At 72.3% G+C, this 227,595-nt stretch carries 204 protein-coding genes, 2 tRNA genes, 3 pseudogenes and 1 riboswitch (1 of these 210 running past the window's edge); of the genes and pseudogenes, 83 read left to right on the top strand and 126 right to left on the bottom strand.

Annotated features, from left to right (window positions below):
* Window positions 1-986, top strand: partial view of an aminotransferase class V-fold PLP-dependent enzyme gene (locus AB0N27_RS22120; RefSeq protein ID WP_364372847.1) — the 3' portion only. It extends 274 nt beyond the left edge of the window; the window shows 986 of its 1,260 coding nt (coding positions 275-1,260); the start codon falls outside the window, past its left edge; its stop codon occupies window positions 984-986.
* A gap of 14 nt (window positions 987-1,000) precedes the next feature.
* Here AB0N27_RS22120 and AB0N27_RS22115 read toward each other — a convergent pair whose 3' ends face one another.
* On the bottom strand, window positions 1,001-2,236 hold the full coding sequence (locus AB0N27_RS22115) for an FUSC family protein (protein ID WP_364373378.1): 1,236 nt from the start codon (window positions 2,234-2,236) through the stop codon (window positions 1,001-1,003).
* Between the two features lie 106 nt (window positions 2,237-2,342).
* On the opposite strand from AB0N27_RS22115, the gene AB0N27_RS22110 reads away from it, so the two are divergent.
* Complete coding sequence (locus AB0N27_RS22110) at window positions 2,343-2,999, top strand: metal-dependent phosphohydrolase (RefSeq protein WP_364372844.1); 657 nt, start codon at window positions 2,343-2,345, stop codon at window positions 2,997-2,999.
* Here AB0N27_RS22110 and AB0N27_RS22105 read toward each other — a convergent pair.
* Entirely contained in the window at window positions 2,971-3,255 is a 285-nt protein-coding gene (locus AB0N27_RS22105) for a DUF4031 domain-containing protein (protein ID WP_364372841.1), read from the bottom strand. The two genes, AB0N27_RS22110 and AB0N27_RS22105, sit on opposite strands and share 29 nt — an antisense overlap.
* Window positions 3,256-3,323: 68 nt before the next feature.
* On the opposite strand from AB0N27_RS22105, the gene AB0N27_RS22100 reads away from it, so the two are divergent.
* Window positions 3,324-4,724, top strand: coding sequence for an FAD-linked oxidase C-terminal domain-containing protein (locus AB0N27_RS22100; protein WP_364372838.1), 1,401 nt, complete (start codon window positions 3,324-3,326; stop codon window positions 4,722-4,724).
* A gap of 10 nt (window positions 4,725-4,734) precedes the next feature.
* On the opposite strand, the gene AB0N27_RS22095 is transcribed toward AB0N27_RS22100, so the two are convergent.
* Together AB0N27_RS22095 and AB0N27_RS22090 are read right to left on the bottom strand one after the other, a co-directional pair.
* Window positions 4,735-5,271, bottom strand: a complete 537-nt coding sequence (locus tag AB0N27_RS22095) for a hypothetical protein (RefSeq protein ID WP_364372835.1) — start codon at window positions 5,269-5,271, stop codon at window positions 4,735-4,737.
* Window positions 5,272-5,360: 89 nt separating this feature from the next.
* Window positions 5,361-7,178: a glycerol-3-phosphate dehydrogenase/oxidase gene (locus AB0N27_RS22090; protein ID WP_364373375.1), complete on the bottom strand. Its 1,818-nt coding sequence runs from the start codon at window positions 7,176-7,178 to the stop codon at window positions 5,361-5,363.
* Between the two features lie 80 nt (window positions 7,179-7,258).
* Between AB0N27_RS22090 and AB0N27_RS22085 the strand changes: the two genes are divergently transcribed.
* The 3 genes from AB0N27_RS22085 to AB0N27_RS22075 all read left to right on the top strand — a co-directional run bounded on the left by AB0N27_RS22085 (window position 7,259) and on the right by AB0N27_RS22075 (window position 11,095).
* Window positions 7,259-9,820, top strand: a complete 2,562-nt coding sequence (locus AB0N27_RS22085) for a S8 family serine peptidase (protein WP_364372832.1) — start codon at window positions 7,259-7,261, stop codon at window positions 9,818-9,820.
* 15 nt (window positions 9,821-9,835) lie between these two features.
* The gene (locus AB0N27_RS22080; protein WP_364372829.1) at window positions 9,836-10,771 is read left to right on the top strand and encodes a GNAT family N-acetyltransferase; all 936 of its coding nucleotides are present in this window, start codon (window positions 9,836-9,838) and stop codon (window positions 10,769-10,771) included.
* Between the two features lie 78 nt (window positions 10,772-10,849).
* On the top strand, window positions 10,850-11,095 hold the full coding sequence (locus AB0N27_RS22075) for a hypothetical protein (RefSeq protein WP_364372826.1): 246 nt from the start codon (window positions 10,850-10,852) through the stop codon (window positions 11,093-11,095).
* A gap of 58 nt (window positions 11,096-11,153) precedes the next feature.
* On the opposite strand, the gene groL is transcribed toward AB0N27_RS22075, so the two are convergent.
* The 3 genes from groL to AB0N27_RS22060 all read right to left on the bottom strand — a co-directional run bounded on the left by groL (window position 11,154) and on the right by AB0N27_RS22060 (window position 14,426).
* On the bottom strand, window positions 11,154-12,776 hold the full coding sequence (groL, locus tag AB0N27_RS22070; protein WP_364372823.1) for a chaperonin GroEL: 1,623 nt from the start codon (window positions 12,774-12,776) through the stop codon (window positions 11,154-11,156).
* Window positions 12,777-13,046: 270 nt separating this feature from the next.
* Entirely contained in the window at window positions 13,047-14,144 is a 1,098-nt protein-coding gene (locus AB0N27_RS22065) for a hypothetical protein (RefSeq protein WP_364372820.1), read from the bottom strand.
* 81 nt (window positions 14,145-14,225) lie between these two features.
* On the bottom strand, window positions 14,226-14,426 hold the full coding sequence (locus AB0N27_RS22060) for a cold-shock protein (protein WP_091666677.1): 201 nt from the start codon (window positions 14,424-14,426) through the stop codon (window positions 14,226-14,228).
* 270 nt (window positions 14,427-14,696) lie between these two features.
* On the opposite strand from AB0N27_RS22060, the gene AB0N27_RS22055 reads away from it, so the two are divergent.
* Window positions 14,697-15,227: a GNAT family N-acetyltransferase gene (locus AB0N27_RS22055; RefSeq protein ID WP_364372816.1), complete on the top strand. Its 531-nt coding sequence runs from the start codon at window positions 14,697-14,699 to the stop codon at window positions 15,225-15,227.
* 140 nt (window positions 15,228-15,367) lie between these two features.
* Here AB0N27_RS22055 and paaN read toward each other — a convergent pair whose 3' ends face one another.
* The 4 genes from paaN to AB0N27_RS22035 all read right to left on the bottom strand — a co-directional run bounded on the left by paaN (window position 15,368) and on the right by AB0N27_RS22035 (window position 20,833).
* Window positions 15,368-17,041: a phenylacetic acid degradation protein PaaN gene (paaN, locus tag AB0N27_RS22050; protein WP_364372813.1), complete on the bottom strand. Its 1,674-nt coding sequence runs from the start codon at window positions 17,039-17,041 to the stop codon at window positions 15,368-15,370.
* 50 nt (window positions 17,042-17,091) lie between these two features.
* Complete coding sequence (locus AB0N27_RS22045) at window positions 17,092-18,111, bottom strand: GNAT family N-acetyltransferase (protein ID WP_364372810.1); 1,020 nt, start codon at window positions 18,109-18,111, stop codon at window positions 17,092-17,094.
* 253 nt (window positions 18,112-18,364) lie between these two features.
* Entirely contained in the window at window positions 18,365-19,651 is a 1,287-nt protein-coding gene (thrC, locus tag AB0N27_RS22040) for a threonine synthase (protein WP_364372807.1), read from the bottom strand.
* Window positions 19,652-19,661: 10 nt separating this feature from the next.
* Window positions 19,662-19,797: riboswitch (SAM riboswitch) on the bottom strand.
* Window positions 19,798-19,864: 67 nt separating this feature from the next.
* Window positions 19,865-20,833 carry a DMT family transporter gene (locus AB0N27_RS22035; RefSeq protein ID WP_364372804.1) on the bottom strand — a complete coding sequence of 323 codons (969 nt, stop codon included), beginning with the start codon at window positions 20,831-20,833 and terminating at the stop codon, window positions 19,865-19,867.
* A 91-nt stretch (window positions 20,834-20,924) separates the two neighbouring features.
* On the opposite strand from AB0N27_RS22035, the gene AB0N27_RS22030 reads away from it, so the two are divergent.
* Window positions 20,925-21,230: a metalloregulator ArsR/SmtB family transcription factor gene (locus AB0N27_RS22030; RefSeq protein WP_364372801.1), complete on the top strand. Its 306-nt coding sequence runs from the start codon at window positions 20,925-20,927 to the stop codon at window positions 21,228-21,230.
* A gap of 120 nt (window positions 21,231-21,350) precedes the next feature.
* Here AB0N27_RS22030 and AB0N27_RS22025 read toward each other — a convergent pair whose 3' ends face one another.
* Window positions 21,351-21,800 (bottom strand): DoxX family protein, encoded by a 450-nt coding sequence (locus AB0N27_RS22025; protein WP_364372798.1) that lies wholly within the window; start codon window positions 21,798-21,800, stop codon window positions 21,351-21,353.
* Window positions 21,801-22,147: 347 nt separating this feature from the next.
* On the bottom strand, window positions 22,148-23,335 hold the full coding sequence (locus tag AB0N27_RS22020) for an MFS transporter (protein WP_364372795.1): 1,188 nt from the start codon (window positions 23,333-23,335) through the stop codon (window positions 22,148-22,150).
* Between the two features lie 51 nt (window positions 23,336-23,386).
* On the opposite strand from AB0N27_RS22020, the gene AB0N27_RS22015 reads away from it, so the two are divergent.
* Both AB0N27_RS22015 and AB0N27_RS22010 read left to right on the top strand, forming a co-directional pair.
* A complete protein-coding gene (locus AB0N27_RS22015) occupies window positions 23,387-23,815 on the top strand; it encodes a MerR family transcriptional regulator (protein ID WP_364372792.1) in 429 nt (142 codons plus the stop codon).
* Window positions 23,812-24,432 carry a DUF4232 domain-containing protein gene (locus AB0N27_RS22010; protein ID WP_364372789.1) on the top strand — a complete coding sequence of 207 codons (621 nt, stop codon included), beginning with the start codon at window positions 23,812-23,814 and terminating at the stop codon, window positions 24,430-24,432. The genes AB0N27_RS22015 and AB0N27_RS22010 overlap by 4 nt, the downstream gene beginning before the upstream one ends.
* Here AB0N27_RS22010 and AB0N27_RS22005 read toward each other — a convergent pair.
* Together AB0N27_RS22005 and AB0N27_RS22000 are read right to left on the bottom strand one after the other, a co-directional pair.
* Entirely contained in the window at window positions 24,427-25,293 is an 867-nt protein-coding gene (locus tag AB0N27_RS22005; protein ID WP_364372786.1) for an ABC transporter permease subunit, read from the bottom strand. The genes AB0N27_RS22010 and AB0N27_RS22005 overlap by 6 nt on opposite strands.
* The gene (locus AB0N27_RS22000; RefSeq protein WP_364372783.1) at window positions 25,293-28,157 is read right to left on the bottom strand and encodes an alpha/beta fold hydrolase; all 2,865 of its coding nucleotides are present in this window, start codon (window positions 28,155-28,157) and stop codon (window positions 25,293-25,295) included. Before AB0N27_RS22000 ends, AB0N27_RS22005 begins: the two co-directional genes overlap by 1 nt.
* A 372-nt stretch (window positions 28,158-28,529) precedes the next feature.
* Here AB0N27_RS22000 and AB0N27_RS21995 point away from each other — a divergent pair, with 372 nt between their 5' ends.
* The 7 genes from AB0N27_RS21995 to AB0N27_RS21965 are packed head-to-tail and all read left to right on the top strand — an operon-like array spanning window position 28,530 to window position 36,652.
* Complete coding sequence (locus AB0N27_RS21995; RefSeq protein WP_364372780.1) at window positions 28,530-29,717, top strand: hypothetical protein; 1,188 nt, start codon at window positions 28,530-28,532, stop codon at window positions 29,715-29,717.
* On the top strand, window positions 29,704-32,160 hold the full coding sequence (locus AB0N27_RS21990; protein WP_364372776.1) for a nitrate- and nitrite sensing domain-containing protein: 2,457 nt from the start codon (window positions 29,704-29,706) through the stop codon (window positions 32,158-32,160). The genes AB0N27_RS21995 and AB0N27_RS21990 overlap by 14 nt, the downstream gene beginning before the upstream one ends.
* Entirely contained in the window at window positions 32,157-32,630 is a 474-nt protein-coding gene (locus tag AB0N27_RS21985; RefSeq protein ID WP_364372773.1) for a roadblock/LC7 domain-containing protein, read from the top strand. The genes AB0N27_RS21990 and AB0N27_RS21985 overlap by 4 nt, the downstream gene beginning before the upstream one ends.
* A complete protein-coding gene (locus tag AB0N27_RS21980; protein WP_364372770.1) occupies window positions 32,627-33,103 on the top strand; it encodes a DUF742 domain-containing protein in 477 nt (158 codons plus the stop codon). Before AB0N27_RS21985 ends, AB0N27_RS21980 begins: the two co-directional genes overlap by 4 nt.
* Window positions 33,081-33,842 carry an ATP/GTP-binding protein gene (locus tag AB0N27_RS21975; RefSeq protein ID WP_364372767.1) on the top strand — a complete coding sequence of 254 codons (762 nt, stop codon included), beginning with the start codon at window positions 33,081-33,083 and terminating at the stop codon, window positions 33,840-33,842. The genes AB0N27_RS21980 and AB0N27_RS21975 overlap by 23 nt, the downstream gene beginning before the upstream one ends.
* 38 nt (window positions 33,843-33,880) lie before the next feature.
* Window positions 33,881-34,396: a hypothetical protein gene (locus AB0N27_RS21970; protein ID WP_364372764.1), complete on the top strand. Its 516-nt coding sequence runs from the start codon at window positions 33,881-33,883 to the stop codon at window positions 34,394-34,396.
* A gap of 39 nt (window positions 34,397-34,435) precedes the next feature.
* Window positions 34,436-36,652, top strand: a complete 2,217-nt coding sequence (locus AB0N27_RS21965; protein WP_364372761.1) for an AAA family ATPase — start codon at window positions 34,436-34,438, stop codon at window positions 36,650-36,652.
* 16 nt (window positions 36,653-36,668) lie between these two features.
* Here AB0N27_RS21965 and AB0N27_RS21960 read toward each other — a convergent pair whose 3' ends face one another.
* The 19 genes and pseudogenes from AB0N27_RS21960 to AB0N27_RS21870 all read right to left on the bottom strand — a co-directional run bounded on the left by AB0N27_RS21960 (window position 36,669) and on the right by AB0N27_RS21870 (window position 48,860).
* Window positions 36,669-37,022, bottom strand: a complete 354-nt coding sequence (locus tag AB0N27_RS21960) for a gas vesicle protein K (protein WP_364372758.1) — start codon at window positions 37,020-37,022, stop codon at window positions 36,669-36,671.
* The gene (locus AB0N27_RS21955; RefSeq protein WP_364372755.1) at window positions 37,019-37,231 is read right to left on the bottom strand and encodes a gas vesicle protein; all 213 of its coding nucleotides are present in this window, start codon (window positions 37,229-37,231) and stop codon (window positions 37,019-37,021) included. Before AB0N27_RS21955 ends, AB0N27_RS21960 begins: the two co-directional genes overlap by 4 nt.
* Entirely contained in the window at window positions 37,228-38,046 is an 819-nt protein-coding gene (locus tag AB0N27_RS21950; protein WP_364372752.1) for a GvpL/GvpF family gas vesicle protein, read from the bottom strand. Before AB0N27_RS21950 ends, AB0N27_RS21955 begins: the two co-directional genes overlap by 4 nt.
* On the bottom strand, window positions 38,039-38,422 hold the full coding sequence (locus tag AB0N27_RS21945; protein ID WP_364372749.1) for a gas vesicle protein: 384 nt from the start codon (window positions 38,420-38,422) through the stop codon (window positions 38,039-38,041). The genes AB0N27_RS21950 and AB0N27_RS21945 overlap by 8 nt, the downstream gene beginning before the upstream one ends.
* A gap of 1 nt (window position 38,423) precedes the next feature.
* Entirely contained in the window at window positions 38,424-38,753 is a 330-nt protein-coding gene (locus AB0N27_RS21940; protein WP_364372746.1) for a gas vesicle protein, read from the bottom strand.
* On the bottom strand, window positions 38,722-39,042 hold the full coding sequence (locus AB0N27_RS21935) for a gas vesicle protein GvpG (RefSeq protein WP_364372743.1): 321 nt from the start codon (window positions 39,040-39,042) through the stop codon (window positions 38,722-38,724). Before AB0N27_RS21935 ends, AB0N27_RS21940 begins: the two co-directional genes overlap by 32 nt.
* Before the next feature lie 3 nt (window positions 39,043-39,045).
* On the bottom strand, window positions 39,046-39,801 hold the full coding sequence (locus AB0N27_RS21930) for a GvpL/GvpF family gas vesicle protein (RefSeq protein ID WP_364372740.1): 756 nt from the start codon (window positions 39,799-39,801) through the stop codon (window positions 39,046-39,048).
* A gap of 136 nt (window positions 39,802-39,937) precedes the next feature.
* Window positions 39,938-40,141 (bottom strand): annotated as a pseudogene (gene gvpJ / locus AB0N27_RS21925) (gas vesicle protein GvpJ); the annotation flags it as partial.
* A gap of 5 nt (window positions 40,142-40,146) precedes the next feature.
* A complete protein-coding gene (locus AB0N27_RS21920) occupies window positions 40,147-41,298 on the bottom strand; it encodes an SRPBCC family protein (RefSeq protein ID WP_364372737.1) in 1,152 nt (383 codons plus the stop codon).
* A gap of 2 nt (window positions 41,299-41,300) precedes the next feature.
* Window positions 41,301-41,768, bottom strand: coding sequence for a hypothetical protein (locus tag AB0N27_RS21915; protein WP_364372734.1), 468 nt, complete (start codon window positions 41,766-41,768; stop codon window positions 41,301-41,303).
* 277 nt (window positions 41,769-42,045) lie between these two features.
* A complete protein-coding gene (locus AB0N27_RS21910) occupies window positions 42,046-42,555 on the bottom strand; it encodes a GNAT family N-acetyltransferase (RefSeq protein WP_364372732.1) in 510 nt (169 codons plus the stop codon).
* Between the two features lie 141 nt (window positions 42,556-42,696).
* Window positions 42,697-43,581, bottom strand: coding sequence for a hypothetical protein (locus tag AB0N27_RS21905; RefSeq protein WP_364372728.1), 885 nt, complete (start codon window positions 43,579-43,581; stop codon window positions 42,697-42,699).
* On the bottom strand, window positions 43,550-44,203 hold the full coding sequence (locus AB0N27_RS21900) for a DUF3618 domain-containing protein (protein ID WP_364372726.1): 654 nt from the start codon (window positions 44,201-44,203) through the stop codon (window positions 43,550-43,552). The genes AB0N27_RS21905 and AB0N27_RS21900 overlap by 32 nt, the downstream gene beginning before the upstream one ends.
* Window positions 44,204-44,225: 22 nt before the next feature.
* Window positions 44,226-44,621: a phage holin family protein gene (locus AB0N27_RS21895; RefSeq protein WP_364372723.1), complete on the bottom strand. Its 396-nt coding sequence runs from the start codon at window positions 44,619-44,621 to the stop codon at window positions 44,226-44,228.
* Window positions 44,618-45,256 (bottom strand): hypothetical protein, encoded by a 639-nt coding sequence (locus AB0N27_RS21890; RefSeq protein ID WP_364372720.1) that lies wholly within the window; start codon window positions 45,254-45,256, stop codon window positions 44,618-44,620. Before AB0N27_RS21890 ends, AB0N27_RS21895 begins: the two co-directional genes overlap by 4 nt.
* Before the next feature lie 153 nt (window positions 45,257-45,409).
* Entirely contained in the window at window positions 45,410-45,823 is a 414-nt protein-coding gene (locus tag AB0N27_RS21885) for a DUF3263 domain-containing protein (RefSeq protein ID WP_364372717.1), read from the bottom strand.
* A 107-nt stretch (window positions 45,824-45,930) separates the two neighbouring features.
* On the bottom strand, window positions 45,931-46,947 hold the full coding sequence (locus tag AB0N27_RS21880; protein WP_364372714.1) for an ABC transporter permease subunit: 1,017 nt from the start codon (window positions 46,945-46,947) through the stop codon (window positions 45,931-45,933).
* The gene (locus AB0N27_RS21875) at window positions 46,944-47,954 is read right to left on the bottom strand and encodes an ATP-binding cassette domain-containing protein (protein ID WP_364372711.1); all 1,011 of its coding nucleotides are present in this window, start codon (window positions 47,952-47,954) and stop codon (window positions 46,944-46,946) included. The genes AB0N27_RS21880 and AB0N27_RS21875 overlap by 4 nt, the downstream gene beginning before the upstream one ends.
* A 120-nt stretch (window positions 47,955-48,074) precedes the next feature.
* Complete coding sequence (locus AB0N27_RS21870) at window positions 48,075-48,860, bottom strand: DeoR/GlpR family DNA-binding transcription regulator (RefSeq protein WP_364372708.1); 786 nt, start codon at window positions 48,858-48,860, stop codon at window positions 48,075-48,077.
* A gap of 197 nt (window positions 48,861-49,057) precedes the next feature.
* Here AB0N27_RS21870 and AB0N27_RS21865 point away from each other — a divergent pair, with 197 nt between their 5' ends.
* Genes AB0N27_RS21865 through nagA form a run of 3 tightly spaced genes read left to right on the top strand, consistent with a single transcriptional unit; the run spans window position 49,058 to window position 52,120 of the window.
* The gene (locus AB0N27_RS21865; RefSeq protein ID WP_364372705.1) at window positions 49,058-49,987 is read left to right on the top strand and encodes a sugar isomerase; all 930 of its coding nucleotides are present in this window, start codon (window positions 49,058-49,060) and stop codon (window positions 49,985-49,987) included.
* 55 nt (window positions 49,988-50,042) lie between these two features.
* On the top strand, window positions 50,043-51,014 hold the full coding sequence (locus AB0N27_RS21860; RefSeq protein WP_364372702.1) for an ROK family protein: 972 nt from the start codon (window positions 50,043-50,045) through the stop codon (window positions 51,012-51,014).
* Window positions 51,011-52,120: an N-acetylglucosamine-6-phosphate deacetylase gene (gene nagA, locus AB0N27_RS21855; protein WP_364372699.1), complete on the top strand. Its 1,110-nt coding sequence runs from the start codon at window positions 51,011-51,013 to the stop codon at window positions 52,118-52,120. The genes AB0N27_RS21860 and nagA overlap by 4 nt, the downstream gene beginning before the upstream one ends.
* A 25-nt stretch (window positions 52,121-52,145) precedes the next feature.
* Here nagA and AB0N27_RS21850 read toward each other — a convergent pair whose 3' ends face one another.
* The gene (locus AB0N27_RS21850) at window positions 52,146-53,369 is read right to left on the bottom strand and encodes a DUF4032 domain-containing protein (RefSeq protein ID WP_364372696.1); all 1,224 of its coding nucleotides are present in this window, start codon (window positions 53,367-53,369) and stop codon (window positions 52,146-52,148) included.
* Window positions 53,370-53,487: 118 nt separating this feature from the next.
* Between AB0N27_RS21850 and AB0N27_RS21845 the strand changes: the two genes are divergently transcribed.
* Together AB0N27_RS21845 and AB0N27_RS21840 are read left to right on the top strand one after the other, a co-directional pair.
* Window positions 53,488-54,225 carry a phosphatase PAP2 family protein gene (locus tag AB0N27_RS21845; RefSeq protein ID WP_364373372.1) on the top strand — a complete coding sequence of 246 codons (738 nt, stop codon included), beginning with the start codon at window positions 53,488-53,490 and terminating at the stop codon, window positions 54,223-54,225.
* A 9-nt stretch (window positions 54,226-54,234) separates the two neighbouring features.
* Window positions 54,235-55,470, top strand: coding sequence for an APC family permease (locus tag AB0N27_RS21840; RefSeq protein ID WP_364372693.1), 1,236 nt, complete (start codon window positions 54,235-54,237; stop codon window positions 55,468-55,470).
* Between the two features lie 75 nt (window positions 55,471-55,545).
* Here AB0N27_RS21840 and AB0N27_RS21835 read toward each other — a convergent pair whose 3' ends face one another.
* From AB0N27_RS21835 to AB0N27_RS21820, 4 genes are all read right to left on the bottom strand, one after another.
* Entirely contained in the window at window positions 55,546-56,418 is an 873-nt protein-coding gene (locus AB0N27_RS21835) for a hypothetical protein (RefSeq protein WP_364372690.1), read from the bottom strand.
* Between the two features lie 15 nt (window positions 56,419-56,433).
* Window positions 56,434-67,992, bottom strand: coding sequence for a LamG-like jellyroll fold domain-containing protein (locus AB0N27_RS21830; protein ID WP_364372687.1), 11,559 nt, complete (start codon window positions 67,990-67,992; stop codon window positions 56,434-56,436).
* Between the two features lie 151 nt (window positions 67,993-68,143).
* Complete coding sequence (locus tag AB0N27_RS21825; protein WP_364372684.1) at window positions 68,144-68,644, bottom strand: hypothetical protein; 501 nt, start codon at window positions 68,642-68,644, stop codon at window positions 68,144-68,146.
* A 140-nt stretch (window positions 68,645-68,784) separates the two neighbouring features.
* Window positions 68,785-70,755 (bottom strand): NAD-binding protein, encoded by a 1,971-nt coding sequence (locus AB0N27_RS21820; protein ID WP_364372681.1) that lies wholly within the window; start codon window positions 70,753-70,755, stop codon window positions 68,785-68,787.
* Between the two features lie 94 nt (window positions 70,756-70,849).
* Here AB0N27_RS21820 and AB0N27_RS21815 point away from each other — a divergent pair, with 94 nt between their 5' ends.
* The 4 genes and pseudogenes from AB0N27_RS21815 to AB0N27_RS21800 all read left to right on the top strand — a co-directional run.
* Window positions 70,850-71,332 (top strand): MSMEG_6728 family protein, encoded by a 483-nt coding sequence (locus AB0N27_RS21815; RefSeq protein WP_357983017.1) that lies wholly within the window; start codon window positions 70,850-70,852, stop codon window positions 71,330-71,332.
* 32 nt (window positions 71,333-71,364) lie between these two features.
* A complete protein-coding gene (locus tag AB0N27_RS21810) occupies window positions 71,365-72,918 on the top strand; it encodes an FAD-dependent oxidoreductase (RefSeq protein ID WP_364372677.1) in 1,554 nt (517 codons plus the stop codon).
* Between the two features lie 66 nt (window positions 72,919-72,984).
* On the top strand, window positions 72,985-74,199 hold the full coding sequence (locus tag AB0N27_RS21805) for a hypothetical protein (RefSeq protein WP_364372674.1): 1,215 nt from the start codon (window positions 72,985-72,987) through the stop codon (window positions 74,197-74,199).
* 212 nt (window positions 74,200-74,411) lie between these two features.
* A pseudogene (locus tag AB0N27_RS21800) lies at window positions 74,412-74,846 on the top strand (HNH endonuclease); the annotation flags it as partial.
* A 79-nt stretch (window positions 74,847-74,925) separates the two neighbouring features.
* Here the strand turns inward: AB0N27_RS21800 and AB0N27_RS21795 are convergent.
* From AB0N27_RS21795 to AB0N27_RS21785, 3 genes are all read right to left on the bottom strand, one after another.
* Window positions 74,926-76,485: a serine/threonine-protein kinase gene (locus tag AB0N27_RS21795; RefSeq protein ID WP_364372671.1), complete on the bottom strand. Its 1,560-nt coding sequence runs from the start codon at window positions 76,483-76,485 to the stop codon at window positions 74,926-74,928.
* 93 nt (window positions 76,486-76,578) lie between these two features.
* Window positions 76,579-77,346, bottom strand: coding sequence for an enoyl-CoA hydratase/isomerase family protein (locus AB0N27_RS21790; protein WP_364372668.1), 768 nt, complete (start codon window positions 77,344-77,346; stop codon window positions 76,579-76,581).
* A gap of 131 nt (window positions 77,347-77,477) precedes the next feature.
* Window positions 77,478-79,865 carry a M4 family metallopeptidase gene (locus tag AB0N27_RS21785; protein ID WP_364372665.1) on the bottom strand — a complete coding sequence of 796 codons (2,388 nt, stop codon included), beginning with the start codon at window positions 79,863-79,865 and terminating at the stop codon, window positions 77,478-77,480.
* A gap of 165 nt (window positions 79,866-80,030) precedes the next feature.
* Here AB0N27_RS21785 and AB0N27_RS21780 point away from each other — a divergent pair, with 165 nt between their 5' ends.
* Window positions 80,031-80,564 (top strand): hypothetical protein, encoded by a 534-nt coding sequence (locus AB0N27_RS21780; RefSeq protein ID WP_364372662.1) that lies wholly within the window; start codon window positions 80,031-80,033, stop codon window positions 80,562-80,564.
* 10 nt (window positions 80,565-80,574) lie between these two features.
* On the opposite strand, the gene AB0N27_RS21775 is transcribed toward AB0N27_RS21780, so the two are convergent.
* The 4 genes from AB0N27_RS21775 to AB0N27_RS21760 all read right to left on the bottom strand — a co-directional run bounded on the left by AB0N27_RS21775 (window position 80,575) and on the right by AB0N27_RS21760 (window position 83,346).
* Window positions 80,575-81,210: a histidine phosphatase family protein gene (locus AB0N27_RS21775; RefSeq protein WP_364372659.1), complete on the bottom strand. Its 636-nt coding sequence runs from the start codon at window positions 81,208-81,210 to the stop codon at window positions 80,575-80,577.
* A gap of 61 nt (window positions 81,211-81,271) precedes the next feature.
* Complete coding sequence (locus AB0N27_RS21770; RefSeq protein ID WP_364372656.1) at window positions 81,272-81,691, bottom strand: VOC family protein; 420 nt, start codon at window positions 81,689-81,691, stop codon at window positions 81,272-81,274.
* Window positions 81,692-81,726: 35 nt separating this feature from the next.
* Window positions 81,727-82,125 (bottom strand): AraC family transcriptional regulator, encoded by a 399-nt coding sequence (locus AB0N27_RS21765; RefSeq protein WP_139583038.1) that lies wholly within the window; start codon window positions 82,123-82,125, stop codon window positions 81,727-81,729.
* Window positions 82,126-82,203: 78 nt separating this feature from the next.
* Complete coding sequence (locus AB0N27_RS21760; protein ID WP_364372652.1) at window positions 82,204-83,346, bottom strand: MFS transporter; 1,143 nt, start codon at window positions 83,344-83,346, stop codon at window positions 82,204-82,206.
* Window positions 83,347-83,463: 117 nt separating this feature from the next.
* On the opposite strand from AB0N27_RS21760, the gene AB0N27_RS21755 reads away from it, so the two are divergent.
* Window positions 83,464-84,099: an ABATE domain-containing protein gene (locus AB0N27_RS21755; protein WP_364372649.1), complete on the top strand. Its 636-nt coding sequence runs from the start codon at window positions 83,464-83,466 to the stop codon at window positions 84,097-84,099.
* 6 nt (window positions 84,100-84,105) lie between these two features.
* On the opposite strand, the gene AB0N27_RS21750 is transcribed toward AB0N27_RS21755, so the two are convergent.
* A tRNA-Thr gene (locus AB0N27_RS21750) sits at window positions 84,106-84,182 on the bottom strand.
* A 341-nt stretch (window positions 84,183-84,523) separates the two neighbouring features.
* Here AB0N27_RS21750 and ugpC point away from each other — a divergent pair.
* Complete coding sequence (gene ugpC / locus AB0N27_RS21745; protein WP_364372646.1) at window positions 84,524-85,615, top strand: sn-glycerol-3-phosphate ABC transporter ATP-binding protein UgpC; 1,092 nt, start codon at window positions 84,524-84,526, stop codon at window positions 85,613-85,615.
* A 231-nt stretch (window positions 85,616-85,846) separates the two neighbouring features.
* Here the strand turns inward: ugpC and rlmB are convergent, their stop codons facing one another.
* Together rlmB and cysS are read right to left on the bottom strand one after the other, a co-directional pair.
* The gene (gene rlmB / locus AB0N27_RS21740) at window positions 85,847-86,995 is read right to left on the bottom strand and encodes a 23S rRNA (guanosine(2251)-2'-O)-methyltransferase RlmB (protein ID WP_364372643.1); all 1,149 of its coding nucleotides are present in this window, start codon (window positions 86,993-86,995) and stop codon (window positions 85,847-85,849) included.
* On the bottom strand, window positions 86,995-88,410 hold the full coding sequence (gene cysS, locus AB0N27_RS21735; protein WP_364372640.1) for a cysteine--tRNA ligase: 1,416 nt from the start codon (window positions 88,408-88,410) through the stop codon (window positions 86,995-86,997). The genes rlmB and cysS overlap by 1 nt, the downstream gene beginning before the upstream one ends.
* Before the next feature lie 114 nt (window positions 88,411-88,524).
* Between cysS and AB0N27_RS21730 the strand changes: the two genes are divergently transcribed.
* Together AB0N27_RS21730 and AB0N27_RS21725 are read left to right on the top strand one after the other, a co-directional pair.
* Window positions 88,525-89,184, top strand: a complete 660-nt coding sequence (locus AB0N27_RS21730; protein ID WP_364373369.1) for a helix-turn-helix domain-containing protein — start codon at window positions 88,525-88,527, stop codon at window positions 89,182-89,184.
* 236 nt (window positions 89,185-89,420) lie between these two features.
* Window positions 89,421-90,374 carry a hypothetical protein gene (locus AB0N27_RS21725; protein WP_364372637.1) on the top strand — a complete coding sequence of 318 codons (954 nt, stop codon included), beginning with the start codon at window positions 89,421-89,423 and terminating at the stop codon, window positions 90,372-90,374.
* 91 nt (window positions 90,375-90,465) lie between these two features.
* Here AB0N27_RS21725 and AB0N27_RS21720 read toward each other — a convergent pair.
* A pseudogene (locus AB0N27_RS21720) lies at window positions 90,466-90,572 on the bottom strand (HAD family hydrolase); the annotation flags it as partial.
* Window positions 90,573-90,584: 12 nt separating this feature from the next.
* Window positions 90,585-91,541, bottom strand: coding sequence for a DMT family transporter (locus AB0N27_RS21715; protein WP_364372634.1), 957 nt, complete (start codon window positions 91,539-91,541; stop codon window positions 90,585-90,587).
* Window positions 91,542-91,627: 86 nt separating this feature from the next.
* Between AB0N27_RS21715 and AB0N27_RS21710 the strand changes: the two genes are divergently transcribed.
* Complete coding sequence (locus AB0N27_RS21710) at window positions 91,628-92,173, top strand: CGNR zinc finger domain-containing protein (protein ID WP_364372631.1); 546 nt, start codon at window positions 91,628-91,630, stop codon at window positions 92,171-92,173.
* On the opposite strand, the gene AB0N27_RS21705 is transcribed toward AB0N27_RS21710, so the two are convergent.
* From AB0N27_RS21705 to AB0N27_RS21695, 3 genes are all read right to left on the bottom strand, one after another.
* Window positions 92,140-92,715 carry a GNAT family N-acetyltransferase gene (locus AB0N27_RS21705; protein ID WP_364372628.1) on the bottom strand — a complete coding sequence of 192 codons (576 nt, stop codon included), beginning with the start codon at window positions 92,713-92,715 and terminating at the stop codon, window positions 92,140-92,142. The two genes, AB0N27_RS21710 and AB0N27_RS21705, sit on opposite strands and share 34 nt — an antisense overlap.
* 84 nt (window positions 92,716-92,799) lie before the next feature.
* A complete protein-coding gene (locus AB0N27_RS21700; protein WP_364372625.1) occupies window positions 92,800-92,982 on the bottom strand; it encodes a DUF397 domain-containing protein in 183 nt (60 codons plus the stop codon).
* Entirely contained in the window at window positions 92,973-93,785 is an 813-nt protein-coding gene (locus AB0N27_RS21695) for a helix-turn-helix transcriptional regulator (protein WP_364372622.1), read from the bottom strand. Before AB0N27_RS21695 ends, AB0N27_RS21700 begins: the two co-directional genes overlap by 10 nt.
* Window positions 93,786-94,172: 387 nt before the next feature.
* Between AB0N27_RS21695 and AB0N27_RS21690 the strand changes: the two genes are divergently transcribed.
* Window positions 94,173-94,490: a hypothetical protein gene (locus AB0N27_RS21690; protein ID WP_364372620.1), complete on the top strand. Its 318-nt coding sequence runs from the start codon at window positions 94,173-94,175 to the stop codon at window positions 94,488-94,490.
* On the opposite strand, the gene AB0N27_RS21685 is transcribed toward AB0N27_RS21690, so the two are convergent.
* The 5 genes from AB0N27_RS21685 to AB0N27_RS21665 form a co-directional block, all read right to left on the bottom strand.
* Window positions 94,467-95,876, bottom strand: a complete 1,410-nt coding sequence (locus tag AB0N27_RS21685) for a class II fumarate hydratase (protein WP_364372617.1) — start codon at window positions 95,874-95,876, stop codon at window positions 94,467-94,469. The two genes, AB0N27_RS21690 and AB0N27_RS21685, sit on opposite strands and share 24 nt — an antisense overlap.
* A gap of 35 nt (window positions 95,877-95,911) precedes the next feature.
* Complete coding sequence (locus AB0N27_RS21680; protein ID WP_364372614.1) at window positions 95,912-98,893, bottom strand: BTAD domain-containing putative transcriptional regulator; 2,982 nt, start codon at window positions 98,891-98,893, stop codon at window positions 95,912-95,914.
* Window positions 98,894-99,150: 257 nt separating this feature from the next.
* Window positions 99,151-100,818 carry a fumarate hydratase gene (locus tag AB0N27_RS21675; RefSeq protein ID WP_364372611.1) on the bottom strand — a complete coding sequence of 556 codons (1,668 nt, stop codon included), beginning with the start codon at window positions 100,816-100,818 and terminating at the stop codon, window positions 99,151-99,153.
* A gap of 70 nt (window positions 100,819-100,888) precedes the next feature.
* Complete coding sequence (locus AB0N27_RS21670) at window positions 100,889-102,325, bottom strand: PQQ-binding-like beta-propeller repeat protein (RefSeq protein WP_364372608.1); 1,437 nt, start codon at window positions 102,323-102,325, stop codon at window positions 100,889-100,891.
* A 79-nt stretch (window positions 102,326-102,404) separates the two neighbouring features.
* Entirely contained in the window at window positions 102,405-102,896 is a 492-nt protein-coding gene (locus tag AB0N27_RS21665) for an Lrp/AsnC family transcriptional regulator (RefSeq protein ID WP_364372605.1), read from the bottom strand.
* A 130-nt stretch (window positions 102,897-103,026) separates the two neighbouring features.
* Here AB0N27_RS21665 and hppD point away from each other — a divergent pair, with 130 nt between their 5' ends.
* The 6 genes from hppD (at window position 103,027) to AB0N27_RS21635 (ending at window position 108,787) form a co-directional block, all read left to right on the top strand.
* Complete coding sequence (gene hppD, locus AB0N27_RS21660; RefSeq protein WP_364372602.1) at window positions 103,027-104,232, top strand: 4-hydroxyphenylpyruvate dioxygenase; 1,206 nt, start codon at window positions 103,027-103,029, stop codon at window positions 104,230-104,232.
* Window positions 104,233-104,243: 11 nt separating this feature from the next.
* Window positions 104,244-104,954 carry an RDD family protein gene (locus AB0N27_RS21655; RefSeq protein ID WP_364372594.1) on the top strand — a complete coding sequence of 237 codons (711 nt, stop codon included), beginning with the start codon at window positions 104,244-104,246 and terminating at the stop codon, window positions 104,952-104,954.
* Complete coding sequence (locus AB0N27_RS21650; RefSeq protein ID WP_364372591.1) at window positions 104,951-105,958, top strand: RDD family protein; 1,008 nt, start codon at window positions 104,951-104,953, stop codon at window positions 105,956-105,958. Before AB0N27_RS21655 ends, AB0N27_RS21650 begins: the two co-directional genes overlap by 4 nt.
* On the top strand, window positions 105,955-107,058 hold the full coding sequence (gene hisC, locus AB0N27_RS21645) for a histidinol-phosphate transaminase (RefSeq protein ID WP_364372588.1): 1,104 nt from the start codon (window positions 105,955-105,957) through the stop codon (window positions 107,056-107,058). Before AB0N27_RS21650 ends, hisC begins: the two co-directional genes overlap by 4 nt.
* 132 nt (window positions 107,059-107,190) lie before the next feature.
* Window positions 107,191-107,745, top strand: a complete 555-nt coding sequence (locus AB0N27_RS21640) for a hypothetical protein (protein ID WP_364372585.1) — start codon at window positions 107,191-107,193, stop codon at window positions 107,743-107,745.
* 127 nt (window positions 107,746-107,872) lie between these two features.
* Window positions 107,873-108,787 carry a hypothetical protein gene (locus AB0N27_RS21635; protein ID WP_364372582.1) on the top strand — a complete coding sequence of 305 codons (915 nt, stop codon included), beginning with the start codon at window positions 107,873-107,875 and terminating at the stop codon, window positions 108,785-108,787.
* Window positions 108,788-108,806: 19 nt separating this feature from the next.
* Here AB0N27_RS21635 and AB0N27_RS21630 read toward each other — a convergent pair whose 3' ends face one another.
* From AB0N27_RS21630 to AB0N27_RS21605, 6 genes are all read right to left on the bottom strand, one after another.
* The gene (locus AB0N27_RS21630; protein WP_364372579.1) at window positions 108,807-109,154 is read right to left on the bottom strand and encodes an LPXTG cell wall anchor domain-containing protein; all 348 of its coding nucleotides are present in this window, start codon (window positions 109,152-109,154) and stop codon (window positions 108,807-108,809) included.
* Window positions 109,155-109,243: 89 nt separating this feature from the next.
* A complete protein-coding gene (locus tag AB0N27_RS21625; RefSeq protein WP_364372576.1) occupies window positions 109,244-110,503 on the bottom strand; it encodes a pyrrolo-quinoline quinone in 1,260 nt (419 codons plus the stop codon).
* A gap of 75 nt (window positions 110,504-110,578) precedes the next feature.
* Window positions 110,579-111,061 carry an SRPBCC family protein gene (locus AB0N27_RS21620; RefSeq protein ID WP_364372573.1) on the bottom strand — a complete coding sequence of 161 codons (483 nt, stop codon included), beginning with the start codon at window positions 111,059-111,061 and terminating at the stop codon, window positions 110,579-110,581.
* A gap of 137 nt (window positions 111,062-111,198) precedes the next feature.
* Entirely contained in the window at window positions 111,199-111,408 is a 210-nt protein-coding gene (locus AB0N27_RS21615; protein ID WP_364372570.1) for a DUF397 domain-containing protein, read from the bottom strand.
* A gap of 190 nt (window positions 111,409-111,598) precedes the next feature.
* Complete coding sequence (fahA, locus tag AB0N27_RS21610; protein ID WP_364372567.1) at window positions 111,599-112,795, bottom strand: fumarylacetoacetase; 1,197 nt, start codon at window positions 112,793-112,795, stop codon at window positions 111,599-111,601.
* Entirely contained in the window at window positions 112,792-113,661 is an 870-nt protein-coding gene (locus AB0N27_RS21605) for a hypothetical protein (RefSeq protein WP_364372565.1), read from the bottom strand. The genes fahA and AB0N27_RS21605 overlap by 4 nt, the downstream gene beginning before the upstream one ends.
* Before the next feature lie 94 nt (window positions 113,662-113,755).
* Between AB0N27_RS21605 and AB0N27_RS21600 the strand changes: the two genes are divergently transcribed.
* A complete protein-coding gene (locus AB0N27_RS21600) occupies window positions 113,756-114,922 on the top strand; it encodes a homogentisate 1,2-dioxygenase domain-containing protein (RefSeq protein ID WP_364372563.1) in 1,167 nt (388 codons plus the stop codon).
* Here AB0N27_RS21600 and AB0N27_RS21595 read toward each other — a convergent pair.
* From AB0N27_RS21595 to AB0N27_RS21580, 4 genes are read right to left on the bottom strand one after another with little or no spacing between them, the layout of a single operon-like run.
* Complete coding sequence (locus AB0N27_RS21595) at window positions 114,919-115,947, bottom strand: tetratricopeptide repeat protein (RefSeq protein WP_364372561.1); 1,029 nt, start codon at window positions 115,945-115,947, stop codon at window positions 114,919-114,921. The genes AB0N27_RS21600 and AB0N27_RS21595 overlap by 4 nt on opposite strands.
* 10 nt (window positions 115,948-115,957) lie before the next feature.
* Window positions 115,958-116,440 carry a 2-C-methyl-D-erythritol 2,4-cyclodiphosphate synthase gene (ispF, locus tag AB0N27_RS21590; RefSeq protein ID WP_364372557.1) on the bottom strand — a complete coding sequence of 161 codons (483 nt, stop codon included), beginning with the start codon at window positions 116,438-116,440 and terminating at the stop codon, window positions 115,958-115,960.
* Window positions 116,441-116,456: 16 nt separating this feature from the next.
* On the bottom strand, window positions 116,457-117,152 hold the full coding sequence (gene ispD / locus AB0N27_RS21585) for a 2-C-methyl-D-erythritol 4-phosphate cytidylyltransferase (RefSeq protein WP_364372554.1): 696 nt from the start codon (window positions 117,150-117,152) through the stop codon (window positions 116,457-116,459).
* Between the two features lie 56 nt (window positions 117,153-117,208).
* Window positions 117,209-117,694, bottom strand: a complete 486-nt coding sequence (locus tag AB0N27_RS21580; RefSeq protein WP_007073334.1) for a CarD family transcriptional regulator — start codon at window positions 117,692-117,694, stop codon at window positions 117,209-117,211.
* 328 nt (window positions 117,695-118,022) lie between these two features.
* On the opposite strand from AB0N27_RS21580, the gene AB0N27_RS21575 reads away from it, so the two are divergent.
* Window positions 118,023-118,709, top strand: a complete 687-nt coding sequence (locus AB0N27_RS21575; RefSeq protein ID WP_364372551.1) for a hypothetical protein — start codon at window positions 118,023-118,025, stop codon at window positions 118,707-118,709.
* A 7-nt stretch (window positions 118,710-118,716) separates the two neighbouring features.
* On the opposite strand, the gene AB0N27_RS21570 is transcribed toward AB0N27_RS21575, so the two are convergent.
* The 4 genes from AB0N27_RS21570 to AB0N27_RS21555 form a co-directional block, all read right to left on the bottom strand.
* The gene (locus tag AB0N27_RS21570) at window positions 118,717-119,361 is read right to left on the bottom strand and encodes a hypothetical protein (RefSeq protein WP_364372548.1); all 645 of its coding nucleotides are present in this window, start codon (window positions 119,359-119,361) and stop codon (window positions 118,717-118,719) included.
* 32 nt (window positions 119,362-119,393) lie between these two features.
* A complete protein-coding gene (locus tag AB0N27_RS21565) occupies window positions 119,394-120,437 on the bottom strand; it encodes a type III polyketide synthase (RefSeq protein WP_364372545.1) in 1,044 nt (347 codons plus the stop codon).
* Window positions 120,438-120,528: 91 nt separating this feature from the next.
* A complete protein-coding gene (locus tag AB0N27_RS21560; RefSeq protein ID WP_364372542.1) occupies window positions 120,529-121,695 on the bottom strand; it encodes an acyl-CoA dehydrogenase family protein in 1,167 nt (388 codons plus the stop codon).
* Between the two features lie 40 nt (window positions 121,696-121,735).
* The gene (locus tag AB0N27_RS21555) at window positions 121,736-122,509 is read right to left on the bottom strand and encodes a methyltransferase domain-containing protein (protein WP_364372539.1); all 774 of its coding nucleotides are present in this window, start codon (window positions 122,507-122,509) and stop codon (window positions 121,736-121,738) included.
* 45 nt (window positions 122,510-122,554) lie between these two features.
* Here AB0N27_RS21555 and AB0N27_RS21550 point away from each other — a divergent pair, with 45 nt between their 5' ends.
* From AB0N27_RS21550 to disA, 4 genes are all read left to right on the top strand, one after another.
* Window positions 122,555-123,394 (top strand): UbiA family prenyltransferase, encoded by an 840-nt coding sequence (locus AB0N27_RS21550; protein WP_364372536.1) that lies wholly within the window; start codon window positions 122,555-122,557, stop codon window positions 123,392-123,394.
* A 140-nt stretch (window positions 123,395-123,534) separates the two neighbouring features.
* Window positions 123,535-124,314, top strand: a complete 780-nt coding sequence (locus AB0N27_RS21545) for a hypothetical protein (protein WP_364372533.1) — start codon at window positions 123,535-123,537, stop codon at window positions 124,312-124,314.
* An 85-nt stretch (window positions 124,315-124,399) separates the two neighbouring features.
* Window positions 124,400-125,857 carry a DNA repair protein RadA gene (gene radA, locus AB0N27_RS21540; protein ID WP_364372530.1) on the top strand — a complete coding sequence of 486 codons (1,458 nt, stop codon included), beginning with the start codon at window positions 124,400-124,402 and terminating at the stop codon, window positions 125,855-125,857.
* 131 nt (window positions 125,858-125,988) lie between these two features.
* Window positions 125,989-127,173 (top strand): DNA integrity scanning diadenylate cyclase DisA, encoded by a 1,185-nt coding sequence (gene disA / locus AB0N27_RS21535; RefSeq protein WP_139582971.1) that lies wholly within the window; start codon window positions 125,989-125,991, stop codon window positions 127,171-127,173.
* A 6-nt stretch (window positions 127,174-127,179) separates the two neighbouring features.
* On the opposite strand, the gene AB0N27_RS21530 is transcribed toward disA, so the two are convergent.
* The 3 genes from AB0N27_RS21530 to AB0N27_RS21520 all read right to left on the bottom strand — a co-directional run bounded on the left by AB0N27_RS21530 (window position 127,180) and on the right by AB0N27_RS21520 (window position 129,096).
* The gene (locus tag AB0N27_RS21530) at window positions 127,180-127,896 is read right to left on the bottom strand and encodes a hypothetical protein (RefSeq protein WP_364372527.1); all 717 of its coding nucleotides are present in this window, start codon (window positions 127,894-127,896) and stop codon (window positions 127,180-127,182) included.
* Between the two features lie 118 nt (window positions 127,897-128,014).
* Window positions 128,015-128,587 (bottom strand): peptide deformylase, encoded by a 573-nt coding sequence (locus AB0N27_RS21525; protein WP_357994306.1) that lies wholly within the window; start codon window positions 128,585-128,587, stop codon window positions 128,015-128,017.
* Window positions 128,584-129,096, bottom strand: a complete 513-nt coding sequence (locus AB0N27_RS21520; RefSeq protein ID WP_364372523.1) for an ACT domain-containing protein — start codon at window positions 129,094-129,096, stop codon at window positions 128,584-128,586. Before AB0N27_RS21520 ends, AB0N27_RS21525 begins: the two co-directional genes overlap by 4 nt.
* Window positions 129,097-129,192: 96 nt before the next feature.
* Here AB0N27_RS21520 and AB0N27_RS21515 point away from each other — a divergent pair, with 96 nt between their 5' ends.
* Window positions 129,193-130,104: an A/G-specific adenine glycosylase gene (locus AB0N27_RS21515; RefSeq protein ID WP_364372520.1), complete on the top strand. Its 912-nt coding sequence runs from the start codon at window positions 129,193-129,195 to the stop codon at window positions 130,102-130,104.
* Window positions 130,105-130,373: 269 nt separating this feature from the next.
* Here the strand turns inward: AB0N27_RS21515 and AB0N27_RS21510 are convergent, their stop codons facing one another.
* From AB0N27_RS21510 to lysS, 3 genes are all read right to left on the bottom strand, one after another.
* Window positions 130,374-132,908: an ATP-dependent Clp protease ATP-binding subunit gene (locus AB0N27_RS21510; RefSeq protein ID WP_139582959.1), complete on the bottom strand. Its 2,535-nt coding sequence runs from the start codon at window positions 132,906-132,908 to the stop codon at window positions 130,374-130,376.
* 486 nt (window positions 132,909-133,394) lie between these two features.
* On the bottom strand, window positions 133,395-133,739 hold the full coding sequence (locus tag AB0N27_RS21505; RefSeq protein WP_139582958.1) for an Lsr2 family protein: 345 nt from the start codon (window positions 133,737-133,739) through the stop codon (window positions 133,395-133,397).
* Between the two features lie 110 nt (window positions 133,740-133,849).
* A complete protein-coding gene (lysS, locus tag AB0N27_RS21500) occupies window positions 133,850-135,358 on the bottom strand; it encodes a lysine--tRNA ligase (RefSeq protein WP_364372516.1) in 1,509 nt (502 codons plus the stop codon).
* A gap of 89 nt (window positions 135,359-135,447) precedes the next feature.
* Here lysS and AB0N27_RS21495 point away from each other — a divergent pair, with 89 nt between their 5' ends.
* On the top strand, window positions 135,448-136,185 hold the full coding sequence (locus AB0N27_RS21495) for a class I SAM-dependent methyltransferase (protein ID WP_364372513.1): 738 nt from the start codon (window positions 135,448-135,450) through the stop codon (window positions 136,183-136,185).
* Between the two features lie 37 nt (window positions 136,186-136,222).
* On the opposite strand, the gene AB0N27_RS21490 is transcribed toward AB0N27_RS21495, so the two are convergent.
* From AB0N27_RS21490 to AB0N27_RS21455, 8 genes are all read right to left on the bottom strand, one after another.
* A complete protein-coding gene (locus AB0N27_RS21490; RefSeq protein ID WP_364372510.1) occupies window positions 136,223-136,981 on the bottom strand; it encodes a type III pantothenate kinase in 759 nt (252 codons plus the stop codon).
* Window positions 136,982-136,998: 17 nt separating this feature from the next.
* Window positions 136,999-137,895, bottom strand: a complete 897-nt coding sequence (gene nadC / locus AB0N27_RS21485; protein WP_364372507.1) for a carboxylating nicotinate-nucleotide diphosphorylase — start codon at window positions 137,893-137,895, stop codon at window positions 136,999-137,001.
* Window positions 137,892-139,586, bottom strand: coding sequence for an L-aspartate oxidase (locus tag AB0N27_RS21480; protein WP_364372505.1), 1,695 nt, complete (start codon window positions 139,584-139,586; stop codon window positions 137,892-137,894). Before AB0N27_RS21480 ends, nadC begins: the two co-directional genes overlap by 4 nt.
* Before the next feature lie 108 nt (window positions 139,587-139,694).
* Window positions 139,695-140,588, bottom strand: a complete 894-nt coding sequence (locus AB0N27_RS21475; RefSeq protein WP_364372502.1) for a septum formation family protein — start codon at window positions 140,586-140,588, stop codon at window positions 139,695-139,697.
* Between the two features lie 96 nt (window positions 140,589-140,684).
* Window positions 140,685-141,113, bottom strand: a complete 429-nt coding sequence (gene panD / locus AB0N27_RS21470) for an aspartate 1-decarboxylase (protein ID WP_364372499.1) — start codon at window positions 141,111-141,113, stop codon at window positions 140,685-140,687.
* 46 nt (window positions 141,114-141,159) lie between these two features.
* Window positions 141,160-142,008: a pantoate--beta-alanine ligase gene (gene panC / locus AB0N27_RS21465; protein ID WP_364372496.1), complete on the bottom strand. Its 849-nt coding sequence runs from the start codon at window positions 142,006-142,008 to the stop codon at window positions 141,160-141,162.
* Window positions 142,009-142,181: 173 nt separating this feature from the next.
* On the bottom strand, window positions 142,182-143,144 hold the full coding sequence (locus AB0N27_RS21460; RefSeq protein ID WP_364372493.1) for a Rossmann-like and DUF2520 domain-containing protein: 963 nt from the start codon (window positions 143,142-143,144) through the stop codon (window positions 142,182-142,184).
* A gap of 127 nt (window positions 143,145-143,271) precedes the next feature.
* A complete protein-coding gene (locus AB0N27_RS21455) occupies window positions 143,272-143,841 on the bottom strand; it encodes a TetR family transcriptional regulator (RefSeq protein WP_364372490.1) in 570 nt (189 codons plus the stop codon).
* Between the two features lie 118 nt (window positions 143,842-143,959).
* On the opposite strand from AB0N27_RS21455, the gene AB0N27_RS21450 reads away from it, so the two are divergent.
* The 3 genes from AB0N27_RS21450 to AB0N27_RS21440 all read left to right on the top strand — a co-directional run bounded on the left by AB0N27_RS21450 (window position 143,960) and on the right by AB0N27_RS21440 (window position 147,420).
* On the top strand, window positions 143,960-144,871 hold the full coding sequence (locus AB0N27_RS21450; RefSeq protein ID WP_364372487.1) for an SDR family oxidoreductase: 912 nt from the start codon (window positions 143,960-143,962) through the stop codon (window positions 144,869-144,871).
* A gap of 84 nt (window positions 144,872-144,955) precedes the next feature.
* Entirely contained in the window at window positions 144,956-146,236 is a 1,281-nt protein-coding gene (locus tag AB0N27_RS21445; RefSeq protein WP_364373366.1) for an SAM-dependent methyltransferase, read from the top strand.
* A complete protein-coding gene (locus AB0N27_RS21440; RefSeq protein WP_364372484.1) occupies window positions 146,233-147,420 on the top strand; it encodes an NADH-quinone oxidoreductase subunit D in 1,188 nt (395 codons plus the stop codon). Before AB0N27_RS21445 ends, AB0N27_RS21440 begins: the two co-directional genes overlap by 4 nt.
* A gap of 4 nt (window positions 147,421-147,424) precedes the next feature.
* Here the strand turns inward: AB0N27_RS21440 and AB0N27_RS21435 are convergent, their stop codons facing one another.
* The 4 genes from AB0N27_RS21435 to AB0N27_RS21420 form a co-directional block, all read right to left on the bottom strand.
* Window positions 147,425-149,146, bottom strand: a complete 1,722-nt coding sequence (locus AB0N27_RS21435) for a hypothetical protein (RefSeq protein WP_364372481.1) — start codon at window positions 149,144-149,146, stop codon at window positions 147,425-147,427.
* A gap of 110 nt (window positions 149,147-149,256) precedes the next feature.
* A complete protein-coding gene (locus AB0N27_RS21430; RefSeq protein ID WP_364372478.1) occupies window positions 149,257-150,261 on the bottom strand; it encodes a glycine betaine ABC transporter substrate-binding protein in 1,005 nt (334 codons plus the stop codon).
* Between the two features lie 214 nt (window positions 150,262-150,475).
* Complete coding sequence (locus AB0N27_RS21425; protein WP_364372475.1) at window positions 150,476-151,216, bottom strand: ABC transporter permease; 741 nt, start codon at window positions 151,214-151,216, stop codon at window positions 150,476-150,478.
* Complete coding sequence (locus AB0N27_RS21420; protein ID WP_364372472.1) at window positions 151,213-151,899, bottom strand: ABC transporter permease; 687 nt, start codon at window positions 151,897-151,899, stop codon at window positions 151,213-151,215. Before AB0N27_RS21420 ends, AB0N27_RS21425 begins: the two co-directional genes overlap by 4 nt.
* 2 nt (window positions 151,900-151,901) lie before the next feature.
* On the opposite strand from AB0N27_RS21420, the gene AB0N27_RS21415 reads away from it, so the two are divergent.
* Window positions 151,902-152,906: an ABC transporter ATP-binding protein gene (locus tag AB0N27_RS21415; protein WP_364372469.1), complete on the top strand. Its 1,005-nt coding sequence runs from the start codon at window positions 151,902-151,904 to the stop codon at window positions 152,904-152,906.
* 24 nt (window positions 152,907-152,930) lie between these two features.
* Here AB0N27_RS21415 and AB0N27_RS21410 read toward each other — a convergent pair whose 3' ends face one another.
* From AB0N27_RS21410 to folP, 7 genes are all read right to left on the bottom strand, one after another.
* The gene (locus AB0N27_RS21410; RefSeq protein WP_364372466.1) at window positions 152,931-153,434 is read right to left on the bottom strand and encodes a hypothetical protein; all 504 of its coding nucleotides are present in this window, start codon (window positions 153,432-153,434) and stop codon (window positions 152,931-152,933) included.
* 53 nt (window positions 153,435-153,487) lie between these two features.
* On the bottom strand, window positions 153,488-153,796 hold the full coding sequence (locus AB0N27_RS21405) for a hypothetical protein (RefSeq protein ID WP_151488076.1): 309 nt from the start codon (window positions 153,794-153,796) through the stop codon (window positions 153,488-153,490).
* A 51-nt stretch (window positions 153,797-153,847) separates the two neighbouring features.
* The gene (locus tag AB0N27_RS21400; protein WP_364372462.1) at window positions 153,848-155,065 is read right to left on the bottom strand and encodes an ABC transporter permease; all 1,218 of its coding nucleotides are present in this window, start codon (window positions 155,063-155,065) and stop codon (window positions 153,848-153,850) included.
* Between the two features lie 118 nt (window positions 155,066-155,183).
* Complete coding sequence (locus AB0N27_RS21395; RefSeq protein ID WP_364372459.1) at window positions 155,184-155,723, bottom strand: DUF3180 domain-containing protein; 540 nt, start codon at window positions 155,721-155,723, stop codon at window positions 155,184-155,186.
* Between the two features lie 19 nt (window positions 155,724-155,742).
* A complete protein-coding gene (folK, locus tag AB0N27_RS21390) occupies window positions 155,743-156,270 on the bottom strand; it encodes a 2-amino-4-hydroxy-6-hydroxymethyldihydropteridine diphosphokinase (RefSeq protein WP_364372456.1) in 528 nt (175 codons plus the stop codon).
* The gene (gene folB, locus AB0N27_RS21385) at window positions 156,267-156,635 is read right to left on the bottom strand and encodes a dihydroneopterin aldolase (protein ID WP_364372453.1); all 369 of its coding nucleotides are present in this window, start codon (window positions 156,633-156,635) and stop codon (window positions 156,267-156,269) included. Before folB ends, folK begins: the two co-directional genes overlap by 4 nt.
* Window positions 156,632-157,498, bottom strand: coding sequence for a dihydropteroate synthase (gene folP / locus AB0N27_RS21380; RefSeq protein ID WP_364372451.1), 867 nt, complete (start codon window positions 157,496-157,498; stop codon window positions 156,632-156,634). The genes folB and folP overlap by 4 nt, the downstream gene beginning before the upstream one ends.
* Window positions 157,499-157,844: 346 nt before the next feature.
* On the opposite strand from folP, the gene AB0N27_RS21375 reads away from it, so the two are divergent.
* The 7 genes from AB0N27_RS21375 to AB0N27_RS21345 are packed head-to-tail and all read left to right on the top strand — an operon-like array spanning window position 157,845 to window position 166,216.
* Window positions 157,845-158,159, top strand: coding sequence for a hypothetical protein (locus tag AB0N27_RS21375; protein WP_364372448.1), 315 nt, complete (start codon window positions 157,845-157,847; stop codon window positions 158,157-158,159).
* A gap of 13 nt (window positions 158,160-158,172) precedes the next feature.
* Window positions 158,173-158,535, top strand: coding sequence for a hypothetical protein (locus tag AB0N27_RS21370; RefSeq protein WP_139583242.1), 363 nt, complete (start codon window positions 158,173-158,175; stop codon window positions 158,533-158,535).
* Window positions 158,536-158,584: 49 nt separating this feature from the next.
* Complete coding sequence (locus AB0N27_RS21365; RefSeq protein ID WP_364372443.1) at window positions 158,585-161,926, top strand: ATP-binding protein; 3,342 nt, start codon at window positions 158,585-158,587, stop codon at window positions 161,924-161,926.
* Between the two features lies 1 nt (window position 161,927).
* Window positions 161,928-163,877: an MFS transporter gene (locus AB0N27_RS21360; RefSeq protein ID WP_364372440.1), complete on the top strand. Its 1,950-nt coding sequence runs from the start codon at window positions 161,928-161,930 to the stop codon at window positions 163,875-163,877.
* Window positions 163,874-164,431, top strand: coding sequence for a hypothetical protein (locus AB0N27_RS21355; protein ID WP_364372437.1), 558 nt, complete (start codon window positions 163,874-163,876; stop codon window positions 164,429-164,431). Before AB0N27_RS21360 ends, AB0N27_RS21355 begins: the two co-directional genes overlap by 4 nt.
* Window positions 164,428-165,603, top strand: a complete 1,176-nt coding sequence (locus AB0N27_RS21350; RefSeq protein ID WP_364372434.1) for a M23 family metallopeptidase — start codon at window positions 164,428-164,430, stop codon at window positions 165,601-165,603. The genes AB0N27_RS21355 and AB0N27_RS21350 overlap by 4 nt, the downstream gene beginning before the upstream one ends.
* A 13-nt stretch (window positions 165,604-165,616) precedes the next feature.
* Window positions 165,617-166,216, top strand: a complete 600-nt coding sequence (locus tag AB0N27_RS21345; RefSeq protein ID WP_364372431.1) for a hypothetical protein — start codon at window positions 165,617-165,619, stop codon at window positions 166,214-166,216.
* A 2-nt stretch (window positions 166,217-166,218) separates the two neighbouring features.
* Here the strand turns inward: AB0N27_RS21345 and AB0N27_RS21340 are convergent, their stop codons facing one another.
* Window positions 166,219-166,782: a hypothetical protein gene (locus AB0N27_RS21340; RefSeq protein WP_364372428.1), complete on the bottom strand. Its 564-nt coding sequence runs from the start codon at window positions 166,780-166,782 to the stop codon at window positions 166,219-166,221.
* A gap of 185 nt (window positions 166,783-166,967) precedes the next feature.
* Here AB0N27_RS21340 and AB0N27_RS21335 point away from each other — a divergent pair, with 185 nt between their 5' ends.
* Entirely contained in the window at window positions 166,968-169,529 is a 2,562-nt protein-coding gene (locus AB0N27_RS21335) for an FtsK/SpoIIIE domain-containing protein (protein WP_364372425.1), read from the top strand.
* A gap of 46 nt (window positions 169,530-169,575) precedes the next feature.
* Entirely contained in the window at window positions 169,576-170,265 is a 690-nt protein-coding gene (locus tag AB0N27_RS21330) for a hypothetical protein (RefSeq protein ID WP_364373363.1), read from the top strand.
* 69 nt (window positions 170,266-170,334) lie between these two features.
* Here the strand turns inward: AB0N27_RS21330 and folE are convergent, their stop codons facing one another.
* The 4 genes from folE to AB0N27_RS21310 form a co-directional block, all read right to left on the bottom strand.
* Entirely contained in the window at window positions 170,335-171,003 is a 669-nt protein-coding gene (gene folE / locus AB0N27_RS21325) for a GTP cyclohydrolase I FolE (RefSeq protein WP_364373360.1), read from the bottom strand.
* A gap of 35 nt (window positions 171,004-171,038) precedes the next feature.
* Window positions 171,039-173,057, bottom strand: a complete 2,019-nt coding sequence (gene ftsH, locus AB0N27_RS21320) for an ATP-dependent zinc metalloprotease FtsH (protein WP_364372422.1) — start codon at window positions 173,055-173,057, stop codon at window positions 171,039-171,041.
* 462 nt (window positions 173,058-173,519) lie between these two features.
* A complete protein-coding gene (gene hpt, locus AB0N27_RS21315) occupies window positions 173,520-174,095 on the bottom strand; it encodes a hypoxanthine phosphoribosyltransferase (RefSeq protein WP_030328005.1) in 576 nt (191 codons plus the stop codon).
* 101 nt (window positions 174,096-174,196) lie between these two features.
* Window positions 174,197-174,346: a hypothetical protein gene (locus tag AB0N27_RS21310; protein WP_364373413.1), complete on the bottom strand. Its 150-nt coding sequence runs from the start codon at window positions 174,344-174,346 to the stop codon at window positions 174,197-174,199.
* Window positions 174,347-174,484: 138 nt separating this feature from the next.
* On the opposite strand from AB0N27_RS21310, the gene AB0N27_RS21305 reads away from it, so the two are divergent.
* Window positions 174,485-175,447: a helix-turn-helix domain-containing protein gene (locus AB0N27_RS21305; protein WP_364372418.1), complete on the top strand. Its 963-nt coding sequence runs from the start codon at window positions 174,485-174,487 to the stop codon at window positions 175,445-175,447.
* 3 nt (window positions 175,448-175,450) lie between these two features.
* Here AB0N27_RS21305 and tilS read toward each other — a convergent pair whose 3' ends face one another.
* From tilS to dacB, 3 genes are all read right to left on the bottom strand, one after another.
* Window positions 175,451-176,443, bottom strand: a complete 993-nt coding sequence (tilS, locus tag AB0N27_RS21300) for a tRNA lysidine(34) synthetase TilS (RefSeq protein WP_364372415.1) — start codon at window positions 176,441-176,443, stop codon at window positions 175,451-175,453.
* 11 nt (window positions 176,444-176,454) lie between these two features.
* The gene (locus AB0N27_RS21295; RefSeq protein WP_364372412.1) at window positions 176,455-177,525 is read right to left on the bottom strand and encodes a zinc-dependent metalloprotease; all 1,071 of its coding nucleotides are present in this window, start codon (window positions 177,523-177,525) and stop codon (window positions 176,455-176,457) included.
* A gap of 85 nt (window positions 177,526-177,610) precedes the next feature.
* On the bottom strand, window positions 177,611-179,071 hold the full coding sequence (gene dacB / locus AB0N27_RS21290) for a D-alanyl-D-alanine carboxypeptidase/D-alanyl-D-alanine-endopeptidase (protein ID WP_364373357.1): 1,461 nt from the start codon (window positions 179,069-179,071) through the stop codon (window positions 177,611-177,613).
* Between the two features lie 530 nt (window positions 179,072-179,601).
* Between dacB and AB0N27_RS21285 the strand changes: the two genes are divergently transcribed.
* Entirely contained in the window at window positions 179,602-180,108 is a 507-nt protein-coding gene (locus AB0N27_RS21285) for an inorganic diphosphatase (protein WP_364372409.1), read from the top strand.
* A 31-nt stretch (window positions 180,109-180,139) separates the two neighbouring features.
* Here the strand turns inward: AB0N27_RS21285 and eccD are convergent, their stop codons facing one another.
* Complete coding sequence (eccD, locus tag AB0N27_RS21280) at window positions 180,140-181,543, bottom strand: type VII secretion integral membrane protein EccD (protein ID WP_364372406.1); 1,404 nt, start codon at window positions 181,541-181,543, stop codon at window positions 180,140-180,142.
* 101 nt (window positions 181,544-181,644) lie between these two features.
* Between eccD and eccCa the strand changes: the two genes are divergently transcribed.
* The 4 genes from eccCa to AB0N27_RS21260 all read left to right on the top strand — a co-directional run bounded on the left by eccCa (window position 181,645) and on the right by AB0N27_RS21260 (window position 188,599).
* Complete coding sequence (gene eccCa / locus AB0N27_RS21275) at window positions 181,645-185,625, top strand: type VII secretion protein EccCa (RefSeq protein WP_364372403.1); 3,981 nt, start codon at window positions 181,645-181,647, stop codon at window positions 185,623-185,625.
* 74 nt (window positions 185,626-185,699) lie between these two features.
* Window positions 185,700-187,019, top strand: a complete 1,320-nt coding sequence (mycP, locus tag AB0N27_RS21270) for a type VII secretion-associated serine protease mycosin (protein WP_364372400.1) — start codon at window positions 185,700-185,702, stop codon at window positions 187,017-187,019.
* Between the two features lie 58 nt (window positions 187,020-187,077).
* Window positions 187,078-187,866, top strand: a complete 789-nt coding sequence (locus AB0N27_RS21265) for a phosphatase PAP2 family protein (RefSeq protein WP_364372397.1) — start codon at window positions 187,078-187,080, stop codon at window positions 187,864-187,866.
* A gap of 37 nt (window positions 187,867-187,903) precedes the next feature.
* A complete protein-coding gene (locus AB0N27_RS21260) occupies window positions 187,904-188,599 on the top strand; it encodes a phosphatase PAP2 family protein (protein ID WP_364372394.1) in 696 nt (231 codons plus the stop codon).
* A gap of 13 nt (window positions 188,600-188,612) precedes the next feature.
* On the opposite strand, the gene AB0N27_RS21255 is transcribed toward AB0N27_RS21260, so the two are convergent.
* The 6 genes from AB0N27_RS21255 to AB0N27_RS21230 form a co-directional block, all read right to left on the bottom strand.
* Complete coding sequence (locus tag AB0N27_RS21255) at window positions 188,613-189,791, bottom strand: MarP family serine protease (RefSeq protein WP_364372391.1); 1,179 nt, start codon at window positions 189,789-189,791, stop codon at window positions 188,613-188,615.
* A gap of 63 nt (window positions 189,792-189,854) precedes the next feature.
* Complete coding sequence (locus AB0N27_RS21250; protein WP_364372388.1) at window positions 189,855-190,547, bottom strand: CoA pyrophosphatase; 693 nt, start codon at window positions 190,545-190,547, stop codon at window positions 189,855-189,857.
* Window positions 190,544-191,161 carry a TlpA disulfide reductase family protein gene (locus AB0N27_RS21245; protein ID WP_364372386.1) on the bottom strand — a complete coding sequence of 206 codons (618 nt, stop codon included), beginning with the start codon at window positions 191,159-191,161 and terminating at the stop codon, window positions 190,544-190,546. The genes AB0N27_RS21250 and AB0N27_RS21245 overlap by 4 nt, the downstream gene beginning before the upstream one ends.
* Window positions 191,158-191,946 (bottom strand): endonuclease III, encoded by a 789-nt coding sequence (nth, locus tag AB0N27_RS21240; RefSeq protein ID WP_364372383.1) that lies wholly within the window; start codon window positions 191,944-191,946, stop codon window positions 191,158-191,160. The genes AB0N27_RS21245 and nth overlap by 4 nt, the downstream gene beginning before the upstream one ends.
* A 41-nt stretch (window positions 191,947-191,987) precedes the next feature.
* Complete coding sequence (locus tag AB0N27_RS21235; protein ID WP_364372380.1) at window positions 191,988-193,163, bottom strand: CapA family protein; 1,176 nt, start codon at window positions 193,161-193,163, stop codon at window positions 191,988-191,990.
* Between the two features lie 56 nt (window positions 193,164-193,219).
* The gene (locus AB0N27_RS21230; RefSeq protein ID WP_364372377.1) at window positions 193,220-193,882 is read right to left on the bottom strand and encodes an adenosylcobinamide amidohydrolase; all 663 of its coding nucleotides are present in this window, start codon (window positions 193,880-193,882) and stop codon (window positions 193,220-193,222) included.
* A gap of 143 nt (window positions 193,883-194,025) precedes the next feature.
* On the opposite strand from AB0N27_RS21230, the gene AB0N27_RS21225 reads away from it, so the two are divergent.
* The 10 genes from AB0N27_RS21225 to AB0N27_RS21180 all read left to right on the top strand — a co-directional run bounded on the left by AB0N27_RS21225 (window position 194,026) and on the right by AB0N27_RS21180 (window position 205,532).
* Entirely contained in the window at window positions 194,026-194,703 is a 678-nt protein-coding gene (locus AB0N27_RS21225; protein ID WP_007073398.1) for a Crp/Fnr family transcriptional regulator, read from the top strand.
* A 113-nt stretch (window positions 194,704-194,816) separates the two neighbouring features.
* Entirely contained in the window at window positions 194,817-195,560 is a 744-nt protein-coding gene (locus AB0N27_RS21220; protein ID WP_364372373.1) for a metallophosphoesterase family protein, read from the top strand.
* 356 nt (window positions 195,561-195,916) lie between these two features.
* Window positions 195,917-196,537, top strand: coding sequence for a TetR/AcrR family transcriptional regulator (locus AB0N27_RS21215; RefSeq protein WP_364372370.1), 621 nt, complete (start codon window positions 195,917-195,919; stop codon window positions 196,535-196,537).
* Window positions 196,538-196,573: 36 nt separating this feature from the next.
* Window positions 196,574-197,371, top strand: coding sequence for a TIGR03084 family metal-binding protein (locus AB0N27_RS21210; protein ID WP_364372367.1), 798 nt, complete (start codon window positions 196,574-196,576; stop codon window positions 197,369-197,371).
* Window positions 197,368-199,047, top strand: a complete 1,680-nt coding sequence (locus AB0N27_RS21205; RefSeq protein ID WP_364372364.1) for an acyclic terpene utilization AtuA family protein — start codon at window positions 197,368-197,370, stop codon at window positions 199,045-199,047. The genes AB0N27_RS21210 and AB0N27_RS21205 overlap by 4 nt, the downstream gene beginning before the upstream one ends.
* Entirely contained in the window at window positions 199,044-200,252 is a 1,209-nt protein-coding gene (locus AB0N27_RS21200; protein ID WP_364372362.1) for an acyl-CoA dehydrogenase family protein, read from the top strand. The genes AB0N27_RS21205 and AB0N27_RS21200 overlap by 4 nt, the downstream gene beginning before the upstream one ends.
* Window positions 200,249-201,850, top strand: a complete 1,602-nt coding sequence (locus AB0N27_RS21195) for a carboxyl transferase domain-containing protein (protein ID WP_364372359.1) — start codon at window positions 200,249-200,251, stop codon at window positions 201,848-201,850. Before AB0N27_RS21200 ends, AB0N27_RS21195 begins: the two co-directional genes overlap by 4 nt.
* Before the next feature lie 71 nt (window positions 201,851-201,921).
* Window positions 201,922-203,898, top strand: a complete 1,977-nt coding sequence (locus AB0N27_RS21190) for a biotin carboxylase N-terminal domain-containing protein (RefSeq protein ID WP_364372355.1) — start codon at window positions 201,922-201,924, stop codon at window positions 203,896-203,898.
* On the top strand, window positions 203,898-205,061 hold the full coding sequence (locus AB0N27_RS21185) for an acyl-CoA dehydrogenase (RefSeq protein WP_364372352.1): 1,164 nt from the start codon (window positions 203,898-203,900) through the stop codon (window positions 205,059-205,061). Before AB0N27_RS21190 ends, AB0N27_RS21185 begins: the two co-directional genes overlap by 1 nt.
* Before the next feature lie 129 nt (window positions 205,062-205,190).
* A complete protein-coding gene (locus AB0N27_RS21180; RefSeq protein WP_364372349.1) occupies window positions 205,191-205,532 on the top strand; it encodes a hypothetical protein in 342 nt (113 codons plus the stop codon).
* Here the strand turns inward: AB0N27_RS21180 and AB0N27_RS21175 are convergent.
* The 7 genes from AB0N27_RS21175 to AB0N27_RS21145 all read right to left on the bottom strand — a co-directional run bounded on the left by AB0N27_RS21175 (window position 205,519) and on the right by AB0N27_RS21145 (window position 213,333).
* A complete protein-coding gene (locus tag AB0N27_RS21175) occupies window positions 205,519-207,006 on the bottom strand; it encodes a serine/threonine-protein kinase (protein ID WP_364372346.1) in 1,488 nt (495 codons plus the stop codon). The two genes, AB0N27_RS21180 and AB0N27_RS21175, sit on opposite strands and share 14 nt — an antisense overlap.
* 30 nt (window positions 207,007-207,036) lie before the next feature.
* Window positions 207,037-207,516 carry a hypothetical protein gene (locus tag AB0N27_RS21170; protein WP_364372343.1) on the bottom strand — a complete coding sequence of 160 codons (480 nt, stop codon included), beginning with the start codon at window positions 207,514-207,516 and terminating at the stop codon, window positions 207,037-207,039.
* A 132-nt stretch (window positions 207,517-207,648) separates the two neighbouring features.
* Window positions 207,649-211,233: an adenylate/guanylate cyclase domain-containing protein gene (locus AB0N27_RS21165; protein ID WP_364372340.1), complete on the bottom strand. Its 3,585-nt coding sequence runs from the start codon at window positions 211,231-211,233 to the stop codon at window positions 207,649-207,651.
* Window positions 211,230-212,066, bottom strand: coding sequence for an MBL fold metallo-hydrolase (locus AB0N27_RS21160; RefSeq protein WP_364372337.1), 837 nt, complete (start codon window positions 212,064-212,066; stop codon window positions 211,230-211,232). Before AB0N27_RS21160 ends, AB0N27_RS21165 begins: the two co-directional genes overlap by 4 nt.
* A gap of 123 nt (window positions 212,067-212,189) precedes the next feature.
* Window positions 212,190-212,651 carry a RidA family protein gene (locus AB0N27_RS21155; protein ID WP_364372334.1) on the bottom strand — a complete coding sequence of 154 codons (462 nt, stop codon included), beginning with the start codon at window positions 212,649-212,651 and terminating at the stop codon, window positions 212,190-212,192.
* Window positions 212,648-212,803, bottom strand: a complete 156-nt coding sequence (locus tag AB0N27_RS21150) for a DUF4177 domain-containing protein (RefSeq protein WP_007466198.1) — start codon at window positions 212,801-212,803, stop codon at window positions 212,648-212,650. The genes AB0N27_RS21155 and AB0N27_RS21150 overlap by 4 nt, the downstream gene beginning before the upstream one ends.
* A 44-nt stretch (window positions 212,804-212,847) precedes the next feature.
* Window positions 212,848-213,333 carry a hypothetical protein gene (locus tag AB0N27_RS21145; protein WP_364372331.1) on the bottom strand — a complete coding sequence of 162 codons (486 nt, stop codon included), beginning with the start codon at window positions 213,331-213,333 and terminating at the stop codon, window positions 212,848-212,850.
* 540 nt (window positions 213,334-213,873) lie between these two features.
* Between AB0N27_RS21145 and AB0N27_RS21140 the strand changes: the two genes are divergently transcribed.
* Genes AB0N27_RS21140 through AB0N27_RS21130 form a run of 3 tightly spaced genes read left to right on the top strand, consistent with a single transcriptional unit; the run spans window position 213,874 to window position 216,704 of the window.
* Window positions 213,874-214,494, top strand: a complete 621-nt coding sequence (locus AB0N27_RS21140) for a hypothetical protein (protein WP_364373354.1) — start codon at window positions 213,874-213,876, stop codon at window positions 214,492-214,494.
* Window positions 214,495-214,520: 26 nt separating this feature from the next.
* Complete coding sequence (locus AB0N27_RS21135; protein WP_364372328.1) at window positions 214,521-215,498, top strand: ArsA-related P-loop ATPase; 978 nt, start codon at window positions 214,521-214,523, stop codon at window positions 215,496-215,498.
* Window positions 215,499-215,555: 57 nt separating this feature from the next.
* Window positions 215,556-216,704 carry an ArsA-related P-loop ATPase gene (locus AB0N27_RS21130; RefSeq protein ID WP_364372325.1) on the top strand — a complete coding sequence of 383 codons (1,149 nt, stop codon included), beginning with the start codon at window positions 215,556-215,558 and terminating at the stop codon, window positions 216,702-216,704.
* 6 nt (window positions 216,705-216,710) lie between these two features.
* Here the strand turns inward: AB0N27_RS21130 and AB0N27_RS21125 are convergent, their stop codons facing one another.
* Window positions 216,711-217,031, bottom strand: coding sequence for a WhiB family transcriptional regulator (locus AB0N27_RS21125; RefSeq protein ID WP_030328078.1), 321 nt, complete (start codon window positions 217,029-217,031; stop codon window positions 216,711-216,713).
* A gap of 407 nt (window positions 217,032-217,438) precedes the next feature.
* On the opposite strand from AB0N27_RS21125, the gene AB0N27_RS21120 reads away from it, so the two are divergent.
* Window positions 217,439-219,880, top strand: a complete 2,442-nt coding sequence (locus AB0N27_RS21120; protein WP_364372322.1) for a transglycosylase domain-containing protein — start codon at window positions 217,439-217,441, stop codon at window positions 219,878-219,880.
* Window positions 219,881-219,967: 87 nt separating this feature from the next.
* On the opposite strand, the gene AB0N27_RS21115 is transcribed toward AB0N27_RS21120, so the two are convergent.
* A complete protein-coding gene (locus AB0N27_RS21115) occupies window positions 219,968-220,423 on the bottom strand; it encodes a GatB/YqeY domain-containing protein (RefSeq protein ID WP_139588092.1) in 456 nt (151 codons plus the stop codon).
* A gap of 25 nt (window positions 220,424-220,448) precedes the next feature.
* On the opposite strand from AB0N27_RS21115, the gene AB0N27_RS21110 reads away from it, so the two are divergent.
* A complete protein-coding gene (locus tag AB0N27_RS21110) occupies window positions 220,449-221,342 on the top strand; it encodes a metallophosphoesterase (RefSeq protein ID WP_364372318.1) in 894 nt (297 codons plus the stop codon).
* 97 nt (window positions 221,343-221,439) lie between these two features.
* Window positions 221,440-221,516, top strand: a tRNA-Pro gene (locus AB0N27_RS21105).
* Between the two features lie 46 nt (window positions 221,517-221,562).
* On the opposite strand, the gene AB0N27_RS21100 is transcribed toward AB0N27_RS21105, so the two are convergent.
* Complete coding sequence (locus tag AB0N27_RS21100) at window positions 221,563-222,036, bottom strand: hypothetical protein (RefSeq protein ID WP_364372315.1); 474 nt, start codon at window positions 222,034-222,036, stop codon at window positions 221,563-221,565.
* 86 nt (window positions 222,037-222,122) lie between these two features.
* Here AB0N27_RS21100 and AB0N27_RS21095 point away from each other — a divergent pair, with 86 nt between their 5' ends.
* Window positions 222,123-223,406 carry an MFS transporter gene (locus AB0N27_RS21095; protein WP_364372312.1) on the top strand — a complete coding sequence of 428 codons (1,284 nt, stop codon included), beginning with the start codon at window positions 222,123-222,125 and terminating at the stop codon, window positions 223,404-223,406.
* 617 nt (window positions 223,407-224,023) lie between these two features.
* On the opposite strand, the gene AB0N27_RS21090 is transcribed toward AB0N27_RS21095, so the two are convergent.
* From AB0N27_RS21090 to AB0N27_RS21080, 3 genes are all read right to left on the bottom strand, one after another.
* The gene (locus tag AB0N27_RS21090; protein WP_364372309.1) at window positions 224,024-225,751 is read right to left on the bottom strand and encodes a bifunctional metallophosphatase/5'-nucleotidase; all 1,728 of its coding nucleotides are present in this window, start codon (window positions 225,749-225,751) and stop codon (window positions 224,024-224,026) included.
* A 223-nt stretch (window positions 225,752-225,974) separates the two neighbouring features.
* Complete coding sequence (locus AB0N27_RS21085; RefSeq protein ID WP_364372306.1) at window positions 225,975-226,643, bottom strand: histone deacetylase; 669 nt, start codon at window positions 226,641-226,643, stop codon at window positions 225,975-225,977.
* 11 nt (window positions 226,644-226,654) lie between these two features.
* Window positions 226,655-227,434, bottom strand: a complete 780-nt coding sequence (locus tag AB0N27_RS21080; protein WP_364372303.1) for a phosphodiesterase — start codon at window positions 227,432-227,434, stop codon at window positions 226,655-226,657.
* Window positions 227,435-227,595: the final 161 nt, after the last annotated feature.

The following is a 227,595-nucleotide window of genomic DNA, read 5'->3' as shown; positions in this document are numbered from 1 at the left end:
TCTTCACCAGGAACACCACAGACGCGCTCAACCTGCTGGGCCGGGCGTTGCCCGCCGGCACCACTGTCGTCACGTTCGCCGGCGAGCACCACGCGAACCTGCTGCCCTGGCCGCGCGGCTCGGTACGACTGCCGGTGCCCGCCGACCCCGCCGGGGCGGTACGCGCCCTCGCCGCCGCCCTGGCCGAGCTGCGCCGGGACAGCAGTCCGGCACTGCCGGTGCTGGTCTCGGTCACCGGGGCCAGCAACGTGACCGGGGAACGGTGGCCGGTCGCGGAGCTGGCCCGGGTGGCCCACCGGCACGGGGCCCGGATCGCACTCGACGCCGCGCAGCTCGCCCCGCACGAACCGGTCGACAGGCTCGCGCTCGACGTGGACTACCTGGCCGTGTCGGGCCACAAGCTGTACGCCCCGTTCGGCGCGGGTGTGCTGATCGGCCGGGCCGACTGGCTGGACGCCGCCCCGCCGTACCTGGCCGGTGGTGGCGCCACCAGCCGGGTCGGCCCGGCCACCCACGACGTGACCTGGGCGACCGGCCCGGCGCGGCATGAGGGCGGCACCCCGAACCTGCTCGGCGCGGTGGCGCTGGCCGCGGTGTGTACGGCGCTCGCCGGGGCGGACCGGTCCGCGCTCGCGGCCCGTGAGCAGGCGCTGCTGGCTCGGCTGCGCACCGGGGTCGCCGCCCTGCCGCACGTGGTGGAGCTGCGCACCTTCGGCCCGGACGCTTCCCGGGTCGGGATCGTCTCGTTCGTGGTCGCCGGGTGGGACTCCGCCGAGGTGGCGGCCCGGTTGGCCGTCCAGCACCGGATCGGCGTACGCGACGGGTTGTTCTGTGCCCACCCGCTGGCCCGGCGGCTGCTCGCCGAGGCGGCCGGGCGCAGCGGTCGACGGGACCTGCCGGCCACCGCGCTGCGCGCCAGCATCGGCCTGGGCAGCACCGTCGACCAGGTGGACCGGCTCCTCGCGGCGCTCGCCGAGCTGGGGTGAGGCGCGCGGCCCGCTCAGCCGACGGGCGGGGCGGTCGGCGGTTTCGGTGCGCCGCCCGGCTCGGCCGGTTCACCGATGGGCCGTTCCTGCTCGCCGAAGGCGTTGCGGATCCACCGGTTCGCCTCCTCCTGGTCGATTCCGGAGGCCACCAGCAGGTCACTGGCCGTGGTGCGGATCTGGGCGATGACCACACTGCCGGAGAAACCGACCCCCGCGCCGTACGCCCGGCCGGCCTCGCTCACGGCGCGCAGGGACCGCTCCCGGGCCTTCTCCGGCGTCTCGCCCGCGGCGAACTCGTGCTTGAGCAGCCGCACCGACTCGGCGAGGTGACCGATCCCGTCCGCCATCGGGTCGGGCATCGGCTCGTCGTCCTCGATCAGGGTGACCGATCTGCGGATCAGCGTGCCGCTGTTGCGCATCGCCCGGTCGATGGGGTCGGCCGCCTCCGCGTAGTGGGTCAGCTCGTCGCGGCGGTGCCAGCGGGCCGGGGACAGCGTGGCGGTCTCCTTCGCCCCCTCGATGGCCTCGGCCAGGGTGGCCAGTTCCTCCTTGTTGTCGCGCAGCCGGTCCAGTGCCCGCTGGACGGCCGCCCGGTCCCGGTTGCGCAGCCCGTCCGCGGTGGCGTCGAGCTGGACGGCGAGCAGGTCCAGCGCCGGCCGGGCAGCCCGGTTGATCACCCGTAGCGGGTTCAGCGGCAGCAGTACCGCCGTCACCAGCAGGGCGATCCCACCGCCGAGGAACGCGTCGACGAAGCGGGGGATCTCCAGGTTCTGGGTCGACGGGCTCAGCGTCACGATAAGCACCGCCGTGGCGGCCGCCTGGATGACGATGGCGACGCTCGCCCCGGCGAAGATCGTGAGCAGGATCGCCACGGTGACCACCAGGCCGAGCTGCCACGCGCCGGTGCCGAGGAAGTAGATCAGCAGGTCACCGACGAACACCCCGACGCCCACCCCGGCGATCAACTCCACGGTGCGGCGGAACCGCTGGCCGACCGACGCGGCGAGGGTGCCGACCGCCGAGATCGGCGCGAAGACCGGCTGCGGGTTGCCGAGCAGCCGGTGCGAGACGAAGTACGCAAGGCCGGCCGCGAGCCCGGCCTGCACGGCCAGTCCACCTGCCATCCGCACCCGGTGCAGGCGGTCGTGCAGGGTGGCCCGGCTGCGGTGACGCAGCTCCTCGGTGGCCTCGGCGATCCGGGCGCCGTCGATGTCCACCAGCCCATCGCGCAGCGCGGTACGCCGCACCATCGGTGGTCGCTTGTCCCGGGCCACGGCCATGGGCGCGACTACCCGTGGCGGGCCCGCTGAATCCTCAGGTCCTGCGCGTCGCGGGCGGATGCGACAGAATCGGGCGGTGGCTGATCTGCTGGACCGGTGGCGGGTGGCGGCCCAGGGTGCCGGCGCGCGGCCCGGGCCGGCGGTGACGCGGGCCGGTGAGCACCTGCTCGACCGCTGGCGGGAGCCGCAACGGCACCACCACACGCTCACCCACCTGGTCGCCGTCCTGGACGTGGTGGACCGGCACGCCGACCTGGCCGGTCGGGTCGACCTGGTGCGGCTCGCCGCCTGGTACCACGACGCGGTCTACGACCCGCGGGCCTCCGGCGACGCCAACGAACGGGACAGCGCCGCGCTGGCCACAGGCGTGCTCACCGGGCTCGGGGTGCCCGCGTCCGCCGTGGCCGAGGTACACCGCCTGGTGCTGCTCACCGCCGGGCACGCGGTGACACCGCAGGACCGCGACGGCGCGCTGCTCTGCGACGCGGACCTCGCCGTGCTGGCCACGCCGCCTGAGGCGTACGACAGCTACGCGGCGGCCATCCGGCGGGAGTACGCGCACGTACCGGAGCCGGCCTTCCGCGCCGGACGGGCGGCGGTGCTGACCGGTCTGCTGGAACTGCCCGCGCTGTTCCGGCTGCCGCCGCTGGCCGCCCGCTGGGAACGCCCGGCCCGGGACAACCTGCGCCGCGAGCTGGCCGCGCTCACCGACCCACCGGCGCGGGCGGGCTGACCAGGTGCTTCGGGCGGCGCAGACCGGCGTCGCGGAGCAACCGGACCAGCTCCCGGCTCGGCACCACCCGGGCACCGAGCCATACCGCCGCCGCGAACCGATCGGCGGGAATGTCGTAGTGGTCCCTGTCGAAGCCGCGCCGGGGCGCGCCCAACGCCTCGGCGAAGGCGTGCAGCTTGGCGTACGAGACGTCGCTGATCAGGTGTGACCAGAGCCGACCGCGCCACGGCCAGGCAGGCCGGTCCAGGTAGAGCATGGCATCCACGCTATCCCGCGCAGTGGATCACGTTGATGATCGGCGGCCGGGGACCTAGCCTCGGCTGCATGGCCCCCACCGGACTCCTCGACGACCTGCGCGCCGCGCTCGGCGAGAACGCCGTCCTCACCGACCCGGACCTGCTGCTGATGCACAAGCGGGACGAGGCGGACCTCTGCGCCGCCGGCACACCGCTGGTGGTGACCCGCCCCCGCACCACCGAGCAGGTGGTCGCGGTCGTCCGGGCGGCGGCTCGACACGGCGTACCGGTGGTGCCGCAGGGCGCGCGGACCGGCCTCGCCGGAGCGGCGAACGCGGTGGACGGCGCGGTGGTCCTCAGCACCGTCGCGATGGACGAGATCCGCGAGATCGACCCGGTGAGCCGCATCGCCGTGGTCCAGCCCGGGGTGGTCAACGCGACCCTGGCGGGGGCGGTGGCCAAGCAGGGGCTGTGGTATCCGCCGGACCCCGGCTCATGGGAGTCGTCCACGATCGGCGGCAACGTGTCCACGAACGCCGGCGGCATGTGCTGCGTCAAGTACGGAGTGACCACCGAGTACGTGCTCGGCCTGGAGGTCGTGCTCGCCTCCGGTGAGGTGCTGCGCACCGGCCGGCGTACCGCCAAGGGCGTGGCCGGCTACGACCTGACCCGGCTCTTCGTCGGCTCGGAGGGCACCCTCGGGGTGATCACCGAGGTGACAGTGGCGCTGCGGCCCGCCCCGGCCGAGTCGCTGACCATGGTGGCGGTCTTTCCGTCCACGGCCGCCGCCGGCGCGGCGGTGGCCGCGATCGCCGCCCGGGGGCTGACGCCCAGCCTGCTGGAACTGCTGGACCAGACCCACCTGCGGGCGATCGAGGCGTACCAGCCGATGGGGTTGCGGACGGACGCGCAGGCCCTGCTGCTGGCCGCCGCGGACACCGGCACCCGGGCGGCGGACGACCTGGCCGGGCTGGCCGAGGTGTGCGAGGCGGCCGGCGCCGACGAGGTGTACGCGGCCACCGACGCGGTGGAGGCGGCGGCGTTGTTGCAGGCCCGGCGGCTGGCGCACCCGGCGATGGAGAAGTTCGCCGCCGACGCCTACCCGGGGGGCAACGGCGGTCTGGTGATCGACGACGTGGCGGTGCCTCGTGGTTCGCTCGCCGCCCTGCTCGACGGGGTGTCCCGGATCGCGGCGGAGTGCGAGGTGCCGATCGGCGTGGTGGGGCATGCCGGGGACGGCAACATGCACCCGAACATCGTGGTGGACCGGGCCGACCCGGCGAGCGTGGAGCGGGGTCGGCGGGCGTTCGACGAGATCATGCGGCTCGGCCTGGACCTGGGCGGCACCTGCACCGGCGAGCACGGGGTGGGGCTGCTCAAGCGGGACTGGCTGGCCCGGGAGATCGGGCCGGTGGGCGTCCGGGTGCACCAGGCGATCAAGTCGGCGCTCGACCCGACCGGCCTGCTCAACCCCGGCAAGGTGCTCTGACCCCGGCGGCTCAGCCGATGACCTCGGCCGGGGTCGCCTGGGTGAGCAGCAGCAGGATCTCCCCGGCGACGACAGGTCGTTCCTCGCCAGGGCAGTCCTGTGAGGTGATCAGCCCTGCCGACGTGAGCAGGCTGGAGGTCAGCGCGTCGATGCAGGTCGCCCGGTACCGCCGGACCTGGTCGGTCTCCTCGGCCAGCCTCGGGTCGGCGAGCAGCACCTGGAGCCGTTCGGTCTGCTCGGGCGCGAGCGTGCCACGGGAGTTGACCCCGTCGCCCGCGCAGTCCAGGCACTGCCACGCGCCGTTGCGCTCGACGCTCAGGGTGCGCAGCGGGCCGTCGGTGCCGAGCCGCTGGAGCAGGCTGACCTGCCCCGCCGCGACGGTGGTGGGGATCTCGGGCAGCGGTCCGCCGGCCGCAGAGCCCACCGGGGGCGCCGCCTGCGGTGTCGCACCGGCGTCCCGTTCGAACAGCGAGCAGCCGGTCAGGGCCATGGCGAGAGCCGCAGCGAGAAGGGGCCCGAGCAGACGGGGGCGCGCGCGGTACAGCACGCGCGGAAACCTACCCCACCGTAGGTAGCGTGCGAAACCACCATCCGGGCCGCTATCGATGGTTACCCTTCGGTAACGTCACGATTCGGTCATCGCGCCGATGACGGCAAGGTCGCCTGATCGTCGTCGCCGCCACGGTCGGCCGCGTAACCCCTGACATCCGGAGCACCGAGACGGGCCGCGTCCGCCGTCGCGTCGTCAGGCATCAACTGGGACTGCCGCTCGGCCTCCACCCGGGCGCGGTAGTGCTCCACCTCGCGGACCCGGGTGCCCGCGTCCCAGCCGAGCACCGCACCCATCAGCTCGGCGGCGTGCTCGGCCGACTCCAGGCCCCGGTGGGAGGTCTCGAAGGAGATCCGGGTACGCCGGGTCAGCACATCCTCCAGATGCAACGCGCCCTCGGCCCGCGCCGCGTACGCGACCTCCGCCGCCAGGTACTCGGGCGCACCGGCCAACGGGGAGGCGAGCAGCGGATCCGCGTCGATCAGCGCCAGCAGGTCCAGCGTCAGGGTGCCGTACCGCTCCAGCAGGTGCTCCACCACACCCACCGGCACGCCGTGCCGACGGGCCAGATCGGCCCGGTCCCGCCACATGGCCGGGTACCCGTCGGCACCCAGCAACGGCAGGTCGGCGGTACGCGACGGCCGGGCGCCACCCAGCCGGCGGGCGGCCCGGTCGACCACGTCCGAGGCCATCACCCGGTACGTCGTGTACTTGCCGCCGGCGACCAGCAGCAACCCGAGCATCGGCTCGAAGACGGCGTGCTCGCGCGACAGCTTCGAGGTGGAGTCCGCCTCGCCGGCCAGCAGGGGCCGCAGCCCGGCGTAGACGCCCTCGATGTCGGCCGTGGTCAACGGCCGCTCCAGCACCGTGTTGACCTGCTGCAACAGGTAGTCGATGTCGCGGGCCGAGGCGGACGGGTGGGACCGGTCCAGCCGCCAGTCGGTGTCCGTCGTACCGATGATCCAGTGCCCGCCCCAGGGAATGACGAAGAGCACCGAACTGGCCGTACGCAGGATCAGCCCGGTCTCGCCGGTGATCGCCGAGCGGGGAACCACCAGGTGCACGCCCTTGGACGCGCGTACCCGGATGCCGGGCCGCAGGCCCACGTCGTTGAGCATCCGCGACATGTCGTCGCTCCACACACCCGTGGCGGCGATGACGGTACGGGCCTGCACCTCGAACTCGGCGTCCGGTGAGCCGGCCGGCGCCTCCAGGTCGCGGACCCGGACGCCCGTCACCTCCCGCGCCTGGCGGATCAACCCGACGGCGCGGGCACTGCTCACCACAGTGGCGCCGAGGCTGGCCGCCGTACGGGCCAGGGTGACCACCAGCCGGGCGTCGTCGACCTGACCGTCGTAGTAGCGGATCGCGCCGGCAAGCGCGTCGGCCCGCAGGCTCGGGAAGATCCGCCGGGCACCCTCACGGGTCAGGTGCCGGTGCAGTGGCATTCCCCGGCCCCCGCCGAGGACCCCGGCGAAGGCGTCGTAGGCGGCCACACCGGCGCCGTAGTAGGAGCGGCGCAAGAGCCGGGCGGGCAGATCCCGCACGCCCCGACCGGCGGGCAGCGGCACCAGGAACGGCACCGGGCGGACCAGGTGCGGCGCGAGCCGGGTGGCCAGCAGGCCGCGTTCGGTGAGCGCCTCGTGGACCAGGTGGAACTCCAACTGCTCCAGGTAGCGCAGGCCGCCGTGGATGAGCTTGCTGGAACGGCTCGACGTGCCGGCCGCCAGGTCACGCGCCTCCACCAGGGCCACCTTCAGCCCCCGGGACGCCGCGTCCACTGCGGCGCCGGCACCTGTCACCCCGCCGCCGATGACCAGCACGTCGAAGCGCTCGGCGCGCAGTCGACGCAGGTCAGCGGCACGGCGCACCGGCGAGAGCTGCCCGGCGACGGATCGGGAGATGTTGGGATCTCGCACCCGTCCACCGTATCCGCCGTGGGCAGCGCGCCGACATGCGCCGTCCGCCCCGTACTGTGCGAGTCATGCAGGCCGGCTCTCCGTCACCCGCTGGTCAACCGCTGCCGTACCGGCCGCCTCCGCGCCCGGCCAGCCCGTGGCCGGTGGTCGCGGCCGCGCTGGTGGGCGGCTGGACCGTCGTGGTCACCGTTGGCACCCAGACCGGTGGCTGGGTCACCGACCAGGTGCTGCTGGGCTTCGGACGGGACCGGGCCGGCTGGCTCTGGCCGGTGCTGGGCCTCGCCGCAGTCGTCCTGGTGGGCACGCCCGCGCTGCTGCTGGCCGTGCTGCCCCGGTCGGCCCCGGTGCGGGCCACCGGACGGGTGTGGCTGGCCGCCGTTCTCGCGCTCGGGGTGTTCACCCTGCTGCGGATCGTGCCGCTTGTGCACCACGAGGCGTACCTCGCCGCGCTGGCCGCCGTGGCGGCGCTCGGCGCGCTCGCCGCGACCCGGTGGGCGCGCCGCCCGGCCGTCACCGGCGACGCCGCTACGCCCGACAGCCCGGCGCCGGACGGCCCCGCACCCGACGGCCCAGCGCTGGACGGCCCCGCATCGCACGCCGGCGCGGCGGACGCCGACGGCGGACCCGCGCCGGCCGGAGGACGGTTCCGCCGGCCCGGTGCGGTGCCGCTGCTCGCCGTCGCCGCCGGCCTGGCGCTGCTGCTGCCCTGGGCCTGGCTGGGCGCGCTCGGCGGCCTGCTGGAGACCGTGCTGGCGCTGCTGGCCGCCGCCGCGATCGGCAGACTCGCCGCGACACTGCTCGACGCGACCTTCTGGTCCCGCTTCGCGGTAGGCAGGCCACCCCGGCCGGCCCGCCTGGTGCTTGTCGGCGGCCTGGTCGCCGGGGTGGCGCTGCTGCTGCTCGCGGCCGGTACCGGCCAGTCCGGCACCCAGCTACCCGCGCTGCTGACCCTGCCGCCCGCGGGTTTCACGCTGGCCGCCCTCTGGGCCGCTACCTGGCGATCCACCGCCGACCCGGCGGGCGCGGCGCGGGCCGGGCGGACGGCGACCGGCTGGCTGGTGGGGCTCGGCGTACTCGGACCGCTGGCGTTCACCGACCCGGAGGAGATCAGCCTGCTGCTGGTGGGCACCCGCGACGTGCCGTTCTGGGTGGCGGCCGCCGCCGGTGCCGGGCTCGCCGTCGCGGCAGTCGTCGCCATCGGGTACGCGGTGTGGCTGGCACGGCAGTCGGCCCGTACCCCGAGCCGGCGGGTGGCCGCGATCACCGCCCTGGTGCTGCTTGTGACGTTCGCCCTGGTGGACGTCGGGCCGGGGCAGCCCGGCCTGCACGGCGAGCGGCTGCTGGTGGTGCTGCGCGAACAGGCCGACCTGACCGGTCTGCCGGCCGGCGTACCGGGCCGGGCGGGTCGGGACGCCAGGGCCACCGAGGTCTACCGGCGGCTGGTGGACACGGCCGAACGCAGCCAGAGCGACCTGCGCCGCGACCTGCGCCGGCTGGGGCTCGATCCGGTGTCGTACTACCTGGTCAACGCGGTGGAGGTGGACGGCGGTCCATTGGCGCGGGCGTGGCTCGCGCGCCGGCCGGAAGTGGACCGGGTGCTGGTCAGCCAGCGTCTGCGGCCCCTGCCCGCGCCGGCCGGGCAGACCCGGGGCACCGCGCCCGCGCCCACCGGTCCGGAGTGGAACATCCGCCAGCTCGGTGCCGACCGGGTGTGGTCGCAGCTCGGGGTGACCGGCAGGGGCGTCGTCGTGGGTAGCTCGGACTCCGGCGTGGACGGCGCCCACCCGGCGCTGCGGGCCGGGTTCCGCGGCGGCGACGACTCCTGGTACGACCCGTGGAACGGCACCCGGTCCCCGACCGACAAGGGTGGGCACGGCACCCACACGGTGGGCAGCGCGGTCGGGCGGGACGGCATCGGTGTGGCGCCGGACGCGCAGTGGGTGGGCTGCGTCAACCTGGACCGCAACCTGGGCAGCCCCGGGCACTACCTGGACTGTCTGCAGTTCATGCTGGCGCCCTTCCCGGCCGGCGGTGACCCCTTCACCGACGGGCGACCGGACCGCGCCCCGCAGGTGCTGACGAACTCGTGGGGCTGCCCGCCGGTCGAGGGCTGTGACCAGAGGGTCCTGCGACCGGCCACCGCCGCACTGGACGCCGCAGGGATCTTCGTGGTCGCCGCCGCCGGCAACACCGGTCCGTGGTGCGGGTCGATCGAGGACCCGCCGGCGCAGTACCCGGACGTGCTGACCGTCGGCGCTGTGGACGCGCAACGGCGGGTGGCGGAGTTCTCCTCGCGTGGGCCGGTGGCCGGCGGTGTGGTCAAGCCGGACGTGCTGGCACCGGGCGTGGAGGTGGTGTCGGCGATGCCGGGCGGCGGGTACGGCGTCCTGGACGGAACGTCGATGGCGTCTCCCCAGGTGGCCGGCGTGGTGGCGCTGATGTGGTCGGCGAATCCGGCGCTCGTCGGCGACCTGGCGCGTACGCGGCAGATCCTGCGGGACACCGCGACGCCGGCCGTGCCGACGTACCGCTCGCGTAACCAGGCGGACGCCTGCGGCGGCCCGGCGAACGTCACGGGCGCCGGGGAGGTCGACGCTCTCGCCGCCGTCCGCGCCGCCCAGGGGTGATCTAGGGTCGCGACCATGGACGCCGAGATCACCGTCACCGAGCTGACCCCCGACCTGAGCCCCGCCGTGGTGCGGCTCTGCGAGCTGGCTCTCGACCTGCCCGAGGACGCCACCGAGGCGGCCCCCATCGTCGACGTGCTCTGGCCCCGCGCCGGCGCCGACCGACCGGTGGTCGCACTTGGCGTCCAGCGGGGGGCCGATCTGGTCGGTGTGCTGCTCTGCTCGGTGTCGCCGACCGATCCGGGAGTCGGGCACGTGGACCTGGTCGCGGTGCTGCCGGACCAGCGGCGCCGGGGAGTGGGGCGGGCGCTGCTGGCGCGGGCCGAAGCGGTGCTCGCCGAGCGCGGGGTGACCGAGGTGCTGCTCGCCGGGAACCCGCCGTACTACGCGTGGCCGGGTATCGACGTGCGGTACACGCCTGCGGTCTGCGCCGCCCTCGCGTCGGGCTACCGGCAGGACCGGACGGCCTGGAACATGACAGCCGACCTGTCGTACGACGAGTCGCCGGCACTGCGGTCCACGGAGGCGGCGGAGCGGCGGCTGGCCGAGCGGGGCATCACGGTACGGCGGGCGGAACCGGCGGACCTGCCGGCGTTGACCGCGTTCGCCCGGGCCACCTTCGGTGGGGCGTGGGACGGCGAGGTGGCCGGTTCGGTGGGCCGTACGGGGGCCGGGTGTCACCTGGCGGAGAAGGACGGCGAGCTGCTCGGTTTCGCCGCGTACGGGTCGTCGCGGCCGAGCTGGTTCGGGCCGATGGGCACCGCTCCGGCCGCCGAGGGTTCCGGGATCGGCGGGGTGCTGCTGCGTCGCTGTCTGCGCGACCAGCGGGCGCAGGGCCTGGACCGCGCGCAGATCGGCTGGGTGGGGCCGGTGCCGTTCTACTCGGGCAGCGCGGGCGCGCGGATCGAGCGGGTCTTCTTTCTGTACCGGCGGACCCTACCAGTGGCATAAGTGGGCAAATGGGACATAGATTCATTCGCCCGCATCGCCCATCGACCGCCCCCTACCGTTTCGGTAGAGGAGGCAGCCATGACCACGGATGACGACCAGACCGAGGACGGCCCGCCGATCACCTGGAAACCGGTAGGCGAACTGCCAGGCCAACTGCCGTTCGACAGGCTCGACTACGGCGACGCCGAACAACTGGCCGAGATGACCACCGACGCCGAGCCGGCGGTCGAGGAGCCGCAGGAGATGGTGGACGCCCCGATCCAACTGCTTCCGCCGTACGACAGGGCACAGAAGAGGCGTAACCAGCGCCCGCTGCCCACCTGACGACGAACGGGGCGGACCGCGTCAGCGGCCCGCCCCGTTCGGTGTGTCGGAACTGGACTCAGAAGTCCATGTCCCCGCCACCCGGGCCAGCCGGGGCAGCCGGGGTCTTCTCCGGCTTGTCCGCGACGACGGCCTCGGTGGTGAGGAACAGCGCGGCGATCGACGACGCGTTCTGCAGCGCCGAACGCGTCACCTTGGCCGGGTCGATGATGCCCGCGGCCAGCAGGTCGACGTACTCGCCGTTGGCGGCGTTGAGGCCGTGACCCGCTTCGAGGTTACGGACCTTCTCCACCACGACGCCGCCCTCGAGGCCGGCGTTGACGGCGATCTGCCGCAGCGGGGCGTCCAGCGCGACCTTGACGATGTTGGCACCGGTGGCCTCGTCGCCGACCAGGTCCAGCTTGTCGAAGGCGGTCTTGCCGGCCTGCACCAGCGCGACGCCACCACCCGGGACGATGCCCTCCTCGACGGCGGCCTTCGCGTTGCGAACGGCGTCCTCGATGCGGTGCTTGCGCTCCTTGAGCTCGACCTCGGTGGCCGCGCCGACCTTGATGACCGCAACGCCGCCGGCCAGCTTGGCCAGCCGCTCCTGCAGCTTCTCGCGGTCGTAGTCGGAGTCGCTCTTGTCGATCTCGGCCCGGATCTGGTTGACCCGACCCTGGATCTGGTCGGCGTCGCCGGCACCGTCGACGATGGTGGTCTCGTCCTTGGTCACCACGACCTTGCGGGCGCGGCCCAGCATGTCGACGCCGACGGCGTCCAGCTTGAGGCCGACCTCCTCGCTGATGACCTGGCCACCGGTGAGGATGGCGATGTCGGCGAGCATGGCCTTGCGGCGGTCACCGAAGCCCGGCGCCTTGACGGCGACGGACTTGAAGGTGCCCCGGACCTTGTTGACGACCAGGGTGGCCAGGGCCTCGCCCTCGATGTCCTCGGCGATGATCAGCAGCGGCTTGCCCGACTGCATGACCTTCTCCAGGATCGGGAGCAGGTCCTTGACCGACGAGATCTTGCTGTTGACGATCAGGAGGTAGGGGTCGTCGAAGACGGCCTCCATGCGCTCCGGGTCGGTCATGAAGTAGGCCGAGATGTAGCCCTTGTCGAAGCGCATACCCTCGGTGAGCTCCAGCTCCAGCCCGAAGGTGTTGCTCTCCTCGACGGTGATGACGCCTTCCTTGCCGACCTTGTCCATCGCCTCGGCGATGATCTCGCCGACGCTGGTGTCACCAGCGGAGATGGAGGCGGTGGAGGCGATCTGCTCCTTGGTCTCGACGTCCTTGGCGAGCTTGGACAGCTCCTCCGAGACGCTCGCGACCGCGGCCTCGATGCCCCGCTTCAGGGCCATCGGGTTGGCGCCGGCGGCCACGTTGCGCAGGCCCTCGCGAACCAGGGCCTGGGCCAGGACGGTCGCCGTCGTCGTGCCGTCACCGGCAACGTCGTCGGTCTTCTTCGCGACCTCCTTGACCAGCTCGGCGCCGATCTTCTCGTACGGGTCCTCGAGCTCGATCTCCTTGGCGATGCTCACACCATCGTTGGTGATGGTGGGGGCACCCCACTTCTTCTCGAGCACGACGTTGCGGCCCTTGGGGCCGAGGGTCACCTTTACGGCGTCAGCGAGCTGGTTCATGCCCCGCTCGAGGCCGCGGCGCGCCTCTTCGTCGAACGCGATCATCTTGGCCATACGGCGTTGTCCTCCTGGACACTCACGGGCCACCCGAGATGTGTGCCCCGGATGGGCCGCCTGGTGTACGCACCTTGGGACGTCGCCACCTGGCGACGACGACGTCCTTCGGCCGGGCCGGATAGCCCGCGACGACCGGCCATGCCGCCCCGGCGTCTCCACGCCGGTGCAACCTGGCCCCACCGTCCCGACCATTGGCACTCACGGTATGCGAGTGCCAATGACTTGTTTAGCACTCTCCCCTGCCGAGTGCAAGCACGATGGTGCGGCTCAGCCGAGTTCCGCAGCCAGTCCGGTGCTGTTCACCGGCGCCTCATGCGCCCGCTGCTCGGCGTACGTGACCAGCAGACCGATCAACTGGGCGAGGTGCGCCGGCAGGGCCAGCACGGCCGAGACCGCGAGGACCGCGACGATGCCGACAGCGGTGCCGGGCGACGAGAGCGGGTCCGTACCCAGCGGGACGGACAGGATCGACTCCAGCACCGACGGGACCACCGTGGCCACGATCACCACCGCGACGACGAGCGCCACCCGGCCGAGCAGCAGACCGAGCCGGTCGTGGAACATCCGGAACGACCTGCCGATCGGGTTCTGCCGCTCGAACAGGTAGACCGGGCCGGCCATGCTCAACGCGAACGCCAGGTAGATGCCCGGCAGCACGCAGAAGCAGAACCCCACCCCGATCAGCAGACTGATCAACAGCGTCCAGCCCCAGAGCCCGAGCGCGCGCCGTGCGCCGTACCGCAGCGCCGGCCCCAGCTCGGCGGACTCCCCCGCCGCCTGGCGGGTGATCACCCAGGTCCCGGCGGCCCACCCGATGGCCTGCACCAGCCCGATCAGCAGACTGCCGCCGATCAGCACGGCCAGGAGGGTCACCAGGTCCGTGACGAACGTCTCCGGCAGGCTGGACGGTGACTCAGCCTGCGCCTCCCAGCGCGCCGACGGGTCCACACCGAGGGAGAGCACCGAGAGTACGGCGGCAGGCGCCACCTGGGTGAGCAGCATGATGGGCACCAGCAGCCGCCACCCCCGACGCAGCGCCGCCCCACACCTGGCGGACCAGCCGCCGAGACCGGCGCCGGGCGGGGTGACCAGGGCGTCGTTCGGGTCGAACCCGTGACCCGCCGGGTACCACCCGACGGGCGACCCCGGATACCAGGACTGCCCCGGGTAGGGGCCGGCGCCCGGCGGGAAGCCGCCGGTGGGCGGGAACACCCACTGGGCGGGCGCTGCGGGCGTACCCCAGCCGCCCTGCGCGGGGTCCCAGCCCGGCGGCGGGCCGGCCTGGCCGCCGGTTGCGCCCGGGTCGGACGGGCCCGGCTCCCCCGGCCCGGGAGGCGGGGTGGTCGGGGGCGGCTGGTCGGTCATGAACCCTCCTCAGCATCGGCTGGAACGGTTCACGATCTTCCCGGCTACGTGCCCGCACCGCAGCCCGCGACGCGCGGGAAATCAGACGACGCGTACGTGCTCGGCCTGTGGGCCCTTCTGGCCCTGGGCGATCTCGAACTCCACCCGCTGACCGTCGTCCAACGCCTTGTAGCCGTCCATCTCGATCGCGGAGAAGTGGACGAACACGTCCTGACCGCCGTCGACGGCGATGAAGCCGTAGCCCTTCTCGGCGTTGAACCATTTCACGGTGCCCTGTGCCACGGTGCACTTCCTCACTCTGCGCGGCGTTACCTGCCCCGGCGCGCGGCGTGACCGGGCGCCTGTGGACCACCGCTCGGCGATCGATGACGGCCGCTGAAACGGGTGACCGAAATCGCACGCTACACGAGGAGTGACGGCCGCGCACGACCACAAATCGGGCATGGTCCAGGGCGCTCCGACGGCGTCGACGAGCCCTGGTTTTCCGGGCAGAGCATCCATGTCCGTGGTTGTCGCCGAAAACCGATTCCGGCCCTGTGATAGGCATGCGGCATGACCACCGACACGGGCTCGCACGCCCTGCGGCAGGCGCAGATCCGCCGGGTCCGGCCGCAGGACGCCGCCCGGATGCGGGCGCTGCGCCTGGAGATGCTCGCCGACGCGCCGCTGGCCTTCCTGGAGACGATCGCCGACGCGGCCGCCCGCCCGCACGCCGAGTACGCGGCCCGGGTCGCGTACACCTCGCGGGGCGCGGAGACGGCGCAGTTCGTGGCGGATCCGGGTGGCCGGTTCGTCGGGCACGCCGGAGGAACGGCGGCGCCCCGCGAGGCCGGGCTGACAGTCATCTACGCGGTCTACGTCACGCCGGCGTGGCGCGGCAGCGGCCTGCTCGGTGAGCTGGTCGACGAGGTGGCCGCCTGGTCGAGGGCGTGCGGTCGACCGGAGCTGCTGCTGGAGGTGGTGGTCGGCAACAAGCGCGCCTACCGCGCCTACCAGCGGCTGGGCTTCGAGGACACCGGCGTACGCGTCCCCCACCCCACGATCCCCGCCCTGACCGAATTACAGATGCGCCGCCCCGCCTAGGACCCGTCCCACGGCGGAACCCTGGTGATGCAGCCGGCGCCACCGTCTCCAAGAGGGGTTTCCGGGGCAGCCCGAGCCGCGCAGGGATCAAGCCTGACCGCCCGGAGCGGGTCGGGCTGCCCCGGAAACCCCAACCGCACCTACACGTGCCGCCGAGACTGGACGATCCGGAAGCGGTTGGCCACGTAGGCGCCATCGGTCAACGCCGAGTTGGCCGCCGCGTTGGCGCCGCTGCCGTGGAAGTCGGAGAACGCCGCCGACTGGTTCACGAACACCCCGCCGGTCAGGTTGCAGGACAGGTGCACCCCGACCTCGACGGCGATCGCCTCGGTCGCGTCCAGCACCGACTCGTCGGTGGAGTAGACCCCCGCGGTGAGCGCGCCCTTCTCGCCGACGGTCCGGCGCAGCAGCTCCAGGCTGTGGGCTGTGGAGTCGGTGGCGATGGCGAAGGAGATCGGCCCGAACCACTCCCGGCCGTACGTCTCCGCGTCGTCGGCGGTCAACTTCACGATCGTCGGGGTACGCACCACCGCGTCGGCGTACGACGGGTGGGCCACGGCGCGCGACTCCAGCACCGGCTCGCCCACCTTTGTCACGTCGGAGAGCCGTTCCAGCACCCCGTCGTTGACGATGGCGCCGGTCAGCTCGACGCCCCGGGCGGGGTCAGCGGTCAGCTTGCCTACCGCAGCGGCGATCCCGCCGGCCACCTCGTCGAAGCTCTTGTGCCCCTGGTCGGTTTCGATGCCACCGGCGGGGATGAGGATGTTCTGCGAGGTGGTGCACATCTGACCGCTGTAGAGGGTCAGGGTGAAGCCGAGGTTGCGGCACATGCCGGCGAAGTCGTCGGTGGAGTCGATGACGACGGTGTTCAGGCCTGCCTTCTCGGTGTAGACCGACGCCTGCCGGGCGTGCGTCTCCAGCCAGTCGCCGTACTCGGTGGAGCCCGTGAAGTCGACGATCTTGACGGAGCGGTGCAGGGCGAGGTCGCTGGCGAGCTTCTCACCTGGCGCCTCGGCCGCCAGCAGGATCAGGTTCGGGTCGAACCCGGCCTCGGCGAGCACCTCCCGGGCGTACTTCACGGTGATGGCCAGCGGCAGCACCGCGCGCGGGTGCGGCTTGACGATCACCGGGTTGCCGGTGACCAGCGAGGCGAACAGCCCGGGGTACGAGTTCCAGGTCGGGAAGGTGTTGCAGCCGATCACCACCGCCACCCCGCGCGGCACCACGTGGAACGTCTTGGTCATCCGCAGCGGGTCGCCCTTGCCGGCGGCCTTCTCCCAGCCGGCCGTCCCCGGGTGCCTGGTCATCTCGGCGTACGCGTACGCCAGCGACTCCAACGCCCGGTCCAGCGCGTGCGCGCCGCCGGCCTGGAAGGCCATCACGAACGCCTGCCCGCTGGTGAACTGCACCGCGTTGGCCAGCTCGAAGATGTGCTTGTGCAGCCGGTCGAGGATCTCCAGGCAGACACCCACCCTGGCCTGCGGGCCGGCGTCACGCCACGCGGGCAGCGCGGCGGACGCGGCGCGGATCAGCTCGTCGACGCCGGCGTGCGGGTAGCGCACCGCCAGCTCCACCCCGAACGGGCTGGCCTCGGTGGCGACCCGCTCACCCGCGCCCGGCTGGTCGAGGGGGAAGTCACCACCGAGGTACGCCTCGAAGGCGGCCTTGCCGTCGGCGGCGGCGTTCTCGCCGTACACCCGGGGGCTTGGGGATTCGGGATAGGCGGACCAGTAGCCCCGCTCCGTGATCGCGGTCAGCGCACGGTTGAGGGTGTCGGCGTGCCTGTCGTACAGGGGATGCGGGGTCTCCGTCATGCCCGCCATCATGCCTGAGGACGCACCGCGAGCAGTAGCACCGATCTCCGTCAGAGGGTCAGCTGCCAGTCGGTCCAGGCGTCCACCGGGCGGAAGCCGAGCTGCTCGTTGATCGCCACCATGTAACTGTTGCTCGCGGCGTTGAAGGTGTCGATGACGCGTACCGCCCGCTCGTGGGTGAGCAGGTGGTGCAGGTTCTCCGCCTTGGCGATGAGGCCGAGCCGATGCCCGCGGTGGGCGGGGTCGACGATGGTGATCTGCTGGTAGGCGTGCCAGTCGGCGTTGGCACCGACGTCGAGCACGGTCCACGCGACAAGCCGCCCGGACTCCTCGTGCCGCATCCCGAGGTGGTAGCGCCGCCGGCCACGGGCGTCAAGCGACAGTTCGTTTCCCCTGATGCGTTCGGCGTCCACCTGCTCCGGCTCCCACTGCACGTCGCCCATTGGCGCGTCCGTCAGCAACCGGCCGTCGAGGTAGGCGATGTCCGCGACGTACTCCTGCGGGGTGGAGCCCTGCCAGCAGACCGACCGGTAGCCCTCGGCCCGCGGCGTGGCCTCGGCGAGCGCCGCCCGCAACGCGATCCGGTCGATGTCGGCGACCGCGAGACGCCGACGCACCTCGGCGAGCGCGGGCCGGGCACCCGTGGTGGCGGCGAACGCGTCGCCCGCGACGCTTCGGGCCGGCCCGTCGGGCAGCGCGGAGACGGCCATCGCGACGACCCGCTTACGTCCGCGCTCGCGCAGCAGGCGAACCCCGTACTCGTGCAGGGCCCGGCCGACGCCCCGGCGCCGCAGCTCCGGATGCACCGTCAGATCGGCTGTGGCGTTCTCGGTGTTGTCGAGGAAGGGCAGGTCCACCTGGAGGTAGCCGGCCGGTACGCCGTCCAGGCGGGCCAGCGCCCAGAGCGACTCGGTGCCGGGCATCGGGGTGTGGAACAGCGCGTCGAAGCGACGCCGGCAGAACGGCGGGAGGTCCGGCACGTCGACGTCGCCCGCCGCCGCGCCGATCCGGTACGCCTCGTCGACCGCGGCCGGGTCGGTGCCGTCGAAGGACGCGATCGTGATGCTCATGCGGGCGAGACTGGCACCGGAAAAGCGATCGGGCCAGCGATTTACTCGCTGGCCCGATCGGACGTGGTCGGGAGGGACACTCGCACAACGCCTCCGGCGTTGGGTCGCAAGAACTTCAAAAGTCTCCGGCGAAATGCCCTCCCGCACGGAGCATCTTGCGCCGTCCGGTTCCTGCCGTCAAGTCCAGAGCGGCGGGTTTTCCACACTCACAGCGAAAAGCCAGTTACCCGGCGGATCGCCCAGGCAGGGCCGGTCAGCCGAGCAGGCCGGCGTCCCGGGCGGCGCGCAGGGAGGGCTTGATGTGGTGGGTCGGCCCGACCTGCCCGGCCACCGCGTCGATGGTCTTGAGGCCCTCGCCTGTGTTGAAGACGACGGTCTCCGCCGCCGGGTCGAGCCGGCCGGACTCGACGAGCTTGCGCAGCACCGCCACGGTGACCCCACCGGCGGTCTCGGCGAAGACACCCGTGGTGCGGGCCAGGTCACGGATGCCGGCACGGATCTCGTCGTCGTCCACGTACTCCATCCATCCGCCGGTACGGCGGACCGCCTCCAGGGCGTAGAGGCCGGCGGCCGGGTCGCCGATGTTCAGCGACTTGGCGATGCCTGTGGGCTTGACCGGGGTGATCGTGTCGGTGCCGGCGTGCAGGGCGGTGGCGATGGGGTTGCAGCCGGCCGACTGGGCACCGAAGACCTTCCAGCCGCCGGCCGGCGCCTCGACCAGGCCGATCTCGACAAGCTCGGAGAACGCCTTGTCAATCTTGGTGAGCAGTTCGCCGCTGGCCATCGGGATGACCACCTGCGCCGGGATCCGCCAGCCGAGCTGCTCGGCCACCTCGTAGCCGAGGGTCTTGGAGCCCTCCGCGTAGTACGGACGGACGTTGACGTTGACGAACGCCGTGTCCTCGAACTCGTCGGTCTCCACCAGCTCACCGCAGAGCCTGTTGACGTCGTCGTACGAGCCGTCGATGGCGACCAGCTCGCCGCCGTAGACGGCGGTGGTGATGACCTTGCCCTGCTCCAGGTCACTGGGGATGAAGACCACCGACGGCACCCCGGCACGGGCGCCGTGGGCGGCCACCGAGTTGGCCAGGTTGCCCGTCGACGCGCAGGCGAACCGGGTGAAGCCGAGCGCCTTCGCGGCGGTGAGCGCCACCGAGACGACCCGGTCCTTGAACGAGTGGGTCGGGTTGGCGCTGTCGTCCTTGACCCAGAGCGGCGCGGTGATGCCCAGCTCGGCGGCGAGGTTCGGGGCCGCCACCAGCGGGGTCAGGCCCGGGTTGAGGGTGACCCGGGTGGCCGGGTCCTGACCGGCGGGCAGCAGCGCGGCGTACCGCCAGATGTTGTTCGGGCCGGCTTCGATCTGCTCGCGGGTGACAGTGGCCAGGGCGGCGGTGTCGTAGTCGACCTCCAGCGGGCCGAAACACTCGTAGCAGGCGTGCTGGGCGGCGAGCGGGTAGCGGGCCGAACAGGCGCGGCAGACCAGGGCGCGGGCGGGGCTGGCGGAGGTGTCGATACCGGGGGCGGCGAGCGTCGACGTCATGTCGAGAGTCCTCTCATCTTTCCCCGCATCGCACGGTGCGGCGGGGACGGAATTGGCACCTGCCCCGCCTGTCGCTCAGCGGTGAGCGCGCGGGGTGGTTGCCGGGGCGTCGTCGGGCCGTATCCCTCAGCCCCTCTGGATGAGGTATGCAGTTGTGCCGTCGAGTCTAGGCAACGTTGCCCGTGGCCTCCACCGGGCATCCCAGGGAGTGGGTCAGCGGGCGGCCACCGCGACGGGGTCGACCACAGCTGTCGGGTCCGTGACGGCGGTCGGCTGCGGCAGGGACGACGTCCTGGTCGGTGCCCTGTTGGCCAGGTTCGCGGCGACCAGTGCGGCGATGGTGATCGCGGCGCCGACCAGCTCGACCGGGTCGGGCCGGTAGCCACGGGCGATCTGCACCGCGAACGTGGTGACCGGGACCAGATTCATGAACAGCGCGGCGTTCGCGGCACCGAGCCGCTGCACACCTGTGTTCCAGGCCAGGACGGCGATCACGGCGCCCACTACCACTGCGTACGCCAACTGCGGGGCGACCGCCACGAGGTCGGCGGCGGCCGGCGCGTGCTGCCAGCCGACGGCGTCGGCGCCGATGCTCGCGACGAGCATGGCGGCGGTGCCGGAGAGCGCGGTAAGCGTCGTGAAGCGCAGCGGGGACCAGTCACCGAACCGGCTGGCGCCGTGGGTGTAGATGCCCCAGCCGAGCACCGCGCTGATCATCATCAGGCCGCCGAGGCCGAACTGGCCGAGCCCGGCGAGGCTGCCGCGGGTGATCACCAGGCCGACGCCGAGAAGCGCCACCAGGGAGAGGGCGAGCAGGAGGGGCTTGGGGCGTACGCCGTCGCGGACCCACCGGACCAGCTGGGTGATCACCGGGGTGGTGGCCACGAAGAGGGAGATCTGCTGCGGGGCGGCGTGCTCGAGGGCCAGGTTGGTGAGCAGGTTGAACCCGGCGAACCCGACGACTCCGAGCACCACCACCTCGACCGTCCGGCCGCCGTGGCGCAGCGCGCCGGCACCCTCGCGGAGCAGCAGGAGGCCGACCAGGACGGCGGCGGCCAGCAGGTATCGGGCGGTGGTGAGGTTGAGCGGGTCGACCCGGGTCAGCGCGCTGGCCAGGACGGGGAACATCACTCCCCAGCCGACCACGGCGAGCAGCGGGTAGGCGGCGGCGCGGGATCGCATCGTCAGCTCCAATGTTCGAGTATCGTCGAACCAACGGAACTGACAGTAGGAGCTTGTTCGACAATTGTCGAACAACGGTTACACTTGTCACATGGAGCCGTACGAACCCGACCTGACCGACGTACCGGTCACCGCCGTCCTTGCCGCACTCGCGGACGACGTGCGGCTGCAGATGGTGCGGGCACTCGCCGAGGGCGGCGAGGCAGCCTGCGGCACCCTCGACTTCGGCGTCTCCAAGGCGACCCGCAGCCACCACCTGAAGGTGCTGCGCGAGGCGGGCCTGACCCGCACGCGCGCTGCCGGCACCAGCCGCTACGTGCGGCTGCGCCGCGACGAGATGGACCAGCTCTACCCAGGCCTGCTGGACGCTGTCCTCACCCCACGCCCGCCGGCCTGACGTCGCATCCTCGGCTCCGGGGCTGGATCGTCGACGGCCGCACGTCGACGGTGCCCCCGCCCGGGCGCGGCGTCGGAGCCGCCTCGTCGAGGCTTCGACGCCGCGCGGACACGGGTGCGGTCAGACGGACACGGGGCTGGGTTCGGCCACCGACGGCGACGGCGCTTCGCCGCGACGACGGAAGAGCAGCGCGTCGAGCGCCCACGGGCCCGAGCCGAGTGCGGCGACCAGCAGGAACGACCAGCAGAAGAGCGCTGCCTGCTCACCGCCGTTGCGCAGCGGCAGCAGGCCGTCGGGCTGGTGCACGACGAAGTAGGCGTACGCCATCGAGCCGGAGGCGAGAAGCGCGGCGGGTCGGGTGAAGAGCCCGACCAGCACCAACGCGCCGCAGACGAGCTGGATGAGGGCGGCCCACCAGCCCGGCCAGGTGCCGAGCGGTACCGCCTTGCCGGTCATCGGGTTGCCGCCGAACAACCCGAAGACCGAGGACAGGCCGTGCAATGTGAACAGCAGTCCGATCACGATGCGGAACAGGGACAGGGTCGGCCCGCCGAGCCGAGAGACGTTCATGGAGACCTCCATCGAAGGGGACAGATCTCTTCAATGGTGGGCCAAGAATGTATCGAAGTTAATAAATTCCTTGCTGGTGGGATAATCCCAGGTCGAAACATATCGCTCTGTGGGAGCGCTCCCGCACCGAACGTACCGCGAGTCGAGACGGCCGTACACCCTGTCGAGTTGCGCCCAGCGCAGGTCGAGGTATCAGGACGCTGTCGAGTTGCCCCACCTGTTGGGCGTAGGAACCCGGCGGAACGGGAACGGCTCGACCCCTTTCGCCGGCGGTACGCCTCATGACCCTGCCGGCTCCGGCGCCGTGAACGACACGAGCGCGGCCCTCGGAACGGTCGAGGACTCCTTCAGGTCGTCGCGGCGGACGGCTGCGGTTGCGCGGACTCAGGCCGGCGGGAGCCGCGCGGCAGGATCAGGTAGGTCAGGGCGAGACCGGTCAGACTCAGGGCTGCCCCGACGAGGCCGGACCAGCGCACGGCGCCGGCGGCCAGGATCAGGCCTCCGCCGGCGGACCCGGCGGCGGCGCCGAGGTTGATCGCGCCCACGTTGACGGCGACGGCGAAGGTCGGCGCATTACCGGCGTGATGCAGGATCATCGCCTGCAGCGGCGCGATGATGGCGGTGCCGAGCAGGCCGAGGAGCAGTACGGCGAGCACGGCGGACGGCTGCCAGACGACCGCGAACGGGATCATGAGAAGCACACCGGTGAGGCAACCGAGCACACCGCGTACCGTCGCGCCCACCGACCGGTCGGTCAGTCGCCCGGCGGCGACATTGCCGATCAGGCTGCCTGCGCCGTAGGCCAGCAGCAGCCCGGAGACGGTCGCCGCGGAGAAGTGGGCGATCCTGGTCAGCAGCGGTGCGATGTAGGTGAAGACGACAGTCACGCCGGCGAAGGCGACCGCTGCGGTGGCGATCGACAGCAGCACCGGCCTGCGGGTCACGACGTACAACTCGTCACGGAGGTCGGTGGTGGGCGCGTCGAGTCGCGGCAGGACGGCCGCCAGCAGGACGTTGGCGAGCAGCGCGAGCACGGTCAACGCGAGGAACGGCGCGCGCCAGCCGGCCGCCTGGCCGAGGATCGCGCCGAGCGGGACGCCGAGCAGGGTGGCCACCGTGAAGCCGGACGCGACGGCGGCGATCGCCGTACCGACCTTACCGGCCGGCACGAGGGTCGTCGCCACCACGACCGCGACCGCCAGGAAGGCGGCGTGGCTGAGGGAGGAGACCACCCGACCGACCAGCAGCATCTCGTACGATCCGGCGAACGCGCACAGTGCGCTGCCCACGGCGAACAGCAGTACCAGCACCATCGCCAGGCCCTTGCGCGGAACGCGGGACGTGATCATCGCGACGAGCGGGCCACCGATCACCACGCCGAGGGCGTACGCGGTCACGGCCTGTCCGGCGGTGGCCTCGGACACCCGCAGATCCCCCGCGACCTGCGGCAGCATGCCGGCGATCAGATACTCCGCGGTTCCGATGATGAAGACGCTGACACAGAGCGCGGCCAGCGACAGCAGGTTCTTCCTCATGGCGGCGATGCTAAAGTCTCACATCGATGTGAAGGTCCACCGTTTGACGGGGTGAGCCAGCACACATCAATCGACACGCGGACGGGGAACACGATGCGGATCGGCGAGTTGTCCCGACGGACCGGCGTCAGCGAGCGGCTGCTGCGCTACTACGAGGAGCAGCACCTGCTCCAGCCCGAGCGGAGTCCCAGCGGTTATCGGGAGTACAGCGAAGCCGACATCGGCGTGGTGCGGCGCATCCGTAGTCTGCTCGCCGCCGGCCTGAGCACCACGACCATCGCCGCCGTTCTGCCGTGTGTCCGGGAGGAGGGCGAACGGCTCGTGCCGACCTGCTCGGTCATGCTGGCCGACCTGACCCAGGAGCGGCGGCGGATCATCCAGGCCATCAACGATCTGCAGGCGTCGCGGGAGGCGCTGGACACCGTCATCGCCGCCGCACCTCCCGAGTTCCGGCGCGCCGTCGGCGGGACGCCCGCATGAGCGAGGATCGGCGGATGATCTCCCTCCGCACGGCAGCACGGCGACGGACCAGCGCGGCGGTCGCGGCGACTCTTCTGCTCGCCGCATGTACGCCCGCTGACCATCGGGGCCAGGGCGGAGACCCCACCGGCCCTCCGCCGAAATCGCCGAGTCCCACCCCGTCGGCGAGCGTGGATCCGATCGCCGACTGCCCAGCCTCCGGTGTGCGCATCCGGTCGACCGGAGGGGACGCGGCGATGGGGCTGCGCGCCCTCGGCCTGGAGCTGGCCAACTGCGGTGACCGCCCCTACCGGCTCAATGGCTACCCGGTGCTGTGGGTCCTGAACGAGGAGCGCGAACCGATCATCCTGCGGGTGGTGAACGGGGCCGGGGACATCACGTCGGGGTTCGACCAGCCGCCCCAGCAGCTCACGCTCCAGAAGGGCGAGCGGGCCGTCGCCACCGTCCTGTGGCGCAACCTCGTCACCGACGCGACCGTGCGGGCCACCGCAGGGGCGTACCTGCGGGTCGCGCCCTCCGCCGGGCAGCCGTCCGAGGACGTCGACCCGGACGGGCCGATCGACGTGGGCAACACGGGCCGGATCGGCGTCAGCGCCTGGCGCACGGCCCCGCTATGAGGTGATGTCCTTGCGGGTGAAACGCCAGAACGCCAACCCCCAGAACAGCGTCGCGTAGCTGATCGCGGAGATGCAGCCGCGTACCACGTCGTCGGTCTGCACGGGCGTCGAGAGCAGCCCCAGCCAGGCGGTGCTGAAGTGGGTGGGCAGGAAGTCCCGCAGCGCGCCCAGGGCGGTGATCTGGTCGAGGATGCTCGACAGGATCCACAGCAGCACGGCACCACCGACGGCGCCGAGCGCGGCGTCCGTCGTCACCGACAGCAGGAAGGCCAGCCCGGCCACCACCAGGAGTACGACCGCCAGGTAGCCCAGCACGGCCAGCAACCGGAGCAGCCCCTCGGTCGGCTCCAGCTCGGCCGCGACAGTGCTGCGCAGCGGCGACCAGCCGTAGCGCAGGGTGCCGGCGACAAGTGCCGTGCCGGCCAGCAGCAGCAGGGCCAGACCCGAGTACGCGAGCGCGACCACCAGCTTCACCGTCAACAGCCGCGCCCGGGGCACCGGGATCGCCAACAGGTACCGCAGGCTGCCCCAGCTCGCCTCGCTGGCCACCGTGTCGCCGCAGAACAGCGCGACAACCACCACCAGCAGGAACGACGCCGACACGAAGATCGAGAACAGGGTGAAGTTGAGCCCGCCGGAGGTGGCCAGGTCGACCAGGCTGGCGAACTCGTTGTTGCCGTTGTCGTCGTCGCCACCGGAGTTGAACTGGAACGCGATCAGGATGATCAGCGGCAGCAACACCATGAACCCGAGCGCCAACTGGGTCCGCCGCCGGGACGCCTGCCTGCGGAACTCCGCCGCGAACGGCATGGTGGCCGACGGCCGGTAGCCGCGTGCCTCACCCGCGCCAGAGACAACCATCAGCGGTCACCGCTTCCCCGAGAGTTCTCGCCCACCAGGGCGAGGAACGCGTCCTCCAGGCGCCGCCGCGGCACCACCCGGTCCACCCCGATGCCGGCGCGTACCAGCTCGGCCACCACCTCGCTGCGGGCCGTGCCGTTGGTGTCGACAACCAGCTGACCGTCGCTCTCCGGCAGCACCGTCACCCCGTGCAGCCGGTCCAGCACCGCCCGCGCCGCCACCGGGTCGGTGACGTCGAACAGCACACTCGGCGACTCGCCCACGATCTCCTCCACCGGCCCGGACGCCACGATGCGGCCCTTGTTCACCACCACCGCGTGCGTGCAGGTCTGCTCCACCTCGGCCAGCAGGTGGCTGGAGACCAGCACCGCCCGGCCGTCGGTGGCGTACCGCTGGAGCACCCGGCGCATCTCGGCGATCTGCGGCGGGTCGAGCCCGTCGGTCGGCTCGTCCAACACCAGCAGCTCGGGAAGGCCCAGCATGGCCTGGGCGATGGCCAGTCGCTGGCGCATCCCGTGGCTGTAGTTCTTGATCTTCCGGTGTACGGAGTCGCCCAGCCCGGCGATCTCCAGCGCCTCGTCGAAGTGCGCGTCCTCCCACGGCCGCCCGGTGGCCTTCCAGTACGCCCTCAGGTTGTCCAGCCCCGACAGGTGCGGCAGGAAGCCGGGCCCCTCCACCAGCGCGCCGATCCGGGACAGCACCGGTGAACCGGGCACCAGCCGGCGGCCGAAGACGTAGATCTCTCCGGCGGTCGGCTGGGTCAGCCCCATCAGCACCCGCAGAGTGGTGGTCTTGCCGGCTCCGTTCGGCCCGAGCAGACCCACCACCTGACCGGGGTGCACCTCGAAGTCCACGTTCGACACCGCCACGAAGCCGTCCGCGTACTCCTTGCGCAGTGCGCGCACGGCCAGCGGGGTGTCCGCGTACTCCGGATGCACCGAACGGTCCTGGCGGCGGTGCCGGCGGCGGACCACTGCCACGACCACGACGAGCCCGATCGCGATCGCCGCGAGCAGGCCGGCGAGCACCCAGCGCCAGACCGTCGCCGTGGTGGGGATGGGCTCGCCGTCGACAGTGGGCAGGCTGACGGCGCCGTCCGCCGCCACCGTGTAGACGGTGGGCGCGGCAGGCGTGGTGTACGCCTGGTCGGAGCTGGCCACGACCAGGCGCAGCCGGTGCCCGGCCTCCACCCGGCGGACGATCCCGGGCAGCGTCACGGTGACCGGGCGGGCGTCCTGCACCCGCTGCGGCAGGCCGGTGAGCCGGATCGGGGCGACCAGCCCGTTCGGCAGGGTGGCCGCGCCGTCCTTGTCGACGTCGTAGAGCTTGACGAACAGCACCGCTTCGCCGGTCGGCGACGCGGCCCGCACTGTGACTGTGGGCGAGCCGGCCACGTCCACCGCCTCGGTCAGCGGCGTCGACTCGAAGCGGGCGTGCTGGCCCGGGACGTCACCGGCCACCCCGTCCAGCAGCGAGGCGAGCCCGCCCGCGAACGGGATCGAGGAGATGGCTGCCGGGTTGCCGTTCGGGGGGTTCGCGATCGGCTGCGCCGGACCGGCGACCGCCACCTCCCGGCGGCCGGTGCCGGCGAGGCCCGGATAGTCGGCGCGGCGGAAACCGGTGGCGACAAGCCCCCGGTCGAGCGCGTCGAAGCCGGCGATCCGCGACCAGGTGAAGTCGTCGCCCGGCGCGTCGCCCTCGCCCTTGACGTAGTGGTCGAGCCACTGGACGGTCAGGAACTTCACCCGGTCCGAGTCCGAGCGGGGGCCGGCGCCGCCGTCGTGCCCGCCGGTGAACCAGGCGACCCGCACCGGAGTGCCGGCGGCGGCGATGCCCTTCGCGTTCGCGTCCGCCTCGCCGAGGGGGAAGAGCGTGTCCGCCTCGCCCTGCACCAGCAGGGTCGGTGCCTTGATCTTGTCCAGTACGCCCGCCGGGCTGGAGCGGCGCAGCAGGTCCACGGCGGCCTGGTCGGCCTGACCGGTGGTGGCGATCCGCAGGTACGCGGCGCACACGTCGGCGGCGAACCGTCCGCAGGACGGGTCGGCGGCACCGGCGGGAGCGCCACCGGGGCCGGTGCCCGGGCCGGCACCGGGGCCGGGGCTGGGCGGCCCGGCCGACGCCGGCGCGCCCTCCGGCTGGGCGGCCGTCGCACCTGACAGTCCGGCCGGGCCGCTGCCCACGTTGCCGCCCCCGCCGAAGAAGAGACCGGCCCAGCCCTTCTTGAACACGCCCTCGGTAGGTGCCCCGCCGGTGCTCTCCGGCAGGAACGCCCGGGACAGGTCGTTCCAGGTGATCATGGGGACGATCGCGTCGACCCGACGGTCCTGGGCGGCCAGCAGCAACGCCAACCCGCCGCCGTACGAGCCGCCGACCACGCCGACCTTCGGATCGCCGGCCGCGTCGGTACGCACCTCCGGGCGGGCAGCAAGCCAGTCCAGCAGCCGCTCGGCGTCGCGCACCTCGTAGTCCGGGTTGTCCAGGTGGATCTCGCCGCCGCTGCGGCCGAAGCCCCGCGCGGTCCAGGTCAGTACGGCGTAACCACGCCCGGCGAACTCCTCCGCGTCCGAGCGCACCGACTCCTTGGTGCCGCCGAACCCGTGCGCCAGCAGGACCGCCGGCACCTTCCGCCCCGGCGACGCGTCGGCCGGCAGGTAGAAGGTGGTGTCCAGGTCCACCGGCTCGTCGCCGGCCGGTCCGGAGCGGACGGTGAGCATCGCGCTCTCGGTGCGTACGCCCGACCCCTGCGGCCACACCGCCCAGGTCACGGCGGCGGCCAGCAGAAGGACGACGACTGTTGCGGCGATCGCGCGGCGGCGGGTGGGCAGTGCACGCCGGATCCACGCGGCCGGCGACGGCGATCTCATGCGGCACACGGTACGGCCCGCAGCCTGAGCGTTGGCTGAGATCCGCCGTACGTCTGTCCGGTTGCTCCGATCGGTGATCCGGACCGGTGCGACCGCGCATCGTCGGACGCGGCCCAGCGAGTTGAGTTCGCATCCCGTGAATTCCGATCTTTCTCAGATATCCCCCTCGATGCCTTCATGTCACACCCATCGACAGAACGCAGCGTGCTGCCAACCAGGACGAACCGTGACGTCGCCCGTACTGACGCAAAGCCGACTCGTCGACAACGGTCCGGACCACCGAGGTTCGATTAGTTTTCCGGTCCGGTGCACGGGACCCCATCGGCGAAGCCCACCGTGCCGCCCCCAGCCCGACGCCGGAGGAGACACACCATGGCAGTCCCCGCACCACGGGCCCGTCGACGGCACTCCACACTGGGCCGGCTGCTTCCGCTGCTGCTCGTCGTGGCGCTGCTGGCACCGATGGGTCTGCTCCTCGCGCAGACCTGGCAGCACACAGGCGACGACCGGGACCTGGCCGCTCGGGAACGGCTCGGCGTGCAGTACCTACGCGCCCTCGCCCCGGTCACCGACGCGCTGGTGGAGGCCCAGTCCGCCGCGGTCAGCGGCCGCCCCGCCTCCGGTGAGGCACTGGCCCGGGCGGTCGAGAAGGCCGCCACGGTGGACGCCCGGATCGGCGTCGAACTGCGCAGCCAGGAACGCTGGGCTGGGCTGCGGGCCAAACTGGAGGCACTGCGTGCCCGGGGCCCCGCCGACCCGGCCGCCGCCTTCACCGCGTACGGCGAGGCGACCGACCTGCTGCTGGCCCTGCACCGCAAGGTCCGGGAGAGTTCCGGGCTGGTCCGCGACCCCGCCCCCGACTCGTTCTTCCTCCAGGACAGCGCCGGCCAGGAACTGCCCGAGGCGGTGGTCGGCGCCGGCCGGCTCGCCGACCTCGGCACCCTCCTCGCCCGCCGACCGGCCGCCGAGCAGTCCCGCGGCCTGCTGGAACTGACCGCGCTGCGGGTGTCCGCCCTGGCCCCCGCCAACGACCTGGTCGACAACCTCAGGTCCGCGGTGGACGGGTCGGAGAGCACCGACCTGGGCGCCAACGTGCTGACCCCGCTGGACAACTACCAGCGTTCGGTGGAGGCGCTGGCCGCGTACTCACTGCCGGCCGGCGGAACCACAGAGGTGGACGCGGGCCGGCTCGGCGCCGCCGGGATCAACACGCACACGGCGGCCCGGCAGCTCCAGCCGGTGATCCTCGCCGAGCTGGACGCCCTGCTGGCCGACCGGGTCGACGACCTGGACCGGGACCGCTGGATCATCGCGGGCGCGGTGGTGGTCTTCGTGCTGCTGGCCGGCTGGCTGGCCGCGCTGCTGATCGCCGCCGAGCGCCGGGCCCGCCGCCGCGCCGGCATGCCCGAGGCGGACGCCCCCGACGAACCAGCGGCGGCGGACGCCTGGCAGCCACCGATCGGCGCGGGACGGCCGAGCGACAAGCGGGCGCTGCAACCGGTAGGCGCGGCCCGCGAGGCGGAAGTCACCCCGTGGGGGCCGTTCGATGCTGCTCGCTAGGCTCCGGATCCGCGGCAAGCTCGCGCTGCTCGTGGTGATCCCACTGCTCAGCATGGTCGGCCTCGCCGTGCCCGTGGTGCTCGAACGGGTCGCCGCGGCCCAGCGGGCGGGTGACATCACCGACCGGGTACGCCTCTCCAGCCGGGTCGGCAGCCTCGTCCAGGACCTCCAGCAGGAACGCATCCTCTCCGTCGGCTTCCTGCTCGGCCGCGTCGAACGCGCCGAGGTGATCCGCAAGTCCGCCGACGTGGACGACCGGGTGGCCGACCTGCGGGCCGCGGGCGGTGACGCGTTGACCGATCAGGTCGACACCGCCCTGGGCCGGGTGTCCAGCCTCGTCGACCTGCGTACGGCCGTGCTGGCCCGGGCCGTCAACCCCGGCCAGGTGATGGACGCGTTCGGCCCGGTCAACATGGGGATGATCGCGTCGCTGCGGCTGGTGGTAGGCGTGGACACCGACACGTTGCCCGGCCGCCAGGTGCTCGCCCTCGACGGGCTGCTGCGCGCCGACGAGGGCCTGGCCGCCTGCGCCACCCTGAGCCTGTTGGTCAAGGCGATCGGCACGCCTGACACCACAGCCGCCTACGTGGCGTGCATCGCCGCCCTCCAGGTCGACAACCAGCGCTTCCGCGGCCTGATCACCCCCGAGCAGCTCAAGGTGTCCCAGCTCAACGACGCGGCGGTGGCCGCGCGTACCAGCCCCGACTTCCTGGTCACCAGCGCCCGGGACCCGGCCCGTGCCGTCCGCGACGTGCCGATGGACGCGCTCTTCCCGGCCGTCCGCACGATGATCCGGCTCGGCCAGTTCGTGGAGAAGAAGCTCGTCGCCGACGTACTCGCCGAGGTCACCGCCGAGCAGCGACGGGCGCTCACCGCCGCGTACCTGGTCGGTTCCGCGGCGGCGCTGATCCTGGCGCTCGTGGTCCTGCTCAGCGTGGCGGTCGCGCGTACGGTGGCGCGGCCGTTGACCCAGCTCACCCGCTCCGCCGACCGGGTCGCCCGGGTCGCCGAGGCCGAGCTGGTGCGGGTCATCGACGACGAGACCGAGAGCTCCCAGTCGGTCCGGTTGGAGCCGGTGGACATCAGGGCCAACGACGAGATCGGCGACCTGGCCCGGGCCTTCGACCGGGTGCAGAGCACCGCCGCCCAGCTCGTCGAACGGCAGGTCGTCGGCAGGCGCAACGTGGCGCAGATGTTCGGCCACGTCGGACGGCGTACCCAGAACCTGGTAGGCCGGCAGATCGCGCTGATCGACAGGCTGGAGCAGCAGGAGGCAGACCCGGGCCGGCTGGAACACCTGTACCGGCTCGACCACATCTCCAGCCGGCTGCGGCGAAACGCCGGCAGCCTCGTGGTGCTCTCCGGGTCGGCCGGGGCGGACGCGCACACCGCGCCGGTGCCGCTGGCCGACGTCGTCCGGTTGGCGCTTGGCGAGATCGAGGACTACACCCGGGTGGAGGTGCGGGCCCCGGCGGGCGTGTCGGCCGCGCCGGCGGTGGTCGGCGACCTCGTCCTGGCACTGGCCGAGCTGATGGAGAACGCCACTGTCTTCTCCCCGCCGCACACCCGGGTGCTGGTGACAGGCGAGACGTCCGGGCTCGGCGCCCGGATCACGGTCGTCGACCACGGCATCGGCATGTCCGAGCAGCGGCTGGCCGAGGAGAACGCCCGGCTCACCCGCCGGGAACGGCTCGACCTGGCGCCGACCGAGGTGCTCGGCCTCTTCGTGGTGGGCCGGCTGGCCCGCCGTCACGGCTGGGAGGTGAGCCTCGCCGCCACCCCCGGCGGCGGGGTGACCGCCCAGGTCGACGTCCCGTCGCAGTCGCTTGTGCTACGCCGCGCGGACCCGGTCGGCGCCGTCGTGGCCCGGGTCGCGGTGCCCGATCGGACGGTCGAGCCGGATCGCGGTGCGCCGGCTCTCGCGGCGGCGGCCACCGCCACCGTCCACGTCGACGCGGACCTGCTCAGCCGGGCGACCCGCAGCCTGGAGTCCGGCCCGTCCTGGGACGCCTTCGGCGCCGGCGCCGACCAGTCGGAACCGGAGACGCCCGCGTCGCCGCGCCCGGAGCCCTCGGGTGCGCCGGCCAACCCCCGGATCCGACAGCGGGTCCCCGGGGCCAGCCTGACCGCCGCCACCGCCCCGTCGAAGCCGGTGGACGCCACAACCGCCGACCCGGCGGCGGCCCGCGCGCTCGTCGAGGCCTTCCAGTCCGGCGTACGTCGGGCCGAGCGGAGCGGGCCGGCTGCTCCCGACCGGCCCCTGCTGAGTCGACGGGTCCCCGGGGCGAACCTGACGGTCACCCCGCCCTGCCCGCCGGCCAGCACGCACCTCGGCGACCCCGCCGAGGTGCGCCAGCTCATCACCGAGTTCGAGGCGGGCGTCGCCCGTGCTCTCCGCGAAGTCAGCCCAGACCGCCGGAACGAAGAAGGATCATCACGGTGACCAGCCCCTTTGTGCACGAGAACGTCGACCAGAACCCGACCGGCGCCGCCGGTGACCTCAGTCCGGAGGCGCGCACCTTCAACTGGCTGCTGGACTCCTTCACCTCCAGCACGGCCGGGGTGCTGGAGGCGATCGCGGTCTCCTCGGACGGGCTGCTGATGGCCATGTCGGCGATCAAGGACCGGTCCAACGCGGAGCGACTGGCCGCCGTGGTCTCCGGCATGACCAGCCTCGCCGGCGGCGCGGCCAGCTGGTACGCCCTCGGCGGCCTGAACCGGGTCATCGTCGACATGGCCGACGGCTACCTGCTGATCAGCGCGATCAGCAGCGGCTCCGTGCTCGGTGTGGTCGCCGACCGGTCGGCCAACCTGGGCACCGTCGCGTACGAGATGACCCTCTTCGCCGGGCGGGCCGGCAACGCCCTCACCCCACGGCTGATCGTCGAACTGAAGAACGCCGTCCAGCAATGACCCCCGACGTCGCTGCCGAGGAACCGGACCCGGAACCCGGGGTACGGATCCGCCCCTACCTGCGTACGCCCCCGGGCGGGGACGCCGCGCCGGCGGCGACGCAGTCCGAGCCGGGCGGTGCTCGGCCGGCGGCTCCCCGGCCGTTCGTGCTCACCTCGGGGCGGGTCACCGGCGCCGATCCGGCGATCGGCCTGGAGACGCAGGTGACAGTGCGCTCCGAGAGCGGCTGGTGGACCGGCGCGCAGGACACGCTGTTGGCACCGGAACACCACGCGATCATCGCGCTCTGCGCCGAACCGATCTCGGTGGCGGAGTTGTCGGCCCGGACCCGGTTGCACTTCGGTGTGACCCGGGTCCTGGTCGGCGACCTGCGCGCCGCCGGGCACCTGGACGTGCACGTCAGCGACTCCGACGAAGCGTACGACCCCGATCTCATCCTGCGAGTGATTGATGGACTCCGTGCGATCTCCTGAATGGCCGGTCGCCCCGCTGGGGGGTCCCGCCGGCAACAGCGCCACCGCCCGCTACGGCATGCAGCCGGGCACCGGCCCCCTGCTCGGACGCACCGGCCCGCCGGATGCCGCACCGCCGCCGTACCGGCCGCCGGCCGTCAGCGGGGCGACCCCGCAGCCCGCTGACCGGCCCGCCGCACCACCGGTCCCGGTCAAGATCCTGGTCGCCGGTGGGTTCGGGGTCGGCAAGACCACCACGGTCGGGGCGATCTCCGAGATCGCGCCGCTCACCACCGAGGCCGAGATGACCACCGCCGGGATCGGCGTGGACGACCCGGGCACCCGGTCGACCAAGACCACCACCACCGTGGCGATGGACTTCGGTTGCGTGACCATCGACCGCAGCCTGAAGCTGTACCTGTTCGGCACGCCCGGGCAGACCAGGTTCGGCTTCATGTGGGACGACCTGGCCCGTGGGGCGCTCGGCGCGCTGGTGGTCGTGGACAGCGCCCGGTTGGACGACTGCTTCCCGGCTGTCGACTTCTTCGAACAGGCCGGGCTGCCGTTCGTGGTCGGGGTCAACGCCTTCGACGGGCGGCTGGCCCTGCAACTCGACGAGATCCGGTGGGCGCTCGCCATCGGTGATCATGTACCTCTGGTGCAGTTCGACGCCCGGGACCGGCTCTCGGTGCGGGACGCCCTGCTGGTCGTCCTGGACCGTGCGCTGGACCGGGCCACCCGGGACAGCAGGAGGGCCTGAGCCGACCGGCTCCGGCCGTGGCGGGAAGGGGTGATCTGGTGAGGGGCGACCTGGACGAGACGCTGGCCCGACTGGCTCGGCGCGAGGAGGCGCTGCGCCGGCGGGCCAACGACCGCGACAACACACCACCACCGGGGCCGGTCGGCGGCCCGGTCAACCACCCGAGCGGCCCCGCCAACCCCCGCGACTCCGGGCCGGGCCGGCACGGACGGGACGTCCCCGACGAGCCGGCCGGCTGGGGTCCGGTCGAGGAGGTTGCCGAGGCGGTCCGCCAGATCGTCGGCGCCAACCCCGGTCTGGCGGTGACCGTCCGGGTGGAGCACGCCGGGCGGACGTACCCGCTGCGGGTGTCCTGGGACGGCCCGGACGTCACGGTCGGCCCGGAGCTGCCGGCGGCGCCCGTGGAACCCCCGCCGGCCTGGCCGTTGTCGGGGCGGACGGTGCCGGCGTGGGCCCCCGGCCCGGACGGGTTGTCCCCGGACCCGGCGGCCCGCCTGGCCGAGTTGATCCGGCGGGACCCGTCGCTGCTGGACGAGTTGGACCCGCGGCGCTGACCCGACGCGGGATTCGCCGCGGGCGGCTACGGTCGGGCGGTGGCACAACCCGACCTGACCCTGTTGGCGAGCCTACGGCCGGCGGCCCTCGACGCTCGACGTGGCGTCGTGCGACTGCACCCGGAGGCGCTCACCGCGCTGGGCCTGCGTCCCGGTGATCCGGTGCGGCTGAGCGGCCGCCGGGAGACGGCCGGGATCGTCGCGGCCGCCGACCCGGGCGCGAGCGCCGCGATGCTGTACGCCGACGACCTGACGCTTGGCAACCTCGGCCTGCGCGACGGTGGTCAGGTACGGGTGAGCCCGATGCCGCTGACGGCGGCGGGTCGGGTCGTCCTGCGTGGCCCGGTGGGCGTGGTGGCGGCGGTCAGCCCGGAGATGCTGCGGCTCGCCCTGCTCGGCAAGGTGGTCACCGTCGGCGACGACGTGTCGCTGTTGCCGCAGGACGTGCTGCCGGACGCCTCGGTACGCAGCCTGGTCGAGGCGGCCCGTCGCAGTCTCGCCAACACGGTCGGCCTGGCCTGGACGAGCACGCTTCTCACAGTGGTCGCTGTGGAACCGGCCGCCGGCGCGCTCGTCACCATGGACACGCTTGTCGGGTGGGAGCACGGGCCGGCCACGCACGACACGCCCGGCCCGGCCGCCGCCGCGCCGCTCCGGGCGACCGGCACGGCCCCGCCGGCCGCCCCGGTCGACGACGCCCCGGACGTCGACGAGCTGCCCGGCCTGCGACCCCAGGCCGAGGAGCTGACCGAACTGCTCGACCTCGGCTTCCACCATCGGGAGGTGCTGGGACGGCTGGGCACCACCATCTCGCTCGGCGTGCTGCTCGGCGGGCCCGCCGGCTCCGGCAAGTCGGCGCTGGTCCGGGCGGTGGCGGCCCGCGTCGGCGCCCGCGTGCACCCGCTGTGGGCGCCCGAGGTGGCCGCGCTGACCAACCAGGCCGCGGCAGAGCGGCTGCGGGCCGCGGCGACGGCGGTACGCGCCGGCGGACCGGCGGTGCTGCTGATCACCGACGTGGAGGCGCTCGCCCCGGCCGACGAGCCCGGCCCGGTGGCGACCGTGTTCCGGCAGGTGCTCGCGGAGACCATAGGGGCCGGCGCCGCGGTGGTGTGCACCACCAGCCGACCGGAGGCTGTCGACCCGGCCCTGCGTGCACCGGACCTGCTGTCGCTGCGGATCAGCATCCCGCTACCCGACCCGGCGCTGCGCCGCGAACAACTCACCGTGCTGACCCGCCAGGTGCCGCTCGCCGACGACGTACGGCTGGACGAGGTGGCCGCGCGTACTCCCGGGTTCGTCGCGGCGGACCTGGCCGCGCTGGTCCGCGAGGCCGGGGTACGGGCCGCGCTGCGGCAGAAGGCGGCCGAGACGCCGACTGTGTCGATGGGTGACTTCACCGCCGCCCTGGAGGTGGTCAGGCCGACCACGATGGCCGCGTCCACCCTGGAGGTGGCCTCGGTGACCCTTGACGACGTCGGCGGTCTGGGCGAGGTCAAGCAGACGCTCACCGAATCCGTGCTGTGGCCGCTCACCTACCCGGACACGTTCGCCCGGCTCGGTGTGCAACCGCCGCGCGGCGTGCTGCTGTACGGGCCGCCGGGCTGCGGAAAGACGTACCTGGTGACCGCGCTCGCCGGGTCGGGCCGGGCGAACGTCCTCTCGGTGAAGGGGGCCGAACTGCTCTCCAAGTGGGTGGGCGAGAGCGAACGCGCCGTCCGCGAGCTGTTCCGTCGGGCCAGGGAGGCGGCCCCGACGCTGATCTTCCTGGACGAGGTGGACGCGCTCGCGCCGGTACGCGGCCAGGCCACCGATGGCGGCACCACGGACCGGGTCGTCGCCGCGCTGCTCACCGAGCTGGACGGGGTGGAGACCCTGCGCAACGTCGTGGTGGTCGGGGCGACGAACCGGCCGGACCTGGTCGACCCGGCGCTGCTGCGGCCGGGGCGCATGGAAAGGCTGGTCTACGTGCCGCCACCGGATCCGGGCGCGCGGGCGGACATCCTGCGGGCCGCCTCCCGGCACGTGCCGCTGGCACCGGACGTCGACCTGGCGGCCCTCGGCGACGAGCTGGTCGGCTTCTCGGCGGCGGACTGCGCGGCGCTGGTCCGGGAGGCGGCGCTGGCCGCGATGCGGGAGTCGTTGACCGCCGCGACTGTCACCGCCGCGCACGTGGCGACGGCCCGGCAACGGGTACGCCCGTCGCTGGACCCGGCCCAGGTCGCCTGGCTGGCCGCGTACGCCGACAGCCGGTCGTGACCGGACGCCGGCCCGGTCAGTCGGTCGGTAGGAGCGGGCCGAGCGGCCCCAGGTCCAGGTTCAGGTCCTCCGGGGCCAGGCCGAAATGGTCGCGCAGTCCGACCATCTGCTCCTCCAGCGCCATCAGCGTCACACCGATCCGCTCGACCTGCTCCTCGGTGAGGTCACCGAGGTCCACCCGGCGCAGGGCCTGCCGCTCCATGAGCTGACGCAGCAGCTCGACGACGGTGAGCACCAGGCTCGCCAGCCCACGCTCGACCGAGTCCCGATCCACGGCGATCCGGCGGTCCAGCGGCGTCACCCGGGGCGGCTGCCACGACGCGGCGCCGAGCGCGGCGGCAAGCTCAGTCGCCTCGTCCCGCCCGGTCACGCGGCGTCCTCCTGCTGCGGCAGCGCGCCGACCGACGCGACGAGCGCCCGCAGCGAGATCCGTACCAGGTCCACGTCGGCGATGGCCAGGGTGATGTCACCGCTGATCACCACGCCGGTGGCGAGGACCCGGTCGAGCAGGTCGACCAGGGCGACCGGCCGGTACGCCAGCGGGTCGTCCGCGCTGCTGGGCGCGAGTGAGGTGGTCACCCCGGCTCCCGTACGGTGAGCGCCGGCTCCGGCCGTTCCGCCACGAAGGAGTACGCCGGCCACGGCCCGGTCAGCTCCAGCCGTACCCCCGGATGCCGGTGACCCAGCGAGCTGACCAGGTCGGTGAAGCGGGGCAGCGCCGCGACGTCGACCAGGTACGCCCCGTTGAGCACCATCGGCGCGGACGTCCCGGAGAGCCGCCGGTCCTGCGGGGCGTGCCGCCGACCCGCCACGGCCAACTCGCACAGGGCGCCGTGCAGCGCGTCGGCGGCCGCGCTCGCCACCTGCTGGCGTTCCTCCCGGCTGGTCAACTGGGCGCGTCGGCGCCGCAGATACGCCGTCCCCACCCCGCCGTGCCCGGTCGTCTCGGCGTCCGCGGTGGCCGCTCCCGGCGCCAGGTAGCCCTTGACCCCCCACTCCCCGCGCCCGGTCAACCGGTCAAGGGTGGCGACAAGTTCCGCACGGCGGTCGGTGAGCGAGCGGGCCACCCGCTCGTCGTCCGTGTGCACGGTGGCGAGCCGGGCCGGCACCACAGGGCCTCGCCGGGCCAGAGCCTCGACCACCGCGTGATGCGACCGGGCGGCCCGCTCCAGCCACGCCAGATCCTCCAGGTTGCGCCGTAGCGGCTGCTCGCCGTACTCGTCGAGCGGGGCGGTGCTGACCACGGCCACCAGTCCGGCGGCGGGCACGGCGCGGACCGGTCCGCCGTCCATCCCGGGGATCGCCGCGAGCGTCGCCGGTTCGGCGTCCCGGACCACGCCGTGCAGCCAGGCACCGGCCGCCGGGACGGTCAGCTCCACGGCCACCTCAACCATCCAGGTCACCCCACTCCTGCGCTTCGGCATCCCGGCGTAGCGCCCGGGCCGCCACCCGGGGCCGCCGCTCCGCTTCGACCTGCTCCGGGTCGCGCGGACCCGGCTCGACCGGGGGCCGGGCGCGGGAGCTGAGCCACGGGTCGTGCTCCCACCAGTCGATGCCGATCTGGCGTGCCGTGTCGACCGACGCGATGACCAGCCGCAGCTTCAGCGTCAGGAGCTCGATGTCGAGCAGGCTGACCCGGATGTCGCCGGCGATGACGATGCCCCGGTCGAGCACCCGCTCCAGGATGTCGCCCAGGTTCGCCGGCTCGTGGCCGGCGGGCAGGACCTGGCCGGAGTTCTGCACCACAGGCGGTGGCTGCGCAGCGGTCATCTCAGCCCACCTCACCCTTCCCGCGCTGGTAGCGCCGCACCCGCCGATAGCCGAGCAGGCTCCCCTCGATGTCCAACTCCACCTCGTACAGGCCGAGCAGGTCGATCGAGGTGGGGATCCGGCGCGCCTCCACGACCTCCACCCCGACCAGCCAGCCGTCCTCGGTGGCCTCCAGGGACGTGGTGACGGACGGCTCGCGGCCGGTCAGCTCGACCAATTGCCGCAGCCCCGCCCGGGCCGCCTCGGCCGCCGACACCGGATCCACGTACTCGTCGTCGGGGTAGCCCTCGGTGGCCGGGTCACGTCGCCGGGCCCGGGCGTCGTCGGTCATGGCGCACTCCCTTCTCGCGTGCGGGGCCGCGCCGAGCCGGACCCGACCTGGCACCCGGCCGGGCCGTAACCCCGGTCAGCCGGTCCAGCACCCGCTGCTCGGCCCTGTCGCGTTCCTCCGCGCTGAGCTCACCGGCCGCGACGGCGGCGTCCAGTTCCTCCAGCTCGCGGCGGACGTTCACCGGGTTCCGCTGCCGCGCCTCGGCCTCCCGGGCCACCACCCCGACCACCGCGGTCAGCCCGCGCACCGGCGCGTACGGCAGGGTCAGCAGCGCCCACAGCAGGTCCACCGGTCAGCCCGCCAACTGGTGGGCGCCGACGAAGTCGTACGGGGCGAGCGGCCCGAGCAGACGCAGCCGCAGCAGACCCCTGCGGTCCTGCGCGTACTCCTCCAGCGCGTCCACCAGCGCAGCCTCGCGGTCGGTGTCCACCAGCAGGGCCGCGTGGGCCGCGTCCATCTCGTGGCTGGGCGGACGCAGTTGCGTGGAGACGACGAACTCGGCGGTGACGTCGAGCAGCCGGCGGTTCTCCGCCTCGCGGCGCAACTCCACCGCCTGGCTGATCAACTCGCCGAGCCGGATCCGTGGCTCGCGGGTGGCCGCCTCGGCGCGACCACGCACCTGCTCGGCGAGGCGGGCGGCCGCCGGGTTCTCGTCGAGGATGCCGCGCAGCAACTCCCGCTCGTCGAACCGACCCTGCACGACGTACTGCACCCGACCCTCGAACTCGGCCAGCGCGGCGGCGAACCGGTCGTGGTGCGGTCGCAGCAGGTCGAGCACCGCGTCCGGGCCGGTGACCACCGTGCCGAACCGCACAGGCAGCACCGGCGCCACCGCCGCCGTTCCGTCCAGCAGGTCCTGGTACGCCCGCAGGTCCGTCGACCGGCCGAGCGGCGCGTCCAGCGGCACCGGGCTGACTAGGGCGGCGACGTCTCCGTGCCGGATCACCGTCACCTCGCCGGGCGGGTCGCCGACCCCGGCGGCGTCGGGCGTCGCCTCCACGTCGGCAGGCACCAGCCCGTAGACGAACAGTCCCGTCTCGTCGGCCATCTCACTTCCTTCCCAGGTCCCGCACGTCGCCGGTGGCGCCTCCGACCGGATCGGTGACGTCCCGCACCGCGCCGGTGACACCGCCGAGCAGGCCGGCCAGCCCTTCGCCCTCCTCCGGGGCGATGTCCAACCGGTCGACGGCCTCGGCGAACCGCAGGTACGTCTCGATGCTCGCCACCACGACCCGGGCGTCGATCTCCACCAGGGGGATACCGACGACCCCTACGGTCGCCTGCGCGTCGATCACCACGCCCTTGTCGAGCACGGTCTCCACCACGTCGGCGAGGCGGCCTGCGGAACCCACCCGTTCGAGGGCTCCGCCGACGGCGTCCTCGGGCACCAGGGTCACTCGTCCTCCTCCCGGCGGCGGCGTACCACGGGTCGGCGGGGCGGCTCCGGGCCACGTCGGACGGGCGGCCGGGGCCGCTGCGGCTCTTCGCGCGGCTGGGCGCGCCGGGCCCGGTCGGGCACCCGGCGGCGGGGTGGCGGCGGAGGCTCCTCGTCCGGCTCGTCCGCGTACCCCTCGTCGTAGCCGTCCTCGTACGCGTCGTACTCCTCGTCGTACTCCGGCTCGGCCGGCCGCCGGGGCGGCCGCTGGCGCGGTCGCCCGCCCGGCCGGCGGCGCGACTCCGCCTCCTCCTCCGGACCCTGCTCCCGCTCCTCGCGCAGGCCGGTCTCGTGGTCCTTGACCACCTGCGAGTCGCGAATCTCGCCGCGCCAGCCCTCGACCTGGTCCGGGTCGAGGGCCACCTCGGTCATCACGTGCCTGACGAAGTGCTTCAATTCCAGCCGCACCCGCCGGCCCTGGGCACGCCACAGGTTGCCGGTGTGCTCGAAGAGACCTTGCGGGTGGTACTCCAGCACCACGAGGATGCGGGTCAGGTCCGGGGTGATCTCGTGGAAGCTGACGGTGCCGTCGACAGAGCCCTTCTCGCCCTTGGACCGCCAGTGGATGAGCTTGTCCGGCACCTGGCGGACGATCGTCGACTCCCACGTCCGGTGCGACCAGAAGACCTGCGCCTTCCACGTCATCTTCTCGTCCGAGTCGTTCTCGGCCTGCTCGACCTTCTTCATGAAGCTCGGGAAGTCACCGAACTGCGTCCACTGGTTGTACGCGGCCCGCACCGGTACGCCGACCTCGATCGTCTCGACGATGTTGGTGACCTTCTTCTTGCCGCCGCCCTTGCCGCCCTTACCGCCCGCGCGGCCGAGAGCCGCCATCACCTTCTCCTTACCGCCGGCCACGCCGGCATGCACCATCGCCTTCATGGGCGAGCCGCCCTCGGCCAACTTCTGCGCCCCTGTGGCGGCGGCGATCAGGCCGGGACCGCCGCCCTGACGCGCGTACTCGCTGAGACGGCCTGTCGCGCCGGTGATCCGCTCGGTCACCACGCTCATCACGCGGTCACCTATCGCCCCGGCCAGGTTGCGCACCTCGTCGGCCAGTTGGCCGCGCAGTTTGTCACCGAGCCCGCCCGGGCTGCTCTGGGCCGCCATGGTCACCGCCCCCGCCGCTGCGCGGCTGCGGCGTCGCCACGATCGTTGGTCGCGCCGCTGTCGCCGTCCGCACCCGCACCACCAGCGTCGGCACCGCTCCGGCCGCCCGTGCCGTTCTTGGTGTTACCGCCGCCCTGGTCGTCCCCGTCGTTCTGGCCACCGGAGCGGCGGCGCAGGGCGTCAGCGGAGCCGCGCAACTTCCCGGTGAGCGCGTCGACACCACTGCCGGCGGCGGCGGTAGCGGCTGCCCGACCGGCGTTGACCAGCGGACCTCCGAGCCGGCTCAGGTTGCCCAGTTGGGGCGACGACTGGAGTGCGTCGGTGCCCCGCTTCAGCAGGCCGCCGGGGTGCTTGCTCGCCCGGCCGGCGGCGACCGCCGCGGCAAGGGTGAGCGCCGTACGCAGTTTGCGGCGTCGGCCCAGCAGGTAGCCGAAGCCCACCGCCAGCCCGATTCGTGTTCCGGCCTTCATCAGGCCTCCCTCGCTCCCCGCTGAGTCCGGACGTCTGCCCGGTGAGGGCCGGAGAAGGGCTACGGGGAACAGCGCGAACCGCGCCCCCGATCCGACGTCCCGTATCTGCGGACCCGGCGGGCAGTACCCGTCGGGATTACTCCGAAACCGCTACGACAATTTCCGTCGACGATGGGAGAAGCGCATTCGGAAAGGCGGCACCGGATAGTTCAAACCGGACGTCAGCACGGTCACGAGCAGGGATAACGTAAGGGATGGCGAAACGCAGAGGAGCCACTCAGAAAGCGGGAGGGGTCGAATCCAGGCATATTTCGGCGCGTACCTTGCCGCCGCTCTCACGCAATTTCGCACCGCATTTTTCGAGTACGGAGACCGCGCCGACGTTGTCCGGGGTCGTCTCGGCCACCACGGCCCGCATTCCGGCCCCGGCGGCGGCGTTCAGCAACTCGCGCAGGGCGGCGGGACCGATCCCCTGACCCCGGGCCGAGCGCCCGAGCCACATCCCGGCCTCCACAGTGCCCGGCTCGTCACAGCGCGTCATCCGGATCATGCCGACGACCTCGCCACCGACGAGGATCGCGTACATCTGGGACCCGGTCGGGCCGTCCAGTCCACCGAAACTCGCCCTGTGGAACTCGCGGAACGCCTCCCGACGGGCCAGCGACCAACCGGCCGGAGCCTCCACCGGGGGCATCACGTCATCCGGCTCGGCCTCGGCAGCCGCTACGGAGAGCAACGGCTCCAAGTTCCGCTCGTCCACCGGCTCCAGCCGGACCGCACCCGCCACGTGCCGCAGTCTGCCGGCCTCATCGGCCGAAGTCCACCCCATTGGACATCCACTGGCGGTCCGGTCAGCGGTACCGGCCGGTCGGGCGGCGTGGGTGTTTCTCCTCACGCTCCGCTGTCACCCGTCGGGGTGACGGCTTGCTCAGAACTCGCAGAACACCACCGAGGCGTCGTCAGTGGCCTTGTGCCGCCGCAGCCGGTCGGGGTGGTCGCGTTCCGCGGCGCGGACCCGGTCGAGCAGCGCGCCCGGACCGTCGGCGCTCAGCAGGTCGAGCAGACCGGTCCAGTCGGTCAGGCCGAACTGCTCGACGGCGCTCGACGCGCCGTCGCTGAGCAGCGCCGCCCGGCGCACCGCCCCGTGACCGTGCCGGGGCACCGAGCCGGTCACCGCGTGGAACGCCGCATCGGGGTCGGCCGCCGCCACCCAGTAGCCGTGCGTACGGTTCATCCGTTCCCGCTGGACCCCCACCGCGTGCCGGAACCGGGTGACCGGGTCGACGGGGCCGGCCGGCACCGTCGCGACCGTACGGCGCAGCTCCGCCATCGCCGTCTCCAGCCGGTCGTCGGTCACCACGCTCACCCGCCCGCCGGCGTCCAGCACCAGCGGACTGTCGCAGAGCACCAGGTAGTCGACCTGGTCGCCGCAGTCCCGAAGCAGGCACACGGTGCTCGACGGGGTGCCGGGATGATCAAGGTCGCACTGGCCGCCGTGGTCGGCCCGCACGGCGAGGATGGCCGCGGCCAGGTTGCTGGTCAGCCGGGCGGCCGGCCGGGCCGCCTCGGCCACACCGATCCGGGCGGCCAGCTGCCGGACGTACCACTCGGGCCCGTGTACGCATCCGGTGTCGAACCCGTCCGGCACCGTCGCGCCGTCCAGCACACCCACGAGCGGCCCGAACCGGAAGACCAGGTCCTCGTTGACCGCCCGGCCCGGGGCCGGCGCGGACGCGGAGCGTACCCGCATCACCGGCGCCGGCCCCGTCGCGCCGATCGGGTCAGCGCTGCCGGAGGTCGTCGGCGGCCGCATGCGCCTCCCCCTGCACCTGGCCGGCGGCCGAGCGGCCCTGGTCGCGTACCGCGGACACCCCCTGCTGGGCGGTGGACCGCACCGACTGGGCCGCCTGCTGCGCCGGCTCCCGCAGGTTGTCCTGGACCTGGTGGCCGACCTGGCTCGCCTGCTGGCGAAGCTCGTCGGAGTGCTCACTGACCATGGTGCGGGCCCGGCCGGCGAGCTGCCGCTCCCGCCCGCTCGGCGGAATCAGCGAAGCGGCCAGCAGGCCGACGCCGAAGGCGACCAGCCCCGCCGCGAGCGGATTGCCCTGGGCCTGCTCGAGGGACTGATGTCCGAGCGAGCGCGCCTCATCCCGCATCGAGCCCACGGCCTCCCGAGACTGGTGCCCGAGCGATCGGGTCTCGTCGCGAACCGAGCCGGCCATGTGCGACATCCGCTGGCTGGTCTCGTGCCCCATGTGACTCGAGCTGCCCATCACCTTCTCCTTCGCTCGGGTGAACGCACCGCGGGCCTGCCCGACGCGGTCACCGGCGATGCGACGCGGATTGACCTTGTCGGTCAGTGCGTCTACGTCACTGCTCAACTCGTTGCGGGTGGTCTCGATCTCCCGCCGGATCCGATCCGGATCACTGGACATGATCTGTTCCCTCCCGACTCGTTCACCGGCCCCGCAGGGCGTCCGGCACTTCCCGGGCCGTCTGTTTCGTCCGGGGCAGAACCGCACGTGCCCGCTTGAGCTGGGTACGGGCGTTGACGAAGAGCCCCCCGGCGACGACGGCCCAGATGATTGCGACGATCAGTGCCGCCCACCCCTGGTCCATCGTGTTGGACAGCCCCCACCACACGGCGTACGACACGAAGAGCACCGCCAGGAACCCGGCGACTCCGGCACCGCCGAACATGCCGCCAGCCTTGCCGGCCTGACTGACCTCCTCACGGAGCTCGGCCTTGGCCAGCTCGACCTCCTTGCGCATCAGAGTGGAGACGTCCCTGGTCACTTCGCCCAGCAGCTCGCCTACCGAGGCCTGGGCCCGCTCCTTCTCCGGCGCGCTCACGGTGCCACCCCGCCGGGCAGATCCGACTGGGGCCGGCCGGCGGGCGAGACGTTCTGCGCCCGCGCCGTCCCGACGTACGGCTGCGCACCGGTGTCCGCCGAAGCGCCAGGCGGTGCCGGTCGAGCACCGGCGCCCGCGCTCCCGATCCCACCGTTGCCGGAGGCCGACCCGGTCAGACCCTTGGTGAGCCGCCCGACCAGCAGTCCGGCGACGGCCGCTCCCACCAGGAACGTCCCCGGATGGCGGCGCGCGTACGTGCGTACCTCGTCGAGAACCTCGCCGGGTTCGCGTTCGTCGAGCCAGCCGGCGGCCTGCTGGGCGGCGTCGCCCACCCGGCGTACCGCCTGGCCGGCCAGCCCGGAATCGCCGTCCCGTTCCGCCATCGACCCCAGCTCACGGCCGAGATCCCGCAGACCTTCGGCGGCCCGTTTCTGCTGGGTCTGCGCCTGTTCGCGCAGTTGTCCAGTGGCCTGACCGGTCAGCTGCTGGGCCTGTCGCCGCGCCTCGGCGGCCACTTCTCCGCCCTGCGCGGCGGCGGTCTGTGCCATCTGACCACCGGCCTGCGCGGCCTGGTGGCCGACTCGGGAGGCCTCCTGCCGGGCCTGCTGCCCGCGTCCGCTCTGATTTGTCGTCATGCTCCGCTCCCCTCCTGGGTGCTCGGTCGCCTGGCGACCCCGGAACGCCTCCCGCCTACCCGCCTGGCCGGACGCCATGCGGTGGGACCGGCAGGCCTCGGGAGTGAAGACCGGCACCGGATGCGCAACGGGACGAACGGGCGGCGTCCGCCGTCAGCGGCGGCGGTTGCGGGCGCGCGACGAGCGGAGCCGGCGGAGCCGACCGATCAGCACCGGGTCGGCGGCGAGCGCGGCGGGGTTGTCCAGCAGCCCGTTGAGCAGCTGGTAGTACCGGGTCGAGGAGACCCCGAAGGTGTCCCGCACGGCCTGCTCCTTCGCGCCGGCGTGCCGCCACCACTGCTGCTCGAAGGCGAGGATGGCCCGTTCGCGCTCGGTCAGCCCCGGTGCCGGGTCGACGGCGTCGACCTGCGCCGGTTCGTCGACCGACTCGTCCGGCCGTGCCGGTTCGTCGGCGGTTTCGATGGGCGGTACCGGTCGAGGAGTCGGGACGGTCGGCCCGACGCCACCCGCGACGTCACCCGGACGAGCGTCGGTGGACGGCTCGGGGGCGGTGGCGTCGGCGGACATTCGCTCAGCCTAGCCAGGGAGGACCCGGGTCGCAGCAGCCGGCGCGGCGTCCACTGACGCACGACGAAGGCCCCCGGGGGGAGCCGGGGGCCCTCGTAGCCGATCGGTCAGGAGATGTCGCGCCGACGCATCGCCCAGAGGGCGGCGCCGAGGATCACCACCACACCTATCGAGAACAGCACTGACGACTGCTGCCAGGTGATGTCCATCGTCTCCGGTTTGCACTCGCCGTAGTAGGTCGCGTTGCAGGAGTCCCAGTTCTGCAGGGTGACCGTCTTCGTCATCCAGGCCAGCGCGTACGTGGGCAGCAGCCACGCCTCGGCGAACTTCACGCTCGCCATCGACAGCAGGATGCCCAGACCGAACTGGCCGACCACCATCAGGGCCACGACACCACCCAGGGCCATCGCGGTGTGCCGGCCCAGTGAGGCGAGCGCGAACCCGATGGTGGTGAGCACGAGCACGAGTGCCACGCCGCGCAGCCCGGTCAGGACGAACGACTGCCAGGCCCCCGAGGTCATCTTCTCGGTGCTGCCCCGGAAGGTGGCGACCCCCCAGAACCCCGCGAACCAGAGCACCGCGGCGGGCAGCGTCACCGCCAGGATGCCGGTGAGCAGCGCGGCCAGCTTGGTGAGCAGCACGGTGAGCCGCTTGGGCCGCCAGAGCAGCAGGTTCATCATGCCGCCGGTGCTCCACTCGGCGCCCACGAAGGACGCGCCGACCACGAAGCCGACAAGCGCGAGGATCGCGGCGAACGGGACAAGCGTCTCGTCGAACGTCTTCCGGAAATCGAACGTCGACGGCAGGAACCACTCCGCCTCGATCTGCTCCCGCGGCGGTGCCGTGATCATCGAGCAGTCGTCGGGGTAGCGGCCGTCGCTCGCCGTGCCGGCCTTCTTGGCCTGCTCGCACGCCGAGCGTTCCTGCTCGCTCCAGCGCACCTGCTCCTGGTACTGCTGCTCGGCCTGACGTTCGGCCCTGGCGAGCTGGTCGGCGCCGATCTTCTGGTTGGTGAAGAAGACGCCGACCACCACGGCGGCCAGCACCAGCAGGCCGAGCAGCGTCATGTAGCGGGTGAAGCGCCGCTTGGTGAGCCGGCGCAGCTCGGTACGAAAGAGGCTCACGCGCCCCACCCTCCCGCGGTGGCACCGGGCTGACCCGTCCCACCGACCTTCGTGGACTCGTCGACCTGCCGGTGCTGGCCGGGTACCGGTGCGGTGGCGGTCAGTTCGAGGAAGACGCTCTCCAGGTCGACGGCGATCGGAGCGAGCTCGCTGACGTAGAGGTTCTGCTCGGCGAGCAGTCGCGTCACCGAGGCCGGCTTGTCGACGCCCGCCAGCATCAGGTGGTCGGGGTGACCGGTGACCCGGATCCCCGCCCGGGTGAGCGCCTCGGTGGCCGCCGGCAGGTCGCTGACGGCCTCCAGGCGTACGCGTACCGCGTCGGAGGAGTGCTGGGCGAGCACCTGGTCGACCGGGCCGAAGGCGACCCGTCGGCCCAGCGAGATGATGGTGACCGAGTCGCAGATCAGCTGGATCTCGCCGAGGATGTGGCTGGACAGCACCACTGTCATCCCCGATTCGGCGAGGGTCCGCATCAGCGTGCGCATCTCCCGGATGCCGCCCGGGTCGAGGCCGTTGGCCGGCTCGTCGAGGATGAGCAGCTTCGGGTTCTTCAGCAGGGCGGAGGCGACGGCGAGCCGCTGCTTCATGCCCAGCGAGTACGTCTTGACCCGCTCGCCGGCCCGGTCGCGTAGCCCGACGAGTTCCAGCACCTCGTCGACCCGGTTGGCGGGCACCTCGCCCGCCCCGGCCAGCAGGTACAGCGTGTCCCGTGCCGAGAAGTGCGGGAAGAATTGCGGGCTCTCCACGATCGCGCCGACCTGTCCGGCGACAGTGGGTAGCGCGTCGGGCACGTCGTGCCCGAGCAGGGTCATCCGGCCGCCGTCGGGCCGGATGAGGCCGAGCAGCGTACGCAGCGTGGTGGTCTTCCCGGACCCGTTGGGGCCCAGGAAGCCGTGCACCTGCCCTGCGTCGACCCGCATGTCGAAGCCGTCGAGCGCGTTGCGGGTGCCGCGTCGACGACTCTTGTACGTCTTACGTAGACCTTCGATCTCCAGGACAGCTGGCAAGCTGCACCTCCCCCGATGGTGGGCGTGACAGCCGACACCATACGCGGTATGCAGCCACGCGCAATACCGGGTATGCATCGACGCGCCGTACGCGCCGCGAGATAGACGGAGAGTGATCGTTCAGGCGCAGATGACCTGCACGCCGGCGACCCGGAACGCCTCCACCACCTCGGGCGCGGCACCGTTGTCGGTCACCAGCGTCTCCACCCGCTCGACGGGGCAGATCCGGGCGAAGGCGTGACCGCCCAGCTTGGACGAGTCCGCGATGATCACGACCCGTTTGGCGCGGGCCACCATCAGGTTGTTCATCGCCGCCTCCCCCTCGTGGTGGGCTGCGGCGCCGAGCTGCGGGTCGATCGCGTCCACGCCGAGCAGCGCGATGTCCAGGGTGACCTCGCGCAGCAGTGCCCCGCCCAGCGGGCCGACGAGTTCGAACGACTTGGGACGCACCACCCCGCCGGCCACCACCACCTTCATCCGGGACCGGACCAGCAGCTCGTTGGCGATGTTCAGCGCGTTGGTCACCACGGTGAGCTGGGCACCTTCGGCGCTGGTGTTCAGATCCGGGCGGACGGCCAGCGCGCGGGCAACCTCCGTGCTCGTGGTGCCGCCGTTCAGGCCGACCACCGTGCCCGGCGTGACGAGCGAGGCGGCGGCGGCACCGATCCGCTGCTTCTCGGCCGAGTGCTTGGCTGTCTTGTAGCGCAGCGGCAGGTCGTAGGAGACACCGTTCGCGACCGCGCCGCCCCGGGTCCGCGTGATCATCTGCTGCTGGGCGAGCTGGTCGAAGTCGCGCCGGATGGTGGCCTGGGAGACGTCCAGCCGCTCGGCTGCCGCCTCGACGCTTACCCGGCCGTTGTCGGTGAGCATCTCCAGCAGGGCGTTCCATCTGGCGTACCGGTCCACCGCGGGGCCTCCAGAGACTGCACGGACGGTGATTGATTGCGTGCACACTAGTGCGCGAAACTGGGCTGGCGCAAAAGACCGGTCTGCGCGATCGGCTGGTCGGTTGCCACGGCCACCCGCTTTCGCGCAGAATAACGCGCGAAATGCGGGTGTTACGAGCCGTATTGCGCATCGATCGGCCCTGCGAGGAGTTTCCCATGGCGTATGTGGACGCGGAGATCGCGAGCCAACCCGACTGCTGGCGGGAGGCCGCCGAACTGGCCGGCGTGGTGCGCGGTGACCTGCCGCGCCCCGGCGAGCGGGTCGCCGTCGTCGGTTGCGGCACGTCGTGGTTCATGGCGATGGCGTACGCGGCCCGCCGCGAACAGGCCGGCCAGGGTGAGACCGACGCGTTCCAGGCGTCCGAGTTCCCGGCCGGCCGCCACTACGACCGACTGATCGCCATCACCCGCTCGGGCACCACCACCGAGGTGCTGGAGCTGCTGGCAGCGCTGCGCGGGCGTACGCCCACCACCGTCATCGTCGGCGACCCGGCGTCCCCGGCCGTCGACCTGGCCGCCGCCGCGGTGACCATGCCCTTCGCCGACGAGCGGTCGGTGGTGCAGACCCGCTTCGCCACCACCGCGCTGGCGCTGCTGCGGGCACACCTCGGCGACCCGGTGAAGGCGCTCGCCGCCGACGCCGAGGTGGCGGTGCGCTCGCCGCTGCCGATCGACCCGGCCACCATCGGGCAGGCGACCTTCCTCGGTCGGGGGTGGACGATCGGCCTGGCGCAGGAGGCCGCTCTGAAGTGCCGCGAGGCGGCCACGTTCTGGGCCGAGGCGTACCCGGCGATGGACTACCGGCACGGCCCCATCTCGATCGGCGCGCCCGGCCGGCTCGTCTGGGCGTTCGGCGAACTGCCCGACGGGCTGCCCGAGGACGTCGCCGCCACCGGCGCGGCCTTCGTGCACAGCCGTACGCACGGCTGGCGCACGGTGCTGGGCAGCTGGTCTGCCGGTCGGACTCCTGTCGACCCGATGGCCGACCTGATCCTCGCCCAGCGCTTCGCGGTCGCGCTCGCGACCAGCCGGGGCCTCGACCCGGACGCGCCCCGGCATCTGTCCCGCTCGGTGGTGCTGGCGTGAGCGTGAGGACCGAGCCGGGTTGGCGAGCCCCGCAGTCGCGCACCGGGATCGCGCCGTGAGCGACGGCGACGCCACGGGCGTCGACCGGGTGGTCGTCGCGCTGGACGTCGGCGGCACGGGCATGAAGTGCGCCCTGGTCCGCCCGGACGGCGTGGCGATACACACCGAACGCCATCCCACCGACGCGGCGCGCGGCCCGGCCGCCGTGATCGGGACCATCCTGGATGTCGCCGAAGGGCTGGCCGACAAGGCCCGCGCCGACGGGCTGGCCCCGGTCGCGGTGGGCATCGCCGTACCCGGGGTGGTGGACGAGGCGCGCGGGGTCGCGGTCTGGTCGGCGAACGTGGGCTTCCGGGACGTACCGCTGCGGGACCTGGCGGGGGCGCGGCTCGGCCTGCCCACGGCGCTCGGCCACGACGTGCGCGTCGGTGGCCTCGCCGAGGCGCGGCTCGGCGCCGGGTGCGGCGCCGGACATGTGCTGTTCGTGGCCATCGGCACCGGCATCGCCGCCGCGCACGTTGTCGACGGTGTCGCCGCGCTGGGTGCGCACGGCGCGGCCGGGGAGATCGGCCACATCATGGTCCGGCCGGACGGCCCACGGTGCGGCTGCGGCCGGCCGGGCTGCCTGGAGGCGGTGGCCTCGGCCTCCGCCGTGGGCCGCCGCTACGCCGAACTGGCCGGTGGGTCCACCGACGGGGCGGTGACCGCGGCCCAGGTGGCCGAGCGTGCCGCGGCCGGCGAACCGCTCGCCGGTCGGGTCTGGCAGGAGGCCGTCGAGGCGCTCGCCGACGGCCTGGCCACCGGGCAGGCGTTGTTCGACGTGGCGACGATCGTGCTCGGCGGTGGCCTGGCCCAGGCCGGGGACGGTCTGCTCGACCCCCTGCGGACGGCGCTGCACGAACGGATGACCTTCCACCGGGAGCCGCGCCTGGTCGCGGCGGCCCTCGGCGACGAGGCCGGTTGCCTCGGTGCCGCCCTGCTCGCCCTGGACGCCATGGGTGTCCGTGACCATCAGGAGAGACGATGACCGTACGGGTGAACGGCCGAGTGGTGACCCCGACGGGTGTCATCAGGCAGGGCTGCGTCGAGTGGGACGGTGACCGGATCACCGCTGTGGCCGAGTACCCGTCGGTGCGGGACGGGCACTGGATCGTGCCCGGCTTCGTCGACATGCACACGCACGGCGGCGGCGGGCACACCTTCACCACGGGGGACGTCGACGAGGCCCGGGCGGCTGCCGACTTCCACCTGGCGCACGGCACCACCACGCTGCTGGCAAGCCTGGTGAGCGCACCCTTCTCGCTGATGCGCGCGGCCACCGAGGCGTTCGCCCCGCTTGTCGACGAGGGTGTGCTGGCGGGCGTCCACTTCGAGGGGCCGTACCTGTCGGCCGCCCGCTGCGGGGCACAGAACCCGGAGTTTCTGCGCGACCCGTCCACCGACGAGCTGACCGAGCTGATCGAGCTGGGCCGGGGCGCCGTCCGGATGGTCACCCTCGCCCCCGAGCGCGACGGTGCGCTGGAGGCCATCAAGCTGCTCACCGCCCAGCGGGTGGTGGCCGCCGTGGGGCACACCGACGCGACGTACGAGCAGACCCGGGCCGCCGTCGCCGCGGGCGCCAGCGTCGCCACCCACCTGTTCAACGGCATGCGGCCGGTGCACCACCGCGAACCGGGACCGGTGGTGGCGCTGCTCGACGCGCCCACCGTGATCTGCGAACTCGTCGCCGACGGGGTGCACCTGCACGACGGGATGTTGACGTTCGTGACCGCCACCGCCGGCCCGGACCGGGCCGCGCTGATCACCGACGCGATGGCCGCCGCCGGAATGGCCGACGGCGAGTACGAACTGGGTGGCCAGGCCGTCACCGTGACCGACGGGGTGGCGCGGCTGGCCCGCGACGGCGCGATCGCCGGCAGCACCCTCACCATGGACGCCGCGCTGCGCCACGCCGTGGACGCCGGGATCCCGATCGCCGACGCCGCCCGGATGGTGGCCACCACCCCGGCCCGGGCCATCGGCCTGGGTGACCGGGTCGGGGCCCTCCAGGTTGGCCTGCGCGCCGATTTGGTGGTGCTGGACGACGACCTGAACGTGGTGCGCGTGCTGCGCGCGGGCTCCTGGGTGGAGTGACGCCAGACCGGCGCGACGGCTGCGGTCAGCTCAGGCTGGGGACCTCGACGCCGAGGATGGCCTGCTCGTCGGGACGGTGCACGAGAACGTCGGTCAGGTAGGACTGGACGGCGTGGCGCATGCCCACGTCCCGGCCGGCGCGCTCGGAGAGCAGCCACTTGTGCTCGATGATCTGCGCGAACAGCTCCTGCGGCTCCAGCTTGCGGCGCAGGTGAGCGGGCACCGCCCGGACCACCGGCTCGAAGACCTCGGTGAGCCAGCGGTGCGCTGCCTGCTGCTCGTCGGTCAGGTCGCTCTCCGCCCGGTAGGCGTCCAGGTCGTTGAGCAGCTTTCGGGCCTGGTTCTCCTCGGCGTCCAGGCCGGTCAGCCGCAGGAGCCGCCTGGTGTGGTAGCCGGCGTCGACGACCTTCGGCCGGACCAGGTAGCGCCCGCCCTCGATCGTCGACATGGCCACCTCGGCCACGTCGAAGCCCAGCTCGTTGAGGCGACGGATCCGGCCCTCGATGTCGTGCCGGGCCTCGCGCTCGACCGCCTGCTCGTAGGTGATCTCGTGCCACAGCCGCTCGTAGCGCTGCACGACCTCCTCGCAGACCACCTCCGGATCGATGGACTCGTGCAGCAGGCCGGCGGCCTGGAGGTCCAACGCCTCACCGAAGATGTTCACCCGGGCGATCTCCAGGTCCTCACCGCGCTGCCCGTTGGAGAGCGAGTTGTGCAGGGCACCCGTCTCCGCGTCCACCAGGTAGGCGGCGAAGGCGCCCGCGTCCCGGCGGAACAGCGTGTTCGACAGCGAACAGTCGCCCCAGAAGAAACCGGTGAGGTGCATCCGCACGATCAGGGCGGCGAGCGCGTCGAGCAGCCGGCTCATCGTCTCCGGACGCAGGGTGTGCGAGAAGAGCGCCCGGTACGGCAGCGAGAACTGGAGGTGCCTGGTGATCAGCACCGATTCGAGGGGTTCCCCCTCGTCGGTCTGCCGGTCGGCGACGACCGCCACCGCCTCCACCGACGGGAAGTCGATCCGCTCCAGCGCCCGCAGCAGGTCGTACTCCCGCTCGGCGATCCGCTCGCGGGTCTCCTTGAAGGCGTACACGTAGTCGCCCAACCGGACGAACCGGACGATGTGCCGGGAGATGCCCTGCGGCAGCGCGACCAGATGCTGGGCAGGCCACTCCTCCAGCGGTGTCGACCAGGGCAGGTCGAGCAGCGCCGGGTCCACGAGAGCAGACGTGATCCGCACGGGCACAAGCATGACGCCTCGCCCCCGCCTCCGCCTCACATCGTGGCTCGGCCCACAGCGCCGAACACCCCGGCCTCGCAGGGGCCGGTAGCGTGGTCGCGTGCTCAAAACCACTGGGGTACGTCGTGAGCTGCGGTTGCGTCCCGTCCGACCGGCCGGCTGGTGGTTCGACGGGCTGCTGCTGGCCGGATTGGTCGGGCTGACCGTCGCGCTCGCCGCCGACCAGCTCTTCGGGTTGGACCGGGCGGTCGCCGACTGGGCCGACGAGCACCGGCCGACCGCCGCGTACTGGGTGGCCCGGGTGCTGAACTTCCTCGGCCAGGGCACCCCGCTGACCCTGATCGGCGTCGGACTGGGCGTTCTGCTGGCCGTTCGGCTCCGGTCGCTGCGGCCCATCCTGCTGCCGGTGGTCGGATTCGTGCTGACCACCTTCACGATCGGCCCGCTCAAGGTGTGGACCGCGCGGGCGGCGCCGAGCGCCAGCGTCAAGGAGCCGTTCCTGACCCCCGAGCAGACGCTGCCGCTGTTCCACGACGACCTGCCGGTCCGATTCGCCCAGTCCTACCCGTCAGGGCACGTCGCCAACGCCATCGTCTGGTACGGCGTCATCGCGCTGCTGCTCGCCCCGCTCGCACGCAGCTTCGGCCGGCAACTCCCGGCCCGGCTGGTCACAGTGATCCGGGTGGTGCCGCCGCTCGTCGTCCTCACCACCACCACCTACCTGGGCTGGCACTGGCTCACCGACTCGGTGGCCGGGCTGCTGCTGGGCCTGCTCCTGGACCGACTGCTGCACCGGGTGCCCTGGGACGACCTGCCTCTCCCCGGCCGGCTACGCGAATGGGACCGGCCGTTCACCTCGTACCCCTAGGTTTGGCCTGTGGATCAACTGGCGCGGCGGCTGGGCGTACCCGATGCGGTTGTCATCGGGTTGGGTTCGATGCTCGGTGCGGGCGTCTTCGTGGTCTTCGGGCCGGCCGCGGCGGCGGCCGGCGGTGCCGGGCTGCTGCCCGCGCTGGTGCTCGCCGGCTTCATCGCCTTCTGCAACGCGACAAGCTCGGCGCGGCTGGCGGCCCGTTACCCGGAGTCCGGGGGCACCTACGTCTACGGTCGGGAACGCCTCGGGCCGTTCGCCGGTTTCCTGGCCGGCTGGGGGTTCGTGGTCGGCAAGACGGCGAGCTGCGCGGCGATGGCGTTGACCATCGGGGCGTACCTGTGGCCGGGGCAGGCCCGGCTGGTCGCCGTCGGCGCGGTGCTCGCGGTGACAGCCGTGAACCTGCGCGGCATCGGTAAGACGGCCACCGCCACGAAGGTGCTTGTCGCGCTCGTGTTCGCGGTGCTGGCCCTGGTCGCGGTCGTCGGCGTGGCGGGCGGGCCGGTGCACCTGGATCGGCTGACCGACCCCGGCGGCTCCGCGCGGGGCGTGCTCACCGCCGCCGGGCTGCTGTTCTTCGCGTTCGCCGGGTACGCGCGGATCGCCACCCTGGGCGAGGAGGTGCGCGACCCGCAGCGGACCATCCCCCGGGCCGTGCCACTGGCGCTCGGGGCGGTGCTCGCCATCTACCTGGTGCTGGCCGTGGTCACGCTCGGCGTGCTCGGCGCCGACCGGCTGGCCGGGTCCGCCGCGCCCCTGGTCGACGTGGTGACCGCCGCCGGGCTGCCCGGCCTGGCCTGGGTGGTCCGCGCCGGGGCCACCATCGCCGTCGTCGGGGTGCTGCTGTCCCTGGTCGCCGGGGTCGGCCGGACCACCCTCGCGATGGCCCGCCGCCGCGACCTGCCCGGCGCGCTGGCCGCCGTGCACAAGGTGCACCAGGTGCCGCACCGCGCCGAGCTGGCAGTGGCCGCCGTGGTGATCGTGGTGGTGCTGCTCGGCGACGTACGCGACGCGATCGGCTTCTCCAGCTGCACGGTGCTCGTCTACTACGCGATCACCAACGCGGCTGCGCTCACCCTGGGCCGCGACCCGGACCGGCGGTTGCCGGTCCGGGTGCTCGCCGTTCTCGGGCTGACCGGGTGCCTGCTGCTCGCGGTCAACCTGCCGCTGAGCAGCGTGCTCGCTGGCTTCGGCATGCTCGCGCTCGGCGCCGCCTTCCATACCCTGCGGGCTCGCCGCTGACCCTGGCGGACGGCCGGAGTCAGCGGCTCAACCGTGGGGCGGGGCGCTGACGGATGCATGCCGCCCTCAGCCGGGTCACGCAGGTTCCACTGACATGATGAAGGACAGATCTCTGAACGTAGGAGGATCCGAGAGCGCATGGTTGCAGTCATAGGAACGCTCGTAGTCAGAATGCACCTCGCGAGTCATGCCCGCGTTCTCCGACCAGCGATCGATGCGAGACCAGTTATGCCCGGCTGATACATAGACATTGCAGACCCCAAGCACGCCCCTCGGGGAATCAAATTCCACTACGAATTCACGAGATTCCGGACTCGGCCATACGATCACCTCGGAGCCAGCCGTCTCGCCGACCGCCCGTAGCGATCCACCGGGCGCGTTGACCGCTACACCACCCTCTCTCACGCCGTTGTAGGAAGTAATGCGAATCGTCACGCGTCCAGTAACCGGAAGGCCGGTCCACAGGTCACCAGTCATGACCGTGTGCGGCCCCCACGAAATTGTGGGTGGAACGGCCTGGCGCATGCCAAGCCTTCGTCGACGATTGGTGGAGTCGATCAGCGCGGTAGCGATCGATAGACCAGTGGTGCGATAGTCGACTTCGGACGTGACACCTACTGACCCGAAGCTGCCTTCGAGGTTCCTGAACGTCGCAGCCCAGCCACCGTCGCTCCGCGCGTACGACATCAGGGCCTGATGGGCAGCAAGGATGTCCACGCCCATGACTTCCTCGGCCGGCCCAGCGTCCCGGTCTTTGAAGCGGACGAGAAATGACCCATCCTCGCTTACCACTGCTTCGGCGAAAGAGCCGTCATCCCCGACAGGCCGGATCGCGACGCCGGTTCCATCCGAAGCAGAAAGGCTGTCCAAGGTGTGATAGAGAGCGTCCGGGTCGCCATCAAAAAGATCGTCGTCCCACTCCGTGCGAACCCGGTACTCACCAGTCATTGGCCAGCTCCCGCCCTAGTCGTCATCGCCCGGATATTTGTTGGTGAACGGAATGCGGTTGCCCTTGAGCTTGCGGTACGGGTCGATACTCGCGTGGTCGTCAGGCCAGCGGGGCACCGTCACATCACCGCCCTCCCGGAATGGAATTGGCTCATGAGACAGTTCCATGGTCTCCTGCTCACCGGTCCACGGATTATTTCGCTGCGGGCCAGCATAGCCCCTCGCCTTGATCTGCGCCTTCTCTGCCGGGGTGAGCGGGGCATTGGGATCGTTGTAGTGCTTCTTCCATTCGGCACGCCGCTCCGTCGTCCCCCACTCCGGCTCGTCCGCATCCGGGTCGCGCACACGGTTTGATCCCCGCTGACCGTTGGCCATCCGAGGCTGCTCGTTGTCGGCACAGCGACACGACTCGTGGTGACCGTCGACCGATCCTCCACAGTTGTGTACGAGCAGCGGCTCATCGTCAGCGAGCACGTAGTACGTGTGGATGTCTGCGACGGTGAGATCGCGCATCTCCTCGACGCCGAGCTTGTTGAGCACCGCGACGACGGTGACGGCGCCCTTGCCCTTGACCAGCAGCTTGGTGCCCGGCTTCAGGTCCTTGGCGTCGTCCCACTTGCGCTTGGAGGCGTTCCAGAACGGGTGGTGCCAGGTCGTCTCGACCTTCGTCACCTTGCCGTCCTGGTCGCGGACGGTGAGGTCGGTCAGGTCCTTGTCGGTGTTCCGGTGCAGTTGGGTGACCTGCTTCGGCTCCGACTTTCCGGCCACCGGGTCGGTGGCCATGACCTTGTCGCCGACGTTGACGTCCTCGATCGGCCGGCTCGTGCCGTCCGCCATCAGGACCCGGGTCTTCGGATCGAAGCTGTGCCGGCGACCGGCCGATGTCGGGCACCCTCCGCCCCCGCCGCCGACCGAGATGCCGCCGCCGGAACGCGCACCTCCGCCGCCCTTGCGGCTCAGCGCCCCGAGCCCCGGCACCATGTTCTCCGCGGCAGCCCGCGGGTTGTAGGTGCCGGACGTGGCGAGCTGGCTGACCGCGTCCTCGACGCCGTTCTCGGCGGCCTCGGTCGCCAACCGGCCGACGAGACCGGTGCCGACCTTCTTTGCCACTGCTGCACCGACGCGCGCGGCGATGGCACCGCCGGCACCGCCGATCAGGCCGGTGACCGCGCCCGTGCCCAGGGAGCCCAGCGCGTCGCCGATGCTGTGGATGTCGCCCTGCGCCGCGTCCTTCGCCAGGTTGATAAGTGCTCCGGCGCCGACCATGCAGGCGATCGCGCCGGCACCGGCGGTCACCGCCGTGCAGGCGATGCCGGCGAGGATCGCGCCGCCGATCGCGGCGACCTCCAGCAGGACGTCCTTGTGCTCCTTGACCCACTTGGTCGTGGCGCTCGCGGCGTCGCGTACGGCCGTGGTGGCCTTCTTGACGACTCGCTGCGCCTTGGCGGCGACCTTCTTACCTGCCTGCTTGAGTTTCGCCGCCGCCTGCTTGGCGCGTTTCTTGACCGCCGCGACCTTCTTGGCGACGCGCTTCTTGACCTGGTTGTACTTCTTCTTGACCGCGCGTTTGACCTGGTTGTACTTCTTCTTGACCTTCTGTTTGACCTGGTGGTACTTCCTCTTGGCCTGGTGGTACTTCTTCTTCACCGCCGCCTTGGCCCGTGAAGCGGTCTTCTTCACTGTGGACTTGGCGGCGCTGTAGGCCGACGAGGCGTACGAGTAGGCCGAGGACGCGTACGACGAGGCGTACGAGTAGGCGGACGACGCGTACGAGCGGAAGCTCGAACTGACCGAGCTGACCGCCCGGGAGAAGGACTTCTTCAGGCTGCCCAGACCCCAGTGCCCGGTTGGGTCGGTCACGGTGAGCGGGTTCGCGTCGCCGTACTGGTAGCGGTTGGCGTTGATCGAGTCCGGCAGCGGGCTGTTGCTCGCCGTGTCCCGGGTGTCGAACTGCCCGGTGTCCGTGTTGTACCAGCGGGCGTGCATGTTGACCCGGCTGGTCAACGCGTCAGTCCACTCCGACTGGTAGCCGAGCTGGCCGAGCAGGCCGCTCGTGGTGAGCGCCTTGCCGAGCGGGTCGTAGGTCACCGAGCCGGCCAGCGCCGTCCCGGTCGGGGTGAACTGCCCGACTACGTCGGTGTGCAGGTCGGTCCAGACCATCCGCTGGTTGCCGCCGCCGGTGGTCCCGACCACCTCGCCGGACGGCCCCCGCACATATGTCGCGCCGGAGTCCGCCGCCAGGTCGTTACCCAGACCGGTGTACGCGTGGCCGGGCCGGATCGCCCGGCCCAACCCGTCGTACGTGTAGGTCTGCGTGCCGCCTGCCGACTGCTGCGACACCACCTGCCCGAACGCGTCGGTGCGGGTGATGTTGCCGCCGGCGTCGGCGAGAGTGCCGCGGGCGGTGTACGTGTAGCTCGCCCCGTCGGCGGTGAGCAGGCGGTTCCGCTGGTCGTAGGTGAACAGCTTGGAACCGTTCTGCACCCTGTTACCGGACTTGTCGTACGCGTACACCGTGGTGGCGGCGCCGTTGTTCCACGACGTCAGCCGATCGGCCAGGTCGTAGGTGTAGGTGTTCGAGGCCGAACCGGCGAACCCGGTCGTCGACTTCGAGGTGATGTTGCTGTTCTCGTCCCACCCGTACGTGATCTTCGCGAGGGACGCCCCGGCGGACGACTTCAACTCGTCGCCGGTGAGCCGCCGCAGCGGGTCGAAGGTGAAGTTGCGGGTGTTGCCGTTCGACCCGTACGTGATCTTCGAGACCTGGGACAGCGTGTTGTAGGTGTAGGCCATCTGCACGCCGGCCGACGGGTTCGCCAGCGACGACAGGCGACCCGCGCCGTCGTACCCGTAGGAGGTCGTGCCTGCCGCGTCCTGCCGGGAGGCGATCCGGCCGTCCGGGTCGTAGCCGAACGTCGAGTTGCCCGACGGGCCGGTCACCGACCGGGGCAGACCCCTGTCGTCGTACGCGATGGTGTTCGTGCCGCCCGAGCCGGACAGCGAGGTCATCCGGCCGGCCACGTCGTAGCCGAAGGTCCGGTCCTCGGTGGCGACCTCGGCGCCCGCGCCCGACTGCCGCACCAGCTGACCCAGGTCGTCGTACTCGTTGGTGACAGTCACCCCACCGGGCATGGACTGCTTCAACGGCCGGCCTGACCTGTCGTACTCCACGGTGAAGGTGCGGTCCGCCGCGTCCGGGTGGGCCGCGGTAGCCGGCTCGATCATCGCGTCCGGCAACCCCCACGAGTTGTACCTGGTGAGGAAGGCGTTGCCGCGACCGTCGGTGAACCGGGTCCGGTTGCCCTCCAGGTCGTAGCCGAACGTGGTGACGATGGAGTCCGACGCCGAGATCGGCTGGGTCTCCTTGGTGACCACACCCGTCGCGTCGTACTCGTAGGTGACAGTCGTCTTGCGCGCGTCGGTGCTGGCCACCATGTTGCCGGCCCGGTCGTAGCGGGCCGACTGCTCGGACAGCAGCGTCCCGGTCGGGCTGTACTCGGCGGTGCGGGTGGGCCGGTCCGCCATGTCGTAGGTGACCGAGGCGTACGAGCCGTCCGGGCGGATGGTCTTCGTGGTCCGGCCCTCGGAGTCGTACTCGAACCGGCTCACGTTGTTGGCGCCGTCGGTGGACGTCAACGGATCGCCGACGGCGTTGTACGTCATCGAATTGTTCACGCCCGCCGCCGAGGTGACCTGCGACGGCCACCCCTGCGCGTTGTACGTGTAGTTGGTGGTGTGGTTCTTACCCTCCTGCCGCACCACCTCGGTCGAGGTGACGGTCCGACCCAGGTAGTCGTAGGTCGCGGTGCTCACCGCGCCGGTCGGGTCGGTCGTCGACAGCACGTTGCCCGCGTCGTCGTACGTGTAGGTGGTGGCGCCGTCGTTCGGCGCGATCTCCTTCGACGTGCGGCCCAGTTGGTCGTACTCGTAGCGGGTGATCTTGCCGAGCGGGTCGGTGACGGTCTTCAGCTGACCGGCCGTGTCGAAGCTGTAGCGCGTCTCCGGCACGATCGGCGTCGACGACCCCGGCGGTGTGTACGCGGGCGCCTTCTCCGACACGACGCGGCCGACCGCGTCGTACTCCACCACCGACCAGTTGCCGTTCGCGTCCCGGGTGTCGGTGGGCTCGTCGAAGGTGTTGAACCCGACCCAGCTCACCGCGTTGGCCTGGGCGGGGATCTGACCGGGCTGCTCGACGGTGGCCGCCGGGGCGGTGGTCTTCACCGCCCGGCCTTCCTCGTCGTACCCGTAGTAGGTGGTGTTGCCGTTCGGGTCGGTGACCGAGGTGGGCAGGTCGTCGGAGTCGAGGACCTGCGAGGTACGGATGACGTACCCGTCGGCTGCCGGCACGGTACCGGCCCTGACCTGCGACACCTCCGCGTCGGTAAGCGCCTTCTGGTAGACCTGCACGTCGTCGATGCCGCCGGCGAACCAGCCGAACCCGTCGGCGCCGCCGATGGTGAAGCCGGTCGCGGTGTTGTTGAAGGGGTCGGTGACGGACAGCGTGGTCTGCAGGTTGCCGTCGGCGTAGAGCTTGACCGTCCGGGCGGTCGGGTCGACGACCAGCGAGAGGTGCGTCCAGGCGCCGACGACCGCGGAGCCGTTCGGGCCGCCGCCGCCGATCCAGGTGACGGTGCCGTCCGCCTTGCTCACCGCCATCGCGAAGTACCAGCGGTTCTGGGCCGGCGCGTAGTACAGCTTCAGGGCCGAGTTGCCGTTCGCGCCGGGTGCCGCGACGACGAGCTGGTCAGTGGTCGGGCCGCCGGACCTGAGCTTCGCCCAGGCCGAGACCGTGAAGGCACGCTTGGTGTCCACCACCGGGCCGGTCCTCAGGTATCCGCTGGTGCCGTCGAGGACCGCCGAACCACCCCGGTCGGTGGACCAGGCGACGTTTCCGACGGCGGTGGCCGGGCTGTTGCCGGTGGAGTCGGCGGCCTTCGTGCCGGTTGTCTCGTCGAGCTTCCAGCGTCCGACCGGGATCAGCGCCGTCGACGGGTACTCGGTCTCGGCGATGGCCCGGCCGGCGCTGTCGTAGAGCGCGTCGGAGACGCTGGTGACGGCACCGTCCGGCCCGGAGGACACAGTGGAGATGACATTGTCGTCGGCGTCATAGGTGAGCGCGGTCCGGCGCTTCAACCCGTTCGGGTCGACGACCGAGGCGGTCGTCCGGCCCGCCGCGTCGTATTCGGTGGCGGTGACGGTGTGGCCGTTGTTGCTGATCTCGCTGACCACGTTTCCGGCGGCGTCGTAGACGTTCTCCTCCACCACGAACGTCCGGGTGCCGTCGGTACGGCTGACCTTCGCTTCCAGACCGTTGTCGGTGTACGTCCAGTTGGTGGTCCAGCCCATCGCGTCGGTCTCGCTGGCGAGCCGGCCCGCCGGGTCGTACGCCCGGGTGGTCGTCACCAGGTCGCGGGGTGCCGACGGGTTGTTCGGGTCGCCCGTGAAGTTCTTCACCGTCGAGGTGAGCAGGTTGCCCTCGACGTCGTAGGTGCTGGTGGTCACCCCACCGTCGGCCTCGGTCTCCTTGACCACGCGACCGTACCTGTCGTACTCGAAGCTCGTGGTCTGGTTGACGCCGTTGGTGGTGGACGACTCCTGCCCGTAGGAGTTGTAGGCGTGCCGCTCGGTGCGGGGCGCGTCGCCGCCGGTCAGGTCGCTGACCGTCACCTCGGTGATGTTGCCGTCGTCGTCGTACGTGGTGGCGGTGCGGGCGGTGTGGACCGCGCCGGTGACCCGGTTCGTGACGCCCGGCTCGGTCTCGGTGACCTCACGACTCAACCGGTCGTACGTACGGCTGGTGGTGAGTCCGGCCGGGAAGCTGTCGGTCGACTCGGTCTCGGTGAGCAGCCGGCCCAGCCCGTCGTACGTGTAGCGGGTGATCTTGCCACTCGGCTCGACCATCTCGGCGACGTCACCACTGGCGTAGTAGGTGATCGTCTGGGTCTGCCCGCCGGTCGTGGTGACGGCCGCCGGCAGGCCGGCCGGGGCGAACCCGCCGTCCTTCGCCGCCACTGTCGTGCCGTCGGTGAAGGTGGTACGGGTGACGCGGCCCAGCGGGTCGGTGATGGTGGTCTGGTTGCCCTTGCCGTCGTAGCCGTAGCTGGTCAGATACCTGTTGTCGGTGGCCGACGACGACCGGCCGTCGCGCATGGTGAGGATGACGTCGTTACGCGGGTCCGGCGTACCGCCGATCTTGACGGAACTGCCGGTCGCCCACCCACCGGTGCCGTTGCCCGACACCAGGTACATCTCGTTGTCGGTCGACTTGAGGTAGACGATGTCGGGCTTCTTGTCACCGTCGAAGTCACCTGCGGACAGCAGCGCCTTGGCGCTGCCCCAACCGGTGCCGACCTTGGTGGCGGTGGTGCTCAACCAACCGCCCGACCCGTTGCCCTTGAGCAGGTAGAGGTTGTTGTCCGCACCACTGCGGTAGATCACGTCGGCCTTGCCGTCGCCGTCGAAGTCACCAGGAGACACGAGCAGGTTCGCGGCGCTGACGTTCGGGCCGATCAGGGTGGCGGTGGTGCTCAACCAGCCGCCCGAGCCGTTGCCCTTGAGCAGGTAGAGGTTCTTGTCCACCGAACTGCGGAAGATGACGTCCGGCTTGCCGTCGCCGCTGAAGTCCTTCGAGAAGGTCATCAGGTCCGCGGAGCCGACGCTCGGGCCGACCTTCGTCGAGGTGCCGCTCAACCAACCGCCCCTGCCGTTGCCGGCCAGGACGTAGAGGTTGCTGTCGGAGGCGCTGCGCCAGATCAGGTCCGGATTGCCGTCGCCTGTGAAGTCCTTTGCGGCGACCGCCAGGTTGGCCGAGGCCATGCTGGTGCCGATCTGTGCCGGCAGGCTGGTGAGCCAGCCACCGGTGCCGTTGCCCTGCACCATCTGGATCGTGTTGTCGGCCTCGCGGTAGACCACGTCAGGCGCGCCGTCGCCGTTGAAGTCCTCGAACATCATCGGCAGCGAGGCCGTCCCCCAGTTCAGGGGGTCGGCCGAGTTGGCGTAGTAGGTGTAGTAGACCGACGAGCACTTGTTGGCCGACTGGTCCTGACAGGTGATGACCTGCTTCGTGTTGCCCCGGGCGTCCTGGAGTTCCTGAGTCCACACGCCCCTCGGGTCGTACGTCAGGTTGCCGTAGCCGCCCACGTCGTACCCGAACTTGGTGGTGTTGCCCAGGCCGTCGGTCTGGGCGACCATCCGGCTGCCGTTGACCAGGTCGTAGCTGTAGCTGATCTTCTCACCGGTCGGCCCGGTGACAGCGACAGTGGAGACCGGCATCGCGATCGCGCTGGCGGCGCCGTTGACCATGGTCACGGCTACCGGCGCGGTCTGCTTCGACGCCTGGAAGTGCCCGGCGACCTGGTCGGCGGAGAGCTGCGACCGGTAGAAGGCGACCTCGGCGATCGACCCGTTGAAGTAGCCCAGGTCGCGGGTGCCGTGCATCGGCCAGGCGCCGGCCCACTTGCCCGCGCCGACGTAGACGTTGTCCCTGGCGGCGGCGACGAGCGCGGCGTCGATCTTGCCGACCGCGACGCCGTCCAGGTAGAGCGACTGCGTGTTGCTGGCGGCGGAGAGCACGACATGGTGCCACTTGTTGTCGTTTACCAGGGCCGTGCTGGTGATCATCCGGGTGGCGTCGGCGGTCCAGAAACCGCCCCGCAGCTTGCCGTCCGTCCCGACGTACAGCGCCGGAGTCCAGTTACCGACCACCGTCGGGTCCGACAACGGGCTGGCCTGGTAGCCGTAGAGAACACCACCTGCGGTGTTGCCCGCCGGCATCTTGAACCACATCTCGACCGAGTTGGGCCCGGTGACCGGGGCATCCTCCGACGGAAGTTGCAGGTAGGAGGTCGTTCCGTTGAACGACGCGGCCTTGCTGTCGCTGAACGGCCCGGCGACACCGAGGGTGGCGGAACTGTAGGTGGCGACACCGCCCTGCACCTCGTTGGCGGCGTCCGTCGCCTCGACGTCACCGAGTCGCCAGTAGTCGGCCGGCTTGGCGCCCAGCACCGAGGCGGCGTAGACGTCACTGCTGCCCGAGACGGTGGGGGTGCCCATCGTCCAGACGCCGCCGTTCTCGTCGGTGACTGTCGACACCCGACCGGTGTTCTTGTCGTACCCGACCTGGGCGGTGATCCCGCCCGAGGGGCGGACCACAGTGCTGAGCACCGGGTGGGCCGTGCGGCCCGCGCCGTGCAACGCGGACACCGTGGTGCCGGTCAGCGCCTGGTTGAAGAACGACACCTCGCCGATCGAGCCGGTGAAGTAGGTGGCCCGCGCCGGGGTGACACCACTGTTCACGTGGCTCGGCCAGCCGCCGCCCACGAAACCGGCACCGACGAGCACGTTCGCCGAACCGCCGGCGATCTGGGCGACGGTACCGGCGAGGGTGCCCCTGTCGACGCCGTCGAGGTAGAGCTTCTGGGTGTCGCCCGCACCGGCCAGCACCACGTGGTGCCATGCGCCGTCGGTGACAGTCACGTTCGTGTTGATCGGGGACGGGCTGCCGTTCCAGAACGAGCCGCGCAGCTTGCCGTCCGTGCCGATGTAGAGCGACGGGGTGTAGTTGCCCGGCGTGGTGCCCTTCGTGATCGCGTCGGCCTGGTAGCTGAACAGCACACCGTTCGGCGTGGTCGTCTTGAACCACATGCTCACCGACTGGTACTGGCCGTCGCTGACCAGGTTGCCCGGCAGCTGCACGAACGAGCTGGTGCCGTTGAACCCGGCGGTCGTCGCCGTTGAACCGGGCAGTGCCGCCGGCTGACCCAGCGCGACGTTGTTGAAACTCGCGTTGTCCACGCCCGCGTTGCCGAGCACCGAACTCGCCGCCGTGGTGGCGCCGGCCGCCTCGGTCAGCCGCCAGTACGAGTACGGCCCGGCGTTCAGGGTCGCGTTGGCGTACTGCGAGGTGCTGTCGTGCTGGTAGGTGGTGCACGCCGTGGAGCTGGTCGGCGGGCAGACCTTGGCGAGCTGGTCGCTGGTGCCGTAGCTGTACTGCCAGGTCGTCGCGGTGGTCGCGTCACCGGGGACCGCCGGGTCGGTCGACACCGTCGCCGGGTGGGCGTACGCCGAGCCGGCCGGGGTCGACCAGGTGACGTACAGGGACCGGCCGGAGGCGGAGGTGATCTTTGTGGCGTTCGAGCTGCCGTCGTACGTGAACGTCATCGCCCGACCGTTGGCGTCGGTGATGCTCGTGATCTTGAAGACGTCGCTGCCCGCGGCCTGCGCGAAGACGTAGAGGGAGGCGTCCTTGTCGGTGAGCGTGTAGCCGGTGACCGCGCCACCGACGTCCTTGTTCTCCTTCAGGACGGAGAACCGGCCGGACGCCGGGGTGAACGTTCCGTCGGCGTTGCGCCCCAGCGCCACGTCCTGACCGGTCGGATAGGTGATGAGAACCGACTGGACCTGCCCCGCGATGTCGCGGACCTGGGTGGCCCGGGTGTCGAGCATGCTCGCCCAGCCGGCCCCGAAGGCGTTGCCACGGCGGGTGTCCAGGCTGTTGTAGCTGCGGGTGATCGACAGGGACGGGCCGACAGTGGCGACGCTCGCGTCGGTGGCCGAGGTGGTGTAGTTGCCGATGCCCGGGTCGTACCCCTTGCCGGAGTTCTGCGTCAGGCTCCCGGTCAGCAGTGGCTGCGGCACCGACGTGCTGAACGCGTACGCCGGGTAGACCGCGCTGGAGCCGGCCTTGTCGTTGACCTGGACCGTGTAGAGGTAGCGCTTGTTCCAGGTGAGCTTGCCGGCCGGGACGGTCCAGCTCGCCGTGGCCACCCAACCCGAGTTGGCCACCACCGCGCCGGTCCCGGCGTCGGCGACCACGTAGTTGTAGGTGAAACCCTTCGCCGGCCAGTTGTCCGGGTCGACGGCCCGCGAGTGCAGCTCGGGCGTGAGGGTCTGCACCACCGCGTTGTTCGTCGGGTAGCGGACGTTCACCTGCGGGGCGACGTTGTTGGTGTACGTCAGCTCCAGGTACGGCTTGTAGCTGCCGTCGGAGTAGTTGGCGGCGGTGAACCGCTTCCACGCCGTCGAGTCCGTCTCCGAGGCGGTAAGCGCCAGACCCTCGTTCATGCCACCTGTCGACCAGTCGTTGAACGTGTCGACGGCCAGCGGCACGGTCACCCACTTGCCGGTGCTCCGGTTCGGCGGGTCGTTGGTGCAGGCCGGGTAGTTGTCGGCGATGGTCAGCGAGCCGATCGAGGAGGAGGAGATGGTCGGCCCCGGGTACGTGGCGGTCGACAGGTTGTCGACAGTCCACGCCTGGGTCACCCGGTGCACGTTGAACGCCTTGTGCGAGGTGCAGTCGTACGACCAGGTGTGGAAGAGGCGCAGCTTCGCGGCGCTGAACCGCTTGCCGGCGAGCCCGTCGCTCGCGAACTCGTCGAAGTGGATGAACGAGCGCGCCTTGGTCACGCCGCTGTTGTACGTGCCGACGGGCAGGTTGTCCCCGTTGTGGTTGGTCGTCTCGGTGTCGTTGTCGACGTACACGTCGCCTGTGGTGCCCGTGGTGGCGGTCGGGTCCACCCGCACCGGGTACTGGCGGGCCGGGTCGCGCAGCCAGGCCGGGTCGGCCACGACCCGCAGCGCGGGAGCGCCGTCGACGGTGACGATCTCGAACGTGACGGCGTCGGACTCGGCCGGGGCGCCCGAGCGCCTGTCGACCTTCGAGTCCTGCATCGAGCCGTGCGGGAACCAGGCCACTGCCTTGCCGTCCGCGTTGAGCAGCTCCACCGAACCCGCGGCGGTGAGCCGGGGGGTCAGGCCGGTGAGGCGGAGCGGGAACACCCAGGTCGACGCCGCCTCCGGCGAGCGCAGCACAAGGGTCTCCTTGACGCCGGCGTCGAAGGTGGTCAGCTCCAGGTCGGTGTGCGGGAGCACGTCCCGGTAGCGGGCGGTCGGCCCGGTCACCTCGGGGGCGGTGATGGTGCCGCCCTCGAGCCGGTAACCGACGCTCTCACCGCCGGGCAGGGTGAGTTTGGCGAGTTCGGTGTCCACAGTGCTCGCATCGGCCGCCGCGTTCGCGTTCGCGGCGCGGGCGGCCGGGGCACCGCCGGCGACCGACACACCGAGGCGGTTCGCGGTGACGTGCAACCGACCGTCGGAGCGGCGGGCGAGGTTCGAGTTGATCTTCTGCCAGCTGCCGTCCGCCGCGCGGTAGTTGACCGGGCGGTTGTACGTGCGCTTGGTGAAGGATCCGTCGGCGTTCGCGAAGATGTCCGAGCGGGCACTGGACTTGCGGGCGTCCCGCGTGCTGGTGCGGGCGTCGAAGCCCTGCTCGGCCACTCCCGTCACCTCGGGCGTGGTGGGGATCTGATGCGGCTGGTACGCCTCGAGGGTGCCCGGAGCGGGCTCCGGCGCCCGGCCGGCTCCTCGCCCGGCGTCGGTCGCCGACGCCGGCACGTGCGGGTCGACAGTGACCGGCTTTCCCCTCTGCTGCACGGGGAGCCCCACGAACGCCGCCGTCGCCGACCAGGCGGGACGCTGCGCGAACCAGGTGAGCCACGTCAGCGGGAACTCCCCGCCCGGCCGGACCACGTCGGCCGGAACGGCGACGGTCAGACCGAAGACAACAGCCACCATGAATGCGGCACGACGTGTGCCACTGGTAACGGATCGGCGCATGGCCGGTCCCCTCCCCCGTGAAGTGAAATTACCAACGCGGAGTGTGAGGGCTCGCCGATCATGGGCACAAGATGGCCGAACGGCCAATCCTGAGAGAAACCTTGGAGCGTCAGTCCCTGCCGGACGCCAGCGCCGAGACCACCTCAACGGCCTTGCGCTGCACGGATTCCGGGTCGGTGGCCTGCTCGACGACCACATTGGGGCCGGGCGTCGCGGCGCCGAAGGCGACGAATCTCGCCGAGGGGAACCGCGCGGCGGTCGGACGGACCGCCCGCACGGGCGCGTCGCCGACGGCCAGGATCACGCCACAGCGGCTCTGCACCAGACTCGCGAGGAACGTCTCGGCGTTCTCGCCCGTCTGCGGACCGTCCACTTCGAGGAACTGCACCTTCACGAGCGTCGCGAGGGACGCCTCCTGCATCCCGGTCCACACGGGACGGGCCTCGGGAGCGGCGACTCCTCCCGAGCCGGTGAGCAGACAGGCGGTCTCCGCCCGGTAGTCACGTTGACGCGGCTCCGGCTCGCCTTCGGGCCACAGAGCCCAACCCACGACCACCGCCACCACCAGGCCGAACGCGGCTACCGGCCACCACAGCGGCCGGGTCCGCATCCACCTGACGACCGCTGCTGCGCGCCGTCGCCGTTGCGCGTCCCGGGCTCCTCGGCCCACCCCACCACCAAGCACTGGCGCACCCTACTCGGCCGCCGTCGACGATGAGGACCCCACCGGTCGGCATCGCGCCGGGCCGCTCACCCCACCTCGCCGGGCCCGTCTGGTTGGCGGATCACCTCGACCTCGTTCGGCGAGCCGCCGTTCGTCACAGGTGCCGCGCCGGCCGCGGGTGGCACCGGCGCCTGATGCGCCGGACCGGTCGGGGAGGCGGCGACGTGCCACTCCGCCGACCCCGGCACCGACCGGGGTGTCGGGTGCGGCTCCCCGCCGGGCCGGGGAACCGGCCCGGAACCGGCGGGCGGCGCGCAGTGCCTGGTCAGCCAGTCCAGGCCGCGGCGGCGGGCGACCACGGTGAGCCGGTCACCCGCGAAGATCACCTGTCGGGGGTCGAGGTCCTTCCACCAGATCGTCCTCGCCCCGCCGGCCGGAGTACGGGCGATCAACCGGACCTGCCCGTCCCGGTTGACCGTGCCCAGTGGCCGGCCGTCGAGATCGGAGCCCGCGGCGACCGGCACCTCGGCGACCGGCAGCGCGTGCCTGTCGACCGGGATCGTAGTGATCACCGCGCGTTCCGTGAGCGCGCCTGTGAACGCCGGAGCGGCCAGGTAGGAGACGGATCGGGACACGCCGAGGGCGAAGGTCTCCTCGACCCGCTCGGCGAAGTCGCCGTCGAAGAGCCGCAGCACCACCCGCAGGTCGTCGCGGAGATCCCGGGCGGCGAGCGCCGCTTCCAGGTTGGCGACGTCGTCGGTGGACGCCACCACCAGCGCCTGGCAGTCGGCCACCGAGGCGGCCGCCAGGGTCTCCGGCAGCGCCGCGTCACCGACGATGAGCGGCACCTCCAACTGCCGGGCCAGCGCGCCGCCACGTGGCTCCGGATTCTTGTCGATCGCCACCACCTCGACGTCGTACCCGCGCAGTTGCGCCATCACCCGGGTGCCGACGTTGCCCAGGCCGATCACCACGACGTGGCCCACCCGCGCGGGCTGCAACCGCCCGGTGTGCAGGGCCAGCCGCGCGTTGACGATGCCGTCCACCACGACGGCGGTGATCAGCGGGATCAGCGCCAGCCCGGCCAGGTTGAGGACCACCTGCATGACCTGCGCGCTTGCGGTCTTCCCGGTGTCCGGGTCGGCGCCGCTGAGGGTCGTGACAAGCGTCAGGTAGAGGGCCTCGGCCGGGGAGACGCCCTCGGCCCGGGAGATCAGCGCGCCGAGCACCGCGATCACCGCGAGCACCAGCATCACCGCGATGCCGATCTTGCGGGTGGCGAAGCCGCGTACCGCCCCCAGCACCATCGTGACCGGGCGGCGTCGCCGCCGGGCCCGGACCAGCCGGCGGGCCGCCACCTCCGTCCCCGGCGGCTGCCCGGTCGCCTCGGCCAGCACCAGGTCGGCGCCCGCCTGCTCGGCGGGCAGCAGGTCGACCCCCTGCTCGTCGCCGCCGTGGGCCAACGCGCAGACCACGTCCTGTGGACGCACGTCGGCCCGGCGGGCAACCCGGAACGTCTTGTCCCGATGTTGGAACGAACTCGGGTCGACCTCACCGAGCGCGGCGGCCACGAACGCCGGTGCCGCCATCTCCGCGTCGGACAGCACCTCGACAGGCGCCTTGAGCAGCTTGCGTACGCCGTCGGCCAAGGTGCCGTTGAACATCCGCAGCACCTGGCGGACCCGCTGGTCCACGGCCTGGGCGCAGAGCGCGGCGTGCAGGTTGCCCACGTCGTCCTGGTGCAGCAGGGCCAGCCCGGTCGCCCCGGCCAGCCCGGCGGCCTCGAACGTGGCCACGTCCAGCCGCTCGGAACGGACCACCCGCACGCCGCGCAGCCCCGCCACGTCCGGCCCGTTGCGCGGGTAGCGCTCCGGCACCACGACCGTCACCCGGGCGCCGCCGGCCGGCAGCTCGGATTCGAGCAACGCCCGGGCCACGTAGTAGGCGAGCGCGTCCCTGCCGCAGATCACGTAGTGCGGTCGCGGATCACCGACGGGCCGCAGCCGCCAGTTCCACTCGACCGCCCGTCGCGCCCGGTCCCGCCACGGCTCCGCCATGCCCGGATCGTAGTCAGCACGATCACGGTGGGCGACCCCGTCCGGATCATCCCCGCGAACGCATGTCGGCCCCGACGACGGGTAGAGCAGCGCCATGCAGACGTTCCTGCCGTACCCGGACTTCCTGGCCAGCGCCCGTGCGCTGGACCAGCGGCGGCTGGGCAAGCAGCGGGTGGAGGCCATCCAGGTGCTGCGCGGGCTCACCCGACCCGGGTACGGCTGGCGCAACCACCCGGCCGTGAAGATGTGGGCCGGGTACGAGGAGGCGCTCACCCGGTACGGCCTGGACATGTGTGCCGTCTGGACCGAACCGGGGCGTGCCGACACCTGTGCCACCACGATGACCGTCGACCTGGCCGCCGCGTGTGGGCCCGGCGTGGTGCGTACCCAGCAGGAGCTGGCCTCGGCCGGCGAGCTGCCGCCCTGGCTCGGCCGCGAGGACCTGCACCTGAGCCACCGCTCGTCGCTGGTCCGCAAGGACCCCACGCACTACCGGCCGATCTTCGGCGACGACGTGCCGGAGGACCTGGAGTACGTCTGGCCCGGCTCCGACCGCGCGCGCCGCTGCCTCCCGTAGGGGAGACTGGGGGCCCGACGACGGAGGTGCTCGTGGCAGTGTCGCAGGTGGTGGGTCGGGTCATCGGCGTACGCCAGCATGAGGTGGACCCCGGCGGTGGTGGCGCGGACCGCGTGCCGCGACCGGTCACGGCGGTGGTGGTGGGCGGCGGCATCGCCGGCATGTCGGCGGCCGTGGTTCTCGCCGAACGGGGTGTGGCGGTGACGGTGCTGGAGGCCGCGCCCACCCTCGGTGGCCGGCTGGGCGCCTGGCCGGAGGCCCTGGCCGACGGCAGCCAGCAGAACGAGCACGGCTTCCACGCGTTCTTCCGGCAGTACTACAACTGGCGGTCAATCCTTCGCCGGATCGACCCCGACCTGGGGTTCCTCAAGCCGATCCCCGGTTATCCGATCCTCAGTGAGCAGTGGCCGACCGAGGAGTTCGGCAAGTTGCCGCCCGCGCCGCCGGCGAACCTGCTCGCCCTGCTGCTGCGCAGTCCCAGCCTGCGCCTGGCCGACCTGCGACAGATGGACCGGGACGCCGCGCTGCCGCTGCTCACCTACGACCCGGTGCGCACGTACGCCGACCTGGACGACCGGACGGCTGACGAACTGCTGTCGTCGCTGCGGCTGCCGGACCGGGCACGGGCCATGCTGTTCGAGGTCTTCTCGCACTCGTTCTTCAACCACGAGGCGGAGATGTCGGCCGCCGAGATGGTCGCGCAGTTCCACTTCTACCTGCTCGGCAACCCGGAGGGGCTGGCGTTCGACTGCCCCGACGAGGATTATGCGACCGCGATCTGGGAGCCGCTGACCCGGCACGTGGAGAAGCACGGTGGTCGGGTCGTCACCGGCGCCGCCGCGACCGGGGTGCACCGCGACGACGGCGGCTGGCGGGTGACGACCACCGACGGCGGCGACCATCCGGCCGGCCACGTCGTGCTGGCCGTCGACCCGCCCGCCCTCGCCGCGCTCGTCGCGGCCTCCCCCGATCTGGCCACGCACGCGCCGGAGCTGGTGGCGAGGATGCCCGCGTTCGGCACGCCCGGCCCGCCGTACGCGGTGGCGCGGTACTGGTGCGACGGGGACGTCGCCGCCGGTCGCGCGGTCTTCAACGGGGTGTCCCGGCAGCCCACCCTGGACTCGGTGACGCTCTACCACCGGTTGGAGAACGAGTCGCGGCGCTGGGCGCGGCAGACCGGTGGGTCGGTCATCGAGCTGCACGCGTACGCCTGCGAGCCGGACGTGCCGGCCGAGGAGCTGGCCGAGCGGATGCGCCGCGAGCTGATCGCTCTCTGGCCGGAGGTCGCCGACCTGCGGGTCCGTGAGCTGCGGGCCCGGGTGGAGGCGCAGGCGCCGGCGTTCACGCCTGGCAGCCACGCCTGGCGACCGGGGGTACGCACCGACGCACCAGGCCTCTACCTCGCCGGGGACGGCATCGGCACGGACTTCCCGAGCGCGTTGATGGAGCGTTCCGCGGCGACGGGAATCCTGGCCGCGAACCACATCCTGCGCGCCGAGGGCGGCGCGGCCGAGCCGGTGCGCTCGATCCGGCCGCGGGGGCTGCTCGCCGGGCGGGACAAGCGAAACCGACAAAACCCTCTATAAGCGACGGTACGCTGCCGTACGCTCGGTTGATCATCTGTCTATCGACCGGGCGGGAGGGCAGCGGAGATGTCACCACTGCACCGTGCCGGTGCGGACAGCGGGCCGCTCACCGAGGAGGCCGGCCGGGACGACGCGTACCCGCTGATCCGTGACGAGCGCGCCTGCGTCGTCACCGCCCTGCGGCTGGGCTGGTGGATGGCGGACGCGTACCACCACGCTCGCAACACCCAGCCCGCTGCGACCGTCGCACCCCGCCCACCGGCGAAGCTCTCCAACCTGACCGAGATGTCCCCGCCCCGGCGGATGCGGATGTACCTCGACGGGGTCGATGTCGCGCTGGCGCAGATCGCCGCGCTCACCCGGCACACCGGACCCCGCCCCGACACGGCAGGCGCCCGCGCCCGGCTGCCCGACCTGGACCGGCTGCCCGACCTGCGACCGCCCGACACCACCGACACCGAACCACTGCTGCTGGCCCTCGACGACCTCAACGTGGAGGTGCTCCGGTGGACGATGGCCACCAACCTGCGCGTCGGGCTCGCCTACCGGCTGGGGCGGTCACTTGCCGACACGGTCCGGCCCGGCGACGCCACCGAACTGCTCCGGCGTTTCAACGGCCGGCAGGTCCAGATCAGCCGCTGGCTGGACGAACTGGCCACGGTGCTGCCGCCGTACTCGGCGGCGGTCGTCCGCCGCTCGCTTGCCGAGTGGGCAGTCGCCGTGGAACGCGCCGGCCGGGGCGACCCGACCGAACCCGAGCCCGCCGAACTGAGCCGCGAGCTCCGCAACCAGGGTGACCTGTGGCGTGGCGTGCTCACCGGCGGTCTGCACCCGCGCGACCTTCTCGACGAGGAGGACTACGCGGTGGTCGCCAGGAACCTGATCATCCGGGACCGGCGGCTGGTGGCGCAGGCCGCCCGGGGGATCTTCTGGCCGGTGCTGGTGCCGCTGCTTGTGGTGCTCTTCGCAGTGGTCGCGGCGAGCGCCGCCGCCGCGGCCGGCTCACCGACAGCCAGGGCCACAGTCGCCCTGCTCGGCCTCGGCGCCGGCCTGGCCGCCATCTGGCGATCCGTCTCCGGACCGGCGATGTCGGTCGCCGGTGAGGTCAACCGGCCGCTGCTGGACAGCGAACTCACCGCACGGATGGCGCTGCGACTGGATCGCCCCCTGACCACCATCCGGCGTACGGCGGGGACCACCGCTCGCCGGCAGCGCCGCCCCGAGGAACCCGAGAGCCGATCGAAATACGTTGCCCCCCTGTCCCGCCCGGACCTACCGTGATCGCGCAAGGTCAACCACCGCAGCGGGAGCAGCTCATGACGATGTCGCACGTCAACGCCGTGCCGTCGACTCTCCCTGCCGACGGTTGCCGAGCGGAAGGTCCCCGGGCGGGCCGGCCCGACTGACGCGTACCCGTACGCGCGAGCCGCCCCGTCCACAAGCCGGACCGGGCGGCTCTTCGCTGTCCGTCGCATCTGTCGAAAGGAGTCCCGGTGGACGCCGTCCTCGTCATCAACGCCGACCTCGGCCCGCTGCACCGGGTCACCGTCCAACACGCCGTCCGGATGCTCTGCCGACGGGTGGCCGAGATCCACGAGGCGGAGCCGGACCGGGTGATCGGAGTCTTCCCGATGCCCCGGGTGGTGCGGCTGGTCCGCTACGTCGTCACCAGGTGGCGGTTCAGCGCCGGGCCGGCCTGGTCCCGTGCCGGGGTGCTGCGCCGCGACGAGCGGTGTTGCGCGTACTGCGGCGGCCCGGCGTCGACGATCGACCACATCCTGCCCCGCTCGCGCGGCGGCCGGAACACCTGGCGTAACACCACCGCCGCCTGCTACGGCTGCAACCAGCGCAAGGGCGACCGGACACCGGCGGAGGCGGGCATGCCGCTGCGCCGGGAGCCGGTGAACCCGGGCTGGGCGGCGCTGGCCGGCGGTGACGGAACGGGCCGGCGGGAACGGGGGGCCGTGTCCGGGGTACGCCCCGGACACGGCACCCGCCGGCCCCCGGTCAGTCGGAGTTCTCCCTGACCATCGGCTTCGGGCGGCCGTTGGCGCAGTGCACCCGGATCTCACTGTCGTGCTCGGCCGAGGTCAGCTCGATCTGGACCCGCTTCGCCGGACCCGGGTCGTACGCCTCGGCCTGAAAGCCGGGTGCGGGCGTCACCCGGAGCACCTCGACCGACCCGTGGAGGCAGCGGACGGTGACTGTCCCGCCCCGCGCGCCCACCGGAACGCCCGGGGGCACGGTGGGCGTGGGAGCGGCCCCGGACGGGGTTGGTTTCGGGGTGCCTGCGGTTGGGCGTACAGGGGGTGCGCCGCCCGGACCGGTCGGGGGACCGGTCCGGGTGGCGGCCGAGGAGTGCCCGGACGGCGGCGTGGCGGGTGGTCGGGTGTCGGCCGGGTCGGGCGGCACCACTGTCCGCGGTAGCCCCACGGTGGTGGTGCCGCCCGATCCGATTGCGGTTCGCGGGGTGCCCGCGTCGTGCGTGCTGGAATCACCGAGCGCGCCGGCCAGCGCCACCGCGGCGACCACCGCGCCGCCGACCGCCAGCACCGCCCGCCGCCGACGCCACGACCGCCGCCGAGGCCTACCCGGCGGCCGCACAGCCGGGCCGCTCGACGGCCCCACCGCGCCCGGCGCAGATTCCGGCATCGCCCCTGACCCGGCCTCCGCCGCTGACTCCACGCCCGCCACGACCTGGGCCGGCGTCATGTCGGTGTCCGCCGCGAGTGCGACAGGCCCGCCCAGGACGGCGGATTCGCCCGCGGCGACGCGCAGGATGCGGGCCGCCTCGGCGGCCGGCGGCCGGTCGTCCGGATCCCGGGCCAGGCACCAGCGGTAGAGCCGGTGAACCTCGGCCGGCACCCCGTCCATCTCGGGCAGCGGGTCCGGCTCGACGTGAACCTGGGCGTGCGCCGTCCCGCTCCGCCCCTCGGCGACCCGCGGCAGCCGGCCGGTGAGCGCCCGGTAAAGGAGCAGGCCGAGGGCGTACACGTCGCAGGCGGGTAGCACCTCGCCGGCCGCCAGCCGCTCCGGCGCGAGGTAGGCCGGCGTGCCGAGCAGCCGCCCCTCGAAATCGATCTCCGGATCGCCTGCGACGGCCGCGATGCCGAAGTCGAGCACCTTGGCGCCGGTGGGCGTCAGCATCACGTTGCCCGGTTTGATGTCGCGGTGCACCAACCCCTGGGCATGGGCGACCGCGAGCGCCGACGCGACCTCCGCACACATCCGAAGCCCGGCGCGGGGCGGCAGCGGTCCGGCGGCCAGCCGCTGTTCGAGGGTGGTGCCGCTGAGAAGTTCCAACACGACGAACGGGACCCGTACACCGTCGAGAAGCGACTCACCGTAGTCGTAGACGCTTGTGACGTGCGGATGCGACAGCCGGGCCGCCGCCAGGGCCTCGGCGCGGATGCGCTGCCGGGCGTTGGCGTCGGAGCCGACGAGCACCTTCACCGCCACGTCCCGTTCGAGCACCTCGTCGTACGCCCGGTGCACCGCGGACATGCCGCCGCTGCCGAGACGCTCCAGGAGACGGTAGCGGCCTGCAAGCAACTCATCACGCTGCACGACGGACAGCCTGCCGTACCGACCCGCCCCGACACCACCCGGGATCGAGGTTTCACAATGGCGCAGACGTCGGAGGTCCCGGCGGTCGGGTGATCAGCCGTCGGTCGGCGCGCGCCAGGCGAAGCGAGGCTGTCGACGCTCGACGATCGCCGCCACCCCTTCCCGGGCCTCGCCTGTGGTTGTCACCTTCCGGTGCCACCAGGCGATCCGCGCCGGTCCGGCCCGGTCGTCGATGATCTCCTTGGCGGCGGCGACGCTCAGCGGTGAGCGTTGGGCGATCGTGGCGGTCAGCTCGTCCACGCGCGCGGCGAGCCGGTCGCCGGGCAGCACCTCGTCGACCAGGCCGATCCGCAGGGCCCGTTCGGCGTCGATCAGTTCGGCGGTGAACAGCAGGTGCTTGGCCGCGGACGGTCCGACCAGCCGGGACAGCCGGCGGGTGGTGGGCGCCGGATAGACCAGCCCGAGCCGGGCCGGGGGTACGCCGAAGCGGGAGTCGTCGGCGGCCACGCGCAGGTCGCAGGCGACCGCGAGTTGGGCGCCACCCCCGACGCAGGCGCCCCGGATCGCGGCCACCGTGGGCTTGGCGAAGCTGGCGAGCCGCTCCTCGGCGGCCACCGCGATGCTGGCGTCACCGGCGTCCAGCAGCTCGGCCAGATCGCCCAGGTCGGCGCCCGCGCAGAAGGCGTCCCCCGCACCGGTCAGCACCACCGCCCGTACGCCGGGGTCGGGCTCCAGCCGGTCCAGCAGTTCGGGGAGCTGCCGCCACATGGCAGCCGTCATCGCGTTGCGGCGGGCCGGGTTGTGGATCACCACGGTCGCCACCGGTCCGGTCACCTCGACGGTCAACTCCGCGTCCGACACGTCCGCCCCTCTCCGCGCCAGCCGTCCGACGCCCCTGCGAGCCGCCGACGTGCGGCGGTGCGGCGACCATAACGGCGCGGACCCGACGACCACCGATGAGGGGTGGTCGCCGGGCCCGCACGACGGTCAGGTCAGGAGACGTTGAGCGCCGTGTCGTCGATCACGAAGGACGTCTGGAGCGAGGCGTCCTCGGTGCCGGTGAACTTCAGGCTGACGGTCTGGCCGGCGTACGCCGCCAGGGAGAAGGACTTCTGGCTGTAGCCGGTGGCCTTGTTCAGGTTCGAGTAGGTCGCCAGGGTGGCCAGAACGGTTCCGCTCGAGTTCAGCACCTGCACGTTGAGCTTGTCGTACGCGACGCTCGTGGTGGTCTCGGCCGAGTCGATGTGCAGCCAGAAGCTGAGCGCGTACGACGAGCAGCCCGACGGCAGGGTCACCGACTGGGCGAGCGTCTCGGTGCGGCTGCTGCCGTACCCGTTGAGCCAGGCCTTGTACGACCCGGTGCGGGCGGCCTGGCCGCTGGAGTTGGTGATGACGCCGGAGCTGGCCGTCCAGCCGGTCGCACCGGACTCGAAGCCCGGGTTGGCCAGCTTCTGCCCGGCCGCGGTGCAGCCGCCCCCGGTGCCGTTCACGGTGAGCCGGTAGGTCGCGCTGCGGGTGACCGAGCCGGCGCCGTTGACGGTCACCGAGTACGTGCCGGGCGGGGTGGCCGCCGAGGTGCTGATGGTGAGGGTGGACGAGCCGCCCGAGGTCACCGAGGCGGGGCTGAACGAGGCGCTCGCCCCGCTGGGCAGGCCGGACGCGGAGAGCGTCACGGTCTGCGCCGAGCCACTCGTGGTGGCGGTGGCCACCGTGGTGGAGGCCGAGCCGCCCGGGTTGACCGAGCCGGCGGTCGGCGACAGCGACACCGAGAAGTCGTTGCCGGTCGAGCAGGGCGTGTCATTGCCGGCCACGTTCACCGCGGTCCAGGCGGCCTGCACGGCCTTGTACTCGGTGGAGCAGCTGCCGTACAGGTCGGTGGCCGCCCGCAGGCTGTACGCCCGCGCGGTGTTCGCCGGGTTGCTGGTGTTGACGTACGACGTGTTGGAGGTGAAGTAGACGTCGAGCGCCCGGTACCAGATCTTCTCGGCCTTGGCCCGGCCGATTCCTGTCACCGCCGGGGCGGAACCGCAGACCGGTGAGGTGCCGTACGAGGTGGCGCCGGTGCCCTCGGCGAGGTTGAAGAAGAAGTGGTTGGCCACGCCCGAGGAGTAGTGCACGTCCTTGCTCTTGGTGCTGGTGGACCAGCAGCTGTCGGACGAGCCGTCCAGTGACGGGTTGTACATGTAGCGCAGCGGCGTACCGTTGCCATTGATGTTGATCTTCTCGCCGACCTGGTAGTCGCCCGGGTCGCTCGGCGCGGCGGAGTAGAACTCCACCATGTTGCCGAAGATGTCACTGGTGGCCTCGTTGAGGCCGCCGGATTCGCCGGAGTAGACCAGGCCGGCAAGCGCCTCGGTGACACCGTGGCTCATCTCGTGCCCGGCCACGTCCAGCGAGACGAGGGGGCGGGAGTTGCTGGAGCCGTCACCGTAGGTCATCTGGGCGCCGTCCCAGAAGGCGTTGACGTAGTTGTTGCCGTAGTGCACCCGGCTCGGCACGCCGGTGCCGTTGCCGAAGATGCCGTTACGGCCGTGCGTGTTCTTGAAGTAGTCGAACGTCTTCGCCGCGCCGAAGTGGGCGTCCACGCCGGCGGACTGCCGGTTGGAGTTGGCCCCGGTGCCCCACGCGTTGTCCGCGTCGGTGAAGGTGGTGCAGGTCGACGTGCCGTTGTTCATGTCGCAGGTACGGCCGTTGCCGTGCGACGGATCGATCATCTGGTACGTGCTGCCGGAGAGCGTCGTGTCGATGCTTACCGAGCCCGTGTAGATGCCCTGGCCGCTGCCGACCACCGACTCGATCTCGTCGTACGACCCGACGGCCGCGCCGGTGACGGCATCGCTGATCACGTGCAGCCGGGACGGGGTCTGCCCGTCGGGCTGCCAGCCACTCACCACCGTCTCCCAGGCCAGTCGACCCGTGCCGGAAGTAGCGTCGACGAACAGCTCAGGGGTGCCGACGGCCTCCGCCTTGCCGACGAATCCGGCGCGGGCGGCCTTCTGCGCCGCGGCCGCCGGGATCCTGGCCGAGGTGGCGAGGGTCAGCGGCGCGGCCAACCCGACCGAACTGCCGGCGTACGTGCCGTTCGGGGCGGTGTGGATGACGAAGTCACCGCCGTACACCCGCAGGCCCTGGTAGGTCCGGCTGTAGCGGGTGTGCGCGGCACCCGTGGCGTCCACCTTGGTGCTGTGCACCTGGTAGGACTCGGCGCTCGAACCCTGGATAGCGCCGGGGTTCGTCCGTAGGACTGTTGCCGCTCGGGCCGCGGCGGAGGCGTCCGGCGCGGGAGCGGTGGGCGAAGCCGCGTGTGCCGCGGTGGCGACACAGGTCAGCATGCCGCCGGTTAGCAGCACTGCACTGACGGCGGCAAGGGGTCGTTTCACGTGCCCTCCTGGAAGGAGAAGAGTGTGACGGGGTAGTCACGCGTGTAGATATAGCTATGTGTTGAGGAAAAGAGAAGGCCTGGACCGCTCCCAGACATCGACAATGGCCGAACGGACGAGGGTTGTGACAGGGAACCGGGGATCGGCGCCACGCGTCCGACGGACATGAGATCCGCCTCGACAACCGGCGCCACCGTCGCGCTCCTGGTCGCCCTCCTGGCCGGCTGCACCAGCGCCGATCAGGGCGGCAATCCCCCGGACCAGCCGCCCGCCACCACCGGCCCGTCCCCGACCGTCGCGGCCACCGACTCCCCACCGACCGTCGTCCCCACCGGCGCCCCCACGGCCAGCGGCGTGGCCCCCCAGGTGACGCTGCGGCGCTCCGGCGGCTTCGCCGGGCGCGGCGACGCCGTCACCGTCGAACCGGACGGCCGGTGGACGGCCGTCGACCGGGCCGGCAGCCGGCGTGCCGGCCAACTCGACACCGCAGACCTCGGTCGGCTGGGTGGGCTCGTCGCCGACCCCCGCCTCGCCGCCGAGGCACGCCTGACGGCCGCCCCGAGCGGATGCGCGGACGCGTTCAGCTACCGGTTGACCGTCGGCGCCATCGAGACCGGGTACGTCGACTGCCCCGGCGAGACCACCCCACCACCTGCCACCCGCGCCCTGGTCGATCTGATCCTGCGCGCCACCGACTGACCGTCGGCACTCACACCAAATAGTCCGCAGGCAGGCCGGTGCCCCGCAGCTCCGACGGCAGGTGCGCCACGTCGTTGAAGGCGACCAGGTTCGGTGGGCCGGCCGGCCCGTACCGGATCACGGTCAGCCCTGCGTTGTGCGAGTTCACGCCCAGCCACCGCCGCTCCGGCGCGTCGAGCGCGTGCCGGACCAGCCAGCCGATCAGGAAGTTGTGCGTCACGACCAGCTCACGCACCGGCTCGCTGCCTCCGTCGCCGTCGACCGGCCCGGTGAAACGGCGGACCGCCGCCGCCGTCACCCGCGGCCCGTCGACCCGCGCGGCCGGCGGGAACTGGGCCAGGAAATTGGCGTACGCGGGCGGCAGGTCAGCCGGATCCGTGTCGTGCGGGAGGTGGTCGCCGGCCAACTCGGTCGCGCACACCGGAACCCCCGGCAGCGACGCGGCGACCAGATCGGCGGTCTGCGCGGCCCGGAGCAGTGGCCCGTGGTGCACGGCGGCGAACTGGCGGCCCCGCAGGCGCTCGCCGAGCAACGCAGCCTGCCTCCGGCCGCGCTCGGACAGGCCGGAGTCCGGCTCCTCCGAATCATCCGCCCCGGTCAAGTCCTGCTCACCATGTCGGGCCAGATACAACAGACGGGTGATCATGGCCCACCCAACCACATCGGGAGGCGCGGGATCGACCCCGCGCCTCCCGGCCAACGGCTGACTAGCCCCGCGGGAACATCTGTCCGATGCGGATCTTGTTGCCGAAGGGGTCGCGGATGCCGAAGTCGATCCCGTACGGGCGCTCGGTCGGCTCGTCGGTGATCTCGACGCCCTTCGCCACGAGATCCTCGTGCGTCTTACGGGCGTCGTCGGTGGTCATGAACAGGTACCCGCCCAGGGCGCCCTTGGTGAGCAGCTCGCGGACCTGCTCGGCGGTGGCCGGGTCGAGCGCCGGCGGGCCTGGCTTCTCCAACAGGATCTCGCGCTCCGGGTCGCCGGGCAGGTTGACCGTCAACCACCGCATGAAACCGAGGTCCTGGTCGGTGTTGACCTCCATGCCGAGCTTGTGCACGTAGAAGTCGAGCGCCTCGTCCTGGTCGAGGACGTAGATCTGGGAGCGGCTGATCGCGTTCATCGTCATGCCCATGACGCTAGAGGTCGCCCCTGACCTGCTGCTTATCCAAAACTGATCGGTCTGGTCCAGGCCTTGGTGAAGCAGGACGGCACGTTCGTCGGCGTGGCGCGTCGACGGAAGCCGGTCGGCGACTCACCGACGATCTGCCGGAACGTCCGGCTGAACGTGCCCAGGCTGCTGAAGCCGACCGCGAAACAGATGTCGGTCACGTCCCGCTCGGTCTCCACCAGCAGCCACATCGCCCGCTCCACCCGGCGGCGTTGCAGGTAGCGGTGCGGGGTCTCACCGAACGTGGCCCGGAATGTCCTGATGAAATGGGCCTCCGAGACGTGCGCGATCCTGGCCAACGCCGGAATGTCCAGCGGCTCGGCGTACGCCCGGTCCATCGCGTCCCGGGCACGCAGCATCGCCCGGTTCGACTCCTCCACCGCGCGACTCATCGGCCCCCGTCCCGCTCGGCTCGTTGCCCGGCCAAGGCTACCGCCGGGCGGGGACAGTGCAGGGGACCAGTTGGGCGCTCAGCGTTGCGGTGCGACGGCGCCGGTGACCCGGCCGGTGAAGCCACCGGCGGCCAGCATCAGGGCGACGACGCCGAGCAGGGCGCCGAGCAGCACCGTGCTGTGCACGCCGTGGCTCGGTAGCGCGAGGCCGGCGACCAGGGCACCGCCTGTGATGCCGACGTTGACGGCGGCAGAGACCGTGGCGGCGGCGAGGTCGGAGCGTCCGGGCGCCACCTGAAGAACGACGCCGCCGAGCACCGCGGTGAACGCCGCGAACGCCAGTCCTGCCAGAGCGAGCAGGCCCACGGCGACCGCCGGCTGGTGGCCGACCGCGTACAGCCCGAGCAGTGCCACCGACTGGAGCACGATGGTCGCGACCAGGGCGAGCCACGGACTGCGGTCCACCACCGCTCCGACAGCGATGATCCCGAGCACGCTCGCGACGCCGCGCACCAGCAGGATGACCCCGACCGACGAGGCGGCGAAACCGCTGACCTCGGTGACGAAGAGGGCGACATAGGTGTATGCGGCGATGGCACCTGCGGTCGTCAGGATGGCCACCGCGACGAGCAGCCAGAAGCGGTAGACGTCGGGTGTCTCACCCCGGGCGGCGTGCCCCTGCTCGGGCGGCGTCGACGGCAGGAGCGAGGCCACCGCGACGAGCACGATCGCGCCGAGTCCGGCCACCGCCAGGAACGACACCCGCCAGCCAGCGCGTTCGCCCAGCCAGGTGCCCGCGGGCACGCCCAGGACCAGAGCCACGCTGCCACCTGCGAACACGATCGCGACCACTCGGCCGCGTAGCCCGGGTCGGAACAGCTCGGCCGCGGCCGGCACCACCACCGCCCAGAACAACGCGTGGGTCGCCGCGGTCGCCATCCTGGCCGCCAGCAGCAGCGCGAACGTGCTCGCGAACACCGTGATCGCGGTGCTGACGACGAAACCGGCCAGGAGCGCCGACAGGAGTCGCCGGCGAGGAACTCTCCTGGCCAGCGCCGTCAACGGGATCGAGGCGACAACGACCACCGCGCCGTACGCGGTGACGAGCAAGCCCACCCGCGACGGCGCGACGGCGAGGTCGGCTGCCATCGGGAGCAGCAGGCCGATGGGCAGTGCCTCGGCGGTGGTGTAGAGGAACGTGCCGCCGGACAAGCCGATCAACGCTCCCACTGCTCGCCACTGACCCATCCATCCCCCAACTGTTTCCGGCTAAACCCGGTACGCCAGAAACAGGTTAGTGAGGGCCCTCACAGTGGTCAACTGGTAAAGTGCGTTTTGATGGAAACAGTCGAGGACGTCACGCGGATGCACCTGGTGGGCGGCAACCTCGCCCTGGACTTCGTCAACAGCCGCACCGGTCCACCCGTCGGGCCGTCCGACGACGACGTGCTCACGGGCTATCCGGAGCTGGTCGCCTGGGGCGCGTACGCGGGCGCCCTCACCGGGTCGGAGGCGACAGCGCTACGCCGACTGGCCCGCGCCGATCCGGACGGCGCTCGCGCCGCCTTCACGCGAGCGCTGGGCACCCGCGACTACCTCGACGACATATTCCGGTCGCTCGCCGCCGGCGGGGCTCCCGGCGCGGCTGCGCTGGGCCGGCTGCGGGACGACGAGGCGGACGCGCTCGGCCACGCGCAGCTCGAGGGCGGGAGCACGTACGCGTGGGTCTGGCGAGATGACCACACACTCGCCCGGCCCCTACGGCAGGTGGTGCACGCGGCGGTCCAGCTGCTCACCACGGGAGCGCTGGACCGGATCAAGGGATGCGGCGGCTGCCGCTTCCTCTTCAACGACGAGAGCAAGAACCGCAGTCGCCGCTGGTGCAGCATGGACGACTGCGGAACCGCCGAGAAGATGCGCCGCTACGTCGCCGCGAGGCGCACCCGCGGCGGTGCCGCTCCGAGAAAAGCCTGATGAAATTGGAGCCCCCGGCCGGGATCGAACCGGCGACATCTCGCTTACAAGGCGAGTGCTCTGGCCAGCTGAGCTACAGGGGCGCGTGCGTCGTGGTCAGCATAGCGAGTGACGTCCGGATATCCCGCTCGCGAGGGCTCCCGAGCACGGGAAACGTCAAGAACCCGACGCCCATTGGTATGACGACAAGTCGATTGATGGTCTACCGTGCCCGACTGACCGGAATGCGTAGCTGATGGCCCACGTTCGACCCTCCCCCGCCTTGGCAGCGCGGGGAAAGCCGTTTACGGTGCAGTGACACGGACGACAACCCGGCCGCCCCCGCGACCTGGCCGCCGTCCGCTGACCGGCACGGACACGTGCCTGTCGCTCCTTCACTCGGATCGTCCGGCACGTTCCTGCCGGTGAAAGGAAGCGCTTCACCATGGCTACGGTCACCTATTCCAAGGCGTCCCGGATCTACCCGGGCACCGAGCGTCCCGCCGTCAACGAGCTGGACCTCGAGATCGGCGACGGCGAGTTCCTCGTCCTCGTCGGCCCCTCCGGTTGCGGCAAGTCCACGAGCCTGCGGATGCTCGCCGGCCTGGAGGACGTGGACGCCGGCTCGATCTACATCGACCAGCGCGACGTCACCCACCTCCCCCCGAAGGCCCGCGACATCGCGATGGTCTTCCAGAACTACGCCCTCTACCCGCACATGACTGTGTACGAGAACATGGCGTTCGCCCTGAAGCTGCGCAAGACCTCCAAGTCGGAGATCGACCGTCGCGTCAAGGAGGCGGCCGGGCTGCTCCAGCTGGAGGAGTTCCTCAGCCGCAAGCCGAAGGCGCTCTCCGGCGGTCAGCGTCAGCGTGTCGCCATGGGCCGCGCGATCGTCCGCGAGCCGCAGGTCTTCCTCATGGACGAGCCGCTGTCGAACCTCGACGCCAAGCTGCGTGTGCAGACCCGTACGCAGATCGCGTCGCTCCAGGCCAAGCTGGGCGTCACCACCGTGTACGTCACGCACGACCAGGTCGAGGCCATGACCATGGGTCACCGGGTGGCCGTGCTGCTCGACGGCGTCCTCCAGCAGGTGGACACCCCGCGGGCGCTCTACGACACCCCGGCCAACGTCTTCGTCGCCGGCTTCATGGGCTCCCCCGCCATGAACATCAAGACCGTTCCGCTGAACGAGCAGGGCGCCGAGTTCGCCGAGCTGCACATCCCGCTGACCCGCGAGCAGGTCGCCGCGGCCCGCGCCGAGGGCGGCGACGGCAAGGTGACCGTGGGCTTCCGCCCGGAGGACTGCGACCTGGTCAGCCCGACCGAGGGCGGCATGCCCGTCGTCGTCGAGCTGGTCGAGGACCTCGGCTCGGACGCAAACGTCTACGGTCACGCCGCGCTGGGTGGCAACTCGGAGCGCTTCGTCGTCCGCACCGACCGGCGCAGCATGCCGAACATGGGTGACACCGTGTTCGTCAAGCCGCGTACCGGCCGCAGCCACGTCTTCCACGCCGCCACGGGCAGCCGGATCTGACGTAACGCAGTACCGAAAGGGGCGGTCCGCTTCGGCGGGCCGCCCCTTTCGTCGTACCGGCCGGGTCGACTCCCCGCCGGCCTCGACGGGGAGCCGCGCCCGCGCTGGCTGATCCCGACCACACTGCTGACGGCGTTGGCCGGGGCGCTGCTCTTCGTCGCCTGGACCCGCCAGATCTAGGCACACGACGAGGCCCCTCCCCGGCGTCGGGGAGGGGCCTCGTCGACGTGACTACAGCTCGATCGAGCGCCGGCGGGCGACCTCGGCCAGGGTGACGGCGGCCGCCACGCTGGCGTTGAGCGACTCCACCTCGGAGATCATCGGGATGCTGACGGTCAGGTCGCAGGTCTCACCGACCAGCCGGGACAGCCCGCGCCCCTCGGAGCCGACCACCACCACGAGCGGACCGACGGCTGCCTCCAGGTCGTACAGGTCGGTGTCGCCGTCGGCGTCCAGGCCGACCACCATGAAGCCGGCGTCGCGGCACGCCTTCAACGAGCGGGTCAGGTTGGTCACCTGCGCCACCGGCACCCGCGCGGCCGCGCCGGCGCTGGTCCGCCAAGCGGTCGCGGTGATACCGGCGGCCCGCCGCTCGGGTACGAAGACACCCTGCGCGCCGAACGCGGCGGCCGAACGGATCACCGCGCCCAGGTTGCGCGGGTCGGTGACCCCGTCCAGGGCGACGAGCAGCGGCGCCTGCTGCTCCAGGGAGGCGGCGACCATGTCGTCGAACGGCTGGTACGCGAAGGGCGGCACCTGCAACCCGACGCCCTGGTGCAGCACCCCGCCGGTCATCCGGTCCAGTTCGGCGCGGCTGATCTCCAGGTTGGCGATGCCCCGGTCCGCGGCGGTCCGGATGATCTCGTTGATCCGGTCGTCCATGTCGATGCCCTGGGCCGTGTAGAGCGCCGTCGCCGGCACCTGGGCGCGCAGCGCCTCCAGCACCGGGTTGCGCCCGACCAGCAGTTCCGGGGTGTCCTTCGACGGGTTGGACTTGCGCCCGGGCGCGACCCGGGGGCCACCGCGGCCGACGGGCTTGCCGCCCCGTCCGGCGGCGCCACCGCGGCCGGCCACGCCACCCCGACTGCCCGGTACGCCCCGGCCGCCGCCCTTGCCCCAGGTGGTGTCCTTGCTGCCCGGCTGACCGATCTTCGGGGCACGCCCCTCCTCGGCCGCCGCCCGGCGCTCCTTGTCCTGCTTCCAGGCGGTGCGCTGGGGCAGCTTCTCGGTGCCCGAGTAACCCTTGTGCCACGGTCGTTCGTCGGCGGGCAGCGTACGCCCCCGACCGGTCAGGGAGTCCTTGTTCTTGCCGCCGGAGCCCTTGGGGGCACCCGCCTTCGGCGTCAGTCGCCGGCCACGGCGCTGCGAGTTGCCGGCCATCAGTCCTGCTCTCCAATAGTCCAACGGGGGCCCTGGGGGGTGTCCTCGACCACCACGCCGGCCAGCTTGAGCTGGTCGCGTACGGCGTCCGCGGCGGTCCAGTCCTTGCGGCCCCGGGCCTGCGCGCGCTGCTCCAGGGCCAGCGCGATCAGGGAGTCCACCACGGCGCGCAGGTCATCCGAGCGGCCGCCACCGGTCCACGCCGGGTCGAGGGGGTCGATGCCGAGGATATCCAGCATTGCCCGCACCACGGCCAGGGTGGTGCGGACGGTCACATCGTCACCGACGCTGAGCGCGGTGTTGCCGTCCCGGATGTGCTGTTGCAGCACGGCCAGGGCAGCGGACGTGTTGAGGTCGTCGTCCATGGCGGCGACGAAACCGGCCGGAAGCTCGCCGAGCTGCCCGACGCCTACCCGCTCGGCGGCCCGCTGGACGAAACCCTCGATCCGGCGGTACGCGGTGGCCGCGTCGCGCAGCGAATCCTCCGAGTAGTCGATCACCGAGCGGTAGTGGGCGGCGGCGTAGTAGTAGCGCAGCTCCACCGGCCGTACGCCAAGCGAGTCCACGTACGCCAGGCCCAGCGCGTTGCCCGCCGACTTGCCCATCTTGGCCCCGCCGATGCTGAGCAGCCCGTGGTGCACCCAGTAGCGGGCGAACGGCAGCCCCGCCGCCTGGGACTGGGCGATCTCGTTCTCGTGGTGCGGGAACGTCAGGTCCAGACCGCCGCCGTGGATGTCGAACTCCGGGCCCAGGTAACGCCAGCACATGGCCGAGCACTCGATGTGCCAGCCCGGGCGGCCCAACCCCCACGGCGACGGCCAGTAAGCGTCCGCCGGCTCGTCCGGCTTGGCGCCCTTCCACAGGGCGAAGTCGCGCGGGTCACGCTTGCCCCGGTCGGGGGCGTCACCGGCCGACTGCATCGCGTCCGGGGACTGACCCGACAGCGACCCGTACGCCGGCCAGGACGCCACCTCGAAGTAGACGTCACCGGAACCGTCGGTGGCCGGATAGGCGTGCCCATCGTCGATCAACTTGGTGATCAGCTCGTGCATCTCCGGGACGTGCCCGGTGGCGCGCGGCTCGTAGGTGGGCGGCAGCACGTTCAACGCCCGGTACGACTCGGCGAGGATCAACTCGTTGGCGTACGCGATCGACCAGAACGGCCGACCCTGCTCGCCCGCCTTGACCAGGATCTTGTCGTCGATGTCGGTCACGTTGCGGATGAATGTGACCTCGTAACCGGCGGCCAGCAACCAGCGGCGCAACACGTCGTAGTTGACGCCGGAGCGAAGATGGCCGATGTGCGGCGGCGCCTGGAGGGTGAGACCACACAGGTAGACCCCCACCTTGCCGGCTTCCCGCGGGACGAAGTCCCGCACCGATCGGGTGGCGGTGTCATACAGGCGTAGCGTCACCGTACAAGGGTAGCCGTCCACGCCTGTCCGGATCCGCCGGTGCCGGGTCGTACGCTGCCAGACGTGGATGCGACAGCACGCTCCGGTGAGCCACCCGCCAGCGCCGAGGCTGTCGTGGCGTCGGCCGACGTGGTCGCCGGGCGGGGTGGGGAGACCGCGCAGACGCTGGACCGGGGGCTGCGGCTGCTGCACCTGGTCGCCGACGCACCGGGCGGCCTCACCGTCACCGAGGCCGCGACTCGGCTGGGGATCGGCAGGGCCGCCGTCTACCGGCTGGTCGGCCCGCTGACCGGGCACGGAATGCTGCGCCGCGACGCCGACGGGCGGCTCCGCCTCGGCGCAGGGGTGCTGCACCTGGCCCGCAGGGCCCAACCACTGCTCGCCGAGGGCGCGCTGCCAGCCCTGCGTCGGCTGGCCGAGCAGGCCGGCGCGACCGCGCACCTGACCGTCGTCGAGGGCGGCGAGGGCGTCGCACTGGTCGTGGTCGAGCCGAGCTGGACGTCGTTCCACGTGGCGTACCGGACGGGGGCGCGGCATCCGCTGGATCGGGGGGCGGCGGGGCGGGCCATCCTGGCCGGCCGGGCCGGTGTGGCGGAGCCGGTGAGCAGCAGCGGGGAGTTGCAGTCCGGGGCGTACGGGGTGGCCGCGCCGGTGCTCGGCGTACCCGGGTTGGAGGCGAGCGTGGGCGTGGTGGCCCTCGCCCCGCTGGACGTCGGACTGGTCGGCCCGCAGGTACGGGCCGCCGCCATGGCCGTCGCCGCCGCCCTCCGCTGACCCTGACCCTGACCCTGACCCGCCAACCCGGACCCGCAGCCTTGATCGACTCGAGATCGCCGATGTGGCGGTATCTCCGCCAATCGATACCGCCACTACGCCGATATGGTGTTGATCTCGCCGTATAGCACCCCGAACCGGGTGTCCGGTGGTCATCCACAGGCACGCTCGGGCGGCCTCCCCGGCGCTGTCCACAGGGGTATCGGGCGCCGGGGCGGAGGTCCGAGTCTGGGCACATGCCTCCTCGTCCCCACCGGCCTCCGGCCCTCGCCTGGCAGGTCTTCCGCGGCTCGGACGTGATCCGACAGGGCCTGGCCACCCGACACCAGCTACGTGGCTCGTCCTGGATCCGCCTGCGGCACGACGTGTACGCCGACGCGCGCCTCGACCGCGACCACGCGCTGGCCTGCCGGGCAGCGGCGTTGCGGCTGCCACCCGAGGCAGTGATCGCCGGCCCGTCGTCGGCCTACCTGCACGGCGTCGAGCACGCCGCGGGGTTCGACGACGACGTACACGTCCTGGTGCCGAAGGCTTGTCGGGTCGACTCCCAACGCCGGCTTCGCGTGCATCTGCTCGGCGCCGACGCGCCGGCACTCACCGGCGCGAGTCCGGCCGCCGCCCCACCCCTCCTCCCACCGACCGGCGACGTAGGAGGCGCCATCGCACCGCGCCGCACAGACCCCACCTCGGCAGCCTGGGAGACGGCTGTCTGGCTGGATCCGTTGCGCGCCGTCCCGATCATCGACTCGCTCCTGGCGTGCGGCCTGACCACCCAGGCGGCGCTGACGACCGTCGGCACCGCCAACGCGGACCGGCCGGGCGGCCGCCGGGCGACATGGGTCTTCGGCCTGGCCGATCAGGGCGCGCAGTCGCCCCCCGAGTCGCAGCTACGGGTACGTCTGGTGCTGGGCGGGCTTCCCCGGCCGGTGACCCAGCACCCGATCCGCGTGGCCGGCGGGCTCGTGCTGCATCCCGACCTGGCCTGGCCAGAGTTCCGGGTCGCCGTCGAGTACGACGGCCGGTGGCACTCCGATCCGGAGCAACTACACCGTGACCGCCGTCGGCTCAACCTGCTCGTGGGTGCGGGGTGGTTGATCCTGCACGTCACCGGTCGACGGCTGCACAACGACTTCCCGGCCGTCCTGGGGGAGGTCAGATCAGCGTTGTTGTCCCGCGGCTGGCGTCGGTGAGCGCCCGGGCGCTCAATCAACTCCAGCCCACCGACATGGGGGCATCAGACAGGGCCGCAGCCCGCCAGATCGCCGATACGGAGTCGATCAATGACAGGCGGCGAGCATCTCGTCGAGGACGGCGGCCAGCGCACCGGTCACCGCGGGGCGCAGGTCCAGCAGGGTCTCGTCAGCGTCGAACACCACTGTGGTCAGCACTTCGTCACTGTCTCAGCGGTTGGCCGCCAGCGCGGGCTCGGGTGGGGCAGGTGCGGGCGAGGCGCGCAGTTCGTCGAGGCGTACGAGCGCGACCCCGGCGACGATCAGCGCGCCTCCGAACAACTGCCAGGCGGTGGGCAGTTCGTCCAGGAGCAGCCAGGCGATGAGCACCGCGAAGAGCACCTCGGTCAGCCCCACGAACGAGGACAGCCGGGGCCCGAGGATCCGGGTGCCGGCGACCCCGGCCAGGTACGCGACGACGGCGGCGACCAGGGAGAGCCCGACGATGGGCAGGAGCCAGCTGGTGCGCTGCCCGGCGAAGGTGACCTCGCCGAAGGTGGCGTGCAGCGGCAGCACACCGGTGAGCCCGATCAGGAGCAGTACGGCGGCGCCGACGGCCATGCCGCCGCTGGCCATGGCGACGGAGGGCAGCCGGGGGTCGACGCGGCCGGCGAGGACGAAGTAGCCGGCCAGGCCGAGCGCGGCGCCCAGCCCCCAGAGCACGCCCACCGGGTCGAAGTCGGCGTTGCCGGCGAGGTCCAGCACGAACGCCAGTCCGGCCAGGGCGGCCACCGAGCCGACAACTGTGAGCTGGCGGGGACGCTGCCCGTGGCGCAGCCACATCCAGCCGACGACGAGGATGATGCCTAGGTATTCCAGCAGCAGCGCGACGCCGACCGGCAGGTAGCGCACGGCGTTGAAGAAGCAGGCCTGGGCCAGCGCGACCCCGAGCAGCCCGAACATGGCGATCGCCGTGGTGTTCCGCCGCAGCACGTCCCATCTGCCGCGCAGCGACAGCACTGCGGGGATCGCCAGCACCAGGGCGGCGATGCCGACCCGGGCGATGACGGCGGCCTCGGCCGACCAGCCGGCCTCGATGAGGGAGCGCGCGAAGGTGCCCGAGGTGGCGAAGGTGACAGCGGAGAGCAGCGCCAGCGCTGCCCCGGCGGCGGCGGGTCGTCGGTGCATCTCGCGCTCCTCGGTACGACACGGGTGTCATGAGCAAACTATCCTTGTGCCCATGACGCTAGGCGTAGCCTGTGACAGGAGTCAAGTTGCTTTTCGCTCATGACACCGAGTGTTCGCTGATCGCCGCCGCGGCGCTCGTCAACACGGCGGGCCGCGACGGCGAACTCCTCCCCGACGTCGCCGCCCTTGACGCGTTCTTCGTCAGGCACGGCTACAGCGGTCGACACGAGCACACCGACGCCGAGTTGCACGCCGTCCGGGAGCTGCGGCCCCGGCTGCGCCGCATCTGGTACGCCGACCCACCCGAGATCGTCACCCTGGTCAACGGCCTGCTGCTGGAGCACCGGGCGCTGCCGCAGCTCATCGAGCACGACGACGAGCCGTACCACCTGCACGCCGTACCCCGGGACGCCCCGCTGGCGACCCGCATCGCGGTGGAGGCGGCGATGGCAATGGCCGACCTGGTCCGCGCCGGCGAGCTGCGTCGACTGCGGATCTGCGAGTTTCCGGACTGCGACAACGTGGTCGTCGACCTGTCCCGCAACCGGTCGCGGCGCTTCTGCGAGGCCGGCTGCGGCAACCGCGCGGCGGTGACCGCCTACCGGGCGCGCAGGGCCGCGGGCCGTTCCTGAAGGGCGTCGGCCCGCACCTCGTACTCCACCTCGCCGTGCTCGGTGCCCGGAATCGGGTCGTCCCACTGGAGGTGGAAGGTGCGCACGTGGCGCAGACCCGCCTTCTCCAGCACCCGCCGGGACCGGTCGTTGACCGCCATCGTCTCGGCCCAGACCCGACGCACGCCCACCAGGTCGAAGGCGTACCGGACCAGCGCCCGCGCTCCCTCGGTGGCCAGGCCGCGCCCCCATGCCGAGCGGCGCAGCCGGTAACCCAGCTCGGCCTCGGTGCCGTCGACCGACGGGTCGAGCGCGAACCAGCCCAGGAAGTCGCCCGTCCCCCGGTCGAGCGCCGCCCAGCGCCCCAGCCCGGGATGCCTCTCGTACTGGGCGAGCAACTTCGGCAACTGCTCATCCCGGACGGTGGCGAGCGGCGTGGCCACGCCACCGGTGAGGAAGCGCATCACCTCCGGGTCGCTGTCCAGCTCCACAAGCGCGTCCACGTCGGCGATCGTCAACCGCCGCAACAGCAGCCGCTCGGTCGCCGCAGGCACTCCACCCATGGCCGGATCATCCCGCCCGCCCGGAGACCGGTCGAGCCATTTACCCAGGACCCCGCGACCGCCGTCGCGGGCGAGGCGGTCGGGTCAGCGCGGAGGCGCGACCACGAAGAGCCGCCAGGAGTACGCGTCGACAACGAGCACGGGTCCGTCCGGGTCCTTGCTGTCCCGCACCCCAACCACGCCCCCGAGATTCGTAGCCACCTCGACGCAGTTGTTGTCCTGGTTGCTGCGGCTGCTCTTGCGCCAACGAGCGTCGATCAACTCCACGACTCAGCCACCTCGCTGATCAACTCAATGGAAGCCTGCGGGGGCAGGGCCTCGCCCAGGGTAGCCTCCCATACCCGCTGCAACCGCAGCAGATCCTGCGGCTGGTCCAGCTCCTGCCCACGGACCTGACACTCCATATAGGCCAGTTCAGTGCCGTCGGGCAGGGTGGCGAGCGCAAACTGCCCACCGAGCCCCGGATACTCCTCGGCGGATCGCGGCACCACGTGCAGCCGCACCCTCGGGTGCCCGGTCGCGATGCCTGCCAGGTGCAGCGTCTGGTCTCGCATCACCTTTCGTCCGCCCACCCGTCTCCGCAGCACCGCTTCGTCCAGCACAGCCACGATCTGCGGTGACCGTTCACCGTGCAGCACCTCCTGGCGGTTCATCCGGTCGGTCAGTCGCCGGTCGACCTCCTCGGGTGCGAGCAGGCCGCCAGCTTCAAAGACCGAACGGGCGTAGTCCTCCGTCTGGAAGAGCCCTGGCACGTAGCGGGGCTCGTACCACCGGACCGTCCGCGCCTGCTCGAAGATCGCCTGCCAGCCCCGTAGCCATGGCTGCGCCCGGTCCAGGCTGACCAGTTCCGTGGACATGCGGCCGAAGAGGCCGCCAGTGTCCAGGGCGCGGTCGACCAGTTCGAGGTACTTGGCCGTGGGCGGCTGCTGGCCCAGCTCGACGGCGCTCACCATCGACGCCGAGTAGTTGACAGCCCTGGCCAGCTCGTCCTGACTCCAGCCGCGTCGAGCCCGCGCCCGACGCAGCTCCGCGACCAGGAATGCCGCCGCCGTCATCTGCCCATCGGCCATGCCCAACCACTCTCCAACCCGCCGACGATCAACTCCAGCCGATCACCAGAGCCGGCGCGGCCGGGAACAGGGCAGCCATGACAGGTCTGGCGAACCCTTCCGAACGTAGTCGTCCGGTCACCAGACTGTGAAGGCGGCACCGCTCCCCGTCCCCCGGGATCTGTGGCGTCGCTCGGGACCGCCCGCTCCCCCGTGCCGGGCGGTCCCACCCCCGGGACGAAGCCGACGAGCTGCGCACGATCGTGCTCGACCCTGGAAGTAGTGGGGTCCTGGCGCGCGGATACCCCTCGATCCAGGATCGAGCGTGATCGTGGCAAGGCACGGCACGGGCGCCAGAGCGAGCGGGGTGATGCCACAGACGGTTCAGCTCCAGAGGAAGGCCGCAGCATGCCCCGGACCGCGCCGGACGACGACCGCACGACCACACCCCGTCGACCGCACCTGCCGCTGCGCCCGCTCTGGCTCTGCCGGGTCTGCGCGGCGCCCTGGCCGTGCCCGGTCGCCCGGCTCAGCCTTCGCCAGGAGTACGCCCACGACCGGATCGCGTTGAGCATCTACCTGTGCACGGTCCTGCACGACGCGGCGGCCGACCTGTACCGCCTCAACCCGCACGACGGGCCGGACCCGACAGCGCTCTTCGTCCGCTTCCTCGGCTGGGCGGCACCGCGCGGCGGCCCCGCCTCAGGGGTGGGTCATGCGGAGTAGGTCCAGGGTCTCGTCCAGCTGGGTTTCGGTGAGCTTGCCGGAGTCGACGTGCCCCCGGGAGATCACCACCTCGCGGATGGAGGTCTGCTTGGCCAGCGCCTCCTTGGCGATCGAGGCGGCCTCGTCGTACCCGAGGTAGCGGTTCAGCGGGGTGACGATCGACGGCGACCCTTCCGCGTACGCCAGGCAGACCTCGGCGTCCGCGACCAGGCCGGCCACCAGGCGGTCGGCGAACAGCCGACTCACGGCGGCCAGCAGCCGGATCGACTCCAGCAGGTTGCGGCCCATCACGGGGAGCATGACGTTCAGCTCGAAGTCGCCCTGGGAGCCGGCGAAGGCGACCGTCGCGTCGTTGCCGATCACCTGGGCGCACACCTGGCGCATCGCCTCGGCGACGACCGGGTTGACCTTGCCCGGCATGATCGACGAGCCGGGCTGGAGATCGGGGATGCGCAGCTCACGCAGGCCGGCGCGGGGGCCGGACCCCATCCAGCGGATGTCGTTGGCGACCTTGTAGAGGCCGACGGCCACTGTCCGCAACTGCCCCGACGTCTCCACAAGCGCGTCGCGGGCCCCCTGCGCCTCGAAGTGGTTACGCGCCTCGGACAGCGGCAACCCGGTCGACCCGCGCAACTTCTCGATCACTGCGGCGGCGAACCCGAGCGGGGTGTTGATCCCGGTGCCCACGGCTGTGCCACCCAGCGGCAGCTCGGCCAGCCGGGGTAGCGAGCCCTCCAGCCGCTCTACGCCGTAACGCACCTGGGCGGCGTACCCGCCGAACTCCTGGCCGAGGGTGACAGGGGTGGCGTCCATCAGGTGGGTACGCCCGGCCTTCACCACCGTCTCGAACTCCGCCGCCTTCTCCTCCAACGCGGCGGCGAGGTGGTTGAGCGACGGCAGCAGATCTTCCACGATGAACTGCGTGGCGGCCAGGTGGATCGACGACGGGAACACGTCGTTGCTCGACTGGGACGCGTTGACGTGGTCGTTGGGGTGCACCGGCGAGCCCAGCTCACGGCTGGCCAGGGTGGCGATCACCTCGTTGGTGTTCATGTTCGACGAGGTGCCCGAGCCGGTCTGGAAAACGTCCACCGGGAACTGGTCGTCGTAGCCGCCGTCGGCCACGTGCGCCGCCGCGGCGGCGATGGCCGCCGCGACATTCGCGTCGATCACGCCCAACTCGCCGTTGACCTCGGCCGCCGCGCCCTTGATCTGCGCGAGGGCCTTGATCTGGGCCGGCTCGATGCCCCGCCCGGAGATCGGGAAGTTCTGCACCGCGCGCTGGGTCTGCGCCCGCCACAGCGCCTCGGCGGGCACCTCCACCTCGCCCATCGAGTCGCGTTCGATCCGGTATCCGGTCGCCTCTGGAGTCGTCACGCGTACCATCCTGCCGCGCCCGTGGCCGACTCGCAGATGATCCGTCAGCCCAACTCGGCGAGCAGCCGTTCCACCTCGTGTCGATCCGGCGACTCGATCTGCCGAAACAGCGCCAGCGCCTGCTCCAGGTGGACGCGGGAAGCCGCCGGGTCGGTGGCCCACACGCTGCGGGCGATGCCCTCCAACGCCCGGGCCTGCTCATAGCGGGCACCGAGCCGGCTGGCGTCGGCGAGAACCCGGCGGTACAGGTCGAGCGCGCTCGCGGCGTCCCCCTGTTCCAGGATCGACCGGGCCAGCAGATTCCGTGAGGCACACTGCCCGACCCGGTCACCGGCGTCCACCATCGCCACCAGCGCCTCCCGGTGTCGGGCGGCGGCACGCTCGGGCTCTCCGGCGACGCGTTCCATCACACCGATCTCGTTGAGCACCTCCCCCTCGCCGAACCGGTTGCTGTCCTGCCGTTTGAGGTGGAGCGCGACCCGCAGCAGACGGCGGGCGGGCCCCAGATCACCCATCCGGTGCCGGACCATGGCGAGGTGACCCATCGCGTTCTCGGTCTGCCGGCGGTCCTGCGCCTGCCGGGCCAGCATGAGGTGCAGCCGGATCAGGCGCAGCGCCTCGTCGTAGCGGCCCCAGCCGATCAACGTGTACGACAGGTTGTTCAGCAGGTTTGTCGTCGCATTGACGTCGTCCATCCCCCGGAGCAGGCCGAACGCCTCGTCGAACTTCGCCTCGGCCTGATGGAGGTCACCGTTCGCGGCGTACGAGATGCCCAGGTTCCACAGCGTGGTGAGCACGTCGCCGCGCAGGCCGAGCCGTTTGCGCAGGGTCAGTGCCACCTCCATCGCCTTGATCGCCTCACGGAAGCGAGCCAGGCGGAAGTACGCCGAGGAGACGTAGTTGAGCATCGTGGCGACGGCAGCCTCATCGCCCAGCCGCTCGGCGACACGAAGCCCGATCGTGTGGGTCTCGATCACCTCGTCGAGGTGCCCGCTCTCGAAGTTGAGTCGCCAGCAGGCACGGGCCAACTGCCAGCAATGGACGGGGAAGGACTCCTCCTCGGCCATCCGGACCAGCGCGGTGAGCGCGACATGGTTCTCCTCGAACCACGCCCGCCCCTCGGCCACCGGAACGGCGACCAGGTCGGGCCGGCCGGGCGTGTGCGCGGGGATGTTGCGGCGACTGCCCGCCGCCTCGATCGTCCGGGCGATCCCCAACGCGACGGACAGGTGATGGTCCAGCAGTCGCTCGAGGGCAGCCCGGCGCTCCCCCTGCCGATCCGGGCCGACGAGCAGCAACCTGGCGTACTCGCGAAGCAGATCGTGTAACCGGTACCGACCCGGCTGCACCTCCTCCACCAGGTGCGCGTCGACCAGCTCGTCGAGCAGTTCCTGGGTTTCGGCCAGGGGCAGCTCGACCAGGGCTGCGGCGACCCGACTGTCCAGGCGCCCACCCGGATACAGGCCGAGCAACGGAAACAGACGCTGTGCCAGTGGCGAGACCTGCGCGTACGACAGGGCGAACGCCTGCCCCACCGAACGCTGCCCGGCGGTCAGCTCGGCCAGTGGACCCGCCCCGGCGACCAGCCGCTCGGCGAGGTCGGCGACCCGCCAGCGCGGTCGGTGCACGAGGCGTGCGCCGGCCAGCCGGATGGCGAGCGGCAGGTGGCCACAGCGACGCGCCACCTCGGCTGCCGCCTCCGGTTCGGCGGCGATCCGCTCCACGCCGGCGACCCGGCCGAGCAGTTCGATCGCCTCGTCGGCGTCGAGCACTGGCAACGACGACGGGCGGCCCTCGTCGAGCCCGACCAGGCGACGACGACTGGTGATCAGGATCAGGCAGTGCGAGCCGCTGGGCAGCAGCGGGGCCACCTGGTCGGCGGTGCCCGCGTTGTCCAGCACCACCAGCGCCCGCAGGCCGGCCAACTCCGTCCGCCACAGCGCCAGCCGGTCGTCCGTGTCCTCCGGTATCCGCTCGACCGGCACACCGAGCTGGCGCAGCAGGGCGGCCACGGCCGCGGCCGTCGTCAGCGGGCGGCGTTCGCTGTGCCCGTGCAGGTCGATGAAGAGTTGGGCGTCCGGGTAGCGATCGGCGAGGGCGGTGGCGACGTGCACAGCGAGTGTCGTCTTGCCGCTGCCGGCCATTCCGTCGATCAGCTGGATCCGGGTGCCGTCCTCCTCGATCTCCTTGACCAGGCGATTCAGCGTCTCCTGTCGACCGGTGAAGTCACCGATCGCGCGGGGCAGCGAACGGACCGGCAGCGTCGACCGTGCCTCCCGACCGACCAGGGCCAGGTCGCCCGCGAGCACCCGCTGGTGCAGCTCCTGCAACTCGGCGCCCGGTTCGATGCCCAGCTCGTCGGCGTACAGCCGCCGGCCCTCCCGGTAGACCGCCAGCGCGTCGGCCTGCCGGCCGACCGAGGAGAGAGCGAGCATCAACTGGCCGCGCAGACGCTCGCGCAGCGGATGCTGGTCGACGCTCTCGGTCAGGTCCTCGATCAGCTCCGCGGCACGCCCGAGGCGCAGCTCGACGTCGACGCACTCCTCCAGCACCGTGAGGCGCTGCTCGTCGAGGGCCTGGGCGCGACGACGGATGTTGCGGCTCGGGATGCCCCCGAGCGCCGGTCCGCGCCACAGCGCCAGGGCCGCGCGGTACCGCTCACGGGCGTCGCCCAACCGGCCGGCCGCGACGGCGGCACGCGCGGCCTCCACCGTGCGGGCGAAGACGTCGGCGTCCAGGTCGTTCGGGGCGGTACGGATGCCGTACCCGACCGGGTCGGTGATGATGGTTTCCGGGGTGAGGCCCAGCTCGGTGAACCTGCGGCGCAGCCGCGAGACGCAGGTCTGCAACTGGGCCCGGGCGGTGGCCGGAGGGTTCTCCTCCCACACCGCGTCGACCAGTTCCTCGACGGGCACCAGCCGTCCGGGGCGCAGCAGCAGCATGGCGAGGACGATCCGGTCGCGGCCGGCGGTGACGGTGGACTCGCCACCGCCGACCCGCAGAGGCCCCAGGATCCCGAACCGCATCTACTCCCCCGCATCAGTGTTGCAACTTCAGCAGAGTAGTCCGGCGATCACAGATCAGCGCAGTCAGGCGATAGTGATCTGAGAGCGGATCGACAGCGGTGCGCAGCACACTCGCTCCGGGTTGTCGGTGACGGCATCCGACGGGGGCGGTGCGCCCGCCCCACCCAGCGGGGCGGGCGCACCGATGTCGGTTCAGCACGGATGACAGGAAGGGGCATCGGGCGATCGCCCGATGCCCCTTCGCCGTACGTGTCGGGTCAGCGGCGACCGACGGTGAGCACCGGCTTGGTGACCTCGGCGAAGAAGTCGTTGCCCTTGTCGTCGACGACGATGAAGGCGGGGAAGTCCTCCACCTCGATCTTCCAGACGGCCTCCATGCCCAGCTCCGCGTACTCGAGCACCTCGACGTGCTTGATGCAGTCCTGGGCGAGGCGGGCGGCGGGGCCGCCGATGGAGCCGAGGTAGAAGCCGCCGTGCTGCTGGCAGGACCTGGTCACCTGACCCGAGCGGTTGCCCTTGGCCAGCATCACCTGCGAGCCCCCGGCGGCCTGGAACTTCTCCACGTAGGCGTCCATCCGGCCGGCGGTGGTGGGGCCGAAGGAGCCGGAAGCGTACCCCTCGGGGGTCTTCGCGGGGCCGGCGTAGTAGACGGCGTGGTCGCGCATGTACTGCGGCATGGGTTCGCCGGCGTCGAGCCGCTCGGCGATCTTGGCGTGGGCGATGTCCCGGGCGACGACAAGCGGGCCGGACAGGGACAGCCGGGTCTTCACCGGGTACTTCGACAGTTCGGTGCGGATCTCGTCCATCGGCCGGTTGAGGTCGACCCGGACGACCATCTCACCGTCGAGGGAGTCGTCGGTGACGTCGGGCAGGAACCGCGCCGGGTCGGTCTCCAGTCGCTCCAGCCACACGCCCGACGGGGTGATCTTGGCGACGGCCTGCCGGTCGGCGGAGCAGGAGACGGCGATCGCCACCGGGCAGGAGGCGCCGTGCCGGGGCAGCCGGACCACCCGTACGTCGTGGCAGAAGTACCGGCCACCGAACTGGGCGCCGATGCCGAAGTTACGGGTCAGCTCCAACACCTGCGCCTCAAGCTCCAGGTCCCGGAACCCGTGGGCGCTCATCGAGCCGGCGGTGGGCAGCGCGTCGAGGTACTTGGCGCTCGCGTACTTCGCGGTCTTCAGCGCGTACTCGGCGGAGGTGCCGCCGATGACGATGGCCAGGTGGTACGGCGGGCAGGCGGCGGTGCCGATCAGCCGCAGCTTCTCCTCCAGGAACTGCATCATCCGTGTCGGGTTGAGCAGCGCCTTGGTCTCCTGGTAGAGGTACGACTTGTTGGCCGAGCCTCCGCCCTTGGCCATGAACAGGAACTTGTACGCGTCGGGGTGCCCGTCCGGGTCCTCGGCGTACAGGTCCACCTGGGCGGGCAGGTTGCTGCCGGTGTTCCGCTCGTCCCACATGGTCAGCGGGGCGAGCTGCGAGTAGCGCAGGTTCAGTCGGGTGTACGCCTGGTAGACGCCCCGCGAGATGGCCTCGGCGTCGGCCCCGTCGGTGAGCACGTGCCGGCCCCGCTTGCCCATCACGATCGCGGTGCCGGTGTCCTGGCACATCGGCAGCACGCCGCCGGCGGCGATGTTGGCGTTGCGCAGCAGGTCCAGGGCGACGAACCTGTCGTTCGGCGAGGCGGCCGGGTCGTCGATGATCGACCGGAGCTGGGCCAGGTGCGCCGGGCGCAGGAAATGCGCGATGTCGTGCATCGCCTCGGCGGTCAGCGCGGTGAGCGCGGCCGGCTCCACGGTGAGGAACCGGCGGCCCCCGGGGCCGTGTACGACGTCCACGCCCTCGTCGGTGACCAGGCGGTAGTCCGTCTGGTCGGGGCCGGTCGGCAGGAGGGGGGCGTACGAGAATGCGGCGGCACTGCTCATGAGCGGCAAGCCTAGGGCAGACCGGTCGATCATTCCCACCCGCCGGGCTGCGTCTGGGACGCCGCTCTCATCAGCCGTCCTTGCCGCCGTCCGGGTCGGGGCAGAGTTCCCGTTTGGGTCCGCAGTTGTCGCCGCCGTCAGGGCCGGCGGGGCCGGTGCCGCCGGGACGCGGGACGCCGCCGTCGCCGGGCCGGCCGGGGGTGCCCGCGGAGGCGCCGAAGCGGATGTAACCGATCTCCCGCCCCTCCCCGATGATCATGCCTTGTGGCCCGACCGCGAGGGCGTTAGCCGAGGTCCGCACGACTGCCAACTCCCGCCCGGTACGCGGGTCAAGCGCCGTCAACCGGGACGGCTTCTCGTCGGCGATCAGCGCCGCGTACGGCGTGAGGGCGGCGCCGGCCTTGCCGCTGGCGGGGCGGGTCCACAGCACCCGGTCGGTGCCGAGTTCACGGGCCGTCACCGACCGCTTGTCGGCGGCCCGGAACACCGCGTACCTGTCGTCGACCGCGACCAGTCTGGTGCCCGGTTCGCCCACCCACAGCAGCCGTCCGTCGTACCCGTCGAGGACCGCCTCGCGGCCGTCCGCGCCGACGCCGATCAGCACGTTCCGCGCGCCCTGCGGGTCTTCGCGCTGCGCGCAGCCGGCGTTGTCGGCGGTCCGCAGGTTGACGCCGGCCCGCTGCCAGGCCTCCTGCCCGGTCGCCGGGTCCCGGGCGGAGATCGCGAAGTAGCAGGACCCATCCTGCGAGCGGGCGGCGATCCGCAACATCCGGCCGCCCACCACCGACAGCCGCTCGTCCTGGCCGGGCTCCACGTTCTGCAGGACCCGGCCGGTGGCGGTGTCGACGACGTGCACCCGGCCGTCGACGGGGAAGCCGAGCAGCGGGGGCACCGACTCGGGGCCGGCGACCCCGTCGTCGACCCGGGGGGCGGTGAGCCGGCGGGTGCCGCGCAGTCCCGGGTTGTCGGCGAGCAGGCCGCTGTGCACCCCGGGCAGGAACGCCGTCCACAGTGGGGTGGTGCCGCGCGGGTCCCAGGCGCTCAGGGTGCAGTCGGTGGCGTCCGTGCAGCTGGCGTCCAGCAGCAGGTTGCGGTACGTCCACACGGCCACCGCGTCGTCGTCGCGCCGCCGCGTCGCCCCGGTGGTCGGGTCGAGCAGCTCGTACCCCTTGACCAGCAACTTGCCCACGGCGACGACCGGGTCACGGTCACCGCCGGCGACCGCCGCCCAGTCCGCCTTGCGCTCCCAGAGCTGGGTGCCGGTGGCCAGGCTTCGGGCCTCGACCCTGGTGCGCTGCTCCACCACGACCGTGTCGCCGGCGATTGTCACGCTGCGCGGGGTGCCGCCGATCCGCTGCTGCCAGACCACGTCCGGCTCGGAGATCGGGTCGCTGCGGTCGACCCAGTCCCACAGCCCGGGGAACGGATTCCAGACACCTGTGGCGGCGAGGGCGACGACCACGGCGAGGCCGAGCAGCAGCCCACCGCGCACGCTCCCCTTCGCCACACCGCACACCGTAGCCACGATCACGGATCTTCCGTACGCCCGCGCCGCCGTGTCGCCGCGCTTTCTCTACTCGAAGGTGTTAGAGCGTCCGTCCGGCGCTGCGTACCAGCGGAAGCGTGCGGTACGGGATCTGCTCGGCCAGCGCGATGATCGTCGACGCCCGGGTGATGCCGGCGGACGAGACGATCTGGTCGATGACCCGTTGCAGGTCGGTGTTGGAGCGGGCCACGATCCGGCAGAGCAGGTCGCTGGAGCCGGTGATGGTGTGCGCCTCCAGCACCTCGGGGATCGCCGCGAGGTGGGCGGTGACCGGGTCGTGGCCGTGCCGTTGGCTGATCTCCAGGGTGACGAAGCTGGTCACCCCGAATCCGATCGCGGCGGGTGAGATCTCCGGACCGAACCCGCCGATGACACCCCTGTCGACCAGTTTGTCGAGACGCGCCTGGACGGTGCCCCGGGCCACGCCGAGCCGCCGGGAGCACTCCAGCACCCCGATCCGTGGCTCGTCGGCGAGCAGTTCGATCAAGCGAACGTCGAGCGCGTCGAGCTGTACAGCCTGCTCACCCTTCATGGGTTCAGACCATACTGAATGCGCAACCTGACCAGCGTTTACACCGACAGTTGCCCACCTTATGCCGGCACGGCGATCCTTCGGACAACAACCGGCCCACGAGGCCGGCCGGTACGCGAGGGAGGCCACCATGACCCAGGCGATCGACCGACCCCAGTCGACCGAGGACGTCGACGTCGACCAACTCGTCGGCGCTGTCGACCACGACATCAGCCACGACCCGTTCCCGGTCAAGGGCCTCGACTACGTGCACTTCATGGTCGGCAACGCCAAGCAGGCGGCGCACTACTACTCCACCGCCTTCGGCATGACCTGCGTGGCGTACCGGGGACCCGAGCAGGGCTTCCGGGACTACGCCGAGTACGTGCTGACCAGCGGCTCGGCCCGGTTCGTCCTCACCGGCGCCGTCCGCCCGGACGCCAAGGGCGCGGAGCACGTCGTCAAGCACAGCGACGGCGTCATCGACATCGCCCTCGAGGTACCCGACGTGGACGCCGCGTACGCCCACGCCACCGCGCAGGGCGCGACCGGCCTGGTCGAGCCGAACGACATCACCGACGAGCACGGCACCGTCCGGGTCGCGTCCATCGCCGCGTACGGCGACACCAGGCACACCCTGGTCGACCGGTCCCGCTACACCGGCCCGTTCCTGCCGGGCTTCGTGGCCCGTGGCCCGATCGTGGACCGGCAGCCGATGATCGACGCCGGCATCCAGCCGAAGCGCTTCTTCCAGGCCGTCGACCACGTGGTCGGCAACGTGGAGTTGGGCCGGATGGACGAGTGGGTCGAGTTCTACAAGCGGGTGATGGGCTTCTCCAACATGGCGGAGTTCATCGGCGACGACATCGCCACCGACTACTCGGCGCTGATGAGCAAGGTCGTGGCGAACGGCACCCGCAAGGTGAAGTTCCCGCTCAACGAGCCGGCGGTGGCCCGCAAGAAGTCGCAGATCGACGAGTACCTGGAGTTCTACCAGGGCCCGGGCGCCCAGCACATTGCGGTCGCCACCAACGACATCGTGGCAAGCGTCGACGCGATGCGGGCCGCCGGTGTCGAGTTCCTGGACACCCCCGACTCGTACTACGACGACCCGGAGCTGCGCGCCCGGATCGGCAACGTGCGGGTGCCGATCGAGGAGCTGAAGGCCCGCAAGATCCTGGTCGACCGGGACGAGGACGGCTACCTGCTCCAGATCTTCACCAAGCCGGTGCAGGACCGCCCCACCGTCTTCTTCGAGCTGATCGAGCGGCACGGCTCGCTGGGCTTCGGCAAGGGCAACTTCAAGGCGCTGTTCGAGGCGATCGAGCGGGAGCAGGAAGCGCGCGGCAACCTGTAACACTTGCGGGCGTGACGCAGCCTCCGTCGTACCCGATGCCGCCGGCCGGTGGGCCTCCGCCCGCCGCCGGCGGCTTCGCGCCGCCACCCGGACCACACCCGCAGGGGTACGCCGTGCCGCCGCAGTACGCCCCACCCGGGTACGCCGTGCCGCCGGGCTACGCCCCACCCCGGGCCTATCCCCCGCCGCCGGCGTTGAGCCCGGCCGGTCAGCCCCTGGCCAGCTTCGGCGACCGGCTGCTCGCCTGGTTGATCGACACGGCGTTGGCCAGCATCGTGGTGATGGTGCTGTTCCTGCCGGTCTTCCTGGTCCTGTGGTGGAGGATGTTCACCGAGATGACGCGGACCAACCCGGACGGCACCCTCGTGGAGCCCGACCCGGGCACGTTCTTCACCACCTTCTTCCTGCCGCTGCTGCTGTTCCAGGTCGGCCTGTTCGTGGTGCTGCTCGGGTTCTACTGGCTCTACCACGTGGAGTACCTCAAGCGCGGCGGTCAGACCCTCGGCAAGAAGGTCATGAAGCTGCGGGTGGTGCCGCTCGACCCGAACGGCACCCTCGACCGGCGGATGGCGGGCCGGCGGTACCTCGTGCAGCACGTGGCGTGCTCGCTGGTGCCGGGCGCGAGCTACGCCGACGGTTTGTGGCAGCTCTGGGACAAGCCCTGGCAGCAGTGCCTCCACGACAAGTTCGCAGGTACGGTCGTCGTTAAGGTGGCTTCGTGAGTGTGCAACCGGGTTGGTACGTCGACCCCGCCGACCCTGAGACCCGACGGTACTGGGACGGCGAGGGTTGGCTGGGTGCGCCCATCCCGGTCGACGCCACCCCGCCGGACGGGCCGCCGCCGCCCGAGCCGCCGCCGGTGCCGGTCGCCCAGGCGGCCCCCGACGCGGCGGCAACCAACGCGGGCTGGCCGCCGCACGCCGGGTCAGGCCCCGCGGCGGGTCACGGCGTGCCGCAAGGGCACGGCGCCCCGTCACCGCACGGTCCCCAGCCGGGGCCGGGTTGGGAGCCGCAGGCCGGTCCGCCCGGCTGGTCCCCGCAGGCCGGTCCTCCGGGCTGGACACCGCAGGGCGCCCCTCCCGGTTGGTCGCCGCAGGGCGTGCCACCGGGCTGGCCCGGCCGGCCGCCCGAGCCGCGCCCGCACGGGCTGAGACTGGCCGGCTACGGCCGCCGGTTCGCCGCCCGCCTGATCGACTTCACGATCGTCTTCGCCCTGAACGCCGTGGTCAACGGCTGGTTCGTCTGGCGGCTGATCGAGGAGATGCTGCCGTACTGGCGGGAGGTGTTCCGGCGGGCGTTCGCCGGCGACACCTCCACCGACAACCTGCCGCAGATCGGCGAGCAGGCCGGGCTGCTCCAGGTGGTGATCCTGCTGATCGCCACGGCGCTCTGGCTGGCGTACGAGGTGCCCGCCATGGCGTCCCACGGGCAGACCTTCGGCAAGCGGGTGATGCGGATCCGCGCCGTACCGCTCGCCGCCGACCAGCCGCTGGGCTTCGCCAGGGCGTTCGGCAGGTGGACCACCATGGGCCTGCCCACCCTGCTCTGGTACTGCGCCGGCCTGGGCCTGATCCTGCAACTTGTCGACGCCCTGTCCCCCCTGTTCGACCACCCGCTGCGGCAGGCGCTGCACGACAAGCGCGTGCAGACGGTGGTGGTCGAGGTCCCCGCCAGCCCCGCCCCCGCCCCCTCGAACGACGACCAGCCCTCGGGAGACACCCCATGACCGACTCCGGACGTCACCAGCCGGCGCTGCGGCTGACCCGCGCCGACCTGGACGCGCTGCCCAGCTACGTGCCGGGGCGCAGCCCCGCCGACCTCGCCCGCGAGCTGGGTCTGCCCGAGGCGATCAAGCTGGCCAGCAACGAGGTGCCGTACGGCCCGCTGCCCGGTGTCGTCGAGGCGGTCACCGAGGCGGTCACCGCCTCGCACCGCTACCCCGACATGGGCGTGGTGGCGCTGCGCGACGCCCTGGCCCAGCGGTACGGCGTGGACGCCGACCGGATCGCCACCGGCTGCGGGTCGGTGGCGCTCGCCGAGCACCTGGTCCGGGCCACCTGTCTGCCCGGAGACGAGTTGCTCTACTCGTGGCGCTCCTTCGAGGCGTACCCGATCATCGGGGCGACCAGCGGCGCGACGAGCGTGCGGGTGCCCAACGACGCCGGGCACGGGCACGACCTGGCGGCCATGGCCGCGGCGGTGACCGACCGGACCCGGATGATCCTGGTCTGCAATCCGAACAACCCGACAGGCACGGCGGTCCGCAAGGCCGAGCTGGACCGCTTCCTCGACTCGGTGCCGGACGACGTGCTTGTGGTCATCGACGAGGCGTACCGGGAGTTCGTGACCGACCCGGAGGTGCCGGACGGGCTCGACTACCTGGACCGGTCGAACGTCGCGGTGCTGCGCACCCTGTCCAAGGCGTGGGGTCTGGCCGGGCTGCGGATCGGCTGGCTCGTGGCGCAGCCGACGGTGGCGGCGGCGATCCGCAAGGTGGTGACGCCGTTCTCCACGAGTACGGCAGCCCAGGCCGGTGCGCTCGCGGCGCTGACCCAGGCCGCCGAGATGGAGCGCCGGTGCGCGCTCGTCGTCGCCGAGCGGGACCGGGTCACCGAGGCGCTGCGCAAGTTCGTGCCCGACGTGCCTACCAGCCAGGCCAACTTCGTGTGGATGCCGCTCGGCGACCGGGCGGTGGCCTTCGGGAAGGCGTGCGAGGCACGCGGGGTGATCGTCCGGCCGTTCGCCGGGGACGGGGTCCGGGTCACGATCGGCACCCCTACCGAGAACGACGCGTTCCTGGCCGCCGCCGAGGCGGCGCTGACCTGAGAGCACACTGTGACCATCCGGTGACATAAGACCGGTTTGTCCTGTTTAAACCATTATCTGCCCTACCTTCCGAAGTAGCCGACGTGGCGAGGACCCGCGTCGGCTCACTTCGAGAAAACGGGGTAACGAACAGTGCGTACTGCCAGGATCTGTCTCGCCGGGGCGGCTGCCGCCGCAATGGTCGGCTTTCTCGCCGCGCCGGCCGCCGGCGCGCCCACCGACACCACGACCACCACGTTCGAGGTGCTGGCCGGCACCCTCGACATCGACGCGCCGGCCACCGCCGACCTCGGCTCCGGCGCTCCCGGTGGCACCATCACCGGCCAACTCGGCACAGTGACGGTCACCGACTCCCGGGGCGCCTCCGACGCTTCCTGGACCGCGTCGGTGACGGCGACCGTCTTCCAGACCGGCACCAGTTCCCCACCCGAGACGGTCCTCCCCGAGGAGATCAACTACTGGTCCGGCCCGGCAACAGCGACCACCGGCACCGGCACCTTCACCCCGGGACAGCCCTCCGCCGGCGATGCCGCGCCGCTGTCCAGCACCACGCCGCTCACCGCGTTCACCCACAGTGGCGGCACCGGCGGCAACACCGCCGCCTGGAACCCCACCCTGGTGGTCAACGTCCCGCTGGACAGCATCGCGGGCGTCTACACCGGCACGGTGACACATTCGGTGGCGTAGCCGCCGGGGGCGGTCGGCCCTCGCGGTCGCGCTCGCCCTGTTCTGCCTCGCCGGTCCGGGTCTGCCGACCCGGGCCGGCGCGGCCGAGCCGGACGCGGGCTCGGACGAGGGCAGCATCGGCATCCGGTTGCTGGAGGCTCCGACCGACCGCCGCGCCGACCCCCGGGCTCTGCGCTACATCGTCGACCACCTGCCGCCGGGCACCACCATCAGGCGACATCTGCTGATCGTCAACCGCACGGCCGAGCCCCGCCAGGTCGACGTCTACCCGGCAGCGGCGACCCTGGACGGCTCGGCGTTCCGGTTCGGCGAGGGCCGTGCGGCCAACGAGCTGACCTCGTGGACCACCCTCGATCGCAGCTTGGTGGAGTTGGAACCGTGGGGCGAGATCCGGGTCCGGGCGACAATCACGGTGCCGCCGACCGCCTCGCGCGGCGAGCGGTACGGGGTGGTCTGGGCGGCCACCCGATCCGCAGCCCGGGCCGGCGGCGAGATCAACCAGATTCACCGGGTCGGCGTCCGGATGTATCTCGACGTCGGCCCCGGCGGCGAGCCGGCTTCCGACTTCGCGATCGGCGAGCTGCGGCCGGCCCGCAGCCCCGAGGGCGTGCCGTCGGTGACCGTCCAGGTCACCAACACCGGCGGCCGTGCCGTGGACCTGACCGGCGCGATCGCGCTGAGCGAGGGACCGGCCGGAAGCCGGGCCGGACCGTTCCCCGTCGGGCAGGGCGTCACGCTGCCCCCGGGCGGCTCCGGGCAGGTCATCGCCCGGTTCCCCGCCGAGTTGCCGAACGGACCCTGGAAGGCCGAGGTGAACCTGGAGAGCGGGACGGTGAAGCGCGGCGCGACAGTACGGATCGCCTTCCCCGGTCCCGGTCAGGTGGGCAGGAAGAGCAGCGTCGTCTCCCGACTGTTCACCGGCTGGACCGGGGGCGCGGCAGTGGCGGCGCTGCTGCTGCTCACCACTCTCGGGGTGCTCGTGCGCCGGTCCCGTCGCGCCCCTGCCGTCCCACCCCCGGAGCGCGTCCCGGTCGACCACTGAGACCGCCGGCGGCCCTGCGTCAGCTCGGCCGTCGGCGACGCGCGGCGAGCCACCCGAGGGCCAGCAGGGTCATGCCCAGCGCGGCGAGCAGCAGGACCGGTCCGCCCGGACCGGTGACCGGCAACTGACCCCCGTGACTGGGGGTCGGGGTGGGCGGGTGCCGGGTCGGCGTGGGCGGGGTGACGGTAGGCGAGGCGGGCACCACCTCGAAGGTGACACTCGTGTCGCCCGACGGTTCAGCCCGCACTGCGGCGTACGCGGCCGACCGGGCCGGGTCCGACACGAGGGTCGGCGGCACCGTGACCACGAGGCTCGCGGTGGCGGCGAGCATCCCGCCCACCAGCCACCTGGCTGCCGTCGCACCCATGCGCCAACCCCTTCACCAGAAATCTGAACCATGAGAAACGTACCGTTTCTGGTCAGAAGTGGTGAAAGGTTCACGGTTCGACGCCCCGATCAGGTGGCGGCGAGAATCACCGCCTCGGCGGTGAAGTAGTAACGCTGGTCGTCCCCGTCCGGGTCGACAGGCTTCCGCAACCGTTCCACAGCCAGATATCCGTCGGCAGCGGCCACCGCCCCCGGCGCCCAACCCGTACCGTCCGAGCCGACGTTCAGGGTGAAGCGGGAGAGCTGCGCCCCGTTCACCGGGTCGAGCGTCACCAACTCGTTCGCCTCGGTCAGCACATGCACCCGACCGGGCTGCACCGCGAGCACCCGCGCCGCGCCCAGGCCGCCGAAGCGCCACAGCTCGACGCCCGACCGCGCCGCCCGGCCCACCGCCACCCCGTCCACCACCGAGACCACCCGGTCGCCGACGACAGTGGCACCGGCCAGGTCCAGAGCGGGTGCGGCCACCGGCTCACCGCCGGCCACCAGCCAGCCCCGGCCGCCGGCGTCACCCGGCCCGGCCGTCCGCACGGCCGGACAGCCCGACCGACCGGTACGGCAACCGAGTGGGGACACCACAAGCCCGTCCGCCGCCACCCCCGGCGGCTGCCAGCGCTCGCGTACCTGCCCGGTGGCCGCGTCCCGGAACTCGACAGCGGCGGGTCCGGCGCAGGCGTCCAGGCCGATCAGCTGCCCGGCCACGCTGGTGCCGACGTCGCTGCGGCACGAGCCGGGCAGGTCGACCCGCCACAACTCCCTGCCGTCGGCCACCTGCACCGCACGGGCCTCGGCGGTCCCCGTGACCACGAGCACCGTCCGGCCGTCCGCGAGGTCGGTGAGGTAGAGCCCACGCGGATCCCAGACGGTGGCAGCCCCGGTACGCCGCGCCACCGCGTCCACCTCGGCCGGCGCCGGCCCCGCGGCCCGCCACAGCACCCGCCCGGACGACGCGTCGAGCGCGACCAACCGACCGTCGGACCACCGGCTCACGACGGTACGACCGCTGGCCACCACCCCGCTCAGCTCCGCCGGCCAGCGCCGGTACGACCAGAACGGCGTGGTCCGGTACCGCCAGTCGACGGGCCGGTCGGCGTAGACCTGCCGGTGCGCCGCGTACACCCGCAGTCGGGAGTCCACGATCAGCGGGGCGGCGGGCAGCCGGCCGATCACGCCGGGCTCGGGTCGGGGCGCGGCCGGGTAGTCACCCCGTGCCACAGTGCTCACCTCGGCCGGCGCGAGCACCCGGTGGACGACGATCGCGACGGCCGCGACGGCGAGCAGCGCCGCGACCGCCATCACCAGCCGTCGCCGGCCCTTCGGGAACCCCATGCCGCACCTCCGCCCGGCACCCTACCCAGCGGAGACCGCCGGAGCCCGGTCAGGTCGCGCCGCTCACGGGCCGGGTCAGGCCGCTTCCACAGCGCCGGAGGGCCTCGCCGCGACAGTCAGGTCGGCGAGATCACGCCGCAACGCCACCTCGACCGCCCGGGCGGCGAGCCCACCGAGCAGCAGGGCGACCACCCGAGGGTACGGAGCGGTCGGCACCGCCTCCTGAGTGACGGTGACAGCCGTGCAGCCGCGACGACGGCGCCGGACCGGCCGCAGGGTCCAGGTGATCCGGTAGTCCACGTCGGCGCCCGAGGAGCAGAGGACCAGCCGATGCGGGGGGAGCGCCTCCACCACGAGGAACTCCTCGGTCAGCGTGCCGCCGCCCGGCTGGGCGCGCTCCTCACGCCACGCGGTGCCCGGCCCGAACGGACCCGGGGTGAGCAGCTCGGTCGGGCCGGCGGAGGTCATGCGGGCCGCACGGCCGGGCAGGTCGGTCAGCAGACGCCAGACATCGACGGCGTGCGCCTCGATGAACCCGGTAACCGCCACCGTCGACATGACATCCTCCCGTGTCGTCGACGGTACGCGGCGTGAGCGCCGGACGGGGCCCCCGGGACGGAATTTCCACCACCCGGAGGCCCCGCTGTCCGTTCGGGCGGCCGCGTCGTACCTGTCGACAGGTACGACGCCGCCGCTCAGCGTTCGAAGCGACCGGCCCGGATCGCTCCGACGAACGCTGTCCACCCCGGCGGGCTCACGGCCAGTGTGGGGCCGGACTGGTCCTTGGAGTCGCGGACCGCGACGAGGCCGAGGACGTCGACCAGGTTGTCCGCCACCTCCACGCAGAGTCCCTGGTCGTTGGAGCGGCTACTGGTACGCCAGACCGCGCGCGAGAGATCGTGCATCGTCGTCTACCTCCGTGTGCGATGGGTTGCCCCACCGCCGGTGACCGGGCGGGGGGCCCGGCCCGTACCGCGCGGTGGAGCGACGGAATCCGCGACGATCAACGCGGCAACCGGCGGTGGTTATCGCACAGTCGGTGCGATCATCAGTCCCGCCGACGAGACAGAGGACCGCTCCGGCCTGGAAAGACGCTCAGCGAGCCGGACGGACCGTCCCGGTGACCTCGCCGAGGGCGATTGTGGTGCCGTCCGGGCCGGGCGCGGTAGCGGTGATGGTCACCGTGTCGCCGTCGGCGAGGAAGGTACGGGTCTCGTCGCCGAGCTTCACCGGCTCCGCCCCTCCCCAGGTCAGCTCCAGGAACGAGCCGACCTGCGACCGGTCCGGGCCGGAGACGGTGCCCGAGGCGTACAGGTCGCCGGTACGCACTGACGCGCCGTTGACGGTGAGGTGCGCCAACTGCTGGGCCGGCGTCCAGTACATGGTGGCGAACGGTGGCTCGCTCACCCGTTCGCCGTTCCACTCGACCTCGAGGCGCAGGTCGAGGCCCAGGTGCGGCACGTCGCGCAGGTAGTCGACCACCGGGGGGTCCTGGTCCGGGGCGGGCACGAAGGCGTCGGCGAGCGCGTCCAGCGGCGTCACCCAGGCCGACACCGAGGTGGCGAAGGACTTGCCGAGGAAGGGGCCGAGGGGCTGGTACTCCCAGGCCTGGATGTCCCGGGCCGACCAGTCGTTGACCAGCACCACGCCGAAGACGTGGTCGGCGAAGTCGTCGACACCCACCCGGTCACCCAGCTCGCTCGGCACGCCCACCACGAAGCCGACCTCGGCCTCGATGTCGAGGCGTACCGACGGGCCGGTCACCGGGCCCTCGGCCGAGGCGCGCTGCCCGGTCGGCCGGGTCACCGGCGTGCCGGAGACGACCACGGTGCCGGCCCGCCCGTGGTAGCCGATCGGCAGGTGCTTCCAGTTCGGCAGCAGCGGCGGCTGGCCCGGGCGGAAGATCTGCCCGACGTTCGAGGCGTGGTGCTCCGAGGAGTAGAAGTCGACGTAGTCGGCCACCTCGAACGGCAGCAGCATGTCCACCTCGGCAAGCGGCACCAGCAGTGGCTCCACGGCCACCCGGTGCGCCGGGTCGGTGAGCAGCTCGGTGATCCGCTGCCGCACCGACGTCCACTGCGGACGGCCCAGCGCCATGAACTCGTTGAGGGTGGGGTGGCACAGCGCGCCTGCCGCCAGCACGAGGTCCGCCGCCTCCGCACCGGCCAGGTCGAACACCCACGACCCGATGCGTACGCCGATCCGCGGCTGGCCCCCGCCGGAGGAGAACACCCCGTACGGCAGGTTCGTCACCCCGTACGGCGAACCGTCAGCGCCGGTCACCCAGGTCATGCGTCGTAGCCCCCGTTCACCAGCCCCAGCCGGATCAGATCGGTAAGTGGTTCCAGGATGCTGCACGAGCCGAAGCCCACCCACAGGGGGCGTGGCGCGTCCAGCCGCCCGTTCAGGTGTTCCAGCAGTGGGCGCGGGTCGGCCACGGTCAGCAGCTCGGCGACGGCGCGCACACCCGCGCCGCCGGCGGCGGCGAGCGTGGCGGCCAGCACGTTGGCGTACCCGTGGTGGGTGAAGCCGGTCTCCGGGTCGAGGTGCCGGACCGCCTCGTGCAGCCCGGCGGTGAGCTTGAACGGCAGGGCCCGGTCCCGGCAGGCGCAGATGACGGCGGCCAGCTCGGCAGGGGTGGGGAACAGTTCGGCGGCCAGGCCGCCGGTGCGGAACTTGGCGGCGATCGGCACGCCGTCGGCGCGGGCGGCGGCGAGCGCGTCGAGCGCGCCCATCAGCCCGAAGGTCAGCGGCAGCTCGGCGTAGACGGCCTCGACGCCGGGAGTCGTGGCGGTCACCCGCAGCAGCTCGGTGATGCCGGGCAGCGGGTCCTCGCCCCGCTTGGCGACCGCCACCTCGACCTGGCGGACGGTGACGCCGTCCGGTGGCAGGCACGGGAGCGCGACAGGCAGGCCGGCGATACCGGTGTCTCCGATCACCCCGACCACCAGGCCCTCGGCCGGGTCCACCAGACCGTTCAGCCTGCCGGCCGCGACCGTCGAGGCGGGGACGAGCAGCGGGCCGACCAGGTCGGCGTACCAGGCGGCGCGGTGTCGACGGTGTGCGGTCAGCGCGTCGGGGAGCGCGGCGCTGCCCGGCGGGAAGACGGCGGCGTCGTCCACCAGGCCGTCGAGGAGTGCGGGCACCTGCGTTGACACGACACAAGAATCTACGGGACGCTACAAGGAACGGACAACAGCGTCCGATTATCGGACGCCTTCGACCGGTGAACGGGACATATCGGGAGGCGAGATGCCGTACTACCGCAGCGTCGGCGAGGTGCCGCGAAAGCGCCACACCCAGTTCCGCCAACCCGACGGCAGCCTCTACGCCGAGGAGCTGATGGGCCAGGAGGGCTTCTCCTCCGACTCCTCACTGCTCTACCACCGGCACGCGCCCACCGCGATCCTCGCCGCCGACGAGTTCACCCCGTCCGCGTTCACCCGTACGCCGAACCTGCCCCTCAAACCCCGCCACCTGCGCACCCACAAGCTCGACACAGGCGGCGCCGACCCGATCCTCGGCCGGCAGTACCTCCTCGCCAACGACGACGTGCGCATCGGGTACGTGCTCGCCGACCGACCCTCGCCGCTGTTCCGCGACGCCACAGGCGACCACTGCCTCTACGTCGAGGCCGGCACCCTGCGGGTCGAGTCCCCGTTCGGCGTCCTGGACGCGGTAGCCGGCGACTACGTCATCATCCCCACCTCGACCATCCACCGGCTGGTGCCCACCGGTGACCAGCCCGTCCGGCTGCTCACCGTCGAGGCGGCCGGGCACATCGGCCCGCCCAAGCGCTACCTCTCCGTACGCGGCCAGTTCCTGGAGCACTCCCCGTACTGCGAGCGCGACGTCCGCGGACCGGACGCCCCGCTGCTCGTCGACGACGAGGAGGTCGAGGTGCTGGTCCGCCACAGGCGTGGCTGGACCCGCTACGTCTACGCCAACCACCCGTTCGACGTGGTCGGCTGGGACGGGCACCTCTACCCGTGGGCGTTCTCCATCCACGACTTCGAGCCGATCACCGGCCGCATCCACCAGCCCCCGCCCGTGCACCAGACCTTCCAGGGGCCGAACTTCGTCATCTGCTCCTTCGTGCCCCGCAAGGTCGACTACCACCCGCAGTCGATCCCGGTGCCGTACAACCACCACAACGTCGACTCCGACGAGATGCTCTTCTACACGGGCGGCAACTACGAGGCCCGGCGCGGCTCCGGCATCGAGCAGGGTTCCATCTCCCTGCACCCGTCCGGCTTCACGCACGGCCCGCAGCCCGGCGCCGCCGAACGCTCCATCGGCGTCGACTACTTCGACGAGCTGGCCGTCATGGTCGACACGTTCCGCCCGCTGGACCTCTGCGACGCGGCACGCACCTGCGAGGACGACGGGTACGCCTGGACCTGGGCACGTCGGGTCTAGCGGAAGGTGGTTCTGGTGAAGATGGCGAACTCGGCTATCGCTGTCACGGCCACGGCCAGCACCAGCGGCCACGGGGAGCCGACCACCGCGTACACCAGGAGCAGCACCGGCGCGGCGGCCACGGCGTAGACCGCCAGGGCCATCGCCCGGTCCGAGCGCACCAGGGCGGGCAGGACCGTCCGGGTCAGCCCGGGCAGACGCGCCGCGAGCTGCCACACCACGACCCCACCGGTAAGCGCGGCAAGCACCGCGACGATGCGGGAGAGGCCGCCGTTGGCCGAAGCCGCGAACGCCACGAGCACCGCCGCGATCAACGACCAGCCCGCGCCGTAGAGCACCAGCCGGTGCAGGCCGTACGCGATGGTCCGCCCGGAGTCCATCCGACTCGGGCCGATCGTGACCGTCTCGGCGATGTGTGCCAACGCCTGCGACCAGCGGCGCTGCTCCAGGCGGATGACACCCACGTCGTGGGGAGCGTCGGCGAGGCGGGGGTCGAGCCGCAACGCCTCGGAGTAGGCCCGTTCGGCCAGGTCGAACAACTCCAGCCGGGCGGCGACCAGGCCGAGCACCAGATGTGCCTGTGGTTCGTCAGGCGCCAGTTCGACCCCACGCCACGCGGCGTTCAACGCCGGTTGGCCGTTACGTGAGTCGGCCAGGATCGCCGCCGCGCTCCGCTGGGCGTACGCGTCGGCCGGGCCGAGGGCGAGGAGCCGGTCGGCGGTGGCGGCCGACTCCGCGTACCGCTCCAGGTCGGCCAGCGCCATGGCACGCGTGACGAGCGGGGCGAGCGCGTCCGGTGCGGCGGCGACGGCCGTGTCGGCGGCGGCCAGCGCATCCGTTGGCCGGCCGGCGGCCAGGTGCACCCGGGCCAGCATGGTGAGGGCGGCCACGTCATCCGGCTGGAGGGCCAGCCCGTACGTCAGCTCACCGGCCGCCTCGTCATGGCGGCCGAGTTCGGCGAGGAGCTGGGCGCGCTGCAGATAGCCGTCGGCGGCGGACTGGTCGGGGGTGGGGTCGCTGGACATCGCGGCGAGCCTAGGCGGCCGTGGCGTCGTACACCAGCGCCACCGCGATGCCTGCCAACCCCTCTTCGCGGCCTGTGAAACCGAGACCGTCGGTGGTCGCGGCGGAGACGGTCACCGGAGCGCCGACGGCGGCGGAGAGCACCTGCTGGGCCTCCTCCCGACGACGGCTGATCTTGGGCCGGTTGCCGACGACCTGCACGGAGACGTTGCCGATCTCCAGGCCGGCGGCCCGCACCCGGCGGGCGGTCTCGGTCAGCAGAGTCACCCCGGAGGCCCCGGCCCACTCCGGCTGACCGACCCCGAAGACGGACCCCAGATCACCGAGGCCGGCGGCGGAGAGCAGCGCGTTGCAGGCGGCGTGCGCGGCCACGTCGGCGTCCGAGTGCCCGGCCAGGCCGTCCTGCTCGGGCCAGAGCAGGCCCGCCACCCAGCAGGGCCGCCCGGGCTCGAACGCGTGCACGTCGGTGCCGATGGCCACCAGGGGAACGATCATGACCAGAGGGTACGCGTCAACCGGTGGCGGCGAGCAGATGCTCCGCCAGTGCCAGGTCGAACGGGCGGGTGATCTTCAGCGCGTACTCCGAGCCGGGTACGCAGGTCACCGGGACGCCCTGCTTCTCGACGAGCCCGGCGTCGTCGGTGAGCGGATCACCGGCTGCGGCGTGCGCGGCGGTGAGCACCGCCCGGCGGAAACCCTGCGGGGTCTGCACGGCGCGCAGGGCGGACCTGTCGACGGTGCCGAGCACCACCTCGTCCGCGCCCACCTCCTTGATGGTGTCGACGACCGGCAGCACCGGGATCACCGCGGCACACCCGTCGCGGACCGCCGCCGCGACGGACTCCACCAGCTCGGGCGGGGTCAGAGCGCGAGCGGCGTCGTGCACCAGGACGATCGTCGGCCCGTCGGGCACCGCGGCCAGCGCCGCGGCGACCGAGGCCTGCCGTTCCGCGCCACCGGGCACCACTGTCACGGGCGCCACCGGGGCGAGCAGCTCGCGGACCGCGGTCACCTCGGCGGCCGGAGCGGCCACCACGATCGTGTGCACCGAGGGCGCCGCCGCCAACCGCCGTACGGCGTGCACCAGCAGCGGCTCGCCCGCGAGCAGGCGCAGCGCCTTGGGTCGGCCGGGGCCGAGCCGTACGCCAGCGCCCGCCGCAGGCACGAGGACCGCGACGTCACCGCGCGGGTTGAGCTGCGCGGTCACGTCGCGGTCCTCGGTGGTTTGTTCGCTACTAATCGGGTACGACGATGCTGTGCGGACTAGGCCTCGGTGAGCACCTTGTCGAGCAGCGTCTCCGCCTCGTCCTTGGTGCTCTTCTCCGCCAGCGCGACCTCGCCGACGAGAATGTCGCGGGCCTTGGCGAGCATCCGCTTCTCACCCGCCGAAAGACCCCGCTCCCGCTCGCGACGCCACAGGTCGCGCACGACCTCGGCGACCTTCAGCGGGTTGCCGGAAGCCAGCTTTTCCAGGTTGGCCTTGTAACGCCGCGACCAGTTGGTCGGCTCCTCGGTGTGCGGAGCCCGGAGAACGTCGAAGACCTTGCCGAGGCCCTCTTCGCCGACCACCTCGCGTACGCCCACGATCTCGGCGTTCTCGGCGGGCACCCGGACCGTCAGGTCACCCTGCGCGACCCTCAGGACGAGGTATTGCTTAGGCTCGCCCTTGATGACCCGAGTCTCGATTGCCTCGATGAGTGCGGCCCCGTGGTGGGGGTAAACAACGGTCTCGCCGACACTGAAAACCATAGGTTCGAAACCCCTTTCGCTGTGTCTAGGGTAACACGGTCAGGCACCGATGTCTCACCGATGTCCTGACTGTTGGCGCAGCTCAGGGGCCCTGTGAGAGGTCTTTCTTCAGCTTGACAGGCGGTCAAACCGATGGTTCGAACACGCTCCGTAACGTACGGATGACTGCCCGGTACGGGTGAACAGAACGTCGAGATCAAGGGCTATGCGCTCACCTCATGGTATCCCGCCTTGCGCGATCGCGCCCAGGTGTGGCGAGAGGTGCCCCCGGTGCGGGACGCTTGAGGTCGCACAGCAGTCCGCTCTCGAGACGCTTCCAGGGGGTCCGATGGGCAAGCCGGACGCAGAGGGCCACGGGCCGTCCGACGGCCTGCCCGACCTGCCCCCCGAATGGGGTCGGGTGGTGGTCCCCGACGACGCCTCGGCGCTCGCCGACGAGGCCGCCCAGATCCGCCGTGAGCTGCGCCGGGCCGCCGGGCGGACCGGCCCGCACCGCGCGCTGGTCCTGCCGATGCTGGTCCTGCTTGTCGCGCTGCTCACCACGCTGGCCGGCCTGATCGCGGTGACCCTGCCACGGGCCAACCGGGGCACCGACCGGCCCACCCTCACGCCCTCCTCGCCACCCCCGGCCCTCACCGGCCGGGCGCTGCCCGCGCTGGACCTGGTCGACGCCGGACAGGCGCCGGTGCCGCTGCGCGGCCTGCTCCCCGCCATGATCATCCTCGTGGACGGCTGCCCGTGCCCGGCCGTCGTCATCGAAGCCGTGGCGGCGGCGCCCGCTGGAGTAACAGTTGTCACCGTGACCGGCGGGCGAACGGCAGCACCGCCACCTGTGCACGGCGTCCAGGCGCTTGCCGACCCCGCCGGCGGGCTGCGCTCCTTCCTCGGCCAGCCGGCCCGCCCCGGCACCGCGGCGGCGCTGCTCGTCGACCGCGCCGGCACTGTCACCCGGGTGCTGCCCGAGCTGGGGCCGATCGACGCGTACCGGGGAGACCTGACGGCCCTCGCCGCCTGACCGGCCCCTAGCGCGGAGGCAGGCCGACGAGCTGCACCTGCACGTCGATGGGCTGGTCCCCGACCGCCGACAGGGACACCCGGAACGGCCCGCCGCCGGGTAGCACCTCGGCCGAGACGGTCGCCCCGTCACAGTCGATACGCGGCGGACCGGCGATCTCCGCCCCGGTGCTCGTCACCACGAGCGTCCCAGGCCGGGTGCACCGGTACTGGAGCAGATAGCGGGAGCCGTCGTCGGCGGACTGCCGGGTCACCCCCTGGCCGGGCGCGAGCTCCCTGACCTCCTGCCAGATGGTGTCCCGGAAGGTCGGCAGATCACGGCCGGGCGAGAACACCCCCGCATCACCCATGACGTCGGTGATCGCGCCGGTAGCCGGGTCGATGACGACCCCCGGGCTGCTCGGCAGACGGACCGCCGCGCCGGTCTGGTCGTCCACCCGCACCGTCACGCGCGCACCGGGCTCGGCGCCGGCCAGGGCACGCTCCAACACGGTGCTCACGGTCCGCTCGACAGACGGCGTCACCGACGGTTCAGCCGACCCCGCCGCCGGAACGGGCGCGGCCGCATGCCACCACCAGCCGCCCACCGCCAACGCGGCCAGGGCCACCCCGACCAGCACCGCCGACCGCAGCCGGTCGTCCGCCCCGTCCATGGTGGTGAGCGTACCGCCGCGACCGCGGACGATCAGTCCTGTCGATCGAGCAGAGCGGCGTACAGGGTGAGGCCGGGGCCGAACGCCATCATCACGATCCGGCGCGGAGCCGCACGCGCCAGTCGGTCCATGATCAGCAACACGGTCGGGGAGGAACAGTTGCCCTGCTCGTCGAGCGTCGCCCGGGACGCCGCGAGCGCCTGCGGCGGCAACGCCAACTCCCGCTCCACCACGTTGAGGATCCTCGGCCCACCCGGATGCACCGCCCAACCGTCCACCTCGGAACGGGTCGTGCCGTGCCGGGCCAGCAGGTCGTCCACCAGGGCGCGCACATGCCGCGACAGCACCTGCGGCACCTTCGACGACAGCCCCATCCGGAAACCGACGTCGGTCACGTCCCAGGTCATGTGGTCGGCCGTGGACGTGTCCGTCACCGCGGTGACCTCGCTCAACGCGTACCCCCGGCCGTCCGGCACCACCACTGCCGCGACAGCCGCGTCCGAGAAGAGCGCGTGCGAGACGATCTGCTGCGTGTCCACCCGGGCGCTGGCGGGCTGGATGTGCAGGCTTGTCAACTCGGCGCAGAGCAGCAACGCCGGACGGCCCCGGGCCGCCACGAAGTCACTCGCCGCCCCCAACCCCGGCAGCGCCGCGTAGCAGCCCATGTGGCCCACGAACATCCGCTGCGTGTCCGGCGCCATGCCGAGATCCCGGGCGAGCAGGATGTCCAGGCCCGGGGTCGCGTACCCGGTGCAGGAACAGACGATGAACAACCCGATGTCGCAGGCGTCCAACCCCGCCGCCGTCAACGCACGGCCCACCGCCTCCTTGCCCAGCGGCAGGGCCTCCACCTGGTAGCGGCGCATCCGGCGCTCGGTGGGCCAGTCCGAGACGTCCTCCAACAGGGGATTGACGGCGGCCTGCCGCCGGGTCACCCCCGAGTTGGCGAAGATCCGCTGGGCCAATGACCTGGTGGTACCGGAGAAGTGCCGGGAGAAGAAGCCCTCCCACAACTCGTCCTGCGAGGCCGATGGCGGCTGCGCCACCCCGAGCCCCGCGATCACTGGTACGGGCACGATCGCCACCTCTCGTCCGAAGCTGTCCCCCGGTCCGTCCCACCGGCCATCGTGCCCGGCCGTTCCTCCACGTCAGTCGTGCCGCGCCGACTCACCAACGAGGAGTCGATCCATCGCGGTCCGGGTCACCGCCCAGTGCCGCGACGCCGAGCCAGTCGGCGCAGACATCCGAGGTCGCCGGGTGCAGCGAGCCGCAGCGGGCGTCCCGGTAGAGCCGCTCCAACGGGTGGCCGCGCCGCGTCGCCGAGGTGCCCGCCGCCTCCAGCACCGATGCCGCCACGTCGGCCGCCGTGGTGCCGGCCAGCAACTTGGCCCGCCACACCCACCTGTTGGTCTCCGCGTCGCCCGGCTCCTCGTCCACCCGGCGGGCCGCCTCGGCCACCACCAGTCGGGCCGCGGCCGTCGCCGCGTCCGCCCGGCCCAGCCGTGCCCGCACCGCCGGCAGGCCGGCCAGGTTGCGGGCGTTGAGGTGCTCGGCCGCCGCGTCGATCGCCGCCTGGGCCACCCCCACGTAGACCGCCGCGTAACTCGCCACCAACCAGTGCGGCATCAACTGGGCGACCACCAGGGCCAACCCCTCCACGCCGCCGAGCAGCCGGTCGGCCGGCACTGTGACGTCCAGGTGCAGGTCGTGCGAGGAGGTGGCCCGCATGCCGAGCGCGTCCCAGGTCGGCTCGACGGTCAACCCGTCGCCGGCCGGGACCAGGAACTGGGACACCACCGACTGGTCGGCGGCACTGCGCGCGGCCACCAGGTAGCCGTCGGCGTGCCCGGCCCCCGAGCAGAAGGTCTTGCTGCCCTTGAGGTGCCAGCCACCATCGGTCGCCTCGTAGACCGTGCTCAACTGCGAGAGTCGGGCACCGGCACCGCGTTCGCTCATGGCGACCGCGTACCACGAGCCCTGCGCTGCGGCGGTGAGCAGCCGGTCCCGGGCGGCCAACGCCTCGTCCGGCACGCCCAGCGCCTCGGCCAGTTCCTCGGTCACCGCTCCCAGCGCGCCGGTCACCGAGGCGTGCATGTTGAACACCAGGGCCGTCGCGCCGTTGCCCCGGGCCAACTCGGTGGCCACTGCGGCGTACTCGGCGAAGCTGGCCCCGAGACCGCCAAGCGCCCGGGGCACCATCAGCCCGAACAGGCCCGCGTCCCGCAGGTCACGGAAGTCCTCCACCGGGAAGGAGCCGTCCCGGTCGTGCTCCGCCGCCCGCGCGGCGAACCGCGGTGCCAACCGGCGGGCCGCCTCAAGCGCATGCACCGTCATATCGCCCCCTCCTCCGTGTCTGTACCCCCGCCACGGCCCACTATCCGTTTCGGACCCCCCGGCCCTGGTAAAGCACGGCCGTCGACCGGGTCGGCACGATCCGCGGCGCCCGGCCAGCCGGTGCCGCACCGGCGGACCGGGACGCGCCGGCCCGCCGCAGCAGCCAGGCCAGCAGACCGCCGACCTGCGGCCGGATGCCGCGCAGCCGCAGGTCGACGCCGTGCCGGGCGCACTCGGCCACCAACCGGCGAGCGTCCACGAACAACCGTGGATCGTGGATGCCACGCGGCACCGTCGGCAGACGCTCGGCGATCCGTACCGCGACGAGCCGCGCCAGCGCCGTGTCGTTCAGGGTGTCGAGCACCAGCAGCCCGCCGGGACGCAGCAGCCGACACGCCTCGGCCACCGCGCGGGGCCAGTCCGGCACATGCTCCAGCAGCTCACCTGCGGAGACCACATCGGCGCAGCCGTCCGGCAGCGGGACGGCCGTGACGTCGGCCTGGATGACGCGTACCCCGTGCTCGGCGGCCTGGACGAGCGCCGAACGGGTCAGGTCGACACCGACATGCCGGTAACCCTTGCCGGCCAGGTGCGGCGCGAGCAGGCCGGCGCCGCAGCCCAGGTCGACCAGGAGCGCGTCGGGACGGCCCGCCGGGGGCACCATCGCCGCGCGGGCCTCGGCCAACCAGTGCAGCATCGCGAACGCGCCATCCGGGCGCCACCACTCACCGGCCAGGTCGTCGTACTGGCGTGGATCGTTGCGCGGCAGCACCCGGGTGCCGGCGGACGCCGGGGCCGCAGCCACGTCTCGCATGGCACGAGCGTGGCACGACTGCTCGGTAACGACCAGACTTCCCTTATGTCGTCGAGGGTGTTAGGGCTGGTCAGGGCGAGCCATCCGGAACCGGCCGCCGCGGTGACCACGGTGGCCGGTCTGCTGGCGTGGGGGGTGGGGCACCGACCGTCCGGAATCGTCTCGGTGGTGCTCGCGGTGCTGGCCAGCCAGCTCGCCGTCGGCTGGACCAACGACGCGCTGGACGCCGAGCGGGACGCCACGGTGGGGCGTACCGACAAACCTGTCGCCGCCGGCGCGGTCGGCCGGCGCACCACGGCCTGGGCCGCCGCGGCGGCCGCGCTGGCCTGCCCGTTGCTGGCGCTGACCACGAACCCCACGGCGGCGTTCTGGCTCACCGTTGCCCTGGTCTCCGCACTGCTCTACGACTGGCCGCTCAAGGCCACCGCGTTCTCGGTGCTGCCCTACGCGGTCTCGTTCGGGGCACTGCCCGCCTTCATCGTGCTGGGGCTGCCCGGCGAGCCGGTCCCGCCGGCATGGCTGCTCGTCGCGGCGGCGTGTCTGGGCGCCGGCGCGCACTTCGCCAACGTGCTCCCCGACCTCGCCGACGACGCCCGCACCGGCGTACGCGGCCTGCCGCACCGCCTCGGCGCGGCAGGCAGCCGGATCGCCGCCGCCGCGCTCCTGCTCGCGGCGACCGCCGCCCTGGTCGTCGGGCCGCCCGGGCCGCCGTCGGTGGTCGGCGTCGCGGCGGTCGGCGCGGCCGCCGTGGTGCCACCCCTGAGCTGGTACGCCGGACGCTCCGCGCTCCGGGCCGGCCGGCGGCCGGTGGCCGCCTTCCGGGGAGTCATGCTGATCGCCCTCGTCGACGTGGTCCTGCTGGTGGCGAGCGGTCGGGTCGTCTGACCGGCACCCGGGCAGGTGGCATTGCCGGGTCCGTGTGCGGGCCTCGATCAGCTCCAACTACCCTGGAGCGCGGTCTGCGCGGGTATGGCCACCGTGCCCGGCGTGGAGGCCGGGTGGGGATTGTGACGAGGAGGACCGACGTGACGCGCTCGATCAGGGGTTCCCGGCGGGCGGCCCTGCTGCTGTCCGGGATCGCGGCGGCCAGCCTGCTGGCGTCCGGCTGCGGCACCGGTCAGATCGCCGAGACCGCCGAGAAGGAGGCTTCGGTCCAGGGCGTCAGCCTCACGACCAGCAACGGCTCGTTCTCGGTACGCGGCCTGCTGGTCGACTACCCGGGTGCCGAGGGCTACCGGGCCGGTCAGGACGCCCTGCTCAACGCCGTGATCTACAACGACTCGAAGGAGACGGTGACGGTCACCGTCACCACCGACAGCGCCCGCGAGGTGGTGATCAGCGACGGCTCGGCGAGCCCGTCGCCGTCCGCCTCGGAGTCGACCTCCGCCAGCCCGTCCCCGTCCGGCTCGGCCAGCCCGTCGACGTCGACGTCCGGCTCGGCCAGCCCGTCCGCGACCCCCTCCGAGACCGGGTCGTCCTCGGCCACGCCGTCCGCCCCGGAGTCGGCGCGGGCGTCAGGCTCGGCCAGCCCGGCCGCGCCGGGTCAGCCGGCCCGCATCGAGCTGGCCCCGCTGAGCTACCTCCAGCTCAACTCCGAGGCGACCACCCAGCTCCGGCTGATCGGCCTGAAGGAGGCGCTGCGTTCCGGCCAGAACGTCTTCGTGACCTTCGACTTCGGTAACGGCAACACGGTCACGGGCCAGGCACCGATCGCCGTGCCGCTCACCCCTGCTGCGCCTCCGTCGCCGATCATCGAGCGCGAGGGCGGGTACGAGGGCGGCGAGGGCGGCACGACCCACGACTGACCCACACCCGACATCGACGAACGCCCCGGCGTGGTGACCACCACGCCGGGGTGTTTTCGTCGTACGAGCGGGCTAGCGTCCTGATGTGACCACCTCCCGATCGACCTCTGCGCGCGGCGGCACGGCCGGTGCCCCCCGCGCCCGGTCCGCCGCACGCGAGCCGCGTCCGGCGTACGAGTGCGACGCCTGCGGGCACCAGCCGCCCAAGTGGGTGGGGCGCTGCCCGGAGTGCGGCGAGTGGGGCTCGGTGGTCGAGTCGACGGTGACCGGCCCGACCGTCTCCGGTCGGGTGGTCAGTTCGCGGATGCCGTCCGAGCCGGCCCGACCGATCGCCACGATCAGCGCCGCCCCGGCCCGCGCCCGGCCTACCGGCGTCAGCGAGTTGGACCGGGTGCTCGGTGGCGGCCTGGTTCCGGGGGCGGTGGTGCTGCTCGCCGGCGAGCCGGGCGTGGGCAAGTCGACCCTCCTGCTCGACGTGGCGCAGCAGTGGGCCGTGGGCGCCGGCAGCCCGTCGCTGGTGGTCAGCGGTGAGGAGTCGGTGAGCCAGGTGCGCCTGCGTGCCGAGCGGATGGGCACCCTGCACGACCAGCTCTACCTCGCGGCCGAGAGTGACCTCGCCTCGGTGCTGGGCCACCTCGACGCGGTCAAGCCGGGGCTGCTGGTGCTCGACTCGGTGCAGACCATCTCGACCACAGGCACCGAGGGGGTGCCGGGTGGGGTGACCCAGGTGCGAGCGGTCACCGCCGCGCTGGTGTCGGTCGCCAAGGAGCGGGGCATCGCCACCGTGCTTGTCGGGCACGTCACCAAGGACGGTCAGGTCGCCGGCCCTCGGGTCCTGGAGCACCTGGTCGACGTGGTGCTGCACTTCGAGGGCGACAAGCACTCCTCGTTGCGCCTGGTGCGCGGCGTGAAGAACAGGTTCGGCGCGGCCGACGAGGTCGGCTGCTTCGAGATGCACGAGGGCGGCATCAGCAGCCTCGCCGACCCGTCCGGGCTGTTCCTGACCCGCTACTCGGAGCCGGTCCCGGGCACCTGCGTGACAGTGGCGATGGAGGGGCGCCGGGCCCTGGTCACCGAGGTGCAGGCGCTGATCGGCGCGACGGTGGCCGGTTCGCCCCGACGCACCGTCTCCGGTCTCGACTCGGCCCGGCTGGCGATGGTGCTGGCGGTGCTGCAACGTCGTACGGAGCGGTTGACCCTGCACGACCGGGAGGTCTTCGCGGCCACCGTGGGCGGCATCCGGGTGGTGGAGCCGGCCGCTGACCTTGCGGTGGCCCTGGCGGTCGCCTCGGGCGGGCTCAACCTGGCCATCGCTCCGCACCTGGTGGCGATCGGCGAGGTGGGGCTCACCGGCGAGGTGCGTCGGGTCGGCGCGGTGCCACGCCGGCTGGCGGAGGCGGCCCGGCTGGGGTTCAAGGTGGCCCTGGTGCCACCCGGCTGCGGCCCGGCGAGCACCGGCGCCGGCCCCGAACAGATGCGGGTGACCGAGGTCACCGACGTCCGTTCGGCGCTGCAACATGCGGCGCGCGCGTCCGCCGAGTGACCCACCGTGCCGGCGGGGAGGGCGATACCGGACAGCCCGCCCCAAGCGGGAAACCTGGAAAAGGGCGGCATCGTGACACATCACAGTAACCACGACAGCACCCACCGCACGGCAGTCCGTAGACTGTGCCCGTGCCGATCGACCGCGATACCACCAAGCCAGCCGGCGCGCCGCCCCACGCCCGCACCGGCGCCGTGGGCTCGCCCGCCCGCCCGATCAGCGTGAGCGTGACGGCGGGAGCCGCCGGAGGCGCCGGGGATCCGCTGCGGGCCAACCTCGCCCTGATGGCGCCCGGCACCGCGCTGCGCGACGGCCTGGAGCGCATTCTGCGTGGCCGCACCGGCGCGCTCATCGTCCTCGGGTACGACAAGGTCGTCGAGGGCCTCTGCACCGGCGGTTTCCCCCTGGACGTGGAGTTCTCCGCGACCAGGGTGCGTGAGCTGTGCAAAATGGACGGCGCCGTCGTGCTCTCCAGCGACGGCACCCGGATCGTCCGGGCCGCCGTGCACCTGATGCCCGACCCGTCGATCCCGACTGAGGAGTCAGGCACCCGGCACCGCACCGCCGAGCGGGTGGCCCGGCAGACCGGCTATCCCGTCATCTCGGTGAGCCAGTCCATGCGGATCATCAGCCTCTACGTCAACGGCCAGCGCCACGTCCTCGACGACTCGGCGGCCATCCTGTCCCGCGCCAACCAGGCGCTGGCGACCCTGGAGCGCTACAAGCTCCGACTGGACGAGGTCTCCGGGACGCTCTCCGCGCTGGAGATCGAAGACCTGGTCACCGTCCGCGACGCGGTGGCAGTGGTGCAGCGGCTGGAGATGGTCCGCCGGATCGCCGACGAGATCGCTGGTTACGTGGTCGAGTTGGGCACCGACGGCCGTCTGCTCGCCCTCCAGCTCGACGAGCTGATGGCCGGCGTGGACGCGGACCGCACGCTTGTCATCCGGGACTACCTCCCGATCGGCCGCAAGTCCCGCACCCTGGACGAGGCGCTCGTCGAGCTGGACCTGCTCGGCGCCACCGAGCTGATCGACCTGGTGTCGGTGGCCAAGGCGATCGGCTACCCGGCCGCATCGGACGCGCTGGACGCCGCCGTGAGCCCGCGCGGCTTCCGGTTGCTCGCCAAGGTGCCACGACTGCCGGTGGCGGTGGTCGACCGGCTGGTGCTGCACTTCGGCAGCCTCCAGCGGCTGCTCGGCGCGACAGTGGAAGATCTACAAGCCGTCGAGGGGGTGGGCGACGCCCGCGCCCGAGGCGTCCGGGAGGGCCTGTCCCGGCTCGCCGAGGCGTCCATCCTGGAGCGGTACGTCTGATCCGGCTCAGCCGGTGACGGTGATCTTCACGGGCGCACTGAGTTTGCCACCCACCCGGGCCAGCACCTGGTAGCTCCCCGCCGGCGGGAACGGGCCGGCCGCCAGGCCGTTGTCGTCGCAGCGGCTCGTGTCCCGGCCGTTCCAGCCCACCTCGTAGGAGCGCTCGAAGTTCGGCGTGAAGGACTGCACGTCCGAGCCCTTGGCCTTGCCGCAGGTGTCCGACGACCAGACCTTCTCGGCGCCGGACTTGATGAAGATCTCCTGAAGGTCGGCGCCCACGTTGCGGCTGCACGTCCGGTCGGAAATGTTCTTGATCCTGAGCTGGAGGTTGACGACAGTCCCGCGCTGCGCCGTGACCGGCTGCGCCACGGCCGTCACGCTGATCTCGGGATCGGTGCAGGTGCCGTCGTCCACGGAGCCGGCGGCGGCGCCGAGCGGCGGGTTGTTACTGGTGATCTCCGGGCTCGGCGTCGACGTGTCCGGATCAGCGGACGCGGACGGTGTCCCGGACGGCGCCCCCGACTGCGGTGTCAACACCGGGCCGCCAGCCGCCGGAGCAGCAGACGTCGCCGCCGGCGAGCCCCCCGCCTTCGGCTGACCCGCTCGATCCGAGCCGGTGCACGAGTAGAGCAGGACAATCAGGAAGAGAAGCCCCGCTCCGAGTACGACGACGCGACGCCGCCAGTACACGGCGGGTGGCAGGGGGCCGACCGTCAGACGCATGATGCCCCCCACGGTAGCCGCGCGACACCCGCCAGCCCGGCGCGACGCGCCGGAGCACCACCGACCCGCCGCCCCAACCGTCCACTAAGGACTGAGCGACGGCAGGTCACGCCCCCGTTCAGAGGTAGACCTTGCGCTGGTAGACGGCGTGCGCCCCGGCCACACGATCCAGGAAGAGCAGCCCCGCGCAGTGGTCGATCTCATGCTGCAACGCCCGCGCCTCGAAGCCGTCCGTCACCAGCCGCACCGACGCCCCGCTGCCCGGAAGGTCACCCTCCACCACAAGCCGGCTGGCCCGCTTCACGTCCCCGGTCAGGTCCGGCACCGACATGCACCCCTCCCGGCCCGGCTTCCACCTGGTGGCCTCAACCACCCGGGCATTGCACAACACGAACGTGCCGTGCACGGTGACCGCCTTCGGATGCCCTGTCACGTCGACCGCGAAGACCTGCGCGTCCACCCCGATCTGCGGCGCGGCCAACCCCACGCACCCCGGCGAGACACGCATGGTCGCCACCAGGTCGGCAGCCAACCGGACCGTCTCGGAGGACGTCGGATCGACAGCACCGCCCGCCCGGCTCAACACGGGATTCGGGGCAGACACCACCGCCCGGATCTCACCCTCGACCGGCAGCGACTCAGGCGTCCAGCCGCCAAGCCCGACGTACGCCCCGCTCTGCTCCCCTGTCACAGCAGGTCCGGGTCCGCCGGCCGGAGGGTGACCCCCACGCCCAACTCGGCAGCCGTTCGATCCAACCGGTCCACAAGCGTCTCGGCCACACCCGCCGGCAACTCGACCTCCGCCAGCACCACGTAGAGCGAACCAGCCAACCGGGTGCTCAGATCCGTCACGTTCCCACCCGCGTCCACAAGCACCCGGGTCATCGCCGCCACGATTCCCATCCGGTCCGACCCGTGCACCGCCATCACGTACGGCTCACCCACCGGAGGCACCTCACCGTCCGGGGTGACCTCGCGTACCGTCGCCAGGAGCTGCCCCTGGGCCGCCAGCGGCGCCAGCGCGGCCTCGACCTCGGCGGCGGCCGGGCCCGTGCAGATGAGGGTCATCGCGAAATGCCCCCGCAACCGCGTCATCGTGCTGTCGGTGAGGTTCGCGCCCAGGCGGGCCAGCACCTCCGCGACGTCGGCCACGATGCCCGGCCGGTCCCGGCCGATGACGGTGATCGCGAGCTCGTTCATCCGGGCATTCTCTCCGATCCGTCCACCGCCGCCGCGACGCCCCGCCCGATCCGCCCAATCAGCGGGAACACACCCCGTGACATCATCGACGACGCCATGACACAACCCGATTTCGCCACCCTGGTCAGCCAATGGTTCCGGCAGCACGCCCGTGACCTGCCGTGGCGCGAGCCCGGCGTCACCCCGTGGGCCATCCTCGTCAGCGAGGTCATGCTCCAGCAGACACCTGTGGTCCGCGTGGTGCCGGCCTGGCAGGCCTGGCTGACCCGCTGGCCGGAGCCCGCCGCGTTGGCCGCCGACACCCCCGCCGAGGCGATCCGCATGTGGGGACGCCTCGGCTACCCGCGCCGCGCCGTCCGACTGCGGGAGTGCGCGGTCGCGATCGTTGAGCGGCACGGCGGGCAGGTGCCCGACCGGCTGGAGCAGCTGCTGGCGCTGCCGGGCGTCGGCACGTACACGGCGCGGGCGGTGGCCGCGTTCGCGTACGGGCAGCGGCACCCGGTGGTCGACACGAACGTACGTCGGGTGGTCTGCCGGGCGGTCGCCGGTGAGCCGGACGCCGGCCCCGTCACCCGACCCGCCGACCTGGTCGCCACGGAGGAACTGCTCCCCGCCGAGCCCGCCGCGGCGGCCCTGGCCAGCGCCGCGTTCATGGAGCTGGGCGCCGTGATCTGCACGGCCCGGTCACCCCGCTGCACGGCCTGCCCGGTCGAGTCGGTCTGCGCGTGGCGGGCCTCCGGGCAGGAGCCGCCGACCGGACCGACCCGCCGACCCCAGCGGTACGCGGGCACCGACCGGCAGGTCCGCGGACTGCTGCTCGGGGTGCTCCGGGAGACCACCGGGCCGGTGCCGCACCAGCGGCTGGACCAGGTCTGGACCGACGACGTGCAGCGCGCGCGGGCTCTGGCGGGTCTGGTCCAGGACGGGCTCGTGGAACCGGTCGGCGCCGACTCCTTCCGGCTGGTCGGCGACGGCCCGTCCCTGCCCACCGCCGACCTCACCACCTGAGCCGGCCGGCCCTGTCGGACCCGAAGGTCGCCAAGATCTGCCCAACATCCCTGAAACTGCTGCCTCCGGCCGCCGTGAGGCAGCAGTTTCCCTGATGTCGTGCCAGCGCGCGGCCGTACGCGAACGCACCTAGCGCCGCATCTCGTGCATGGGGCGCGGCTGCGCCCATGCGGTGGACGCGAGGAAGCGGACGCCCGCCACGCGGCGGATACGAAAGGGCGGGGCCCGGTGGCTCATGCCACCGGGCCCCGCCTCTCGTTGCGTGCTGTTTACTCGTCCGCGCCCGCGGTGGCGGTGCTGCCACCGAGGTCGGCCGGCACGGCGTCCGGAACTTCCACCGGCTTCTCCGCGCCCCGGAACACGAGCTTGGACTTGTCGATGTCGTTCGGGTCGCCCTCGCAGTCCACCACGACGATCTGACCGGGGGTCAGCTCGTTGAACAGGATCCGCTCGGAGAGGTTGTCCTCGATGTCGCGCTGGATCGTGCGACGAAGCGGACGGGCACCGAGCACCGGGTCGAAGCCCTTCGCCGCCAGGTACTTCTTGGCGTTGTCGGTCAGCTCCAGACCCATGTCCTTGTTGCGCAGCTGCGTCTCGATCCGCTGGATCATGATGTCCACGATCGAGAGGATCTCGGTCTGGCGCAGCTGGTGGAAGACGATGGTGTCGTCGATCCGGTTGAGGAACTCAGGCCGGAAGTGCTGCTTGAGCTCGTCGTTGACCTTCTGCTTCATCCGGTCGTAGTTGGACTCGGAGTCCTCCGACGCCTGGAAGCCCAGCGACACCGCCTTGGCGACGTCACGGGTGCCCAGGTTGGTGGTCAGGATGATGACCGTGTTCTTGAAGTCCACGATCCGACCCTGACCGTCGGTGAGCCGACCGTCCTCCAGGATCTGGAGCAGCGTGTTGAACACATCCGGGTGGGCCTTCTCGATCTCGTCGAAGAGAACCACCGAGAACGGCCGACGCCGCACCTTCTCGGTCAGCTGCCCGCCCTCGTCGTAGCCGACGTAGCCGGGAGGGGCACCCACCAGCCGGGAGACCGTGTAGCGGTCGTGGAACTCGGACATGTCCAGCTGGATGAGGGCGTCCTCGCTGCCGAAGAGGAACTCGGCGAGCGCCTTGGACAGCTCGGTCTTACCGACACCGGACGGGCCGGCGAAGATGAACGAGCCCGACGGGCGCTTCGGGTCCTTCAGGCCGGCCCGGGTACGCCGGATCGCCTTCGAGACCGCCTTGACCGCGTCCTCCTGGCCGATGACGCGCTTGTGCAGCTCGTCCTCCATGCGCAGCAGGCGCGAGGTCTCCTCCTCGGTCAGCTTGTAGACCGGGATGCCGGTCCAGTTGCCGAGCACCTCGGCGATCTGCTCGTCGTCGACCTCGCTGACGACGTCCAGGTCACCGGCCTTCCACTCCTTCTCCCGCTGAGCCTTCTGGCCGAGGAGCTGCTTCTCCTTGTCGCGCAGCTGGGCGGCGCGCTCGAAGTCCTGCGCGTCGATCGCGGACTCCTTGTCGCGACGCACCTGGGCGATGCGCTCGTCGAAGTCACGCAGGTCTGGCGGCGCGGTCATCCGACGGATCCGCATCCGGGCGCCGGCCTCGTCGATCAGGTCGATCGCCTTGTCCGGGAGGAAGCGGTCGGAGATGTACCTGTCGGCAAGCGTCGCGGCGGCCACCAGGGCGGCGTCGGTGATGCTCACCCGGTGGTGCGCCTCGTACCTGTCGCGCAGGCCCTTGAGGATCTCGATGGTGTGGGCCAGCGACGGCTCACCCACCTGGATCGGCTGGAACCGGCGCTCGAGAGCGGCGTCCTTCTCCAGGTGCTTGCGGTATTCGTCAAGCGTGGTGGCACCGATGGTCTGGAGCTCGCCACGGGCCAGCATCGGCTTGAGGATGCTCGCCGCGTCGATCGCGCCCTCGGCGGCACCCGCACCCACCAGGGTGTGGATCTCGTCGATGAACAGGATGATGTCGCCGCGGGTGCGGATCTCCTTGAGCACCTTCTTGAGGCGCTCCTCGAAGTCACCGCGGTAGCGGGAACCGGCGACCAGCGCACCGAGGTCGAGCGTGTAGAGCTGCTTGTCCTTCAGAGTCTCGGGCACCTCGCCCTTGATGATCTTCTGGGAAAGCCCCTCCACCACGGCGGTCTTACCGACGCCGGGCTCACCGATCAGGACCGGGTTGTTCTTGGTACGGCGGGAGAGCACCTGCATGACCCGCTCGATTTCCTTCTCGCGCCCGATGACCGGGTCGAGCTTGCCCTCGCGGGCGGCCTGGGTCAGGTTGCGGCCGAACTGGTCCAGCACCAGGCTGGTCGACGGCGCGGCCTCGCCGGGCGCGGCGCCAGCGGCGGCCGGCTCCTTGCCCTGGTAGCCGGAGAGGAGCTGGATCACCTGCTGGCGGACCCGGTTGAGGTCGGCGCCGAGCTTGACCAGCACCTGGGCAGCGACGCCCTCACCCTCGCGGATCAGACCGAGCAGGATGTGCTCCGTGCCGATGTAGTTGTGGCCGAGCTGCAGCGCCTCGCGCAGCGACAGCTCCAGCACCTTCTTGGCCCGCGGCGTGAACGGGATGTGCCCGCTCGGCGCCTGCTGGCCCTGGCCGATGATCTCCTCGACCTGCTGGCGGACGCCCTCCAGGGAGATGCCGAGGCTCTCCAGGGCCTTTGCCGCGACGCCTTCACCTTCGTGGATCAGGCCCAGCAGGATGTGTTCCGTACCGATGTAGTTGTGGTTGAGCATCCGGGCCTCTTCTTGGGCCAGGACGACAACCCGTCGCGCTCGGTCGGTGAACCGCTCGAACATGCCCTCGTGCTCCTCACGTGCCGTGCGCCTTGATGGTCAAGATCTTGGCGGGGCCGGTGCGCGAACGTCCAGGACGGGCGTCCGTGCCTCCTTACTCTATCGTCGCTGACCGACTCAGCCGTGGTCGTGTGTCTCCGGTCTGGGTCGGTTGCACGTCGTTTTGAACAACCGTCCGCGCTCAGGAGGTGTTCCGGTACCCCTGTCGCTACGCGCAGAGCGAAATCCGACTGACGAGACGGGGGCCCTTCTCCGGCCTCGGAAGCCCTCCGAGGGGGTGGGTCGCGGCCGCGCGAACGCCGCGCACGACCCCGGGGGACGGTTGTCCACAGGCTGTGGAAAGTTGCTCCACTGGTTGTGGACAACGCCCGTCGGCTCCGGAAGCTTCCCGGCTCCGTGAACCGGACACGGGGGTGGATACGGCGACGCCGGCCCGGAGGAATGCTCCGGTCCGGCGTCGGTGTCGCCTGCTTCCAGGCTGCTGACGGGTCAGCGCTTGGCGTGGAATTCGTCGACGATCTCCTGCGGGATGCGGCCCCGGTCCGAGATGTCCTTGCCAGCCTTCTTGGCCCACTCCCGGATCGCCTTGTTCTGCTCGCGGTCGGCGGTCGCGCCGCCCCGGCCGCGCGCAGCCCGTCCACCGATCACGACGCCACCCCGGCCCACCTTCGTGCCGGCACCCACGTACGGCGCGAATACGTCGCGCAATTTCGCGGCGTTGGAACTCGACAGGTCGATCTCGTACTGAACGCCGTCGAGGGCGAACTTGACGGTCTCGTCCGCGTCCCCGCCGTCCAGGTCATCGACCAGCTTGTGAATGATCTGCTTGGCCACGTCCCACATTCCTTTCGAGCAGGGCACTCCTGCTAACGAGAGCACAATAACCCGCGCGCTGCTTGCCCCGTCAATAGGATGCGGTTACAGCTCGCTGTGAGCGGGGCGGACTACTCCGGGCGGACCAACGGGAAGAGGATCGTTTCCCGAATTCCGAGCCCGGTCAGGGCCATCAAGAGCCGGTCGATTCCCATTCCCATACCGCCGGCCGGCGGCATTCCGTACTCCATCGCCCGGAGAAAGTCCTCGTCCAGACGCATGGCCTCGTCGTCACCCCGCGCGGCCAGCTGAGCCTGGGCCACCAGCCGTTCCCGCTGCACCACCGGGTCCACCAGCTCGGAGTACGCGGTGCCCAGCTCGAATCCGAGCACGTAGAGGTCCCACTTCTCGGCCAGCCCCGGCTCGCTGCGGTGCGCCCGGGTGAGCGGACTGGTCTCCTCCGGGTAGTCCCGCACGAAGGTGGGCGCCTGCAGGCCGGGAACGACCAGTTCCTCGAACAGTTCCTCGGCCAGCTTGCCCGGCCCCCACTTGGGGTCCACGGCCAATCCCACCTTGTCCGCGTACTCGACGAGGCGGGAGCGCTCGGTGCGCACCGTGACCTCCTCGCCGAGTGCCTCGGAAAGCACCCCGAACAGCGTCACCGAGCGCCACTCGCCACCCAGGTCGAACTCGCGCCCGTCGGCGTGGGTCACCACCGTCGAGCCGCTGACCGCGATCGCCGCCTGTTGCACGAGATTGCGGGTCAACTCGGCCATCGTGTCGTAGTCGCCGTACGCCTGGTACGTCTCCAGCATCGCGAACTCCGGTGAGTGCGAAGAGTCGACACCCTCATTACGGAAGTTGCGGTTGATCTCGAAGACTCGATCGACGCCACCGACCACGGCGCGCTTGAGAAACAGTTCCGGCGCGATTCGGAGATACAGATCGGTGTTCAACGCATTGCTGTGGGTCACGAACGGTCGAGCGGCAGCACCGCCGTGCAGGAGTTGCAACATCGGCGTTTCCACCTCGATGAAGCCCTGCCCGTGCAGCGAATCACGCAGGCTGCGTACGGCCGCCGCCCGGGTGCGGACCATCTGTCGGGCCTGCGGCCGGACGATCAGGTCGACGTAGCGCTGACGGACCCGGGCCTCCTCGGAGAGCGGCTTGTGCGCCACCGGCAGCGGGCGCAGCGCCTTCGCTGTCATCTCCCACCGCTGCGCCAGCACCGACAGCTCGCCCCGGCGGCTGGTGATCACCTCACCGGTGACGCCGACGTGGTCGCCGAGGTCGACGAGGCGCTTCCAGGCCTCCAGCCGCTCCGGGCCGACCCGGTCGAGCGACAGCATCGCCTGCAACTCGGTGCCGTCGCCGTCCCGCAGGGTCGCGAAGCAGAGCTTGCCCGTGTTGCGTACGAAGATCACCCGCCCGGTGACCGAGACCTGGTCGCCGGTGGCGGTGTCGGTGGGCAGCTCCGCGTACTTCGCACGGATCTCGGCGAGCGTCGTGGTGCGGGAAAAACCGACCGGGTAGGGCTCCACGCCCTCGGCGAGCATCCGGTCCCGCTTCTCCCGGCGGACCTTCATCTGCTCGGGAAGGTCGTCGGCGGGGTCCACTGGTACGGCGTTCTGCTCGCTCACGGCACGCTTCCTCGTCACGGGAGATACAGGGGGTCAGGCCCGAGCGTACTCAAGCGGTCGGAGGGCTGTTACCGGATAACCTGCCCGTCATGGTCGATCACACTCACGCCCTGTCCTTCGGCGCTGCGGCGAGCGATTACGACAGGTTTCGTCCGCGCTATCCGGAAGCCGCCCTCCGCTGGGCGCTCGACGGGCTCCGCGACGGCCGGATCGTCGACCTCGGCGCGGGCACCGGCATTCTCACCCGTCAGGTGCTCGCCCTCGGGCACGAGGTGACGCCCGTGGAGCCGGACCCGGAGATGCGCGCCCAACTTGACGCCGCCACTCCCGGAGGCCACGCGCTGGCCGGCAGCGCCGAGGCCATCCCGCTGCCCGACGGGGTCGCGGACGCCGTGGTGGTGGGGCAGGCGTACCACTGGTTCGACAGGGAACGGGCGCACGCCGAGATCGCGCGGGTGCTGCGGCCCGGCGGGACGTTCACCCCGATCTGGAACGTACGGGACGAACGGGTCACATGGGTGGCCGAGCTGGGTCGGATCGCCCACCTCGGTTACAACGCCGGCGACGTCGTCGGACGGTACGAGGACTTCGGCCCGGCCTTCACACCTGTCGAGCTGGGGGAGTTCACGCACCACACGACGCTCACGCCCGACGAGGTGATCGCGATGCTGCACACCCGCTCGTACTGGCTCACCGCCCCACCCGAGCGGCGGGAGCGCATCGACCGGGAACTGCGCGACCTCTTCGCGAACCATCCCGAGCTGGCCGGGCGGGAAAGCGTCGACCTGCCGTACCGGACGATCGTGCTGCGGGCCCGACGGCGCTGAGGGCCCGCCCGGCGGCGGTCCCCCGGCGGCGGCCGGGTCACACGTTGCGTTCGTAGACCATCCGCAGGCCGATCAGCGTGATCATCGGCTCGTGGTGGGTGATGGTGCTGCACTCGTTGATCACCAGTGCGGCGAGGCCACCGGTAGCGATCACCGCCTTCACCTCGCCCAACTCCTCGGTCATCCGCTCGACGATCCGGTCCACCTGCCCGGCGAACCCGAAGTACAGACCGGCCTGGAGGCACTCCACGGTGTTCTTGCCGATCACCGAACGGGGCTTGGTCGCCTCGACCTTGCGCAGCTGGGCGGCGCGCGCGGCCAGCGCGTCGAACGAGATCTCGATGCCCGGGGCGAACGCCCCACCGAGGAACTCGCCCCGCCCGCTGATCACGTCGAAGTTGGTGGTGGTGCCGAAGTCCACCACAATCGACGGCCCGCCGTAGAGGGTGTACGCGGCGAGGGTGTTCACCACCCGGTCGGCGCCCACCTCCTTCGGGTTGTCGATGGCCAGTTGCACCCCGGTGCGCACGCCCGGCTCGACGATCACGCTCGGCAGGTCCGCGTAGTAGCGGCCCAGCATGGTACGCAGCGACCGCAGCGCGGCGGGCACCGTCGAGCAGGCGGCCACACCGGTGATCTCGACGTTGTCCCCGGCGAGCAGGCCCCGGAACATCAGGCCCAGCTCGTCCGCCGTCGAACGGGCGTCGGTCTTGATCCGCCAGGAGTGCACCAGCTTGTCGCCGTCGAAGGTCGCCAGCACGGTGTTGGTGTTTCCGATGTCGATGCAGAGCAGCACGCTCGCAGCCTAGACAACTACCCGGTGCGCAGGTCCATCGCGATGTCCAGGATCGGCGACGAGTGGGTCAGCGCACCGACGGAGAGGAAGTCGACCCCGGTGGCCGCGTACCGGGCCGCCACCTCCAGGGTCAGCCCGCCTGTCGCCTCCAGCTCCGCCCGGTCACCCACCGCGGCCACCGCCTCGGCCAGCACCTCGGGCGTCATGTTGTCGCAGAGCAGGAAGCCCGCCCCGGCCTCCACGGCCTCCACCGCCTCGTCGACGGTTGTCACCTCGACCTGCACCGGCACCTCCGGGAACGCCTCCCGGACCCGCCTGAACGCCGCAGTGATCCCCCCGGCCGCCAGCTTGTGGTTGTCCTTGATCATGGCCACGTCGTAGAGGCCCATCCGCTTGTTGGTGCCACCGCCGGCCCGCACCGCGTACTTCTCCAGCGCCCGCAGGCCCGGCGTCGTCTTGCGGGTGTCAAGCACCATCGCCTTCGTGCCGGCCAGGGCGTCCGCCCAGGCCCGGGTGTGGGTGGCCACCCCGGACATCCGGCAGAGCAGGTTGAGCGCCGTCCGCTCGGCCGTCAACAGCAGCCGGGTCGGGCCGGTCACCGTCGCCAGCACCTCGCCGCGGGCCACCCGCTCACCGTCGCGGGCCAGCACCGACACCTCGACGGTACGACCGGAGCCGGTCACCTCGCCCACCAGCTCGAACACGGCCGCGGCCACGGCCAGCCCGGCCAGCACCCCGTCGGCGCGGGCCACCAGGTCGGCGGTGTCGCTCTGCTCGGCCGGGATGGTGGCCACGCTCGTCACGTCCAGGAACTCCGGTCCCAGGTCCTCGACGAGCGCGGTCTCGATCACCCGCCGCACCTGCTCCGGGTCCAGTCCGGCCGCCAGCAGCGCCGTCCGCGTCGACTCCGTCATGCGTTCTCCTCCCACCGCCGCGTCAACCGGCCCTCCGCCCCGATCGAACCGACCAGGTGGCCCAGCCACCGCTCGTCGGCCGTCGGGAAATCCTCCCGCCAGTGGCAACCCCTGGTCTCGTCGCGCGCGTACGCCGCCGCGACGAGCGCGGACGCCACAGTGAGCAGGTTGGTCGCCTCCCAGTCGGCGGTCCTCGGCCGGCCCCGGGCAGCGCCCAGCTCGGTGAGCGTCCCGGCCGTCGGGGCCAACGTCGCCGCCGACCGCAGCACCCCCGCGCCCCGGGTCATCGCCCGTTGCAGAGCGGGCGTGGCCTCCGCCGGCAGCACCCACCCCTCGCCGCCCCGCCAGGCGCCGGTGTCCGCCGGCTGGGCCTGCTCGGGCAGGCCCGCCGCGATGTCGTCGGCGATCCGGCGGGAGAACACCAGGCCCTCCAGCAGCGAGTTGCTGGCCAGCCGGTTCGCGCCGTGCACACCCGTGCAGGCCACCTCGCCGCAGGCGTACAGGCCGGGGATGGAGGTGCGGCCGCGCAGGTCGGTGCGGACGCCGCCGGAGGCGTAGTGGGCGGCCGGCGCGACCGGGATCAGGTCGGTGGCCGGGTCGACGCCGATGGCCAGGCAGGACGCCACGATGGTGGGGAACCGCCCGGCCAGGAAGGCGCCGCCGAGGTGCCGGGCGTCGAGGAAGACGTGGTCCGCGCCGGTGGCCAGCAGCACCCGGTGGATGCCCTTGGCCACCACGTCCCGGGGGGCCAGCTCGGCCAGCTCGTGCTGGCCCACCATGAACCGCTTGCCGTCGCCGTCCACCAGGTACGCGCCCTCGCCGCGCAGCGCCTCGGACACCAGTGGCTGCTGCGCGTGCCCGGCACCGGGGACGCCCGCGCCGGACGGGGTGATCAGGGCGGTCGGGTGGAACTGGACGAACTCGACGTCGGTCACCGCCGCGCCGGCCCGCATCGCCAGCGCCACCCCGTCGCCCGTGGAGACCGCCGGGTTGGTGGTGGCCGCGAAGACCTGCCCCATCCCGCCGGTGGCCAGCACCACCGCACGGGCCAGCAGGGCGCCCACGCCGTCCTCACTGCCCTCGCCGAGCACGTGCAGGGTGATGCCGCAGGCCGGGCCGAGCCCGTCCGGGCCGTCACCTGGCGCCCGCAGCAGGTCCAGCACCAGGGCGTGCTCGACCAGCCGGATCCACGGGTCGCGCTGCACGGCGGCGTGCAGGGCGCGCTGCACCTCCGCGCCTGTGGCGTCCCCGCCGGCGTGCACGATGCGGTCCGCCAGGTGCCCGCCCTCGCGGGTCAGCATCAGCGACCCGTCCGGGTGACGGTCGAACTCGGCGCCGATCCGGATCAGCTCCCGCAGCCGGGTCGGGCCCTCCTCGACAAGCACCCGCACCGCCGCCGGGTCGCAGAGCCCCACCCCGGCGACCTCGGTGTCCCGCGCGTGCGCCGCGGGTGTGTCCGCCGGGTCGAGCACCGCGGCGATGCCGCCCTGCGCCCACCGGGTCGAGCCGTCGTCAATGTTGACCTTGGTGACCACCGTGACGTGCAGACCCGCCTCCCGCAGGTGCAGCGCCGCGGTCAGGCCGGCCACCCCGGACCCCACCACGATCACGTCGGTGGTCTCCACCCAGCCGGGCTCGGGCGCGGCCAGCAGCGGGGGCAGGGCCGGCAGGTCGACGGTCGGAAGGTCCATCCCCCCAGTCAACCCGAACGATCCTCGTCGGGGGCGGCGGGGGCGGGACGAGTGGTATCGGCTACCCCGTCCCACGCCGGGCGGGCCGCGCCGACCGTCGGGCCGCTGTCACTTCGTCCGGACCGGCAGACCCGCCGGGCCCGCGCCCTTCAGCGAGGCGGCCACCGTACGGTCGCTGAGCCACAGGTAGCAGCGCACGCCCCGGTCACCGACCCGCCACCGCCCGGCCCCCGGTGGGCGGACCACCACACCGCTGCGAAAGCGCAGCTCGGCGTCGTCGGGCACGCCCACGTAGCGGCCGAGGGCGCTGCGGCAGCCCGTGTAGAGCGGCGCCCAGTCGGCGTCCTTCGTGGGGTACGGCGTGTCCGGTGCACGCCACACCCCGACGAACTCGGCGTCGTGCTGCCTGCCGCACTCCACCGGGACAAGCGTCTGCACACGGCCGGCCGCACCACGGGTCTGCTGGCAACCAAGCCGCAGCGGCGAGGGGGTCTTCAACGCGTCCCGCAGACTGCCCGAGCGGACCACCACAGTCGCCGCCGCCTCGACGGTGTTCAACTCGGTGAGATCGCACCGGAACCAGCGGGAGCCCGCCGCCCAGCCCGGCCCGGAGGGCAGCGCCACCGACAACCTCAGCCGCCCGGCCCGCCAGTCGTCACCCACGTACCCGGTCGCCCGGGTGTCGCACTCGGCGAACGCGCCCCGCAGCTCCGCCGAACCACCCGCCGGGACGGTCGCCCGCTGGGCCGGGAACGCCCCGACATGCACGGTCTCCAGCCGGTGCGGGCCCGCGCAGTCCACCGGCTCGTAGCCGGCCAGGGTGACCACGTCTGTGAAGTCGGCGGCCTGACACACACCTGCCGCCGGAGTGAACGCCGACGGCGCAGCCATCGCGGCCCAGTCGTCGGTCAGGTCACCGTCCAGGTCGCCGGACCCGGCGCAGCCCACCAGCAGCACCGACGTCACGGCGGCGGCGAACACGGTCGTCACGGCACTGCGCATAGCGGCCTCCCCCAGCCACCCGCCAGCTTGCGCCGGCGCGCCAAGGGTAACCGGACATGACCTTCCGGTGACAGACCGGAATCACGACGCGGGGGATCACAGGGCGGACACGGCCAGCGGGCTGGGCACCGGGTCACCGGCCGTGCCGGGGGCCGCCGCGGCCGGGTCGGCACCCAGCTCGATCACCCGGTTGTCGGCGTCCACATGCACCACCCGGGGCCGGTACGACCGGGCCTCGGCGTCGTCCATCTGCCCGTACGAGATCAGGATGACCAGGTCACCCGGGTGTACGAGGTGCGCGGCGGCACCGTTGATGCCGATCACGCCGCTGCCCCGCTCACCGGGGATCACGTACGTCTCCAGCCGGGCGCCGTTGGTGATGTCCACGATCGCCACCTGCTCGCCGGGGAGCAGGTCGGCGGCGTCGAGCAGATCCTCGTCCACAGTCACCGAACCCACGTAGTGCAGATCGGCCTGGGTGACCGTGGCCCGGTGGATCTTCGACTTGAGCATGGTCCGCAGCATCGGAAATGGCCTTTCGCCAAGGTGGTGGAGGTGGGGGGCGGCCTGGTCAGGGACGGGGTGCCAGGTGGATCGCCGCGTTGTCGATCAGGCGGGTCGCGCCGACCCACGCGGCGATCACCAGCCGGGCCGGCCCGGACACCGGCCCCGGCTCCAACTCGGGATCGGTGAGCACCAGGTAGTCGAGGCGGGCGCCGGGCGTACCCGCGCCGAACGCGGCATGTGCGGCGGTCAGCACCGCGCCCGCGTCCTGACCGTCGTCGGCCGCCCGCGCGCCGGCCCGCAGCGCGGCGGACAGGCTCAGGGCGGCAGCCCGCTCCGACTCGCTCAGGTAGCGGTTGCGACTGGACAGCGCCAGCCCGTCCGGCTCCCGCACCGTCGGCACGCCGACCACCTCGACAGGCACGTCCAGGTCCCGGACCATCCGCCGGACCAGGGTGAGCTGCTGGTAGTCCTTCTCGCCGAAGAACGTCAGGTCCGGTCGGGTGAGCTGGAGCAGTTTCAGCACCACTGTGAGCACGCCGTGGAAGAAGCCGGGGCGGCTCGCGCCCTCCAGCTCGGCCCCGAGCGGACCGGGGTCGAGGCGTACCCGGGGCTGGCCGTCGGGGTACATGTCGGCCACCGACGGGGCGAAGACCACGTCGGCGCCGGCCCGCCGGCACACCTCCAGGTCCGTGTCGAGGGTCCGGGGGTACCTGTCGAAGTCCTCGTTCGGCCCGAACTGCAACGGGTTCACGAAGATCGTCACCAGCACGTGGTCGGCCTGTTCCCGGGCCGCGCGCAGCAGCGTCTCGTGCCCCGAGTGCAGGGCACCCATGGTCATCACCACACCGACGGTGCCCTTCAGCCCGGCCCGGGCCTCGGCCAGCTCGGCGCGCGTGTGCACGAGCAGCGTCACAGCGCCACCTCGGTTCGCGACTGCGGGGCTCGCAGGATCGGCTCACTCCTCGCGCTCACGGCGCCACCTCGGTTCGCGACTGCGGGGCTCGCAGGATCGGCTCACTCCTCGCGCTCACGGCGCCACCTCGGTTCGCGACTGCGGGGCTCGCAGAATCGGCTCACTCCTCACGCTCACGCGGCCACCTCCCGATCCGAATCGGCAAGAACCCCGAGCAGCGACTGCGCGTCCACCGGCCGGAGCCGGCCGGCGGCGATCGCCCGGTCGGCGGTACGACGGGCCAGCGCCAGGTACGCGGGAACGGACTCCGGGGCGGTGGCGGTCAGTCGGGCCAGGTGCCGCCGCACAGTGCCCGCGTCACCCCGCGAGACCGGGCCGGTCAGCGCGTCGTCGCCGAGGCGCAGCGCGTTCTCCAGGGCGGCCCGCAGCAGCGGGGCGAGCACCTTCTCGGGCCGGCCCACGCCGGCGTCCCGCAGCCGGTCGGTCGCCTCGTTCACAAGGGTCACCAGGTGGTTCGCGCCGTGTGCCAGCGCCGCGTGGTACAGCGGGCGGTCCGTCTCGGCCACCCACTCGGGCACGCCACCCAGGTCGGTGACCAGGCGGGCGGCCAGTGGACGCAGCTCCGCCGGGGCGGTCACCCCGTACGAGATGCCGTCGAGGCGGGCCAGGTCGTCGGGCGTACCGGTGAAGGTCATGGCGGGGTGCAGGGCGAGCGGCCGGACGCCGGCCGCGGTGACCGGCGCCACCACGCCCAGACCGTGCGCGCCGGAGGTGTGCGCGACCACCTGCCCCTGGTGCAGGGCGCCCCGTTCGGCGAGGTCGGCAACCACCCCGGCCAGCGCGTCGTCGGGTACGGCGATCAGCAGCAGGTCGGCGGCGGCGTGCGCGACGGCGACGGCGGGGTGGCGGGGCACGTCGGGCAGCAGCAGGGCGAGGCGTGCCCGGCTGGCTCCGGATTCGCCTGTGACGGCGACCACGTGATGCCCGGCGGCGGCGAGCGCGGCGCCCAGCACGGCTCCGACGCGGCCCGCGCCGACGACACCGACGGTGAGCAGGCGGGAGGTGGCGCGGGCGCCGGGAACGGCGCGATCCCGCGATGCGGCGGGCCCAGGGCGCGGGCGCAGCGGTGCGCTCATGACGACGATCCAGTCCTCGAGAAGGGGTACCGGTCGATCGCAAGTATGCGCCCGGCCCGCCGAACCGGGACAAGCATGTGTGAAAACCTTCACCACCGTCGAGACGGCCCGATCGGGTCGGCTGAGGTCAGGGCGTCGGGGCCGACGTGATGGCGCGCAGCTCGGCGGCGACCTCGGCGATCAGGTCGCTGAGCGGGGCGTCGCTGCCGGGCGCGATCCAGCGGGCGAACGCGACCCGGAAGACCGTGGCACCCGACTCGGTGGCCAGGGTGGCAGTGGTCTCGTCGAGGCCCCTGGCGCGCAGGGCGGCGGTGACCGCGGCCGCCAGGGAGCCCGACTTGCGCAGTTCACGCTCCTGCAGCTCCGGGCTGCTCTCGATGATTGCCTGCCGCGCCCGGACCAGCTCGAGACGGTCCGCGAAGACCTCCTCCGCCACCCGCCGGAAGGCGGCGACGACCGCCTCGAAGGGACCGGCGTCGGTCTCGGTCACCGCCCGGACCAGGACCTCCTCCAAGCGCCCGCTGCCGCTGAAGAGCGCCTCGCGCTTGTCGCCGAAGAGCCGGTAGAAGGTGCGTTTGTCGAGGCCGGCACGGGTGGCGATGTCGGCGACTGTGGTCTGTTCGAAGCCGCGCTCGCGGAACAACTCGAAGGCGGCCGCCTCCAGGCGGCCGCGCGCGTCAGGTTGCCAGCGGGCCATGCGGCGATGGTATCCGACGTCACACTGCGACATTAATTCCGTTCACATGTCGCGGCGTGACATCACCCGAGGTACCGTGATGTCGCAAGGTGACATCGGCACTCACGAAGGAACCGCCATGCGCGTATTCGTCACAGGCGCCTCCGGCCATCTCGGCTCCGCAGTCGTCCCGGAACTGCTCTCCGCCGGGCACGAGGTCATCGGCCTGGCCCGCTCCGACACGTCCGCCGCCGCCGTCGAGAAGCTCGGCGCCCAGGCCCACCGGGGCGACCTGTCCGACCTCGACGTGCTTCGCGAAGAGGCAGCCATCTCCGACGGGGTGATCCACCTGGCGTTCCGCCACGACCTCATGCTCGACGGAGACCTGGCCGGCGCCGCCACCGTCGACCTGGACGCCCTCAAGGCGCTCGCCGACGGCCTGGCCGGCTCCGGCAAACCCCTCGTCGGCACGAGCGGGACGGCGATGCTCGCGACGGGCGGCATCGTCGGCCGCCCCGGCACCGAACACGACACCTTCCCGAGCGGCCGCTACCGGATCGACGCGGAGAACTTCGTGGCCGACCTCGCCACCAGCGGCGTGCGCTCCTCAATCGTCCGGCTCGCGCCCACGGTGCACAGTTCCCTCGACCGCTACGGCTTCATCAGCGCCATCATCGCCGCGGCCCGACGCAAGGGATACTCCGCGTACGTCGGCGAGGGCGCCAACAGGTGGCCGGCCGTCCACACGCTCGACGCGGCAGTGCTCTACCGACTCGCCCTCGAAAACGCCCCCGCCGGCACGCGCCTGCACGGCGCCGCCGACGAGGGCGTCTCCTTCCGGCAGATCGCGGCGGCCATCGGCGACAACCTCGGCATCCCGGTCCGCAGCATCAGCCCCGCCGAGGCGAACGACCACTTCGGCTTCCTCGGCCCGTTCGTGCAGTTGGACAACCCGACGTCGTCCGCCATCACCCGTCACCTGCTCGGCTGGACGCCCACCCACCCCGGACTGATCGCCGACCTGAACGAAGGGCACTACTTCCAGGCCTGAACCACGAAGCCGGTCATCGGGGATCGGGAAGCGGGTGGCCGTAGGGTCGGCACGGTGACACCTGCTGAACCCCGAAGTGAGCTGATGCCGATCCCGTGGCGGGACGCGATGAGCCACGCCCTCTACGGGCCGGGCGGCTTCTTCGTGGGCGGCACCGGGCCGGCCGACCACTTCCGCACCAGCGTGCACGCGTCCCCGGCCTTCGCCACCGCTCTGCTGCGGCTGCTCACGGAGGTCGATGCCGCTCTGGGCCACCCGTCGCGGCTCGACGTGGTCGATGTCGGGGCTGGGCGGGGGGAGCTGCTGCGGGCGCTCGCCGGGGCTGTGGTGGGGGTTTCCGGGGAGCCCGCCCACTCCGGGCGGTCAGGCTTGATCCCTCCGTGGGCGGGCTCCCCGGAAACCCTGACTTCCACGGCGTCCGTCCGTCGGTCGCCCGGCGATCCGTCGTCGGTAGCCGCCCGTCCGTCGCTCGCGGAACGGGTCCGCTTCACAGCTGTGGAGTACGCCGAGCGCCCGGAGGACCTGCCCGGAGAGATCAACTGGACAGCCGAGATTCCCGCCGAGATCACCGGGCTGTTGATCGCCACCGAGTGGCTGGACAACGTCCCACTGGACGTGGCGGTGCACACCGAGGACGGCTGGCGGTACGTGCTGGTCGAGCCCGAGAGTGGTGCCGAATCGACTGGTGAGCCGGTCGGCCCGGCTGACCTGGATTGGCTCACGACGTGGTGGCCAAGCCCCACGAACCCGCCCCCCGCAGACCCTGATTCGGGCATTGGTCTGACCTCGACGGACGCGACAAGCGCGAGCGGGTCGGGTTTCGGGGCAGCCCGGCCGGCGCAGGGATCAAGCCTGACCGCCCGGAGCCGGCCGGGATGCCCCGAAACCCCCCACAGTGACCGACGACGAGCCGAGATCGGACGGACGAGAGACGAAGCCTGGGCCAACGCGATCAGCAGGATCAATCGAGGACTCGCGGTGGCGGTCGACTACGGGCACCTGCGCGACGACCGACCCGTCGACGGGACGTTGACCGGGTACCGGGGTGGGCGGCAGGTGCCGCCGGTGCTGGACGGGACGACAGACGTGACCGCGCACGTGGCGATGGACTCGGTCGCCTCCGCCGGCGCGGCGGTCGCCCGGTGCGCGTACTCCCTGGTCTCGCAGGCCGAGGCGCTGCGGGCGCTCGGGGCCGACGGCGCGCGACCGCCGCTCAGCCTGGCCGGTACCGATCCGGCCGGCTACGTGCGGGCGCTTGCCGCCGCGTCGGCGGTGGCCGAGCTGACCGACCCGGCCGGGCTCGGCGGGCACCTGTGGCTGCGCCAGCCGGTCGGCATCCCGCTCGCCGCCGCCGTGGCACGATGACGGGCATGACCACCGACGCCGGGGACCTCCGTGAACTGACCGTCGGCACCGGGGCCGGCCTCGTCGCCGGCACCGGCGATCAGCAGCTCGGCACCGACATGGTGTTGAACATCGGCCCGCAGCATCCCTCGACGCACGGTGTGCTGCGGTTGAAGCTGGTGCTCGACGGCGAACGGGTGGTCGCCTGCGAACCGATCATCGGCTACATGCACCGGGGCGCGGAGAAGCTGTTCGAGGTCCGCGACTACCGGCAGATCATCGTGCTGGCCAACAGACACGACTGGCTGTCGGCGTTCTCCAACGAGCTGGGTGTGGTGCTCGCCGTGGAACGCCTCATGGGCATGGAGGTGCCGGAGCGGGCGACCTGGCTGCGGATGGCCCTCGCGGAGCTGAACCGGGTGCTCAACCACCTGATGTTCCTCGGCTCCTACCCGCTGGAGATCGGCGCGATCACGCCGATGTTCTACGCGTTCCGGGAACGCGAAACCATCCAGGCGGTGATGGAGGAGGTCTCCGGCGGGCGGATCCACTACATGTTCAACCGGGTGGGTGGCCTGAAGGAGGAGGTTCCGTACGGCTGGACCGGGCGGGCCCGGGCCGCCATCGCCGAGGTGCGCCGCCGGCTGCCGGACCTGGACCACCTGATCCGGCGCAACGAGATCTTCCTGGCCCGCACCGTCGGCGTGGGTGTGCTCTCCGCCGCCGACGCCGCCGCGTTCGGCGCGTCCGGGCCGGTGGCCCGCGCCTCCGGGCTCGACCTGGACCTGCGCCGCGACGACCCCTACCTGGCGTACGACGAACTGGACGTGCCCGTGGTCACCCGGACCGCCGGCGACTGCCACGCCCGCTTCGAGGTGCTGCTCGACCAGGTGTACGCCTCGCTGGACCTCACCGAGCAGTGCCTCGACCGGGTGGACCGGCTGACCGGGCCGATCAACACCCGACTGCCGAAGGTGCTCAAGGCACCCGAGGGGCACACGTACGCCTGGACGGAGAACCCGCTGGGCATCAACGGCTACTACCTCGTGTCGCGGGGTGAGAAGACGCCGTGGCGGTTGAAGCTGCGGACCGCGTCGTACGCCAACGTGCAGGCTCTGGCCACTCTGCTCCCCGGCTGCCTAGTGCCGGACCTGATCGCCATCCTCGGCTCGATGTTCTTCGTGGTCGGCGACATCGACAAGTGACGCCTCAGCGCCAGCGTTCGCCGGGCGGGGCGCCGCCGGCGCGCGGCACGTCATCAGGCGGCGGGTAGCCGTACCGCTCCTCGACCCGGCGCCGGCCGACCCGTTCCGGCTCCGCCTGGTCACCCCGCTGGCGAGGTGGACGCCACTCGTCCGGCACCGGCACGCCACCCACCGGCAGCGCCGGCCGGCCCGCCGGCTCGTCCGGGTGGTACGACTCGCGTTCGGCGTACCAGTCGGCGTCGTCCCGCCGGCTCGGCTCCCGATGACGGCGGGCGTCCTCGTGGCGGCGCGGCTCCTCGTGGCGGCGCGGCTCCTCGTGGCGGCGCGGCTCCTCGTGGCGGCGCGGCTCCTCGTGGCGGACGGAGGCCCAGCGGTCGGCCATCCGGTACTCGGTGCCGGCGGGGTCGGCGTGCACCTCGGCCCGGCGTTCCCCGACGTGCAGTTCACGGCCGTGCTCGTCGTCGCGGACGGCCGCCCAGCGGTCACCGGCCCGCATCTGTGACCAGAACTCGCCGGTGTCGTCGGCGCGCAGCGGCGGCCCGGACTGCGGCGCGGCGCTCCCCCGGTCGGGCTCGCGCCGCTCCGACCACCCGCGCTCGTCACGCTGCTGCCCAAAGCCCCGGGCCGGCTCGTCGGCGGGGGCGTACGCGTCCCGTGGACCGGTCCACTGCGGCTCGTCGCGCCGGGCCCGCCAACCGGGCTCGGCGTCGACGTCGGGCACTTCCCGGTCGGCGCCCCGACCGGGCCTGTCGGCGGGGTAACCGGACAGATGACGGTCCTCCGCCTCACCACGCGGACGCTCCGCCGGGCGGGGGCGCTCGTCCGCGCCGCCGCCCCGGGTCCACTCCTGCGCCGGCGGGGTCCACTGGCCCGCGTACCCGCCGCCGTACCGGGTGGCGGTCTCCGGCGGCCCACCGTCCACCACTGTGTGCCTGGTGGTGACGTGCACTGTCTCGGTGTGCCGGACAACTCCTGCCGGTCGGTGCCCCGGCTCGGGCCGGTCGTGCTCACGAGGGCGTGGCGATGCGTACCGGGCGGCGGCGGGGCGTTCCCCTCCGTACACCCCGGCGCGGGGCTGCTCGGCGCCGTACACCCCGGCGGGGGACGGTTCGGCGGTGGCCTGCGGGTACGCCGGTTCGTCCTCGTCGGCGTGCTCGGCGCGGCCCCAGCGGGCGGCGTCCTCCGGACCCGACACCCGGCACCGGCCGGCCGGAACCTCGCCCGGCACCCGGCGGCGGCCGGCCGGAGCGTCAGCGGTGACCGACGCCCTTCCGGCCGGCGCGTCATCGACCTGGCCGGCGGCCGGCACCCGCGCCCGCCCCGCACCCGCGGCGTCGGGTGCCGCGCCGGCGAGCGCGGCACTGCTGGCGTCGAGGCGACGACGGACCGCGGTGATGCCCTCCTGTGCCCGCTGCGCTTGGTCCAGTGCCTGGTTGCCGCGCTGCGCGGCGGCCAGGATCTCAGCCCGCAACTCCCGGCGCAGTTCCTCGATCTCGTCAAGCAACTCGTCGGCCCGTGCCGCGTCACCGTCGGGTCGCAGCGCGATGGACAGGCCGATGAGCACGACCGCCACGATGGCGAGCACCGCCGCGAAACGCAGCGGAGTGTTGCCGTCGGCGACCAGCAGGATCAGCGCCGCCACCGGGGCGAGGCCCACACCCGCCCAGAAGAGCATGGTCAGCAGGCGCGGTTGACGCCGGGCGTCGGGGGTGACCGGGGCTGGCATGGCTGTGCAGCCTACCGAGGATCCCCAGCAGAGGGAACGGGTCGCCGACACGCGCGGACGCCCCCACCCGGATGCGGGCGGGGGCGTCCGTCAGCGCGGCAGTGCAGGGCTCAGCTGGTGGCGAACGCGCTGTCCGAGGAGAAGATCAGACCCACACTGATCGAACCGTCGCGCAGGGCGCTCTTGGTCAGCGGGCCACCCTGGTCCAGCGAGGAGAACGAGCCCACCGACAGCCCGTACGTCTTCTCCAGACCCGGCTTGCAGAACGGGCGCTGCTGGCACTCCGGCGGGCCGCCCAGCACGGTGGCGCTGCCGGAGCACTTCGCGGCCAGCTCGGAGAGCGTGCGGACGCCGTACTTGTCGGCGAACGCCTGGGTCACCGCGAAGGCGTTCTGGTCCTGCGCGGCGGCCGGCGCACCGAAGGTGATGCCCACCTTGTCACCCTGGGCCTTGAGCGCCGTCACCGTGGTGTTGATGTCGGGCGACGAGACCGGCTGGGCGTTCGGGCCGTTGTCCTTGGTGTTGAGGAACTCGGCCATCGTCGCCGCGTACTCCGGGACGACCTGGACCTCGCCCTTCTCCAGCGCCGGCTCGTACAGCTCCCGGTTGCCGATCTGCTGCACCTTGACCTGGTAGCCCGCAGCGGTGAGCGCGATCCGGTACAGCTCGCCCAGGATCTGGCTCTCGGCGAAGTTGCCGGCGCCCACGGTGATGTCGCCGCCCGGACCCTTGGCGATGCCCGCGGTGAGGTTGTTGGCGCCGGCGAACTCCTCGGCGGCCACCTTCGGGGTCTTCCGGTCGTCGTTCACTGCCTTGTTGAGCTGGATCAGCTTCGGCGTGTCGAGCGTCGCCGAGACCTTGTCGAGTGCCGCGATCAGCTGCGGGTTGGCTACCTTGCTGTTGACCGCGGGGATGACGTTGTCGGAGTTCTGGAGCTTCTTGTCGTCCTGCAGAGCGATGAGCTGCTGACCCTTGACCGGGGCGCACCCGGCGCCGGAAGCGCTCTGCTGGGGCGCGTCGGTGCCTGACGAACCGGCGTCACCGCACCCGGTGAGGAGCGCTGCCCCGGCGACGACGCCGACGGCACCGATCGCGAGACGTGTACGTGCGCGCATGTGCCCGCCTTCCGTGTCCCGGCGCGGCCCGTCCCGGGCCGGCCGCGTGTCCGACGGGCGATCCTGACTGTTGGTCGCCCGCGAATGTCCACCCAACATCCTCCGGAACGGACCGACAACCTGAGATGGACTTCGTCACCTCATCGTCACCGACCGCGCCCTCGGCGTTCGGCTGATCGCCGCCGGCTCACCCGGACGGAGCAGCGGGCGCGGATCAGGCACGGCCGGTGGCGTCGGCGGGCCGCGGCTGGCCCGCCCGCTGCCGCCCGCGCCGCAGCGGACGGGGTGTGACCAGCCGCTCGACGACACCGAGGACCACCTCGGCCAGCAGGGCGAGCGCGGCCACCAGCACGCCGCCGGCCAGGATCTGACCGCCGCCGCCGGCGATACCCAGGCCGAACCCGGTCCGGATGATCTCGCCGAGGCCGCCGCCGTTGACGAACGAGGCAAGCGCGGCGGTCGCGATCACCTGCACGGCGGCGGTCCGGAAACCGGCCGCCAGATAGGGCACTGCGAGCGGCAGCTCCACCCGCCGCAGCACCTGCCCGCCGGACAGACCCATCCCCCGGGCGGCGTCGCGGGCCTCCGGGTCCGCCTGACGCACACCCGTGTACGCGTTGGCCAACAGCGGCGGTACGGCGAACACGGCGAGCGCCACCACCACAGGCGTACGCCCGAAGCCGCTGGCGAAGACCACCGGCAGGATGGTCAGCAGCGCCAGCGTCGGAATGGCGAGGGTGGCGTTGGACACCAGCACCACCAGACCGCCGCCCCGTCCGGTGTGCCCCAGCCACAGCCCGAGCGGCCAGGCCACCAGGCAGCCGAGCGCCACCGCCAGCGCCGAGATGGTGAGGTGCTCGCCGAGCCGGTCCAACATCCCGCCGGGGTTCGTCCAGTTCAGCGGGTCGTTGAGCCAGAGCACCGCCTCGCTCACCGGGTTCGCCGCTGCGGTCACCGTGCCCTCCTCGCGGTCCACGGGGTCACCAGCCGGGCGACCAGGACGAGCAGCAGGTCGAGGACGACGGCGAGCGCCACGCAGAGCACCGAACCGGTCATGATCTCGGCCTTGTAGAGGTTGTTCTGAAAGCCCGCGAAGATCAGCTGCCCGAGGCCGCCGTGCCCGACCAGCACGCCCACCGTGACCAACGCCACAGTGGAGACGGTCGCCAGCCGCAGGCCGGTCACGATGCCCGGCACGGCCAACGGCAGGTCGATCCGGAACAGCCGCCCCCACCTGCCGTAGCCCATGCCCTCGGCGGCTTCACCGACCTCCGGCGGCACCTGGTTGAGCCCGGCCACCACATTGCGGACGATCAGCAGCAGCGCGTAGAGGACCAGCCCGACCAGCACCGTGGTCGTCCCGGTGCCCAGGTACGGTGCGATGAACGCGAAGAGCGCCAACGACGGGATCGTGTAGACCACCCCGCTGACCGCGAGGATCGGACCGGCGAGCGGTCGGACCCAGTACGCCAGCACCGACAACGGGAGGGCGATCAGCACCGCGATCAGCACCGCCCGCCCGGTGAGGGAGGCGTGTTCGCGCAGCGCGGCGAGGATCGTGTCAGAGTTGTCCCGCACGTACTGCCAGGAGAACCAGGGGTTACCCGGGTCGGCCCGGTAGCTCAGGCGGAAGGACATACGTGGACGTTACCCCGGAGGCCCCCGGCCCGGCCGGCTCCCCTCGCGCGGCGTCGATCTCCCTGCACGGAATCCAGAAGCGCTACCCGAACGGCACTGAGGCCGTCCGGGAGCTGAGCCTCGACGTCCGGGCCGGTGAGCTGGTGGTCCTGATCGGCCCGTCCGGCTGCGGCAAGTCGACGGTGCTGCGCATGATCAACCGTCTGATCGAGCCGACCGCCGGCCGGATCATGCTCGGCGACGAGGACGTGACCGACGTCGACCCGGTTCGGCTGCGCCGCCGGATCGGTTACGTGATCCAGAACGTGGGCCTCTTTCCACACCAGACCGTCCGCGCGAACGTGGCCACCGTGCCCGGCCTGCTGCGCTGGCCCCGGGACCGCACCCGCACCCGGGTCGACGAGCTGCTCGACCTGGTGGGACTGGACCCGGCCCAGTTCGGCGGCCGCTACCCGCACGAACTGTCGGGCGGCCAGCGGCAGCGGGTGGGGGTGGCCCGCGCGCTCGCCGCCGACCCGGTGGTGCTGCTGATGGACGAGCCGTTCTCGGCCGTCGACCCGATCGTCAGGTCCCGCCTCCAGGAGGAGTTCCTCCGACTCCAGGCCGAGGTCCGCAAGACGATCGTGCTCGTCACCCACGACCTCGACGAGGCCGTACGGCTCGGCGACCGGATCGCGGTGCTGTCCCAGGGCGGTCACCTGGAGCAGTACGACACCCCGGCCGCCCTGCTCGGCGCGCCCGCCACGCCGTTCGTACGCGAGTTCGTCGGCGCCGACCGGGGCATCCGCCGGCTGGTTGTCACCCCCCTGGACCGGGAGTCGCTGGACCCGCTGGCCGGTGACACCGCCACGGACCTGCCCACCGTGCCGCTGGAGGGCTCCGCGTACGACGCGTTGGCGGTCCTGCTCACCTCGGGCCGGGACCGGCTCGTGGTGACCGACGACGGTCGACCCGTCGGGGCGCTCACCCGGCAGCGTTTGCTCGACCTCGGCCGGACGACGGGCTGAGCCGTCCCGCCGCGCCGGTTTGGCTCAGGCGCGACCGCCGAGGCTGGCGGTGCCGATGATCCAGCCGGCGAGGAAGCCGTAGCCGGCTCCGGCGCTGGCCTCCTGCAACGCCCGCAGCAGCGACGGGTCGGGGCCGAGCAGCGCCGCCAGCACGGCGGCGAGCCCGCCGGCCAGCACGTACGCGGCCCAGCCGGAGAAGAACTGGCTGACCGAGCCCGGCACCCGGGCGACCTGCGCTGCGGGCAGCAGATAGAGCAGCGCCACCGCGAGGACCACGAGCGCCACGGCCCGCAGGTCGGCGGCGAACAACCCGCCGGCCTGTCCGTCCGCGTCCAGCCGCCAGGCCGGCCAGGCGAGCACACGCAGGTAGAAGGCGACTCCCGAGTCCGGGTCGGTCTGGGTGGCGGCCCAACCGGTGTACGCCGGGCTGCCGCAGATGCCCACCAGCAGCAGCACGGCGAGCGCGCCGGTGCCGGCGGCCGTTCCGTACCTGCTCACCGGGCCGGACCGGTGAAAGAACGATGTCATCCGCCCAGGCCCGGTGCCGCTCTGCCGGGTGGACCTGGGCTGCCCCGAACGGCTCAGTGCTTCATCAGGTAGTCGATGAAGGCGGCCCGCAGCAGCGGCGCCGACTCCTCGTAGCCGTGCCCGGTCAGCTCCCGCCACAGGGCGTTCGCCTCGTCGATCGTCGGGCCGATCGAGTTGGGTGCGCCGTCCAGCACCGTCGCCTCGTCCGCGTTCGGCAGGTGCCGCAGCACCGACCAGTAGAAGCCCACGTCGCGACGCTCCCGCGCCAGGGCGAACGCCCGTTCCCGCAACTCCTCGGTGGACAGCGCGTCGAGTGCCTCGAACGAGGTTCCGCCGGGGGTGGCGGCAGGTGAGTCGGTCATGCGCCGAGCCTAACGGGCGAGATCAGCTCCGGCGCGGCGACGCGACACTGCTCACCGCTCGTCGGCGTCCCACCGGCGCGGGCTGTCCTCCCACCGCGGCTCCCGCCACGGGTCGGTCGGCTGCGGCGCGGCAGGCGTCGGAAGAGTCGGCGGCCAGTTGTCCACCGACTGCGACTGCGGCATGGCCCAGCCCGTGCTGATCGTGCCGTCGGCGACCGGCTCGGGCCGGTCGGGGACGGCACCCGTCCGGGGGCGCCCGAACGTCTCGACCAGACGGGTGACAAGCAACCCGACGCCCACCGCCGCGCCGCCCACCGCCCAGGTGCTCAGCGTCCAGCCCCGCTCCGGCGCGTACTCCCGCAGGACGGTGACCAGACTGACCGCCAGCAGGGTGCCGAACACCCCGCCCCGGCGGCCGAACGCGCTGGTGCCGCCGAGCAGCGCCACCCCGAGCGCCAGCACGGTCCAGTCCAGTCCGGTGCCGGGGGTGACCGGGCCGGGGCCGTTCGCGGCGATCAGCACGCCGCCGAGCGCGGCCAGCACGGTCGAGCCGATCAGCGCGACGGCGGCGACCACGGCGGCCAGCACACCCCGGCGGCGGGCCGGATCGGTGACCGCTCGGTACCTGCCGACCAGGCGACGGATCGGCCGGATCGTGCCGAACAGCCCGCCGAGGACCGCCACCGCCGCGAACCCGGCGAAGAGGAAGCCGGCCGTCCGCCCGGGGTCGTAGTCGCCCTGCACCAGCACAGCCGTCGAACGGCGTTCGATGAACACCACAACGCCTGCCGCACCGGCCAGGCTTGCCGCCCAGGCCGGCACGTGCAGCACCACCACTACCAACGCCAGCGCGAGCCCGCCCAGCGCGGCGACCGCGACGGCCGGGCCGACGGACGCCGCCAGGCCCCGATCGCCCTGCTCCGCGTAGTGCAGGGCGGCCGCGATCGCCACCGGCCCGACGGCCAGGTTCGGGGCTGCGGTCCGCAGGCTCAGCCCGGCCGCGAGGGCGAGGAGTCCGAGCCCGACCGCGTCGACGAGCAACGTGCGCAGGTTGTCGGCGCGCAGGGCGCCCGAGTCCTCCCGCCACAGCAGCCAGCCCAGCGCGACCAGGCCGGCCACCAGGAGAAACTCCCACCACACGTGCACACCCACCCGGTCCCGGCCCGGTTCGCCGTGGGTCGGGTCGTCGAAGACGCTCTCCAGTACGGCGGCGGGCACCCCGGACGAGGGCTCGGCCGACCGGTCCCGGCCCGCTTCTTCGTACCCCATGACGCCGCCTCCCCAGTGGCCGGCCGCCTCCGGTCCGGCGCGCGGACGGATCGTGGGCGGCCATCGCTCCGATCGCAGGCACCGTACCCGCGCCCGGGAGCCGGGCGTAACCCCCTGGTCAGCGCTGGCCGGGGCGGCTCTCGCGCTGGTCGGGCTCGCGCTCGTCGTCCGGGCGCTCCGGCACCCGGCAGGAGCGTTCCAGCCAGAGCGCGGCGCCGACCAGCGCCAGCGAGGCCAGCAGACCACCGGCGGCGGCCGGCCGGTCCTCCGTTGCCGCCCGGGTGTTCTCGACGAGGAGCCAGCCGGTCAACCCCGCGTAGAAGCCGGCGAAGATGGCGGCGGCCAGCGCCGACGCCTTGGCCAGCACCACGAACCGGGCGACCATCAGCGGGTTGACCGGGTCCCGGCCGGGTTTGCGCTCGATCCGCCCACGGGTGTTGACGGCGGCGTACGCCTCCAGCACGGCGAGCGCGGCAAGCGTCACGACGGGCAGCCAGGGCAGCCGTGGAATGCCGCTGTAGTACAGGCTGCTGATCAACAGCCAGGCCACGGCAGCGGCGGCCAGGGCGGCGACGACAAGGCTCGAGATCCGGGTGGGACCCATCCGCGACCGGTCGGGGCCCGACCCGCCCGGTGGTGGGGACTTCGCCTGCGTCATGCCGGCCGGCTCCACTCGGTCATGCGGTCGACTCTAACGCCAACTCCGGCCGGGCACGCAGATCCAGCACGTCGTCCGCGGCCGGGCCGCTGGTGAGCAGGTCGGTCAGCCAGCCGTGACCGGGCAGCCGCCCGTACGGCTGGATGTCGATCCACGGTCGCAGCACGAACGCCCGCAGGTGCGCCCGGGGGTGCGGCAGGGTCAGCTCGGGGTCGTCACTGAGCACCGGCTCGTCGTCGTCGCCCCAGACGGCGATCACGTCCACGTCGAGGGTGCGCGGCCCGAACCGCCGCAGCGGGTCACGGACCCGGCCGGCCGCCAGCTCCGCGGCCCGCGCCCGCTCCAGCCAGTCGCGCGGCGTCGCGGTCCGGTCCTCGGCCAGCAGCACCGCATTGAGGTACGCGGGCTGGTCGGCGTCACCCCACGGTGGAGTCTCGTACACCCCGGACACCACACGCACGGCGTCCCCGAGCGTGGCGACGGCCGTCCGCAGGTGCTCCAGACGGTCGCCCAGGTTGCTGCCGAGGGACAGGACGGCGCGCGTCATCGGGAACGCGTCCGGGTCATGGTGACCGCCACGTCGGTGAAGGTGTGTGGCACCGGGGCCTCCGGCTTGTGCACGGTGACCGTGGCGGCGTCGACCCGCTCGTCGGCCAGGCATACCGCGAGCAGCCGGTCCGCCAGGGTCTCGATGAGGTTGACCGGCTCACCGGTGATCACCGCGACCAGCCGTTCGGCCAGCTCGCCGTAGTGCACGGTGGCGGCGACGTCGTCGCTGGCGGCGGCCGGGCCGAGGTCCATCTCCAGGACGGCGTCGACGACGAAGTCCTGCCCCTGCGCCCGTTCGAAGTCGTACACGCCGTGCCGGCCGTGCGCCCGCAGGCCGGTCAGCTGGATCCGGTCGGTCGTCATCGCCGCCCCTCTCGTTCCGGTCCGGCCGTCAGGCGCGGACTGCCGGTCGCTGCCCAGACGGCCAGCGCGTCGGTGGTGGCGCGGACGTCGTGCACGCGTACCCCCCAGGCGCCCGCTGCCACCGCGAGCAGGCTTGTGGCGACGGTGGCCGCCTCCCGCTGCGCGGTGGGCCGCGGCGTGCCGTCCGCGGCGGCGAGCAGCCGGCCGAGGTACGACTTGCGGCTGGCGCCGAAGAGCAGCGGGTACCCGAGGTCCAGCAGCTCCGGCAGCCGGGCGCTGAGCTCCCAGTTGTGCGCGGCCGTCTTGGCGAAGCCGAGGCCGGGGTCGATGACGATGCGGTCGGCGGCCACGCCGGCGGCCAACGCCGCGTCGATCCGCTCGGACAGCTCGGTCCGCACGTCGGCCACCACGTCGCCGTAGCTGGCCAGCTCGCGCATCTGCCTGGAGTGGCCCCGCCAGTGCATGAGCACCCACGGGCAGCCGGCATCGCGGACCACCCGGGCCATGTCGGGGTCGGCCAGGCCGCCGGAGACGTCGTTGACCACCACCGCGCCGGCCTCGAGAGCGGCCTCCGCCACCCGGGCGCGGCTGGTGTCGATGCTCACCGGCACCTCGGCGGCGGTGAGCGCGCGGATGACCGGCAGCACCCGGTCCGCCTCGGTCGCCGCGTCGATCCGCTCGGCGCCCGGGCGGGTCGACTCGCCGCCGACGTCCACCAGGTGCGCTCCGGCGTCGCGCAGACGGACGCCGTGTCCGACGGCCGCGTCGAGGTCGGCGTACCGTCCGCCGTCGGAGAAGGAGTCCGGCGTGACGTTGAGGACGCCCATCACCACCGGGCCCGGAGCCCGCACCAGATCGGTCACGACTAGACGGTACCGGTCGCGGTGGCGGCCTCCCGCGACCCGGGGCAAACCTCCCTGACGTGCTCGTTAGAACAGGTGTACGATCGGTCATCCGGGCAGCATCGGGTATCCCGTTCGCGGCTTGTCGCAATCCGGGGCGGCCCGTACGCTTTGGAATTGGCCAGCATCGAGATGGCGAAGCGTGGAGGGAGGGCCGAAGCGGGGGAAAACCGCCCAAAGCTCGCCACTCTCCGTGGTGAGTAACGAACACAGGGTCGTGAACGCTGCGCCCTGTGAGCACATTTTCCCGCCAGGTCTGCCTATTGCACCGCCGCGGCACCGCCGGCCGCGCTATGGGGAGGTTCCAGTGATCGCCTTCGAGCTCATGGAGACGGCGTCGTCAGGCGTCGCCCACGCGCTCTCCACAGTGGCGTCGGCTCCGCTCGCCGAGCCGGCTCCGAAGGGGATCGACACCAGCGGTGTGGTCACCTTCTTTGCCAGCAAGATCGCACCGATCCTGCTCGCCGTCCTGGGCGTCATCTTCATCGGGCGTGCCAGCCGGGGCGAGATCTCCAAGGTGCTCACCAGCTCCGCGATCGCCATCGTCGGGCTGGCCTTCATCGCCGGCGCGGCAACACTCTTCTTCGTCGGCGATTACCTGATCGACCTGATCTTCGAATAGGCGCGGTCACCAGATGCGGCTGCGCACCGACGACGACATCTACCGGGCACGCCTGGTCTACCTCGGGCCGCCCGGCTACACCCTTCCGGTCCACCTGCCGTACGCCCAGTACGGGCTCTTCATGCTGCTCGTCCCCCTCTACATGTTCATCCACTGGCTGTTCACGTTCACGGTCGAGCTCTTCCCAGCCTGGGAGATCGCACTGGCCATCGTGACCACGTCGTTCATCTTCCGGCACGTCGACCCGGACCGGCCGGCGCGGGTGGTCATCCGCACCGCGCTCACCGACTGGCGACGCACCCGGGAGCCGGCCGTCGAGCAGCGCGACCCGCGCCTGGTCGGCAGCCGGATCAGGATCCGGGAGGAGCTGGCATGACCGGGCGTACACCGAGCGGTCAGTCGTACGACAAGGGTGGGGCGATCGCATGAGCCGCGCTTCCACGCCGGGTTCCCCGGCCGGCCGCCCGGGCGCACCGGCAGGTCACCGTGCGCAGTCGTTCGACTACACCGAAGACGAGGACGAGGTGGCGCTCGACCCCGCGCTGGTGACCTCACCCGGGCACGGAGCGGTAGGCGTCTTCCAGGCGCCCCGGCCGGTGTCCCGGCGTCCACCGCCCGCCGAGCCCACCGCCGTGACGGCCGGCGAGAACGCCGATATCGACTCGCCCTTCCTGGACCTGTTCGGCGGTGCCCGACCGGGCGGCCAACGAGCCATTCCAGCCGGCCCCGCCACTCGGGAGCAGCCGGCGATCCCGCAGCAACCGCCAGCCGTCGCGCCGGCGCGCCCGGCTCCCGAGCTGGAGCCGCCGTGGACCCCGGACGACCGGTCCACCGTCCACCGGCGGCCGCCCGCCGAGCCGCGACGGGCGGACACCCACCCCGCCATCGAGTCCCGGGTGCCGCACCAGGCGGGTGACCGGCTGCCGATGGCGCACCCGGCGAGCGATCTCGACCCAGCAGCCGGCCGTCCGACTGTTGCACCTACCAACCGGCCTGTCGCGCCGGTCGAGCGGCCGCCCACCCCGACGGAACGACCGGCCGGGGCCGCACCTGAGGACCGGCCCGCCCTGGAACGCGCGCCGCGCCGCGCCGACGGCCCGCAGCGACCCAAGGCAGCCGGCAAGGAGATCGTCGCGCCGCGGCAACGCGCCGCGAGCCGGCAGGACCGACCCGTCCGACCGACCCGGGTACGCGCCCCGAAAATCAAATTCGGGGATCGGGACCCGTCTGTCGAACTGGCCATCACCGAGATCGCCGGCCACCTGACCTTCACCCCGAACACGGTCACCGCCTGGTACTGGCTGCCCGAGGTGCGCTGGGCGTTCCGACCGGACGCCGAACGCGAGGCGCTGCTGTCGGCGATCTCCGAGCAGTACGCCGGCCTCGCCGGCTTCCGGCTGCACCTGCGCCGTACCACCCGGCCGTTCCCCGCCGACGAGTGGGCGCGCACCATCGACGCGCACACCGCGTCGCCGCTGCCCGACGTGCCAGGCACCGCCGGATGGGCCGACCACCTCGTCGCCGCCCAGCGACACCTGATGGCCGTCAACCACGCCGAGGGGCAGACCTACCTGGGCGTCACGTTCGCCCGCCGGTCCCTCGGTGACTCGCTCACCGAACGGCTCCTGCGCACCTTCGGCAGGGGCACCGCCGACGGCGAGCGCCGCAAGTTGGGCCGCACCGTCGAGCAGTTCGACGAGGTGCTCGGCGCCTTCGGCATGCGGGGTCGCCGGGTCACCGCGCAGGAGTTGGAGTGGCTGCTCTACCGCTCCGTGGCGCTGTGCATGTCACCCCCGGGCACCCTCTCACCGGTGACCGACGGGCAGTGGGAACGCGGTGACCTGCTAGCGCTCACCGAACAGGTCGAGCGGTACCGCACCCCGTACGGCTCGACGGTCAAGCTGGTCAACCGGATGACGGGCGAGGAGCGGCACGTCGCCGTACTCGCCGTCGGCCGGATGGAGCCGCTGGAGATTCCGGAACGGCACGAGCCGTGGCTGCACTTCCACGAGCGGCTCCCCTGGCCCATGGAGATCTCCACCCGGGTCGACATCCTCGGCTCCGGCGACTCCTTCCGCAATCTCGAACACCGGCTGCGGATGATCCGCTCCCAGCAGCTCGACTACGCAGAGCACGGCATCGACGCACCGCCCGAGCTGGAACGCCTGGCCAAGCGGGCACTGGTGATCGGCGACGAGATGACCACCGGTCTGCCCGTCGACTCGGCCCGTGCCCACGGCTGGCACCGCATCGCGGTCGGCGGCCGGACCAGGGAGGAGTGCCTCGAGCGGGCCCGTCGCCTCATCCAGCTCTACTCCCGCGAGCTGCGCATCTCACTCCAACACCCGAAGAACCAGGACTGGCTGGCCCGCGAGTTCATCCCCGGCGAACCGATCGCCAACACCGGCTACGTCCGCCGGATGCCGGTCCCGCTGCTCGCCGCCGCACTCCCCCAGGCCGCGTCCAACGTGGGCGACAGGCGGGGCGACCTGATCGGTCGAACCGCCGGCACCTGCCGTCGACCCGTCTTCCTGGACCTGCACTTCCCCATGGAGGTGCGGGAACGCTCCGGGCTCGCGGTCTTCGTCGCCGAGCCGGGTGGTGGCAAGTCGACACTGCTCGGCGCTCTGGGCTACCTCGCCGCGCGGCGGGGCGTCCAGGTGACCCTGCTCGACCCGTCCGGTCCACTGGCCCGGCTCTGCGCCATGCCCGAGCTGCGGCCGTACTCCCGGGTGTTGAACCTGACCGGCTCGGAGCACGGCACGCTCGCGCCCTACTCGCTCATCCCGACGCCACTGCGCAGCGAGTTCGGCATCGGTGCCGCCGGCGACCGGGAGTTCGAGATCGCGGTCTCCAACGCGCGGGCCGAACGACGGATGCTCGTCCAGGACATCTGCATGATGCTGGTGCCGCCGCAGGTGGCCCGCGAGGCGTCCACCGCCACCCTGTTCCGGCACGCCGTTCGCCAGGTGCCCGCCGAGGAGACCTCCACCCTCGACGACGTGGTGAGCTGCCTCGGACGCCTCGACGACGACGCCGGCAAGGAACTGGCCAACCTGCTGCTCGACACGGCCGAGATGCCGCTGGCCATGCTGTTCTTCGGCCGGCCACCGGAAGGCCTGCTCGGGGCCGACGCGGCGCTCACCGTGATCACCATGGCGGGCCTGCGGTTGCCCGACCTCAAGATCGAACGCGAGTACTGGTCCGCCGAGGAGGCCCTCGCCCTGCCGATGCTGCACACCGCGCACCGGCTCGCCGTCCGCCGCTGCTACGGCGGCTCGATGTCCTCCCGCAAGCTCGTCGGCCTGGACGAGGCGCACTTCATGGAGGGCTGGCGCTCCGGCCGGTCGTTCCTCGTCCGGCTCGCCCGCGACTCCCGCAAGTGGAACCTCGCCGCGCTCGTCGCCTCGCAGAACCCCCGCGACATCCTCGGCCTCGACGTACAGAACCTGGTCTCCACAGTCTTCGTCGGCCGGATCGCCGAGGACGCCGAGATCGCCTCCGAGGCGCTGCGGCTGCTACGGGTACCGGTAAACGACGGGTACGAGGCCACCCTGGCCTCCCTCTCCGCCGCCGACACCAACTCGGCCAACCGGCTCGGCTTCCGCGAGTTCGTCATGCGCGACGTCGACGGCCGCGTGCAGAAGGTCCGAGTCGACGTCTCGTACGTCGACGGACTGCTGGACCACCTCGACACGACGCCCGCCGCGATCGCCGCAGCGGCCGGAGTGCTGCCGAGCATCCCCCTGCCGGATCTGGAGGCGTGACATGGCGAGGGCCCGGGCACGGATCGCGTCGTTCCTGCTCGCCCTCGGCGTACTGGCCGGGGCCAGCGTCGCCTGGCCGTTGGTCGGGGCGGAGGCGGCCTCCGCCGCGCCGCCGGCTGCCCAGGCCCGCGCCGACCTCTGCACGACCCCGGAGTGGCAGGCCGACTTCCGCACCTGCGTAGCGAAGCTCCAAGAGGTCAGCGAAGACGAGGTCAAATGCCGTAACGCGCCGACACCCGGTACGCCCGACTCCGGTCTCGCAGGCTGGTTCGCCGCCCAGCCACCGGCAGAGGCAGCGAATGGAATAGCTGGTCGGTACAGCCTCTACGGGTACGCAGGTTATAGCTACAACACCTACGATATCGAGGGCGGATGCGCGTCAAGCGTGCTGCATCCGGACTATAAATTCACTACCACAATCGCCAACACCGAATTCATGGCCGCCACGGCCATCATCGGCGCTTCGAACGCCCTCCGAGAGCGCGCCTGGGACCCCGGCTCGATGTGGGGGTGGGCTGATCCGCTTGTAGAGAAAGCAACGAAGTCCGTCTACGAGAAGGTCTTCAGCGTTTTCGGAATTGTCACGCTCTGCGTGGTGGGGCTTTACCTGCTCTGGCGCTCTCGCCAGTCGGACATGAGCAATGCGATGACCACAGCAGGATGGGCATTACTGGTGATGGTAGCGGTCACAGCGCTGGCCGCTTGGCCGGTCAAGTCTGCAAACATCGCCGATGGTGCCCTAGTCACGAGCCTAGGAGTGGTCCACGACGCTGTTGGACCACAAGCCAAGGAACCGGCACCTGGAAGATGCATGGATCCGGAACGCTGCAAGGACCTCCGCACACCTGCGGCCCGAGCTAGCGACACAGCAACCGAAACGATGCTCTACCGAAACTGGCTCCGCGGAGTTCTGGGTTCGGCAGACAGCGAGACCGCTCGTAAGTACGGCCCGGCACTCTACGATGCACGGTCGCTGACCTGGGGCGAGGCGCAGTCGATGCGCGCAAACTCGGCTACACGTAAGACCGTGATCAAGGGGAAGCAGCAGCAATGGGCGCGGGTGGCTCAGCAGATTGAGACCGAGGATCCGGAGGCGTACGAGTACCTCCAGGGAGTGCGAGACATGGACCGGGTCGGGGCCGGGTTCATCGCGGTGCTCGCGGCCGTGCTCTTCGCCATGTTCGACCTGACCGCGTCGGTGCTGGTCCTATTGGGCTTCTTGATCTTCCGGTGGGCGGTGATCGCGGCACCCATCCTGGGCACCGTCGGGCTTCTCCGGCCGGCCAGCGCCGGACTGCGACGGTTGGCGAACGCGGTTGTCGCAGCCGTGTTCAACATCGCCATCTTCGGAACCGGCGCCGCCATCTACCTGTTCGCGGTGGACCTGATCATGAGCACACCCACCCTGCCGGGCTGGCTCCAGGTGGTACTGGTCTGGCTGTGCGGAGTGGTTGGCTGGCTGCTGCTGCGGCCGTACCGGCGCATCACCCAACTGGGTGGCAAGGACAGCAGCGAGGCGGTCAGTTCGGCCGGGTCCTGGCACCGTCGGTTCTTCCGGGACATGCGGGTCGCGGCACGCCTCGATGTGGTGGAACCCGGAGGCACCGCCGAACCCGTGGGCGGTCGTCGCCGGTCACCGGACGCGGAGCAGACCCGGCTACGTCCGGAGGCGCGGCGCGAGGACCCGGTCCCGACACCGAACGCCCCGGCCGCTGGGGGACGCACCGAGGCCGGACGACCGGACGGGCGGGAACGCGCGGACGATGCGCCCGCGGAGCGGTCCGGCGGCCGACGTGGTTCGGTCCCGCCCCAACCTCGCCGACGGCAGCCGGCGACCTGGACAGAGCCGGACGTGCCTGCCGAGAACCCGTCGTTCGTGGTCTATCGGCCGGGCTCGTCTGAGCGGACACCGGACCGTACCGGACCTCGGGTGCGCTCAGAGGCACGGTGACGGCGATGCGACGGGCACTGGAGTTCCTCTTCACCCGGGCTCTGCGGTCTCGGCTGGGAGTGGCACTGGTCATCGCGGTGCTGGTCCTCGGCGTGATCGGGGCGGCACGGCTCATCTCCGGTCCGACCGACCCCGCCGACGGGCTGAGTAGCAGGCCAAACCAGCCGATTACCACAGTGGACCCGACGGCCGGCGACGACGGTGTGCTCTCCACCGAGACGCCACCGTCGCCGGTGACCCGGTCCGGCGCCCGCACACCCGAGCAGACCGCCGAACGCTTCGCCACCGCCTGGCTCGGCCGTCCCGGGATGACCGCCGAAGAGTGGCAGGCCGGAATGCGGCCGCTCTCCACCCCGACTCTGATCGAGAAGTTGGACGGTGCCGAGCCGGCCACCGTGCCGGCCGAGAAGGTCGCCGGCCCCCCGAGCATGCGGGAGCGCACCGACTCGTTCGTGGAGATGCTGCTTCCCCTCGATGCCGGGCAACTCCGGTTGGAACTCGTCGCCTCCGATGGGGAATGGCTCGTCGACGTGGTGGACTGGGAGAGGCCGTGAACGACGTTGCTGGTGCCGTCCGCCGCCCGCCGCTACGAATCGGCGTGATCGCCGCGGCGCTCACCGGGTTGCTGCTCCTACTGTGCTGCACCGGAGGCACTGCGGCGTTCTTCCTCACCGGGCTCGGCGGCGATGAGGCGAAGGACGGGGACGACCTGGCGGCCCTGGGATGCGGCCCGGTCCGTCCGGTGAACGTCACGGGCGACCTTCCACGGTTCAGCGAGTACGGCGACGCGCAGATCCGCAATGCCGCGATCATCATCAAGGTCGGCCAGGACATGGGGGTGCCCTCTCGCGGCTGGGTGATCGCCCTGGCCACGGCGATGCAGGAGTCAGCCCTGCGCAACCTGGCGAACAGCGGCGTACCCGCATCGCTAGCCCTACCGCACGAGGGCGTCGGCGCCGACCACGATTCGCTGGGCCTGTTCCAGCAGAGGCCGGGGTGGGGCTCGGTCGCCGAGCGGCTGAACCCCGCGTATGCGGCCCGCAAGTTCTACGAGAAACTCGTCGGTGTGCAGGGCTGGCAGCGTCGACCACTGACGGCCGTCGCCCAACGGGTCCAGATCAGCGCCTACCCGGACGCCTACGCCAAGCACGAGGAACTGGCCAGCCGCATCGTGAACGCTTTGTCGGGCGGCGCGGCCCGTACCGTCGAACTCAATGGCAAGGCGGTGTGCGACGCCGCCGAGCAGGGACAGATTGCCGCTTCAGGTTGGACAGCACCGATCTCGGGAAACGTCGGCTCCGGCTTCCGAACCGCAAGTCGACCCGGCCACGATGGGGTCGACATCGGTGCGGCCAAAGGCACCGAGATCCGCGCGGCAGCAACCGGTCGAGTACTGGTGGCCAAGTGCGACCCGGACAAACGTGGCCGGGAAAGCTGCAATGTGGACGGATTTCCTGGCAAGGGTGGCTGCGGTTGGTTCGTCGACCTGCTGCACGCAGGTGGCTACATCACGCGGTACTGCCACATGGTTGTCCAGCCCCGCGTGCACAAGGGGCAGATGGTCACGGCCGGCGAGGTGATCGGTCAGGTAGGCAGCAGCGGGAACTCGTCCGGCCCGCACCTGCACTTCGAGGTGCACCTGCGCAGTAACCGCAGTTCCTCCGGAGCGGTGAACCCGGTCCCGTTCATGCGCGACCGGGGCGCCCCGCTGCGCCGCCCGGCATGAGGTCAGCACAGGCATGACCGGACCGCTGCCGGACCCGTTCGCCGACCAGCCCGATTGGGCACCCCAGCCGCCCCGTCCGCTCACCATCCTTCCGGCCACCGAACGAGTGGAGTTGCGCGGGCAGCGGGTACTTGTCGGGTTGCCCGGGCTGGGCTGGAGGGGTGACCTGCGCGCCGACGACCGCGTGGTGCAGGGAGCTCGCACCTACGTGCCGGTGATCCCCGAACACGAGTGGTATCGGGCCGAGGCCGAGCAGGTCGAGGTGTTCGCGCCGCTGGTGCCGGTGGAGCGGGTCTGGGTGGAGACCGTCGGTGACCGGCCAGGGCAGGAGACCATCCGAACCCACGGCATCCGGCTCGTCTCGCTGGACGGTCCGACGCACCCGTCCCCCACCCCTGTGTTCGAAGCCGATGCGGTGACCGGGCGACGGGTGGTGCACGTCGAGGGCACCCGGGAGCACCGTGACCTGCGAGCTGTCACCGAAACCTACTCGGGCGCCGAGGGGGACATCTGCGTCCGGATCACGCCGGAGGTGGAGTGGTACCGCTGGGCCTGGCGCGGCCAGTCACCCACGACCCTGGAGGTGCCGGTGCATCTGCTGTGGATTGAGTAAGATCAGCCGATTCGAGAACCGGAACATACGCGCCAACCCTCGCTGTCCCTCAGCTCAAACCGCCAGCGGTCGGCCAGGCTCTGTTGAATTCCATCAATCGATGCACTCCGTCGGATGACCACGCTAACCGAGGCGTCCACGGGACCCGTCTTCGAGACAGTGACATTCTCTATATTGATAGAGAAAGACGTGTTCAATTCCTGCTCTCGTTTGGCAATCTGAGCGCCGAAACTATCCAAATCCGCCACCGCCCCCTCGCAAGTAAACAACTTCGCCCTGTTGGGATCGCGGGAAACGAGTGCGGCTTGAAGATAGTTAACTACTGCCACATCTGGCGTGCTGCGGTCGGGGGTCGACGCGCGGTCGTAGAGGACGTAGGCGGTGATGGCGGCGCCCACGCTGAGCAGGGCGAGCACCCCGCCGACCACGATGAGAATCGTCCGCATCCGCCGGCGCGGCGTTTGCGGGGCCGGCGCGGCCGGGGCCGGCGGCAGCTGCTCGGACGGCGTCCGCTGGGCCGGTACGCGGGAGACCTGGGAACCGGCGGGGGGCTGCACTGATTCCACCTCCTGACGTTATCGGCTGGAGGCTCCGGAGCCAATGCCTCAGATCCAGCGGATCGTGACGGACCCCTCCCCACCGGTGAGATCCACGACAACACCGGCGCACCGCCGCGGTACCTCCCGGAGGAGCGGCCTCGGCTGGGATACCGTCTCTGCTCGGGAGGGGTTGCCAACCTCGGCTAGAGGGGGTGGACGCGGTGGCCGGTCCGAAGGCTCGTACGAACCGCGCCGCAGCTCTGCACCGCCGGGCTGCGGCTGTGGCGACGGCCGCCGCCGGCATCCTGGACGAGACCCGCCCGGCCCCTGCCGATCAGCGCCGCCAGTACGAGGCTGCGGACCGGCTGCGGGCGGTCGCGGCGCGGTTGGCTCCGGGCTGGTCGGGGGTTGCTCTGGATTCGCTCACTGTGGATTCTCCGGCGGGTGATGGTCCGCCTCTCTTCGTCCGGGTGGGTACGGCGGCGCCGTTGGACGATGCCCGCTTCCCGGCGCTGGTGCCGCTGGTGGGCACGGGTCATCTGAGTGTGGACGTCGACGCGCGGGAGCCTCGGGTGGCGGGGCTGCTCCGGGCGGTGTTGCTGCGGTCGCTGGGTGCGGCCCCGGCCGGTGCGCTGCTGGTCCGGGCGGTGGACGCCACGGGTGATGCGCTGGCCCCGTTCGGGGCGCTCGCCGACGCCGGTCTGTTGCCGCCGCCGGCGGTGGATGTGGCGGGCCTGCGCGCGGTGTTGACCGAGGCGGAGCAGTGGGTGACTCCGGGTGCGAGCGGGCGTCGACGCCACGACCGGACGTTGCTGCTGGTGGTTGCCGCGCTGCCGGAGTTGACCGGGCCCACCGATCTGGCGCGGATCGAGGCGTTGGCCGAGCAGGGGCCGTCGGCCGGGTTGCATCTGGTGGTGGCGGGTTGGCCGCCCGCCGGGCCGTACGCGGCTCGGGGGCCGCTGCCGCACGCGACGCCGTTGGCGCTGCGCAACGCGTACGCTCTGCTGGGTGACCCGCCGGGGGCGTCGTTCGCCGGTCCGGGTGCCGAACAGCCGGGTGGCCTGAACTCGCCGGTCTTCGTCGAGGCGGATCCGCCCGCCGACCTGGTGGACGCGGTGTGTCGGCGGCTCGCCGCGCAGGTGGAGGCGGGTTCCCGGCTGGGTTTGGCGGAGTTGTTGCCGGCGACGGGTGACCGGCTCTGGGGGTCCGATCCGGCGAACGGGTTGACGACCACGGTCGGCGACGCCGGTGGGCGGCCGGTGCCGTTGGGTTTCACCGAGCTGACGCCGCACTGGCTGGTCAGTGGCCGGTCCGGCGGGGGTCGCGCGGCTTTCCTGACCACCGCGTTGCTCGGTCTGGCGGCCCGGTACGGCCCGGACGACCTCGCGCTCTACCTGGTGGATCTCGGCGACGGTGAGTCGTTCGTGGAGTTTCTGCAGACCGAGCGGGACCGGTCGTGGGTTCCGCAGGTGCGCGCGGCGGCGATGGCCGCCGACCGGGAGTACGTCCGGGATCTGCTGGACCAGTTGACGGCTGAGGTGCGGCGCCGCGCGGAGGCGGGTGGGCGTGCCGGTGGTCAGCGCTTCGCCGAGTTGCGCGAGCACCGGCCGCTGCCCCGGATCGTCTGTGTGGTGGACAATGTGCCGCTGCTCTTCGCCGAACGGGACCGGCTGTCCGCCGAGGTGGCGGCCCAGGTGGACGGGTTGGCGCGGACCGGTCGGGCCTGGGGTGTGCATCTGGTGCTGGCCGGCGCGGGTGAGTTGGGGTTGTCGGCCCGGGCGGACGCCGGGCACCGGGATTCGGTGCTGGGGCAGTTTCCGGTGCGGGTTGCGCTGCCGGGTGGCAGCCCGGTGTTGGAGCCGACGAATGATTCGGCCGCCGGCCTGCCGGTGGGCAGCGCGGTGGTGAACACGGCAGGTGGGCTGGGTGGTCCGCGTGGTGCGATCCGCGGTCACGAGCGGTTGATCAGGCATCCCGACCCGCAGGACCACCCCGAGGTGGTGGAGCAGCTGCGTCACGAGATGTGGGAGGCGCGGCCCGCCGGTTCGGCGCCGCCTGTTGTCTTCGCCGGGTACGCCCGGCCGCTGCTGGGGAACGACCCGCGGTACCGGTCGGCGGCGGCGGGGCAGGCGCGTGGGGCTGCCGCTCTGCTGGGCCGGGCTGTGGATGTGGCGCGCTCGACGGTTTCCGTACCGCTGGGGCCGGCGGCGGGCCGCAACCTGGCGGTGCTGGGTTCGGGTCCGGCGGCGGGCGGGTTGTTGGCGACGGCGGCCCGCAGCACGGCGGTCCACCACCCGCCGGGCACGGCCCGTTTCCTGGTGGCGGCACCGGATCCGGGTGCCCGGCCGCTGGCGGAGGCGTTGACCGCCGAGCTGGCCGCCCGGCATCCGGCAAGCATGGTGGACCTGCCGACGGTGCTCGGGGACGTGGATTCCGACCTGCCGACCTATCTGGTGGTCTTCGGGCTGGACCGGCCGGGGCCGCGGGAGTTGCCCGTGGACCGGCTGCGCGCCCTGCTGCGGGATGGCCCGCCGGCTGGTCGGCACCTGTTGGGTTGGTGGCGCGCGGTGCCGCCGTTCGCCGCGTTGTTGGAGCCGGACGGCGAGGTGGACAAGCTGGCCGCGGTGGCGGTGCTGGACGTGCCGGCGGCGCAGCTCTCCGCCGTCTTCGGCCGGCCCGTGGAGTGGCGGGCCCGCCCGGACCGGGCAGTGCTCTGGGACGGCCCGGACGAGCGGGGCACGGTGCTTGTACCGTTCGCCGACGAGGCCTGGTGATCCGATGGCGGGCGCGGAGGGTGTCGGTGTGGGTCCGAACGCGACGGTGACAGGACCGGGGCGGCAGCGTACCGCCGGGTCGAACGGGACCGACGGGGATCCCACCGCTGCCTGGTCGGAGTACCTGGCGGCCGCGCGGCAGTTGGACGGGGTACGCCGTGGCGCGGCGGCTGCCGCCGGTGAGCAGGCACGGTCGGCGGAGGCGGCCCGGGAGGAGCTGACGCTTGTCCGTACCGGGCTGGCGAGCCAGCAGGAGCGGCTGCGGGAGCTGGGCGTACCGGCGATCTCGCTGGTGCCGTCGCCGCCGGAGCTGAGCGAGGCGGCCCGGTCGATGGCGGGCGGCCCGGCGGCCGTGCTGGCGACGCTGCGGACGGCGCGGGGCTGGGCGGAGGGGGCGGACGCGGCGCTGGCCGCGCGGCGCCGGTTCCGGCCGGGGTCGTGGCCGGCGAGGGCCCGGAACCTCCTGGTGTACGGGCCGCTGGCGCTGCTGGTGCCGCTGATCCAGGTCGTGGTGTACGCGGCGACCGGGACGGGCGCGGCGAGCGTGGCGGCGTTGATCTGCGGACTGCCGATGCCGGCGGTGGCCTTCGTGGTCGCCTGGCTGGCCATCGGGCGGGTGTTCCGGCCCGGCCCGGGTGAGCGTCTGGACCGGACGGTGCGCTTCGGCGCGTTGGTCTGCCTGGTGCCGGCGGTGCTGGTCACGGCGGGCCTGTTGCTGGCGCTGCTGGCCGGCTGACCCACCGGGTCGGGCGCACGAAAAAGGCCGGCCCCCGGGGTGGGTGGCCGGCCGTGTCGGGTCAGGCTGTCAGCGGGGGATGATCAACGCCATCGCCTCGGCGCGTGACTTGGAGTCCGTCTGCAGGATTCCGCGTACGGCCGACGTGATGGTCTTCGCTCCGGACTTCTGGATGCCGCGCATCGCCATGCACATGTGCTCGCATTCCAGCACGACGACGACGCCGCGCGGGGCGAGCTTGTCCATGAGCAGGTCGGCGACCTGGGAGGTGAGCCGCTCCTGCACCTGGGGTCGGCGGGCGAAGACCTCGACCAGCCGGGCCAGTTTGGACAGGCCGGTGATCCGTCCGTCGGGGCCGGGGATGTAGCCGATGTGCGCGCTGCCGCGGAACGGCAGGAGGTGGTGCTCGCAGAGGCTCATCACGTCGATGTCCCGGACGATCACCAGCTCTTCGTGGTTGGCCTCGAAGGTGGTGCTGAGCACCTGGCCGGGGTCGACCCGCAGGCCGGCGAAGAGTTCGGCGTACGCGCGGGCCACCCGAGCGGGCGTCTGCTGGAGCCCGTCGCGGTCCGGGTCCTCACCGACGGCGATGAGGATCTCCCGGACCGCCTTCTCGATGCGGCCCAGGTCGACCGCGTCCTCGACCGGGCGGCCGGTCAGCTTGCCGCTGATCAGCCGCGCGGCCACGTAGTCCAGGCCGTCGTCGCCGTCGTCGGGCTCGGTCGCGGAGACGGCCAGCTCCCGGTGAGGGGAGCTGGCCGTCGGGTCGTTGCTCAGTGCGTACCGTCCGAGTTGTTGGACGGCGCCCCGCCACCGACTGACGCCTGCGCGCCGTCGGCCTGGGCCTGCGCCTTGAGCTTGTCCTTCTCCGCGGGGGTGAGCACGGGCGGCTCGGTGGACGGCTGCCGCTTGCCGAAGCCGTTGTACGGCGCGAGCGGCGGGCGCTTGACCACCCGGGAGCAGATCCGGGCCATGTCGGCCGTGGAGAGGGTCTCCTTCTCCATCAGCTCGAGCACGATGTTGTCCAGGACGTCCCGGTACTCCACCAGGATCTCCCAGGCCTCGTCGTGCGCCAGCTCGACCAACGCCCGCATCTCGCCGTCGATCTCGGCGGCGACCGAGTCCGAGTAGTCCCGTTCGTGGCCCATGTTGCGGCCGAGGAACGGCTCGTCCCCGCTGGTGCCGTACTTGATCGCGCCGAGCTTCGAGCTCATGCCGTACTGGGTGATCATCGCGCGGGCCAGTTGGGTGGCCTTCTCGATGTCGTTGCCGGCACCGGTGGTGGGCTCGTGGAAGACCAGTTCCTCGGCGGCCCGACCACCCAGCGCGTACGCCAGGGTGTCGATCATTTCGGCGCGCGTCTGGGTGTACTTGTCTTCGGTCGGGAGCACCAGGGTGTGGCCGAGGGAACGGCCACGGGACAGGATCGTCACCTTGTGCACCGGAGCGGCGTGCGGCAGCGCCCAGGCGACCAGCGCGTGCCCACCCTCGTGGTACGCGGTGATCTTCTTTTCCTGGTCGCTCATCACCCGGGTCCGTCGCTGCGGACCGGCGATCACCCGGTCGATCGACTCTTCGAGCGAGTCGTTGGTGATCGCCCGCTGGTCCTTGCGGGCGGTGAGCAGAGCCGACTCGTTGATCACGTTGGCCAGGTCGGCGCCGCTGAAGCCCGGGGTACGCCGTGCCACCGAGTCGAGGTCGACGTCGGGCGTGAACGGCTTGCCCTTGGCGTGCACCCGCAGGATGGCCTTGCGGCCCTCCATGTCGGGGGCGTCCACCGGGATCTGCCTGTCGAACCGGCCCGGGCGCAGCAGCGCCGGGTCGAGGATGTCCGGGCGGTTGGTGGCGGCGATCAGGATGACGCCGCCCTTGGTGTCGAAGCCGTCCATCTCGACGAGCAGCTGGTTGAGCGTCTGCTCGCGCTCGTCGTGACCGCCACCCATGCCGGCACCACGGTGCCGACCGACGGCGTCGATCTCGTCGACGAAGACGATCGCCGGGGCGTTCGCCTTGGCCTGCTCGAAGAGGTCACGGACCCGGCTCGCGCCGACACCGACGAACATCTCCACGAAGTCCGAGCCGGAGATGGAGTAGAAGGGCACCCCGGCCTCACCGGCGACCGCGCGGGCCAGCAGCGTCTTACCGGTACCGGGCGGGCCGAACAGCAGCACACCCTTCGGGATCTTGGCGCCGAGGGCCTGGTACTTCGCCGGGTTCTGCAGGAAGTCCTTGATCTCGTGCAGTTCCTCGACGGCCTCCTCGGCACCCGCGACGTCCGCGAAGGTCGTCTTCGGCGTGTCCTTGGTGATCATCTTCGCCTTGGACTTGCCGAAGTTGAGCACGCGGGAGCCGCCGCCCTGCATCTGCGACATGAAGAACAGCAGCAGGAGCACGAGCAGCGCGATCGGCAGCAGGTTGATGAGCAGGCTCATCCAGATGCTGTCCGACGAGACCTTGGCGTCGGCCGGGCCGGTGACCCGGTTGGCCGCCTTGGCGTCCAGCACCTCGTTCCAGATCTGGTCGCCAGCCTGGTACGGGAACTGGGCCTCGATCCTGTTGGTGTTGGTCTCGCCGAACTTCGTCTTCTGGGCCAGGTCGAGCTGGAGCGTCTGCTCCTTGTCCTGGAAGACAACCTTATTGATCTTGGCGGTGTGCAGCTGGTCGAGCGCAACGGAAGTGTCCACGCGGTGGTAGCTGGGACCAGCGGTGAACAGCTGACTGAGCACAACGGCGCCGAGGATGACCAGGATGATCCAGACCACCGGTCGGCGGAAGAAACGCGTACGTTCCATACTGTTGTCGAGCGCCGGGGCGCCCGCATCCTCCTGATCGACGTCCTGACCGTCTGATGGTGTCGCCGCGGTGTGCGGCAGCCGGAGCCGCCGTGCGGGCCGGCTCGACCCCGAGGCGCGAAACTGCCGCGCCGCGGTCATTCGACGGTACACCGTGTACGCGAGGAGTGAGCTTGCGAGCCCCGCACTCGGCGCACTGTCGACATCGACGGCGTACACCGTGGGCAGGCCCACCAGCCCCGCACCGACGTACGGCGGGTCCGGGCGAATACCGGCGTGGCGGGGAGTCCGGCCCGACCCTCCGAACGCCCGGTCACGCGGTCGAGGGGGCCGGGCGCGGAGTGAGCCTCCACGCCACCGGGCTCCACGGTAACCGGAAGAGCTGAGAGCGCGCTGAACGTCGGCTTGACGGATGCCGATGCGAGTTGGCCTCACACGGTCATCGACGGCCGCGGGACGCCGTCAGGAGCGGGCGTAGACCTCGGGCTTGAGCACTCCGACGTACGGCAGCTCGCGGTACCGCTCACCGAAGTCCAGGCCGTACCCGACGACGAACTCGGTGGGGATGTCGAAGCCGACGTACTTCACCGGGACCGGCACCTTGACCGCGTCCGGCTTGCGGAAGAGCGCGACGACCTCGACGCTCGCCGCCGAGCGGGACTCCAGGTAGCGCAGCAGCCAGGAGAGCGTCAGCCCGGAGTCGACGATGTCCTCCACGACCACGACGTGCCGGCCGGCGATGTCCCGGTCCAAGTCCTTGAGGATGCGGACGACCCCGGAGGAGGTAGTGCCCTGGCCGTAGGAGGAGATGGCCATGAAGTCGAGTTCGGCCGGGGGACCGTTGCGGCCCAACGCCCGGGCGAAGTCCGCCATGAACATCACCGCGCCCTTGAGCACGCAGACCAGCAGCAGCCCGTCGCCCACGTGGGCGTAGTCGGCGGAGACCTGCTTGGCCAGTTCCGCGGTCTTCTCGCGGATCTGCGCCTCGGAAATGATCACGTGGTCGATGTCGGCGTCGTACCAGGAGCCGTCAGCCATGACTCCTAGCCTGCCGTACGTCGGATGGGCTCCGTCGGCGGGGCCGCACCTTTTGGCGCGGTCCCGCCCGGGATTTTTCGGTAGATAAACCGCTAAACACATCAGCTGGTACGTGACCGCCAGCGGCGGCCGTCGTCACTGGGCTTCCAGTCGGCCGAATCGTGACTGTCGGCGGTGAGGCCAGTCGCCGAGGCGGCGACGAGCAGGACGAGGAACAGGAGGAAGAGCAGGAACTCCATGGCGGCGCTCACTTTCGCATGGTTGCTGTCGGTTTCGCCGCCGGTGCGCACCGGACTGAGACCAGTCTGCGACCACTCGCGCCGACCGGACAGTGGCAGTGATGCCATTGGGCATCGATTTACTGCCACCTCTCGGGTTACCCTCGTCACATGCTGCGCAACGTCGCCGTCCTCGTCCTCGACCAGGTCGCCCCCTTCGAGCTCGGTGTGCTCGCCGAGGTGTTCGGCACCGACCGGACGGCGGACGGATTCCCCAGCTACCGCTTCCAGCTGTGCAGCCCGGACGGCGCGGCCGTACGCACCTCGTCCGGGTTCCACCTCACCCCGCACGCCGACCTCGGCCCGGTGGAGGAGGCCGACCTGGTGGCCGTCCCCGCGCACAGTCAGGGCACTGTCGTTCCGGGGCCGGTGCTCGACGCGCTGCGCCGCGCCGACGCACGGGGCGCACACCTGTTCAGCGTCTGCTCCGGAGCCTTCCTGCTCGGCGAGGCCGGGCTGCTCGACGACCGGGAGTGCACCACCCACTGGCGGTACGTGGACGAGCTGCAACGCCGCCATCCCCGCGCCCGGGTGCGCTGCAACTCCCTCTACGTCCACGACGGGCGGCTGCTCACAAGCGCCGGCACGGCCGCCGGCATCGACGCCTGCCTGCACCTCATCCGCCAGGAGCACGGCTCGGCCACCGCGACCCGGCTGGCCCGGCGGATGGTGGTCCCGCCGCACCGCGACGGCGGGCAGTCCCAGTACGTCGAGGCGCCCATCCCGAAGGCGCCCGAGGCGCCGACCCTGGAACCGGTGCTGGAGTGGCTGATGGGACACCTGGACCGGACGATCACCGTGGAGGAGCTGGCCGCCCGGGCGGGGATGGCCCCGCGCACGTTCGCCCGACGGTTCCGCGCCGAGACCGGCACCACCCCGCACGACTGGCTCACCAACCAGCGGGTGCTGCTCGCCCGACGGCTGCTCGAGGAGACGCCGCTGAGCGTGGAGGCGGTCGCCGACCAGGCCGGGTTCGGTGACGCGGCGGCGTTGCGGCACCACTTCAGCCGCCGGGTCGGCGCCACCCCGCACAGCTACCGGACGACGTTCCGGGACCGGGCGCACAGCGCCTGACGATCAGTCCTGGGTCACCGGGGCGAGCCGGTCGGCGCGGCGGAGCACCCGGACTCCCCCGGGCAGGTCCGTCGGACCCTGACCGCGCCAGTCGGTGACCAGGGCGTCCAGCGCGGCGACGTGCCGATGGGACAGGGCACCCGGCAGGGCACCCAGCTCACGCGCCCAGGCGTGCAGCACCCGGCCCCGTACGGCGGGGGCCAGGCCGGCCAGCGCCGGCACCGAGAGCCCACCCTCGGGATGCCTGCCGGCCGCGAGGGCCGCCTCCGCCAGGTCGTCGAGGGCGGCGTTGTCGGCCGCCACCAGCCGGGCCGTACGCGCGAGGTTGTCCACCACGCCTGGCCCGAGAGCCCGCACCAGCGCCGGCAGCACGTCGGCCCGCACCCGGGACCGGGCGTACGACGGATCGGTGTTGTGCGGGTCCTGCCACGGCCGCAGACCGAGCACGGCGCAGGCGTCGCGGGTCTGCTCCCGGCCGGTCCCCAGCAGCGGGCGCAGCAGCGGCACCCCGGACAGGTCCCGTCGGGCGGGCATCCCGGCCAGGCCGCGCGGGCCGGCGCCCCGGGCGAGCGCGAGCAGGACCGTCTCCGCCTGGTCGTCGCGGGTGTGCCCGGTGAGCACGGCGACCGCGTGGTGCTGACGGGCCACCTCGGTCAACGCCTGGTACCGGGCCTCGCGGGCGGCCGCCTCCGGCCCACCCGGCCGCCCGGCCACCTCGACGCGGACCGCCTCCACGAACGCGAACCCGGCATCGCGGGCCCAGGCCGCCACCGCGTCGGCCCGCACGGCGGAACCGGTCTGCAGACCGTGGTCGACGGTCACCAGGCCGGGGACCAGACCGAGCCGGGGTGCCACGAAGACGGTCGCCACCGCCAGGGCGAGCGAGTCGGCGCCACCTGAGCAGGCGACGAGCACCGGCCCGCCGACCGGCAGCCCGGCCAGCGCGCGGCGGACCGCCACCCGGATCGCGGCCACCGGCGGGGCGAGCGCGGCCACCGGCGGGCTGGTCAGCCCGCGGCCGGGACGGTGCCGGCCGGGCCGTGCACCCGGGCCACCCAGGCGTCCGGGTCACCCAGCTCGGAGAGCCGGGGCAGGGTGAGCGGCGAGTTGAAGATCGAGTTGAACCCGTCCATGCCGACCCGCTCGACCACGCCGTGCACGAACTTGCGCCCCTCGGCGTACTGGCGCATCTTCACGTCCACCCCGAGCAGCCGACGGATCGCCTTCTCCAGCGGATTGCCCGCCTCGCGGCGCCTGTTGAACGACGCGCGGATCCGCTCCACGCTCGGGATCACCTGCGGGCCGACGCCGTCCATCACGAACTCGGCGTGCCCCTCCAGCAGTGTCATCAGCGCGGTCAGCCGGTCCAGGACGGCCCGCTGCGCGGGGGTCTGCACGATGTCCAGCACGCTCGTGCGGCTCTCCGGGTCGCGGACCGCGTCGGACAGGGTGGAGACCCCCCGCCGCAGCCGCTCGACGAGGTGCTCGCCGCCGCTGGACGAGGCGTCCACGAAGGCCTGCACCTCGCTGAGGAAGTACGCCCGCATCCAGGGGACCGCTGTGAACTGGGTCCGGTGGGTCACCTCGTGCAGGCACACCCACAGCCGGAAGTCCCGCTGGTCGGCGCCGAGCTTGCGCTCCACCTCGACGATGTTCGGTGCGACGAGCAGCAACTGGCCGGGTTCGGCGGAGAAGACCTCGTACTGGCCCAGGACCCGGCCGGAGAGGTAGGCCAGCACGGTGCCGGCCTGCACCCCGGTCAGCCGGGACCCGATCGCCTCGGTCAGAGCGCCCGGCGGCTTGTCGCCGGAGAGCCGGCCGACCAGCGGGGTGATCACCTCACGCAGACCGGCGATGTTCGCCGCGGCCCAGTCCTTGCGGTCGACCACCCGGACCGGCGGATGCGACACCTGCGCCCGCAGCCCCGTGTAGTCGGCCACGTGCCCGGCCGCCTCCTCGGTCAGCCGTCGCAGGTCGCCGACCACGTCGGTGGCCTCGGCGTACGACACCCGAGGGCCCGACTTGCTCAACGCCCCCGCGGTGGCGGCGGCCAGATCCCAGTCCACGAACTGCGCCATGGACCCACCGTACCCGCGCCGCGACACCCCGGCCCGGGCTCGCGCCGGCGATCGACGCCGGTCGCGGCCCCGCCGGGCGCCCGGGTCAGCCGCAGCCGCAGGCGGCAAGCGCCGCCGCGATCCGGTCCAGGGCCGGTTGGGCGGTGTCCGTACCACCTGGCACCTTGTCGGTGAGCACCGCGAACGTGAGCAGCCGGCCGTCGGCCGTGGTGACCAGACCGGCGATGGCGTGCACCCCGGTCAACGTGCCGGTCTTGGCGCGTACGGCGCCCGCCCCGGCGGCGGTGCCCGGCGCATCGCGGTAACGGTCGTCGAGCGTCCCGGACCACCCGGCCACCGGCAGACCCCCGAACACACCCGCGAGTTCCGGGTGGTCCGGGCTGGCGGCCAGCCGGATGAGGTCGGTCAGCAGCGACGGGCTGATCCGGTTGTCGCGGGACAACCCGCTGCCGTCGGAGAGCGTGATCTCCTCGGCGGGCAGTCCCAGTTCGGCCACCTCGGCGTCCATCGCGGCAGCGGCCCCGTCGAACGAGGCCGGCTGGTTGCGGGCCAGCGCCACCTGCCGGGCGAGCGCCTCGGCCACCAGGTTGTCGCTCTGACTGATCATGATGTCGACCAGCCTGATCATCGGCGGCGACTGCACCACGCCCAGCTCGGTGCCGGGCGCCGGGGTGCCAGCCGCGGCCGGCGTCGGGGCCGTGCCGCGCTTGACGGTGCCCGCCGGTACGCCGAGCAGCTTGGCGAACGACCGGCCGGCGGCCAGATCCGGCTCGGCCACCCGCTCGGCGCCACCGCTGGCGGCACCCGGGTCCTTACGCGCCCCGTCGGTCATCAGCGCGGTCATCGCCCCGCCGTACCCGCCTGTCGGAATGTCGTCGTCCCAGCCCGGCCCGTAGACCGGACCGGAGTAGACCGAACCGTCGACGGTGACGCTCGTCGGGGCGGTGCCGCCGAGCGCCGTACGCACCTGGGCGGCCAGGTCGTCCAGGCGCGCGGCGCCCGGGTAGAAGCCCTTCTTGTCGACCGCGAGCGTCGGGTCCCCGCCGCCGACGATCACCACCTCGCCGGGCTTCGCGCCGGCCACGGCACGGGTGGGGATCCGGTACCCGGGCCCCCGCGCGGCGAGCACGGTCACCGCGGTCGCCAACTTGGTCACCGAGGCGGGCACCGTGCCGTCGTCCGCGCCCTTGGCGAACAGCGTCTGGCCGGAGGTCACGTCGGCCACCGAGACGTTCACCCGGTCGCCAAGCGCGGCGGCCCCGACCAGCGGGTCGAGCGCGGCCCGGACCCCGTCGGGGCTGGGCATCGTAGCGTTCGGGTCCGGGTCGGAAAGCACGTCCGACGGGTCCGGTTCGGGAGTCGCGGCGGCGGCTGTCGACGCCGACCCGGTGTCGTCGCCCAGCCAGCCGGCCACCGGGCCGGGCCTGGTCAGGACTACCCCGACGGCGGCGAGCACCAGCAGCACCACGACAGCCAGCACCACAGGCAGCCGGCGTCGGCGACGCGGCGCGGCGGGCTCGGGTGCGGCGTCGGCCGGCGCGGGCAGGGCGGAGATCGGCGGGCCCACCGGCGGAACGCCGTTCGGAGCGGTCGGCTCTTGATCCGGTGAGGGGCCGCCCGGCGCCGGGCTGGTCGGAACGGCGGCGCTCCCCCGCGGCGGGGCGCTCGTGGGCCGCTCACCCCCGAGGACGGGGAAGCGGCCGGTGTTCGGGCCGGCCGGGGTCGCCCCCGGAGTGGGGTTCCAGGGCAGCGGGGCGGGACTGCCGTTCACCGTCTCCGGCGACGGCGTGGGCTGCGGCTCGGCGGCACGCGGGAGGTGGGCGTCGGGCACCGGAACCCGCCCGGTGGCACCACCGGAGCCGGATCGTCCGGTACCGCGCGCGACGCTCCCGTCCGGGCGGTAGTGTGAATCTTCCCTCCCCACGACCCCCTCCTCCCCCAGCGAAAATCGGCTTGGGTGACACTACTTCGGTCCGAAGACTATGCGGCGGCCGGAGTCGGCGGGTGGGCATTCACCTGTTCGGAGGGCCGCCAGTGGTTCCGTTAGCCAGCGTGGGCAGACGAGGGAGCGTGCAGATGGATTTCGACGTGACGGTTGAGATCCCCAAGGGTCACCGAAACAAGTACGAGGTGGACCACAAGACGGGCCGGATCCGGCTTGACCGCACCCTCTTCACGTCCACCCAGTACCCGGCCGACTACGGGTTCATCGAGGACACCCTGGGCGAGGACGGCGACCCGCTTGACGCGTTGGTGCTGGTCCCCGAGCCGACCTTCCCGGGTTGCCTCATCCGCTGCCGGACCATCGGCATGTTCCGGATGACCGACGAGAAGGGCGGCGACGACAAGGTCCTCTGCGTGCCCTACGAGGACCCCCGCCAGGAGCACCTGCGCGACATCCACCACCTGGGCGAGTTCGACCGTCTGGAGATCCAGCACTTCTTCGAGGTGTACAAGGACCTGGAGCCAGGCAAGTCGGTCGAGGGTGCCACCTGGGTCGGCCGCACCGAGGCCGAGGCCGAGATCGTGGCCTCCTACCAGCGGGCCCGGGACGCCGAGGCGCGTGGCGAGAACGCCCACTGACGAACGCTGACACACCGGGCCCGGGTGCCGCTCAACCGAGCAGCCCCCGGGCCCTGTCGTACAGGTCGAGCACCGCGCAGGCGACAGGCACCACGGCGACCACAAGCGCCGTGTCGGTGAGGTCCGCGACCCGGCCGAGGTACGGCGAGACCGGCCGGCTCGCGTACCCGGCGCCGGCCGCGACGGCCACCAGGGCCAGCGCCGCGCCGCCGAGGACCAGCGCGAGCCGCCCCGCGTCGTCGGCCCGGCCGGCCAGCACCACGCCCAGCACCGCATAACCGGCGAGGCCGGCGAGCACCGTCGGCACCCGGTGGCGCAGTGCCACGAACAGCCGCGACCGCAGCAGCAGCACGGCCGAGGCGACCGCCACGAGCACCCGGCCCCAGGTGCCGCCGGCCAGCCCGAGCACACCCGCCGCCGTCACCACGAGCAGGGCGTGCCCGAGCAGCATCCCGGTGAGGATCTCCTCGGTGCGGATCACCGCCGCGTGTACCCGGCTGCGGTCCGGCAGGTCCCGGACCCGCTCCGGCTCCGCGTCGGGGGTCGCGGCAGGCAGGGTGATCGGCGGCAGCGGCAGCTTGCCCAGCCGGATGGCGAGCAGAGGAACCACCCCGACGGCGAAGACCAGCGCGCTGAGCAGAATCGCCGCCGCCCCGGCCGGGGGCAGCAGCAGCCCGCCGAGCGCCGCACCGGCGCCCACCAGACCGGTGGTGACACCTGCCACGAAGACCCGCAGCCGGCTGGCCACCCCGAGCAGCCCGAGCAGCGCCGCCAGCAGCAGCGCCACCGACCCGGCCAGCAGCTCGGGCGCACCCACCCACCGGACCGGCCCGAACGGCCCCACCGGGTCGCCGGAGCCGATGGCCAGAGCGCCGGCGACGAACGCGTACGGCAGGGCGTAGCCGCCGAGGGTGGCACCGGCGGCACCGTCGTCGTGGGCGCGGGAGGCGACCGCGCCGGCGACGGTGAGCAACAACGCCACAACGGCCGCCGCCAACCAGCCGGCCCGGTGCGCCGGCCCACCGGCGAGCAGGGCGAGCAGACCCACCCCGAGGGGTACGGCGGCACCGGCCAGGGCCGCGGCCCGGGTGGCGTCGGCCGACCAGGCACCGCCCCGGCGACGGGCGCCCTCGGCGATGGCCTCGACCACGTCGTCGTACTCCAGCTCGGGCCAGTGCGCGCGGGCCGGCACCAGGTGCAGCACCTCGCCGTCGCGGACCCCCTGCGCCAGCAGCGCCTGGGCGGTCGCCAGCGGGGCACCGTCGGTGCGGCGCAGCACCCAGCCACCGTGCCGTTCGCCGTCGTCGGCGAGGCCCTCACCGGCGTGCCGGAGCACGTCGGGCAGCAGCTCGGCCAGGGGAACCTGCTCCGGCAGGGCGACGTCCACCCGTCGTTGCGGCGCGCTGATGGTGACGCGGGCCAGCCCGGTAGTCATCGACTGGTCTCCATATCGAGGGGGATCGGAGGCTGCGCGGACGACAGGACTTTACCTACGATGAGCCAGGCTCGGGTTACCCAGCGCGGTCAGGAGGCCGAGTGTCCACCGTCGTCATCAAGCGTCCGCCCCGCCGGCCGGCACCCGAGATCCCGGCCGGTGAGCTGCCGGTCGAGGCGCCGCCGGAGATCCCCGCGGTGACAGGTGGACGGTGGCAGCAGATGCTCATGCTGCTGCCGATGCTCGGCGGCACGGTGGCGATGGCCATGATGTTCGGCCGGGGCGGGGGCGCCTACTCGTACGTGGTGGGCGGCATGTTCGGGCTGTCCTCGCTGGCGATGCTTGTGACCTCCTGGGGCAGCGCCTCGGGCACCCCGAAGAAGTCCGAGATGATGGCCGCCCGACGCGAGTACCTACGGCACCTGGCGACGCTGCGCCGACGGGTCCGGCAGACCGCCGGGCGGCAGCGGGCCGGGCTCTACTACCGGCACCCGGACCCGGGCCGGCTCTGGTCGACTGTGGACAGCCACCGGGTCTGGGAACGCCGCCCCGCCGACCCGGACTTCGCGGTGGTACGCGTCGGCGTCGGCCCGCAGACCCTGGCCACCCCGCTCGTCCCCCCGGTCACCCGGCCGCTGGAGGAGCTGGAGCCGATGACCGCCGGAGCGCTGCGCCGCTTCCTGGACGCGTACTCCGTGGTGCCGGACCTGCCGGTGGCCCTGTCGCTGCGCAGCTTCGCCCGGGTGCACGTGCGGACCGCCGGCCGTCCGGGCGGCGCTCCGGCGACCGCCGGCCCGCCGACCGGCGACCCGGCGGCGCAGGCGCTGGTCCGGGCGGTGCTGACCCAGCTGGCCGTCTTCCACGCCCCGGACGAGCTGCTCGTCGCGGTCTGCGCCGGCCCGGAACGGCGGGCCGGTTGGGAGTGGGTGAAGTGGCTCCCGCACGCCCACCACCCCGGCCGCACCGACGCGCTCGGCCCGGTACGGCTGGTCACCAGCTCCGCCGTCGAGTTGGAGCGGCTGCTGGGCGACGTGCTGGCCAGCCGGTCCCGGTTCAGTCCGGCCGGTCCGGCCACCGACGGCCCGCACGTGGTGGTGGTCCTCGACGGGGGCGACCTGACCGGCGCCACCGACCTGACCGGCGACGGCGGCATCGACGCGGTGACAGTCGTGGACCTGGACACCCCGCCGCCGCGCCTGCTCGACAGGTACGCGCTGCTGCTGGAGCTGAAGGGCAGGCGGCTGCACTCGTGGTCGATCGACGGGCACGCCGAGGTGGGTACGGCCGACCAGCTCGACCCGGCCGACGCCGAGGCGGTGGCCCGGAGGTTGGCGCCGCTGCGGCTGGCCGGCGCGGTACGCGGCCCGGACTCGCCGCTCCAGGCCGAGCTGGGGCTGCCCGAGCTGCTCGGCCTCGGCGACCCGGAGAGTTTCACCGCCGAGCAGGGGTGGGCGCCCCGGTCGGCGCGGGACCGACTGCGGGTGCCGATCGGGGTGGGCGTGGACGGTGGCGCCATCGAACTGGACCTCAAGGAGTCCGCCCAGGACGGGATGGGTCCGCACGGTCTGCTCATCGGGGCCACCGGTTCGGGAAAGTCCGAACTGCTCCGGACGCTGGTGCTGGGGTTGGCGGCCACGCACAGCTCGGAGCAGCTCAACTTCGTGCTCGTCGACTTCAAGGGCGGCGCCACGTTCGCGTCGTTCGACAGGTTGCCGCACACCGCCGCCGTGATCACCAACCTGGCCGACGCGCTGCCGCTTGTCGACCGGATGGTCGACGCCATCAACGGGGAGCTGGTCCGCCGGCAGGAGCTGCTGCGGCGGGCCGGCAACTTCGCGAGTGTGCGCGACTACGAGCGGGCACGGGCGGCCGGCAGCCCGCTGGCCCCGTTGCCGTCGTTGCTGCTGATCTGCGACGAGTTCTCCGAGCTGCTCTCCGCAAAGCCCGACTTCATCGACCTGTTCGTGCAGATCGGCCGACTGGGCCGCTCGCTCGGTGTGCACCTGCTGCTCGCCAGCCAGCGCCTGGAGGAGGGGCGGCTGCGCGGGCTGGACACCCACCTGTCGTACCGGATCGGGTTGCGCACCTTCTCCGCGTTGGAGTCCCGCACGGTGCTCGGGGTGCCGGACGCGCACGAGCTGCCCCGGTCACCTGGGCACGGTTACCTGCGTGCGGGCACCGATCCGCTGGCCCGTTTCAAGGCCGCGTACGTGTCCGGCGCGGTCCGCCGTCGGGCCGCGCCACCCGGTGCCACGGGTGGCGGTGGCGCCCGGCTGCTCACCTTCACCACCCATGTCGTACCGGTGCCCGAGCCGGCCACACCGGCCCTGCCTGCGGTGGCCGAGGACGAGTCCGGCCAGGAGACGCTGCTCGACCTGCTTGTCGACCGGCTCGTCGGGCAGGGCCCACCCGCCCACCAGGTGTGGCTCCCGCCGCTCGGTGACCCTCCGGCCCTGGACGAACTGCTCGGACCGGTCGAGGTGCACCCGAGGCGCGGGCTCGTGGTGGGCAACCCGGAACTGCACGGTGCCCTGGGGGTGCCGGTGGCCATCGTGGACAGGCCGTTGGAGCAGCGCCGGGACCTGCTCTGGCTGGCGCTGGACGGCGCGGCCGGGCACGTCGCGGTGGTCGGTGCGCCGCAGAGCGGCAAGTCCACGGTGCTGCGTACGCTGATCTGCGCGCTGGCGCTCACCCACACCCCGACCGAGGCACAGGTCTACTGCCTCGACTTCGGCGGCGGTGGGCTGGCCGCCGTCCGCGACCTGCCGCACGTCGGCGGGGTGGCCGGGCGCGCCGACCCGACTGCGGTACGACGCACCGTCGGCGAGATGACGACACTGCTCGCCGATCGGGAACGCCGCTTCGCGGAGCTGGGAGTGGAGTCGATGGCCGCGTACCGGCAGCGGCGGGCGTCGGCGGCGACGGCCGGCCAGGCGGCGGCCGACCCGTTCGGTGACGTGTTCCTGGTGATCGACGGCTGGAGCACCGTCCGGGGCGAGTACGACGACCTGGAACCGCTGGTCACCGACCTCGCCACCCGGGGCCTGTCGTACGGGGTGCACGTGGTCGCCACCGCGCTGCGCTGGCTGGATTTCCGCCCGGCGATCCGGGATCTGTTCGGTTCCCGTCTGGAGCTGCGCCTGGGTGACCCGAGCGACTCGCTCGTGGCCCGGCGCGCAGCCGCGAACGTGCCGGAGCGCCCGGGCCGGGGTGTGACAGCGGAGAGCCTGCACTTTCTCACCGCCCTGCCCCAGCTCGCCGCGGACGGGGACACCGCAGACCTGGTCAAGCGGATCGCCGGCAGTTGGGGTGGCCCTGCGGCGCCCCGGGTGCGGCTGCTCCCGCCGGTGCTGCCGTACGCCGAGCTGGATCTCGCCGCGACGACCGGGCTACGGCTGCCGATCGGCGTCGCGGAGGCGGACCTGCGCCCGGTGGTGCTGGACTTCGCCACCGAGCCGCACTTCGTGGTCTTCGGGGACGCGGAGTCCGGGAAGTCGTCGTTCCTGCGCGCGCTCGCCACCTCGATCATCACCCGGTTCACTCCCGAGCAGGCCCGGGTGATCCTCGTCGACTACCGGCGCAGCCTGCTCGGCGCCATCGAGACGCCGCACCTCATCGGGTACGGCACGGCGGCGGCGCACACGGCCGACCTGGTGGAGTCGGCCGCCGGTTATCTGGAGCGGCGGGCGCCCGGCCCGGAGGTCACCCCGCAGCAGCTGCGCGACCGGTCCTGGTGGTCCGGGCCGGAGCTGTTCGTGCTTGTCGACGACTACGACCTGGTGGCGGCCGGCCCGGCGAACCCGTTGCGGGCGCTTGAGGAACATCTGCCGCACGCCCGGGACGTGGGGCTGCATCTGGTGCTGGCGCGCCGCTCGGGTGGCGCGGGCCGGGCCCAGTACGAGCCGATCGTCCAGCGGCTGCGGGAGCTGTCCACCGCCGGTCTGGTGATGGCCGGCAGCCCCGACGAGGGGGCGCTTGTCGGTCCGGTGCGACCCGGCCCGCTGCCGCCGGGCCGTGGCCGGCTGGTCACCCGCCGGGAGGGCGTACGCCTCGTTCAGCTCGCCCAACTGCCGCCACCGTGACCTGTTCGGCCGGTTCTTCCCGTGACAGGTGGGGAAACCGGTAATCTCCGATCGTCATGGTTCCGTCGGGATGAATGGCTGAGGATGTGACTGGGGTTCGGCACAGCGGTCCGGCAGCGACCCGGCGGGCGCTGCTCGGCGTGGCGGCGGTGCTCGCCGTGGCGGCCCCGACCGTCGCCACCGCACCTGTCACCGTGCCCGCCACCGGCGGTCAGCTCGCCGGCGCTCCTGTGGCGTTGGCTCCCGGCGACAGCGTGAGCCGCACCGACCAGGTCCGCGACGAGCAGTGGCAGCTCGACGAGTTGCGCGCCGAGACGGCGTGGCGTACCTCGACCGGTCGTGGCGTGACGGTGGCGGTCATCGATTCCGGAGTGGACCCCAACCATCCCGATCTGGTCGGGCAGGTGTTGCCCGGCAGGGATCTGGTGGGCGGCGCCGTGCCGGACCCGGTGGGGCACGGCACCACTGTCGCGGGCCTGATCGCCGGCCGCAAGGACGACAAGCGGGGCGTGGTCGGCCTGGCACCTGACGCCCGGATCCTGCCGGTCCGGGTGCTCGACGAACGGAACCGGTACGACGACGCCCTGATCGTCGCGCAGGGAGTCCGCTGGGCTGTCGACCACGGCGCCCGCGTGATCAATCTGTCCTTGGGCGGCAGCGGCGACAGCCCGGCCCTGGCCGCGGCCCTGGACTACGCGTTCGCCCGGGACGTGGTGGTGGTCGCCTGCACCGGCAACCTGGCCACCTCGACCGACCTGAAGGTCTGGTATCCGGCCCGCGAGCCGGGCGTCATAGCGGTCTCCGGGTTGGAGCGCAGCAGTGACAACCTGTGGTCCGGGTCGATCACCGGCCGGGCGACGGCTCTCACCGCGCCCGCCAACGGCCTGGTCGGCGCCCGTCCACCGAGCGGGTACTGGCGGGTGCAGGGCACCAGTTTCGCCGCGCCGCTGGTGGCCGCCACGGCCGCGCTGGTCCGGTCGCACTACCCGCAGATGTCCGCGGGCGAGGTGGTCAACCGGCTGCTGGTCACCGCCCGCGACATCGGGCCGACCGGCCGGGACGACCGCTTCGGGTACGGCGTGGTGGATCCGGTCGCCGCGCTTACCGCGCAGGTGCCGCCGGTGACCGCGAACCCGTTGGACGACCAGACGTCACCGGGTGTGGTCGGTTTCGGTCCGGCCCCGGGCTCCGCCGACGACAGTCCGGTCGCCGGTGCGGGCAGTGACCCGCTCGGTCTCACCGCCCCGCGCAACGAGACCCGGTGGACGGCCCGCGCCGCGGGCGCGCAGGACGACTCGGCGCCCGAGCAGGTGTGGGTCGGCGCGGTGCTCTTCGTCGCCCTGGCGACGGGCGCGGCGATGATGGTGCGCCGGTTCCGGCAACGGGTGCGCTGAGCGGGTGCTCGGGCACTGGTAGGCCTGAGTGGCGGGCGAGTGGGGTAGAACCGTCGCCATGAGCTCGCCCGGCCCAGACGCCCTCGCCACCGACCGTCCGTCCTGGCAGCGTCGCCGTCTCGACCCGGATCGGTCGCTGGGGTTGCGACTGACCCTGGCCGTGACCGCGGCGTTCCTGGTGCTGGTGCCGTTCTCGCTGCTGGCGTTGCTGGTGCTCGGCGCGTGGGCGCCCCTGCACCGGCTGGACACGTCGGTCACCGACGCGCTGCACGGCTACGCGCTCGGCCACCCGGCCTGGGTCATGGTGATGCGGGTCTGGAGTGAGGTGTTCGCGCCTATGCCGCTGCGGGTCGCCGCCCTGCTCGTGGTGATCTGGCTGCTGCGCCGCAAGGCTCGTCGACTGGCCGCTTGGACGGCCACGACCATGGTGGTCGGTGGGTTGATGGGTCCCCTGCTCAAGCTGCTCGTCGGCCGGGACCGGCCGGAACTGCTCGACCCGGTGGCACGGGCCGCCGGCTACTCGTTCCCCTCGGGGCACGCGCTGAACGCCGCCCTGGCCGCCGGGGTGCTGCTGCTGGTCTTCCTGCCGTACGCCGGGCGGGGTGCGTGGCGGGTCGTGTTGTGGGTCGTCGCGGTGCTGCTCACAGTGGTGACCGGCCTGAGCAGGGTGGCGCTGGGTGTGCACTTCACAAGCGACGTGGTCGGCGGTTGGCTGCTCGGCGCGGCGGTGGTTGCGGCGACCGCGGCCGCGTTCACCAGTTGGCGGGCGCACGCCGGTCTGCGGCCGGTCCGACCGGCACGCGACGGCATCGCCCCCGAGGTCGAGCGGCACCCGGACGCGGCCTGAGGCGTGCCGACGGCGTCGATCGGGTACTTGCCGGCTCATGTCCGACACCGTGGTCCAGATTGTCCGGCGGGTGCTGCTGCCGGTCTCCCTCCTGCTCGGCGTCATGGTGCTGCTGGGGGTGCTCGTCACCCGGGTGTTCGCCGACACCTGGCCGTTCACCGCCGAGGACGCGGTGAACAGGGAGTTGGCCGCCGACCGCACCGGCGGCTGGAACGACGTCTCGCTTGTGTTCAGCACGTTGGCCAGCACCCAGATGATCGTCGTGGTCACCGTGCTTGTGGCGCTGGCGCTGCGGCTCTGGTTGAAGCGCTGGCGGGAACCGTTGTTCCTGTGCGCGGCGGTGACCGCCCAGGCGCTGGTGTTCCTGCTGACCACGATGGCGATCGACAGGCAGCGGCCCGCCGTGGAGCACATGGACGTCTCGCCGCCCACGTCGAGCTTCCCGTCGGGGCACACCTCGGCGGCGGTGGCGCTCTACGTGGGCATCGCCGTGTTGATGGCGCTGCGGGCGCGCAGCACCGGCGCGAAGGTCGCCTGGTGGACCCTGCTGCTGGTGGTGCCGATCGGCGTGGCGCTGACCCGCATGTACCGGGGCATGCACCACCCGAGCGACGTGGTGGCGTCCTTCCTCAACGGCAGTACCTGCGTCGTGATCATGGCTCGTGCGGTGCTCGACCGGGGGGTGCGGTGGGGACGGGCGAAGCTGCCGGTCGCCGCGCCGGCGCGGACCTGACCCGGCGCGGAGCTCAGGTGCACTCGCCGGTGCCGACGCCCCTGGTGCGTTCGGCGCCGGCAAGTGCCACCGGGCGGGCCTCGGCGGCGGTCACCGCGAAACCGGTGTTCGGGTCGTCGGCGGCCGCCGCGAAGATGACACCGAGCACCACGCCGTTGGCGGCGACCAGCGGACCGCCGGAGTTCCCGCTGCGCACAAGCGCCCGGATCGTGTAGATCTCCCGGGTGACGTCTCCCGAGGAGTAGATGTCCGGCCCCGTGATCTTGTCGACGTCACGCACCCGCGCCGACTGCGCGTTGTACGGCCCGTCGAGGGGGAAGCCGAGCACAATCGCGTCGGAGCCGCTGCCCGCGTTGCCTACCGCGAAACGCATCGACGGACCGGGCAACCCGGGCACGTGCAGCACGGCCAGGTCGCGGTCCGGGTCGTACACGACCACCTGGCCGTCGTACCGCTCTCCGCCCAGCTCCACGGCCACCGACCGGGTGCCGGCCACCACGTGCGCGTTCGTCATCACCCGGTCGTCCGCGTACACGAAACCGGAGCCCTCGATGCGGCGCGAGCAGCTGGGCGCGGAGCCCAGCACCTTGACCACCGACCGCTGCCCGTTGACCACGACCTGGGAGCCGGCCAACGCGGGGTCGGGTGGCTCCACCTGCCGGGCCCGGGTGGGCGCGAGGTCGCCGAAGACGTCCGGGAAGCCGTTGGTGTCGACGGTGTCCCGCAGAGCGGTGGAGAGCTGCTGGGCCTGGTCCGGCAGCACGCGGTCGACAACGGTGATGAGCGCGCTGTTGCGGACCGAGGCGGCCAGCCAGGGCAGTGAGGACGACCCGAGCGGCACCGCGACGAGCCACGCCACCAGCAGCACCGCGAACAGCGACACGAACGCCCCGCCGACGTCGTCGACCCGCTTGCCGACCTCACTGGTGATCGTCTTACGCAGGTGTGAGCCGAGCCAGCCGGCCAACGCCTGACCGAGCACCGCCAGCCCGAACACCGCCACCAGCGAGATCAACACCCGGGTGCCGCTGTCCACGAACTGTCGGGCCAGCAGCGGCCCGAGCTGAAGGCCCAGCAGGGCCCCCACGAAGAAGCCGGAGAACGACAGGATTCCGATGACGAAACCCTGGCGGTATCCGCTGATCGCGAACACGAGCATGAGCAGCAACAGGACGAGATCCACGGCGGACACGGGTCAAGCGTACGGGCAGGACGCCCGCGAGATGACCATCGCTTGCGGAAGGTGACCGCGTGGTCAGCGCAGGGCCTTCTCGTCGATCTCGTCGGTGCCGGCCGACGGCGCCGGGGTCTCCCCCGCCGGCGGCAGCTCGATCACCCGGTCGCGCGACCACGGACGCGCCCAGCCGCCCATCTCCAGCAGGGCCGCCAGCACCCCGGCTGTGAAACCCCAGACGAGCATGCCGCGCGCCGAGAACGCCGGCCCGATCCAGCCGCTGCGGTGGCGGACCAGCAGCCGGTTGGCCGGGTCGACGAGCTCGCTGACCGGCAGCCTCGCCACGTGTGCCACCTCGGCCGGTTCCCGGGGGTGCACCGGGTGCGGGTCGTGCCACCAGGCCAGGACGGGGGTGACCACGAAGTCGCTCACCGGGATCCACAGTTTCGGCAGCTCGGCCAGCACCGTCACGCTGGACGGGTCGAGGCCGACCTCCTCGTTCGCCTCGCGCAGCGCTGTCGCGCGGACGTCGGCGTCCTCCGGGTCGGCCGCCCCACCGGGGAAGGCCGGCTGGCCGGCGTGGTTGCGCAGGGTGGCGGCGCGTTGCAGCACCAGCACGTCCGGGCCGACGCCTGGCTGCTCACCGAGCAGCACCAGCACGGCGCTCTCCCGGCCACCCTCGGCAGGTGTGGTCAGCCGCGTGAAGTCCTCGGCGCGGGCCGTGCCCAGCCGGGTCAGCAACGGCTCGATCCAGTCGGGCGGTCTGCGGGTCATGCCGACACTGCCAGGCCGAGATGCTGGCGGACCAGCTTGGCGAGCTGGGTGTCGTCGAGCGCGCCGGTGGCGTCGACGTGCCGGATCCGGCCCTGGACGTCGACGAAGAGGGTGAGCGGGATGGCGTTGCGCTCCAGAGCCCGCTGCAACGCCTCACCCTGGTCGACGAGGATCGGGAACCGTACGCCGTAGTCCTCGCCGATGGACTGGGCGCCGCCACGGCTGTCCCGGCTGTTCACCCCGATCACCTGGAGCTGACCTGCCGCGCGTTCGCTGAGCCGCTGGAAGGCGGGCAGCTCCTTGCGGCACGGCGGGCACCACGACGCCCAGATGTTGATCACCGCGGGACCGGCGACTGAGCGCAGCGCGACCGGGGCACCCCCGGTGAAGCAGGCGAGCGTCAACTCGGGCAGCGCCGTACCACCAGGTGTGGCCGACGGGGCTGCGCCGGGCGACGCGGCGGTGGGCGGGGTGCCGAGCGTGGCGCAGTCCCGGAATGGCGACGGCCGCTCTGGCGCCGCGCGCCGGGGTGCGGGGTCGTCGGACGGGCCGGCCGTGCAACCGGCGACGGCCAGCAGCAGCGGCAGGACGAGCAGGGCGAGACGCCTGTTCACGGCACCTCCGCGGCGACCGCCTGGGCGGGCACCAGCTCCGGGTCGACCCCGGCGGCCACCGCCAGGTCACGCGCCCGGGGGCCCTTGAGCAGCTTCACGGCGACTGTCGGCTCGGTCGGGCCGATGCCGTACGAGGGGCAGAGCTTCGCCAGCGTGCACGCGCCGCAGGCGGGCTTACGGGCGTGGCAGACCCGCCGCCCGTGGAAGATGATCCGGTGCGACAGCATGGTCCAGTCGCGCTTGTCGTACAGCGCACCGATCGCGTGCTCGATCTTGACCGGGTCGGTCTCGGTGGTCAGCCGCCACCTGTGAACCAGCCGCTGGAAGTGCGTGTCGACGGTGATGCCCGGGACGTCGAAGGCGTTGCCGAGGATGACGTTCGCGGTCTTGCGGCCGATCCCGGGCAGCGTCACCAGGTCGACGAGCCGGCCGGGAACCCGGCCGTCGTACCTGTCGAGGAGGGCCTGACCGAGCTTGAGCAGCGAGTCGGTCTTGTTGCGGTAGAAACCGGTGGGCCGGATCAGCTCCTCCATCTCGCCCCGGTCGGCGCCGGCGTACGCGGCTGCCGTCGGATAGCGGGCGAAGAGCTTCGGGGTGACCTCGTTGACCTTCTTGTCGGTGCACTGGGCGGAGAGGATGGTGGCGACGGCCAACTCCAGCGCGTTGGAGTGGTCCAGTTCACAGTGCGCGTCGGGATGCGTCTCGGCCAGCACCCGGCCGATCTTGCGGGCACGGCGTTTGCGCCCGAGGTCGGTCTCGCTGGCACCGGGAGGGCTACTGGTCACGACGGTCAGCCTACGTCGCGCCCCGGACGTTCCTGCTCGGGTCAACCCGCCGTCGGCGCGCTGATCCTGCCCTGCCCGTCGAACCGGGCGCCGCCCTTGGGGAAGTCGGTGCGGCTCAGCTCGGTGACCAAGCCCAGACCACGGTCGTCCGGGTCCATCGTCGGCTTGCCCGCCGAGTTCATGTACGTCGAGGTGAACGAGCCGCCGGCCCAACTGCCGTCCGGCTTGAGCGACACCTTGAGCACACCACCCCAGCCGAGCCGGCCGGTGTTGCTCAGCGAGTTGCCGCCGCCGGCGAAGTTGCCCAGGCTGTACGCGATCAGCCGCCCCTGGTAGAACTCCATCCCGCGCAGCACGTGCGGCCCGTGGCCGACGATCAGGTCGGCGCCCGCGTCGATCATGGCGTGGGAGAACTTGACCGGGTCGCCCCGGTTCTCGCCCAGGAACATCTCGGTGCCCGGCTTCACCCGGGTCTTGTCCGCGCCCTCGCCGCCCATGTGCACCTGCACCACCACGAGGTCGGCGAGGGTGGCCGCCTTGGCGACCACCGCCTTGGCGGCGGCGATGTCGACGAGGCTGTTCGACCAGACGTACGACGAGAAGCCGGCCACGGCGACCTTGACGCCCTTGACGTCGACCACTGTGATCTGGTTCGGCGCCCCGGTGTGCTCCAGGTCGTACTTCTCCAGGGCCTTGCGGGTGTTCTCGTACCCCTTCGGCCCGTAGTCGTAGCCGTGGTTGTTGGCCTGGTTGAGCACGTCGAAGCCGGCGTCGCGCAGGTGCGCCGCGTACTCCGGGGGTGCCCGGAACTGGAAGCAGCGGGTGGAGTTGGCCCCGCACTTGCCGGTGCCCGTGTCCACCGTCAGCGGCTCCTCCAGGTTGCCCATCACCAGGTCGGCCTTGAGTGCCTCGGTGACCGAGGTGAAGAAGCCCTTGCCCCCCGCTGCGGGCAGTCGGCTCGGCGCGTTGCCCATGATGATGTCGCCGGTGGCGGAGAGCGAGATCGCACCCCCGGCCGGGGCGTCGCCGCCGCCCTTCGGCCCGGCCGTGGTCACCGGCGCGCCGGTGCCACCACCACCGGCGCCCGGCTGCCAGACCGGCCCCTCACCACCGCCGGGGTCGGCGCAGCCGGCGACGAGCAGGGCGGCAAGCAGCGCGGCGAGGCCGAGGGCGACGCGGCGACGCGGGCGGGACGCGAGGGGGGCGGGAGCATACATCGCCCGCGACCCTACCGGCCGGCAAACGCGCCGACGAGGGCCGATCGGGTGGAACCTCAGCCGGTGAGCTGCTCGGACCAGGGAACGACAGGCCTGTCGCCGCCGGCGAGCACCGCCGCGTGCACCGCGCGGGCCAGCGGGGCGCCCCAGGCGGAGCGCGGTCCGCCGTACGCGGCCTCCGGCCCGTCCACCGGGCAGAGCACGGTGACCGAGTCGGTAGGGGTGCCGGTGCCCGGCAACCCCAGCTCCATGATCGCCTGAGCTTTCGCCTCGGTCGCGGTGGCCACCGCGTTGACAAGCGCCGGGTCGGCGAGCCGGGCCGGCACGTACACCACGATGTTGACCGTGCCGACGGGCTGCGCGAGCGCGGCCGGGGTCGGAGCGGCGGCGAGCACCGGGATGCCGAGGCCGACAGTCGCCCAGACCCGCACGCCGGTGTCGGTGCGACCCACCACCTCGGCCACGTCGACGCCGGTCAGCAGGCCCACCCCGGGCCCGTCGAGGGCCAGGTCCGCGGCGAGCGCGGCCAGGTGGGCGGCCGGGTCGTCCCGGTCGTACGACATCGGTACGGTGGCGTTCAGGACCCAGCGCCGGAGGCCTATTCCACCGCCGAGCGGGCCGCTGCTGACCGCCCGCAGTGGCACGTCGGCGCGCCAGACGAGCAGCGGGACGCGCCGCCCGTCCTCGGTGCGACTGGTCAGAGTTGGCTCGCTCAGCACGTCGGGCAGGTTACGCCTACCGATCAAGATTCCAGGGCCGACCTCTGATTCGTGCTCACGTGCGCCTAGACTTGGCGGCGCGCGAGGGGATCAGCGGACGGCGGACCCGGCCGACGGACGGCACGCGTAACCGGAGGTGCGCGATGGATGAGGTACTGGCCCGCAGCGGGATCTTCCAGGGTGTCGACCCGGAAGCTGCCGAGGCGCTTGCCAAGGAGATGGAGACGATCGAGGTCCGCAAGGGCGAGGTCGTCTTCAATGAGGGCGAGCCCGGCGACAGTCTCTATATCCTGCTGTCCGGGAAGATCAAGGTTGGTCGCCGCGCCGCGGACGGCCGGCAGAACCTGATCGCGGTGATGGGCCCGTCGGACATGGTCGGTGAGCTGTCGCTCTTCGACCCGGGTCCGCGTACGGCCACCGCCACCGCGGTGACGGACACCCGGCTGGTGCGACTGCGCAAGCAGGCGCTGCGGCCGTGGCTGAACAACCGCCCGGAGATCGCCGAGCAGCTGCTCCGCGTGCTCGCCCGGCGGCTGCGCCGGACCAACGACTCGCTCGCCGACCTGATCTTCACGGACGTGCCGGGTCGGGTCGCGAAGAACCTGCTCCAGATGGCGGGCCGCTTCGGCACCCGCGACGGCGGCGTGCTGCGGGTCACCCACGACCTGACCCAGGAGGAGATCGCCCAACTCGTCGGCGCCTCCCGCGAGACGGTGAACAAGGCGCTCGCCGACTTCGCCTCGCGCGGATGGCTGCGGCTGGACGGCAAGAGCATCATCATCCTCGACCCGGAGCGCCTGGCTCGCCGCGCCCGCGTCTGAGACAGCGGTACGGTCCGTCCCCGCCTCCCGTCACCGACGGAGGGCGGGGACGTTTTCGTCTGCCTGGCGCAGAAATGCTGGCTCGGGGCGGCCGAGGCGGTGAGGGTAGGGCCATGGTGAACAGCGTTGCGGTGCTCTCCGACATCCACGGCGTACTGCCCGCTCTGGAGGCCGTACTTGCGGAGCCGGACGTCGCCGCCGCCGACCTGATCGTGCTGACCGGCGACATCGCGGCCGGTCCGCAGCCGGTCGAGGTGCTGGATGTGCTCGCCGACCTGGGTGACCGGGTCCGCTGGGTGGGCGGCAACTGCGAACGTGAGCTGATCGACGCGCGGGCCGGCCGGCTCGCCGATTTCGAGGTGTCCAACTGGGCCGGCGGGCAGCTTCGCGAGGACCAGGTGGCCCGACTGGCCGCGCTGCCCGCGACGGTGACGTTGGAGATCGACGGGCTCGGACCGACGCTGTTCTGCCACGCGACGCCCCGCGACGACGAGGAGGTCGTCCTCGTCGACTCGCGGATGGCGCGATGGGCGGAGGTGTTCGGCGGTCTCCCGGCCGAGGTCGCCACGGTGGTCTGCGGCCACACGCACATGCCCTTCACCCGGCTTGTCGACAGGCGCCTGGTGGTCAACCCGGGCAGCGTGGGCATGCCGTACGGGGGCACGGGCGCGTGGTGGGCCCTGCTCGGGCCGGGTGTGCAGCTGCGCCGTACCCGTTTCGACGTGGACGCGGCGTGCGCGCGGGTGGCGGCGGAGTCGGCCTTCCCCGACGCCGCCGCCTGGGCCGACGAGTACCTGCGCTCGCAGCACAGCGACGCCGACGCGCTCGCCGTCTTCGGCCCCCGCGACGGCCGCTGACCCACCCGCCCAGTGCTGCAGACGGCCCTGACGTTGCTTGCAGTTCGTCGTTGCAGACGGCCTCGGCTGGCCGCTCAGCCGACGCCGCCGAATCAGCTGAGGCCCTGAGGACCTTCTCTGCTGCCTGTCGAGCTGCCCCAGATCTGGGCCAGGCCAAGTATCGCCGCTGCCCCACCCGTGGGGCAGCTCGACAGGGCCCGGGAGTGGCAGATGCGCGCTGTCGTTACCCCACTTGCGGGGCAGCTCGACAGGGGTCTTGGAGGGCACCCGAGGTCGGCTCGATCCGAGCACGATCATCGAGCCGGCCACAAAAAGTCAGTCTTGACTGTTTGTTTCGGAGGCCGCACGCTGTTGCCGTGTCCACCGCATCAACATCTGCCGGCGCGACGCGGGTTCCTCAGCAGGAGCGCAGCCGCGCCACCCAGGCCCGGCTGCTGGAGGCGACAGTCGACTGCCTGGTGGAGCACGGCTGGTCCGGCACCACCACCACAGTGGTCGCCGCCCGGGCCGGTGTCTCGCGGGGCGCCCAGTTGCACCACTACCCGACGAAGGCGGCGCTGGTGACGGCTGCCGTGGCCCACCTCGCCGAGCGACGGGCCGACGAGCTGCGCACCGAGGCCGAGGCGCTGCCGGCCGGCCCGCAACGGTTGGACCGCGTGGTCGACCTGCTCGGGGCGGCGTTCACCGGGCCGCTCTTCGTGGCCGCGCTCGAGCTCTGGGTCGCCGCGCGCACCGATCGGGAGCTCCGGGACGCCCTGGTGCCACTGGAGGCGACAGTCGGCCGGGAGATGCACCGCCTCACCGTCTCCCTGCTCGATGTCGACGAGCGCCGACCCGGCGTCCGCGAGGCGGTGCAGGCGACCCTCGACCTCCTGCGCGGGCTCGGGGTGGCCAACCTGCTCAGCGACGACTCAGCCCGCCGCACCGCCCTGCTGACCACCTGGAAGCGGCAACTCGCCACCCTGCTCACGCCCTGACCGCCGGTCGCACCGGCCCCACCCACCGGAGGCACCATGGTCGACCTCACCGACCTGCTCACGGACCTGGCCGACGAGTCCGCCGGCCTCGACTCCCTGGTGGCCCCGCTGCCCGCGACCGACTGGGCCTGGCCGACCCCGGCGGCGGGTTGGAGCATCGGGCACCAGATCGCCCACCTCGCCTGGACCGACCACGTGGCGCTGCTGGCCGCCACCGACCCGGAGGCGTTCTACGCGACGGTGACCTCCGCGCCGGACGTGACCCGGATGGTGGACGTGGGTGCGGAGGAGTTCCTGGCACCCCCGGCCGAACTGCTCGCCCGCTGGCGCGCCGGCCGGGCGGCACTCGTCGACGCCCTGGCCGCCGTCCCGGCCGGAACGAAGCTGCCCTGGTACGGCACCCGGATGTCGCCCACCTCGATGGCCACGGCCCGGCTCATGGAGACCTGGGCACACGGTGAGGACGTGGCCGACACGCTCGGCGTCGTCCGTCCCGCCACCGACCGGCTCCGGCACGTCGCGCACCTGGGTGTGCGTACCCTCGGGCACGGTTTCGCCGCCCACGGCCGGGAGGCGCCCACGACGCCGGTCCGGGTCGAGCTGATCGCGCCCGACGGCGACACGTGGACCTGGGGGCCGGTGGACGCCGCCGACCGGGTGAGCGGCCCGGCCCGGGACTTCTGCCTGCTGGTCACCCAGCGCCGCCACCGCGCGGACCTCGCCCTGCTGGCCACCGGCCCGGTCGCCGACGAGTGGCTCGACGTGGCGCAGGCCTTCGCCGGGCCGCCTGGCGACGGCCGCGAGCCGAACAGCGCGAACGGGGTACGGGCGTGATCCGCATCGGCAACGCCTCCGGCTTCTACGGCGACCGGTTCACCGCCTGGCGGGAGATGCTCGACGGCGGCGAACTGGACGTCCTGACCGGCGACTACCTGGCCGAGCTGACCATGCTGATCCTCGGTCGGGACCGGCTGCGCGACCCCGACCTCGGCTACGCGAAGACGTTCCTGCGCCAGATGGAGACCTCCCTCGGCACCGCCCTCGACCGGGGGGTACGGATCGTGACGAACGCCGGCGGACTGAACCCCGCCGGCCTGGCCTCGGCCATCGAGACCCTCGCCGCCCGGCTGGGCCTGCCCGCCCGGGTCGGGTACGTCGAGGGTGACGCCATCGGGCGGCCGGACGCGCTGACCGCCAACGCCTACCTCGGCGCGTACGGCATCGCCGCCTGCCTCGACGGTGGAGCGGACGTGGTGGTCACCGGGCGGGTCACCGACGCGTCGCTTGTCGTCGGCCCGGCCATCGCCCGTTACGGGTGGAGCCGCGACGACCTCGACGAGCTGGCCGGGGCGACAGTCGCGGGACATCTCGTCGAATGCGGCGCGCAGGTCACCGGCGGCAACTTCAGCTTCTTCACCGAACTGCCCGACGGCGGGCGCCGCCCCGGCTTCCCCATCGCCGAGGTGTACCCGGACGGCTCCACCGTGCTCACCAAACACCAGGGCACCGGCGGCGCGGTCACCGTCGAGACGGTCACCGCCCAACTGCTCTACGAGATCGGCGGGCCGGCGTACCTGGGGCCGGACGTGACCACCCGGTTGGACACCGTGACGCTGCGAGCCGAGGGGCCGGACCGGGTCCGGGTCTCCGGTGTCCGTGGCACGCCGCCACCGCCCACGCTCAAGGTCGGCGTCAACAACCTCGGAGGGTTCCGCAACTCGATGACCTTCGTCCTCTGCGGACTGGACATCGAGGCGAAGGCGGCGCTGGTCCGGGGGCAGATCGAGGAGGCAGTGGGCAAGGACGGGCTGGAGTTCACGCTCGCCCGCACCGACCACCCGGACGCCGCCGACACCGAGGCCGCGAGCGCACTGCTGCACGTACACCTGCGCGACAGTGACAAGGCGCGGGCCGGGCGGGCGTTCTCGGCCGCGGCTGTGGAACTGGCGTTGGCCTCGTACCCGGGATGCACGCTGACCACCCTGCCGGGCGACGCGACACCGTACGGCGTGTTCACCTCCGACGACATCCCACAGGACGACGTCACCCACGTCGCGGTGCTGCCCGACGGCGCGCGGGTGCCGATCGCCCCGCCGATCGGTACCGCCGCCACCTCCGAGGACGAGACGGTCCCCGGCGACCCGGCGGCGGCGGTGGACGGCCCGACCCGGCGCGGCCCGCTCGGCGAGCTGGTCGGCGCGCGCTCCGGGGACAAGGGCGGAGACGCCAACCTCGGTGTCTGGGCGCGCTCCGACGCCGGGTACGCGTGGCTGCGCGCCTGGTTGACCGTGGAGCGGCTGGCCGAACTGCTGCCGGAGACCGGGCCGCTGACGGTACGGCGCTACGAGCTGCCGAACCTGCGGGCTGTCAACTTCGTGATCGAGGGCCTGCTCGGGGCGGGAGTGGCCGCGTCCACCCGGTTCGACCCGCAGGCCAAGGCGCTCGGTGAGCTGCTGCGCGCCCGGATCGTCGACCTGCCGGCCGACGTGCCGACGGGAGCGAGCCTTTGAGCATCGTGGACACACCCGAGCGCCGGCAACTGCGCGAGCTGACCCGGGCTTTCGTGACCCGGGAGGTGCTGCCGCACCTGGACGACTGGGAGCGGGCCGGCGAGGTGCCCCGCGCCCTGCACGAGACAGCCGCGAAGATCGGCCTGCTCGGCATCGGCTTCCCCGAGTCGGTGGGAGGCAGCGGCGGGGACCTGCTCGACTCGATCATCGTGACCGAGGAGATGATCCGCTCCGGCGGCTCGTCCGGCCTGATCGCGGCCCTGTTCACGCACGGCATCGCGCTGCCGCACATGGTCGCGGCGGCGGGAGTGGGCGTCGGCGGTTCGCTTGGCGGCCGGATCGGCGGCCGGATCGGCGGCACCTCCGCGCCCGTCGACGACCACCTGATCGAGCGGTACGTCAGGCCCACCCTGGCGGGCACGATGATCGGCGCACTTGCCATCACCGAGCCGGACGGCGGTTCCGACGTGGCGGGCATCCGCACCACCGCGCGCCGCGACGGCGACCACTACGTGGTGAACGGGTCGAAGACGTACATCACCAGCGGGCACCGGGCGGACTTCGTGACCACCGCAGTCTGCACCGACTTCCCCGGCAGCGGCTCCCTCACCCTGCTGGTCATCGACAAGGACAGCCCCGGGTTCACCGTGGGCCGCCGGCTGGAGAAGCTGGGCTGGCACTGCTCGGACACCGCCGAGCTGTCCTTCGTCGACGTACGGGTGCCGGTGGCCAACCGGATCGGCGCGGAGGACACCGGCTTCCTGGCGATCATGCAGAACTTCGCCGCGGAACGGCTCTCGCTGGCCACCCAGGCGTACGCCACCGCGCAGCGCTGCGTCGAGCTGGCCACGCGCTGGTGCCGGGACCGGGAGACCTTCGGGCGTCCGCTTGCCAGCCGGCAGGTGATCCGGCACCGGCTGGCCGAGATGCACACCCGGACCGAGGCGGCCCGGGCGTACGTGCACGAGGTGGCCGTGCGGGTGGCGGCCGGCGAGCCGGTCGTGACCGAGGTGGCGATGGCCAAGAACGTCGCGGTGGCCGCCTGCGACCAGGTCGTCGACCAGGCGTTGCAGCTGCACGGCGGGTTCGGCTACCTGCGCGACGCCGAGGTGGAACGGCACTACCGCGACGCCCGGATCCTCGGCATCGGCGGCGGCGCCACGGAGATCATGAACGAGATCATCGCGAAGGGCATGGGCCTATGAGCATCCTGGACAGCGCGATCGACAGGTCCGCGCCCGGGTACGCGGCGAACCGGACCGCGTTGTTGGAACGGCTGGCCGAGCTGGACGCCGCGTTGGACCAGGCCCGGGCGGGCGGCGGCGAGAAGTACGTCACCCGGCACCACAAGCGGGGCAAGCTGCTCCCCCGGGAGCGGATCGAACTGCTTGTCGACGCGGACAGCCCGTTCCTGGAGTTGTCGCCTGTCGCCGCGTACGGCACTGACTTCCCGGTGGGGGCCAGCGTGGTCACCGGCATCGGTGTGGTCGAGGGCGTGGAGTGCCTGATCGTCGCCAACGACCCGACGGTCCGGGGTGGCGCGGTCAACCCGTGGTCGCTCGCCAAGACCCGGCGGGCCGGCGAGATCGCCCTGGCCAACCGGCTGCCGATGGTCAACCTGGTCGAGTCGGCCGGGGCGGACCTGCCCACCCAGGCGGAGATCTTCATCCCGGGCGGACGGGTGTTCCGGGACCTGACCCGGCTCTCGGCGGCGGGCATCCCCACGGTAAGCGTGGTCTTCGGCAACGCCACGGCAGGTGGCGCGTACGTGCCGGGGATGTCCGACCACGTGATCATGATTCGGGACCGGTCGCAGGTCTACCTGGCGGGACCGCCGCTGGTGAAGATGGCCACCGGTGAGGTCACCGACGACGAGTCGCTTGGCGGCGCGGCGATGCACGCCGGCACGTCCGGGCTCGCCGACCACCTGGCTGCCGACGAGCGGGACGGGATCCGGCTGGCCCGGCAGTGCGTACGACGGTTGAACTGGCGCAAGCACGGCCCGGCGCCGCGTACGGCCGTCCCGCAGCCACCCAAGTACGACCCGGAGGAACTGCTCGGCATCGCCAGCGCCGATCTGAAGGTGCCGTTCGACCCGCGTGAGGTGCTGGCCCGGATCCTCGACGGCAGTGACTTCGACGAGTTCAAGCCGGCGTACGGGGACGCGCTCGTCACCGGCTGGGGGGAGCTGCACGGCTACCCGGTCGGTGTGCTGGCCAACGCCCGGGGGGTGCTGTTCAGCGAGGAGGCGCAGAAGGCGGCCCAGTTCATCCAGCTCGCCAACGCCTCCGACACTCCGCTGATCTTCCTGCAGAACACCACCGGCTACATGGTCGGCACCGAGTACGAGCAGCGCGGCATCATCAAGCACGGCGCCCTGATGATCAACGCGGTGTCGAACTCGACTGTGCCGCACCTGACTGTCAACCTGGGCGCCTCGTACGGTGCCGGCAACTACGGCATGTGCGGCCGGGCGTACGAGCCGAGGTTCCTGTTCACCTGGCCGAACGCGAAGTCGGCCGTGATGGGACCGGCGCAGTTGGCCGGGGTTCTGTCCATCGTGGCCCGGCAGGCCGCCGCCGCTCGTGGGCGCGACTACGACGAGGAGTCCGACGCGGCCATGCGGATGATGGTCGAGCAGCAGATCGAGTCGCAGTCCGGCGCGCTGTTCCTCTCCGGCCGGCTCTACGACGACGGCGTGATCGATCCCCGGGACACGCGGACCGTCCTCGGGCTCTGCCTCTCGGCGATCCACAACGGCCCGGTGAAGGGCGCCGACGGTTTCGGCGTTTTCCGGATGTAGGGGGCTGGTCCGGTGAGCACGAGGAACACAGCGAAGCGGAGTCCGGCAGTCGCGAACGAAGGGCAGGCTCAGTGATTTCGAGATTACTCGTCGCCAACCGGGGGGAGATCGCCCGCCGGGTCTTCGCGACCTGCCGGGCGCTCGGCGTGGAGACGGTAGCCGTGCACTCGGACGCGGACGCGGACGCGCCGTTCGTGGCCGAAGCCGACCATGCGGTCCGGCTGCCCGGGGACACGCCCACCGAGACGTACCTTCGGGTCGATCTGATCCTGGAGGCGGCCCGGCGCAGCGGCGCGGACGCCGTCCACCCGGGTTACGGGTTCCTCGCGGAGAACGCCGAGTTCGCGGCGGCGGTGACCGACGCGGGGCTGACCTGGGTGGGCCCGCCGGCCAAGGTGATCGCGGCGATGGGTGACAAACTGGCGGCGAAGACGCTGCTCGCCGAGGCGGGCGTGCCGATGCTGCCGAGCTGGACCGACACCGCCGACGTGACCGACTTTCCGGTGCTGGTGAAGGCGTCCGCCGGCGGAGGCGGGCGGGGGATGCGGATCGTCCGGGACGCCGACGGGCTGGCCGAGGCCGTCGCCTCGGCGGGCCGTGAGGCCGCTGCGGCGTTCGGCGACGGCACGGTCTTCATCGAGAGGTACGTCGAGCGCGGCCGGCACGTCGAGGTGCAGATCTTCGGCGACGCCGCAGGCCGGGTGGTGGCCCTGGGTGACCGGGAGTGCTCGATCCAGCGCCGGCACCAGAAGATCGTCGAGGAGGCGCCGGCGGTCGTACCGGAGTCGGTGCGGACGGCGTTGCACGAGGCGGCGGTGGCCGCCGGCCGGGCCGTGGACTACCTGGGCGCCGGCACCGTGGAGTTCCTGCTCGCCCCGGGCGGCGAGTTCTTCTTCCTGGAGATGAACACACGACTCCAGGTGGAGCACCCGGTCACCGAGCTGTGCACCGGCCTGGACCTGGTGGGTCTGCAACTGCTCGTCGCGGAGGGTCAGCCGCTTCCGGCGACCCTCGGCGCGAGCACCGGCCACGCGATCGAGGTACGGCTCTGCGCCGAGGACGCGTCGGCGGGGTGGCGCCCGGCGGCCGGCACCCTGCACCGGTTCGCCGTCCCCCAGGTGGCGGCCGAGTTCGGCGGGCTGAGCGGGCCGGGCCTGCGGCTCGACTCGGGTGTGGTGGCCGGCTCGGTGGTAGGCGTGCACTACGACTCGATGGTGGCGAAGCTCGTGGCCTGGGGTCGTACCCGCACCGAGGCGAGCCGGCTGCTGGCCGGCGCGCTGGCCCGGGCCGAGCTGCACGGGGTGACCACGAACCGGGACCTGCTGGTCCGGGTGCTGCGCAGCCCCGCGTTCGCCGCCGTCGAGATCGACACGGGTTTCCTGGACCGGCACTCCGAGGTCTTCGCGCCGCTACTGCCCGCCGGCCAGCTTCCGGTGGTCGCGCTCGCGGCGGCGCTCGCCTCGGCCGCCGGCCGTCGCGCCGAGGCCCAGGTCCTGGCCGGGTTGCCGTCCGGCTGGCGCAACGTGCCGGCCGTCCCGCAGGTCACCCGCTTCACCGGCCCGGACGGTGAGATCGAGGTCCGCTACCGGCTCGACCGCACGGGCGCCCTCGCCGAATGGTCCCCCGACCCCGGCAGCGCCGACCTGACAGTGGCGCTCGTCGAGGCCACCCCGGGCCGGGTGGTGCTCGACGTCGACGGGGTTCGCCGCGCGTACCGCGTACACCGGGTGGGGTCGGAGGTCTTCGTGGACGGCCCGGACGGGGCGGCGAGCCTCACCGAGCTGCCGCGTCTCCCGCTGCCGACGGCGGAGCTGGCGGCCGGGTCGCTGCTCGCGCCGCTGCCCGGCGCGGTGACCCGGGTGCACGTCGAGGTCGGCCAGCGGGTCTCGGCCGGCGAACCGCTGCTCACGCTTGAAGCGATGAAGTTGGAGCATCCCGTGGTCGCCCCGATCGACGGAGTGGTCGCGGAGCTGCCGGTGCCGGCCGGCGGTCAGGTACGTACCGGTGCGGTGCTCGCCGTCATCGACAACGCCGAGGAGAACTCCTGATGACCTTCGACCTCACCCCCGAGCAGGACCAGCTGCGCGACGCCGTCAGGGCGTTGGGCCGCCGCTACGGCCACAGCTACTTCGTCGAGAAGGCGAAGGCCGGCGAGCACACCACCGAGCTGTGGGCCGAGGCGGGACAGCTCGGCTACCTGGGGGTCAACATCCCCACCGAGTACGGCGGCGGGGGCGGCGGCATCACCGAGCTGGCAATCGTCTGCGAGGAGCTGGCCGCGGCCGGCTGCCCGCTGCTGCTGCTCGTGGTCTCCCCCGCCATCGCCGCGACGGTGCTCGCCCGGCACGGCACCGAGGAGCAGCGCAAACGGCACCTGCCAGGCCTCGCCGACGGCACCCAGAAGATCGTCTTCGCGATCACCGAGCCGGACGCCGGCTCCAACTTCCACCGCCTGAGCACGGTGGCCCGACGGGACGGCGACGGTTGGCTGCTCAACGGCCGCAAGTGCTACATCTCCGGGGTCGACGAGGCCGGTCACGTGCTGGTGGTGGCCCGTACCGAGGATTCCTCCACCGGCAAGCTGAAGCCGGCGCTGTTCCTGGTGCCGACCGACGCCGCCGGGCTGACCCGGTCCAAGCTGGACATGGAGATCGTGTCCCCGGAGAACCAGTTCCTGCTCTACCTGGACGACGTGCGGGTGCCCGCCGACGCGCTGCTCGGCGAGTCACTGGACGCCGGCCTGCCGGCGCTCTTCGCCGGGCTGAACCCGGAGCGGATCACTGTCGCCGCGATGGGCGCCGGCACCGGCCGGTACGCCATCGAGCGGGCCAGCGACTACACCGCCACCCGCAAGGTCTGGGGTGGCCGGAGCATCGGCACGCACCAGGGCGTGTCGCATCCCCTCGCCCACGCGGCAGTGCAGGTGGAACTGGCCCGCCTCATGATTCAGAAGGCGGCGACCCTGTACGACGCCGGCCGTGACCTGGAGGCCGGAGTGGCCGGCAACATGGCCAAGTACGCGGCCGGGGAGGCCGCCGCACTCGCCGTGGACACCGCCGTCCAGGCGCTGGGCGGGGCGGGCATGACCACCGAGTACGGGGTGGCGACCCTGCTCGGCGCGGTCCGGGCCGGTCGCATCGCCCCGGTCAGCCGCGAGATGATCCTCAACTTCGTCGCCCAACACGTCCTGGGCCAGGACAAGTCCTACTGAGCGGGGCGGGTGAGCCGAGGCTCGGGTCCACTGCGTGCGTACGGGCCGGGCACGTCGGGGCGGCCGGACGACCGGCGCGTCGGTCGGCTCTGCGGTTGACAGTCGGCCGGAGCCGGACATGCTGGAGGGGTGAGTCGACTGCCCAGGCCCGATGCGCGGACGGTGGCGGTGATCGCGGGGCTGGGAGCCCTCGCGCCGCTGGTCACGCTTGCCGTCTGGCGCCGCCAGGATCTGGTGGGCGTGGTGCTCGCACTGCTCTGCGTCCTGCTGGCCATGGTCGCCGGAGTGGCCGCCTCGGCAGCCCGGCAGGGCGACGCCCCCGAGCCGGCGGAGCGCCCACTGGCGGCCGGACCGCCCGAGCTGATGCCCTACGGCCTCGACGCCGACACCCTCGACGCGCTGGACAGCCGGGACGCGTTGCGCGCGGTGCGGGACAGGCGGCGAGGGTCGGGCGGGCTCAGCGATCGGTGAGGGTGGGCGCGCTTAGCGCGTTCACGCCCTTCCCGGCCAGACACCGGTAGGCGCGGTCGACGCTGCCCTCGACGGGCGGCAGCACCTCCAGGTGCCAACCGGTCGCCTCGGCGATCCCGGTGGTCAACCGGAAGGTGGTGGCGCTGCACACCTGCCGTACCGGCTCGGCGGCGACCACCTCGTCGTACTCGGCGCCGACCAGCGGCACCGGCAGCAGACCCTCGGCGTACGTCTCCCAGGTGTGCGGGCCGACGCACGGTACGCGGGCCGCCTCGGCGCGGCTCCCACGGATCCGCATCGGGCCGAAGCACTCCAGCTCGGGCAGGCAGCGGGCGCCGCCGGGCAGGGCGGTCGGCGCGCCGGCGCTTGTCGTGCAGCCGGGCAGCGGCCCGGTGGCCGGTGCGGCGACCTGGCTGGCGGAGGGGGACGGCCCGGGCGGCGGCGCACTGCCGGCCACCCAGGCACCTGCGGTGGCCGAGGCGGCGAGCGCGAGCGCACCCGCGCCGCCGAGGAACCAGCGCCGTCGCCAGCGCCGGCCGGCGGGGGCCGCCTGCTGGGTGTCCTCCACGGCAGGTCGGGGCAATGGCTGGCTGGCCACGTACGGGCCGGAGTAGGCCCCTCCGCTGACCGGAGCGCCGCTGACCGGCGGGCCGAGGGGAAGGCCGGCGAGCATCTCGTGCAGTTCGAGGGCGGAGGGCCGCTCGGCCGGGTCGTTGGCCATGCCGGCGCGCAGCACGTCGATCAGCTCGTCCGGTACGCCGGGCAGGCCGGGGAGCGGCTGGTTGAACATCTCCAGCACGGTGACCAGGCTGGGATTGCGCTCGGACTGCCAGCGCGGCGGCCGGCCGTGCATCACCGCGTAGAGGGTGGCGCAGAGCGCGTACACGTCGACGGCGGGGGACGGCGGGCTGTGGCTGAACATCTCCGGCGGCGCGTACGCCGGGGTGAGCACCTCCAGGGTCACCGAGGCGTCCCGGTGCTCCGCGAGCACGGCCAGCCCGAAGTCGGCGAGCACCGCGGAGTTGAAGTTCGAGTAGAGGATGTTTGCCGGCTTGACGTCCCGGTGCAGCACCCCGGCGGCGTGCGAGTGGGCGAGCGCGTCGGCGATCTTCATGCCGAGGTCGCGGGTCTCGACCGGGCCGAGCGGCGAGGTGCGCATCCGTTCGGCGTACGACCCGTCGCAGAGTTCCATGATCAGGTAGGGGTGCTGGTCGACGGTGACCCCGACGTCGAAGAGGTCCACGACGTGCGGGTGCGACGACATCCGGCCGGCCGCCCGCGCCTCACGCAGGAAGCGGGCCTGGTCCCGCTCGTTGTCGAGCGTCCGGTTCTCCACCTTGACGGCGACCTCACGGCCGACCGAGATCTGGGTGGCCTGGTAGACGGTCGCGTAACCACCCCGGGCAAACACCCGCAGATCGGTCAGGCCGGGCACGTTCGGCACCGGCAAACCTCCGGTCGGGGTGTCGGTCACTGCTCGAAAATACCCAACCCGGCCGGCGGCTCAGCGCACCGCGTCCGCCGGAGCGGCACCGGCGTCCCCGACGTCGCCCGACGCGTCGACGGCAGGCGCCACCCCGACGCCGCCCCGCCGGGCGTCCAGGCGCAGACCGATCGCGGTGGCCACCGCGCCCAGCCCCTCCCACGCGGCCACCCCGAAGAACCGGTCGGGCGCGATGTCGGCAAGCACGGCGATGGTGAACACGGTGAACGTGACCAGCCGGAAGACCACTGTGAAGCGGTAGAACACCCGCCACTCGGTGACAGTCGCGAGCAGGTAGTAGACGCCCATGTTGAACGCCGCCATCGAGGACGCCAGCAGGAACGTGCCCGTGTGGTCACCGACGGCACGCGTCTGCGGCACCTCGAGACCGAGCATGCGCAGCTGCGCCTCCGGCCAGAGCAGCCCGACCGCGCCCATCACCAGCGCCAGCACACCGAAGACCGCAATGGTCCAGCCCGCGATGGAACGCGGCAGCTTCATGAAGAGCCTCCCCAGGCACGGCGACGATCACCACTGTGGACCACCGACGGTGCCAACACGCTAGCCGGTAGGTCCGACGACCACATCCCCGGAACCGGCAGAAACCCCGGCCGGTTGATCAAGGAGTTCCAGTCAGGAGAGGCGGGCGCGCAGGGCGTCCGCCTCGGCGCGTTCACTGCGCTGCTCCGTCGCGTACGCCAGGCGTACCGCCTCGTCCGCGCAGGCGCGCGCCTCCTGCGGATGGCCGCAGGCCGCCAGCGCCTCGGCCAGCACACCTGCCGCGATCACCTGGCTGCGGACGTCCTCGGCCGGCGCGGTGACCGCCCGCCGCGCCCAGTCCAGCGCCTGCTCCCGCTGACCGTGCGCCAGCAGCGCCGACGCGTACCGGGCCATCGTCTGGCGGCGGGAGAAGAGCAGCGACGGGGCGCTCGCGGCGACCGTCGCCACCGGGGCGAGCAGACCGACCGCGGTCGCCGGGTCACCGGCCGCCAGCCGGGCGGTGGCCAGCAGCACCCGGGGCGCGACCTGCGCCGGCGCCTGCGGGTTGTGCGGCTCCACAGCGGTCAGCACCTCACGGGCCACCCGCTCGGCCGTCTCGCAGTCCCCCATGTCCAGGGCCACGAAGCCGCGCAGCGTCCCGGCCATCCCGGTGAGCAGCGGGTGCGACGTCAACTCGGCGTACGACAGGGCGTCGGTCAGCAGGTCCGCAGCGTGCTCCGGCTCGCCCAGCCCGCGCGCCACCACGGCACGGACCACCAGCGCGAAGCCACGCCCCCAGTCGTCGGACGCCGCGGCGAACTCGCGGTACGCCCGTCGTGCCTCCCGGTCCGCCTCGGCCAGCTCACCCAGCTCGGCCGTGGCGTACGCCGCCACCGCGCGCAGCGTGCCCACCGCCCACGCCTCGCCGACCCGCTCACCGAAGGGCAGGAAGACCTGCGCCAGCCGACACGCCTCGCCCAACCGCCCGGCGAGCAGGCGGGCGAACGCGGTGGTGCCCCGCAGCCAGGCCCGCCCGTACGGGTCCTTCAGCTCGGCGAAGAGCCGGGCGGCCCGGCCGAGCACCGCGTCGGTGCCGGCGAAGTCGCCCCGGGTGGTGGTCACCCAGGCCAGGTTCTGCAACGACCACGCCTGCCCGCGTCGGTCCTGCGCGCCGAGGCTCACCTGGTACGCGGCGGCCAACCGACTGCTCGCCTGACTCAACCGTCCGCCCACGAAGTCGGCCATGCCGAGCCGGCGCATCGCCGAGGCGCGCAGGGTGGGCAGGCCGCCGGCCGTGGCGACCTGCAACGCCTCCTGCCAGGCGGACACCGCCCGGCCCTGGTCGCCGAGGGTCTGCTGGGCCTGACCGGCGAGCAGCAGAGCGCTTGCCCGTACCGCCTCGTCGCCCGTGTTCGCAGCGATCTTCTCGGCGAACGCGAGCGCGTCGACGACCCGGCCGATCTGGAGCAACGCCCGTGCGTGCACGACCCGGTCGGCGGCCGGCACCCCGTCGCGGGCCAGTTCGGCGGCGCGTTCCGCGTACTCCACCGCCATCGCCGGCTCCCCGGCGGACAGCGACCGGCGGGCCGCCCGACCGAGGGCGGCGACCCCGAGCGGGCCCACCGCCCGGGCCGGCGCGTCCGGGCGCAGCTTCACCGCGTCGGCGAGCCGGGCGGCCCGCTCGACGTGCGTCGCCACGAAGTCGTCGCGTGCCTCCTCGGTGAACCCGCCCACCGTGCCGGCGGCGGCCCCGTCCACGGGTGCCGCCCACCGGGCCAGCGCGGCGTGCCGTTCGGCCAGTTCCGCCTTGCTCACCCCGGCGTACGCGGCCTCGCGCATCAGGGGCGTCGCGAACGCGTAGCCGGAACGCGTGCGGTGCAGCATCCGGCGTTGCAGCAGCTCCTCCACCGCCCTGTCGAGTTCCACGGCGACCACCGCCGAGGGCCGCCCGTCGCGGCCGGCGCGCTGCTCCCGCAGCGCCTCCAGCGCACCTGTCGGCACCGTGTCGCCGACGACCGCGGCGTCCCGCAGCACCGAACGGGCGTCCGGTGGCAGCGCGTCGATCCGGGCGGCCAGCACGGCGGCGAGGTCCCGGGAGAGCAGCCGGCTGCCCAACGAGCCCGGCGCCAGCCGCCAGCCGGACGAACCCTGGTCCCGAGCGCCGGGGGCGGTGGTGAGCGCCCCGCGTTCGATGAGCAGCGTGACCAGCTCGGCCAGGTAGAACGGGTTGCCCTGGGCGGTGGCGAGCAGCCGGTCGGCGTCCGCCTGCGGCAGCTTGCCCCCACCGAGGTAGCTGGTGAGCAGGCGGGCCGCGTCGGCCCCGCGCAGTGGCGGCAGGGAGTGCACCTCGGCGTCCGCGACCCGGGTCAACGCGCCTGCGGTACGCACCAGCTCGGGACGCCCGAGCAGGAGCACCAGCACCGGGCCGCTGAGCCGGGACAGGGTCAGCCCGAGGGCACGGATCGTCTCGGCCGTTGCGTCGTGCAGGTCGTCCACCACGATCACCAGTGGTGCCTCGGCGGCGAGCCCGCTGAGCAGGTCGGCGACCGCGTTCGGCACCGCCTCGGCGTCGGCGGTCAACGCTGCCGCGCCGCCCCACTCACCGTTGTCGGTGCCCGTGTGCGCGGGCAGTTCGGCGTAGCCGAGAAGGGCGAGCAACTGCTCCGTGGCGATCGGTGGCACCTCGCCGCCGGCGCGGGTGAGTCGCTGGCCGAGCCGGCGCAGTCGCTCCTCCACAGCGGGTCGGGTCAACGCGGTGGCCGCGTCGCTGGGCAGACCGACGGCGGCGCGGACCAGGTCGGCGAGCGGCGCGAGACGGCGACGCTCACCGAAGGCGGCGCAACGCACCGACAGCACCCGGGCGCCGGTGTGCGCGGCGTACCGGCCGGCGCCCACGTCGTACCCGGCCGCGAGGCGCTCCACCTCGGCCGCGTACCGGGACTTGCCGATACCCGCCTCGGCAGTCATCAACAGCACCCGCGGGTCGCCCTGGTCGATCACCTCGGCGAGCCGACCGGCCACCCGACCGATCTCGGTCTCCCGGCCGACGTAGGGCGCCTCGTCGCCGAGCCCCGAGCGGGTGCCCGGCGCGTCCAGCAGACCCAGCAGCTCGTACGCCTCGACCGGCTCCCGCTTGCCCTTCAGTCGCAGCGGGCGCAGTGCCCGCCAGGACGCGACGTGCCGGGTGGCGGCGGCGGTCCGCCCGCCCGCGTAGACCGCGCCGACGGCTGCGGCGTCGGCCAGCCGGGCGGCGGTGTTCACCGTGTCGCCGATGACCGTGTACTCGATCGCGGCCTGGATGCCCGCGATGACGTCGCCGGTGTTGAGCCCCACCCGGAGGCCCAGCGGCGCGCCGCCGCCGCGCTCGTCGTCGAGCACCCGACGGACCGCCCGCTGCATGGACAGGGCGGCGCGGACCGCGCGTTCGGCGTCGTCCTCGTGCGCCACGGGGGCGCCGAACACCGCCATGATCCCGTCGCCGGTCAGCTTGTCGACGTGCCCGCCGAAGGTCTTCACGGCGCCCGCGAGGGCCGCGAGCACCCGGTCGGTGACCGCGCCGACGCGTTCCGGGTCGAGATCCTCCGACCAGGAGGTGAACTCGGAGAGGTCGCCGAAGAGCACGGTGACCACCCGGCGCTCGGCCGCCGGCAACGTCGCGGCGGCCGGCAGCGCGGCACCGCAGTTGTGGCAGAACCGCGCGCCGGGGACGGCGACAGTTCCGCACACCGGGCAGGTCACATGTGCTCCAACCCACTGACCCCCGGCGCGGATTCCCCGGTGGCGACGCCCAGATACTCCAGTTGGGCACGGACCGACCATTCGGCCGCCCACCACAGCGAGCGGTCCACGTCCGCGTAGACGACCGCGACCACCTCGGCGGGGGTGCGGGCGCCGGCGTCGACAGCCGCCCGGACCTGGTCGAGCCGGGCCCGCCTGTGGGCCAGGTAGAAGTCGGCGGCGGCGGCGCAGTCGGCCAGCGCCGGGCCGTGGCCCGGCAGCGCCGGGATCCCGGTGTACGCGGACAGCAGCTCCAGGCTGCTCAGGTAGTCGCCGAGGTGCCCGTCTGGGTGGGCGACGACTGTGGTGCCCCGGCCGAGAATGGTGTCGCCGGTGAGGACCACCCGTTCGCCGTCGTGCTCGACGAGGAAGCAGGCCGAGTCGGCGGTGTGCCCGGGGGTGCTCAGCAGGCGGATGTCGAGGCCGTAGCCGCCCAGGTGCTCGCCGTCCTCGGTCAGCGGCTCGCCGCCGATTGTGTGCGCCGGGTCGACGGCGAGGACGTGCGCTCCGCCGAGCAGGTCACTCAACCGGGCGGAGCCCTCGGTGTGGTCGGGGTGGCCGTGGGTGATCAGGACGAGCCCGATCGGGCCGTACTCGGCGATCCGGGTCAGGTGCCCCTCGTCGGCGGGCCCCGGGTCGATCACCACCGCGTACTCCGCCGCCGGGGCGCGCAGCACCCAGGTGTTGGTGCCGTCGAGGGTCATCGGGCCGGGGTTCGGCGCGCGCAGCAGAGAAACCCAGCGGGGCAACTCGTCGGCAAGCGCCGCCACCGCCCCCGTCACGTGCCCGCTCATGGCTGCGATCGTACGACCCCGGTCACCCCGCCCCGCGATCTTGCACTTGCTGCTGCTGATTCATGCCCCTTCAGGGCATTCGTCGGGGCAGAAAGTGCAAGATCGCGGCCGTGGTGCGGTGGGTCAGGCGACCTCGACGATCAGTTCGATCTCGACGGGGGCGTCCAGAGGCAGCTCGGCGACGCCTACCGCGCTTCTCGCGTGGCGGCCGGCCTCACCGAAGACGGTGCCGAAAAGGTCAGAGGCGCCGTTGATCACGGCGGGCTGTCCGGTGAAGCCGGGCGCGGAGGCCACGAAACCTGTCACCTTCACCACCTTGACCACTGTCTCCAGACCAACCAGCGAGTCGACCGCCGCCAGGGCGTTGAGCGCGCACCGCTGGGCCAGGTCCTTCGCCTGCTCGGCGGAGATCCCCGCGCCGACCTTGCCGGTGGCCAGCAGCTTGCCCTCGGCGATCGGCAACTGCCCGGAGACGTACACGTGCTGGCCGGACTGCACGGCCGGCACGTAGCTGGCCACCGGCGGAACCACGTCGGGCAGTTCGAGACCCAGCTCGGCGAGCTTCGCGTGCGGACCGTTGCTCATGCTTTGGGCCGCTTCAGGTACGCCACCAGCTGGTCCGGGTTCGGGCCGGGGACCACGGCGACGAGCTCCCACCCGTCCTCGCCCCAGTTGTCGAGGATCTGCTTGGTCGCGTGGACCAGCAGCGGGACCGTGGAGTATTCCCACTTCTGCATCGCTGAAGGGCTCCCTCTCGGTGCGGAATTGTTCGAGGCACAGCCTACGGTCCGCTGGCCGAGCGAGGCGCGGGACGCTGCTCCGGCGTGGTCGGCAGCTCGCCGCACGGCCCCTCGTGCTCGTACCCCTGGGGGCACCGGGAGCGGTCGGGCAGCAGCAGGTCGCAGAAGACCCGGTGCCTGTTGTTCTGGTCGTCGGCGTTCGACACGGTGGTCTCGCCGGCGTCCAGCTCCGGAAGGAATCCCAGGGACACCGCGACCCGGCCGGCCAGCGCGGTGGCCGCCGCCAGGTCGGGCACCCGGATCGGCAGGTGGATGACGAAGCCCGGCTCGTCGTCGTCCCGGACCCGTTCGGCGGGACGGTTGGACGCGCGGACCACCTCCGGCGGCTCCGGAACCCGGCGGTACGACCGCTCGTTGACCGGCGGGCTGCCGAGCGGCCCGCCGGTCGCCTCGCCCACGGCAGCCGGCCGGCGGAGCCGATCGTTCGTCGGAAACTGGGTGCGAGGGATGTTGTCCGCGTCGCGCATGCACTGCCTCCGGTAGTACCAGTCGGATCACGCTTCCGGCCCGGACGATCCGTCCGTTCCGTCCCCCGCACCGGGACGAAGGTAGGTCCGTGGCAGCAGTCCCGCCAACAGGACGCGCACGATCAGTCACCTAAAGTCACATATATGACACCTTGGGGTTAGTAATCCCGACTGCGGCAGATTCCACCTCGTCGTCGGCCGAACCGGTGGAGCGAACAGCACGATAGGGGCGACACCCGGCCCGCGGTTGACCGCTACCCTTCCGGTCGGACGGTCGCGCCGCGCCCGGCCGACCGCTCGATCACGCTCGACGCCCCCGCCGGCGGCGGGCGCCGCACCCCCCGGGGGAAAGACATGACCCAGCCACCCAGCGGCGACCAGGCCGGCACGCCCGCCCTCCCGCCGGCCAACCCGGATCCCGCCGGCCAGCCCAGCACCCCGGCCGTTCCCGCCCAGGCGGCTCCGACTGCTCCCGGCCGGGCGGCTCCCACCGCACGACCCGCCGAGTCGTCCCCCACCGGTCAGTCCGGCCAGCTCGCCCTGCCCGCCGCGCCTGCCGTCTCCGCGCCGACCTTCCCCGGTCAGGCTGCCGCCGCCACCGGCCCGGGCGGTCCCGGCACGGCCGAGCCGCCGACGGGGCCGGGCGGCCCGACCACCTCGGACATCCCGCCACCCCCACCCGGTTACCCGCCCTACCAGGGCGCCCCCGTGCCGCCGAAGAAGAAGCGCGGCCTGCTGATCGCGGCAATCGCACTCGTCGTGATCATGGTGCTCTGCGTGGGCGGCGGCGTGGTGGCGTTCCTGACCCTGCGCAACGCCGAGAGTGGCGAGGGCGCCAAGGAGCCGGCGGTCGCAGTCGACGAGTTCCTCACCGCGATCTACAAGGACCGCGACGCGTCCAAGGCGGCCAGTCACGTGTGCGCCGCCTCCCGTGACGACAAGAAGATCGCCGCGAAGGTCGCGGAGGTGCAGAAGTACGCCTCCGAGTACAAGAACCCCCGTTTCCGCTGGACCACCCCGAAGGTGGACAACAAGACGGGGGACCGCGCCACCGTCTCCACCCGGGTCACCATGACCACCGCCGACGAGAAGGTGGCCGATCAGGACCTGCGCTTCACTGTGGTGCAGAAGACGGGTTGGTGGGTCTGCGAGGTCGCGTGACCGGCAAGCCTGGATAGGCTCGACGGGTGCGTGCAGCTGAGCGGCCGACCGACCCGGCCGGTACCGGATGGTCGGCGCGTCTCCACGTGGTGACCGGCAAGGGTGGCACCGGCAAGACAAGCGTGGCGGCGGCGCTGGCCCTGGCGCTGGCCGCCGGTGGCCGGCGCACCCTGCTGGTGGAGGTCGAGGGTCGCCAGGGCATCGCCCAGCTCTTCGGCATCGACCCGCTGCCGTACGAGGAGCGACACCTCGCGGACGCCCCGGACGGCGGTGAGGTGCGCGCGCTCGCGGTGGACGCCGAGGAGGCGCTGCTCGAATACCTCGACATGTTCTACAAGCTGGGCGCTGCCGGTCGGGCGCTACGCAAGCTCGGCGCCATCGACTTCGCCACCACCATCGCCCCGGGCCTGCGCGACGTGCTGCTCACCGGCAAGGTGAAGGAGGCCACCACCCGCACCTCGGGTCAGCGTCGGGCGTACGACGCGGTGGTGCTGGACGCTCCTCCGACCGGGCGGATCGGCCGTTTCCTGAACGTCACCGCCGAGACGGCCCGGCTGGCCAAGGTCGGCCCGATCAAGACCCAGAGCGAGGGGGTCGCCGCGTTGCTGCGTTCCCCGATGACGGCGGTGCACGTGGTGACGCTGCTGGAGGAGATGCCGGTGCAGGAGACGGTGGACGCCGTCGCCGACCTGACGTCGCTCGGCTTCGGCATCGGCAACGTGATCGTCAACGCGACCCGTCCGCCGCTTCCCGCCGGCCGGGCCGTCACCGCCGCCGAGCTGAAGCGGGGGCTGGTCGCCGCCGGGCTGCCTGCCGACCGGGAGATGGTGGCCGGCCTGCACGACGAGGCCCGGGACCAGGTCATCCGTCGGGAGCTTGAGGATTCGCTCCGCGCCGACCTGGTGGAGTTGGGGCTGCCGATGTTCGAGCTTCCGTTGTTGCCCGACGGGGTGGACCGGGCCGGCCTCGAGACGCTGTCCCGTGCCCTCGTGAGGGCGGATTGACTCACACCTGAGGTCGGCACGGGCGCACGGACCCACGCGGCCCGATACGCTCGATTGGTGCCTTCCGAAGACGCGGCGCCGCAGCTGGACGTCGACCAGATCCTCGCCGACCCCGGCGTGCGGATCATCGTGTGCTGCGGTGCCGGCGGGGTGGGAAAGACCACCACGGCCGCCGCGCTGGCGCTGCGGGCCGCCGAGCAGCACGGCCGCCGCACGGTGGTGCTCACCATCGACCCGGCCCGCCGCCTTGCCCAGTCGCTGGGCCTGACCGAGCTGGACAACACGCCTCGCCAGGTCAAGGGGATCGACGTCGAGGCCAGCGGCGGTGAGCTGCACGCCATGATGCTCGACATGAAGCGCACCTTCGACGACGTGGTGCTCCAGCACACCGATCCGGCGAAGGCCGCGGAGATCTTCGCGAACCCGTTCTACCAGGCGATGAGTTCCACCTTCTCCGGCACGCAGGAGTACATGGCGATGGAGAAGCTGGGCCAGCTGCACGCCCGCGGCGAGTGGGACCTGATCGTGGTGGACACTCCGCCGTCGCGCTCGGCACTCGACTTCCTGGACGCGCCGGCCCGACTGTCCCGCTTCCTGGACGGCCGGATGCTGCGCCTGCTGCTGGCACCGGCGCGCACCGGTGGTCGGAGCATGTTCAGCCTGGTCACGGCCTCGTTCGGGATGTTCTCGAAGGTGGTGCAGAAGGTGCTCGGCGCGCAGCTGCTCACCGACCTGTCCGGGTTCGTGGCCGCACTGGATTCGATGTTCGGCGGTTTCCGGCAGCGGGCCGAGCAGACGTACCGCATCCTCCAGGCACGGGAGACGGCCTTCGTGCTTGTCGCGGCCCCGGAGCCGGACGCGGTCCGGGAGGCCGCGTACTTCGCCGGCCGGCTGCGGGAGGAGAAGATGCCGCTGGCCGGCCTGGTGCTCAACCGGGTGCACCGCCCGGCGGTGCCGGAGCTGGACGCCGAGCAGAGCCGGGCCGCCGCCGAGCGGCTGACCGAGCTGGGTGGGCACGAGGCCACCGCCGACGTGCTGCGGGCGCACGCCGCGTTGGCCCGCCAGGCGGTACGCGAGCAGCAGGTCGCCGCGCGGTTCACGGAGGCGTTCCCGGCCGTGCCGGCGGTCTCGGTGACGGCGCAGCCCGCCGACGTTCACGACGTCGACGGGCTGCGGACGATCGGCGCGGCGATCAGCCGGCCCTGATCCGCGTCAGTTGGCCGCGCTGACCAGGATCTTGTCCTTGCCGGCCTTGTCCTTGCTGTTCTTCTTCATCGCGGCCTCGAACATCTTGCGCCAGCTCGTCACCTGCGGGTGGCGGCGCAGCAGCGCCCGGCGTTCGCGTTCGGTCATCCCACCCCACACACCGAACTCGATCCGGTTGTCCAGCGCGTCGGCCAGGCACTCGTACCGAACTGGGCAGCTCCGGCAGATCCGTTTCGCCACGTTCTGTTCGGCGCCCTGTACGAACAACGCGTCCGGGTCCCCGTTCTGACACGCCGCCAGCGACGGCCAGTCAGTGATCATGCCCATGTGTACACGTCCCCCCTTGCAGTACCTACCGACCTCGTCGATGCACGTCAGCCGGCGATTCCCCCCGATCGCCCGGCCTGCCTTCCCCAAGGCGGCGCGGACGACATGTGGCGCTGTTGCCGCCCCCATCATGCTCTGTAGTCGACCGATTACGCAACGTTGTCGGCGAAATCCATCATTCCGGACACTCCCGGCTTCCCGGGCTCTTGACCGCCGCTTACCCCGCCGAGGTCGACGAAAACGCTGCGCCGCCTCCACCAATCGGTGGAGACTCGCGGCAGGTCACACGCAACCACGCACCGGGGGTCGTGCGTTTAGCACAACGAGGGCAGCGCGCGCAGGAAATGGGGAAAGAACGCCCCAGCGCCCCTCGTTCCCTACTCGCGTACCCTGTCGAGGTGACCTGGATGCGGAAACGTGACCACAATGTGCTGACCAACGCCGCATCGCTTGCCGTGTGTGGCCTACTGGCCGGCGTGGTGGTCGCTGCGGCGGCCTTCCCCGCGGTGGCGATGTCCGGCTTGGCCGCGAAGGCCGGCGCCGAGACCTTCGGCGCCCTGCCCACGGAGTTGACTGTGGCCCGCGCGCCACAGATCAGCTACCTGCTGGCATCGGACGGCAAGACACCGCTCGCGACGATGTACGACGAGAACCGGCGGGACGTCAAACTCGCCGACATCTCGCCGGCCATGCAGAAGGCCATCATCGCGGCCGAGGATCACGACTTCTACAAGCACAACGGCGTCGACATCAACGGCGTCGCCCGTGCGTTCGTCAACAACCAGAGCGAGGGCTCCGGCCGGCAGGGCGCCTCGACGCTGACCATGCAGTACGTCCGGCTGGCCATCGCGTACTCGGCCACCCACCCGGCCGACGTGGTCGCGGCGACCGAGGACACCAGCGCCCGCAAGCTGCGCGAGATGCGGCTGGCCCTGCAGGTCGACAAGGAGTTCTCCAAGGACGAGATCCTCACCCGCTACCTGAACCTCGCCTCGTTCGGCAACGGCGCGTACGGCATCTACGCCGCGAGCCAGGTCTACTTCGGCAAGCCGCCGAGCAAGCTCAAGATCGAGGAAGCGGCGCTGCTGGCCGGCATGGTGAAGGCGCCCACCACGAACGACCCGACCACCAAGGCCGGCTACCCGCTCGCCCTGGACCGTCGTAACTACGTCATCCAGAACATGGTCGACATCAAGGCCATCACCCAGCAGGAGGCCGACGCGGCCAAGGCGACCAAGCTGGTCGTGAAGGACAAGCGCACGCCGAACGGCTGCGTGGCCGCGAACGTCAACAGCTGGGGCTTCTTCTGCGACTACTTCTACCGCTGGTGGATGCAGCAGGAGACGTTCGGCTCGACCACGTACGACCGGGAGCGGCGGCTCAAGAGCGGCGGCTACACGGTCGTGACGTCGATCGACGTGCAGGCGCAGAAGGGCGCCGACAAGGCCGTCCGTAAGGCCAAGAGCGAGAACAGCAAGGAAGCCGCCATGGTCGCGGTCGTCGAGCCCGGCACCGGCCGGGTGCGGGCGCTCGCCGTGAACCGGCAGTTCAAGCTGGACGACCCGAAGAACCCGAAGAACAAGCTGTCCAGCGATCCGGCGAAGAGCAAGAAGGGCATCCGGGGCAACTACCCGGCGACTGTCAACCCGCTGCTCACCGGCGGCGACGGCATCACCGGCTACCAGGCCGGCTCGACCTTCAAGCTCTTCACCATCGTCGCGGCGGCCGAGAAGGGCATCGCGCTCAGCAATCAGTTCAACGCGCCGCAGCAGTTCAAGTCGGAATACATCATCGACAGCAGCAGCCCGGCCGCCTGCAAGGGCACCCACTTCTACTGCCCGACCAACTCCGGCCTGAAGGCCGGCGGCATGCAGAACATGTGGACCGCGTTCGCGCAGTCGGTCAACACCTACTTCGTCCCGCTCCAGCAGCAGGTCGGCGCGGAGAACGTGGTGGACGTCGCCAAGCGGGCCGGCATCCAGTTCCGGGCCAGCAACGACGCGAAGTTCGCCGCCACCAAGGAGGCGGCGCACCAGTGGGGCGCCTTCACCCTGGGTGTCTCCTCGACCACGCCGCTGGACCTCGCAAACGCGTACGCGACCTTCGCGGCGGACGGCAAGTACTGCGAGCCGATCCCGGTGCAGGAGATCCGCGACCCGGACGGCAAGAAGCTGGACATCGCCAACCCGCGCTGCGAGAAGCGGTTCAGCACCGAGGTGGCCCGGGCCGCCGTGGACGCCGCCCGCTGCCCGGTCGGCGACAACTCCAAGACCAGCAAGTGCGGCAACAGCCGTACCGCAGGTGTGGTGAAGGGCATCGTCGACGCGCCTGTCGCCGGCAAGTCCGGCACCACCGACTCGGAGAAGACCGCCGCCCTGGTCGCCATGACCAAGCAGTACGCGGTGGCCGGCATCATGGCCGACCCGGACTGGCCGCAGACGAACGTCAAGATGAAGCACGCGGAGAAGGACGGCATCAACCCTCCGGTGTACGAGACGCTTCGCGACGCCATGAAGGGCAAGCCGCGCATCAACTTCGAACCGCCCGGCCAGAAGATCTCCGAGGGTGACCAGCGCAGCATCCCCGACGTGAAGTGCGTGTCGGTGGATCAGGCGAAGTCGCGCATCAAGGGCGCCGGTTTCGAGCCGGTCGTCTCCGAGGCGAAGGTCCCGTCCTCCTGCCCGGTCGGCACCGCGGCGGGCACCAGCCCCGACGGACGCACCATCAAGGGCGGCATCGTGACCATCCAGGTCAGCAGCGGTGGCGGCGCCACCCCGCCGGACAACAAGCCGGGCGGGCCCGGTAACCCGCCCGGTCGACCCGGCGGCGGCGGTCGCCCCGGCGGCTGAGCCGACAGGCAACACACGCGAACGGGCGGGCACCCCCTCTACGGGGTGCCCGCCCGTTCGTCTGTCCGGACTACCGCTGCTCGCGGGTCAGAGGCCGAGCTGTCGGCGTACCTCGGCGGCCACCCGACCACCCTCGGCCTGGCCGGCCACCGCGGCCTGGGCCGCCTTCATGGCCGGGCCCATCTGGGCCTTGCCGGTGAAGCCACCCGCGGCGAGCGCCCCCGAGACCAGCTCGGTCAGCTCGGCGTCGGAGAGCTGCTTGGGCAGGTATCGGTCCAGCACCTCACCCTCCGCGGTCTCCTTGGCGGCCTGCTCCGAGCGGCCGGCGTCGGCGAAGGCGGTGGCCGCCTCCCGACGCTTCTTGGCCTCTTTGGTCAGCACCGCGAGCACCTCGTCATCGGTGAGCTCGCGCTTGGCCTTGCCGGCGACCTCGGCATTGCCGACGGCGGCCAGGGCCATCCGCAGGGTGGAGGTGGTCAGCTCGTCGCGCGCCTTGAGCGCGGAACGCATGTCGGCGGTGAGGCGGTCCTTCAGCGTGCTCATGGACGGTCAAACTACCCTGAACGCCATGCGAAAGCGCACACTATTCCGGCTCGTCGCCGGAACCGCCGCCGTCGGAGCAACCACCCTCGCGTACGCGTCGCTCATCGAGCGCAACATGTTCACCCTGCGGAGGTACGACGTACCGGTGCTGCCGGCCGACGCGGAGCCGCTGCGCGTACTGCACCTGTCGGACCTGCACATGATGCCCGACCAGGCGCGCAAGCAGGGGTGGGTGGCATCGCTCGCCGCCCTCGACCCGGACCTGGTGGTCGTCACCGGGGACAACATGGCGCACCCCGACGCCGTGCCGGGCGTGCTGCGGGCGCTGCAACCGCTGCTCGACTACCCGGGCGCCTTCGTGTTCGGCTCGAACGACTACACCGGGCCGGTGCTGAAGAACCCGTTCACCTACTTCCTGCCCGACCGCGAGTACACCGAGGGCGTCGACCTGCCCTACGAGGAACTGCGCCAGGTGTTCACCGGCGCCGGCTGGGCGGACCTCAACAACGCCCGGACCACACTGAAGGCAGGCGGACGGCAGCTCGACCTGGTCGGCGTGGACGACCCCCACATCGACCGGGACGACTACCCCGCCGTTTCGGGCGCGGTCTCCTCCTCGGCAGACCTGTCCATCGCGCTGACGCACTCCCCCGAGCCACGGGTGCTCGACCAGATGGCCGCCGACGGCTTCGGACTCCTGCTGGCCGGACACACCCACGGCGGTCAGGTCTGCGTACCCGGATACGGGGCGCTGGTGACCAACTGCGGGCTGCCCCGCTCGATGGCACGCGGCCTGCACCGCTGGCCCGGATCGGACTCCTGGCTGCACGTCTCCGCCGGCCTCGGCACCCACCCGACCGCGCCGATCCGGTTCGCCTGCCCTCCCGAAGCCTCCATCCTCACCCTCATCCCCCGCTGACCCGACCCCCGCACAGGCCTCCTGGCGGACCGGTCGAGCGGCGGGGGTACCGAGTTTGACCCTCGGGGCGGGTGGGCTACTATTTGTCGGCACGCCTCGGGGTGTGGCGCAGCTTGGTAGCGCGCTTCGTTCGGGACGAAGAGGTCGTCGGTTCGAATCCGGCCACCCCGACCAGAGGCAGAGGGCACATCCACTCGGTGGATGTGCCCTCTTCTGGTTGTCAGTCCTGTGTCTCGGTGCGTTCGATCTCGGCGAACGCCGCGCTCAGGTAGCCGTCGAGCGGCCGGCCCGTCACCGCCAGCAGGTCGGCCACGAGCAGCGGGCCATGCTGGGCGAGCGCCGCCGGGTCGGGTGGAGAGTCGTCCTCGCCCGGGTCGTACACGCCGAGCGCACCAGCCAGCAGAACCAGCACGACATGCGGGTCGACGTCCGGTCGCCAACGCGCCGCCGCGCGGACGCACCGCTGGAGCACCTGCCGTACGTCGTCGCCGTCCAGCCCGTCCGGATGGGTCGCCTCCAGCAGCAGCCGCACCACCGAACCCAGCACCAGGCCGGAACGCTCAGCCGTGGCGAGCCGGCCGGTGGCCACCTCGTACGCCTCGTTGTCCTGGATCTTCGCGGCCTGGACGGCGTCGGAGGCGGCGCCGGCGATCTCGCGGGCGGATGCGGGCAGGTGTCGCCAGGTCACGCTCACCCGGCCAGCATGGCAGAGCGCACCGACAGCCGCCGCCTCGGTAAACGGTTCGCGCGGTGTCACACCTGACGAACAGAATGCCTGTCATGTTGCGTCGCGCCCTACCCCGCCGCCCGGAAGCTCGCCGGCTCCTCGTCGGCACCCTGCTGTCGGCGATCGGGCGTGGCCTCACCCTGCCGTTCCTGTTCATCTACCTCACCGACGTACGCGGTCTCACCGACACACGGGCCGGCCTGGCGATCGGTTGGTACGGCGCGGTCACGCTGGTCCTGTCGCCGCTGGGCGGGACGCTGATCGACCGGTTCGGGGCGCGGCGGGTGGTGCTGCCGTGCCTGCTGATCGAGGCGGTGGGCACCGGCTCGCTGGCCCTCGTCGACTCCAGCGCCTCCGCGTTCGCGGTGATGACGGTGATCGCCGTGGGCAGCTCGGCGATCTGGTCCGGGCAGAACACGATCCTCGCCTCGCTTACCGACGACGGCGAGCGGCAACGCGTCTTCGGGCTGAACTTCGCGCTGCTCAACCTCGGTATCGGGATCGGCGGCATGACGTCCGGCGCGATCGTCGACACCGACCGGCCGGTCACCTTCCTGGCGGTCTACCTGCTGGACGCGGTGAGCTACCTGATGCCGGCGCTGATCCTGCTCACCCTGCCGGGTGTCGGGCACCGGCTCGGCGCCGGCCGGGTCGCTGGCCAGCCGTCGCCGGGCGGCTACCTGACAGTGCTGCGGGACCGCCCGTTCCGCCGACTGGTGATCTTCGGCCTGATCCTCACCACCTGCGGGTACGCCCAGATCGAGGTGGGCTTCGCCGCGTACGCCGTGCGGGTCGTCGAGGTGAGCCCCCGGGTGGTGGCCTGGGCGCTCGCGGCGAACACCGTGACAATCGTGCTCGCCCAACTCCTGGTTCTCCGCCGGATCGAGGGCCGCAGCCGCACCGCCGCACTGGCCCTGGTCGGCACGGTGTTCGCCGCCGCCTGGCTGGTCCTCGGCGCCGGCGGCCTGATCAGCACCGAGAGCGCTGTGCTCGCCGCCCTGTGTGTGGTGGCCTGCTCGGCGATCTTTGGTTTCGGCGAGACGATGCTGTCGCCGATGATGCCGGCGCTCACCAACGCGCTGGCCACCGACGAGCTGCGCGGACGGTACAACGCGATGAGTTCGATGATCTTCGGGATCAGCGGCGTGATCGGCCCGGTCACCGCCGGCCCCCTCCTCGCCGCCGCCGACGGCCGGGTCTGGGTGGCGACAGTGGTCGGTGGCTGCCTGGTGGCCTCGCTTGTCGCACTCTCCCTACGCCGGCTGCTCACCCCCGCCCAGGACGGCCGGGTGACGGCCGAGCCGACCTCCCCCGAGCCGACCCCCGCCACCGCCTGACCCCGCACCCCGCAACGCGCACCGCGCACGCCGCAGCCCCGCACGCCGCACCGCACGCGCCGCAGCCCGCACGCCGCACCCCGCACCGCACACGCCGCAGCCCACACGCCGCACCCCGCAGGCCCCACGGCACACGCCGCACACCGCAGCCCGCACGCCGCACTACCCAGGTCGCACGCCGCAGGCCGCAGGCCGCAGGCCGCAGGCCGCAGGCCGCAGGCCGCAGGCCGCACCAAGATCCGCGCAACTTCGCAGATGTTGCTGCCTCCGACGCGCGGGTGGCAGCAATATCCCCGATGCTGCGCGGATCTTGCTCGCGGATCTCGCCGCCGCAAGATCGCGCTCGATCCTGGATCGAGTGGCATCCTCGCCGCAGGAAGCCACTACTTCCATGTTCGAGCGCGATCATGCGGCCCGACGCGGCCGCGCGAGCCGGGCGGGGCGGGCGGGCGGGGCGGGGCACGCTAGCGCGGCGGGGCGGGGCGGGGCACGCGGGCGCGGCGGGGCGGGGCACGCAGGCGCGGCGGGGCGGGCGAAGAGGGCGTCGGACAGGGGGCAGGGGACGGGTCGGGCCCCGGAGCACCAGCTCCGGGGCCCGATCGTCGCGGGGTCGTCCGTCAGGCGGCGGGGACCTCGGCGGTGGTGCGGATCCGGTCCAGCGCCGGTGCGGAGACCGGCGACTGGGCGGTCAGGTAGTCCACGAAGGCGTCCAGGTCGATCTGGCCGGTGACCTGGTTCGTGCCGCCGGTGAGGGCGCTGAAGCCGTCGCCGCCGCCGGCCAGGAAGTTGTTCACCGTCACCCGGTAGGTGGCGGCGGTGTCGACGGCGGTGCCGCCGATGGTGAGGCTGCCGCGGACCACGCGGGTGCCGGCGCACGGGTCGGCCGCGGTGGCGCTGGTGCCGTTCAGGTCGACCACGTAGCGCACGGTCGAGGACGGGTACAGCGTGCGACCGGTGACGAACTGCTGCTCCAGTACGCAGTAGAGCTGCGCGCCGGTCAGGTCCAGCGTCACCAGGTTGTTGGCGAACGGCTGCACGGTGAACGCCTCGCCGTAGGTGACCGGCCCGGCGTCCAGGGGGGCCCGGACCCCGCCGGGGTTCATGAAGGCGGCGACGGCGCCCTGCTCGTCGTCGGTGGCGGCGAGCTGCGCGTCGGCGATCACGTTGCCGATCGGCGATTCGCCGCACGAGTTGGGCACCTGCACCGAGCAGGTGCCGAGCAGGTTCTCCTGCGTCGTCACCAGAGCGGTGCTGGTCACGCCCACCTGGCGGTCGGCGACCGGGCCGAGAACGGTCTTGTACCGCTCGATCAGCGCGGTCTGCTTCCGGTCCGGGGCGACGTCCCGGGAGACCACCACGTTGTTGGCGGACGCGGAGAGCACGTCACCGCTCCGACGGTCGATCTTGAGGTCGATGTCGGTGACCAGGCGACCGAACGAGCTGGCGCTGGTGACCAGCTTGCCGTTGATGTCGCAGTTGTACGCCTGGTGGGTGTGTCCGCTGACCACCACGTCGATGGACGGGTCCATCCGGTTGGCGATGTCCACGATGGGGCCGGTCATGCCGACGCAGTCGTTGATGCCACCGGTCGCCGCCTGGGCGCCACCCTCGTGCAGCAGGACGACGATCGTCTCCACGCCCTTGCGGCGCAGCTCGCGGGCGTACCGGTTGGCGGTGTCCGCCTCGTCGGTGAAGGTGAGGCCGGCAACGCCCTGCTGGCTGACGATCTGCGGGGTGCCCTCAAGGGTCATCCCGATGAAGCCGACCTTGACGCCCTGCACCTTGTGGATGGCGTACGGAGCCATCAGCGGCTTGCCGGTGGCGGTCTTGAAGGCGTTGGCGGAGAGGTACTGGAAGCCGGCGCCCCGGTACGGGGTGCCGTCGGCGCAGCCGTCGACCGGGTGGCAGCCGCCGTTCTGGATGCGCAGCAGCTCGGCGGCACCCTCGTCGAACTCGTGGTTGCCGACGCTGGCGTAGTCGAGCCCGGCCATGCTCAGCGCTTCGATGGTCGGCTCGTCGTGGAACGCGGCGGAGAGCAGCGGGGACGCGCCGATCAGGTCACCGGCGGCGACGGTGATGGTGTTCTTCTTCTTGGCGGCTGCGCGCAGCTCGGCCAGGTGCGTCGCCAGGTATTCGACACCGCCCGCGGCCTGCCCGGCGATGCTGCCGCTGGAGCCGGTGGGCGGTTCGAGGTTGCCGTGGAAGTCGTTCAGCGCAAGCAGGGTGACGTCGACCGGCTTCGGCCGTGCGTCGGCCTGCTCGGGGGTGGTGGCGACCGCGCCGAGCGCGGCCACCGCGAGTGCGGTCAGGCCGGCGGCGGCCCGACGCATCCCGGAACTGGACATGGAACTCCTCGTGAGAATCGGCGTGCGTGGTGGCCGGCCGGTGGGTCGACCGGGCCGCCGACCGACGCCGTCGAAAAGGGTCGGTCGCGGTTGGCGACGTTGGGACCGTCGCCGTCCCGGCCAGCCTCTCATCCGGACGCCCACCCGTCGAGCGGGGCACCATCAGAGCTGCGAATACGCACGATTGTCGAGCCGGGTCCGGAAAGGACCGGACGGTCATCGTTCAGCCGGCGGCGAGCACCTCGACGACCAGGTCCGTGACGTCGTCAGGTGACCAGCCGTCGACGATCCCGGGCCGGGCCGACAGGTAGTCGGCGATCCGCTCCGCCGGCCAGCCGTGCGACTCGTGCAGCCCGCGGGCGATCATGCCGAGGTAGATCGACGCCGGGGGACGGCACCGCACGGCGGACGCCGGCCCGGGGGCCGTGAAGGTGAGCATCGGGACACCACCGTGGCTGCCCGGGCAGACCAGCGTCTCGTACCGACCGGGGCCCAGCGTGGCCCGCCCGTCGGCGACGGCCGCGTCGATCGCCGCCTCGGTGGCCGGGGCGAGGTCGCCGGTGCCACCCGCCGGGCGGTACATCTCCTGGGCCGCGATGTCGGTGAACTGCTCGACGGTCACCAGGTAGGCGCGGGCCGCGGCCAGGCCCGGGAGCTGTGGGTCGTAGAAGGCCATCCCGCCGGTCCAGGCACGGGACTCGCCGGCGAAGTAGATCCCGCCCGGCAGGGACACCGGCACCGACCGGCTGGGCGGGCGGGGGTCCCGGCAGCCGGGGTACGTCCGCCGCCCGCCGGGCGGGCATCCGCCGCCGATGTACCAGGCCAGGCGGGCGGCGTGCATGTTGGAGCCGTACGCGACGTACCAGACCAGCCGTTCCTCGACCGCCTCCACATGCGCCGCCGTCAGAAGCCGCAGGTCTGGCCGGCGGAGTGGCTGACCTGCACGGTGTGCGTCACGCACCCGCCCGACTCGACCAGGTGCAGCAGGAAGGAGGTGGGCTCGGCGACCCAGCCGATCTGTTCGTCGGCGGCCATGGTGAGGGTGCTCTGTCTCCAGGTGCTGGGGGCCACGGTGAGCACAGTGCCGGCGTACCCGGTGGTGACCGGGCGGTGCAGGTGCCCGGCGGCAACCCGCACGACGTGCCGGTGCCGGCCGATCACCTCGGCGAGCGCGGCGCCGTCGGCGAGCCGGATCGCGTCGGCCGCCGGGATGCCGGCCGCGACCGGCGGGTGGTGCAGGCAGACCACAGCGGGCACCTCGGGCCGCCCGGAGAGGACGCCGTCGAGCCAGCCGAGCTGCTCCTCGCCGAGCTGGCCGCCGTCGCTGCCGGGGATCAGCGAGTCGAGGACCACTATGGTCGCCGCCTCGTGGTCGACGTGGTAGTAGGCGGAGAAGCCGCCGCCCAGCCAGGGCGTGCCGCCGAACGTGTCGAGCAGGGACTCCCGGTCGTCGTGGTTGCCGGCGACCAGGTACACCGGGAGGGGAAAGCGGCCGATCAGCTCGCGCAGCGCCGCGTACTCGTCGGGGCGCCCGTGGTCGACCAGGTCGCCGGTGATGACCACGCAGTCCGGTCGGGGTCGCAGCGCCAGCACGCGGCCGAGCGCGCCGTGCAGCCCGGCGGCCGGGGCGGCGGCGAGCAGGCCGGTCGTCAGATGCGGGTCACTGAGCTGGGCGATGAGCATGGGTTCGCCTCCTCCGCGCCGGGAGTTCCACGCTATCGCCGGAGCGCGTCGCGTGGCGTCCCGAGCCCACAGGCTCCGTCCACAGCCTGTGGATAGCACATGTGTACGAAGGTCGGTCCCTCCCCGCGGAAGTACGCTTGATCGCGTCGGCCCCTCCCCTA

This window comes from Micromonospora sp. NPDC093244 (assembly GCF_040683695.1).
Taxonomy (GTDB): domain Bacteria; phylum Actinomycetota; class Actinomycetes; order Mycobacteriales; family Micromonosporaceae; genus Micromonospora.
Note: the sequence above shows the minus strand (reverse complement) of the source record. Positions and strands in the feature narration are given on the sequence as shown.

Excerpts from the sequence above, each read along its gene's own strand:
- AB0N27_RS22115 (WP_364373378.1), bottom strand. The coding sequence starts at position 2,236 with ATGGTGCGGCGTACCGCGCTGCGCGATGGGCTGGTGGACATCGACGGC.
- AB0N27_RS22105 (WP_364372841.1), bottom strand. The coding sequence starts at position 3,255 with ATGCTCTACCTGGACCGGCCTGCCTGGCCGTGGCGCGGTCGGCTCTGG.
- AB0N27_RS22100 (WP_364372838.1), top strand. The coding sequence starts at position 3,324 with ATGGCCCCCACCGGACTCCTCGACGACCTGCGCGCCGCGCTCGGCGAG.
- AB0N27_RS22085 (WP_364372832.1), top strand. The coding sequence starts at position 7,259 with ATGCAGGCCGGCTCTCCGTCACCCGCTGGTCAACCGCTGCCGTACCGG.
- AB0N27_RS22080 (WP_364372829.1), top strand. The coding sequence starts at position 9,836 with ATGGACGCCGAGATCACCGTCACCGAGCTGACCCCCGACCTGAGCCCC.
- AB0N27_RS22075 (WP_364372826.1), top strand. The coding sequence starts at position 10,850 with ATGACCACGGATGACGACCAGACCGAGGACGGCCCGCCGATCACCTGG.
- groL (WP_364372823.1), bottom strand. The coding sequence starts at position 12,776 with ATGGCCAAGATGATCGCGTTCGACGAAGAGGCGCGCCGCGGCCTCGAG.
- AB0N27_RS22065 (WP_364372820.1), bottom strand. The coding sequence starts at position 14,144 with ATGACCGACCAGCCGCCCCCGACCACCCCGCCTCCCGGGCCGGGGGAG.
- AB0N27_RS22055 (WP_364372816.1), top strand. The coding sequence starts at position 14,697 with ATGACCACCGACACGGGCTCGCACGCCCTGCGGCAGGCGCAGATCCGC.
- paaN (WP_364372813.1), bottom strand. The coding sequence starts at position 17,041 with ATGACGGAGACCCCGCATCCCCTGTACGACAGGCACGCCGACACCCTC.
- AB0N27_RS22045 (WP_364372810.1), bottom strand. The coding sequence starts at position 18,111 with ATGAGCATCACGATCGCGTCCTTCGACGGCACCGACCCGGCCGCGGTC.
- thrC (WP_364372807.1), bottom strand. The coding sequence starts at position 19,651 with ATGACGTCGACGCTCGCCGCCCCCGGTATCGACACCTCCGCCAGCCCC.
- AB0N27_RS22035 (WP_364372804.1), bottom strand. The coding sequence starts at position 20,833 with ATGCGATCCCGCGCCGCCGCCTACCCGCTGCTCGCCGTGGTCGGCTGG.
- AB0N27_RS22030 (WP_364372801.1), top strand. The coding sequence starts at position 20,925 with ATGGAGCCGTACGAACCCGACCTGACCGACGTACCGGTCACCGCCGTC.
- AB0N27_RS22025 (WP_364372798.1), bottom strand. The coding sequence starts at position 21,800 with ATGAACGTCTCTCGGCTCGGCGGGCCGACCCTGTCCCTGTTCCGCATC.
- AB0N27_RS22020 (WP_364372795.1), bottom strand. The coding sequence starts at position 23,335 with ATGAGGAAGAACCTGCTGTCGCTGGCCGCGCTCTGTGTCAGCGTCTTC.
- AB0N27_RS22010 (WP_364372789.1), top strand. The coding sequence starts at position 23,812 with ATGAGCGAGGATCGGCGGATGATCTCCCTCCGCACGGCAGCACGGCGA.
- AB0N27_RS22005 (WP_364372786.1), bottom strand. The coding sequence starts at position 25,293 with ATGGTTGTCTCTGGCGCGGGTGAGGCACGCGGCTACCGGCCGTCGGCC.
- AB0N27_RS22000 (WP_364372783.1), bottom strand. The coding sequence starts at position 28,157 with ATGAGATCGCCGTCGCCGGCCGCGTGGATCCGGCGTGCACTGCCCACC.
- AB0N27_RS21995 (WP_364372780.1), top strand. The coding sequence starts at position 28,530 with ATGGCAGTCCCCGCACCACGGGCCCGTCGACGGCACTCCACACTGGGC.
- AB0N27_RS21990 (WP_364372776.1), top strand. The coding sequence starts at position 29,704 with ATGCTGCTCGCTAGGCTCCGGATCCGCGGCAAGCTCGCGCTGCTCGTG.
- AB0N27_RS21980 (WP_364372770.1), top strand. The coding sequence starts at position 32,627 with ATGACCCCCGACGTCGCTGCCGAGGAACCGGACCCGGAACCCGGGGTA.
- AB0N27_RS21975 (WP_364372767.1), top strand. The coding sequence starts at position 33,081 with ATGGACTCCGTGCGATCTCCTGAATGGCCGGTCGCCCCGCTGGGGGGT.
- AB0N27_RS21950 (WP_364372752.1), bottom strand. The coding sequence starts at position 38,046 with ATGGTTGAGGTGGCCGTGGAGCTGACCGTCCCGGCGGCCGGTGCCTGG.
- AB0N27_RS21945 (WP_364372749.1), bottom strand. The coding sequence starts at position 38,422 with ATGACCGCTGCGCAGCCACCGCCTGTGGTGCAGAACTCCGGCCAGGTC.
- AB0N27_RS21940 (WP_364372746.1), bottom strand. The coding sequence starts at position 38,753 with ATGACCGACGACGCCCGGGCCCGGCGACGTGACCCGGCCACCGAGGGC.
- AB0N27_RS21930 (WP_364372740.1), bottom strand. The coding sequence starts at position 39,801 with ATGGCCGACGAGACGGGACTGTTCGTCTACGGGCTGGTGCCTGCCGAC.
- AB0N27_RS21920 (WP_364372737.1), bottom strand. The coding sequence starts at position 41,298 with ATGGCGGCCCAGAGCAGCCCGGGCGGGCTCGGTGACAAACTGCGCGGC.
- AB0N27_RS21915 (WP_364372734.1), bottom strand. The coding sequence starts at position 41,768 with ATGAAGGCCGGAACACGAATCGGGCTGGCGGTGGGCTTCGGCTACCTG.
- AB0N27_RS21905 (WP_364372728.1), bottom strand. The coding sequence starts at position 43,581 with ATGCGGCCGCCGACGACCTCCGGCAGCGCTGACCCGATCGGCGCGACG.
- AB0N27_RS21900 (WP_364372726.1), bottom strand. The coding sequence starts at position 44,203 with ATGTCCAGTGATCCGGATCGGATCCGGCGGGAGATCGAGACCACCCGC.
- AB0N27_RS21890 (WP_364372720.1), bottom strand. The coding sequence starts at position 45,256 with ATGACGACAAATCAGAGCGGACGCGGGCAGCAGGCCCGGCAGGAGGCC.
- AB0N27_RS21885 (WP_364372717.1), bottom strand. The coding sequence starts at position 45,823 with ATGTCCGCCGACGCCACCGCCCCCGAGCCGTCCACCGACGCTCGTCCG.
- AB0N27_RS21865 (WP_364372705.1), top strand. The coding sequence starts at position 49,058 with ATGGCGTATGTGGACGCGGAGATCGCGAGCCAACCCGACTGCTGGCGG.
- nagA (WP_364372699.1), top strand. The coding sequence starts at position 51,011 with ATGACCGTACGGGTGAACGGCCGAGTGGTGACCCCGACGGGTGTCATC.
- AB0N27_RS21850 (WP_364372696.1), bottom strand. The coding sequence starts at position 53,369 with ATGCTTGTGCCCGTGCGGATCACGTCTGCTCTCGTGGACCCGGCGCTG.
- AB0N27_RS21835 (WP_364372690.1), bottom strand. The coding sequence starts at position 56,418 with ATGACTGGTGAGTACCGGGTTCGCACGGAGTGGGACGACGATCTTTTT.
- AB0N27_RS21830 (WP_364372687.1), bottom strand. The coding sequence starts at position 67,992 with ATGGTGGCTGTTGTCTTCGGTCTGACCGTCGCCGTTCCGGCCGACGTG.
- AB0N27_RS21825 (WP_364372684.1), bottom strand. The coding sequence starts at position 68,644 with ATGCGGACCCGGCCGCTGTGGTGGCCGGTAGCCGCGTTCGGCCTGGTG.
- AB0N27_RS21820 (WP_364372681.1), bottom strand. The coding sequence starts at position 70,755 with ATGGCGGAGCCGTGGCGGGACCGGGCGCGACGGGCGGTCGAGTGGAAC.
- AB0N27_RS21815 (WP_357983017.1), top strand. The coding sequence starts at position 70,850 with ATGCAGACGTTCCTGCCGTACCCGGACTTCCTGGCCAGCGCCCGTGCG.
- AB0N27_RS21805 (WP_364372674.1), top strand. The coding sequence starts at position 72,985 with ATGTCACCACTGCACCGTGCCGGTGCGGACAGCGGGCCGCTCACCGAG.
- AB0N27_RS21780 (WP_364372662.1), top strand. The coding sequence starts at position 80,031 with ATGAGATCCGCCTCGACAACCGGCGCCACCGTCGCGCTCCTGGTCGCC.
- AB0N27_RS21775 (WP_364372659.1), bottom strand. The coding sequence starts at position 81,210 with ATGATCACCCGTCTGTTGTATCTGGCCCGACATGGTGAGCAGGACTTG.
- AB0N27_RS21770 (WP_364372656.1), bottom strand. The coding sequence starts at position 81,691 with ATGACGATGAACGCGATCAGCCGCTCCCAGATCTACGTCCTCGACCAG.
- AB0N27_RS21765 (WP_139583038.1), bottom strand. The coding sequence starts at position 82,125 with ATGAGTCGCGCGGTGGAGGAGTCGAACCGGGCGATGCTGCGTGCCCGG.
- AB0N27_RS21755 (WP_364372649.1), top strand. The coding sequence starts at position 83,464 with ATGGAAACAGTCGAGGACGTCACGCGGATGCACCTGGTGGGCGGCAAC.
- ugpC (WP_364372646.1), top strand. The coding sequence starts at position 84,524 with ATGGCTACGGTCACCTATTCCAAGGCGTCCCGGATCTACCCGGGCACC.
- rlmB (WP_364372643.1), bottom strand. The coding sequence starts at position 86,995 with ATGGCCGGCAACTCGCAGCGCCGTGGCCGGCGACTGACGCCGAAGGCG.
- AB0N27_RS21725 (WP_364372637.1), top strand. The coding sequence starts at position 89,421 with ATGCCTCCTCGTCCCCACCGGCCTCCGGCCCTCGCCTGGCAGGTCTTC.
- AB0N27_RS21715 (WP_364372634.1), bottom strand. The coding sequence starts at position 91,541 with ATGCACCGACGACCCGCCGCCGCCGGGGCAGCGCTGGCGCTGCTCTCC.
- AB0N27_RS21705 (WP_364372628.1), bottom strand. The coding sequence starts at position 92,715 with ATGGGTGGAGTGCCTGCGGCGACCGAGCGGCTGCTGTTGCGGCGGTTG.
- AB0N27_RS21695 (WP_364372622.1), bottom strand. The coding sequence starts at position 93,785 with ATGGCCGATGGGCAGATGACGGCGGCGGCATTCCTGGTCGCGGAGCTG.
- AB0N27_RS21690 (WP_364372620.1), top strand. The coding sequence starts at position 94,173 with ATGCCCCGGACCGCGCCGGACGACGACCGCACGACCACACCCCGTCGA.
- AB0N27_RS21685 (WP_364372617.1), bottom strand. The coding sequence starts at position 95,876 with ATGGTACGCGTGACGACTCCAGAGGCGACCGGATACCGGATCGAACGC.
- AB0N27_RS21680 (WP_364372614.1), bottom strand. The coding sequence starts at position 98,893 with ATGCGGTTCGGGATCCTGGGGCCTCTGCGGGTCGGCGGTGGCGAGTCC.
- AB0N27_RS21675 (WP_364372611.1), bottom strand. The coding sequence starts at position 100,818 with ATGAGCAGTGCCGCCGCATTCTCGTACGCCCCCCTCCTGCCGACCGGC.
- AB0N27_RS21665 (WP_364372605.1), bottom strand. The coding sequence starts at position 102,896 with ATGAAGGGTGAGCAGGCTGTACAGCTCGACGCGCTCGACGTTCGCTTG.
- hppD (WP_364372602.1), top strand. The coding sequence starts at position 103,027 with ATGACCCAGGCGATCGACCGACCCCAGTCGACCGAGGACGTCGACGTC.
- hisC (WP_364372588.1), top strand. The coding sequence starts at position 105,955 with ATGACCGACTCCGGACGTCACCAGCCGGCGCTGCGGCTGACCCGCGCC.
- AB0N27_RS21630 (WP_364372579.1), bottom strand. The coding sequence starts at position 109,154 with ATGGGTGCGACGGCAGCCAGGTGGCTGGTGGGCGGGATGCTCGCCGCC.
- AB0N27_RS21625 (WP_364372576.1), bottom strand. The coding sequence starts at position 110,503 with ATGGGGTTCCCGAAGGGCCGGCGACGGCTGGTGATGGCGGTCGCGGCG.
- AB0N27_RS21620 (WP_364372573.1), bottom strand. The coding sequence starts at position 111,061 with ATGTCGACGGTGGCGGTTACCGGGTTCATCGAGGCGCACGCCGTCGAT.
- AB0N27_RS21615 (WP_364372570.1), bottom strand. The coding sequence starts at position 111,408 with ATGCACGATCTCTCGCGCGCGGTCTGGCGTACCAGTAGCCGCTCCAAC.
- fahA (WP_364372567.1), bottom strand. The coding sequence starts at position 112,795 with ATGACCTGGGTGACCGGCGCTGACGGTTCGCCGTACGGGGTGACGAAC.
- AB0N27_RS21600 (WP_364372563.1), top strand. The coding sequence starts at position 113,756 with ATGCCGTACTACCGCAGCGTCGGCGAGGTGCCGCGAAAGCGCCACACC.
- AB0N27_RS21595 (WP_364372561.1), bottom strand. The coding sequence starts at position 115,947 with ATGTCCAGCGACCCCACCCCCGACCAGTCCGCCGCCGACGGCTATCTG.
- ispF (WP_364372557.1), bottom strand. The coding sequence starts at position 116,440 with ATGATCGTTCCCCTGGTGGCCATCGGCACCGACGTGCACGCGTTCGAG.
- AB0N27_RS21580 (WP_007073334.1), bottom strand. The coding sequence starts at position 117,694 with ATGGTTTTCAGTGTCGGCGAGACCGTTGTTTACCCCCACCACGGGGCC.
- AB0N27_RS21575 (WP_364372551.1), top strand. The coding sequence starts at position 118,023 with ATGGGCAAGCCGGACGCAGAGGGCCACGGGCCGTCCGACGGCCTGCCC.
- AB0N27_RS21570 (WP_364372548.1), bottom strand. The coding sequence starts at position 119,361 with ATGGACGGGGCGGACGACCGGCTGCGGTCGGCGGTGCTGGTCGGGGTG.
- AB0N27_RS21560 (WP_364372542.1), bottom strand. The coding sequence starts at position 121,695 with ATGACGGTGCATGCGCTTGAGGCGGCCCGCCGGTTGGCACCGCGGTTC.
- AB0N27_RS21555 (WP_364372539.1), bottom strand. The coding sequence starts at position 122,509 with ATGCGAGACGTGGCTGCGGCCCCGGCGTCCGCCGGCACCCGGGTGCTG.
- AB0N27_RS21550 (WP_364372536.1), top strand. The coding sequence starts at position 122,555 with ATGTCGTCGAGGGTGTTAGGGCTGGTCAGGGCGAGCCATCCGGAACCG.
- AB0N27_RS21530 (WP_364372527.1), bottom strand. The coding sequence starts at position 127,896 with ATGCGTCTGACGGTCGGCCCCCTGCCACCCGCCGTGTACTGGCGGCGT.
- AB0N27_RS21520 (WP_364372523.1), bottom strand. The coding sequence starts at position 129,096 with ATGAACGAGCTCGCGATCACCGTCATCGGCCGGGACCGGCCGGGCATC.
- AB0N27_RS21515 (WP_364372520.1), top strand. The coding sequence starts at position 129,193 with ATGACACAACCCGATTTCGCCACCCTGGTCAGCCAATGGTTCCGGCAG.
- AB0N27_RS21510 (WP_139582959.1), bottom strand. The coding sequence starts at position 132,908 with ATGTTCGAGCGGTTCACCGACCGAGCGCGACGGGTTGTCGTCCTGGCC.
- AB0N27_RS21495 (WP_364372513.1), top strand. The coding sequence starts at position 135,448 with ATGGTCGATCACACTCACGCCCTGTCCTTCGGCGCTGCGGCGAGCGAT.
- nadC (WP_364372507.1), bottom strand. The coding sequence starts at position 137,895 with ATGACGGAGTCGACGCGGACGGCGCTGCTGGCGGCCGGACTGGACCCG.
- AB0N27_RS21480 (WP_364372505.1), bottom strand. The coding sequence starts at position 139,586 with ATGGACCTTCCGACCGTCGACCTGCCGGCCCTGCCCCCGCTGCTGGCC.
- AB0N27_RS21475 (WP_364372502.1), bottom strand. The coding sequence starts at position 140,588 with ATGCGCAGTGCCGTGACGACCGTGTTCGCCGCCGCCGTGACGTCGGTG.
- panD (WP_364372499.1), bottom strand. The coding sequence starts at position 141,113 with ATGCTGCGGACCATGCTCAAGTCGAAGATCCACCGGGCCACGGTCACC.
- AB0N27_RS21460 (WP_364372493.1), bottom strand. The coding sequence starts at position 143,144 with ATGAGCGCACCGCTGCGCCCGCGCCCTGGGCCCGCCGCATCGCGGGAT.
- AB0N27_RS21455 (WP_364372490.1), bottom strand. The coding sequence starts at position 143,841 with ATGGCCCGCTGGCAACCTGACGCGCGCGGCCGCCTGGAGGCGGCCGCC.
- AB0N27_RS21450 (WP_364372487.1), top strand. The coding sequence starts at position 143,960 with ATGCGCGTATTCGTCACAGGCGCCTCCGGCCATCTCGGCTCCGCAGTC.
- AB0N27_RS21445 (WP_364373366.1), top strand. The coding sequence starts at position 144,956 with ATGCCGATCCCGTGGCGGGACGCGATGAGCCACGCCCTCTACGGGCCG.
- AB0N27_RS21440 (WP_364372484.1), top strand. The coding sequence starts at position 146,233 with ATGACGGGCATGACCACCGACGCCGGGGACCTCCGTGAACTGACCGTC.
- AB0N27_RS21435 (WP_364372481.1), bottom strand. The coding sequence starts at position 149,146 with ATGCCAGCCCCGGTCACCCCCGACGCCCGGCGTCAACCGCGCCTGCTG.
- AB0N27_RS21430 (WP_364372478.1), bottom strand. The coding sequence starts at position 150,261 with ATGCGCGCACGTACACGTCTCGCGATCGGTGCCGTCGGCGTCGTCGCC.
- AB0N27_RS21420 (WP_364372472.1), bottom strand. The coding sequence starts at position 151,899 with ATGTCCTTCCGCCTGAGCTACCGGGCCGACCCGGGTAACCCCTGGTTC.
- AB0N27_RS21410 (WP_364372466.1), bottom strand. The coding sequence starts at position 153,434 with ATGACATCGTTCTTTCACCGGTCCGGCCCGGTGAGCAGGTACGGAACG.
- AB0N27_RS21405 (WP_151488076.1), bottom strand. The coding sequence starts at position 153,796 with ATGACCGACTCACCTGCCGCCACCCCCGGCGGAACCTCGTTCGAGGCA.
- AB0N27_RS21400 (WP_364372462.1), bottom strand. The coding sequence starts at position 155,065 with ATGGGGTACGAAGAAGCGGGCCGGGACCGGTCGGCCGAGCCCTCGTCC.
- AB0N27_RS21395 (WP_364372459.1), bottom strand. The coding sequence starts at position 155,723 with ATGACGCAGGCGAAGTCCCCACCACCGGGCGGGTCGGGCCCCGACCGG.
- folK (WP_364372456.1), bottom strand. The coding sequence starts at position 156,270 with ATGACGCGCGCCGTCCTGTCCCTCGGCAGCAACCTGGGCGACCGTCTG.
- folB (WP_364372453.1), bottom strand. The coding sequence starts at position 156,635 with ATGACGACCGACCGGATCCAGCTGACCGGCCTGCGGGCGCACGGCCGG.
- AB0N27_RS21370 (WP_139583242.1), top strand. The coding sequence starts at position 158,173 with ATGCGGCTGCGCACCGACGACGACATCTACCGGGCACGCCTGGTCTAC.
- AB0N27_RS21365 (WP_364372443.1), top strand. The coding sequence starts at position 158,585 with ATGAGCCGCGCTTCCACGCCGGGTTCCCCGGCCGGCCGCCCGGGCGCA.
- AB0N27_RS21360 (WP_364372440.1), top strand. The coding sequence starts at position 161,928 with ATGGCGAGGGCCCGGGCACGGATCGCGTCGTTCCTGCTCGCCCTCGGC.
- AB0N27_RS21345 (WP_364372431.1), top strand. The coding sequence starts at position 165,617 with ATGACCGGACCGCTGCCGGACCCGTTCGCCGACCAGCCCGATTGGGCA.
- ftsH (WP_364372422.1), bottom strand. The coding sequence starts at position 173,057 with ATGGAACGTACGCGTTTCTTCCGCCGACCGGTGGTCTGGATCATCCTG.
- hpt (WP_030328005.1), bottom strand. The coding sequence starts at position 174,095 with ATGGCTGACGGCTCCTGGTACGACGCCGACATCGACCACGTGATCATT.
- AB0N27_RS21305 (WP_364372418.1), top strand. The coding sequence starts at position 174,485 with ATGCTGCGCAACGTCGCCGTCCTCGTCCTCGACCAGGTCGCCCCCTTC.
- AB0N27_RS21295 (WP_364372412.1), bottom strand. The coding sequence starts at position 177,525 with ATGGCGCAGTTCGTGGACTGGGATCTGGCCGCCGCCACCGCGGGGGCG.
- AB0N27_RS21285 (WP_364372409.1), top strand. The coding sequence starts at position 179,602 with ATGGATTTCGACGTGACGGTTGAGATCCCCAAGGGTCACCGAAACAAG.
- eccD (WP_364372406.1), bottom strand. The coding sequence starts at position 181,543 with ATGACTACCGGGCTGGCCCGCGTCACCATCAGCGCGCCGCAACGACGG.
- mycP (WP_364372400.1), top strand. The coding sequence starts at position 185,700 with ATGGCTGAGGATGTGACTGGGGTTCGGCACAGCGGTCCGGCAGCGACC.
- AB0N27_RS21265 (WP_364372397.1), top strand. The coding sequence starts at position 187,078 with ATGAGCTCGCCCGGCCCAGACGCCCTCGCCACCGACCGTCCGTCCTGG.
- AB0N27_RS21260 (WP_364372394.1), top strand. The coding sequence starts at position 187,904 with ATGTCCGACACCGTGGTCCAGATTGTCCGGCGGGTGCTGCTGCCGGTC.
- AB0N27_RS21250 (WP_364372388.1), bottom strand. The coding sequence starts at position 190,547 with ATGACCCGCAGACCGCCCGACTGGATCGAGCCGTTGCTGACCCGGCTG.
- AB0N27_RS21235 (WP_364372380.1), bottom strand. The coding sequence starts at position 193,163 with ATGTATGCTCCCGCCCCCCTCGCGTCCCGCCCGCGTCGCCGCGTCGCC.
- AB0N27_RS21225 (WP_007073398.1), top strand. The coding sequence starts at position 194,026 with ATGGATGAGGTACTGGCCCGCAGCGGGATCTTCCAGGGTGTCGACCCG.
- AB0N27_RS21220 (WP_364372373.1), top strand. The coding sequence starts at position 194,817 with ATGGTGAACAGCGTTGCGGTGCTCTCCGACATCCACGGCGTACTGCCC.
- AB0N27_RS21210 (WP_364372367.1), top strand. The coding sequence starts at position 196,574 with ATGGTCGACCTCACCGACCTGCTCACGGACCTGGCCGACGAGTCCGCC.
- AB0N27_RS21195 (WP_364372359.1), top strand. The coding sequence starts at position 200,249 with ATGAGCATCCTGGACAGCGCGATCGACAGGTCCGCGCCCGGGTACGCG.
- AB0N27_RS21185 (WP_364372352.1), top strand. The coding sequence starts at position 203,898 with ATGACCTTCGACCTCACCCCCGAGCAGGACCAGCTGCGCGACGCCGTC.
- AB0N27_RS21170 (WP_364372343.1), bottom strand. The coding sequence starts at position 207,516 with ATGAAGCTGCCGCGTTCCATCGCGGGCTGGACCATTGCGGTCTTCGGT.
- AB0N27_RS21160 (WP_364372337.1), bottom strand. The coding sequence starts at position 212,066 with ATGAGCGGGCACGTGACGGGGGCGGTGGCGGCGCTTGCCGACGAGTTG.
- AB0N27_RS21155 (WP_364372334.1), bottom strand. The coding sequence starts at position 212,651 with ATGAGCAACGGTCCGCACGCGAAGCTCGCCGAGCTGGGTCTCGAACTG.
- AB0N27_RS21150 (WP_007466198.1), bottom strand. The coding sequence starts at position 212,803 with ATGCAGAAGTGGGAATACTCCACGGTCCCGCTGCTGGTCCACGCGACC.
- AB0N27_RS21145 (WP_364372331.1), bottom strand. The coding sequence starts at position 213,333 with ATGCGCGACGCGGACAACATCCCTCGCACCCAGTTTCCGACGAACGAT.
- AB0N27_RS21125 (WP_030328078.1), bottom strand. The coding sequence starts at position 217,031 with ATGGGCATGATCACTGACTGGCCGTCGCTGGCGGCGTGTCAGAACGGG.
- AB0N27_RS21120 (WP_364372322.1), top strand. The coding sequence starts at position 217,439 with ATGCGGAAACGTGACCACAATGTGCTGACCAACGCCGCATCGCTTGCC.
- AB0N27_RS21115 (WP_139588092.1), bottom strand. The coding sequence starts at position 220,423 with ATGAGCACGCTGAAGGACCGCCTCACCGCCGACATGCGTTCCGCGCTC.
- AB0N27_RS21110 (WP_364372318.1), top strand. The coding sequence starts at position 220,449 with ATGCGAAAGCGCACACTATTCCGGCTCGTCGCCGGAACCGCCGCCGTC.
- AB0N27_RS21095 (WP_364372312.1), top strand. The coding sequence starts at position 222,123 with ATGTTGCGTCGCGCCCTACCCCGCCGCCCGGAAGCTCGCCGGCTCCTC.
- AB0N27_RS21090 (WP_364372309.1), bottom strand. The coding sequence starts at position 225,751 with ATGTCCAGTTCCGGGATGCGTCGGGCCGCCGCCGGCCTGACCGCACTC.
- AB0N27_RS21080 (WP_364372303.1), bottom strand. The coding sequence starts at position 227,434 with ATGCTCATCGCCCAGCTCAGTGACCCGCATCTGACGACCGGCCTGCTC.